Origin of the sequence: uncultured Jannaschia sp., assembly GCF_947494055.1 — a bacterium.
Classification (GTDB): Bacteria; Pseudomonadota; Alphaproteobacteria; order Rhodobacterales; family Rhodobacteraceae; genus Jannaschia.
On record NZ_CANLTR010000004.1, the window covers coordinates 1 to 221,686 of the forward strand.

A 221,686-nucleotide genomic window follows, 5' to 3' on the forward strand; every position below is an offset into this window, starting at 1 on the left:
TCCCTCCTCGCTCTCGGCATCATGCCGATCTTGCGCGGATCATCCACTCATAGCCCCTGTTCAGATTTCCCCAGCCACCTCTCCTCCTTGCGGCCCCATTCGTCGGCTCCGATCGACACCAGGACGCATTGCTTTTCCTCAGCCATGCGCGGCCGGAAGTAGACGCCGTCCGCCCAGATGTAGACGATGCGCCGAGGTCGCGACGCTGCCAACCTTCATACTCCTTCAACCACGCAGCCTTCAGCTGCGAGATCGTGGTCGAGCACAGCCCCGCCGCGTTCGGGCCGAGCAAGGCCGCAAGCGCCTCCTGGAAGTCGGCAGTGGAAATGCCCTTGAGGTAAAGCCAGGCCAGCAGCTCCTCGACGACTTCGCCTTGCGCAGGTAGGGCGGCAGGATGGCCGAGGTGAACCGGACCTTCTCCACCCCGTCGCCGTGGTCTCGCACCCGAGGCACCTTCACCGGCACCGGGCCGATCCCGGTCATGACCTCGCGCTCAGGCAGATGACCATGCCGGACAAGCCGCGCGCCCGTCCTCGGTCGTCGCATCGGCATGGGCCGACATCAGCGCGGCCAGCTCCGCCTCCAGCGCCTGCTCGATCAGCCGGCGCACGCCGGATCGCAGGAGGTCCGTCAGCGGATCGGGCGAAAATCCAGATGGGTCGGGAAGCTCGGTGATGGTAGCTTTCGTCCTGTGGCATATCCCTTTCCCGGCAGAGAATTGAGGCGCGTGAACAACGCCGTGATATGCCGCCCTCAGGGCCATCACCACTTTCAGCTATAGTTCTACATCCGGTGGCTGGAGGCGCGACTGGACGGAATGCAGCCGATACTGTTGGAAAAGTCCGCCCGTGGACGGGCTTGGAAGCGGGCCTGATCTGGGGGACTGCCTTCTTTTAGGCGGTTTTGGGTGCCACAGGTATCAGCTTCGCCATCTTCCGGAAGTTCTAGGCTGTCGCGGCGAGAAGGAACTCGTCTTTCGCTTCGTTCGGTCCTCTGAGGCGCAGCCGGTCGAGTTCTAGGATGCGCTTAAGGTGCGCGAAGAGCATCTCGACCTTTTTCCGGGCGTAGCTCGAGGCAACATAGGCATCCGTCTTGGCGATCGCGCGGGCCCTGTCCCGCGCGTCCTCATGGAGGTGGCACGCGATCTTGCGGATGGCCTAGACCGGCGTGCACCGCGCCCTGAGGGCGCAGACCGAGTAGTCAGCCTTGCTGGCGAAGTAGCGGTAGGTGTTGTCCTTGCACAAGCCGAAGTGCGGCTTGGTCATCGTGCTCCAGTACTTCTTGAGCTTCTTACCGTTCAGGCATGTGTACTCGTTCGCTTGTGCGTCGAAGACGAAGTCCGTTGCCTGGAAGGCACCGTCCTTGCGCGTGGTCTTGTCGAAGACGGGGATGTGCGGCTCAATTTTCTGCTCCCCGACAAGCCTCAAGCCAATCAATAGGTCCTGAGCCTAAAATCCGCCATGTCGCGCACCCGAATTTTCAGCAGGTAGTTTAAGTCGACGGCGACCGCACCCCCGCCGGTCCGATCATGCGGATGGTCATCGCCATGCGGGCCTTCTGCTGGGCGACGACAGGCTTGGCCCTTTGCGCGCACCGCCGATTTCTCGGCATTGGCGCGGCGGGTGCGCATCGGCGATCTGTCCGCCCCGTGGTAGAGGCCCGCCGCCGTTATCGCCCAGCCCAGACACGCGAACAGGTCGGCAAAAATGCCTGCCGCGAGGAGGGCCTCGCGGAAGTCCCGGAAGTTATTCGCATCCGGCACCTGAATCTCGAGTTTGCGCTGGAAGCACAGCATCTACGACGGTTGTTCGGACCATTGTCTACCCAACAACCTGAGCCATCCGTGACCCACACACGCAAAAACCCCCGCCGGAAAAGCGGGGGCTCCAGCATCTCAAAGCGTCCTAGGTTCAGTCCGCGGTCAGGAGCGGTGGGCGCTTGTTCGAGATTTTCGAGGGGCCCGGCTCGTCGATCCGCAGGTCCAGATCGCCGTCCTTGACGCCGACCTTGACCACGCCGCCCTTGGCGAGCTTGCCGAAAAGCAACTCCTCCGCCAGCGGCTTCTTGATGTGCTCCTGAATCACACGGGCCAGTGGGCGTGCGCCCATCTTGTCGTCGTAGCCCTTCTCGGCAATCCACTCGGCCGCCGCACGGGTGAGCTCGATCGAGACGCTGCGGTCCATCAGTTGCGCCTCCAATTGCAGCACGAACTTCTCGACCACCTGCAGGATCGTGTCCTTCGGCAGCGGCGCGAAGCTGATGACCGCGTCCAGACGATTGCGGAATTCCGGCGTGAAAGTCCGCTCGATCGCCGCCGTGTCCTCGCCCTCGCGGCGGTCGCGGCCGAAGCCCACGGCAGCCCGCGCGGCGTCGGAAGCCCCCGCATTCGAGGTCATGATCAGGATCACGTTGCGGAAGTCCACGGCCCGACCGTTATGGTCAGTCAGCTTGCCGTGATCCATCACCTGCAGGAGGATGTTGAACACGTCCGGATGGGCCTTCTCGATTTCGTCGAGCAGCAGCACGCAATGCGGATGCTGATCTACGCCGTCGGTCAGCATGCCGCCCTGGTCGAAGCCGACATAGCCCGGAGGCGCGCCGATCAAGCGGGAAACCGCGTGCTTCTCCATGTATTCGGACATGTCGAAGCGCAGCATCTCGACGCCGAGCGTGTCGGCGAGCTGCTTGGCCACCTCGGTCTTGCCGACACCCGTGGGGCCGGCGAAGAGATAGTTGCCGATCGGCTTCTCGGGCTCGCGCAGGCCGGCACGGGCCAGCTTGATCGCGGAGCTGAGCGCCTCGATGGCCGGGTCCTGTCCGAAGACAACGCGCTTGAGCGAGCCTTCCAGATCGCGCAGCACCTCGGCATCGTCTTTGGAGACGTTCTTCGGCGGGATGCGGGCGATCTTGGCGACCACCGCCTCGATCTCCTTGGTACCGATGGTCTTGCGACGGCGCGAGTCCGGGACGAGCGCCTGCGCGGCGCCGGCCTCGTCGATCACGTCGATCGCCTTGTCCGGCAGCTTCCGGTCGTTGATGTAACGTGCCGACAGCTCCACCGCGGTCTTGATGGCCTCGGCGGTGTACTTGATCGAGTGGTGATCCTCGAAATAGGACTTCACGCCCTTCAGGATCTTGACCGTGTCCTCGACCGAGGGCTCGTTCACGTCGATCTTCTGGAACCGGCGCGACAGGGCGCGGTCCTTCTCGAAATGCTGGCGGAACTCCTTGTAGGTCGTTGAGCCCATCGTCCGAAGCTTGCCGCCGGCCAGCGCCGGCTTCAGCAGGTTCGACGCGTCCATCGCGCCGCCGGACGTGGCGCCGGCCCCGATGACGGTGTGGATCTCGTCGATGAAGAGGACGGCGTCCGGATGCTCCTCGAGTTCGGTCACGACCGCCTTCAGCCGTTCCTCGAAGTCGCCGCGATAGCGCGTGCCGGCCAGAAGCGCGCCCATGTCGAGCGAGTAGATCGTCGCACCGGACAGCACCTCGGGCACCTCGCCCTGCACGATCTTGCGGGCAAGGCCTTCGGCGATGGCGGTCTTGCCCACGCCCGGATCGCCCACGAGGAGCGGATTGTTCTTGCGCCGCCGGCAGAGCACCTGGATCGCACGCTCGACCTCGTGCGCCCGACCGATCAGGGGGTCGATGTCGCCCTTCTCGGACTTGCGGTTCAGGTCGACGGTATACTTGGCGAGGGCGCTCTCGCGGTTTTCCGACGGGTTCGGCCCGCTCGACTCGGAATTGCCCTGGAAGCTCTCGCTCTCCTCCTCGGAGCCCTGCACCGGGCGCGGCTCCCCGAAATCCGGGTCCTTGGCGACACCATGCGCGATGAAGTTGACCGCATCGTAGCGCGTCATGTCCTGCTCCTGCAGGAAGTAGGCCGCATTCGATTCGCGCTCCGCGAAGATCGCGACGAGCACGTTGGCACCCGTCACCTCGGTCCGCCCGGACGACTGGACATGGATCGCGGCCCGCTGGATCACACGCTGGAACGCCGCTGTCGGAACCGCCTCGGATCCGTCGACATCGGTGACGAGGGTCGACAGGTCGTCCTCGATGAACTCCTCGACCGTCTGCTTGAGTTCTTCGAGATTTACGCCGCAAGCCTGCATGACGCGGGCAGCGTCGGGCTCGTCGATCAGAACCAGCAACAGGTGTTCGAGCGTCGCGAGCTCGTGCCGGCGGGCATTCGCTTGGGCCAGAGCCGCATGGATCGCTTGTTCGAGAGTGTTCGAGAACGAGGGCATGATGTTCTCCTGCCTGTCTGCGGTCGACGGGACTGTAGGCCGCGTTTATTTAAGTTTTGGTTGTTGGCCCGAAGGCTTCAACCCTTTTTCGTCGTACTTCGCCGCCCCTGACCCGATTGTTATCCGATAGCGCCGCGCGGACACGCATCAGAATGCGTCCTTCGCGGCACGGGCCGCGGCAAATGTCTCGATATCGGGTTCGCCGTCCGTGCCAGTCGCCGCTTTGACTTCTGCGACATGAGCCCGGAGAAACGGGTTGGTGTTGCGCTCGTCTCCGAGCGTCGACGGAACGGAAGGGCGACCCTTTCCACGTAGCCCCTCGACCTCGGTGATCCTAGAAATAAGGAAATCGTTATCCGGTTCAAGTGTCTTGGCGAAGGCCAGGTTGGTGATGGTGTATTCATGCCCCGACGCGATCAGTGTCTCGTCGGGTAGATCGCCGAATTGCGCAAGCGATGCATGCATTTGCGCCGCCTGGCCCTCGAACAGTCGGCCGCACCCGGCCGCCATCAGGCTATCGCCGGTGAAGGCCACGCCGTCGAACAGGTAGGCGATATGCCCGATCGTGTGACCCGACACGTCGATGACTCGACCCGTCTCCGTTCCGATCTTGACTGCATCGCCGGGTTTCAGCGCGTGATCGAGGCTCGGCAGACGATGCGCATCGGCCGCAGCGCCCCAGACCTCCGCCCCCGTCGCCGCGCGAAGCTCGGCCACGCCCTGCACGTGATCGTCGTGATGGTGCGTCAGAAGGATGTCGGTCAGGGCCCACCCGCGGCGGTCGAGTTCGGCTCGGATCGGCGCCGCCTCGGGCACGTCCACGACCGCCACGCGGTCGCCGGATCGGAACAGGAAGGCGTAATTATCGCGCAGGCAGGGGATGGTCACGAGGTCGGTCGCGAGGGTCATGCATTTCTCCGTGGCTCGGGCTACCATGCCACGAGGAAAACGAAGGGCAACGCCGATCATGCATCTCGACGTGCTGGACCTCCGACATTTCTACTACCGGACCCGGCTCGGCCGAGCGGCGCAGAAGGCGGTGCGCGACCGCCTCCTCGCGCTCTGGCCGGAGGCGAAGGGTCAGACAGTGGCGGGGTTCGGCTTCGCCGTGCCCCTCCTGCGACCCTATCTCGGTGCCGCCCGCCGGGTCATCGGGCTCATGCCCGCGCCGCAGGGCGTGATGCACTGGCCGGCGGGGATGGCGAATGTCTCTACGCTGGTGGAGGAGACGCTCTGGCCCATCGACACGGGACTGGTCGACAAGCTGGTCCTGCTGCACGGGCTCGAGACGTCCGAGAACCCGCCCGCGCTTCTCGAGGAGTGCTCCCGCGTACTAGGACCGGGCGGACGTGCCGTCTTCATCGTGCCGAACCGCTCCGGTCTCTGGGCCCGGCGGGATAGAACGCCGTTCGGTTACGGCCGCCCCTACTCGCTGAGCCAGCTCGAAGCGCAGGTGAAGGGCGCGGGCCTCGTGCCGGAGCGTCATGCCGCGGCCCTCTTCGCGCCGCCCTCGGGGGGCAATTTCTGGCTGCGCTCGGGCGGAATGATCGAGCGGATGGGGCAGCGCCTCTCCCGTTCGGGCGGAGGCGGCGTGATCCTGCTCGAGGTATCGAAGCAAGTGCCGGCCCGGCCGCGCAGCGGTCTGGCCGAACGCGTGCGCCGCCCGCTCCGCGTACTCGAGGGCGTGCCGGAGCCGACCGCGACGGGGCGTCTCTCCGACCAGCCGGGCAGGGCCTAGGTGTTCAGTCCCGGCATCTGCGCGGATCGCGGCCCTGGGGCGACCGGGGGCGTGGCGCCGGCAGCGGGGTCGCGCCGATCGAGCCCGTTTCGCCGGGCGCGCAGCCGTGTCGCGATGCCGATCATGCTGATACCGACAAAGAACACCTGGATGACCAGCGTCGCGATGTTGAACGCGTGCACGAGGCTGGACAGGACCAGCAGGGAGGCCGCCAGGTTCAGCACGAAGTAGGGTGTCGTCGCGGGGGTCAGTACGCGCGAGGTCAGCAACACGTAATTTGTTACGTAGAGCGTCGCGCCCAGGATGCCGCAGACCTGCGACGGGGCCGTGACGGTCTGGACCATCTGCAACATGACGCAACATCCCTTCGCCGTGCCCGTTTACCATGGAGGGCCGCCCCGCTTCGGTAGCACCCGGCGGGAACGCTTTGGAGTAAGGGTTTCCTCACGTCGCCCAGCATCCGGGAGGGGCCGTTCGACGGCGGACGTACGAAGCACAGGGTCGCAGTTGCAGGGTCCGGACCCCTCTGCTAGAGGGAGCGCGATTTCGTGATCCGGCCCTTTTGGGGCAGGGTCTGACGTGGGCCGATCCCGGGGAATTCGGGGGCCGGAAAGACAGTCGAAAGGGTGGACGTGTCCGAACCAGCTTCGATCTCAACGGGGATAGCTCAGCGTTATGCGCAAGCCGTCTTCGAGCTTAGCCGCGAGGGGGATGACCTCGGTAAACTCGAGGCGGACGTGATCGCGCTCGACGAGGCGATCCGGTCCTCCGCCGACCTGCGCGGCGTGTTGGTCTCGCCGCTTGTCAGCCGCGGGGATCAGGGCGCGGCTATAGGCGCGCTGGCCGACAGGATGGGGCTGGGCGACGTGCTGGCGAACACGCTGCGACTGATGGCGTCCAAACGCCGCCTTTTCGTCGTGCCGAACATGATCGCGGTCCTCAAGGACATGCTCTCCGAGCAGCGCGGCGAGGTCACGGCCGAGGTGCGGACGGCCAAGGCGCTCAGCGACGCGCAGGCTGGCAAGCTGGCTCAGGCGCTGAAGTCTTCGACGGGCAAGGATGTCCGCCTCGACGTTACCGTGGACGACGCCCTGATCGGCGGTCTCGTGGTCAAGATCGGCTCGCAGATGATCGACACGTCGGTCCGCGCGAAGCTCAATGCACTCCAGAATACGATGAAAGAGGTTCGGTAATGGCGATCCAGGCTGCGGAAATCTCCGCGATCCTCAAGGACCAGATCAAGAATTTCGGCCAGGAAGCCGAAGTCGCGGAAGTTGGCCGCGTGCTGTCCGTGGGCGACGGGATCGCGCGGGTCTACGGGCTCGACAACGTCAAGGCCGGCGAGATGGTCGAATTTCCGGGCGGCCTGCAGGGGATGGCGCTGAACCTCGAGAGCGACAACGTCGGCGTCGTGATCTTCGGGCCGGATGGCGGCATCAAGGAAGGCGACACCGTCAAGCGGACCAACTCGATCGTGGACGTTCCGGCGGGCGACGCCCTGCTCGGCCGGGTCGTGGATGGCCTCGGCAACCCGCTCGACGGCAAGGGCCCGATCAACACGACGGAGCGCCGCGTTGCCGACGTGAAGGCACCGGGCATCATCCCGCGCCAATCCGTGCACGAACCGATGGCCACTGGCCTCAAGGCCGTCGACGCGATGATCCCGATCGGCCGCGGCCAGCGCGAGCTCATCATCGGTGACCGTCAGACCGGCAAGTCCGCCGTGGCGATGGACACGATCCTCAACCAGAAGAGCTACAACGACGCCGCCGGCGACGACGAGTCAAAGAAGCTCTACTGCGTCTACGTCGCGATCGGCCAGAAACGCTCCACCGTCGCGCAGCTCGTGAAGCGTCTCGAGGAAACGGGCGCGATCGACTATTCCATCGTCGTCGCCGCTACCGCGTCCGATCCGGCGCCGATGCAGTTCCTGGCGCCCTACGCCGCAACCGCGATGGCCGAGTATTTCCGCGACAACGGCCGCCACGCCCTGATCGTCTATGACGATCTCTCCAAGCAGGCCGTGGCCTACCGCCAGATGTCGCTGCTCCTGCGCCGCCCGCCCGGGCGCGAAGCCTATCCGGGTGACGTCTTCTATCTGCACTCGCGCCTGCTGGAGCGCTCGGCGAAGCTCAACGCCGACAACGGCTCGGGCTCGCTCACCGCGCTGCCGATCATCGAGACGCAGGGCGGCGACGTGTCGGCGTTTATCCCGACCAACGTGATCTCGATCACCGACGGCCAGATCTTCCTCGAGACGGAGCTGTTCTACCAGGGCATCCGTCCCGCCGTGAACACCGGCCTGTCGGTCTCCCGCGTCGGTTCCTCCGCGCAGACGAACGCGATGAAGTCGGTCGCCGGCCCGGTGAAACTGTCGCTTGCGCAGTACCGCGAGATGGCCGCCTTCGCGCAGTTCGGCTCCGACCTCGACCCGGCGACCCAGCGGCTCCTGTCGCGCGGCGCGCGCCTGACCGAGCTCATGAAGCAGCCGCAATACTCGCCGCTGACCAATGCCGAGATCGTCTGCGTCATCTATGCCGGTACGAACGGCTATCTCGACAAGGTCGACGTCAAGGATGTCGGCCGTTGGGAGCAGGGGCTTCTCAAGCATCTGCGCGGGCCGGCAAAGGGCGTCCTCGACTTCATCACGACGGAGGACCCGAAGGTGAAGGGCGACGCCGAGGACAAGATCAAGGCGGCGATCGACGACTACGCCAAGAGCTTCGGCTAAGGGGGCCCTCAATGCCTTCTCTGAAGGATCTCAAGAACCGGATCGCGTCGGTCAAGTCGACCCGCAAGATCACCAAGGCCATGCAGATGGTTGCGGCGGCGAAGTTGCGCCGGGCGCAGGACGCGGCGGAAGCGGCGCGTCCCTATACCGAGCGGTTCAATGCCGTGATGGGTCAGCTCGCCTCCTCGGCGAGCGGCAGCGACACGGCGCCGAAGCTCCTGCGCGGGACCGGCTCGGATCAGACGCACTTGCTCGTCGTGATGACGGCGGAACGCGGCCTTTGCGGCGGGTTCAACGCGAATATCGCCAAGCTCGCCAAGCAGCGGGCCGACAAGCTCGTCGCCGAGGGCAAGACGGTGAAGATCATCACCGTCGGCAAGAAGGGCCGTGAGTCGATGCGGCGGGGCTACAGCCAGTACTTCGTCGATCACGTCGACCTGTCGGACGTGAAACGGCTCGGCTACGGCGACGCCTCGGCGATCGCGGCGGACGTGCTCAAGCGCTTCGATGCGGGCGAGTTCGACGTCTCGACGATCTTCTACGCGAAGTTCAACACGGTCATCTCGCAGGATCCGACGGCGCAGCAGATCATTCCGGCCAAGTTCGACGCGCCCGAAGGCGATGCCGGCGCTTCCACGCTCTACGATTACGAGCCGGGGGAGGAGGCGATCCTCGCCGACCTGCTGCCGCGCGCGGTGGCGACGCAGATCTTTGCCGCACTCCTCGAGAACGGCGCCTCCGAGCAGGGCGCGCGGATGTCCGCGATGGACAGCGCGACGCGCAACGCGGGCGAGATGATCGACAAACTGACGATCGAGTTCAACCGCTCGCGGCAGGCCGTCATCACAAACGAGCTGATCGAAATCATATCGGGCGCCGAGGCGCTTTGAGAACGCGGGCGCCGGGGGCGTCCTCAAACCGAACTTGGAGAGACACGACATGGCCAACGCAGTCGGCAAAGTAACCCAGGTCATCGGCGCCGTCGTCGACGTGCGGTTCGACGGCGACCTTCCCGAGATCCTCAACGCGCTCGAGACCGACAACCAGGGCAACCGCCTCGTCCTCGAGGTGGCGCAGCACCTGGGCGAGAACTCGGTCCGCACCATCGCGATGGACTCGACGGAAGGTCTGGTTCGCGGTCAGGAAGTCACCGATACGGGCAAGCCGATCTCGGTTCCGGTCGGTGACGCGACGCTCGGGCGGATCATGAACGTCATCGGCGAGCCGATCGACGAGAAGGGCCCGATCGGCGCGGAGGAGACCCGCTCGATCCACAACCCCGCGCCGGACTTTGCCTCGCAGGCCACGACGTCGGACATCCTCGTTACCGGTATCAAGGTCATCGACCTGCTGGCGCCCTACGCAAAGGGCGGCAAGATCGGTCTGTTCGGGGGTGCTGGCGTGGGCAAGACGGTTCTCATCCAGGAGCTGATCAATAACATCGCGAAGGTGCACTCGGGCTACTCGGTCTTCGCCGGCGTGGGCGAGCGGACGCGCGAGGGGAACGACCTCTACCACGAATTCATCGACGCGGGCGTCATCAACATCGACGATCTCACGCAATCCAAGGTGGCCCTCGTCTTCGGTCAGATGAACGAGCCGCCGGGCGCGCGGATGCGCGTCGCGCTGTCGGGCCTGACCATGGCGGAGCAGTTCCGCGACCAGTCCGGCACGGACGTGCTGTTCTTCGTCGACAACATCTTCCGCTTCACGCAGGCGGGCTCCGAGGTGTCGGCGCTTCTCGGCCGCATCCCCTCCGCCGTGGGCTACCAGCCGACGCTCGCCACCGACATGGGCGCGATGCAGGAGCGGATCACCTCGACCACGCGCGGCTCGATCACCTCCGTGCAGGCGATCTACGTTCCCGCGGACGACTTGACCGACCCGGCACCGGCCACGTCCTTCGCGCACCTCGACGCGACCACCACGCTGAGCCGCGCGATCTCGGAGCTGGGCATCTACCCCGCCGTGGACCCGCTCGACTCGACCTCGCGCCTGATGGACCCGAAAGTCGTGGGCGAGGAGCATTACAAGGTCGCTTCCGACGTGCAGCAGACCCTGCAACGCTACAAGTCTCTGCAGGACATCATCGCGATCCTCGGAATGGACGAGCTCTCGGAAGAGGACAAGCTGACCGTGGCCCGTGCCCGGAAGATCCAGCGCTTCCTGTCGCAGCCCTTCGACGTGGCGCAGGTCTTCACCGGCTCGCCCGGCGTGCAGGTTCCGCTCGAGGAGACGATCGCTTCCTTCAAGGCCGTGGTCGCCGGCGAGTACGACCACCTGCCCGAGGGGGCCTTCTACATGGTCGGTGGCATCGACGACGTGAAGGCCAAGGCCGAGCGCATGGCCGCGGAGGCCGCGTAAGCCATGCGGTTCGAACTCGTCTCACCCGAGCGGCGGCTGGCATCGGTCGACGATGCCCGTGCCGTGCGCATCCCCGGCGCGGACGGGGACCTGACCGCGATGGCCGACCACGCACCGACCATCACCTCCCTGCGCCCCGGCATCCTGACGGTCGAGGGGCCGAACGGCGAGGAGAGCTATGCCGTCACAGGCGGCTTCGCCGAGATCGGCGCGGGCGTCACCGTGCTGGCCGAACGGGCCCGGCACGTGAACGACGTCACGCAGGAAATGTTCGACGATTGGGTGGCGGAGGCGCATCGCTCGCATGCCGACGCGTCCGACGATGGCGTGGATTCGGCGGCCAAGCTGCTCGCCGACATGGTCGCGATGGGTGGGCATATCGGGCTGAACACGAACCAGCCCAACCTCTAGGCGCAATTGCCGGACGACATGGAGGGCCCCTGACTTCGGTTCGGGGCCTTCACCATTTCGATACCCCTGTCCCGGTATCCGACGGGATGTTGGCCATCTTTTCGGCGACGGGGGGGGCGGACGCGATGCGCAAGCTTCAGAACCATCTCATCGGCATCCGTCAGGGCAGCGAGACCCTATTCTCCCATTTCGAGAATGGCGGGGAGATGTGGGCCGGGCGCGGTTCTCGCGAAGTCCGACGTCGGGTGACGTTCGACGCGCCGTTCAAGACCCCGCCCGCCGTGATGACCGCACTCGCCATGTTCGACATCGACGCCGCGACGAACGCACGGGCCGATCTCACCCATGCGAATGTCGACGCGTCCGGCTTCGACCTCATCGTCCGGACCTGGGGAGATACCCGCATTGCCCGGATCCGTGCCGACTGGACCGCCATCGGCGAGATCCGCGGCGAGGACGAATGGGACGTCGATTGAGCCGCGCCGGGCGGGAGCCTTCTTGTGACCGCCTGAAGAAATAGGGCCCGCGCGCGGACGGCGCCCACAAGCCGAGGTCCGGAGTATCGCCGAGGCCCGGAGCTGCCCGTCAGAGCACGACCCGGTGTTCCGCTTGGCCCCGCGTGGGCATGTCGGTCGCGACCCACGTGAAACCGCCGCCCGGCTGATGTTCGAGCGCGCCGTCCGCCAGCCCCTCGGTGGCCGAGGTCACGTACATCGAGCGCAAGTCGTCACCGCCGAAGGCAGGGCAGGTGACATGCGCCGCGCCGCAATCGAGGGCGACGCGAAACCGTCCGTCCGGCCCATGGCATGCGATGCGCCATCCGCCCCATTGCGCGATCCAGAGGTTGCCCTCCGCGTCGCAGACCGCGCCGTCCGGGTTCAGGCCCACGCCGGAGAAGTCCGCAAAAATCTCGGGCTTCCCCGACGGCCAGCCCGCGCGGTCGATATGCTGCTTCCAGATCGCGCCCTTGGCGGTGTCGGCGAAATAGGCGGTGTCCCCGTCCGGCGAGAAGCAGATCGCGTTCGGGATCGTTGTGTCGCGGTAGAGCTTGCGCACTTCACCCCGGAAGTAGCGGTAGATCGCGCCGGCCCCGGGCTCGGCTTTCTTGCCCATCGTGCCGATCCAGAATCCACCGAGCGGATCGGCACGGCCGTCGTTGGACCGCGTCACCGCGTCGTCGGCCTCGAGCGGCGCGACCCGCTCGCGCGCGCCACTCTCTATGTCGAAGTGCCACAAACCGGTTTCCCCCGCCACGAGCAGAGTCGCCTCGTCGATCCAGCCTGCGGCCGAGACCATCTCGTCCCATTGCCATTCGAGCGGCCCGGACGCGTTTCGGGACAGTATCCGGGCCGCAGTGATGTCGAACCAGAAGAGCTGCTTCCGCGTCGGATGCCAGAGCGGTCCTTCCCCCAGGGTGCAGACACGGTCATCGAAATGCTGTGCATGTGTCATTCGCGGCCCTCCCGCTCTGCCGCGCGGTCGTAGGCCTCGACGATGCGGCGGGCCCGTGCGGCGATCTCGTCGACGGGAAGGCCAGGCACGTAGCAGGCCGTGCCCAGCCCGAAGCCGTCGGCACCCGCGTCGAGCCAGGCCGCAAAATTCTCCGGTCCCGCGCCGCCCACGGCGTAGACCGTCGTGCCCGGCGGCAGGATCGCCCGCATCGCCTTCAGCCCGTCCGGCCCGGCCATCGCGCCCGGAAAGAGCTTCAGCCCGCTCGCCCCCGCCCGGAGGGCGGCGAGAGCCTCGGTCGGGGTGAAGATGCCCGGCCAGCTCGCGAGCCCGAGCTCGCGCGTCTTGGCGATCACGTCGGCGTCGCAGTTCGGCGACACGATCAACTGGCCGCCCGCCTCGGCAACGGAATGCACCTCGTTGGTCGAGAGCACGGTTCCGGCGCCGATCGTCGCAGCCTTCCCGTGCGCCGCGACCATCCCGGCGATGGAGCGCAGCGGCTCGGGCGAGTTCAGTGGCACCTCGATCGTGGTGATACCCGCCGCGATCAATGCACCGCAGGCCGGCACGGCGTCATCGGGCGTGATGCCCCGCAGAATTGCTATGAGCGGTCGGGTCACGACACCTCCCTGGCTGCGGCGAGGCCCGCGCGGGTCATCTCGTCCGCAGGCAGGATGATCGGCTGCAATCCCTGCGCGCGCAAGGCCGCATCGTAGGCCGGCGTCGTCGCGGCCGACCCTGTGACGATCACCTCGCGGCCGAGCCACCACGGCTTCGTCGCGGCGAGCTCCGCACCGAGGAGCAATCCCGACAGGAGGGAGCGCGCGGTCGTGGCGTCCTGTCCCAGCAGGAGGTCGGCCGCGCGCAACTCGAACAGGCGGGCGGTCAGCATCTCGGGACGAGAGATCGCGTCGGACAGCGCGTCGAGGAACGGCGCCTCCGACCAACCGTCGCCGGCAAGCGAGTGGCGGAGCACGCTCTGCCCGGCAAGCGTCGCGAAGACCTCGCCGGACATCACCGTGCGGAAGCTGACGATCTCGCCGGCGCTGACATGGACCCATTTGGTATGCGTGCCCGGAAGGCAGACGATCCCGTCGAAAGCGGGGTGCCGGCGGAGGATGCCGGCGATCTGGGTTTCCTCGCCGCGCATGACGTCGAGATGGGGGGCGGTCTGGCTCAGACCCGGCACGATTCGGACGTCGAGGTCCGCATCTTCCGTCGGGACGCGGATCGTGCGGTCAGTCGGCGGCGTACAGGGCACCGGGGCGTAGGGGGCCTCGATCCAGCCCTGCCGCGCGCCGACCATCCCGCAGGCGAAGATTCCGGCCGGTCCGTCGAGCCAATCGCCTGCAAGTGTTCGCAACGTCGGCTCGAACATGTCTTGCGTCAATTGATTCATCCCGTCGCCGCTTTCACGCGTATCGAGCGGCGCCTCGTCCTCCATCAACGTCAGGCGGAGCGCGGACGTGCCCCAATCGGCTGCGATCCAGCGACTCATCCGGTCGTCACCACGCCGGCATCGACGGCGACGAGCTGTCCGGTCATCATCCGGGACGCGTCCGAACAGAGGAAAAGCGTCGGGTTCACGATGTCCGCGGGCTGCAGATGCGTCTTCAGACATTGCCGGTCCAGGAAGGCGTCTAGGCTTTCCGGACTGGCCCATTTCTCCAGCTGCCGTTCGGTCAGCACCCATCCGGGGGCGAGCGCGTTGACGCGGATGCCGTCCGGGCCGAACTCGCGGGCGAGGGACCGCGTCATCCCGGTGATCGCCGCATTGCTGCTCGTGTAGACGGCATAGCCCGCGTTGCCCATCATGTAGCTGATCGAGGAGAAGTTCAGGATGTGGCCATAGCCCAGTGCCTTCATCGCGCGGATCGCATGCTGACAGGCGAAGAAATAGGCCTTCATGTTGATCGCGGTCGACCAGTCGTAGAACGCCTCGTCCACGTCCAGCGTTGCGTGCCGCTGATCGTTGGCGGCGTTGTTGACCAGGCGCGTGACCGGTCCGTGCGCCTCGGCCGCCCGGTCCATCGCGGCGCGCAGCGTCGTCATGTCGGTGACGTCGCCCTGCGCGAAGAGGGGCGCGCGCCCTGTCTCCGCCTCCATCCGCGCGACGAAGGCGGTGGCGTCGGAACGGCCGATGAAGGCCACCCGCGCGCCCTGCCGCAGGAAACCCTCGGTCAGGCTGGCCCCGATGCCCGAGCCGCCGCCCGTGATGAAGACCGAGGCGCCGTCGAGATCGGGAAAGACAGGGCTGGTCACGTTGTCGGGCTCCGGGTCGGGTCGCAGGTTTCTTCCGATCAATGCCGGTTCCGTGATTTGGTGTCGAGTGCGAGCGGATCGGACGACCGTGGCAGTTCCGGTGCCGGGACGCGTGGAGCGACGCTTCGTCGGCGCGAGATTGTGCTGGCTGTCCTTTGCGAGATCGGATTGCACTACCGAAAGGATCGACGGGGAAGACCAGCCCATGACGTGCAGCATGACGATTCGCGCAATCATGGCGGCGAGGTCCGGCCCCAGGCAGCGTAGCGGAGGCGTCACGTGAAGCTACTCGTCTCGGGCATCGCGGTCATGGATTACGTCCACCGCATGGATGCCCTGCCGGTCGGCGGGGCGAAGCATCGCAGCCATGCCTTCGAGCGGCTCGGCGGCGGGCTTGCCGGGAATGCCGCGGTCGGCGCGGCGCGTCTGGGCGCCGCGGTCACGCTAATGACGCGCCTCGGGACGGATGCGGCGGGCGACGAGCTCGCGGCGATGTTCGAGGCGCAAGGCCTCCGCCTCGCGGCCGCGCGCGGGGGACGCACGCCGATCTCCTCGGTCATGGTGGACGCGGCGGGGGAGCGGATGATCGTGAATTATCCCGGCGCCGATCTGCCCGACTCGCCGCCGCCCCTGCCGGACTTCGACGCCGCGCTCACCGATTGCCGCTGGCCGGAAGCGGCCGAGGCGACACTTCGAGCCGCGCAGGCCTGCGGCGCGCCCTGCGTGATCGACGGCGACCGGTTCACCCCTGAACCGCTCGCCGCGCTGGCCAGCCATGTCGTCTTCAGCGTCGACGGATTGCGCGACTTCACCGGTATGGACGATCTTGTCCGCGCGCTCGACGACGCGGCGAAGCGCCTGCCGGGCTGCATCGGCTATACCGCCGGAGCGGACGGCGTGCATTGGGCCGGCGGGCGGCACGTCCCGGCACCCAGGGTCGAGCCCGTCGATACGCTCGGGGCGGGCGATCTCTGGCACGGCGCCTTCGCGCTCGCGCTCGGCCTCGGAGAGACTCTGGAGGAGGCCAGCCGGTTCGCAAACCGTGCCGCCGCCCTCAAATGTGGCCGCGCCGGCGGCTGGGACGTCTATCCGACGGCTGCGGAGATGACCGCCGGCACCCCGTGACGGGTCGCGCTCGCGCCGCCAATCGCAAACCCGGTCCGCGTGTTCCAAGTCGGGCCCGTGCGTATTACAGGTCGCCCGGAACCGACATGCGACGGCGCGAGGAGCGGCACGATGATCCTGATCACCGAATTCATGGACGAGACCTGGGTCGACTGGCTGCGCGCGCGGACCGACGTGATCTATGACCCCGAACTGGTCGATCGACCGGATGACCTGACCGCGAAGGCGCAGGCCGCCGATGCCTTGATCGTCCGCAACCGGACCCGCGTAACGAACGATCTCCTCGGCGCCGGATTCACCTGCGTCGGACGGCTCGGCGTCGGGCTCGACAATATCGACGTCGAAGCCTGCCGCGCGCGCAATGTCGCGGTCTTTCCGGCGACGGGGGCGAACACACTCTCGGTGGCGGAATACGTGATCACGGCGGCGGCGATGCTCCTGCGCGGCGCCTACGACAGGCGCGCGGCGATGGAGGCGGGCGACTGGCCGCGGGCCGCGGCGGGGCAGGGTCGTGAGATCGCGGGCAAGACGCTGGGCCTCGTCGGCTATGGCGAGATCGCGCGGGCGACGGCGCGGCTCGGCGCGGCGTTCGGCATGAACTGCCTCGCCTGCGACCCCTACGCGGAGGAGTTTCCCGGCGCGATGGAAGGGACCGAGCGCGAGGTTCTGGAGGAGAGCGACGTGGTGACGCTGCATGTCCCGCTGACCGACGAGACGCGCGGCATGATCGACGCGAAGGTCCTCGCCGCGATGAAGCCCGGCGCGGTGCTGATCAATGCGGCGCGGGGCGGCGTGGTGGACGAAATCGCACTCTGCGAGGCGCTTCGGTCGGGGCATCTCGGCGGCGCGGCGCTCGACACCTTCGCACACGAGCCGCTCGGCGCGCACAACCCGTTCGCGGGCGTTCCGAACCTGATCCTGACACCGCATATCGGCGGCGTGACGGTGGAGGCCAATGCCCGCGTCTCGGAGATGACGGCGCGGCGTGTGGCCAGACATCTCGGCATGAAAGATTGAGACGACGCAGCACGCAGGCATCCGGATGTGCCAAGAGGGGGATAGCATGGAACTCAGCCGCTACACGATCGCCGGGCACGGCCTGACGGCGACATTCATGGAATGGGGCGCGACGCTTCTCGACCTGCGCCTCGACGGACACGACGCGCCGTTGGTGCTGGGTCTGGAGAATCCGGAGGACTACGTCGCGGGGCTCGCGAATTACATGGGCGCGACGGTCGGTCGCGTCGCCAACCGGATCGGGGAGGCTCGCTTCCCGCTCGACGGCGAAACTTGCCGGACCGATCCGAACTTCCGCGGCCGGCACACGCTGCACGGCGGGTCGCGCGGCATAGGCAACCGCGCCTGGGAGATGGTCGAGCGCCAAGACGACGCGATCCGGTTTGCCATCGACCTCGCCGACGGCGAGATGGGGTTCCCCGGCGCGATGCGGATCGAGGCGACGTTTGCATGTGCCGCCGACGCGACACTCTCCGTGTGCTATCGTGCGACCACGGAGAGCCTGACGCCCTGCAATATCGCCCATCACACCTACTGGAACCTCGACGGCAAGCCGACGCTCGCGGATCACGTCCTGACCGTCGCCGCCGACCGCTACGTGCCCGTGGACGACGACCTGATCCCCACGGGCGTCGCGTCCGTGGACGACACCGCGTTCGATTTCCGGCAGGGACGTGGCCTGCCCGGCGAGGGCCTGCTCGACCACAACCTCTGCCTCTCCGACGGCAAGGTCGCGCCGCGCGACGTGGCCTGGCTGCGCGCCGGTGACCTCACGATGACCATTGCGACCGACCAGCCGGGCCTGCAGGTCTACGACGGCGCGCTGCTCGACGTGGCCGTGCCCGGGATCGGCGGGCGCAGCTATGGCCCCCATGCGGGTGTCGCGCTCGAGGCGCAGGGCTGGCCCGATGCGGTGAATCACGACGACTTCCCGGACAGCATCCTGCGGCCCGGGGAAACCTACGAGCAGACGACGACATTCAGCTTCGCGAAGGGATAGGACATGGCGTTCGAGCGGTGGATGAAAGAGGCGAACCTCATTGCCGGAGACTGGGTCGGCGCGGATGACGGCGCGACGGTCGACGTGACCAATCCCGCCGATGGCGCGGTGATCGGCACGGTCCCGAAGGCCGGCCGGGCCGAGACCCGCCGCGCGATCGAGGCCGCGACCGAGGCGTTCCCGGCCTTCCGCGACATGGCGCTGATGGAGCGTGTCGGCCTGCTGTGGAAGCTGCACGACGCGCTGATGGACAACCAGGCGGAACTGGCCGAACTGCTGACCGTCGAGATGGGCAAGCCGCTCGCCGAGGCGAAGGGCGAGATCGCGATCGGCGCGCAATACGTGCGCTGGTTCGCCGAGGAGGCGCGGCGCGCCAAGGGCGAGATCGTGCCCGCCGGCGTGAACGGCCGCCGTATCCTCGTCACCAAGCACGCGGTGGGCGTCGTGGGCATGATCACGCCTTGGAACTTCCCGTCCTCGATGTTGGCCCGCAAGGTCGCCCCGGCGCTCGCCGCCGGCTGCACCGTGGTCGCCAAGCCCGCGACGGCCACGCCCTATTCCGGCCTCGCCTGGGGCGCCCTGGCCCAGGAGGTGGGCTACCCGAAGGGCGTGGTGAACATCGTCACCGGCTCCGCGCGGGAGATCGCGGGCGCGATGATGGAGAGCCCGGCGGTCCGCAAGATCACCTTCACCGGCTCCACCGAGGTCGGCAAGGAGCTGATCCGCGGCTCGGCCGACACGGTGAAGAAGGTGTCGATGGAACTCGGCGGCAACGCGCCCTTCCTGGTCTTCGACGACGCCGATCTGGAGAAGGCTGTCGAGGGGGCGATGGTCTCGAAGTTCCGCAATGCCGGCCAGACCTGCGTCTGTGCCAACCGCATCTACGTCCAGTCCGGCATCCACGACGCTTTCGTGAAGCGGCTCGTCGAGCGCACGCGCGAGATGAAGGTCGGCGACGGGCGCGAGGACGGGGTCGAGCAGGGCCCGATGATCGACATGGATGCCGTCGAGAAGGTCGAGGGCTTCGTGGCCGACGCGAGGGAGAAGGGTGGCGAAGTCGTCCTCGGCGGCGGGCGCCACGCGAAGGGCGGCACCTATTTCGAGCCGACCGTCGTGACCGGCGCGACGCAGGCGATGCGCTTCGCGACCGAGGAGATCTTCGGCCCGCTCGCCCCGGTCTTCCGGTTCGAGACGGAGGAAGAGGCGATCGCGATGGCCAACGACACGGTGTTCGGCCTCGCCTGCTATGCCTACACCGCCGATCTCGGCCGCGCCTTCCGCCTGAACGAGGGGCTGGCCTACGGGATGATCGGCATCAACTCCGGCCTCATCACGACCGTGGAGGCGCCGTTCGGCGGCGTGAAGGAATCGGGCCTCGGCAAGGAAGGCGGCTCGCAGGGCCTTGAGGATTACCTGGAGACGAAATACGTCTGCATCGACGGAATCTGACGGCGCGAGGCCCGAACGGTCAGCCGCCGTTTCGGGCCAGCCAGTCGCGCATCGTCGCGATCTCCTCCGCCTGCGTGGCGATCACGGTCTCCGCGAGCGCCCGCATTTCGGGATCCCGGCCGGTCTCGAGGAGGGCCTCCGCCATTGCCACCGCGCCCTCGTGATGCGCGATCATCGCACGGGCGAAATCGATGTCGGCATCGCCGGATGGCGCAAAGGTCATCCCCTCCATCATCCGCGCCATCGTATCGTCCATGGCCGTCGCGTGATCGGTCCCATGCCCGGCCATCGCGCCGTGGTCCTGTGCAAAGGCGCCGTTCGCCAGCGCAACGAGCGCCGTCGCAAGTAGAAACCGCATCATGTCGATTGCCCTTCATGGCTGGCCGGATGACGGCTTCATTGGAACAGGAACCTCGGAGGCCAACTGAGCCCCAAGCCTCCGCTCAGACCGGGTTCGGAGGATCCCGACCTTCGGCGATGGCGATCGCATTGTCGAGCGCCATGCGCCCCATCGCTTCCCGCACCTCCAGCGTCGCGGTCCCCAGATGCGGCAGCAGCACGGCGTTTTCGCAGGCTCGCAATGCCTCGGGGACATGCGGCTCCTTTTCGTAGACATCGAGCCCTGCGCCCCCGATGCGGCCCGCCTGCAGCGCCTCGATCAGCGCAGCCTCGTCCACCACATCGCCGCGCGCGATGTTGACGAGAATCGCATGCGGCCGCATGGCGGCCAGCGCCTCGGCGCCGACGATGTGGAACGTCTCGGCCGATGCGGGAACGGCGGTGACGACGATGTCGGCCGCGGCGCAGACCTCGGCGATCGAGCCCAGTTGACGCGCGCCGTCGACGACCTTCTCCGACCGGTTATGGAACACGACATCCATGCCGAAGCCGTGCCGGCAGCGATGCGCGATGGCCTGCCCGATCCGGCCCATGCCGATCACGCCCAGTGTCTTGCCGGTGACGTGCAGGCCCAGCATCTGCACCGGGTGCCAGCCCTCCCACGCGTCGGACCGGACCAGACGCTCGCCCTCGCCGGCACGCCGCGCCGTCATCAGGATCAGCGTCATCGCGATGTCGGCGGTCGCGTCCGTGACCGCGCCGGGCGTGTTGGTGACGACGAGACCGGCCGACTTGGCCGCCCCGACGTCGATATGGTTGTAGCCAACGCCGAAATTCGCGAGTCCCTTCGCCCGAATTTCGCCATCGAAGGCATCGGCGCCAAAGGCGTCACCCAGCGTCGGCAGGACCACGTCGTAGCCGGCCAGCGCCGCACGGCATTCTGCGAGGTCCATCGGCCGCGTCGTGTCGCGGCAGGTCACGTCGAAGCGGTCGCGGGCGGCCGCCATCACGCTGTCGGGCAGGGCCCGGGAGACGATGAGTGTGTCGGTCAATGCATCCGCCCTCCCTCGGGCACGGTCTGATCGGGGGCGAGCAGGACGACTTCGCCGTCGGCGTCCGGTACGCCGAGCACGAGCACTTCCGACCGGAACGGCCCGATCTGCCGCGGCGGAAAGTTCACCACGGCGACGACCTGCCGCCCGGCGAGCGTCTCGGGGGTGTAATGGCGGGTGACCTGCGCGGACGTCTTGCGCTCCCCGATCTCGTCGCCGAAGTCGATCCACATCTTCAACGCGGGCTTCCGCGCTTCCGGGAAGGGTTCGGTTCGGAGAACGGTGCCGACGCGGATGTCGACCTTGAGGAAGGTGTCGAAGTCCAGATCGCTCATGCCGCAAGCTCCCGCGAGCGATCGGCTGCCGCCTCGACCGTGCGCGCCATGAGGTCGGGCAACTCCGCCATCAGCACGTCCAGCCCCGCCTGAGTCGTCCCGTTCGGGCTCGTCACGTCGATGCGGAGCTGCGACGGCTCCTCGCCCGTCATCGCGAGCGCGCCGGCGCCGGCGACGGTCGCACGCGCCAAGCGCAGCGCCAGCTCGCGGCCGAGCCCCTGCGCCGTGCCGGCTTCCGTCATCGCCTCAATCATGTGGAACACGTAGGCGGGCCCGGAGCCCGAAAGGCCGGTCACCGCGTCCATCTGCTCCTCCGCATCGAGCCGCACGACCTCTCCCACGGCGTCGAGCAATGCCTCCGCCATGTCGAGATCGGCCACGGTCGCATTGGCGTTGCCGATGATGGCGGTGATGCCGCGTCCGATCGCGGCGGGCGTGTTGGGCATCGCGCGGACGATCCTGGCATCCGGGCCGAAGGCCGCCTCGAAGGCGGCGATCGGCGTGCCGGCGGCCACGGAGACGTAGAGCGTATCCGTAAGGCCGCGCAGCGCGGGCAGCGCATCGCCCATCATCTGCGGCTTCACGGCGATGAGGGTGATCGCGGGGCGCGCGGGAAGGTCGGCGTTGAGGCGCACGCCCGTGCCCGCGAGCCAGTCAGACGGCTCGGGGTCGAGCACGGTGACGGCGGCAGGTGGCAGACCGCTTTCGATCCATCCCGACAGCATCGCGCCGCCCATCTTGCCGCAGCCGAGCAGCACCACGCCGCGTTCGCCGATCTCGGTGAAATCCATTCCGCGCCTCCCCTGTCCCACGCGACCCTACGGACGATCTGGGGGATGGCAAGTCACGCCCGGCCGTAGGCCTCCGCCATCGCGATCTGCATCGCATCGACCGGCGCCCGCCCGCCCCAGCACACGAGCTGGAAGGCCGGGTAGTAGCGCTCGCCCGCAAGCACCGCTTCTGCCACCATGCTGTTCACCTGTTCGACCTGCGCGCAGGCGCCGCCGGCGAGGACGAGGCCGTAGCGGTAGGCCATCATCTTCTCGTCGGCCCAGTAGCTGAAGGAGCCGGCCCAGCATTCGTCATTGGCCAGGTTGAGCACTTCGTAGAGCCGCGGCAGGCTCGTCTCCGGCGGCTCCATCTCGAAGCAGCAGACGAGCCTCAGCGTCTCGTCCGCTTCCGACCATGCCAGGGTGACGGAGTAGCTCCGCCACTGGCCCTCGACGACCATGGCGATCTGGTCGTCGCCGACGCGGTCGAAGGCCCAGTCGTAGGTTTCCGCCACCGTCTCGACGAGATCGATCGGATGGAGGTCGCCAGTTTCGGAAAACTGGTGTCGCTGGTGCAGCATGAGGCTCCCCTTCGCGCGTGCCATAGAACTTGGGATCACAACGATCCTTATGACCGTTCGCGGATTGTCCACACAACATATGGTTAGCGGCGTAGATCGTGCTGTAAAGCGTGCGTTTCGGTTCTCCACAACTTTGCTTCGTTCTCGGTGCCTTGTGGATGAAATTGTGTCGGGGCAGATTGCGCCGGGAGGGGTATAGGCGATGACGGAACTTCCGGACTGGACGCCGCTGGACTGGACGGCACCCGACGCGCTGGAAGGTCGTTACGCCCGACTGGAAAGGCTGTCGGTCGATCTGCATGTCGAAGCGCTGCATGCGGCGAACCCGATCGACGCCGCGCACTGGAAATACATGCCCTACGGTCCGTTCCCCGAACCCGGCGTCTATCGCCTCTGGGCCGTAGGGGCAGCGGTGAGTTCGGATCCGCTCTACTATGCCGTATGCGGCGCGGCGGGGTGGTCGGGGTTGGCATCGTACATGCGGGTCGACCGGACGAACGGCGTGATCGAGATCGGCAACATCGCCTTCTCTCCCGGCTTGCAGCGCACCCCGGCCTCGACCGAGGCCGTGCATCTGATGCTCGATCATGCCTTTACGGCGGGCTTCAGGCGGGTGGAGTGGAAGTGCAACGCGGAGAACGCGCCGAGCCGCCGCGCGGCGGAGCGGCTGGGCTTTACCTACGAGGGGACGTTCCGCCAGCACATGATCGTGAGGGGACAGAACCGGGACACGGCCTGGTTCGCCATTATCGACAGCGACTGGCCGGCGATCCGCGCCAGGCATGTCGCGTGGCTCGACCCGTCCAACTTCGACGCGACCGGCAAGCAGCTGACGCCGCTCAGGCGCTAGACGACCCGTCTGGCGCCGAGGCGGCGGGCGATCAGGTTCCGAAGCTGCGGACGCAGGTCATCGACATTGCTCGCGGCCAGCGTCTCGGTCTCGGCCAGGAAGTCAGCGTCGTTCTTGGTTCGGGCCAGCCCGGCCAGGAAGTTCGCGACATAGGCGGGGGCAATGGATTCGTCAGCGAGCATGCGCTCGGCGTAGACGAGGTCTTCGGAGAGGGCGAGCGGATCCGGTTCGACCGTATCGCCGGGCAGGGCGCGGGGGCCCTTCGGATGCTCCTCGACCGGGAGGTGCTTCAGGATCGCATGCTGGAACGCCGCGAGGCTTTCGATCGGCTTGGCGAGGAAGCCGTCCGCACCGGCCGCCATCGCCTCGGACTCGACCTCGGCACGGGCCTGACCGGACGTGGCGAGGAGCGCGGCAGGTCGCTGCTTCGCGTTTGCCAGCGTGCGGATCAGCGTGAGTCCATCGCCGTCCGGCAAGCCCAGATCGACGATCGCGATCCCCGCGCGATAGGTGCCGAGATGCCGTTCCGCCGACGCAATGCAATCCGCGCGGCGGATGCGCGCCCCGGATCGCAGCGCCAGCAACCGGACCGCCTCGGACGCGTAGCGGCTGTCTTCGACGAGAAGCACCGTCTGACCGAGCAACGGCCGTTGCGATGTCGGAACGGGACGGGGCATCATGGGCGGGTTCGACAGATCGGTCACTGGCACAACGGATCCTCCTAAAATCTTCGCGAGAACCATCACGGAAACACCCTAATGAAAGATGAAGATGCGCGGCGACCTTGCCGACATCCGGTGCAGCTTTCATAAGCCACGGATGTTCCGGATCGCGCCGGAGGCGCCTGCGATGATCGGCAAGCTCAACCACGTGGCCATCGCCGTGCCCGATCTCGACGCCGCCGTGCGCCGTTACAGGGACACGCTCGGCGCCGAGGTGGGTCCGCCGCAGGACGAGCCCGATCACGGCGTCACCGTCGTCTTCGTCGATCTGCCCAACACGAGGGTCGAGCTCCTGCATCCGCTGGGGGAGAACAGCCCGATCGCCGCCTTTCTCGAGAAGAACCCGTCGGGCGGCATGCACCACCTCTGCTACGAGGTCGAGGACATCGCGGCTTCGCGCGACAGTCTCGTCGCGGACGGTGCGCGCGTGCTGGGCGACGGCGAGCCCAGGATCGGCGCACACGGGAACCCGGTGATCTTCCTCCATCCGAAGGATTTCGACGGGACGCTGGTGGAACTCGAGCAGGTGCGGGCGTGATCGGCTATTTTTCAGCCTTCGTCCTCTACGCGATGGTCTGGGCGATGGTTTTCCTGATCGGACTGCAGATCGGTCACGACACGCAGGGCGACCGGGGCGAGCGCATTCGAGGCACCCATTGGGACAGCCCGGCGGAGTTCCGTCTCGGCCGCCGGGTGCTCTGGGCCACGCTGATCTCGTTCGTGATCTGGGCGCCGCTGGTCTGGGTGATCGTGTCGGGCATGGTCGGCATCGACGATCTGCGATGGATCACCGGACGGCCGGCCTTCGGCTAGGCTGCCAGAGACGGTGGAACAGGTGGGTGAAGGTCGCCGCGCCGATCACCGGTACCAGCAGGTTCAGGATCGGCACGGAGAGCGGAATGGCCATCAGTACGCCGGTGAGCCAGATCCGCGCCCGGTGACGCGTCCGGAACCCGGCCGCCTCCGCCCGGGTCATCCGGCGCAGCGCAACCATCTGCGCGTATTCCCGCCCGAGCAGGAACCCGTTCACGGCCCAAAAGATGAAGAGCGCGAAGGGCGCGAGGAACAGGTAGGCGATCAAGGCGCCCGCATTCACGAGTATCACGAGGAGGAGGAAACCCAGGCTTTCCCGCATCGTCTCGCCCCAGCCGACGGGCCGCGCGGGGGGCAGGTCCGGGTAGTACCGGTCCTCCACTGCGTCGGCGACGGTTTCCAGCATCAGGCCGGTGAAGGCGGAGGCGACGGGAACCATGAGGAAGACCGACGCGATCAGCGTGAACGGCACGAGCGCCCAGCCCGCTGCATTGTCGAGCCACGTGACCTCGCCCATCCAAGGCAGCGTCACGACAGGCCCGACGAGCCAGGTCGCCCCCCAGATCAACAGCGCCGAGAAACCGATCAAGAGGAACAGCGAAGCGGCGATCCCGGTCAGCAGCACGTTGCGGAAGCGCGGATCGCCGAGCTGTCCGACGGCGCGGAGAATGTCGGCGATCACGCGTCCCGCCATTCCGTCAGCCGGGCCGGATCCGGGCGCGGCCGGTCGGGTGGAGCAACGGTCTCGGTTCCGATCACGATGAAGCCCGCTACCCAGGCCGCGGGCGCGAGCGACAGGCCCGCGTCGAGCCAGTCGCGATCCGTCGCCATCCAGCCGGTCAGCCAGTTCGCGCCCCAGCCCGCCGCCTGCGCGGCGTTCAGCAGGCCGAGGCAGACGGCCCCGGCACTCAGCGTCTGCTCGACCTCGGGCACCTTCTCGGAGGGCTGCGGCGCGGCAACGACGGCGACCATCAGCGGTGCGTCGCGGAACATCGCCTCGGCCTTAACCACCTTGCCCGGGTCGAGGTCGCGGGCAGCGCCCATCCGAGCGGTCAGGTCGGCGAGCCTCCCGAGCGCCGCACCCGACAGCACGACCAGCCGCCACGGTTCCAGCTTGCCGTGATCGGGCACGCGAAGCGCAGCGGTCAGGATCGGTTCCAGGGCCGCGCGGTCGGGCGCGGGACCTGTCAGGGTCTTTGCCGGGCGCGAGCGCCGGGTCAGCAGAAACTCGGAGACGTCGGGGCGGGCGCGTAGGGGCGGAAGGCTTGTCATGCGCTTCATGTCGCAGGCGGCACGGAGCGTTTCAAGCACCGCCATGCCGCCCCCGTGCATATGTCAGGGACTAGCTTTCGCCGGTCTTCTCGGCGGCTTTCGGTGCCGCCTTCTTGCGCGTCGCCGTCTTGACCGGCGACTTCTTCGCTACAGGCTTCTTGGCGGTCGATTTCGCGGCGGTCTTCTTGGGAGCGGCTTTCTTGGCGGGGGCCTTGCGCTTGGGTGACTTCGCGGCCTTGGCGGCGATCAGCTCCACCGCCTGCGCCATCGTCACTTCCTCGGGGGAGACGTCCTTCGGGAGCGTGGCATTGACCTTTTCCCACTTCACGTAAGGTCCGTAGCGGCCCTCCATGACGTTGACCGGCCCGCCGTTCTCGGGATGTTCGCCCAGCTCGCGCAGGGGTGCCGCGGTTTGGCCGCGCCGGCCGCGGGAGGCGAGCTTCTCGGCCAGCACCTCGACGGCACGGTTCATGCCGATCGTGAAGATCTCCTCCTCGTCCGGCAGGTTCGCGTAGACCTTGTTCCAGCGGACGTAGGGCCCGTAGCGGCCCAGATTGGTCTCGATTTCCGCCCCGTCCTCGGGATGCTTCCCCACCAGGCGCGGCAGCGACAGAAGTTGCAGCGCCCGGTCCAGATCGACCGTGTCGGGCGCCCAGGCCTTGGGGAGGCTCGACCGTTTCGGCTTGGGGTTCTCCTCGGTCGCCTCGCCCAGTTGGACGTAGGGTCCGAACCGCCCGGTCCGCAGCCAGACCTCGAGCCCGCTCTCCGGCTCGATGCCCAGCATCGTGTCGCCCACCGGCGCGCTGCCCTCGTCGCCGCCCGGCGGGGCAAAGGGGCGGGTGTAGCGGCATTCGGGGTAGTTCGAGCAGCCGATGAAGGCGCCGCCCGAGCGGGCGGTCCGCATCGACAGGCGCCCCTGTCCGCAATTGGGGCAAAGGCGCGGATCGGTCCCGTCGCCCTTGTCGGGGAACAGATGCGGCTCCAGCACCTCGTTGATCTTCTCGAGCACGTCGGTGATCCGAAGTTCCGACGTCTCCCCGATCGCCGCCGAGAAGTCCCGCCAGAAGCGGTCGAGCACGTCCTTGTAGTCCTTGTCGCCGGCCGACACCTCGTCGAGCTCCTGTTCGAGCGCGGCGGTGAAGTCGTAGCCCACGTATTTGCGGAAGTAATTCGACAGGAACGCCGTCACCAGCCGCCCCTGGTCCTCCGGGAAGAGGCGGTTGCCCTCCTTCCGCACGTAGCCGCGGTCGACGATGGTCGACAGGATCGAGGCATAGGTGGAGGGGCGTCCGATGCCCAGCTCCTCCATGCGCTTCACGAGCGTCGCCTCGGTGTAGCGGGGCGGGGGCTGCGTGAAGTGCTGCTGGCCCAGTACGGCGTTCGACGGCGCGCGGATCAGTTCGTTGTCCGAGGTCTCGTCCGCGTAGGCCGCCACCTTCTTCGCGGCGTCGCCCTCGTGGATCGCGGGCAGACGGCGGTCCTCGCCGGTCTCGGCGTCGTCGTCGCGTCCCTCGGTGTAGACCTTCATGAAGCCGTCGAACACGACGACCTGACCGGTGGCGCGCAGCTCGACCTGTTCCTCCCGGTCGCGGATCGCGACCGTGGTGCGCTCAAGCTTCGCGGCCGCCATCTGGCTCGCCAGCGTGCGCTTCCAGATCAGATCGTAGAGCTGTCGCTGGTCCTTCTCGAGCTTCAGGTCGGCGGCGGCCTTCGTCATGTCGGTCGGCCGCACGCATTCGTGCGCCTCCTGCGCGTTCTTGGCCTTGTTCTTGTAGATGCGCGGCTCGGCGGGGACGTATTCCTTGCCGTAGCGCGCCGCGATGGCGTCGCGTGCCCCGGTCACGGCCTCGGGCGCCATGTCGATGCCGTCGGTCCGCATGTAGGTGATGAGGCCCTGCTCGTAGAGGCGCTGTGCCGTCGACATGCAGGCCTTCGCGCCCATGCCGAACTTGCGGCTCGCTTCCTGCTGCAGGGTCGAGGTCATGAAGGGCGGGCTCGGGTTGCGGGTGCCGGGCTTGGCCTCGACCGAATGAACGGAGAGGTCGCGGCTTTCCACCGCCTGCACGGCGAGTTCCGCCTGCGTCGCGTTGGCGAGGTCGAAGCGGTCGAGCTTCTTGCCGTCGAGCGAGACCAGCCGCGCCTCGAAGGTCTGGCCCCGGGGCGTCTCGAGCGTGGCGCGGACGGACCAGTATTCCCGCGCGTCGAACGCCTCGATTTCCATCTCGCGCTCGACGACGAGGCGCAGGCAGACCGATTGCACGCGCCCGGCGGAGCGCGACCCGGGCAGCTTGCGCCACAGGACGGGCGAAAGGTTGAAGCCCACGAGGTAGTCGAGCGCGCGGCGAGCGAGATAGGCATGCACAAGCGGCGTGTCGATGTCGCGGGGGTTCTCGATCGCCTTCTGCACGGCGGACTTGGTGATCGCGTTGAAGGCCACGCGGCGGACCGGCGTGTCCTTCTTGAGCGCCTTGCGCTTCATCAGCGCTTCCTGAAGGTGCCAGGAGATCGCCTCGCCCTCGCGGTCGGGGTCGGTGGCGAGGATGAGGTTCGGATCGTCGGCCAGCGCGTCCGCGATGGCCTTCAGGTGCTTGCGCGAGTCGGTGGGGATTTCCCACGTCATGTCGAAGCCGTGCTCGGGATCGACGGAGCCGTCCTTGCCCACGAGGTCGCGAACATGGCCGTAGCTCGCCAGCACGGTGTAGTCCTTCCCGAGATAGCCATTGATGGTCTTGGCCTTGGCCGGGGATTCGACGACGACGACGGGCATGCAGGTGAACCTCGGGGCTGCTTCGATCTGGGCCTGTTCGGCCGACGGGAGGTCTTCGGCGCCTGGCCGCCTCCTTGGGCCGGGGACCATGTGGGCGGTCGGCAGGGGATGTCAATGCACCCGCGGCGGCCCGGCTCTCACAGTCTGACGAGCCCGCCCCCGGGTTTGCGCGCGACCTGTCCGCCGAGCTCCATCTCCGACAGGAGCGCGGCGAGCACGCCCGCGGGGACGGGTCCGGGCAGGTCGCGGAGGAGCTGGTCCTCGGGGGTGGGGACCGGCGAAAGGAGGTCGAGGACGCGGCGCGCCAGATCGTCGGTCTCGATGGTCGGAAGTGCCGATACGGATTGAGGCTCGGCCGCCGCCTGCCGAGCGACGGGTGCCTCCGCGAGGGCGTCGAGCGCCTCAAGGATATCGTCGATCCCGCGCACGAGCGTCGCCCCGTCGCGCAGCAGCAGGTTGCAGCCCGAGGCGCGCCCGTCGAACGGGTGGCCCGGCACGGCGAGGACTTCCCGCCCCTGATCGAGCGCGTTCCGCGCCGTGATCATCGAGCCGGATTTCGCCGCCGCCTCGACCACGACGACGGCTTGCGACAGCCCGGACACGATACGGTTTCGGCGCGGGAAGTCGCGGGCCTGTGGAGCGAGACCGAAGGCGCGCTCGCTGAGCGACAGGCCCTGCGCCGCGATCCGGGCGGCGAGGTCGACGTTCTCGGCCGGGTAGACCCGGTCGAGCCCGCCGGCATGAACCGCGATCGTGCCGCCGTGATCGGGTTCGAGCGCCGCCTCGTGCGCTACTGCGTCCACGCCGCGGGCGAGGCCGGAGACGACCACGACGCCTTCCTTCGCCAGATCGCGTCCGAGCGCGCGGGCCATTCGTCGCGCAAGCGAGGAGGCGTTGCGCGTGCCGACGACGGCGACGCAGTGGCGGGCAAGGAGCGTCGTGTCGCCCTCGGCCCAGAGGACGGCAGGCGCGTCGCCGATCTGCGCCAGACGCTCGGGGTAGCCGGGCACGCCGAGCGCGAGCAGACGCGCGCCCTGTTTCTTCGCTGCCTTTATCTCGCGACGGATATCGGCCTCGTCGGCCGGGGCATAACCGGTGTCGCCGGCTCTCGCGGCGATCCCCGGCAAGGCTTCGAGCGCTGCAATCCCCGTTCCGTGCTCGGCGATGAGGCGACGGAACGTGGCGGGGCCGACCCGGCGCGAACGGGCGAGACGCAGGCGGGCGAACATCTCGGCCTGTGTCGGCGGGCCGTCGAGCTCGGACAGATACGGCTCGGCCATACCGTCGGGAAGGTCCGGGAACTCGTCGGGAATCGCGTAGTCCATCCCGGCATGTCGCGCGCCGGGGGTTTCCGAAAAGTTAAAGCAGGGTCAGGTTGCCGAACCGCCCACCGTCAACCCGCCGATCAGAAGCGTCGGCTGGCCCACGCCAACCGGCACCCATTGCCCGTTCTTGCCGCAATTTCCCATCCCGGGGTCGAGCGCCATGTCGTTGCCGATCGCACGGATCTTCTGCAGCGCCGTCGCCCCGTCGCCGATCAGGGTGGCCCCGTGCACCGGCTCGCCCACCACCCCGTTGCGGACGCGGTAGGCCTCGGTGCAGGAGAAGACGAACTTGCCGTTGGTGATGTCGACCTGACCGCCGCCGAAGCCCACGGCATAGATGCCGTCCTTCAGATCGGCCAGGATATCGCCCGGCGACGCGTCCCCGCCCAGCATGTATGTGTTCGTCATCCGCGGCATCGGCGCATGGGCATAGCTCTGTCGCCGTCCGTTGCCCGTGGCCGCCACGCCCATCAGGCGCGCGTTCTGCCGGTCCTGCATGTAGCCCGTCAGGATGCCGTCCTCGATCAGCGTCGTCTTGCCGCTCGGCGTGCCCTCGTCGTCCACGGTGATCGAGCCGCGCCGGTCCGGGATCGTGCCGTCGTCGAGAACGGTGACACCCGGGGCCGCGATCCGCTTGCCCAGAAGCCCGGCGAAGGCGGACTGGTTCTTGCGGTTGAAGTCGCCCTCGAGCCCGTGTCCGATCGCTTCGTGGAGCAGGATGCCCGGCCAGCCGGGCCCGAGCACCACGTCCATCACTCCCGCGGGCGCGGCGACGGAGGACAGGTTCACCACCGCGATCCGCAGCGCCTCCCGCGCCAGATCCTGCCAGCGCTCGGTCGTCAGAAGGCCGCCGGCCTCCATCCGGCCGCCGGCATGCGCGCTGCCGGATTCGCGGCGGCCGTTCGCCTCGACGATGATCGAAACGCCCATGCGCACCATCGGGCGCGTATCGGTTACCGACGGCCCCTCGACGCGCAGGATCTCCACCTCCTGCAGGCCTGCCGCCGCCGTCGCCGAGACCTGCACCACGCGCGGGTCGAGCGCGCGGGCGAAGGCGTCGATCTCGCGCAGCATGTCGATCTTCACCGGGAAGGCGACCGCCTCGATCGGGTCGGCGTCGCCGTAGAGCTTCCGGTTGGTCCGCGCCGGCGCCTCCGCCAACGTGCCGCCGCCGCTGCCGACGGCAAGGCGCGCCGTCTCGGCGGCACGGCGCAGGGCGGCCTCGGAGATCTCGGTGGAATGTGCGTAGCCCGCGGTTTCGCCGCGCACGGCGCGCAGGCCGAAACCTTCGGTGGCGTCGTAGCTCGCATTCGAGACGCGGCCATCGTCGTACACAACCGATTCCGTCCGCCGCCGCTCGAGGAACAGCTCGCCGTCGTCTGCGCCGGACAGCGTCGTGCGCAGGACGTCCTGCGCCGTGTCCCGGTCCAGCATCGTCTCAAAGGGGCGGAACGGGGCGCTTTGATCGTGATCGGGCATCAAATATCCTTCGGGTTGGCGTCCGTTCGGGTGCGACAGATGACCCACAGGCCTTGCGGAGCAGGCTTCAGATATGGTCTTACCCGCGCAGGACGCAACGGGCCGGGGCAGGCGACGCTCCGGGGCCATCCAGGTCAGACAATACGAAGACAGGAAATCCTGCCCATGAAAATGCCATCGCTGGCGGCTCTCGCCCTCATCGCCACAGGTTTCTGCGTCACGGGCGCTCTGGCGCAGGATACGACGGCACCCGAGGCGCCGGAAGCGACCACGACCGCGCCGCAGACCGACGGCACCGCCGGGTCTTCGCAGGACGACGTCGCGATTCCGGGGGATGCCGAAGCGCCCGTCAACGAGACGCAGATCATTCCGCTGAACGAAGGCAGTCCGGTCACCTCGCCCGCCGACGGCGACCTCGCCGCGCCGGACGAAGCGGAGCAGAACGAGGCCATGCCCGGCACCGGCGAGGCGCCGGAGGAGATCGCGACGCCCCCGGTCGAGGATGACGGCGACGCCGCGGCGCCCGCCGACGAAGAGGCCGGCGCGGCCCCGGCGGGGGAGAACGTCCGTCGCTCCGAAGAGGAGCCCGGCCCCGCGCTCGAGGACGGCACCGACCTGAGCACGATGCCGGCGGACAGCCCCGACATCAATGCCGGCAACCCGGATACCGAGCCGACCGACGTGACCCCCGCCGCGGCACGGACCGCCGCGGAGATCTTCGGCGAGCTGCCGATCATCGGGCAGCCGCAATACGGTGGCATCGGCTTCCAGCCGGCCGCGACCTCGCTCGCCGCCGAACTGCACTGGCTCGACGCGTATCTGCTGGTGATCATCACGGTCATCGCGGTCTTCGTGACCGGTCTGCTGGCCTGGGTCGTCATTCGGTACAACCGCCGTGCCAACCTCGTGCCGGCCCGGTTCACCCACAACTCGCCGCTCGAGGTGACGTGGACGATCGTCCCGATCCTGATCCTCGTCTCCATCGGGGCCTTCTCGCTGCCCGTCCTGTTCGATCAGCAGCGCATTCCCGAGGGCGACGTGGTCGTGAAGGTGACCGGTTATCAGTGGTACTGGAACTACGAGTACCCCGAAGAGGAGGGCGTCGAGTTCGCGAGCTACATGATCGGGGCCGACACCAGCAACATGCTGACCGAGGACAGCTTCGCGCAACTTCAGGCGGCCGGCTATACCGAGGATCAGTTCCGGCTGGCCACCGACACGTCGGTCGTGGTGCCCGTCGACACGACCGTCGTGATGCAGGTCACCGGCGGCGACGTGATCCACTCCTGGACGATCCCGGCCTTCGGCGTGAAGCAGGACGGCATTCCCGGCCGCCTGGCGCAGCTCTGGTTCCGGGCCGAGGAGGAGGGGATCTACTTCGGTCAGTGCTCCGAACTCTGCGGAATCGCGCATGCCTACATGCCGATCACCGTCAAGGTCGTCTCGCAGGAGGCCTATGCCGAGTGGCTCGATGCCGTCCGCAATGGCGAGCTGGAGACCTGGTGACGGCGTGACCGACGCAAGTCTCCATATCGCCCCGGCAGGGCCCGCCGAGGAGGCGGGTCTTCGCGACTACTGGCAGCTCTTAAAGCCGCGGCTGATGTCGCTCTCGGTCTTCACGGCGCTGGTGGGCCTGCTCGTCGCGCCGGGCGACATCCACCCGTTCCTCGGTGCGACGTCGATCCTCTGGATCGCGCTGGGCGCCGGTGCGTCGGGCGCGCTCAACATGTGGTTCGACGCCGATATCGACCGGGTGATGAAGCGGACGCGGAGCCGCCCGATCCCCGCGGGCCGCGTGGCGCCTTCGGATGCGCTGGCCATGGGGCTTTTCCTGTCGGTCCTGTCGGTGACGATGCTCGGCTTGACTGCGAACTGGGTGGCGGCATTCTGGCTGGCCTTCACGATCTTCTTCTACGCCGTGATCTACTCGATGTGGCTTAAGCGCACGACCTCGTGGAACACGGTGATCGGTGGCTTGGCCGGTGCGTTCCCCCCGATGATCGGCTGGGCCGCGGCGACGGGCGGCACGCCGCTCGAAGCCTGGCTCCTCGTCGGTCTCATCTTCATGTGGACGCCGCCGCATTTCTGGGCGCTCGCGCTGTTCGTGAAGCTCGACTATCACGCCGCGCGCATCCCGATGCTGACGGTCACGCATGGCCGGGCGGAGACGCGGCGGCAGGCTTGGCTCTACGCGCTGGGACTCGCCCTCGTCTCGGTTGCGACGGCATTTTCCGCGATCGGCGGGCCGATGACGCTGGCAGTGGCCTTGGCCCTGAACGCCGTGTTCCTGCGCGGCGCCTGGTCCATGTACCGTCGCACCGACGCCGAGAGCGAGGCGGACGGCCACGCGGTCGAGAAGGGCCTCTTCAAGTGGTCGCTTGTCTATCTCTTCGCGCATTTCACGATCTTCGTCGTCGAGGCGGCGATGGGCGCCTACGGAGGCTGGTGATGCATCGCGACCACGAGCTTCACGGACGTCGCCGCAGCCGGAACTTCGGATTGCTGGGCGTGCTTCTCGCCTTCATCGTCATCATCTTCGGCGTAACCGTGGTGAAGATCAGGACCGGTGGCTTTTCGGAAGGGTTCGACCATGTCGCCCGGCCCTCCGCGTTGCCCGCCGAGGAGGTATCGCAGTGAAGCTCTGGCGTGATCTTTCTCCGAACGGCCGCGTTGTCGCGGCCACGGTGACGACGATCCTCGCGATGGGTTCGCTCGGCTGGGCCGCGGTGCCGCTCTACAACATCTTCTGTGCGGTGACCGGCTATGGCGGGACGACGGCGACGGCGGGGTCTGGCAGCACCGAGGTGCTGGACCGTACCGTCCTGATACGCTTCGACGCGTCGCGGGAACGCGGGATGCCGTGGTCGTTCGCACCCGTCGAGACCAAGATGCGCGTCCGCATCGGCGAAACGAACCTTGCTTTCTACGAAGCGACGAACCCGACCGACGAACCCGTTGCGGGCACGGCGAGCTACAACGTCGCGCCCTACGCCGCCGGGCCGCATTTCGTGAAGATCGACTGCTTCTGCTTCACCGAGCAGATCCTCGCGCCGGGCGAGACCGCCTCCATGCCGGTGACGTTCTACGTCGACCCGGCGATCCTCGACGACCCGGAGGCACGGGATCTGACCGAGATCACGCTCTCCTACACGTTCCATGTGACCGATCTGCCCGAGGATTACGCCGCGCTCGACGCGACGCTTGACACGACCCCCGCCACCACGGACACGACGACGACCAACTGAGAGGGACGACGATGGCCCACGCGAAGAACCACGACTACCACATCATCCCGCCCTCGATCTGGCCCTTCGTCGGGGCCGTCTGCGGATTCTTCATGCTGATCGGCGCGGTGCTCTGGATGAAGGGCGGGACGCCTTGGCTATTCGCGGCGGGTTTCGTGGGTATCCTCGGCGTGATGTTCGCCTGGTGGTCCGACGTGGTGCGCGAGTCGAATGCGGGCGACCACACGCCGGTCGTCCGGATCGGGCTGCGCTACGGGTTCATCTTCTTCATCATGTCCGAGATCATGTTCTTCGCGGCATGGTTCTGGTCGTTCTTCAAGCATGCGATCTACCCGATGGGACCCGGCAGCCCGGGCATCGACGGCGTCTGGCCGCCCGAAGGGATCGTGACCTTCGATCCCTGGCACCTGCCGCTCATCAACACGCTGATCCTCCTTTGCTCGGGCGCGGCCGCGACTTGGGCGCACCATGCACTGGTCCACGAGAACAACCGCAAGGACATGCAATGGGGCCTCGTGCTCGCGATCATGCTCGGCGTCCTCTTCACCGTGTTCCAGGCCTACGAGTACAGCCACGCGGCCTTCGGGTTTGGCGGCAACATCTACGGCGCGAACTTCTTCATGGCGACGGGCTTCCACGGCGTGCATGTCATCATCGGGACGATCTTCCTCGCCGTTTGCCTGATCCGGCTGCTGGCCGGGCAGTTCACGCCGACCAAGCATATCGGCTTCGAGGCGGCCGCCTGGTACTGGCACTTCGTCGACGTGGTCTGGCTGTTCCTCTTCGCGGCGATCTATATCTGGGGCGGCTGACGGAACGCGCGGCGGAGGGTCGCCGCGTACGGATACCGGGGTGGCGCGGGTGATCCGCGCCACCTTCGCGTTCGGGGGTACGAAATGCGTCTGATCCTGCCGGTGATCTTCGGCCTGGGCGGGGCCACACTGTTGGTCGCGCTCGGCCTCTGGCAGTTGCAGCGGCTCGACTGGAAGGAGGGGATGATCGCGGACATGGCCTCCCGGATCGGCGCGCCGCCGATCGCGCTACCCCGGGATCCCGACCCCTCGGCCGACAACTTCGTCCCGGTCTCCCTGAACGGGCGCGTCGACGGCCGGCCTTTGCGTGTACTCGGCGCCTGGCGCGAGGGCGGGGCGGGGTTCCGCATCATCGCGCCCGTCGAAACCGAGGATGGGCGCCGGGTGATGGTCGATCTGGGTATCGTGCCGCTCGACAATGTCGACCGGGAGGCCGAGGTGGCGCTGACGGAGGGTCCGCTCGAAATCACCGGAAACCTGAACTGGCCCGACGACCTGAACCCCGGCACGCCCGATCCTGACGGTAAGATCTGGTTCGCCCGCGACGTGGACTCGATGGCGGAGACGCTGGGAACGGAGCGCGTGATGATCGTCGCACGCAATGTCGTGCCCGAGGCAGGGCCGGTCCCCGTCCCGGTCGGGCTCGAAGGCATCCCGAACAACCACCTCGGCTACGCGATCCAGTGGTTCGGGCTGGCCCTCGTCTGGCTGGGGATGACAGTCTTCCTACTGTGGCGTATCAGGCGCCGCACCATTTGAGAGAGCTCATGCGCTACATCTCCACCCGCGGGCAGGCCCCGGTTCTGGGATTCGAGGACACGATGCTGACCGGGCTCGCCCGGGACGGCGGCCTTTACGTGCCCGAGACGGTGCCGGTCCTGTCCCCGGCCGACATCGCCGGGTTGGCGGGCCTGCCCTACGGGGAGGTCGCCGTCCGTATCATGGCGCCCTTCGTCGCGGACGCGTTCGACGAGGCGACCTTCGCCGGCATGGTCGAGCGGGCCTATGCAGGCTTCGGCCACGACGCGCGGGCGCCGCTGAAGCAGCTCGGGCCGAACCATCACCTGCTGGAACTGTTCCACGGGCCGACCCTGGCCTTCAAGGATTTCGCGATGCAACTCATCGGGCAGATGTTCGAGCATACGCTGAACAAGCGCGGCGAGCGGGTCGCGATCGTCGGCGCGACCTCGGGCGATACCGGCTCGGCCGCGATCGAGGCGTTCCGCGGTCTCGACACCGTCGACGTGTTCATCCTCTACCCGCACGGTCGCGTGAGCGAGGTGCAGCGCCGGCAGATGACCACGCCCTCGGAGGCGAATGTCCACGCGCTGGCGCTTGCCGGCCATTTCGACGATTGCCAGGCACGCCTGAAGGAGATGTTCAACGACTTCGCCTTCCGCGACAGGGTCGGCCTCGCCGGGGTCAACTCCATCAACTTCGCCCGCGTGCTGGCGCAGGTCGTCTATTACTTCACCGCCGCCACCGCGCTCGGCGCACCGCACCGGGAGGTGTCGTTCACCGTGCCCACGGGCAATTTCGGCGATATCTTCGCCGGCCATATCGCGAAGCGTATGGGCCTGCCGATCCGGCAGCTCGTCGTGGCGACGAACCAGAACGACATCCTGCATCGTTGTCTGACGACCGGTGAATACCGGACGGGCGAGGTACATCCCTCGATCAGCCCTTCCATGGACATCCAGGTCAGTTCGAATTTCGAGCGGGCGTTGCACTTGGCCTATGATGGTGACGGGGCGGCGGTCGCGCAGCTTATGGAGGAGCTGCGCTCGGGCGGCTTCACGGTCAGCCAGGGCGCACTGCAGGCGCTCCGCGAGGTCTACGCCTCGGGACGCGTGTCGGAGGAGGAGACGTCGGCGACGATCGCCCGCATCCACGACCGGACGGGCGAGTTGCTTTGCCCGCACAGCGCAGTGGGCGTGCGGGTGGCGGAGGCGCATCCGGGCAACGTGCCGATGGTCACGCTCGCCACCGCGCATCCCGCCAAGTTCCCCGACGCGGTGGAGGCGGCGACCGGCATCCGACCGCCCTTGCCGCCGCGGATGGCCGACCTTTTCGACCGGACGGAACGGGTCACACGGGTAGAGAACGATCTGGCTGCGCTCGAGGCGGTCATCGACGAAAGGCGGGCAGCATGACGACGAAACTGAACCGACTCCCCAACGGCTTCCGCGTCGTCACCGAGTTCATGCCGGGCCTGCAATCCGCCAGTGTCGGGATCTGGGTCGGCGCGGGCGGCCGGCACGAGGCGACCGAACAGAACGGCGTCGCCCATTTCCTCGAGCACATGGCGTTCAAGGGCACGGCCCGCCGCTCCGCCCTGCAGATCGCCGAGGAGATCGAGGACGTGGGCGGCTACATCAACGCCTACACCTCGCGCGAGGTGACGGCCTATTATGCGCGTGTTTTGAAGGAGGACGTGCCGCTCGCCGTCGATCTGATCGGCGACATCGTCCTGAACCCGGTCTTCGACCCGCGCGAGATCGAGATCGAGCGTGGCGTCATCCTGCAGGAGATCGGCCAGGCGCTCGACACGCCCGACGACATCATCTTCGACTGGCTGCAGGAAGCGGCCTATCCCGAGCAGCCGATCGGCCGCACCATCCTCGGCCCCAGCGAACGCGTTTCGGCATTTACCGAGGCCGATCTGCGCAGGTTTACCGGAGAGCATTACGGCCCCGGCCAGATGATCCTCGCCGCCGCCGGCGCGGTCGATCACGACGCGATTCTGCGGATGGCCGAGGATGCGTTCGGCCATCTGCCCGCGCAACCGCAGGCGGCCGCCGCCCCCGGCCTCTACCAAGGCGGAGAGGTGCGGCAGGTCCGCGACCTCGAGCAGGCGCATCTGGCGCTGGCCTTCGACCAGCCGGGCTACCGCGACGATGCGATCTACACGGCACAGGTCTTCGCCGGCGCGATGGGCGGCGGCATGTCGTCCCGCCTGTTCCAGGAAGCGCGCGAGAAGCGCGGGCTCTGCTACACGATCTTCGCGAGCATCGGCGCCTGCTCGGATAGCGGTCTGATGACGATCTATGCGGGCACGGGCGGCGATGATGTCGGCGCGCTGGCCGAGCTCACCATCGACGAGCTCCGGCGCGCGGCCGAGGACATGACCGAGGTGGAGGTCGCGCGCGCCCGTGCGCAGATGAAGTCTGGCATGCTGATGGGGCTCGAATCGCCCTCCTCGCGCGCCGAGCGGCTGGCCCGTGTCGTCGCGATCTGGGACCGCGTGCCGCCGCTGGCCGAAGCGATCGCCAAGATCGACGCGGTCGATGCGCCGGCGATCCGCGCCCATGCCGGCCGGCTCCTCTCGACGGCCCCGACGCTGGCGCTCTACGGGCCCGTCCGGGGCGCCCCCGATGCGGAGACCCTGCGACGAAGGCTGGCCGCGTGATCTTTCCGACGCTTCGCAAGCCTCGGATCGAAACGGAGCGGATGCTCCTTCGTCTGCCGCAGCACAGCGATTACAGGGCCTGGGTCGCGCTCCGTCAGGGGAGCGCCGGCTTTCTGCAACCTTGGGAGCCGGAATGGGCGCCCGACCACCTGAGTCGTCGAAGCTTCACGAACCGCGTCTACTGGGCCTCGCGCAGCCACGGGCAGGGTACGGCGCTTGCAATGTTCCTGACGCGGAAGGCGGACGGGGCGCTGCTCGGCGCGATCACGATGGACAATATCCGACGCGGCCCGTCGCAATCCGCGACGCTGGGCTACTGGGTCGGGCAGGCCAATGCGCGGCAGGGCTACATGCGCGAGGCGATCGTCGCGGTCACGCATTACGCGTTCCGCCGCCTGGATCTGAGCCGGCTCGAGGCCGCCTGCCTCGAGGAGAACCGCGCCTCCCGCGGCCTGCTGGAGCGTGCGGGATTCAAATACGAAGGCGTCGCGCAATCCTACCTCCAGATCGCCGGGCGCTGGCGCAATCACGTCCTCTACGCGATGCTGCGCTCGGATCGGCGCGGCCGGGTGGACGGCTGACTCAAGTTCGACCGCGGAACGTCCGCTGCAGGGAGCCGGCGTGCCTATGTCGAAGACGATTTGTCAGATCCCGGCCGCGACCGCCCGCGCCCAAGCGTTCGAGATCACCGGCAAGATAGATATGGCATGGGCCTATCCTGACCCCCGTCCGGTCTGACCGTCGCGAGGCGCGGCCCGATGCCCTCTGGTCGTCGTCGACCGGATGCGAGAGGATCGCCGCATCGGAGGGAATGCCAATGAATGTATCGCGATGCCTTAGGTTCGTCCTTTACCTCGCCCTGATTCCCGCCGCCGCGATGGCGCAGGATCGCCGCCCGAGCCATTGCATCGCGATCGCCGATGCGGGGGGCTTCATCCACAAGGCCGCCTTCGCCGATCCGCTCGACGCGTACTCCGTGCGGCTGAACTACGTCGACCACGCCATGTTCCTGATCGAGACGGCCGGAGGTCTCAGGGTCGCCACAGATTACACGGGCTTTCTCGGCAGCGTGCCGCCCCCCGACGCGGTGACGATGAACCGGGCCCATATCTCGCACTGGACGCCGACTCCCGATCCGGAGATCCCGCACGTTCTGCCCGGTTGGTCCGAGCGGGTGGGGGAGCCGGCGGACCATAATCTCGATCTGGGCGAGATGCTGATCCGTTCCGTGTCCACCGACATCCGCTCCGCCGCCGGAGCGGGACGGGAGGAGAACGGCAACTCGATCTTCGTCTTCGAGGTCGCCGGGCTCTGCATCGGACATCTCGGCCATCTCCACCACGAGCCGACGGACGAGCAGTATGCCGCACTCGGTCGGCTCGACGTGGTCATGGCGCCGGTCGATGGCGGGCTGACGGTCGACCTGCCGACGATGATCCGTACGCTGCAGCGCCTGCGCTCCTCGGTGGTGATCCCGATGCACTGGTTCGGCCCCTACAGCCTCGACCGCTTCGTCGCCGGCATGGAGGCCGAGTTCGACGTCGACCGGCGTGCGGAAAGTTTCCTCGAGGTTTCGCTCAACACGCTGCCCAGCCGACCGACGATCGTCGTTCTTCAGCCGGCCTATCTGGCGGAGGCCCGATGAATCCGGCAACCGGCGCGTTTGCCGAGGATCTTCGCGGAGATCTGCCCGCCGAGACGTTCCGCGATCTCGAGCCGCGCTACCTGGAGGAGCCGCGGGGTCGCTGGGCCGGGTTGGACGGCCTGCTGCTCGCGCCGCGGAACGTGGCGGAGGTCGCGACCATCGTTCGCGCGGCCTCGGCGGCGTCGGTGCCGGTCATCCCCTATGGCGGGGGAACCGGTCTCGTGGGCGGTCAGGTCTCGGGCGACCTGCCCGCGCCGGTCATCCTGTCGCTGGAGCGCCTGAATACGGTCCGCAACGTGGACGCGACCGAGAACGCGATGGTCGTGGAAGCGGGCGTGCCGCTCCAGACCGCGCAGGAAGCGGCGGAGGACGCGAACCGGCTGTTTCCCATCTCCATCGCCTCGCAGGGCACGGCACGGATCGGCGGGATCCTCGCGACGAATGCGGGCGGCGTGAACGTCCTGCGCTACGGCAATGCGCGCGACCTCTGCCTCGGGGTGGAGGCGGTCCTGCCGGACGGCTCGATCCTGCACGGGCTGTCGCCGCTGCGGAAGAACAACACCGGCTACGACATCCGACACCTTCTGATCGGGGCGGAGGGGACGCTCGGGATCATCACCGCGGCGACGCTGAAGCTGGTGCCGCGCCCGGTTCGGACCGGCGCGGCAATGCTCGTGGTCCGTGATCCCTCAGCGGCGCTCGACCTGTTGAACCTCGCGCGGGACCGGATCGGGGAGGCGGTCTCGGCCTTCGAGCTGATCGGGCGCATGGGCCTCGACTTCCTTGCCGCGACGATGCCAGAGGTGCGCCGTCCGCTCGGCAATCCGGAGTGGTGCGTGCTGATCGACCTCGGCATGGGCGCGACCGGCGATCCGGCACAAGCGCTGGAGGGCCTGTTCGAGGCCGCGTTCGAGGCCGGGCTCGTCAGCGACGGGGTCGTCGCCCAGTCCGAGCAGCACCGCGCGGCATTCTGGCAGGTGCGGGAATCGATCCCCGAGGCGAACCGCCGTATCGGTGCCGTCAGCAGCCACGACATCAGCGTGCCGATCGCGGCGATCCCGGGTTTCATCGCAGAGGGCGCAGAGGCGATCGCGCGGATCGGGGCGTTCCGCGTCAACTGCTTCGGCCATGTCGGCGACGGCAACCTGCATTACAACGTCTTCCCGGTGGAAGGCCGCAGCGGGGCCGATCATGAGGATCAGCGCGACGCGATCAAGAAAGCCGTGCACGATCTCGTCCATGCGCATGGGGGCTCCGTCAGTGCCGAGCACGGCGTGGGACGGCTCAAGGTCGGCGATCTGGAGACCTATGTCGATCCGACGAAGCTCGCCGCGATGCGGGTGATCAAGACCGCGCTGGACCCGATGGGTATCATGAACCCCGGGGCGGTGCTGCGTACGATCGGCTAGTCCGGAAAAGGGTGCGCCCTGTCGGGGGGGACAGGGCGCTGGGGGGAATGGGTGGCCGTCTGCAAGGCGCCCACAAGAAGCTGTTTCGCAGACATTGGTTACCAAGAGATTAACGTAGCGGCATCTTCAGAAGCGATGATTCATGCCCCATCGAACTGGCAAAGCGCGTGGACATGCATGCCCGTCGCGTCGAGAGCCGCCCGGCCTCCGAGCGCCGGCAGGTCCACCACGAAGGCGCAGCCGACGATCTCCGCACCGAGCCGTTCGAGAAGCGCCAGCCCCGCCTGCGCAGTCCCGCCCGTCGCCAGCAAATCGTCCACCATGAGCACGCGCGCGCCGGGCGCGAGGGCATCGCGATGCACCTCCAGCGTCGCGGTGCCGTATTCGAGGTCGTAGGCCTGCTCCCAGGTCGGTCCGGGCAGCTTCCCTTTCTTGCGGATCGGGACGAAGCCGCAGCCGAGCTGATGCGCGATCGCACCTCCGAGGATGAAGCCCCGCGCCTCGAGGCCCGCCACGGCGTCGATTCTCGCGCCCGCGAAGGGATCGAGAAGTTGATCCACGCAGAGCCGCATTCCCCGTGCGTCCGCGAACAGCGTCGTCACGTCGCGGAACAGGATGCCATCGTGCGGGAAGTCGGGGATCGTGCGGATGTAGTCGCGGACGGTCTTGGCCTGCATGTGTCGGGTTCCCTTGGTCTGGGGTCGGGGATGACCGGTTAGGACGGAGCGTCGCCTGTCAGCAAGCGCCCTGCAATGCCGTGGAGGCGCTCGACCATCGCCGGATCGCGGGCTTCGGGCGCCGTTATGACGGCGTGGTCGAGTGCGGTTTCGCATCCCGCGTCACAACTCGCGCCGAGATGCCCGGGCAATGCGGCGACCAGTCCCGCGGCGCGGGCGACGTTGCCATGCAGCGTCTCGATGATCTCCGTGATCTGCACGCTGCCGTGTTCGGGATGCCAGGAATCGTAGTCCGTCACCATGGCCACGCTTGCATAGTGCAGCTCCGCCTCCCGCGCGAGCTTGGCCTCCGGCATGTTGGTCATCCCGATCACGTCGCAGCCCCAATCGCGGTAGAGGCGCGACTCGGCCAAAGTCGAGAATTGCGGCCCCTCCATGACGAGGTAGGTCGCACCTTCGTGTACCTTCGCGCCAGCCTGCCGCGCAGCTTTGGCGCAGGCCCCGGACAGCGCGGGACAGACCGGATGCGCCACAGAGACATGCGCGACGAGGCCGGGGCCGAAGAAAGACTTCTCCCGCGCGAAGGTCCGGTCGATGAACTGGTCCACGATCACGAAATCGCCCGGTGCCATCTCCTCCCGGAAGGAGCCCACGGCGGAAACGGAGACGAGGTGCGTCACGCCCGCCGCCTTCATCGCCGCGACGTTCGCACGGTAGGGCACGGAACTGGGCGTCTGGACATGGCCACGGCCATGGCGGGGCAGGAACACCGTGCGGGTGCCGTCGATCCGCCCGTGCAGCAGGGCGTCGGACGGGGCCCCGAACGGCGTCGCGACCTCGTGCCATTCCGCATCCGCCAGCTCGGCGATCTGATAGAGACCGGATCCGCCGATGATTCCGATGACTGGTTCCATGCGCGACCCCTTTCGTCTCGTCGCGCAAACCCTGACTCCGTGCGATCCGTGCCGCAATGGGCGGAGGGGTGTCGCCCCCCTTGATTCCCTGCTAGGGGCATCGGCAAATCCGAACCTTGCGAAAGACCTGAGCCTTGAACAGCAGCTTGCTGGCGAGATTTGCCGACCGTTTCGAGGGGCCCGACCTGCGCGTGGCCCCGACCTCCAAGCTCGACGCCTCCGTCCTCCGGGTCGAGGTGCTCGCCGGCCTGACCGTCGCGCTGGCGCTGGTGCCGGAGGCCGTGGCCTTCGCCTTCGTCGCGGGCGTGCCGCCGCTGGTCGGTCTCTACGCGGCCTTCATCGTCGGCCTGATCACCGCGCTGATCGGCGGGCGGCCGGGCATGATTTCGGGCGCGACCGGCGCGCTTGCCGTGGTGATGGTGAGCCTCGTCGCCGCCTTCCCGCCGGGGGTGGGCGTGCAATACCTCTTCGCTACCGTCGTCGTGATGGGAATCATCCAGATCTTCGTCGGTCTCATGCAATGGGGCAAGTTCATCCGCCTCGTGCCGCACCCCGTCATGCTCGGCTTCGTCAACGGCTTGGCCATCGTGATCGGCAAGTCGCAACTCGACTTCTTCCGCACCGAGGGCGGGGCATGGCTGCCGCCGGAACAGCTGCTCCTGGTGCTCGGGCTCGTGGTGCTCACCATGGCGGTGATCTGGGGTCTGCCGAAGCTGACCAGCGCGATCCCCGCGCCCTTGGCCGGGATCGGGGTGACGGCGGCAATCGTGATCGTCCTGGGCCTGCCGGTCCCGAACGTGGGCGATCTGGCAGACATTTCGGGCGGACTGCCGCAATTCGGGCTGCCGGACGTACCCTTCGATATGGAGACGCTCCGGTTCATCCTGCCGTACGCGCTCATCCTCGCGGCGATCGGCCTGATCGAGAGCTTGCTGACGCTCAACCTCGTGGGCGAGATCACGGGTCAGCGCGGCGGCGCCTCCCAGGAATGCATCGCGCAGGGCACGGCGAACACCGTCACGGGCTTCTTCGGCGGCATGGGCGGCTGCGCGATGATCGGGCAGTCGATGATCAACGTGAAGTCCGGCGGCCGCACGCGCATCTCGGGCATCGCCGCGGCGTTGTTCCTGCTCGCCTTCATCCTCGTCGCCTCGCCGCTGATCGAGCTCATCCCGCTCGCGGCGCTCGTCGGCGTGATGTTCATGGTGGTGATCGGGACCTTCGCATGGAACTCGCTCAAGATCCTCGCCCGTGTCCCGCGGGTGGATGCCGTGGTGATCGTCCTCGTGACCATCGTGACCGTGGCCACCGACCTCGCCATCGCGGTCGTCGTCGGCGTCATCATCTCGGCGCTGGCCTATGCCTGGCAGAACGCGACGCGCATTCGCTCCTCGACCTACCGCACGCCGGAGGGCGCGAAGGTCTATCAGATCAAGGGCCCGCTCTTCTTCGGCTCCGCGACCGGCTTCGTGGAGATGTTCGACCCGGAGAACGATCCCTCCGCCGTGATCGTGGACTTCGCCGAGAGCCGTGTCGCCGACCAGTCGGCGCTTCAGGCGATCGAGGCGGTCGCCGCGAAGTACGAGGCGGCGGGCAAGCGCATCCAGCTTCGGCACCTGACGCGCGACTGCCACAAGCTCCTGCGGCGAGCCGGGCATCTCATGGTCGACAGCGCGGACGACCCAGACTATGCCGTCGCGGCGAATTACGGTGTGCGGACGGGCATTCTCGGCGGTCACTGACCGCCGGAATCATCCTGGCCGTTCGAGCGAGAACACGTCCGTTACGCGGGCGTAATCCTTGTAGCCCAGCCGGGCGAGCGGCTGAAACGCGGTCACGTCGAAGCGTCCGTCGCGCAGGCAATCGTCCCGCAGATGCACGCCCGTGACCGCACCGAAGACGGCGTAGTTCGCCTCCCCGGGCAGTCGGACGATGTCCGTCAGGCGGCATTCCAGCGAGGCCGGCGCGTCCGCCACGCGGGGGCAATCGATGGTCGTGCATTCCGCCTTCGTGGCGCCGGCTTCCGCGAATTCGTCGACGCTCGCGGGATAGCTGCCAGAGGAGGCGTTCATCACGTCCCGCGCGGCGTATTCGACGATGTTGACGCAGAAGACCTTCGCCTCCCGGATCTGCGCCACGGAATCTTTCGTTCCGTCGCGATCCGGCTTGGCCGAGGTCGAGGCGAACATGACCTGCGGCGGCAGGTAGGCGACCGCGTTGAAGAACGAGTACGGCGCGAGGTTGTCGCCCGCTGCGCCGCGCGTGGAGATCCACCCGATCGGCCGCGGCGTCACGACGGCGTTGAACGGATTGTGCGGCAGGCCGTGGCCCTCCTCGGGTCGGTAGAACATCGCGGACTCCATTGCTGTCGCGGCGAGGACTAGCCGTCGACCCGGGGAAACGCCACAAGGGCCGCGATTTGGCGCACGACGGGGGGAGCAATGGAGCTCAACCGCGAGACTGAGGACGACCGCTGGGAGGTCGAAGCCCTCTTCGACCATTGTTTCGCGCCCGGGCGGACGGTCCTGTCCTCCTACCGCCTGCGTGACGATGTGCCTCCGGCCCGAGATCTCTGTCTCGTGGCGCGGGGGCGGATGGGGGAAGTGGCCGGTGCGATCCGCTTCTGGCCCGTTCGCATCGCCGGTGCGCGTGTCCACGACGCCATGCTGCTTGGCCCGATCGCAGTACATTCGACACGGCAGGGGGAGGGGCTGGGCGCGTTTCTCATCCAGTCCGGGCTCGACCGGGCCGCCGTCGCCGGGGTGGAGCGAGTCCTCCTCGTCGGCGACGCGCCCTATTACGTGCGGTTCGGCTTTTATGTCCTGCCGAACGTCGTCATGCCGCCGCCGACCAATCCGGACCGTGTGCTCGGCATCTGGGACTGGGACGGCATCGCCGGCACGGTCGAACGCGCCATCTTGCCTTGCGACGCGCCGCGGCCCACATCTGATGCATGAACGACAAGCTCACGCCGCCCCGCCGCGAACAGATTTTCCCGCCCCTCGACCGGGAGGCGGAGCTCCTGCGGCTCGCCGCCAAGATGCAGGCAGCGTCGGGGCTGGGCCTGCAGCTTCTCTCGGTGATCGGGTCGCAGGCCGAGAACATGCTCGACATGCTGCCGAAGCCGGTGCGCTCCGGGCTCGAGAAGGCGACCGCCACTGCCCTCGAGCAGAGCTTCAACGCCGCCGCACTCTCCCGCCGAGGACGGATTGGCGACACGTCGGACTGGCTGACTCGCGCGATCACCTTCGGCACCGGCGCCGCGGGCGGCTTCGGGGGGCTACCTTCGGCGCTGGCCGAGTTGCCGGTCACCACGACGGTCATGCTGCGCTCGATCCAGTCCATCGCCGACGAGCATGGCTTCGACCCCGCTTTGCCGGAGGTCCGCGCGGCCTGCCTGCGCGTCTTCGCCGCCGCGGGACCGCTGGACGACGATGACGGCACGGATCTGAGCTTTCTGACGCTGCGCCTCTCGGTGACCGGTCCCGCAATCCAGGGGCTCATCGCCAAGGTCGCGCCGCGCCTCGCCATTCCGCTGGGTCAGAAGCTCGCCGCGCAGGCCGTGCCGGTGATCGGCGCCGCCGCGGGGGCCGCGACGAACTACGTCTTCACCAGCTACTACCAGGAGGTTGCCCGCGTGCAGTTCGGCTTGATGCGGCTCGCCGCGCAAACCGGCGAGGACATGACCTTCCTCTCGGACGAACTGAAGTCGCGGATGGGCCGCTAGCCCTCGATCCGTGCTCAGGCGCGCCGTTGCTGCCGCATGCAGCGGCGGGCGAATTCGCGGGGATCCTCCAGACGAAGGGAACGGTCCGATGCCGAACCCGTGTTTGCGCCGCGGAGCGCATCGGGGCCGAACTCGTCCTCGTAACCGGTCCATTCGACCCACTCGCCGTTCTTCCAGATCGCTGTCTGCATACCGTTCATGATCATCACCATCCGTGTTCGATTGTTGCGAAGATGTCCGGACATTCGGGCAACACGGGGGCAACGGCATGGAGAGGCGGAGAAGGGTTAAGCGTTCCTTTCCCGGGCCAGCAGCGCGTCGAGGGCGTCGACGTCGACCGGGTCGAACTGCCCGAAGCCCTGCATCCAGATACTGGCGTCGTGCAGCGCATCCGGCTCCAGCTTGCACCAGACGACCCGCCCCCGTCGCTCCTGCCGGATCAGTCCGGCCCGCGCGAGCACGCCGAGATGTCGGCTGACGGCGGCGAGCGAGATGGCGAGCGGTGCGGCTACGTCGGTCACGGCCATGTCGTCCTCCAGCAACATCGACAGGATCGCCCGCCGCGTCGGGTCGGCCAGGGCCCCAAAGGTGCGTGTGAGCGCATCAGTCATGCGTCTTGCAGTGCCTCCCGCGAGCTTCAGGGGTCAAGGACGTTCAACCGGATGGTTGAACATCACTTCGAGGCAAAGCGATCCGTAGCCAAGCTGCCTTGGCTCAAACTATTGAGAATATGAGAAACAAGCTTGCGTTGACTTGCCTGCCTGCGCGACCTAGACACCGCCCCGACATTCATGGGGGACTTCGATGTCCGGCGATCCCGATGCCGACCGTATGCGCGCTCTCGAGGCGCGGATCGCGGCGGCGAAGGGGACGGAAACGAAGCACCACATGGACGAGCATCATTCGCAGGCGCAACTCGCTTGGCGCATGGTGATCGAGTTGGTGGCGGGCCTAGGCATCGGGTTCGGCATCGGCTACGGGCTCGACGCGCTGCTGGGGACGACGCCCTGGCTGATGGTCGTCTTCGTCCTCCTCGGCTTCGCGGCCGGTGTGAAGACGATGATCGGCTCCGCGAAGGAGATACAGGGGCGGATCGGCGCGACCGAGGCCCTGAAGGATCCGGGCGCGGGCGCGTCCGGCTGGGCCGACGAGGACGACGACTAGTCGCCTCTAGGGCAGGGACGAAGACCGGCCTCGCGGGGCGGTTGAACGGAGACGGGGATCGAGATGGCAGAGGAAGTCCATACCGAAGGCGCCCTCGACGCGCATACCGGCGGGCCGGATCATGGCGAAGGGGGCCTGAGCTTCCATCCGATGGACCAGTTCATCGTCCGTCCGATCTTCGGCGAGAACGGCGATCCGGTGCATTGGTACACTGTCACCAACGCGACCGTCTGGATGGCCCTCGCCGTCCTCTGCGTGCTCGGACTCTTCGTTCTCGGAACGCGCGGCCGCGCCATCGTGCCCGGTCGCATCCAGTCGATCGCAGAGCTGGCCTACGGCTTCGTCTACAAGATGGTCGAGGACGTGACGGGGCGGGACGCGGTCAAGTTCTTCCCCTACATCTTCACGCTGTTCCTTTTCATCCTCTTCGCGAACACGCTCGCCTTGCTCCCGATGTCGTTCTCCACGACGAGCCATATCGCGGTGACGGCGGTGCTGGCCCTCGCGGTGTTCCTCACCGTGACGATCGTCGGTTTCGTGAAGAACGGGACGAAGTTCCTCGGGCTCTTCTGGGTGTCTTCCGCGCCACTCGTGCTGCGCCCGATCCTCGCGGTGATCGAGTTGATCTCCTATTTCGTTCGGCCCGTCAGCCACTCCATTCGACTCGCCGGCAACATCATGGCGGGCCACGCGGTGCTGAAGGTCTTCGCGGGGTTCGCGGCGATTGCGGCCATCGCGCCGGTCTCGATCCTCGCGATCACGGCGATCTACGGGCTCGAGGTGCTGGTCGCCTTCATCCAGGCCTACGTCTTCACCATCCTGACCTGCGTGTACCTGAAGGACGCGCTGCATCCGTCGCACTGACGGAAGGTTCAATCCAAGTTTCCATCGTAAGGAGAAAACACATGGAACTCGAAGCCGCTCAAGCTCTCGGCCAGTACGCGGGCGCCGGGCTCGCCGCCATCGGTTCGGGCCTCGCCGCCATCGGCGTGGGCAACGTCGCCGGCAACTTCCTGTCGGGCGCGCTCCGCAACCCCTCGGCTGCCAACGCCCAGACGGCGACGCTCTTCATCGGTATCGCCTTCGCCGAAGCGCTGGGCATCTTCGCCTTCCTCGTCTCGCTCCTGCTGATGTTCGCCATCTGATCGGGACAGGCCCTATCCTTACGCTCGGCGGGCGGCCTCGACGGGGCCGCCGCCGCAGACCAACCGACCGGACGGGACGCGATACATGGAAACGACCCCCATCGATCTCGAGCTAGCGGGCACCTGCGTCAACACGCTCGGCAATGCGATCGGCATGCCGCAGCTCTGCGACGCATGGTTCGCCAATCAGATCTTCTGGCTCCTCGTCGCGCTCGTCGCCATCTACCTGATCCTCACCCGGGTCGCCCTGCCGCGCGTGGGCGCGGTGCTTGCCGAGCGGTCGGGGACGATCTCGAACGACGTCGCCGCGGCCGAGGATCTGAAGCGTCAGGCCGCCGACGCGGAACGCGCCTACGAGCAGGCTCTGGCCGACGCCCGGGCCGAGGGGCAGCGCATCTCGGACGAGGCCCGCGCCGCCATCCGGGCCGATCTCGACGCGGCCATCGCGGAGGCCGACAAGAAGATTGCCGCGAAGTCGGCGGACAGCGAAGCGCAGATCGCCGAGATTCGCGACAATGCTGCCGCGAGCGTGGCCGAAGTGGCGCGCGACGTCGCGGGCGACATCGTGACGGCCTTGGGCGGCAAGCCCGACCAGGCCGCGATCGACTCCGCCGTCGATGCACGCGTGAAGGGGAACTGAACCATGCGATACGCCTTGCCCCTCCTGGTGATCGGATCGCCGGCTTTCGCCGCGACCGGTCCGTTCTTCTCGCTCGGCAATACCGACTTCATCGTCACGCTGGGCTTTCTCGTTTTCATTGGGGTCGTCCTCTACTTCCGGGTGCCCTCTCGCCTGACGAGGATGCTCGACGATCGCTCGACCGGAATCCGGTCCGATCTGGACGAAGCGCGGGCGCTTCGCGAAGAGGCGCAGGCGCTGCTTGCCAATTACGAGCGCAAGACGCGCGAGGCGAAGGCGCAGGCCGATCAGATCGTCGCCAATGCCAAAGCCGAGGCGCAATCCGCAGCCGAGCAGGCCAAGCTCGACCTGAAGACCTCCGTGGATCGCCGTTTGGCCGGGGCCGAGGAGCAGATCGAGAGCGCCCGGAACGCCGCCATTCGGGAGGTCCGCGACCGCGCCATCCAGGTGGCCACGGCGGTGGCTGGCGAAGTCGTCGCCAAGCAGATGTCGCCGGAGGACGCCGACCGGATGATCGACCAGTCGATCGAGACGGTCTCGACCAAGCTGCACTGATCGCTCCTTAGCCGGGCGGACCTCGGTACCGCCCTTCGTGCTCGGTATGTGCGGCGACAGGCCTTCGTTGAAGTTTCAGCTGTTAGTTACAATGGGCAAAGGTCGCGGCGCTCGCGGCCGACCTGATTACGGCGGTGATGACGGACGTTCCGTTCTTTCGATGAGGGATGCGCCCGAAGGGCGAAGGTCGTAGGGGGCCGGCTTGCCTGTCGTGTCGAAGCGCCTCTATCCTCGTTCCATTCGTCGCTTGCTCCTGATTGACTAGCGTCTGCCGCAATGAGGCAGGGACAGCCGAGGGGCGCGACACGCCGCCCGGTCTGCCGGCCCCCATGCGGGGTTCCCGGGCGTCGTCATGCGCTCCCTGGGTCACAATTCTCACTTCCGTTGCTTCGCGCGCGTCGTCGGCTCCGCCTGCGTCGGGTCCTCGGGCCAAGGGTGGCGTGGATAGGCGCCGCGCATGTCGCGTCGGACATCGGCATAGGCCCCCGTCCAGAAGCCTGGCAGATCAGTCGTAATTGCCACAGGCCGCTGCGCCGGCGAAAGAAGTTCCATGCGGAGGGGCGTCGCGCCGACCGTCGGATGCCGCGTCTCGCCGAACACCTCCTGCAGCCGCAGCGAAATCGTCGGCACCTCGGGCGCGTAGTCGATCGAGACCTTCCGTCCGAGCGGCGTGCGGTAATGCGCCGGGGCAATCTCATCGAGCCGCCGCGCGGTGTTCCAGCCGATCCACGCCTGCAGGGCGTCGAATGGGTCGAGCCGCCCGAGCCCGTCCGCGTCCCGCGCGTCGCCGAGGAACGGCGCGAGCCAGTCCGAAAGGTTCGCCATCAGCGTCTCGTCGGAGACGTCGGCCAGACCGGACGCCGCGATGCGCGCGCGCAGTAGCCGGGCGCGGCGGGTCCAGTCGAGGCAGTCGAGCCCGAGTGTGCGCACGCCATCGAGAACGGCCGCCGCGACGCTTGCGTCCGGGGCCCCAAGCCACGGGTGATCATCGAGTGCGATCGCGCCAAGCCGCTCCTGCTGTCGCGCCTCGACGCGCCGGTGCCGCGACGACCAGCGGCAGATTTCGATCCACCCGATGCGGTCGCCGAGCACATCGCGCAGATCCGCTTCCGAAATCGGGAGCGCCCGGCGGATGCGCGCCTCCGTCGGATCGCCGTCGAGATCGCAGGCGACGAGCAACCGAGCGCCGGCGAGCGGCTCGCCCTTCTCCATCCGGGCCCCCTTGCCGCCGGAGAGCAGCCAGCGCGGCGCGTCCCCCGGGCGGCGGAGCCCGACGCGGTCCGGGTAGGCCAGCGCGAGGCGCTGCGCATCCGACAGGTCGGGACCGTTTTCCCATCGCCGGAGGCGCCGTCCTTCCGCTTTCGCTTCCGCGGGCGGATTGCGTAGTGCGTCCGACAGATCGACCGATCCGGGCGGAAGCCGCACGGAGAGCAGACCCGCCAGCCGGGCGGCGCCCCGTCCGCCGCGCAGGAGCAGATGCGCCAGTCGCGGATGCAGCGGCAGCTTTGCCATGGCCCGACCGTGATCGGTGATCCGTCCGCCCTCGAGCGCCTCCAGTTCGGTCAGGAGCGCGCGCGCTTCGAAAAGCGCGCCCTCGGGTGGCGGCGTCAGGAACGGCAGCGCGTCCGAGCCCCATTCGGCCAGTTCGAGCGCCAGTCCGGCAAGGTCCGCCGAAGCGATCTCCGGGTCCGGAAAGGCGCGCATCCCGCCTTCCTCGCCGCGCGTCCAGTTGGCATAGGCGGCCCCCTCGGCAACGCGCCCGGCGCGACCGGCCCGCTGCGCCGCCTCGGCGCGGGTGGCCCGCTCGGTGACGAGCCGGGACATGCCCGAGCCGGGATCGAACCGTGCTCGCCGCGCCCGACCGCCATCCACCACGGCGCGCACGCCTTCGATCGTCAGCGACGTCTCCGCGATCGAGGTGGCGAGCACGACCTTCCGCCGCGCCCCGCCGGGTGCGATGGCCGCCTGTTGCGCCGCGAAGGGCAGGGCACCGTAGAGCGGGCGAATCTCGGCGTCGATCCTGTTCAGCAGCGCGGCACAGCGCCGGATCTCGCCTTCGCCGGGCAGGAAGGCCAGAATGTCGCCCGGGTTCTCCTCCAGCGCCCGCGTGACGAGGCCTGCGACCTGCGCTTCGAAGCGTTGCCCTTCGGGCGGCGGGCGGTCGCGCCAGCGGCGTTCGACCGTATGGCTGCGACCCCCGGAGGTCACCACGGGCGCGTCAAGCAACTCCGCCACCGGCGCGGCGTCGAGCGTCGCCGACATGACGACGACCGCGAGATCCGGGCGAAGCGCGGCCCGAGCTTCCCATGTCAGCGCGAGGCCCAGATCGGCGTTGAGGGAGCGCTCGTGGAACTCGTCGAAGATGACGCAGCCGACGCCCGGCAATTCCGGATCGGCCTGGATCATCCGCGTGAGGATGCCTTCGGTGACGACCTCGATCCGGGTGGCTTTCGACGTCTCGGAGGCGCCGCGCATGCGGAAGCCGACCGTCTCGCCGACCGCCTCTCTCAGCGTCTCCGCCATTCGTGCGGCGGCGGCGCGGGTGGCCAGCCGGCGCGGCTCGAGCATGACGATCCGGCCTTCGACCACTGGCAGGAGTGCCAGCGGAACGCGCGTGGTCTTGCCCGCGCCCGGCGGCGCCTGCAGCACCGCGACTCCGTGGTCGCGGATCGCGGCCAGAAGCTGTGGCAGCGCGTCGTCGATCGGCAGGGGCGTCATCGGCGGCGCAGCACCGCGTCGCCGAAGCGGGTAGGGGAGCGCACCTCGGTGACGGCGACCGCGCCCGATCCCGTCGGGGCGTAGAGGATGTCGAGGCGAACCACCGGACGTTCGGCCAGTCGTTCGGGAGAATAGCCCGCGATCCGGCGGTATTCACCGACGCAGCGGATCGTCCCGTCGCCGCCCGTCTCCGGCTGACCGAGTGTCAGACGCGAGACGTGCCGACCGTCGAACAGTTCATAACGCCGGTTGCACGCCCAGCCCGGCTCCGTGGGACGCATCACGTCAAAGAGCGCGCTGAGCGGGTCGATGACGCCGGTCTGTTCGGTCGGCTCGATATCGTGGTCTTGCGGATCGCGGGGCGGAGTGAAGGTCACCGTTGCGGGGCGGGTGCCGCGGAAGGCGACCTCGGCCTGCGTGCGCTCGCCGTCGTCGTCCTCCAGTTCGGAATAGCTCTGAGAGACGGGGCGGCCGCTCACGTATTGGCCATTTGCCCGACCTTCGTATCCGTATTTCAGAAGCGAGCCGACGAGCCCCGTCGCCTTCGCCTCCGCGGCGACGGAATAGGCGGGGCCCTGCTGCCGGCCGGAGAGCCCGATCTCACCGCCGGTAATGCCGCGCAGGGAAAGGGTGAAATTGGCGTCGTAGTCCTGGGACGCGGCGGGCAGGGCGATCGCGATCAGGATCGCGGCGAAGGCGGAACGAACGGTCATGACGGGATCCTGGTTTGGGGCGACCCTCTATCTAGGGGCAACGCGTGGCGGCGTCACGCAGGCGGCCCTGCTTGCATCGTGGCACGGCCGGGGGCATGGCATCGGCTATGCCTGCCGACGATCCCCTCCATGCGCCCGTCCTCGAGGGCGACCGCCGGGCCCTGGCGCGCGCGATCACTTTGGTGGAAAGCACGCGGTCCGACCATCGCGCCCGGGCGGCGTCTTTGCTCGACGGGCTGCGGGACACGGACCGGCAGGCGTTGCGGATCGGGCTGTCGGGCACGCCGGGCGTCGGCAAGTCCACCTTTATCGAGGCATTCGGGACCATGTTGACGGGGCAGGGGACGCGCGTCGCGGTGCTGGCGGTCGATCCGTCCTCCGCGCGCACGGGCGGCTCGATCCTCGGCGACAAGACCCGGATGGACCGGCTGGCGCGCGATCCGCTGGCCTTCGTCCGGCCCTCGCCCTCGGCCACGCATCTGGGCGGCGTCGCGCGGCGCACGCGGGAGGCGGTGGCGCTTTGCGAGGCGGCAGGCTTCGACGTGGTGCTCATCGAGACGGTGGGCGTGGGCCAGTCCGAGACGATGGTCGCGCAGATCGCGGACCTGTTCGTCCTCCTGCTCGCCCCCGCCGGAGGCGACGAGTTGCAGGGGGTGAAACGCGGGATCATGGAGATCGCCGACCTGATTCTCGTCAACAAGGCGGACGGCGACCTGCTCGCGACCGCGACGCGGACGGTGGCCGATTACGCCGGGGCGCTGCGCCTGTTGCGGAAGCGGCCGCAGGACCCGCCGAACGTTCCGAAGGCGCTACCGGTCTCCGCGACGGAGGGGACGGGGCTTGGCCGGGCCTGGGAGGAGATGCGGGCGCTGGCCGATTGGCGGCGGGCGCATGGCCATTGGGACCGGACGCGCTCCCAGCAGGCGGCCCACTGGTTCGCGGAGGAGGTGCGGGCGGGACTGCTCGCACGCCTGACGGAGGATGCCGAAACCCGCGCGCTGATGGCCGCGCTTGCGGAGGATGTCGCCAGGGGCGCCCGCGACCCGAAGGCAGCGGCGGCAGAGATGCTGCAATCGCTGCGCGGTGCTTGACCTCGCGCGTCGCCGCGACTAGAGAGCCGCGACCCGAGGGGCTGATGGAGGCCCCGGACACCTATTTGAACAGACGAAACCGGAGTTGTGCCATGTCGCGCGTCTGCGAACTCAGCGGAAAAGGCCCGATGACGGGCAACAATGTCAGCCACGCCAACAACAAGACCCGGCGTCGCTTCCTGCCGAACCTGAACGACGTGACGCTGCAATCCGAGGCGCTCGGCCGCGGCTTCAAGCTCCGTATCTCGACCCACGCGTTGCGAACGGTCGATCACCGCGGCGGGCTCGACGCGTATCTCGCGAAGACGAAGGATTCGGACCTCTCGCCGCGCGCGCTGAAGATCAAGCGCGACATCGCCAAGTCGTCGGACACGGCGGCCGCGCTCGAAGCCTGAGCGGCGATCGATCCGGACGAAGGCCCCCGAGCGGGGCCTTTTTCATGTTCCGAGGATTTCGGCGACCCAGACCGGGACCGTCTCGCTCGCCGGTCCCTCGCGCACTTCGTCGAAACGTCCGCCGGAGGCTTCGAGGTTGAGCTCCAGCGTCCGGGCGCCTGCCTCCCGCGCCAGTTCCACGAACCCGGCCGCAGGATAGACGGTGCCGGACGTGCCTATGCTGACGAAGAGGTCGGCTCGGGACAAAGCAGTCTCGATCTCGTCCATCCGGTAGGGCATCTCCCCGAACCAGACCACGTCTGGCCGCGTCGCGGAGACACCGCAGGCCGGGCAGGGGTCGTCGGGCGCCATGACCGGTGGGGCCGGCCATCGCGTTGTGCAGGCGGCGCAGAGGGCGCCGGAGAGTTCGCCATGCATGTGGATCACGTTCCGGGCACCGACCCGTTCGAGCATGTCGTCCACGTTCTGCGTCACCAGTGTCAGGCCGGGCCGGGTCGACAGTCGCGCCAGGGCAGCATGCGCCGCGTTCGGCGTCGCGGCGACCATGTTCGCGCGCCGGGCATTGTAGAAGTCGTGAACCAGGCCGGAGTTGCGCGCGAAGCCCTCGGGCGTCGCCACCTCGTTCAGATCGTAACGGGTCCAGAGCCCGGCCACGTCCCGGAACGTGCCGAGCCCGGACTCCGCGCTCAGCCCCGCTCCCGAGAGCACGACGATGCGATCTGTCCGGCTCAAGTGCAGGTGCGTTCGGCGATCTCGACGAATTGCTTGTAGCGCAGCCAGAAGCGCTCGTCGCCGGCCCTGTCCGATTGGCGCGTGACCTGCGCCAGATGCGGATCGCGGAAGAAGGCCACGGCGCGCGCCTGCTCGCTGCGGTTCAGGACGGTGTTCGCCGAGGCCTGCACGCAGCCGCACAGATCGTTCGACGCGGCGACGCGGTCGGCGCGAAGACAAGCCGTATGGACGGGCCCGGTGGCGAAGCTGCGCACCGGCGCGTTCAGGCGGCCGCCGCCCACGGCATCGCCGGAGCCGCAGGCCGACAGCGCTGACAACGCCGCCAGCGCGATAGGAAGTCTGATCGGGGTCATGTCTGCCCGGCCTCCGATATTCTTGGTTTTATGGGAGGATGCCAGAGGCCGGATGTGCTGACAAGAATTCCGGGCGCGACGATCAGGCGCTGTGGCGGGCGCGGCGGCGGCGTCCCGGTTTGGCGGCCGGCCTGGCACCGGTATTCGTCGCCTTCGGAGCGCCACGCCCCTGACCCGCGCCACGACGGCCACCACCGCCGCGTTGCTGCTTCGGCTTGGCCTCCTCCTGCGCGGGGGTCCAGCGCCGGCCGGAGGCGACGGGGATCTGGCTCTTGATGACCCGCTCGATATCCTTCAGCTCGACCATCTCGTCGGGCGCGCAGAGCGTGATCGCTGCCCCTTCGCGCCCCGCCCGGGCGGTCCGGCCGATCCGGTGGACGTAGGTCTCGGCGACGTTCGGCAGTTCGTAGTTGTAGACGTGCTTGACCACCGGAATGTCGAGCCCGCGTGCCGCCACGTCGGTCGCGACGAGGACCGGCGCAGTGCCGTCGGTGAACGCCTCGAGCGCGCGGGTGCGCTGACCCTGACTCCGGTTGCCGTGGATCGCCACGGCCTCCACGCCTGCACTTGTCAGCTGCTTGGCCAACCGGTCGGAGCCGTGCTTTGTGCGCGCAAAGACAAGCGCCGCCTCGCCCGGATGGGCGCGCAGCAGGTCGATGAGGAGGCCCGGCTTCTCGGCCTTGGCGATGTAGTGGATCGACTGCTCGATCTTGTCCGCGGTCTGGCCGGAGACCGCGACCTGCACGCGGACAGGGCGATCTAGATAGGTTGCCGCCAGTGCCTCCATGTCCTTCGGCATCGTCGCCGAGAACAGCAGCGTCTGCCGTTCCTTCGGCAGCTTGGGCGCGATCTGGCGCAGGGCATGGATAAAGCCCATGTCAAGCATCTGGTCCGCCTCGTCGAGCACGAGGAAATGACTCGCACCGAGATTGACGGCGCCGCGGTCCAGCAGGTCGATCAACCGGCCGGGCGTCGCGACCAGCAGGTCCACGCCGCGCTCCATGCGCTTGATCTGGGGATTGATGCCGACGCCACCGACCACGCGCGCGACTTTCAGGTGGGTGCCCTTGATGTAGCCGTCGAGGCTCTCGGCGATCTGGTTCACGAGCTCCCGCGTCGGCGCGAGAATAAGCGCGCGTGCGGTGCGCGGGGCAGGGCGCGCATTGTCCTCGAACAAGTGCTGCACGAGCGGCAATCCGAAGGCCGCGGTCTTGCCGGTGCCGGTCTGGGCGAGGCCCATGACGTCGCGACCCTCCAGCGCGGGCGGGATCGCCTGCTTCTGGATCGGGGTCGGGTCCTTGATGCCCATCTCGTCGAGGGCGGCGATGAGGCGGGGCTTCAGCCCCAGCATGTCGAAATCCATGAAATGTCCTGTCGCGTCCCGCGGGGACGCTAGCGGCGCGCAACGCGGCGCGCGGTTTCGGGGTCACGGACCGCGATCGCGATCCGCGCCTCCCCGGCGTGATCCTTGGGAAAGCGTCCCGCCCGTCGTTGGGGCGTCCCTCGTGGACGACCGGCTCACGCGGCCCGAGGGGCGGGGTTGGGGGGCATGTGGGACAGGGAGGGACTGGTGTCAAGCGCCGGGGGCGGGCTCGGGTTCGAAAGGAGGATTGCCGATCCGTATCTCCCTTCGCTGGTCGGGTTTTCTGCTAACCAAGTTGTTGAAAAGTTCTGGAACGAGTTTGACGAGCCTCTAGAAAGCTTCCGGCCGATCAGTTGACGGGAAGCATGCCGGACGGGTCGCGATCGAACTGAGGGACGAAAGGATCATCGGCGCATGGCTTACGGAACCATAGAGGACCTGGCCGACGAGCTGGTCTATGGCTATTGGCGGAGCACCTTCAGGCGCCCGGCCAGTTGGACCCTCGATGACGAACGTACTCTTGCGGTAAATCTTACCGGGCTGGATCGTGAAGCCAGTCTGCGGGCCAAATGGGCGCTCGACGTCTGGTCCCATTACATCGGAATCGACTTCGATCGAGTGCGCGCCGGCGGCGACATCCGGTTTGTCGAGGGCGAGGGCAGCGACGCCTATGCCCAGCGTCGGCAGGCGGGGGGCGAGCTCACCAAGGTGCGGATAACGATTGGCGAAGACCGGCTCGATGGCATGGCAAAGTTTGGCGATATAGGCTATATCACGATCCTCCACGAGTTGGGACATGCTCTGGGCCTCGGGCATCCAGGACACTACAACGGTGACGCCCGTTATTTCCGGGACGCGATCTATCGCAGCGACACCGTTTTGCGCTCAGCGATGTCCTACTTCGATGCCGACAAGGACAGATCTTATTCGGATCGTGACCTTCCACCTTGGCTTGATCCGGTCACGCCGATGGCCGCCGACATCCGGGCGATCGAGATGCTCTATGGGTCGCACGACGTCAATCGCGGCGCGACGATCTACAACGAGCACACCTTCGATACCGGAATTGGTGGGTCGAGGCTAAGGTTGTCGTCATCGGATTTGAGCCAGGCCAACCTGATCACCCTGAAGGACGACGGAGGGCACGACCTGCTCGAGATGACGGCGCTCTTCGGCCATCGGCCCGGCAAGCACGTGATCGACCTCACCCCCGGGGCCATCTCGACCGTCTCGAGCGCCGACGCCCCCGTCGTCTTCGCCATCTACGAGACGACGATCATCGAGGACGTGGAAGGGACACGGAACGCCGACAGGATCACCGGGAATGCGGTGGACAACAAGATCCGCGCAAGGAACGGGGAGGATGTGCTGCGCGGCGAAGGGGGAGACGATCACCTGCGTGGCGGCAAGGGTGCGGACCGTCTTGGCGGCGGCACTGGCAACGACATCCTGAACGGAGGGCCGGGCGACGAAGTGCTCTTCGGCGGTGCGGGCGACGACAAGCTTTGGGGCAGCAATGGCGAGGATACGTTCGTGTTCCGGTCCGCGCGAGGCGAGGACGTCGTCATGGACTTCCGCAATGACGTCGATACCCTGGACCTCAGTCGGATGGGGTACGAGAACCGGCGTGAGGTCCGGTCCCAGGCCGAGGAGGTGGAGAGGGGGCTGCGCCTCGGGTTCGAGGACGGGCACGGCATCACGCTCCGCGGCATGACCTGGGAGGATCTCAGGGACGACATCCTCATCTGAGCGGCGCGACGGATCGGGCGAGGGGCCTTCCGCCCTGCACCCGCGCGTTGTATCCCCGGCCAAACCCCAAGAAGGCCGCGCCCAATGACCGACCTCTCCCGCATCCGCAACTTCTCCATCGTCGCGCATATCGACCACGGCAAGTCGACCCTCGCCGACCGGCTGATCCAGGAGACGAACACGGTCGCCACGCGCGACATGAAGGAGCAGATCCTCGACGCGATGGATATCGAGCGGGAGCGGGGCATCACCATCAAGGCCAACACCGTCCGCATCGACTGGACGGCCGCCGATGGCCTTGAATACGTCCTCAACCTTATCGACACGCCGGGCCATGTGGACTTCGCCTACGAGGTCTCGCGCTCCATGCGTGCGGTGGAGGGTTCGCTCCTCGTGGTCGACTCGACGCAAGGGGTGGAGGCGCAGACGCTCGCCAACGTCTATCAGGCCATCGACGCCGACCACGAGATCGTGCCGGTCCTCAACAAGATCGACCTGCCCGCCTCCGAACCCGAGCGGGTGCGCGAGCAGATCGAGGACGTGATCGGCATTGACGCCTCCGATGCGCTCCTCGTCTCCGCCAAGACGGGGCAGGGCATCACCGCCACATTGCAGGCAATCGTCGATCGCCTGCCCGCCCCGAAGGGGGATGCGAACGCGCCGCTGAAGGCGATGCTCGTGGACAGCTGGTACGACGCCTATCTCGGCGTGATCGTCCTCGTCCGCATCATCGACGGCAAGCTCCGCAAGGGCGACCGGGTGAAGTTCATGGCCAACGGCACCACCCATCATGTCGACCGGATCGGCGTGTTCCGTCCGCCCATGACCGAGATCGACGTGCTGGGGCCGGGGGAGATCGGGTTCCTCACCGCCTCCATCAAGCAGGTCCGCGACACCCGCGTGGGCGACACGATCACCCACGACAAGAACGGCGCGACGACCGCGCTGCCGGGCTTCAAGCCGTCCGTCCCGGTCGTGTTCTGCGGCCTGTTCCCGGTGGATGCCGCCGAGTTCGAGGACCTGCGCGACGCCATCGAGAAGCTCTCGCTCAACGACGCCAGCTTCTCGTCCGAGGTGGAGACGTCGGCGGCGCTCGGCTTCGGGTTCCGTTGCGGCTTCCTCGGGCTGCTACATCTCGAGGTGATCCGGGACCGGCTGGAGCGCGAGTACGACATCGACCTCATCACCACCGCGCCCTCGGTCGTCTACCGCATCCATATGCGCGACGGCGAGGTGACGGAGCTGCACAACCCCGCCGACATGCCCGACCTCACGCTGGTCGACCATATCGAGGAACCGCGGATCAAGGCGACGATCCTCGTGCCCGACGACTACCTGGGCGACGTGCTGAAGCTCTGCCAGGACCGGCGGGGCATCCAGCTCGACCTGACCTATGCCGGGCCCCGGGCGATGGTGGTCTACGACCTGCCGCTCAACGAGGTGGTGTTCGACTTCTACGACCGGCTGAAATCGGTGACCAAGGGCTATGCCAGCTTCGACTACCAGATGATCGGCTACCGGGAGGACGCGCTGGTCAAGATGTCGATCCTCGTCAACGAGGAGCCGGTGGACGCGCTGTCGACCATGGTCCACCGCGACCGGGCCGAGGCGCGGGGCCGGGCGATGGTCGAGAAGCTGAAGGAGCTCATTCCCCGCCACATGTTCAAGATCCCGATCCAGGCGGCCATCGGCGGCCGCGTCGTGGCCCGCGAGACGCTCTCGGCCATGCGCAAGGATGTGACGGCGAAGTGCTACGGGGGGGACGCGACGCGGAAGAAGAAGCTGCTTGAGAAGCAGAAGGCGGGCAAGAAGAAGATGCGCCAGTTCGGGAAGGTGGAGATCCCACAGAGCGCGTTCATTTCGGCGTTGAAGATGGATGGGTGATTTGGAGGTCTTTCAAACATCTTTCCCGCGTAACTGCTCCTTATCTGCTTTGGCTGAATTCTCCATCAGCTTGAATAAGCTTCCTAAAGCACAGAAAATCAGAATCCATACCGGCTCGGAAAGATTTCTTTCTCCATCTGCTATGATATTCCTATCTAAGACGTGCCGGGCGCGATCACGAAAGCACAATGATGAAAGGATTACGTACACGGGCCTAAGCAACCATAGATATGCAAATAATCTTGGGTTTTCTGAAGCTCTACGTATTAGTGGAACGCCGTATCCGCAAGGAGCATTTGGGGGAGAGAGCTACATTCCTATAAGTGTTATGAGTCGACGTGTTTTAGAAGACCGAGCTCGCGAATCGGCGTTTGAAATGGGTGACGCAATCCAGGAAAGATGTGACGAAATAGCTTAAATTGTTTCGCAGCGAGAATCGGGTAGGTTACAGGCAACACTTGCGAGATCTTTTAGAGAAATATTCCGAAATGTCTTTGAGCATGGTGAAACTGATGTTGCTGTATTTTGTGCGCAGTATTGGAAAAGTCGTGACACTGTTGAAATCTGCATTGCAGACAGTGGAATCGGTGTGCGCAAATCCCTTGCGTATAGTAAGTATACTAATCCCACCTCCGATCGAGAAGCTGTGTATTACTCGCTAATGCCTGCAGTATCGTCAAAAGCTTGGCGTCATAAAAAGAAGAAATCCCATCAGAAATCCGAATGGGATAACTCCGGGCATGGTCTTTTTTTTTCGCTCATCAACTATTTGGAAAAATCGGTCACTTTTATATCGCCTCAGGAGAGTCTTCAATCCTCATAAGCCTGCGGCAAACGAGAGATATTAAGTATAATATCAATGGAACCTTAGTATCTATGTCATTGAAACTAGATGATGAGGAACAGATAAAGACAGTTCTAAATAGTATTCGAGATTTATCAGCACACGTCAAAGAAAGAATTGGTGTTAGAAGTGCAAGTTTCGCGAGCGTTGAGGCATTCTTGCAAACTGGCAAAATTCGTTAGACAAACCTTTTAAATCTCTCAGGTAAAATCATCAACTAATAAGGGTTGTCTCGCGCTCAGCACTTTGAACCAACCATAGAGTTGTCAGTCGCGCTTCGCGCGACCGGGCTTCGCCCACGGCATCCACATCTGCATCCAGGCTTCCGTCCACGCCCTCATCATCGTGGTCCGCTGACGGCTCATCTCGGCCATCATCTGGCCGCGGGCGGGCGCGGCGGCCTTGTTGGCGGCGGATAGCCAAGCACTCATCCAAGGGTTCTTCAAGGGTTCGACCTTTCCGATGATGTCGGGACGGCCCGCGTCGGGCCGTCTTCCTCGACGTAGGGGAACCTGTCTCAGGCCCGCACGGTTCCGCGAGGGGCCAGCGCATAGACCGCGACCGCCGCGATGGCATAGACCCCGTTGACCAGCAGCACGAAGCTCCACGGCGCCCCGGCCCCCCAGATCAGTTTGGCCGAGAGCGAGGCGAGCGCGTTCAGCACGACGAACCCGGCGATCCAGGCCGTCGCTCCAGACAGCCGCGCGAAGATCGGGATCAGCGCCATCGCGAACAGGATCGAGAAGAATTCCCGCCCCGGGCTGAGGATCAGCGGCAGAAGCGGCGCTCCGGCCAGCGCGGTGATCGCGATGGAATTGGCGATGCAGCCGACGACCCCACCGATGGCGGCGATGACGGCGTTGCGGGCGGTGAACATGGTGGCGCTCCTGTGGGTCCGCGTTCACCCTGTCGGAGGATGCCACGAAAGGCGAGGGCGCATGGCGCGAACGACAACGCGCCTCCGGCCGGTCGGCGGAGGCGCGTTCGGGTCCATACGGACGATCCGGTGCCGGATGGCGCCCGGCGATCAGTTCATCGCGTCTTCGGCGGTGTTCTCGATCGCCCGGCCACCGGCCTGCACGTCCTGACCGAAGCCCTGCGTTGTCTCGCAGGCAGCGAGCGTGGTGACGAGGGCGGCGAGGATCAGAAACGGTTTCATGATGGTGGTTCCCTTCGAGCGTGGTTGCAGACGGTGATCGAACGCGCAGCCGGCCATCGCGTTCCGCTGCGTCCATTTGACGCTCGCCCGCTTGCCTACCATGCCGCCGTCCCGGCGCACGGAACCCCGCCCCCGGCGCGGCGTTCCCCCGGCAAGCAATTCAGGAGTTTCCCATGTCCACCCCCGAAGAGATCGAGACGAAGTTCTGGAAGGCGCTGCGCTCCGACATGACGGTGTTCATCGGCTGCGAGGGCGCGCTGCCGCGCCCGATGGTGGCCATCCCCGACGGTGACGCAGATCACGGGCCGCTTTGGTTCTTCACCTCGCACGAATCCGATCTGGGCAAGGTCGTCGGCACCATGCCCCAACCCGCGACCATGACCTTCGTCGACAAGGGCCACGACATCTGGGCTTCCGCCAGCGGCACGTTGACGATGGACAACGACCGCGCCGTGATCGACCGGCTCTGGAACCCGCATGTCGCCGCCTGGTACGAAGAGGGCAAGGACGACCCGAAGCTGCGGCTCATCCGCTACGACGTGACCGATGCCGAGCTTTGGGAGGACGGGTCCAGTGTCGTGGCCGGGATCAAGGCGCTGATGGGCTCCGATCCGAAGAAGGATTTTCAGGACAAGACCGCCCACGTCCGTCTGGACGATTGATCGCAGCCCCGGGGGCGGAACTGCCGTCCCCGGGGGACGTTTGGCCCCCACAATCAGGAGGCCGCCGCCATGTCCGACACCGCCCGCCCTGCCGTATATTCCTCGACACAGATGTTCGCGCACTGGCTGATCGCGTTCCTGATCCTGTTCCAGTTCGCCAGCGGAGGTGGGATGGAGCAGGCCTTCGATGCCGCCATGGAGGGGGTCGCGCCGATGCTTTCGGGCGCCGTCTTCGTGCATGCCTTCTTCGGCCTGACGATCTTCGTCCTGATGCTCTGGCGTCTCGGCATGCGTCTCAGTCACGGCACTCCGCCGCCGCCGGAGACCGAGCCCGAAAAGCTGCAATATCTCAGCCGCGGCACCCATTACGCCTTCTACGCCGTCCTGATCGGAATGCCGCTGGCGGGACTCGGCGCGGTTCTGCTGCGGAGCGGCCTGCTTGCGACGGCACATGCCTGGACGTCTAAGCTGCTGATCCTGCTCGCGGCCATGCACATCGCCGGCGCTCTCTGGCACCTGACCAAGCGGGACGGGGTCGTCCACCGGATGATCCGCCGCGACCCGGCAACCAACGACACGGTCGACGAGGTCGTCCCGGACCGCACCTGACGCCGGCCCCGGGCGGGGCTGGCAAAGCGGTTGCGCCCGGCATAGCGTCCGCGGCCAAAGGAGAGACCATGAACAACCCGCTTCTGCAGCCTTGGGCGGGCGACTTCGCCCTGCCGCCTTTCGAACTGATCCGCGACGAGCATTTCGGTCCCGCGCTCGAGGAAGGGATGTCGGAAGGTCGGCGCAACGTCGCCGCCATTGCCGCCAGCGAGGCCACACCGACCTTCGAGAACACCATTGCCGCGCTGGAGCGCGCCGATGCGACGCTCGATCGCGTGGCCGGCGTGTTCTTCAACCTTGCCGGCGCGGACAGCACTCCCGCGCGGCAGGCGCTCCAGCGGGAGATGGCCTCGAAGCTGTCGGCCTATTCTTCCGAGATCACCAACAACGCGGCCCTGTTCCATCGTATCGACGACTTGTGGGCGCGTCGCGACGACCTCGACCTGACCGAGGAGCAGGCCCGCGTGCTTATGCTCACCCGCCGCCACTTCGTTCGCGCCGGTGCTGCCCTGAAAGGCGCCGAGGCCGAGCGGTTGACGGAGATCAAGTCGCGGCTCGCCACGCTTGGCACTGAGTTCGCGCAGAACCTGCTGGCCGACGAACGGAACTGGTATATGGCCCTGACCGAGGCCGATCTCGAAGGCCTGCCCACCTTCGTGAAGGATGCCGCGCGCGCAGCGGGGCGCGAGCGGGACCGGGACGGGCCGGTGATCACGCTGAACCGGTCGCTCATCGTGCCGTTCCTGCAATTCTCCCCGCGCCGGGACCTCCGCCAGAAGGCCTACGAGGCTTGGACCGCGCGCGGCGCAAACGGCGGCGAAACCGACAACCGCGCCATCGCCGCCGAAATCCTCAAGCTCCGGGAGGAACGGGCGCATCTGCTGGGCTACGACAACTTCGCGGGATACAAGCTCGAGACCGAGATGGCGGGCACGCCTGACGCCGTGCGCGACCTGCTGATGCAGGTCTGGCACCCGGCCCGGACGGCCGCACTCGCCGATGCCGAGCATCTCGCGCGCATGGCCCATTCCGACGGAATTACCGGTCCGCTCGAGCCTTGGGACTGGCGCTACTACGCGGAGAATCGGCGCGCGGAGTTGCACGACCTCGACGAGGCCGAACTGAAGCCCTTCTTCCAGCTCAACCGGATGATCGAGGCCGCGTTCGCCGTGGCGCACCGTCTGTTCGATCTCGACTTCGCGCCGATGGAGGTCGAGGCCTACCATCCCGACGTTCGCACCTGGGAGGTGACGCGCGGGGGCGAGCATGTCGCGATCTTCATGGGCGACTACTTCGCCCGGCCCTCGAAGCGTTCCGGCGCGTGGTGCAGCGCGATGCGGTCGCAGTCCCGGCTCGACGGAAACGTGCGGCCGATCGTCGTCAACGTCTGCAACTTCGCCCAAGCCGATCCCGCGCTTCTGAGCTACGACGACGCCCGCACGCTGTTCCACGAATTCGGTCACGCGCTGCACCAGATGCTCTCCGACGTGACCTACGAAACGGTGAGCGGGACCAGCGTCGCCCGCGACTTCGTGGAGTTGCCGAGTCAGCTCTACGAACACTGGCTGGAACTGCCGGAAGTCCTGTCGGAATTCGCGATCCACGCCGAGACCGGGGAGCCGATCCCCGATGCGCTGCGCGACCGGCTGCTCCGCGCGGCGACATACGACATGGGGTTCCAGACGGTGGAGTACATTGCCTCCGCCCTCGTCGATCTCGCCTTCCACGACGGTCCGGCCCCGGCCGATCCCATGCAGAAGCAGGCCGAGGTGCTGGAGACGATCGGGATGCCCCGCGCGATCCGCATGCGCCACGCTACGCCGCATTTCGCGCATGTCTTCTCGGGCGACGGCTATTCGGCCGGCTATTACAGCTACATGTGGTCGGAGGTGATGGACGCCGACGCCTTCGCCGCCTTCGAGGAAGCGGGCGATCCGTTCGACCCGGATCTCGCGCAGAAGCTCGAGGACGACATCCTGTCCCGCGGCGGTTCGGTCGACGCGGCGGAACTCTACACACGATTCCGCGGACGCCTGCCCGGCGTTGACGCGCTCTTGAAAGGCCGCGGGCTCGAGGACGCGGCCTGATGCCGCTTTCCGAGGCGCAATCCGACGCCATCGTCGAGGCCGTGCGCGAGGTCGCCGCGGCCGAGATCCTGCCGCGCTTCCGCAACCTGTCGGGCGAGGACGTCGACGCCAAGGGGGCCTTCGACGACCTCGTGACGGTCGCCGATACGGCCGCCGAGACGGCGCTCACCGCGCGCATCCATGAGATCCTGCCCGGCGATTCCGTCGTCGGCGAGGAGGCCGTGGCCGAGGATCGCGGCATCCTCGACCGCGTCGGACAGGGACGCGTCACCATCATCGATCCGATCGACGGCACCTGGAACTTCGCGCACGGGATCGCGAATTACGGCGTCATCGTCGCGGTGATCGAGGACGGCGAGATCGTCTGGGGCCTGCTCTACGACCCGAGCTTCGATGACTGGATCGCGGCGCACAAGGGTCAGGGGGCATGGTTCCACCGCCAGGGCCGCGCCCGCCGGCTCGAGACCGACCCGGGCGACGCGCCCTTCGACCGCCTGCGCGGCAATCTCGGCGCCTATCTCTACCCGCAGCCACTGCAGCCCGCCCTCGCCGCGACCGCACCGCTCTTCCGCCGGGCGAGTTCGCTCGGTGCGAGCCTGCACGAATATCGCCAGATCGCCCTCGGCGGGTCCGATTTTTGCCTGAACGGAATGCTGAACGTCTGGGACCACGCGGCGGGCGTGCTGATCCTTCAGGAAGCGGGCGGGGTATCGCGCCTCCTCGACGGTCGCGCATACGATCCGACCATGCGGGAAGGACGGCTCCTCAACGCCCGCTCCGAGCCGCTCTGGGAACGACTGGCGGACACGTTCAACGCCGCGCTTGCCGAGGCCCGGGCCTAGTCCGGCATCCCGTTCGGCGCGACGCCCCAGAGCGCGGCTGTCTGGGCCCAGCCCTCCGCCCCGTCGACCTCGACTTCGCACCAGCTGCCACTGCACTCGCCCAGCCAGGCGACGACGCCGCCCATCAGCTTTGCGGAAACCGGCGCATCGTCGTCCGGCCGGCGATGCAGGTCGACCTCCTCGGCCTCCACGATCACCGTCCGGTTGCCCGAGAGGAGCGAATAATGCATCCAGCCGCCCGCGCCTTCCCGGTCCTGCACGCGACGCCAATGCCCGTATTCGCCGGTCACCAGAAGCGGCATGTGCCGGCGCTTGAAGACCCAGTCGATCCGATGCGTCGAGGAGGGACCGCGCCGCGCGAAGCCCTCGGGCGCCTTCATCGAGACGAAGCGCGGCATCGGCAGCCCCGTCACCGGTCCCACCGCCTCCGCCATCGCCGGCGAAAGCCAGAGGCAGACGGCGAGAGCCGCCGCGACCATCCGTGTCATCATCCACATATCCTGCCCATGCGGTAAACGGGGTCTGCCGCCCCTTGCACGCGTGCCGCACGATGCCATCATGCCGGTAGCCGATAGAAGGGGTGCGGGCGGCGTATGAGCAGAGAACGGCTGAGTGTTGTCGTGACGCGACGTCTGCCCGAGATCGTCGAATCCAGGATGTCGGAGCTTTTCGACGCGCGCTTCGGCGGTGCAGACGGCCCGCTCGACCGGGAGGGCCTCGCCCATGCCATGCAGGCGGCCGACATCCTCGTGCCCACGCTGACCGACCGGATCGACGCGGCGCTGCTGGCCGGCAGCGGCGCGCGGCTCAAGCTCATCGCCAATTACGGCGCGGGCGTAGATCATATCGACGTCGGTGCGGCGCGGGCGCGGGGGATTCTCGTCTCCAACACGCCGGGCGTCCTGACCGACGATACCGCGGACATGGGCATCGCGCTGATGCTGGCCGTGCTGCGCCGCATGACGGAAGGCATGGCCAAGATGCAGGCCGGCGAGTGGGCGGGCTGGGCCCCGGACGCGCTGCTCGGCACGCGCCTGCGCGGCAAGACGCTCGGCATCCTCGGCATGGGCCGCATCGGTCAGGCCATGGCCCGCCGCGCCCGCGCCTTCGGGATGGAGATCCACTACCACAACCGCCGGCGCCTCCATCCCGGTCTGGAGCATCCGCTCGAATCGACCTTCCACGAGCGGCTCGACGCGATGGTCCAAGTCGCCGACGTGATCTCCGTCAACTGCCCGCACACGCCCTCGACCTTCCACCTGCTGAACGCGCGCCGACTGAAGCTGATGAAACCGACGGCGATCGTCGTGAACACCTCCCGGGGCGAGGTGATCGACGAGAACGCGCTGACCCGGATGCTGCGGACAGGCGAGCTCGCCGGCGCCGGTCTCGACGTCTACGAGCGCGGGCAGGGGGTGAACCCGCGACTTCGCGAACTGCCGAACGTCGTGCTGTTGCCGCATATGGGCTCCGCCACCCACGAGGCGCGGATCGAGATGGGCGAGAAGGTCATCCTGAACATGCAGACTTTCGCCGACGGCCACCGCCCGCCGGATCTGGTTCTGCCGCACATGCTCTGAAGGATGGCCGACGAGGCTCACCGGCCTCTCGATCCCGCGACGAGAACGCGTGCGTTCATCGTCGCCGCAGGTCCGAGGTACGGACCGTTGCTCCCGAACCTCAATCCGCAAGCCGGGCGTGCAGCTCGTCCATGTCCACCTCGCCCTTCGGCATACGGTTCGACGGGTCGTCGATGTCGTAGCCGAACAGCCGGAAATCCCGGTGATACATCTCGCGGACGAGATGCATCGAAAGGTCGTCGAAATAGGCCTCGACCGGATGCGCTCGTTTCGGTCCGTGCCCCTCGGACTCGTTGAAGCGCGGCACGTCGGCCAGGTCGACCCTCACCGGCGTCTCGACCGCCTCGAGCACCCGCCGCATCCCGTCCTCGAACCGTTCGGTAAAGACCACCGCGTCGTAGCGTCCGCCATTGGCGACGAAGGTTCCGACATGGCCCGCGATGGCCGACCAGTGGATGTCGGGGTCCATCGGCCGGCGGAACCGGATCGTGTCCCGGGCGAAAAGAAGGAACCGCCGGAAGCTCGCGATCTGGTCGAAGTCGAAACCGTTGTCCGGGCTCCCCACGTCGACCCCGTATTTCTGCATCAGCATCGGCACCAGCTTGCCACGATACCGCTTTCCATTGCGCTGAATGCCCGCGATCTTGTCGAAGAAGGACGACAGGATGCGCTGATAGGGGTTGCGCACGCAGGTGAAGGCATAGGCCCGGTGTGCCTTCACGCTGGCGGTGATCACCGGCTGACTTTCCTCCTGCGCCCATTTGTGCAGGCCCGACGAGCTGTCGTGGATGTCGCCCTCGTAGAACCGCCCGTGATCCGAATAGTAGAGGATCTGCCCGATCGTCGAGCAGGCGCATTTCGGCACGACGCGGTACACGACGCTCTCGCTCTCGGTCATCCAGGTTCCGGGAAATCCCATCCGCGCGTGCCCCGCTCGTCGTGCCCGTCCGCATCAAACCCGCATCGCACGGTTTCTTCAACGTGTCGGGTCCGCTATTCGGGTCCGAAGCGACGGAAACCGGGGTGTCGGCGACGGACATGGCGAAGATCGCGTTCATCCTCCTCTGCCACCGCGACCCGGAGGCCATCATCCGCCAGGCGGAGGGGCTGACCGCGGCGGGCGATTGCGTCGCGATCCATTTCGACGCCCGTGCCCCGTCGGCGGACTACGCGACGATCGAGGCGGGCTTGCGCGGCAATCCGCACGTGACCTTCGCGCGCCGACGGGTGCGTTGCGGCTGGGGCGAGTGGTCATTGGTCCGCGCGACGCTGAACGCGATCGACGCGGCGCTCGCGGCCTTCCCGGACGCCACGCATCTCTACATGGTGTCCGGCGATTGCCGGCCGATCAAGTCCGCAGCTCATGCGCACGCGTTCCTGGACGCGCGCGACATGGACCATATCGAGAGCTTCGACTTCTTCGCCTCGGACTGGATCAAGACCGGGATGAAGGAGGACCGGCTCCTCTACCGGCATTTCGTGAACGAGCGTCGCCACCCCCGGCTGTTCTACGGCCTGCTTGAGGCGCAGCGGAAGTTCGGGCTCGAGCGGCGCATTCCGTCCGACATCGACGTGATGATCGGCTCGCAATGGTGGTGCCTGCGGCGCCGGACGGTCGAGCGGATTCTGGACTTCCTCCGCGAGCGCAGTGACGTGATGCGCTTCTTCGCGACGACGTGGATCCCCGACGAGACGTTCTTCCAGACCCTCGTGCGGCACCTCGTCCCGCGGATGGAGATCGACGGGCGGACGCTGACTTTCCTGATGTTCACCGATTACGGGATGCCCGCGACGTTCTACGACGACCATTACGACCTGCTGGTCAGCCAGGACTTCCTCTTCGCCCGCAAGATCTCGTCCGAGGCGACGGAGCTGAAGGACAGGCTCGCCGCGCTGTGGGCTTCCGACCGCAAGGAGTTCCCCGTCGCCGGGGACGGACGTCGGCTCTTCGCCTTCCTGACCGCGCGGGGCCGGGAGGGGCGCCGCTTCGCCCCGCGCTTCTGGGAACAATCGGCCTCGCTCGGGCGGGACCGCCGGATCGTCGTGCTGGTCTGCAAGAAGTACCATGTCGCCAAGCGGCTGGCGCAGGCCCTGCGCGACCACGACGTGATGCCGGCGCTGGACTACATCTTCGACGAGGCGGACGCGCCGATCCCCGATCTCGGCGGCATTGGCTCCACCATCGAGAAGCGTCACCGTCACCGCCGCGCCTTTCTGGGACAGCTTCTACGCGCGACCGCATCCGACCGGCTGGCCTTCTGCCTCGACCCCGCACGCTTCGACCTGATCGAGGATCTGCACCGCGACCGGGCGACGATCCGCACCATCCTCATCGACTGCGACTATGACGCGGCCTATCTCGAGGGCCATGCCGGGCGGATCGGTCTGATCGGGGGCGGGACGCCCCGTTCCACCGTCGAACGGCTGATGCCCGCGCTCGCGCAGGACGTCGCGTCCGAGACGACCCGCATCCGCGAGGCGGACCTGCCCGGCATCCACCGCATCTCTCAGAGCGCCGCGCCCGCGGCCAACGCGCACGCTCTGGCGCAGGCGCTCGACATCGACGCGGAGACGGCGCAAGCCCTCGCGCAAACGCCCTACCTGTTCGACGATTGAAGGACCCGGAGAATGGCCGATTACGACGAGAGCAACATCTTCGCCCGTATCCTGCGCGGCGAGATCCCGAACGACACCGTGGCCGAGACGGAGCACACGCTCGCCTTCCGCGACATCACCCCGCAGGCGCCGGTCCATATCCTCGTCATCCCGAAGGGGGCCTACACGACCTACGACGATTTCCACGCGAACGCCTCGGACGCGGAGATCGTGGACTTCCACCGCACTTGCGCGAAGATCTGCTTCGACACCGGCATCGCGGAGACGGGGTTCCGCGCGATCTCCAACGCCCGCCTCCATGGCGTACAGGAAGTGCCGCATTACCATCAGCACCTGATCGGCGGGCGGCCCCTCGGCCGGATGCTGGCGGCCCCCGAAGACTGACCCTTTGTTCCGACGTGGCCTCGTGATCCTGCTGGCGACCTTCGCGCTGTGCTTCCTGTTGCCGCTGGCGCTCGCCGGCGCGTGGTGGGCGGTGCAGGACCGGCCCGGCTCCTGGCGTGACGCGGACTGGTCGGCGTCCGGCCTGCTGCCCGACGCGGCGGACGTGCCGGGGGCGGCGATCCACATCCTCGCGGCGCGGACCGGCGGGGCGAAGGGCGCGGCCTCGGTCCATTCCTGGCTCGTCTGGAAGCCCGTGGGTGCCCGATCCTGGTCACGTGCCGATGTCGTGGGCTGGGGCCTGCCCGTCCGGATCGACGCCTACGCGCCGGACGCGCGGTGGTATTCCAACGAGCCCTATTACGTGGGCTCCGTCACCGGGTTGGAGGCGGCGGCGTTGGTCCCGAAGGTGCAGGAAGCGATCCGGGACTATCCGTGGAACGCGCGCGGCGCCTACCGGATCTGGCCCGGGCCGAACTCCAACAGCTTCGTCGCCCATATCCTGCGCGAGGTGCCGGAGATCGGCGTGACCCTGCCGCCGCATGCGGTCGGCAAGGACTGGATGGGCGATGGCCTGCGCGTGATCCGGGATGCCGGCGGCGACGTCCACCTCTCCGCTTGGGGCTATGCCGGGCTCTCCGTGGGACCGCGCACGGGGATCGAGATCAACCTGCTCGGGCAGGCCTTCGGGCTCGACATCCTGCGACCCGCCGTAAAGCTGCCCGGCATCGGCCGTGTCGGCGTCTGACGCCTCTGCCCGGACATGCGTCGGAAATCGCGTTGCGCCCGGCCGGCCCGGTCGGTAGCCGTGGTTTCGACGACGCCCCCGGCCGGGGGCCGGACAGGTGGTCGCGATCCCCGCCGACCCAGATCGGGGGCGGGAGGGCGGCATCGTCACCGAACCGGCATCGACCGGGGCGTTTCACCAGACGTGAAAGGCCCGACCCATGCGCTTCCTCCCGTTCTTCCTTCTCGCCACGCCCGCCTCGGCCCATGTCGGCCATATCGGGGACATGGCCGGGCATGACCATTGGGTGCTCGGCGCCGGGCTCGGCGCGATCGCGGGGGCGGCGGTACTGGGCTGGCTGAAGGGCGGCCGCGACGGCAAGAAGGAAGCCGAGGCGGAGACGGACGGCCAGGCCGAGGATCAACCGGCGTGAGCCGCACGGGCGTCATGATCTGCGGCCACGGCTCGCGCTCGCAATCGGCGGTCGACGAGTTCGCCGTGCTCGCGCGGAAGCTGCCCGCGCATCTGCCGCCCGATTGGAAGGTCGATTACGGCTATCTCGAATTCGCCAACCCGGTGATCCGCGACGGGCTCGACCGCCTGCGCGACGCCGGCTGCGACCGTATTCTCGCCGTACCCGGCATGCTCTTCGCGGCGATGCACGCGAAGAACGACATCCCGACCGTGCTCAACACCTACGCCGCGAAGCACGGCGTCGACGTGCGCTACGGGCGGGAGCTGGGCGTCGACCCGAAGATGATCGCCGCCGCCGGCGACCGCATCGCGACCGCGCTCGCGGAGGCCGATGCCGCCCACGGCCCGGTCGCGCGCCACGACACCTGCCTCGTCGTGATCGGCCGCGGTGCGTCCGACCCGGACGCCAACGGCAACGTCGCCAAGGTCGCGCGGATGCTGCATGAGGGCCTCGGCACCGGATGGCTCGAGATCGGCTATTCCGGCGTGACCTTCCCGCTGGTCGAACCCTGCCTCGAACACGCGGCGAAGCTCGGCTACGCGCGCATCGTCGTGTTCCCCTACTTCCTCTTCTCCGGCATCCTCATCGACCGCATCTACGGCTTCACCGACGTCGTGGCGGCGTCCCATCCCGGCACGCAGTTCGTCAAGGCGGGCTATCTCGGCGACCATCCGAAGGTGCTCGAGACCTTCGCGGAGCGCGCGATGGAACAGGTGGGCGAGGTGCCGCCGCCGAACTGCGCCATGTGCAAGTACCGCACGCAGGTGCTGGGCTTCGAGGCCGAGGTCGGCGCGGTGCAGGAGAGCCATCACCACCATGTCGAGGGGCAGGGCGCGAGCGCGCCGGGCTCCAACGTGGCCGACTGCACGCTCTGCGGCGATTTCTGCACCGGGCTCTGCCGGCTGGAGGGCGAACCGGCGCATCATCACGACCACCACGGGGACCATCACCACCACCACGACCACGGGCATTCCCACAGCCACAGCGAGAGCCATGCCCATTCGCACGGTGAGAGCCATGCGCACGCGCACAGCCATGCCAAGTCCCATTCCCATTCGCACGATCACCACCACGCCCCCTATCCCCATGCCGACCATCCGCACGGGCCGGAATCGGCGCGGAAGACGAAGGCGTGACGGCCACTCAGCCTGCCGGCGCGCGCTGATGCGTCCCTACGAGCGCGATCCCGCGGCGATCTATGCCGCGTCCTTTGCGACCGTCCGGCGCGAGGCATCGCTCGACCGCTTTCCGCACGACATGGCCGAGCTCGTCGTCCGCGTCATCCATGCCTGCGGCATGGTCGAGGTTGCGGACCGCGTCGCCTTCTCCCCCGACCTCACCGCCTCCGCCATTGCCGCGTTGAAGCGGGGTGCGCCGGTCTATGCCGATTGCGAGATGGTCGCGTCGGGCATCACGCGCCGCCTGCTGCCGGGAACCGAGATCCGTTGCACGTTGAACGATGCCCGCACGCCGGACCTCGCCGCCGAACTGAACACGACCCGCTCCGCCGCCGCCGTGGAACTTTGGGAGACGGACGGCGCCGTCGTCGCCATCGGCAACGCGCCGACCGCGCTGTTCCGCTTGCTCGAACGGCTCGACGTGGGTGCGCCGCGACCGGCGGCGATCCTCGCCTTTCCGGTGGGCTTCGTCGGGGCCGCCGAGTCGAAGGCGGAGCTCGCCGGCCACCCGCGCGACACGCCCTTCGTCACCCTGCGGGGCCGCAGGGGCGGCAGTGCGATGGCCTCGGCTGCGGTCAACGCGCTGGGCCTTCTCGCGTCGGGCGGCCTGCAATGAGCGCCGCGCCGGCCTGGCTCCATATCGTCGGGATCGGAGAGGACGGCCTCGCGGGCCTCACCCCCGCGGCCCGTGCCGTGGTCGAGGCGGCCGAGATCATCGTCGGCGGCGACCGTCACCACACGCTCTCGGATGCGGTCACCGCCGAGCGCATCGCCTGGCCGAGCCCGTTCGACGCGTTGATCGACCGCCTGCGCGCCTATCGCGGCCGCCGCGTCGTCGTGCTCGCCACCGGCGATCCGCTCTGGTTCAGCGTCGGCGCCCGGATCGGTCGCGCCATCCCCCCTGCCGAGATCGCCTACCACCCCCAACTGTCCGCCTTCCAGCTCGCCGCCGCGCGCATGGGCTGGTCGATGGCCGATCTCGAGACGCTGACGGTGCACGGCCGACCGGTTCATCAGATGATCGCCTTCATCCAGCCGGATGCGCGCCTGCTGATCCTGACGACCGGCGCGGAGACGCCGGCGCAGATCGCCCGGTTCCTTTCGGAACGCGGCTTCGGTCAGTCGCGGATGACGGTGCTGGCGAACATGGGCGGACCGGACGAGGCGCGGTTCGACGGCACCGCGCGTGACTGGGACCACGACGTGCCGGCCTTCAATACACTCGCCGTCGATTGCGTGGCCGCGCCCGACGCCGCGCTGCTGCCACGAGTGCCGGGTCTCGCCGATGACCTGTTCGTCAGCGACGGCACGATGACCAAGCGCGAGGTGCGGACCGCGACGCTGGCCAAGCTCATGCCGATGCGCGGCGCGCTTCTGTGGGACATCGGCACCGGCTCCGGCTCGGTCGCCATCGAATGGATGCGTGCCGCCCGCTCCGCCCGCGCCATCGGGATCGAGTCGCGTGCCGATCGCCGGGCGATGGCGGCCGAGAACGCGCTGGCGCTCGGGGCGCCCCGGCTCGACCTGCGCGAGGGTGAGGTGCCCGAGGCGCTCGAGGGCCTGCCGGCGCCGGACGCGGTGTTCATTGGCGGCGGTCTGTCGGAGGCGGTGTTCGACGCCGCCCGGGCCGCGCTGCGCCCGCTCGGCCGGCTTGTGGCGAACGCGGTGACCCTCGAAAGCGAGGCGCTGCTCATCGACCTGCATGCCCGCCACGGTGGTGATCTGGTCAAGCTCTCGGTCGCACGGGCGGAGCCCGTCGGTCCCTATCGCGGGTGGCGCCCGTCGATGCCGGTCACGCAATACGCGCTGGTGAAGCGATGAGCGCGACGCTTTATGGCGTCGGTCTCGGACCCGGCGACCCGGACCTCATCACGCGACGCGCCGCCCGGCTGATCGAGAACGCCACCGTGATCGCCTGGCCGAGCCTCGCCGGCGGCGACAGCCTCGCCCGCGCCATCGCCGCCGAGCTGATCCCCGCGGGCGCGCGCGAGATCCGCATGGACGTGCCGATGACGACCGACCGCGCCCCGGCCCAAGCCGCCTACGACGCGGGCGCGGCGGAGATCGCGACGGCGCTGGCAGGGGGGGACGACGTGGTCTGTCTCTGCGAGGGCGACCCGTTCTTCTACGGCAGCTTCATGTATCTTCACGCCCGGCTGCGGGACCGGTTCCGGGTCGAGATCGTGCCCGGCGTCACCTCGCTCACCGCCTGCGCCGCGCGCGTGCCGATGCCACTCGCCGCGCGCAACGAGGTGCTGACGATCCTGCCAGGGCCGCTTCCCGACTCCGCGCTCCGGGGGCATCTCCGGGCAGCCGACACGCTGGCGCTGATGAAGGTCGGGCGCCATCTACCGCGGCTGCGCGCGCTCGTGGTGGAGGAAGGGCTGCTCGATCGCGCGCACTACGTGGAGCGTGCGACGCTCGGGGCAGAGCGGATCCTGCCGCTGGCCGGGGCCCCCGACGTCGCGCCCTACTTCTCGATGATCCTGATCGCGAAAGGGGCCGATCCATGGCTCTGACCCCCATCGTCGTTGCTCTCAACGCCGCCGGTGAGCCGGTCGCCCGCCGGATTGCGGACGCGCTCGATTGCCCTCTCCACGGTCGGGCGGGACGGACGAAGGCGGAGGTCACGTTTCCCGACGCGCTGGTGCATGTGCGCGACCTCTTCGCCGCCGGGCATCCCGTGATCGGCGTCTGCGCCGCCGGCATCCTGATCCGGGCCGTGGCGCCGATGCTGGCCGACAAGCGGGCGGAGCCACCGGTCCTGTCGGTCTCCGACGACGGGCGCGTGGTCGTGCCGCTCCTCGGTGGCCATCGCGGGGCCAACCGTCTGGCGCGGCGCGTGGCGGAGGTTCTGGGCGGAACGGCAGCGGTGACGACGGCGGGGGACGTGGCCCTCGGCGTGGCGCTGGACGAGCCGCCGCAGGGCTACGCGCTCGCGAACCCGGATGACGCGAAGCCGGTCATGGCGGCGCTGCTTTCGGGTGGCGGTGCGCGGATCACGGGGGAGGCGCTCTTCGACCTGCCTCTGGGCGATGCGGTCGAGATCGCCGTGACCGAGACGCCGGAGACGGGCGGGCCGGAACGGCTGGTCTATCATCCGATGCGGCATGTCCTCGGCGTCGGCTGCGCGCGTGATGCGTCACCGGAAGAGCTTTGGGAGAACGCGCGCGCCGTGCTCGATGCAGCCGGGATCGCGCCCGGAGCCGTCGCCGCGATCGCCACGCTCGACCTGAAGCTCGACGAGCCGGCCATGAACGCGCTGGCCCGTCGGCTCGACCGGCCGCTGCGCGCCTTCAAGGCGGAAGAGCTTGCGGGGATTGCGGTGCCGAATCCGTCGGACGTCGTGTGCGCCGAGGTCGGCACGCCCTCTGTGGCCGAGGCGGCGGCGCTGGCCATGACCGACGGCGATCTCGTCGTGTCGAAGCGCAAGACCGCCAACACGACCGCCGCACTGGCCCGCGCGGCCGACCCGATCGTCGCGCTGAAGGGCCGCGCGCGCGGACGGGTGAGCGTCGTCGGCATCGGACCGGGCCAGTCCGGCTGGCGCACGCCCGAGGCGAGCCGCCTGATCGCGGAGGCCGAGGAACTTGTGGGCTACGGGCTCTATATCGACCTGCTCGGGCCGCTCGCCGCAGGCAAGCCGCGCGCCGACTTCCCGCTGGGCGGCGAGGAGGCGCGTTGCCGCTACGCGCTGGAGCGGGCGGCGGAAGGGCGCAACGTCGCGCTGGTCTGTTCGGGCGACGCCGGGATCTACGCGATGGGCGCGCTGGTCTTCGAGGTGATGGAGCGCGGCGACCTGCCCGATGCCGCGCGCCGAGTGGAGATCGTCTGCACCCCCGGCGTGAGCGCTCTGCAGGCCGCCGCGGCCCGCGCCGGCGCGCCGCTCGGCCACGATTTCTGCGCAATCTCGCTGTCGGACCTGCTCACCCCGCGCGACGACATCCTGAGACGGCTGAGGTCGGCGGCGGAGGGGGATTTCGTGATCGCCTTCTACAACCCGGTCTCGAAGCGCCGTCGCACGCTCCTGGCCGAGGCGCGCGACATCCTGCTGCGGCACCGTCCCGCAGATACGCCGGTCCTGCTCGCCGCCTCGCTCGGGCGGCCGGAGGAGACGATCCGCTACCGCAGGCTCGACGAACTCGACGTGGACGAGGTCGACATGCTGACTGTCGTGCTCGTGGGCTCCAGCCAGACGCGCCTGATGCGGACGGGGGACGGGCCGCGCATGTACACGCCGCGCGGCTATGCCCGGAAGATGGCAGGCGGCGATCTGGCGGGGGCGGCGGAATGATTGTCCACTTCATCGGCGCCGGGCCCGGCGACCCGGAACTCCTGACGCTGAAGGCGCAGCGCCTGATCCGTGCCTGTCCGGTCTGCCTCTATGCCGGCTCGCTCGTGCCGGAAGCGGTGGTGGCGGAGGCGCCCCCGGGCGCGCGGGTGCTGGACACCGCGCCGATGACGCTGGAGGAGACGCATGCGGAGATCGTCGCGGCGCACGATCGGGGCGAGGACGTGGCGCGCGTCCATTCCGGCGATCCCTCCCTCTACGGTGCCATCGCAGAGCAGATCCGGCTCCTGCGCCGGGGCGGCATCCCCTATGACATCGTGCCCGGCGTGCCGGCCTATGCCGCTGCCGCCGCGGCGCTGGGCCGGGAACTGACCGTGCCGGAGGTCGCGCAGTCGATCGTGCTGACGCGCATGTCGATGAAGTCGACCTCCATGCCCGCGGGCGAGACGCTGGAGAACTTCGCGCGCACGGGCGCAACGCTCGCCATCCATCTGGGCGTGCGGGCGCTACGCGAGATCGAGCGGGTGCTGACCCCGCATTACGGTGCCGATTGCCCGGTCGTGGTGGCCTACCGGGTCGGCTGGCCGGACGAGATGCTCTTGCGCGGGACGCTCGCCGATATCCATGCGAAGGTCCGGACCGAGAAGATCACGCGCACCGCGCTCGTCCTCGTCGGACCGGCTCTGGGGGATGTCGTCGGGTTCCGGGACTCCGCGCTCTACGATGCGGCGATGCCGCACGTATTGCGGCCCCGTGCGAAACGATGATGCGAGCGTAGCGACCGACGTCACGAAAGCTTCGGCAAGGCGTCATTGACTCTTCATGCAGGTCGTTCAGTCTCCTTCCCATGCCGGCGGTCGAATGTCCCGCCTCCGGCCTCGCGACATGGGAGGATGCCGTGAACGAGAGCGAACCCTATCTGCCGCAGGAGGTCCGCGACGGACTGGCCCGCGCCCGAGACCGAGACAGGCGCCGCAGCGGTGGCCGCCTCCGGGTCCAGGTCGGGGACACCTGGTACCCGATCCTGCGCTACGACGAGACGGGGTTCGAAGTCGCCTTGCAGACCGCCCCGAAGCTGCGCGGGCTGGTGGAGATCCACGAAGGGCCGCGGTTTCTGAGGTCCGTCCTGATCGTGGCGACGGAGCCCGTTGGCGACGCGATGCGCTACGTGTTCAAGCGGGCCACGGCGGCACGCACGTCGCCGCCGCTGGACTATGAACGGCCGTCGGACGAGCCCCTGGGATACCTCACGTCGCGCTAGGCGCGTCCGCGGGCACCGAGTAATAGGCCGCCGGCCTGCCGGTCAGCCGCGCCCACATCTGGTCACCCAGCGAGAAATGCCACCACTCGGTCGGGTTGTTCGCGAACCCGGCCTCCGCCATCAGCCAGTAGAGCAGTCGGCGATTCGCCCGCGCCTCGTGATGCGAGAAGGCGAGGCCCTCGGGTTCGCCCTCGAAATGCGCGGTGTTGGCGGCGGCGGAAAGGTCGTCGAAGATCGTCCCCATGAAGAGCTCGGCGCCGTGCCGGTGCCGGATCGTCAGGTCCACCGCCGCACCCGTCGCGTGCGGCGGCGGCGAGAGCGGGTCGATCGCGCCATCGGCGCCGCGGGCGAAGTAGCGCTCCGTCTCGGCCATGATTTGCACGGTGTCCCACTCGGGATGCAGTCCGCGCAGGCGGTCGGGCATCCAGTGGTCGTGGAAGTGGTTCTGCACGGCGAGCGGCCGCCACGCGTCGAACACCCAGAGTTCCAGACCGTAAGGCACGAGACGTTCGTTGACCCCGTTGAGCCGATCGATCAGCGGCCGGCGCAGCAGCAGGTCCGCGACCGCGTGAGGGATGCGTGCGTGATAGGGCGGCACGCCCGTGTGATAGGCGTTCGCCCCGGCGAGGTCGTGGTCGCGGATCTCCGCCATCGGATCCGCTCCACGGGGATCGGTGAGATCGACGGGATGGTCGCGGTAGCCGGACCGCAGGGTCGCGGCCCGGGCCACCCTGTCGGCGATGGGTCGGCCGCGCAGCGGCGCGAGGGGGCCTTCGGTCAGGTGCAGCATGGCGCGAGGCTTGACCCCGCCGCACCCGCTCCGCAAGAGAGCACCGGAGCGATCGGAGGCCCATGATGCGGATTGTCTACGTGAACGGCGACTACGTCCCCGAGGACGAGGCCAAGGTCTCGGTCTTCGATCGCGGCTTCCTCTTTGCCGACGGCGTCTACGAAGTGACGAGCGTGCTTGGCGGCAAGCTCATCGACTTTCCCGGCCACGCCGCGCGCCTGCGCCGGTCGCTGGGCGAGCTCGAGATGGAGAGCCCCGTGACCGAGGAGGCGCTTCTGGCCATCCACCGCGAACTCGTGTCGCGCAACGGGATCGAGGACGGTCTCGTCTACCTCCAGGTGACGCGCGGTGCGGCGGACCGGGACTTCGCCTATCCGGCCGAGCCCAAGCCAACCCTCGTTCTCTTCACCCAGTCGAAGCCCGGGATGGCCGACGCGCCGATGGCCCGGGCGGGCCTGTCGGTCATCTCCATCCCCGACCGCCGCTGGGGCCGGCGGGACATCAAGACGGTGCAGCTTCTCTATCCGAGCATGGGCAAGATGATGGCCAAGGCCGAGGGCGCCGACGACGCCTGGATGGTCGAGGACGGCGCGGTGACGGAAGGCACGTCGAACAACGCCTACATCGTCAGGGACGGCGTCATCGTCACCCGTCAGCTAGGGGAGGAGATCCTGCACGGGATCACGCGGAAGGCCGTGCTGGCGCTCGCACGAGAGGCGCAGATGAAGGTGGAGGAACGCCCCTTCACGATCGAGGAAGCGCAGGCCGCGGACGAAGCCTTCGTCACCTCCGCCTCGACCTTCGTGATGCCCGTGGTGCGGATCGACGGCGCGACGGTCGGGACGGGCGAACCCGGCCCCGTGGCGGCACGCCTGCGGGAGATCTACCTCGAGGAGAGCCGCAAGGCCGCGATCTAGTCGTGCAGTTCGTATCCGTCCCAGCCGAGGATGATCTCGACGCGGGACCGGTCGTTCATCCTGTTGAACCCGCCGATGTTCAAGGCCCGGCCCTGAAGTTGCAGATGCAGGGCGGAAAGCTGACGATTCGTCAGGCTCGTGACGTCGACGCGTTCGAAGCCGAGGAGGTCGAGCCGTCGCTCTACCAGGGCCTCGAGCTGCGAACGCTGCTCGGCCGCGGCGGGCGTCGCGATCGCGAGCATTGTACCCAGAAGAAGCACACGGATCACCGGTCCTGCCCGAGAACGCGGTCGACCCCTCGCTGCAACGGGCCGGGCCGGATGATGGAACTGATGCGCCCCCGGATGTCCCCGGGGGACCGCTTGGAATAGAGTGTACGGTAGATCGCCATGACCTGCCCATTGGACAGCTGGCTCACATCCACATCGTCGTAGCCGTAGAGAGGCAGTTCATTCTCGATGTTTGACCGGGGCCCGGTGAGCGGCGCCTGTCCGATCGTCGTGATGCCGGGTCCGGTGAGTGCGCCCCGCGAGCAGGCCGACGTCGCAAGCGCCACGATCAGGATCGTTGCGGGTAAGGTGAAGCATCGCATCGTTGGAACCCTCCTTCTTCGGAGGGATCTGGGCAGCGAATGCGCAAGGTCAAATACAAAGCCGCGTGACCGGTTCAGCCTTCCGCCCCGACGTTTTTCGCGAAGCTCGTCTGGAACGCGTCCCGTTGCTGGGGCGAGGCCTCCTGCTGATGGCGTGCTTTCCATTCGTCGAAGGGCATGCCGTAGAACGCCTCGCGCGCCTCCTCCTTCGTCATCGGGACGCCGCGCGCCTCCGCGGCCTCCCCGTACCATCGGGACAGGCAGTTCCGGCAGAACCCGGCAAGGTTCATCAGGTCGATATTCTGCGCGTCGGGCCGGTCATCGAGCAGATGCTGCCGCAGGCGACGGAACGCGGCGGCCTCGACCTCGGTGCGGGTAGCATCGTCCATTTCGGGCATCGGAGCCTCCTCGGTGGCATGATTGCTTCCGATGCGAGATGCGCGTGCCACAAGGCCGGGTCAAGTCGGACGGCGGCCCGATCACGCCTTGCAGACCATTCGTACCGGACTAGGGTGCAGCCGAACCCCGTTGCACCCGACCGCCGTCGAAGGCAGAGGTGCGAGCGCTAACAGCATACATTCTCAGGAGCGTGCCATGAGACGCCACCGCAATGTCAAGATCGTCGCGACCCTTGGCCCGGCTTCCAGCGAATACGACACGATCCGTGCGTTGTTCGAAGCGGGCGCCGACGTGTTCCGACTGAACATGAGCCACGGCGACCACGACGACATTCGCTCGCGCCACAACATCATCCGCGATATCGAGCGCGATACGGGGCGGCCGATGTGCATCCTCGCCGACCTGCAAGGTCCGAAACTGCGTTGCGGCGTGTTCGACACCGGCTCGGCCGAGATCGAGGCCGGGACGTCTTTCCGCTTCGATCTCGACGACACGCCGGGCGACGCGACGCGGGTGCAACTGCCCCACAAGGAAATCTTCGAGGCGCTCGAGCCCGGGGCCACGCTTCTCGTGAACGACGGCAAGCTGCGGCTGCGGGTCGATGAATGCGGCGGCGACTTCGCGCAATGCACCGTCCAGGCCGGCGGCACGATCTCGAACCACAAGGGCGTCAACGTCCCCGACGTGGTGCTGCCGCTCGCCGCCCTGTCCGAGAAGGATCGCAAGGATCTCGAATTCGTCTGCGAGCTCGGCGTGGACTGGCTGGCGCTGAGCTTCGTGCAACGGGCCGCCGACGTGGAGGAGGCGCGGGAACTCGTGCGAGGCCGCGCGGCCATCATGTCGAAGATCGAGAAGCCCGCCGCGGTGGAGGCGTTCGACGAGATCCTCGAGGCCAGCGACGGGATCATGGTCGCGCGCGGGGATCTCGGCGTGGAGCTCCCGGTGCAGGCGGTGCCGCCGATCCAGAAGCGCATGACGCGCAAGTGCCGCGCGGCGGCCAAGCCGGTGATCGTGGCGACGCAGATGCTCGAATCGATGATCGACAGCCCGATGCCCACCCGCGCGGAGGTCTCGGACGTGGCGACGGCGATCTACGAGGGGACGGACGCGATCATGCTGTCGGCGGAATCGGCGGCCGGCTCCTACCCGGTCCAGGCCGTGAAGATGATGAACGACGTGGCCGAGCAGGTGGAGGACGACCGGACTTACCGCGAGATCATCGAAGCCAGCCGTTCCTCCCACCTCTCGACCACCGCCGACGGCATCGTCGCCGCCGCGCGCGAAATCGCCGAAACGACGAACATCAAGGCGATCTGCTGTTTTTCGCATTCCGGCTCCACCGCGCTCAAGATCAGCCGGGAGCGGCCGCGCGTGCCGATCATCGCGCTGACCCCGATCGTGGAGACGTCGCGGCGCATGGTCCTGTCCTGGGGATGCCATTCGGTGATGACGCAGACGGTGGAGCGCTTCAAGTTCGCCGTCGTCTCGGCTGTCCGCGCGGCCAAGGCTGCGGGCTTCGCGGTGCCGGAGGATCAGGTCGTGGTGATGGCGGGCATTCCGTTCAACCAGCCGGGCTCGACGAACATCCTGCGGGTCGCGCCCTGCGACGAGCGGCTGATCTTCGGCGCCGAGGTCGATTGATGTGACCGGCCCGCCATGGCCTTCGGCCATGTCGGCAAGCCTGCTTCGCGTCGTCCTGCCCGACTTGGACCTGCCGCCGCCGGGCGATCCGGCCCTGTTGACGGTGCTTGCGAGCCTGCTCGCAGTGCTCGGGCTCGTCGGGCTGGTGGCGGCCTGGGCGGAGCGCCGGGTCTCCTGGCTCTCCGTCCTGACGCTCATTGTCGCGGCGGCGCTCTTCGTCTGGCTCTGGGACGCGGAGCGCGCCTTCGACCCGATGTCGGTGCCGGAAGCCTTCATCGAGATGCTGGCCCGCTTCATCCGCTGACCGCCCGCACGGCCCTTGCCAAACCGGGGGGCGCCGGCTACACGGCCCGCTCGAATGTCCGCCCGCCCGGCGATTGGGATGCCGAGGCGCGCGACGGAGAAGGAGTCCGAAATGCCCAAGATGAAGACGAAGTCGAGCGCCAAGAAGCGCTTCAAGGTCACGGCGAGCGGCAAGGTCCTCGCCGGCCAGGCCGGCAAGCGCCATGGCATGATCAAGCGCCACAAGAAGTTCATCCGCGACGCCCGCGGCCTGACCACCCTGTCCGCCCCTGACGCGAAGATCGTCAAGGGCTACATGCCCTACGATCGCTGAGGAGGAGAGACCATGAGCCGCGTAACCTCCGGTGTCGTCACCCATGCCCGCCACAAGAAGGTCCTGAAGGCCGCGAAGGGCTATTACGGCCGTCGTTCCACGACCTTCAAGGTCGCCGCGCAGGCGGTTGACAAGGCCAACCAATACGCCACGCGCGACCGCAAGAACCGCAAGCGCAACTTCCGCGCCCTGTGGATTCAGCGGATCAACGCCGCCGTGCGCGCCCACGATTCCGAGATGACCTATTCGCGCTTTATCAACGCGCTGTCGAAGGCCGGGATCGAGGTGGACCGCAAGGTGCTCGCCGATCTGGCCGTCCACGAGCCCGAGGCCTTCGCCGCGATCGTGGATCAGGCCCGCGCCGCGGCCTGAGCGCAGCCGGACCCTGAACTGCATGCGGGCCGTCCTTCGGGGCGGCCCGATCCGTTTGGAGGCCATCCATGCTGTTCCGCCCCGAGACGCCCGAGGATGCCGGCGCGATCCGCACGCTGACGGCGGCCGCGTTCGCGACTGCGTCGCATAGCGACGGGAGCGAGCCGGCCATCGTCGACCGGCTTCGCGCGGCGGGCGACCTCCTCCTGTCGCTCCTCGCGCTCGACGATATGCCCGTGGCGCATGTGGCCTTCTCCCCCGTTGAGCTCGACGCGCCGGGCCGCTGGATCGCGCTCGGCCCCGTCTCGGTCATGCCGGACCGGCAGGGGGAGGGGATCGGGACCGCGCTGATCGAGAGCGGTCTGGCCCGGATGCGGGAGGCGGGCCTGGCCGGCTGCGTGCTTCTGGGGGAGCCGGGTTACTACGCGCGCTTCGGCTTCCGGAACGATCTCGGGCTGACCTACGGGGACGCCGAGGCGCGTTACGTGCAGGGGCTTCCGTTCGGCACCACGCTGCCGCGGGGCGAGGTCGCCTTCGCACCGGCCTTCGGCTGAACCGGACCGGGTTCGGGATCGTTGCCCCGCATGCGCGCTCTCGTCCCGATCCTCCTCCTCGCCGCCTGCGCGGCACCGTCCTCCGACCGCAGCATCCTCGCCATCGGCGACAGCGTCATGGCTTGGAACGGCGCGTCCGGGATACCGGAGGTCGCCGCCGCCCAACTCGGCCGGCCCGTGACCGACGCCTCGCGATCCGGCGCGCATCTCACCCACCCGAACGCGATCCTCGGCGCGCTCGGCTTCGACGTATCCCGGCAGGTGCGCAGTCGGGGCTGGGACTGGATCGTCCTGACCGGCGGCGGCAACGATCTGCGCGGCGTTTGCGCGACATCATCCGAGGCTGCGATCCTCGACGGGATCGTCGACGCCGATCTGAACGGCGACCTGCCGGACCTGATCGCCCGCCTGCGCGCGAGTGGCGCGAAGGTCGCCTATCTCGGCTATTACGACGGGCCGGCCGGGGCGCGTACCGCGTTCACCCCGTGCCAGCCGGCATTCGACACGATAAACGCGCGGATGGCCCGGCTCGACGCGCGGGATGCGGGTTTTCTGTTCTTCGACGCCGGCACGGTCATCGACTCGGCCGATCGCGATCTCTACGCCGGCGACCTGATCCATCCAAGCCGGCAGGCCGCGGCGCGTATTGGCACGGCGCTGGCGGAGGCGATGCGAACCGTCGAGCGATGACGGTGTCGGGGCGATACGCGCCGGAACCGGGCGGGGGGCCTCGCGTTCCGCACCATGCTCGACCTTCTTGCATCGCCCGAGGCATGGATCGCCTTCGCCGCGCTCCTCACGATGGAGCTGGTACTCGGCATCGACAACCTGATCTTCGTCTCGATCATCGCCTCGAACGTGCCCGAGGCGCAGCGCGACGTCGCGCGGCGGACCGGGATCGTCCTCGCGCTCGTCCTGCGGCTGGTCCTGCTTTCGGGAATCGCATGGATCGTCGGCCTGACCGCGCCGGTCATCGATCTCGGCATCTCGGGCGCTCTGGGCCCGCACGGTGAGCCGACTTTCGAGACGGCGTTCAGCATCCGCGACCTGATCCTGATCGCGGGCGGGCTGTTCCTCACCTGGAAGGCCACGACCGAAATCCGTGAAAAGCTCAATCCCGCGTTCACCCCGCACGCGGACGGGACCGGCGCGGCGCGTTCGACGCTCAGCAGCGCGATCATCCAGATCATCCTCCTCGACCTCGTCTTTTCGGTCGATTCGATCCTGACTGCAGTGGGCATGACCGATCACCTGCCGATCATGGTCGCCGCCGTCGTCGTCGCCGTCGGGCTGATGCTGCTCGCCTCCGGCCCGGTCATGCGCTTCGTGCAGACCAACCCGAGCGTCGTGATGCTGGCGCTCGCGTTCCTCCTGATGATCGGGATGGTCCTGATCGCCGACGGGTTCGGGCGGCACGTGCCCAAGGGCTACATCTATTCCGCGATGGCCTTCGCCGCCGCGGTCGAGGGGCTGAACCTGCTCGCCCGCCGCCGCCAGCGCCGGTTGCAAGCCGGGAGGGTGCGGGATACCTAGCCCTCGTTTCTTCTAGGGGGCCTCGCATGGACGACCTGCGCGACAAGTATCTGGGTCAGGTGACGGCCGCCGGGGACGAGGCGGCGCTCGAGCAGGTTCGCTTGGCCGCCATCGGCAAGAAGGGCGAGGTCGCGCTGAAGATGCGCGAGCTGGGCCGGATGACGCCCGAGGAGCGCCAGCAGGTCGGCCCGCGGCTCAACGCGCTCAAGGACGAGATCGCCTCCGCGATCGCGGCCCGCAAGGCGGCGCTTGAGGATGCTGCGCTTGACGAGCGTCTGCGCACCGAATGGCTCGACGTCACGCTGCCCGTCCGCGCGCGGCGGCACGGCACGATCCATCCGGTCAGCCAGGTGACGGAGGAGGTCACGGCGATCTTCGCCGATATGGGCTTCGCGGTCGCCGAGGGGCCGCAGATCGAGACCGACTGGTACAATTTCGACGCGCTGAACATTCCCGGCCATCACCCCGCGCGGGCGGAGATGGACACGTTCTACCTGGCGCGCGCCGAGGGTGATGCGCGCCCGCCGCACGTCTTGCGGACCCATACCTCGCCCGTGCAGATCCGTTCGATGGAGACGACCGGCGCGCCGACCCGCGTGATCTGCCCCGGTCGCGTCTACCGCGCCGATTACGATCAGACGCATACGCCGATGTTCCATCAGGTCGAGGGCATGGCGATCGACCGCGACATCTCCATGGCGAACCTGAAATGGTGCCTCGAGGAGTTCTGCCGCGCCTTCTTCGAACTGGACGGGATCGAGCTGCGCTTCCGCGCCTCGCATTTTCCGTTCACGGAGCCGTCGGCCGAGGTGGACATCCGCTGTTCCTGGGAGGGCGGGACGTTGAAGCTCGGGGAGGGGGACGATTGGCTCGAGATCCTCGGCTCCGGCATGATCCATCCGCACGTGCTGCGTTCGGGCGGGATCGATCCCGACGAATGGCAGGGCTTCGCCTTCGGCATGGGGATCGACCGGATCGCGATGCTGAAATACGGGATTCCGGACCTGCGCGCCTTCTTCGACAGCGACCTGCGCTGGTTGAAGCATTACGGCTTCGGCGCGCTCGCGGCGCCGACGCGGCACGCCGGCTGATGCTGTTCGACGGTCGCGCGAAGGATGCCTCCGACGAGACGCGGAGGGTCCACGCCGCCTTCGAGATCGCCTATACGGCGGTCGATTTCGGCGCCGCGCTGGCATTCGTCGTGGGTTCCGTGCTGTTCTTCTACGAGGCTTGGCAGACAGTTGCGACATGGTTCTTCGTCATCGGCTCGATCCTCTTCGCGCTGAAGCCGACCCTGCGCCTCGCGCGGGAGCTGAAGCTCGCCGCGATGGGCGACGTAACGGACCTGGCGAAGCGCGAACAAGGTTGAGGCGCGGGGGCCTCGGTCGGGATCGGACTCAGGGCTCGACGAAACGCAGGTCCGTGAAGCGGGCGCGCAGGGCCGCGGTCTCGGCGGCGACTTGCTCTGGCGGCTCGCGGAGGGCCCGGGCAAGGAGCGCCATGATCGCGGGGGCGTCGTCGGGGGTCACGCCACGACGGGCCAGTTCCGGCGTGCCGAGGCGCAGGCCGTTCATGTCACGCGCGACCGGCGCGACGGGCAGGCCGATGCCGCAGGCGAGGAACCCGGCCGCCTCCAGCCGTCGCGCCATCGTCTGACCGCCGCCGAACGGCGCGGCTTCGATTGAGAACTGGTGGCTTTCCGTCGCGCCACGGTCGGCGAGGAAGATGGGCAGCCCTTCGGCGACGGCGGCGTGCGCGAGGGCCTGGGCCAGTGCGACCATCGCGCGGGCGTAGTCCTGTCCGCACGCCACCCAATCCGCCAACGTCACGCCGAGCGCCGCCGTCTTCGCGACGTCGAAATTCGCGGTCAGGCCCGGAAAGGCCACGCGATCCAGCCGCTCGGCCACCGCCGCATCGTCGGTCACGATCAGCCCGCCCGCCGGCCCGCCGAGCGACTTGTAGGTGCTCATCGTCATCAGATGCGCGCCGTCCTTCAACGGATTGGACCAGGCCTTGCCCGCGGCCATCCCGCAGAGATGTGCCGCGTCGAACATCAGATACGCCCCGACCTCGTCGGCGATGGCGCGGACCTCCGCCACGGGATGCGGAAACAGGTTGAGCGACTGGCCGAGCGTGATCAGGCGGGGCCGCACGCGGCGGGCGAGGTCGCGCAGCGCGCCCGGATCGACCGTGTAGCCCGCCGGGTCGACCGGCGCCTCGTGGACCTCCAGCGCGAACAGGCCCGCACAGCCGGGCGCGTGATGCGTCACGTGCCCGCCGATCGCGGCCGGCGGCGCGATGATGGCGTCGCCCGGCCGGGCCAGCGCCATGAAGGCCATCAGGTTCGCCATCGCGCCCGAGGGCACGCGAAGCTCGACATGCGTGGCGTCGAAGACACGGGCCGCCAGCCGTGCGGTTATGACTTCGATCTCCTCTACCGCGGAGAGCCCGGTCTCGTACTTCTCGCCCGGATGGCCAAGCGACGGGCGCGACCCGATCCCGGAGGCCAGCAACGCCTCGGCCCGCGGGTTCATCACGTTGGTCGCGGGGTTCAGGTTGAAGGCGCGCGCGTCGTGGATCGCCCGCGTCTCGGCGGCCAGCGCTTCGATCCGGGCGGCGGGGTCGTCGGGCAAGGGCAGCGCGTCGATCCGGGTCCGCACCGCATCGGAGAGCCAGGGGCGGGGGGCGAGGTCGGTCATGCGAGGCTCCTGTCGGCTCGCGGAACTGTTTCGCGCGCGCGTCCCGGCGTCAACATGCGCGGTGGCGTCGTGACAGGGGCGGCCGGGCACGATAGCGTCGCGACGTGCATAGGGGGCGCGCATGACGACCGTACTCGTCTTCGGTGACAGCAACTCGCACGGCACGATGCCGCTTGCCCGGCTCGGTCAGCTCGACCGCCATCCGCCCGTCGCCCGCTGGCCCGCCGTCATGGCCCGCGCCCTCGACCTCGATGTCGTCACCGAGGGGCATCCGGGACGGACCAGCGTGCACGACGACCCGGTGGACGGCAGCCACAAGAACGGTCGGCGGGCGCTGCAGGCGATCCTCGAGAGCCATCGCCCGCTCGACCTCGTGGCGATCATGCTCGGGACCAACGATTGCAAGGCGCGGTTCGGTCTGCGCGGCTGGGACATCGCCGCGGGCATCGGCAAGCTCGCGCAGATGGTGCTGGCCTCGGATGCGGGTCCCGGCGGCGCGGCCCCGCGCGTGCTGCTGATCGCGCCGATGCCCGTGGAGGAGACCGGCGTGCTGGCCGAGATGTTCCAAGGCGGCCGCGCCCGGTCCCGCGCCATCGCGCCGGCTCTGCGCGACGAGGCGGAGCGTCTGGGCTGCGGTTTCTTCGATGCCGGGCGCGTGGTACATGTCGATCCGCTCGACGGGGTGCATCTCGATGCCGGCGCGCAGCGGTCGCTGGGGCTCGCCCTGGCCGACGGCGTTCGCGACCTTCTCGCGGGAACCGGGGGATGAGCGGGCATGTCGCCATCCTCGGCGTGTTCGTCGCCGACACGACCTACCGCGCCGAGCGCCAGCCCCGGATGGGCGAGACGATCCTCGGCCGTTCCTTCGCGCTCGGCCCGGGCGGCAAGGGCTCGAACCAGTCCGTTGCGGCGGCCCGTGCCGGGGCGGAGACGCATTTCGTCAGCCGGATCGGCCGCGACACGTTCGGCGACATGGCGATGCGGATCTGGGAAGAGGCCGGCGTGACCCCCGCCGTGTCGCGCGTCGACGAGGCGACGGGCGCGGCCTTCATCTTCGTGGAGGCGAGTTCCGGCGACAACGCGATCATCATCGCCCCGGGCGCGGCCGGGGGGCTGTCCCCGGCGGATGTCGAGGCGCAGGCGAAGGTGATCGGCGGCGCGGCGGTCTTCGTCACCCAGCTTGAGCAGCCGATGGACGCGGCGATGCGCGGGCTCGAGCTCGCCCGGGCGGGCGGCGCGGTGACGATCCTGAACCCGGCGCCCGCGGCAGAGCTACCGGACGGGATGCTCGCCCTCTGCGACTACGTCACGCCGAACGAGAGCGAGGCCGAAGCGCTGACCGGCATCGCGATCCGCGACCAGGCCAGCGCGCGCGCCGCGGGCGATGCGCTCCTCGCGGCCGGGCTGCGCCGGGCGGCCATCGTGACGATGGGCGGGCAGGGGGTTCTCTACCACAGCGGCACGCGTTCTGTAGCAATTCCAGCCATCGAAGTCGGCCCGCTGGTCGAGACGACGGGGGCGGGCGACGCCTTCAACGGCGGATTCGCCGCGGCCTTGGCCGAAGGGCGCGATCCGGTCGAGGCGGCGAGGTTCGGCTGCGCAGTGGCCGGGCTCTCGGTGACGCGGCCGGGTGCCGCGGCTTCGATGCCCATCCGCGCCGAGATCGACGCGGTGCTGTCCCGTCTTTGACGGGCGCACCTACGTCACCCGGAACCGGATCCCCCCGTAGTCCGTTTCGGCAACGATCAGGACCCGGAAGCGCCCATCCAGGATCGGCGATTTCGACGAAAAGGTCCAAGCAACAACATGGAACGAGGACGCGATATTGGACATTCGAGCCTACTTCGAGTTTGTCCGGGCTTCGTGGAAACCGGTCTCGTCGGGAGCCGTGACGCGCGCGCCTTCGTTCAGGTAATTACCGTCGGTGACGCCCATGGGTTCCCAGCGGAGGACGATGCGCAGGACACCGGTTCGAGAAACAGAAGCCGATCGTCTGTCGTCCTGCGGCATCGTGTCGTCCGGGCCAGCCGATCCTGCTTTCCGGGTTTGACCTCCGCTCGCGAGGGGGCATGACGAATGGCCGGGAATGAGGAGCGATGGGACGCGATCGAGCGCCAGATCCTCGACGGCGACACGATCCAGGAGCGGATCGCGCGGAGTGGCGGGCACTTCTGGGTGCAACTCACGGAGGACCAGGTCGCCGCTCTTCGCGCCTATCTCGAACGCTGCGTGGCGGAAGTCGAAGCAGAGCGCGCGGCGAAACAGGATCCGAAGGATTGACGTGCGTTACACTGTCATCCCGCGGGGCGGTTCGCGGAGTTTTTCCCGTGATCATCCGACAGGCAAAGCTCGAGCGCGGGTCCGAAACCGGTTCGTCGCTCGGATCGCTGAGGGGATCGACGGACTGGGTTTTGTCCGGTCAGGGCCGGGACGCGTGTCTGTGTCCGCAGGTCGATCCTACCGCTTGATCCGTTGCGCCCATGGGCTCGAACTTTGGGACGTCGCAGGCTTGCATGCGGGGTGCCCTCTCCGTTTCGGGACAAGGTCGGGCGGGCCGTGCCGGAACCTGGCAGACGGTGCCGCGTTTTGACGGGGCAATCAGGGAAATCGAGAATGTTCGACCGTTTCGACTCGTCCGGGATCGGGCCGGTGCTGACGGAGTTGCGCCGTGCCGCGCCCGATGAGGATGCGGGGGCGTCCATCGAGCCGTCGATGGTGGCTCTGCTGCGGAGCGGATGTCTGACGGAGATCGACCCGGTCGCCCTGACCAAGACGCTCGTCGCGGTTGCGGAGGTCAATCTCCCCGCGGCGCGTCTGGCCGAAGGGCACGTGAACGCCTTGCAGCTCTTTGCGCTTCACGGGGCTATGCAGGACGACGCGATGTCCCTGCTCGGCGTCTGGGGTGCGGACGGGGCCGATCCGGTCGCGCTTCGTGACGATACGTTGACCGGTGGAAAGCGCTACGCTTCCGGCTTGGGAATTGTGACCCGCGCCATCGTCACCGTGCCTTGGGAAGACACGTCGCGCCTCGCGGTGCTCGATGTGACGGACACGGCACGCCACGCGCCGGAGACGTGGCGCATGAGCGGCATGCGCGCGACACGGTCCGGCGATGTCGACCTGACGGGGATGCGACCGGACTGGCTCGGCGGTCCGGGGGACTACTACCGGGAGCCTTACTTCGTCGGCGGTGTCTGGCGGATCGCGGCGCTGCAGCTTGGCGGTACGCTCGGCCTTCTGGGCGAGGCGCGCGACTGGCTCGCCGCGCGGGGGCGGCTCGAAGCGGACGCGCAGGTGGCCCGGCTCGGTCCGCTGATCGGGCGGAGCCTTGCGGCGTTCGGCCTCGTAGAGCGGGCGGCCGAGGTCGCGACGGGGCCTGCCGGACGCGGCGATCCGGACCGTGCGGTGATGCTCTCGGTGCAGGCCCGGCTCCTGACCGAGACGCTTGCGCTGGACACGATCGCCGCGGTGGAGCAGTCGATCGGCATGGCGCATTTCGAAGACGCCGCCGCGACGGGGCGCGTGGCACGGGATCTTGCCACCTATTGCCGGCAGGCCGCCCGCGACGCGTTCGAGCAACGCGCGGGGCGTATCGCCCTGTCGCGGCCCGGACCGCTCTCGGAGCTCTGGGATGGATAGGCTCGTGCTCGACCGTGGACCGGTCGTGGTGCTGGCGCCGCATGCCGACGACGAATCCCTCGGATGTGGGCACCTGCTGGCGTCGCTCTGGGCCGAAGGGGGCGCGGCGCATGTGATCTGCCTCACCGACGGCGCGGCTTCGCATCCCGCTTCCCGCACCCATCCGCCCGCGCGCCTGCGTGCCATCCGGCGGACGGAGCTCGGCCGCGCCGTGACCCGGCTCGGCGGAACCCGGGCGGACGTCACCTTCCTCGATTTTCCGGACGCGGCCTCGCATCGTCTGCACGGGCCCGGCGCGGACGTGGCGCGAAGCATCGGCGTCGTTCTGGACCGCGTCGCTCCGGCGACCCTGATCGCACCTTCGCCGCTCGACCCGCATTGCGACCACGAAGCGGGCGCAAGGGCGGCCCGAGCGGCCGTCGCGGCCCGGCCGGGGATGCGTCTGCTGTTCTATCCGGTCTGGTCCCGCTGGAAGGCCTCCGACCGCGCCGCGCCGGTGCCGGAGGGGACGACCGCGTTCGCCTGGGCGGGGGGGTCGCCTGGACAGAAGCGTGCAGCCATCGATTGCCACCGCAGTCAGACGGGGGCGGTGATCCATGACGATCCGGACGGCTTCGCCATGCCCGAGGGCTTCGCCGCGTTCTTCGCCGAGGCTCCCGAGCTCTATTTCCGGGGGCGGGCCGCGTGAGTGCCGTGAAGCGGGCGGCCCTGGACGCACTCTATGCCGGGACCGACGATCCCTGGAACTTCCGGACGTCCAAGTACGAGCGGCAGAAGTACGACGCCACGATCGCCACATTGCCCGCGTCCCGTCTCCGTCACGTGCTGGAGGTCGGCTGCGGCAACGGGGAACTGGCCCGTCGCCTCGCCGCGAGGTGCGACGACTACACCGGGGTCGATGCCGTCGATGTCGCGTTGGAGGCGGCGCGTCGCGCCGTGCCGCACGGGAACTTCGTCCAGAGCTACCTGCCCTGCGACCTGCCGGAGGGCGACTACGACCTGCTGGTCCTGTCCGAGATCCTGTATTTCCTCGATGCGCCGGGGCTCAGTTCGCTGGCCGTGCAGATCGATAGCCGCTGGCCTGCGGCGACCGTCCTATGCGTCACATGGCTCGGCCCGTCCGGCAACCCGCTCGAGGGGGACGAGGCGCTCCATCTGTTCGGCGCGGCCACGTCCCGCCGAACCCGTTGCGTCCGGATGGAGGCGACGTATCGCATCGACCTGTTCGCGTCCCTCACGCAGAAGGAACCGCCATGCAAGTAAGCGTTCCCCGGGGCTGGGGACGGACCGGCTTCGTCGTCGTCATCCCGGCCCGCAACGAGGCGGAACGCCTGCCGCGCGCGTTGGCGGCGCTGGCCGCCGAGGGCGCGCTCGACATCGTCGTCGTGGCGAACGGCTGCGACGACGACACCGCGGCGATCGCCCGGGCGGGTTGCCCGTCCCTCTCCGTCGCGACGCTGGAGACCGGCCCGCTCGCCAATGGCGTCGGCGCGGCCCGTCGCCTTGGTATGGCGCTGGCGCTGAAACATGCAGGGGACCCGGTCCTGGCGACGACCGACGCGGATTGTACGGTCCGGCCGGGCTGGCTCGCGGCCACCCGGGCTGCGCTGGACCATGCGGACGTCGTGTGCGGATACGTCGAGCCCGATGCGGCGGAGTTCGCAATGCTGCCGCCCCTGGTGCGCGAACACGGCGATCTGGAGGATCTTCGCGACGGACTCTTGGCGCATCTCGCGGCGCTTCGCGCGCCCGCCGCCCACGATCCGTGGCCCTGTCATGGTCAGACGCCCGGCGCGAGCCTCGCCTTCACGGCACGGGCCTACCGGCTGGTCGGCGGGTTCGACGCGATCCCCTGTCACGAGGACCGTCGCCTCGTCGCGCGGATGGCGTCGATGGGTCTGCGCGTCGCGCGCCCCGCTGCGGTTCGCGTCGCAGCGTCCTGTCGGCTCGAAGGCCGGGCCCCGGGCGGAATGGCCGACACGATCGCCGCGCGGCGGGACGACGAGCCCCTCTTGGTCCGCGAAATCGCCGAGATGACGCGGGAGATCGCGGCGCTCCGCCAAGCTATCGCGGTGGCCGGTGCACCAGAACGCACGAGGCCGCACCGGGTCCCCGCTGCGCGGACACCACCGTCGATCTTCATGTCCGGCTGGATGCCCGAGAATGATGGCGGAGACGAAGGGATTCGAACCCTCGAGACGGTTTCCCGCCTACTCCCTTAGCAGGGCTTCAAGCGATCAGCGTTTCAGGCCTTTGTTCCAAGGCCGGTAGCGGCCCGGCTTCGCAGCCTGTGTCGTATCTGTGCCAATCGGGCCGGTTTCCTCGTCCTGCTGGCGCGCGATCTCGGCGCCGGCGTCAGCCTCGTGCACGTAGGTCCCGAGGAACAGCCCAGCCGACTTCCAGCCGCCAGCCTCCATCACCTGCTTTACCCGCGCGCCGGGGCGCTGCATGGCGTTCGTCGCGAAGCTGTGGCGGCCCGCGGCATGGGGTGGGTGGTACTCGATCCCGGCCCGCTCGCAGACGCGCTGCATCCCGCCGTTCACGCCGCTGCGCTGCGCGTAGTGGAAGAGGGGCTTATCGGACGCCGGGGCCAGCGCGCCGATCCGCAGCACGAGCTCGGCCGTCAGGTGGCGGACGAAGCCCTCATCGGTCTTCGTCTTCGGGACCAGGACGATGCGGCGCGACAGGTCGCAGTCGTCGCCTGTAAGCGCGATAGCTTCCCCGATCCGGGCGCCGGTCTGGTGCATGTAGAGGACGATCGTCGCTAGGTGCGGCAGGCCGTCCGCATCGGCCTGCGCCATGAAGGCGCGCAGCCATGTCCGATCGGTCGGCTTGTGCTTCCGAGACTTCGGCACCGGGAAGCCCTTCACGCGGATTGCGCCGCACCAGCCGAGGTCGTGCGCGTGATTGATCACCGCGACGGTCGGCGTGATGACCTGGCGGTTGCGCGTGGCGGGCCCGGCGTCGGGATAGAGCGCGAGCGCCGCGCCCTTGATCTCGGCCGGCTTGATCGCCCCGATGGCACGGCCCTTGAAGTGTGCGAGGATCCTCGGAAGGAAGCGGCCTTCGCCGCCCTGCTCGAGGTAACTCAGCGCGGCTTCCTCGAAAGTCCGGACCGCTTCGTCGCCATAGGTGTGACGTTTCCAGAGCCGCGCTTCGTACTGCGCCCGGAGCTCTTCAGCGACCCCGCGGTCGCCAGTGCCAAGGCTCTTTCGTATGCGCTGTCCGCCAACGGTTCCGGTGGCGTAGAAGACGCCCCCTCGTTTGCTGAGCCTGAGCCCTGACACGCATACGCCTCCCGAAGTCGCGCGATATGCTCAGGGTAGAAGACCATCTTGCGGCCGCGCCTCTCGTAATAGGGCCACTTTTTCAGGTCGTCCGTCAACTTTCGGAGGCTCACTCCGAGGGCTGACGCTGCGCCAACGCGATCCAGTGGCGCGACAGCCCAGGTGGGAGAAGGACGCGCGGCAGGCATCATGATCTCCGGTATCCGGCGCGAGCGAGCACAGCGCGAACCCAGCCCCCGCAATATCCCGGGCGCTCATGGCAAAGAAACTGGCGGCGGTCTTTAACAGATGCTTCGAAATCGCGGCGCGTGTGTAGCGTCTTGCTGGCATCGGTTCCTTTGGTAGCGGCGCATCCGCTACAAACGGGGGGCAGCGTGCCGTCAGACATGCGCGCCAGTCGGCGAATCTGCTGCCGAGACAGTTGCGGCGCTCGTCGGTGCGGTTCGTATGACAGGCATGAAACGCCAGCGCCGGGGTCCGTCACGAATCCATTCTCCGGCCAGTTGCCCTCGCCCGCCAGGTGCTCGATCATGGCTTCGCAGATTTCGCAGTCCGGCATGCGGGCGCAGGCTCGACAGGTCGTTTGCCACGCGTCCTGCCAATCCTTATAAGTCTTGGGCTTGTATGGGCGGGCGGCCTGCATGGTCAGTCGCGTTCCGGCGCGGGCTGGGTGGTCAGGATCACCGGCGGATGGACAGTGCCGCAAATCGTCAGGCGAACTGAACCACCGCCCACCAGGTGCGCGACCTCGGCCGGCGTCGGCTCCCAGACGCTCGTCATCATGGGCGTGCCGTCCTCGGCGACCTCGTCGAGGATCGCGAGGGCGAAGTACTCGTCCTGCGTCTCGGCGAGGATGCGGGTGGCGTTGGAGATGCGGAGCGGCAGCACGGTCAGGCCGTCCGCTTCTTCGTCCGCGCCGCGTGCTCGAGCTCGGCGATCGCGAGGATCGTCGGCTTCAGCTCGGCCGGCGCTTGGTCGTAACCGCGGCCGAACCGGCCGTTCAGGCGCGGGGCGACGGCCATGGGGATGGCCTTCCAGTTCGACGGGTCGGTGTTCGTCTTGTCGCCGTCGAGGCACTTCAGGCGGTAGCCTTCCGGGATCGGGCCGTTCGCCTTCTCCCAAAGGTAGCGGTGCTTGTGCACGGGCCGGGTCTTGGCGCCGGTCCACGGGTTCGTCTCCTCGACGATCATGATGACGTAGCCGTCCTTCGAGTCGATCCGCTCGTGCCCGGCACCACGATGGTTGTGCGGCAGGCCGCCCTTCTTGAACCGGGTCCGCGCGCTGTTCGGGTGGTAGGGCATCTTCTTGCCCTTGTTCTTCGGCGTCTGACCGGGAACGAAGCATCCCGTCCGGCCTGTCTTCCACCCCTTGCGTAGGCACAGCTGCTTCAGAGCGTCGACGGTCACGTCCGTGCGCCTGAACGCCTCGACGAACGCCTCGTGCAGCTCGCGGCGCGGCCATTCCTTGAAGCGCTCGATGTAGCGCAGCTCGGCGTCCGAGTATTCGATGCGGGCCCCTTTAGGCATCGGCCTTCCCGATCATCGGCAGGTGGGGCAGGACGGCCGCGCCGTGGTCGGCAAAGAGCTTGGCGGCCTTCAGCTGCAGGTTCGCGTTGCTGGCGATCTGATCGGCCACGCCGACGATGGCCTCGGCGCGCTTGACCTCCTGCTCGACCTGCTCGGCCGACATGTTCTCCTCGGACAGGCGCTCGAGCTGCGCGAAGAGATGGTCGTTCAGGTCGCTGAGTTTGTTCTTCATGGTTTCCTCCAGCGGATCAGGGTTGCGCAGGCGGCGAGCAGGAGCGCGGCCGTGGCGGGCAGCGGGACCGGTGTCGGGGTGGGCGTCTCGCCGGGCAGGTCCGTCTCGCAGCATTCCGGGCACTCGACGAAGATCGGGCGGGGCCGGCGGATGATCGTGCGGTCGCCCTCAATGGTCACGTCGCCTTCGACGATCCTGTCGCCGCTGGTGCGGCCGCCGATGGAGATCGCCGCTCCGGCGAAGGCGAGGGATCGGGCCGGGGTCGCGTTGGTAACCGCCGAGGCGCGGGGTGCCGCGATGGTCGGAGCGGCAAGGATCGGGCCCCAGAACGCGGCGGGCACGGTCGGGCGGGCGATGGGTCGGGGGCTCGATGGGTAGCCCCAGACGCCGCCAGTCTCCGCGACGCAAGTGTCGGCGTAGCGGGCGACATAGTCGTCCCAGACGATGGGTTCCGGCGGGCGGCCGATGAGCACGGCAAGCTCGTTGCGCGTGATCTGGCGACGGCAGGGTTCGGGCAGGCAGGTCGGCGGCAGCGTCACGCCCTTGTCGGTGGCGAGCATGGCGGCGTCGAGGTCGGCCTCCTGAACGCAGCCGTAGCCGAGCGCGTCGGTGGTGACATAGGTGTCGAGGGTGGCGCCGTGGGCCGCGTTGGCGGTCCAGAGGGCGAGAGCCATGCCGGCACTGACGCCGGCGATGATCAGGGCGGACGGGGAGTGGAGAAACGGACGGGTCATGGCTTCGCTCCTGCGGGGGGAGTGAGGCTGCCCGTGCGACGGCGCAGGGGCGCGGTCCTCACGGGTTCCGGGCCGTCGTAAGCCGGAGCGGGGATCACCCAAACGCGCTTCTGGCGCAGCGCGCGGTCCGATGGGGGCGGGCCGTGTCACGACGCACCCTTCTCGATCTCGGCCTCGATCCGATCCCATTCGCCGGACAGTCGAAGATGGGCGAACCGCTCGACGACCTCGTCCTCGGACCGGTTCAGGTGATCGGCGGCAGTGCTGACGTCCACCCGGCCTCCCAGGCGAACCAGGTACAGGTCGTCCTCCGCTGTCCAAGGCGCCGGCCAGAACCGACACGTGAGGCGGGCGATGAGCTTGCGTAGGAGAGACATAGGGCGATCTCCGTTGGGGTTGCCCCGGACGCCGCCGATCTCGACGCCCGGGGATGCCGGCGAAATGCCGGGCATGGGGGTCAGGCTTCGGGGGTGCCCTTGAAAAGCGGGAGGCTCGTCGCCTCTGTGGCGGTGGCGAGGGCCTCGTCGAAGGCGGCCTCGAAGGCGCGATCGGGGTTGTAGACGGACAGGATGAACCGGACCGTCGAGCCCATCTTCCGGTAGCGGAAGCGGACCGGCATGCGGTACGGTGCGCCGCCCAGGAAGACCGGAATGGCGATGATGATCAGGTTCGGGATGTTGAGCGGCTGGCCGTCCGGGCCTTTGTGCTCGTTCAGGAACTGGATTTCCGCCTCGCCGGTGTCGCGGTTCGTCGTCACCTTCAGGTCCGAGGTCTCGTAGACCTGGAAGCGCTTCGACATGGCGAGCAGCTGCGTCAGCTGGCCGTAGCGCCCCTCGATCTTGCGGGCGGTCTGGATCAGGCGGTTCTCCCAAGGCTGGTTCGCCTCGGCCTCCTCCAGCTTTATCAGGGCCGGGGTCGGGTCCATGATGTCCTTCGCCTGCGCCTCGATGAACTCACCGAGCGCGTCCTTTTCCAGCGGCTCGCCGTTCGAGACGGCCATCCATGCCTTCCACTCGTCCGAGAGCGGGAAGTCGTAGATGGCGCGGTGGTGGCAGTGGCGGGCGGTGGCCTCGCCCTCCGGGTTCCCCTGATCCGGTGTGCCGCCCGCGTGATAGTCGGCGATGCAGGTCAGCGCCGGCGCCTTCATGTCGGGCTGGGCGAAGAGGGCGGTTTCCTCACCCTTGAAACGGTTCGCCCAGGCGATGAGGCTGTCGAGGTCCTTCAGGCGCGCGGTGCCGCGGCGGCGGGCGGGGCGCAGGTACTCGGCCGCGCGGCGGTGCGCCTCGGTCAGGTCGTGGACGGTGCGGCCCTCGGGCAGGGCGAGCTGGAAGGCGCGGTTGAAGACCTCGTCGGGATCGGCGGGGAGGATCACCTCGTATTCGCCGAACTTCTTCATCACGTCGCGCATCGTCTCGGCGACGTTCTGCGGGGTGTCGGGATTGGCATTAGGGTGGCTGGTCACGGTGGCGCCTTTCAGAAGTGAGGAATGGGGGGTCAGACGATGTCGCCTGTCGTCGTGCCGTCGAAGACGCCGGCCGCGCAGTCCGATGCCCACTCGGGGGGCGGACAGTTGAACAGGGAGTTGCAGGTCGGACAGAAATCGACGGCGTAGTAGCGGCCGCGCCAGTAGAAAGCGTCCTCACGCTTCTGCATCTCGTGGCCCTCGGGGCAGGTCCCGACGCTCGCCTCAATCGACATCGCGGACCTCGCCGGTCTCGGGGTCGTAGTCCTCGGCGTCGCGGACCGGGGTCTGCATGCGGGCCATGAGGGGGGAGTAGAGGGTGAGCTCGCCGTCCTCGTTGATGAAGGCGGCGGCGCTCGACGGGGGCTTCTTCGGGGCCTTGAATGTCGCGGTCGCGCCCATCGAGACGTCGCCCGACTTGCCGAGCGCGTAGCTGACCTGAATCGTCATCGTGCCCTGGCAGCCCTTGGTGCCGTGCTCGTCGCGGTGCTCGAGGAGGTCGATCTGCAGCTGGCGGTGCTTGTCCAGCAGATCGGCAAGGAACGCGCCGCCGTCGAAGAGCGCGAGGATCTGCTCGATCGAGCGCATCTTGTAGGGGTCGTGCTCGGCGCGCCGGACCTTGGCGGGCGGATTGATCTTCTCGGCCATCACGAGGCGTTCCTTTCGGGCTGATCTGCGGGGGGCGGCGGAGCCGGGCGGGTGTGGTCGCGGGCGGCGGCGATCCAGTTGCGGATCGCGCGGTCCTCGGTCGCGGCGATGGCGGAGACGCCGTGGAGGGACAGCTCGACGACGTGGTCGGGGTGGTCGGCCTCGATGCCGACGCGGAGAGGATAGGTGCCGCCGGCCTCGATCACCTCCTGCACCATCGCGTCGCGCCAGCCGGCGGGGCCGATCCGGTCGAGGCGGTCGAGGAAGGCAGCGCGGGCGTGGCGGGTGGCCTCATTGTCGCCGGGCAGGGCGGTGGCGGGCAGGATCGTGACGCCGTGGGAGAGGCCGGTGCAGGTGAAGCCGTGGGAGAGGGCGGTGCAGGTGTTCGGGTTCCAGCACGCGTCATGCCTATCGACGTCCGTGGACGTAACGATGCCGCACCGAGTGACGAAGATGGTCTCCTCCCCGTCAGAGATGCTGAGGTCGCCGCCGGCGTCGAGATAGGCGGCGGGCGCGCGGTCGGGCTGCGCCTCGGGGCAGGGCATCGGCAGCGGCGCGAAGGTCCAGGCGGGGGCGGTCATGTCGACGGTCCGACCGGTGCCGGATCGGGTGCCGATCCGTCTGCGTTCCAGCGAGCCACGCAGTCGGCGCAGAACCAGCCGGCGTCCTCGCTCAACACTGCGCTTTCTAGTTCGCTTTCGAGGATCGGCTCCTCGCAAGCCTCGCAATGCGTGGTGACGGCATCGTCCAACCACCCGTCGCGTAGCTCCTTCAGGAGTCGCAGGATGTGGCCCGTCTGAATGTACGGACCATTCATCACCTCGATCGACGCCTCGATCTGCTCGATCAGAAGATGCAGCTCGATCTTCTTGTCCCGGCTCAGGGTCACGCCATGCACTCCGCGCGGCGCAGGATGCGGGTGGCGGTCATCTGGTCGTCGGGGTGGGGCGAGAGGGCGCGGAGGGTGCGGGCGGCGGCGCGGAGGTCGGCCTCGGGCGTGAAGGGCGCGCGAAGGGCGGCGCGGGCAGCGGCGATCTCGTCGAGCGGGGCGACGGGCTCGGTCGCGGGCTCGCGGATCGGGCGGCAGGTGCGGAGGTCGATCACTTCGTTGATGCGCGGCGCGCGGTCCGCGGCGCGGCGGCGGAGGAGCTCGAGGCAGATTTCCGGGAGGGCGACGGAGAGGACGGCGCGCGTCTCCTCGTCGAACGCGCCCAGGGCGGCCGGGCCGTCGAGCTCCGAGAACTCGCGCAGCATGGCGTCGCTGATAAGGGGGGTGGGGTCTGGCATCTCGGTAACCTCCTGATCGTCTCCCCATTTCTGGGGAGTGGTAAGGGCCCCACCATCGTGGAACCGCTTAACGGGGAGTTACCAGTGCCAAAAGGCACCGTCAATCAGAAAGGTGCCGATTGGCACTAAATACCGGAGGTGACGAAAGGTTCACGTTGCCAAAAGCGTCGGTGATCCCCCTACATTTCAGGGAGATGACATTGGAAAAGTTAATTCACGAGATTGCCAGAAACGAGGCAGGCTACGCAGCAGCACTAGCCTTTGCGGGCGGGATTATTGCTGGCCGCGTGCTGCAAGAAGACCCCGAATCTGGGCGGCAAGTAGCTTCTCTTCTTGCGGGGTCAGAAGCTGGGCAAGATCCGCTAGAGCGGAGCCCGGCTCAGTCTCGCCAGTCTTCATGAAGGCCTCGAGTGTAAGCCCGAAGTAGGCTGCGATCTTCAGTGCGTTCTCTGGCGTCGTTGAGGAGTTCGGTCGTTCGCCGAGCCGAAGCTTCTTAATGACGTCCAGGGAAACGCCACTTCCCTTCGCGAGCTCAGACGGGCCGACGTTCCCGCGCTCCATGTGCCATAACAGCGCTTGTCGAAAGGTTTCAGCCATGGCTGAACGTAGGCGCGACCCCGATGCTCTGTTCAAGCGGTCGATTGGCACTTGACCTAGCCGGTGCCTTTTGGCACCCAAGGCGTCATGGATCGGATACAAGACCTACTCCGTCGCGTTGATAAATACGCTGCAGACAACGGCGTCACACCCGCGACTGTCTGCCGGTATGCGACAGGCAATTTCCGTCTGTACGAGCGCATTCAATCTCGGCTGAAGAAGCTGGAGGATGATGCGGAACGTATCGAGCAATTTCTCGACAACCGCGAAGCTGTCCCCGCTTCCCCCGAGCCCCAACCCACGCCGGACCCGAAATGCGGGCCGGCGCAGGCGGAGGCCGTCTGATGTTCGGCCTTCAAATGCTTTCGTCATGCCCCGGGTGTGACTCCGCGCCGCGGGGCGCTCAAGGAATCGACGTTTCCGAAGACGCAAGGGAAGGGACCCCGACATGAACCGACGCGCGCTTCTTCTCGGGGCGGTCGCAGCGCCGCTGGCCGCACGGGCAACCGAAGCGACCGCGACTCCAGCTATCGATTACGCAAGGTCGCAGGAGCTTGCTGCCCAGATCGAGAAGATCAGGGCAACGAAGGTCGCTACAGACACGGATTTCATCGAGCTGGCAATCGCCGAGCTTGATAGGCTTCAAGCCGCAAGGGGCCAGGCATTCGTCGATGCCTTGGACGAAGTCATTTGTCGGGAGGCTCGATCTTCCCAAGCTGACCAACCCAAAAATCAAACCCATCCGCATCAGCCTCCTTGCCTTTATCCCGGGCAGACTCGGCATGACCCATCATCAGAAGCTGAAGGGGCTTAGGGTCGATGATCCCCTTTTCTGCCAGAGCTCTGATTAGGTGCAGCAACAGTATCGTGTTCGCCCTACCGGTCAGATTGACCGCTCCGGTAAGGGCTTCGATCAGCTCTTTTCTATCGTCCATCGGTTCGTTCTCCTTCCGGTGTGACGTAGGCGCGGACGGGGCTGCTATCCCCGTCCGTCGCCGTGACCGTGCCGGGGCGACATTCATCGGTCAACCGGCGGGCGCCGCATGACGGGCGTCCTGACCCTCCTCGCCGTGCTGACCGTCGGCTTCGCGATCGGCCTCGGCCTCGGCGCCTTCGTCTTCGGCGTCCTCCTGCGGCGCGACCTCGGCGATCTGCGCGACACGCTCGACGCGCGGGCCCGGGCGCGGGTCTGCCGGTTCGACCGCATTCCGCCGCTCGACCCGGTCGACATGCTCGCGCCGGCCACCGTCATTCCGCTGCGCGGCACCATCGGGGAGGGCGACCGTGCCTGACATCCGCCTCGTCGCCCGCGCGCATGTGAAGTCCATCGTGGACTGGTTCGGCTGCTACGATGCCGTGGCCGAGACGATCAACGCCCGGTGGGGCGCGCCGGCCGGGACGGGCGGCGTGTCGCGGGGCACGATCTCGAAGAAGGTCGCGGGCCAGTTCGACTGGACGATCTCGGACGTGATCGCGCTCGAGGACGCGTCGGGGCGCTACCCGGTGACGAAGCTGCTCGCGCGGCGGCTGGAGGACCGGCCAGTGCCGACGTCCGGCAGCCTGCTGAACGACGGGTCGATCATCGCGCGGGAGTCGGGCGAGGCCATCTGCGCGATCCTGTCGGCGGAACAGTCGAGCTCGGCCGACGACCGGGCTGGCGCGGTCAAGGAGATCGACGACGCGATCGAGGCGCTGAAGGCGGCGCGGGTCCGGCTGGAGGCGCGGCGGTGACCCGGGTGCTCGTCGTCGCAGGCTGCGCTGACCGGACGAGGGCGACGGCGCTTCGCCTGAGCGCCGCCGGTCACAACGTCATCCCGGCCGCGACTGCCACCGAGGCCGTCGAGCTGGCGCGCGTCTTCTCCTACGATCTGATCCTGCTCGACCTGCCGCTCGCGGATGCCGCCGACGCGGCCGCCGTCCTGCGCCGGTTGCGCCAAGCAAAGGTCAAGACGCCGGCGCTGGTCCTCGCCGTCAACGACGAACCGGTCGCCAAGCTGCGCGCCTTCGCGGAGGGGGCCGACCATTACCTTGTCCGGCCCGTCGACCCGGCGGAGCTGCTGGCGCGGGTCAACGCCATCGTGCGGCGGTCGCGCGGGCATGCGCACCGGGTCGTCGAGGCCGGGCCGCTGGCTATCGATCTGGACGCGCACCGCGTCGAGGTAGCGGGCGCGCCTGTCCATCTGACGGGCAAGGAATACGCGCTGCTCGAGGTGCTGGCGCTGCGGATCGGCGCGACCGTCACGCGCGACACGATCCTCGACCATCTCTACGGCGGGCTCGAGGAGCCCGAGCCCAAGATCCTCGACGTGTTCGTGCACAAGCTTCGCAAACGGATCGTCGCAGCCGGCGGGCCAGCGGACATCATCGAGACCGATTGGGGGCGGGGCTTCAAGCTTCGCGTGCCGGCATGACCGTGCGGCGTTCCCCCAGCTTCTTCGCATCCCTCTCCTCCCTTGGGGTGCGGAGGTGCTCCGGCGCGTGGGCCCGTCGCGCCGGGGCGATCCATTCCGACGCGGGGGGTGCGGGACCGCCCTTCGTGTGCGCTTCGGGGGCGGCGTCCGCGTCGGAAGCCCCCACCCATTCCGTATTCGGCGACCGCCCCCTGTCGGTCGCCGGGTCCGCGGGCGGTCCGGTTGCCCCGGCCGTCCGCCCCCATGCCGTGCCTGTCGACCTGCCCGGTCGTGCTCTGGGGCGCGGTGCACTTGCCCCCGCCGGGTTCGCCCCGCGGGGGCCCTTTCCATTCACGCCGGGGGTGTGCGCATGACGGTCCCCCGTGATCTAGACGCGATCTTCCGCGCCGGGCGGACGCGCCGCTGGCATGCGAATGCCGAGATGGTCGACACGTGCGACTTCACCGACGGGCATGGCGGCCGGGTCGCGCGGCTGATCTGCGCGCTGGTGCCCGAACCGTCCGCCGCGCTCCTGAAGGCGGCGCTGGCGCATGACGATGGCGAGCAGCTGGTCGGCGACGTGCCGGGCGACTTCAAGGCGGCGAACCCGGGCTTCGCGCGGCAGCTCGAGGATATCGAGCGGCGCGAGCGGCTCCGGCTCTGGGGCGTCTGCCCGATCCTGCCGCTCAGCGAGCGCGAGCGGCAGCTGCTGAAGCTCTGCGACCGGCTCGACGCGCTGATGTGGGTGGCGTGGCACCGGCCGGCGCTGCTCGCGCGGTGGGACTGGCAGCGGGATCGCGGCGACGTCGTGGCGATGGCCGGCGCGCTCGATCTTGGTCCCGAGGTCATCCAGGCGATCGTGAGGGTTATCGGCGGTGAGGTTTCTCGATGAGCGTCGCGTCATCTCGCAAGCCGGGCCTGCCGGCCGCCGCGCTGCGTCCCGTCACGACCGGGCCGCGTGTCGGTCCGGGCAGCGTCCACGCGATGCGGCGGCTGTGGTGCGCGGTGCTCTACGAGCAGGTGCGGCTGGCGATCTCGACGCCGTCCTCGCAGCAATCCTCGCTCGCGATCTCGCAGGCCGTGCACTGGATCGGCTCGCGCGACTTCCGCTTCGTCTGCGAGCTGGCCGGGCTGGACCCGGACTGGATCGAGCGCGGCATCGCCCGGACGATGGCACAGGGCAAACGCCTGCGCGCACGTCGGCCGGAGCCGAAGGAACTGAACGCGCGGGGGATGGCATGAGCAAGCGCGCCGGCCAGTTCGCCCGCCGCGCGCGGGACTTCTACCCGACGCCGCGGGCCGGCGCGCTGCCGCTCCTGCGGCATCTGCCGCGCGGGGTGCCGTACTGGGAGCCCTGCGCGGGCGACGGCGCGCTGATCGCGCATCTGGCGGGCCGGGCGGATTGCGTGGTGGCGACGGACCTCGCCCCCGGGGCCGAGGGCATCCACCGGCTCGACGCGATGCGCGCGACGGCGGCGGACGTCGACGCCACGGGAGCCGAGATGATCATCACGAACCCGCCTTGGCCGGCGCCGGGGCAGGGGGGCGCGCCGGTGGTCGGGCTGGCGCGGCATCTGTCGGCGCTGCGTCCGACCTGGATGCTCCTGCCGTGGGACCTCGCGGCGAACGGCTACTTCGACGGGCTCGCGCCTATCTGCCCCTGCATCGTGCCGGTCGGCCGGGTGTCGTGGATGGAGAACGGCACGCCGGGGAAGGATAACGCGGCGTGGTTCCTGTTCGACGCGCGGGTGCGCGTCGCCGGGCCGGTCGTGCTGTCGCGCACCGGCGGGCGGACCGCGCGGGCGGTGCATGGCCGCGCACTGCGCGCCTGGCGGGCGGCGCGGGTCGGGCGGACCTACACGATGGAGGTGGCGGCATGAGCCTGCGGACCGCGGCACCGGGCCCGGCCCTCGTCGAGACCGACGAGCTGCCGGACTATCCCTTCGCGCATGGCGACCGGCTGGACAGTCACTTCTTCATGGTCTGGCAGCGCCGCCGCTGGCTCAACAGCGAGATGCACCTGCGCGGGGGCTGGGCCTGCCAGGGCGTGTTCTTCGCGCTGATCAATCACGCCTTCGACCAGTCGCCGATCGGCACGCTGCCCGTCGATATGGGCGTGCTCGCCAAACTCGTCCGATGCGAGCGGGGTGAGTTCGAGGCAATGTGCGCGCAGCCCTACGGGCCGCTCCACGGGTGGGCGCCCTGCAACTGCGACGGCGAGGTCCGGCTGATGCACCGGGTGGTGCTCGACACGCTGACGGACGGGTTCGCGCGGCGCGAGGACAACCGGGCCCGGACGGAGGCGGCGAACAGCGCCAAGCGCCTGCAGCGGCTGCGCATCCAGCTCACGGGCATGGAGAAGTCGCTCGGCGAGAACGATCATGCGGTCCGGTGGATCGACGAATGGCTAGTCGATCAGGGCTGCACCAAGCGCACCGCCTCCTGGGTGGAGCGCGGGGTGCGCGCTTGGGTCCAGCACAGGAAGGGGATGAGCGAGGTCGGCGGGCGCCGCTGACGGCGTCCGAAGTGTCCTGAAAGTGTCCTGCGGACAGTCCCGGACAGTCCGGGGACAGTCGCGGACACATCCCGGACAGTCCGCTTCGATAGGGAAATAGACAGGGAAAAGATACGGATAGACGGACGGCGGGACAGATCGACGGACGGCGTCTGTGGATAAGTGGTCAGGCAGAGAGGATGGACGATGGACAGCAAGGGACAGGCCGAGGGCGAGAAGGCGGTGCGGACGATGCTGATCGAGCCGCTTCTGCAGCGCGGGCTGGCGCGGCCGGCCAGCCTGACGAAGGCGCAGTTCGACGACATGGTGGACAGCCTCTGCGCCAAGCTCGCTTACATGAGCGCAGGCAACCTCGCCGCGCTCGAGGAGGTTGTCGCGGCGAACCCGGGCGGGAAGGACAAGGATCGCCTGCCGATCGCGAACCGCGTCCTGGAATGGGCCGCGCAGATCCAGCCGCCGGGTGACGATGCCTCGCCGCTGATCCGGGCCGTCTTCGCCAACGAGCTTGGCCGGGACGCGCTGTCCGGCGGGTGGGCGCCCGAGCTGCTGGCGGAGCTGAAGCTGACGCGGCGGTGGCCGGGGTCGTTCGTGGTGGTGAAGCTGAAGGAACGGGCGGACGATGCGGTGCGGCAGATGACGCGGCTCGACGAGCGGCTGGCGGCCGGGGATGACCTGACGGTGACCGAGGCGGAGTGGCGCGCGCGGAGGGCGGCAACGCTCGACCGGTGCCGGCGTATCGCGGCGCTGTCGTCGGGGGTGACGGCATGACCGCGGCGTGGCGTCGGCCTGTGCCGGATCGTCCGCTTCGTGTCGGGGATGTGGTGCCGATGGAGCGGCGGTACGAGCCGCTGGGCGAGGACATCCCGCCGGTCTGGCTGGCGCTGCTCGTGCCGCCCCGGAAGGACTTCGCGGCCGTCGACTTCCTGAAGCGCAAGGGGCTGATGGCGTTCGCGCCGTCCGTGACAAAGGTTCGCTACCGGCGGGGCGTCCGGAACGAGCTTCGACTTCCGGCCGTGCCAGGCCTGGTCGTCGCGAAGTTCACCCGGGCGCCGCAATGGGAGGCGCTGCGCTCCCGACGGATCGTGAGCGGGGTGCTGTCGCAGGGCGGGTTGCCGGTGGCGCTGCGCGAGGATCAGGTGCGGCGGATCGACGGGCTGTCGGCCGCGCTGGCGGAACGGATGCGCTGCAAGCCGGGCGACATGGTGCGGCTCGCGCATGGACCGCTTGCTGGATACCTCGTCGAGGTCACAGCCGTGCGCGGCTCGAAGGCCATCTGCACCGCGCTCGGCATCAACGTGGTCCTCCCGGTCGACGAGGTGGAGGATGCGAAAGACGCTTAACGAATCGTCGGAGCGCGTGTTACTGGCGACTCACCGTGCTGGTCCGCAGCGGCACGGGGGAGAGGCTTCGGCCTGCCGTGCGGCACTGCGCAAGAATCGCCGCCCGCTTCCGGCCCGATCACTGGGAGCACATGTGCGACGCATTGGAGCGTTGCGATCTTTCCATTCGACGCGGTCCGCATGGGTCGCCTGAGCGCGGTTCCTGGGCGGCTGGCCCTGGCGACGCCGCGGCTGGCCCGCAGGTCAGGCGAGGCGGAGCGGCTGCGCGAGCGGAACGCGGCCCGGCCGAACTGGTACTCGACGGCGCGGTGGCAGCGGTTGCGGATCGAGGCGCTGACGCGGGACGGTTGGCAGTGCCGGCAGACGGGCGTGATGCTGGTCGGTCGGTATCCCGCGCCGAACAGCCCGGCGGTCGACCATATCGAGCCGCACCGGTGGGACCCGGACCTGTTCTGGGACCTCGGCAACCTGCAGTCGGTCACGAAGGCTTGGCACGACAGCGAGAAGCAGCGGCGTGAGGCGGCGGGGCGACGGTGACCGGCCGGACCCCCGGGGGGGGGGGTCGAAAGTCCGGCGGGGCGATTCAGCCCAGACCCGCATCCCCCCTAGCGAGAGGTTTTTTTCGTGGTGGACGAAAATCTGACGGTGGACCTGTTCGGCGACGTCACCACACTGCCCTCGGGGCGTCGTGGGCGGCCGTCTCACCGGTGGTCGCAATCGAACGCGAACAGGGTGATCATGGGCCTGGCGATGGGCTACACGAACGTGGAGATCGCGGCCGGACTGGGGATCAGCCTGCCCACGTTGCGCCGGTATTATTTTTCCGAGCTGAAGCGCCGCGAGATGCAGCGCACGCGGTTCGAGCTTTGGCGCGCGGAGACGCTGGCGGTGCAGGCCGCGTCCGGCAACGTCGGCGCGATGAAGGAGCTCGGCAACCTGATGAAGCGCCGCGACGAGCACCTCGCGGATGCGGGCTTTCGCGCCGATGTCGATCCGACGCCGCCGCCCAAGCTCGGGAAGAAGGAACAGGACCGGCAGAACGCGGAGCACGCGGTCGAGGATCCTGACCTGATGCCGGGGAACTGGCACTGACATGAGCTTCGTCCCGCGGGACTGGGCGACGGCCTGTCCGGACTGGGAAGAGCGGATCGTCGAGGGACGCTCGCTGATCCCGGACCTGCCGCTTTTCGATCCGGTCGCCGACAAGGCGCTCCGCATCTTCAAGCGGCTCCGCGTCCCGGACCTCGTGGGCACCCCGACCTACGGCGAGGTCTGCGAGAACTGGGTGTTCGACTTCGTCCGGGCAATCTTCGGATCCTACGATCCGGAGACGAAGCGGCGGATGATCAGGGAATTCTTCCTGATGATCCCGAAGAAGAACGGGAAGAGCGCGATCGCGGCGGCCATCATCCTGGTGGCGGCCATCCTGAACGAGCGGCCCGAGGTCGAGCTGATCCTGATCGCCGAGACGCATACGATTGCCGGGATCAGCTTTCGCCAGATGGAGGGCATGATCAAGCTCGACCCCGGCCTGACGGCGATCTTCCACGTCCGAAGCCACCTGAAGGTGATCCTGCACCGCACGACCGGCGCGATGATCCGTATCCTGTCGGCGGACGGCGACGTCGTGACCGGTTCGAAGGCGGCCTACATCCTTGTCGACGAGGCGCATGTGCTCGGCCACAAGACGAAGGCCGCCGATCTCTACGTGGAGCTGACGGGCGGCCTGGCGTCGCGGCCCGAGGGGTTCTTCCTCGAAATCACGACGCAGTCGAAGATCGAGCCGCACGGGGAATTCAAGCGCCGGCTGCAGAGGGCCCGGGCGGTGCGGGACGGCAAGCTCGACCTGCCGATCCTCGCGGTGATCTACGAGATGCCGCGGGAGAAGCAGAAGAGCGAGGCCTGGCGCGACCCCGCGACCTGGGGGATCGTCAACCCGAACCTCGAGCGCTCGGTCAGCCTCGATTACCTCCGCGACGAGATGACGAAGGCGGAGATCGACGGGGCCGACAAGCTCGCGCTCTTCGCGTCGCAGCACCTGAACGTCGAGATCGGCCTCGGCCTGCACAGCGAACGCTGGGTGGCGGCGGATTACTGGGCGGCGCAGACGTCCGACGGGCTGGGTCTCGCGGAGCTGATGGCGCGGTCCGAGGTCTGCGTCGTCGGTGGCGACTTGGGCGGCGCAGACGACCTGTCCTCGCTCTGCGTCATGGGGCGGTGCCGGGAGACCCGCCACCGCCTCGTCTGGGCGAAGGCCTGGGTGCATCCGGGCGTTCTGAAAAAGCGGCAGGAGATCGCGCCGAAGCTGCTCGACCTCGAAGCGGCTGGTGACCTGGTGATCGATGCCGACATCGATGTGCATGTCGAGCAGATGGTCGACATCTGCATGGCGCTCGAGGCGGCCGCGCTCCTGCCCGAGGGGAACGCGGTCGGCCTCGACGCCTACGGGGTGGCGGCGTTGCTCGACGCGCTCGAGCTTCGCGGCATGCCCCTCGAGAAGTTCGGCGCCGTCGGGCAGGGCTTCAAGCTGAACGGCGCGATCAAGGGCCTGGAACGGCGGCTCCTGAACGGAACGCTCGAGCATGGCGGCCAGCCGATCATGACCTGGTGCCTCGGCAACGCGAAAGCGGAGGCGCGGGGCAACAACGTGCTGATCACCAAGGCCCGGGCCGGCGTCGCGAAGATCGATCTGCTGATCGCCATGTTCAACGCGGCGATCCTGATGGACATGAACCCCGAAGCTGCCGGGGGGCCGTCCGTATACGAGGAGCGCGGCCTCCTCACGGTATAAGGGGGCCTCATGGGTCATCAGAGCACGTTCCGGGGCTGGTCGCAGCCGCCGGCCGTCTCCCGCAGCGGAGGAAACGCCCGGAGGGGCACGAGCGTCGCCGCACTCGGCGGTGAGGTCGCGTCCTTCGCCTCGTTCGACGATCCGATGCTGCTCGAATTCCTGCGGACAGGCGGGTCCGGCACGACGGAGTCCGGGGTCACGGTCACGCCGGAACTGGCGATGCGCAACACGACGGTCTTGCGGTGCGTCTCGCTCATCGCGTTCTCGATGGGAATGCTGCCGCTGTTCCTGACCGAGAAGGCGTCGCGAGAGAAGGCGACGACGCACCCGCTCTACAGGATCCTGCACCGGCGTCCGAATGCCTGGCAAACGGCGTTCGAGTTCCGGTCGCTTATGCAGCAGCGGGCCCTGTCGCACGGCGATGCCTATGCGCTGCAGGTGCGAAGCGGATCGAAGCTCCTGCAGCTCGTGCCGCTGCCGAACGACCGCATTCGGGTCCGTCAGCGGCCGGACTGGACGCTGGAGTTCGAGTATCAGCGCCCGGCGGGCGGCACGCGGATTTATCGGCAGGAGGATATCTTCCACGTCCGGTACGGCATGTCGGAGGATGGGATCACCGGCCTGTCGCTGGTAAAGCAAGCGGCCGAGGCGATCGGGCTGGCGCTGCAGACGGAACGCGCGGCGGCCCGGCTGTTCCGGAACGGGATGATCGTCGGGGGCGCGCTGAAGCACCCGAAGAACCTCAGCCCCGAGGCCTACGATCGGTTGAAGGCCAGCATGGCCGAAGGGCAGGGCGCGGAGAACGCGCATAGCTGGAAGATCCTCGAGGAGGGGATGGAGCTCGTCTCGGGCGGCGGGACCGGTCGCGACAGCCAGACGGTCGAGCAGCGGCAGCTTCAGGTCGAGGAGATCAGCCGGCCGTTCGGTGTTCCCCGGCCGCTCCTGAATGTCGACGACACCTCCTGGGGCTCCGGCATCGACGCGCTCGGCCAGTTCTTCGTTCGCTACGGGCTGAACCCGTGGTTCGAGGCCTGGCAGCAGGCGATCGAGCGCGACCTCCTGCGCGAGGACGAGGTCGACCTCTACGAGGCGAAGTTCAACGCCGGCGCGCTCCTGCGCGGGTCGATGAAGGATCAGGCGGACTTCTTCGCCAAGGGGCTCGGCGCCGGCGGCCACGCGCCCTGGCTGCATCCGAGCGAGCCGCGGGAATGGATGGACCTGCCGCCGCGGGACGACCTGCCGCCGGCGATGTCCGCGAGACCAAGAGGAGACGGCGATGAGCCTGCGAGCCCTACCTGAATTGAAGGCGCGGAAGCTGCCGGACGTGTGCGCCTTCCATCTCGACGACGGCGCGATCGACCGGTTCGAGGCGCTCGCGCCGAAAGCCGACGCCAGCGACGCGACGATCTCGATCCTCGACGTGATCGGCCAGGACTTCTGGACCGGCGAGGGCGTGACCTCGAAGCGCATCTCGGCCGCGCTGCGCAACATCGGCGAGCGCGACGTCGTGGTGAACCTGAACTCGCCCGGGGGCGACTTCTTCGAGGGCGTGGCGATCTACAACATGCTGCGCCAGCACAAGGGCAAGGTCACGGTCAACATCCTCGGGCTCGCGGCCTCGGCCGCCTCCGTCATCGCGATGGCGGGCGACGAGGTCCTGATCGGCAAGGCCGGCTTCGTGATGATCCACAATGCCTGGGTGGTGGCGGTCGGAAACCGGCACGACCTGATCGAGGCGGCGGAGACGATGGAGCCCTTCGACGACGCGATGGCCGCGCTCTACGCGGATCGTGCCGGCGTCGAGCGCGGCGAAGCCGCCGCCTGGATGGATGCCGAGACATGGTTCAATGGCGAAGACGCCGTCACGGCAGGCCTGGCCGACGCCTTCTTGCCCGGGGACGCGGCCGTGCCGACGGAGCCGAAGGGGCCGGCCAAGGCCGAGCGCCGGACGGAGAACGCGCTGATGCGCACGGGAATGCCCCGCAATGAGCGCCGTAGCCTCATTGCGGCGCTGAAGGGGGGCACGCCAGGCGCTGCCCCTGACGCCACGCAGGACGCTGGCATCGTGGCTGCCCTCAGGCAGCTTTCGGCAACCCTCAGGTCTTAGGAGATACCGATGGCCAAACACATGATGCCCGCCACGATGCGGGGCATCGTTGCCGTGCGCGCGGATGCGGGCGGCGACGTGAAGACGATCCTCGCGGGGCTTCAGCAGGACTGGGACCAGTTCAAGGCGACGGCGCAGGAGAAGGATCGCGAGGTCAAGGCGAAGTTCGACGACGTCGTCACGACCGAGAAGTTCGATCGGTTGAATGCCTCCGTCGGCGAGATGCAGGCGGCGCTCGACCAGGCGAACGCGCAGCTTGCCGCGGCCTCTCTGGGCGGCACCGGCGGCGGCGTGAGGGACGCGGAGTACACCGACGCGTTCCGCGCGCACTTCAAGAAGGGTGACGTCCAGGCCGCGCTGAACCGCGGTGCGGATGCCGAAGGCGGCTACCTTGCGCCGGTCGAGTGGGATCGGACGATCATCGACCGCCTCGTCGAGGTCTCGCCCATGCGGCAGATCGCGGGGCAGCAGACGATCTCCGGGGCCGGCTTCCGCAAGCTCGTCCACCTCGGCGGCACGGCGTCCGGCTGGGTCGGCGAGACGGCCGCGCGGCCGCAGACCGCGACCGGCCAGCTTGCCCCGCTCGAGTTCACCACGGGCGAGCTCTACGCGAACCCGGCGGCGACGCAGACGATCCTCGACGACGCGGCGATCGACCTCGAAGCGTGGCTCGCCACCGAGGTCGAGACCGAGTTCAGCCTGCAGGAAGGGCTGGCATTCATCGCGGGGAACGGGGTCAACAAGCCGCGCGGCTTCCTGACCTACGCGCAGGGCGAGGCCGCCGCGGCCGTGCATCCGAAGGGCGCGATCCCTGTGAAGGACGCCGCCGCCGTCAACACCGTGACCGAGGACGAGCTGCTCGACCTCATCTACAGCCTTGAGGCGGTTTACACGGCGAACGCGCGCTTCGTGATGAACCGCTCGACGACGGGGACGATCCGCAAGCTCCGGGACTCGACCGGCCGCCAGCTGTGGCAGCCCTCGAGCCAGGCCGGCGAGCCGGCGACCCTGCTGAACTACCCGATCACCGACATGCCCGGCATGCCCGACTTCGCGGCTGGCGCCCTGCCGATCGCATTCGGCGATTTCCGCCGGGGCTACCTGGTGATCGACCGGACCGGCGTCCGCGTGCTGCGCGACCCGTTCACCAACAAGCCCTACGTGATGTTCTACACCACGAAGCGGGTCGGTGGTGGCGTGCTCGACCCGACCGTGATGCGCATCCTCAAGATGGCGGCCGCCTGACGTCGGACGGATACGCGTGAACCCGCGTCCCGCCCGTGAGGGGCGGGACGTCTCCACATCCAGCATCGGAGGACCATCATCATGGCCACGAAGAAGGAAGCCGAAGAGAAGGCCGCCGCTGAAGCAGCCGCGGCCGAGGAAGCGGCGAAGAAGGAAGCCGAAGAGAAGGCTTCTGCTGAGGCAGCCGCGGCCGAGGAAGCGGCGAAGAAGGAAGCCGAAATGAAGGCTTCTGCTGAGGCAGCCGCCGCCGAGGACGCCGCGAGGAAGGCCGCCGCCGAGGCGCCGCAGGCGGTCGCAGACCCGGCCGCCGCCGGCGAGCCGGACAGCGCGTCCGGGGCCGTCGTCGAGCCGGCCATCGTCGAGGGCGTCGAGATGAATCATCCGGCGATCGACGCGAACCCGCGTGCGGGCACGACCGCGCTGATGAACGCGCGGGACATGAACGACCCGCTGAACCGCCGGCCTTCCGATGAGGACTTCATCGGCAAGGGCCTCGACCCGTCGGTCTACGGCAAGGGCTGATCGGCGTGGCGGTGCTGTACCCTTCAGCCCCCGGGCGCAGGATGCTGCGCCCGGTCCGCGTCGGTGAGCCGGTCGCGCCGATCCTGACGCTCGCCGACGCCAAGGCGGCCTGCAACGTCGAGCTCGATCATCAGGACGAGCTGATCGGCAACCTCGTCCGGGCGGCCGCGTCGCATCTGGACGGCTACAGCGGCATCCTTGGCCGGTGCATGGTGACGCAGACTTGGCGGTACGGCTTCTCGAGCCTCGCGGGCCGCATCGCGCTCGTCATGCCGGACGCGCAGAGCATCGTGGCGGCGACGTATCGCGACCCGAACGGCGCGGGGCAGACAATCGTGCCGGAGCTGTTCCGGATCGAGGAAGAGGCCGCGGGCGCAGTGCTGACCTATGTCGGCGCGAGCCTCGGCGTGGAACGGGTGGCGTACCCGTTCTCGATCGACATCAAGTTCGGCTACGGCGTGGCGGCGCAGGTGCCCGAGGTGCTGCGCACGGCTTGCCGCCTTATGGTGGCGCACTGGTTCAACCAGCTGATGCTCGGCAACGCGGAGGCGCTGCAGGCGCCGCCCGCCATGGCCGAAGGCATGATTGCACCATTCCGGTGGCGGTCGATCTGATGGCCGGGTTCGTCGATCTGGTCGCCTTCGACGTCGAGGTCCGGACGAAGGACGAGTACGGCGGGGCGGAGATCGAATGGACGCCCGTCACGCCGTCGCTCTCGGCGGAGTTTCGGTACGAGCGGGGCCGCGAGGCGGAACAGTCCGGCGCCCAGACCGGGACGGCGTCGTTCAAGGTGCGCCTGCGGTCGAACCCCCTGACGCGTGCGCTGACGCCGGCGCACCGCATGCGCGACGTCCTCCGCGGCGTCGCCTACAACGTGCGCGAGGTCGACCCGATCAGCGACCGGGCCTTCGTCTGGATCGTCGCCGAGAGCGGGGTCGCGATCTGATGGCGTCGCCGTCCGAGGATCTGCAATTCGCGGTGCATGCGCTGTTGATGGGCGACGCGAGCGTGCAGGCCGTCGTGGATGGCCGGGTGCACGACGGACGGCCGGTCGACGGCGCCTTCCCGGCCATCAGCTACGGGCCCGGCGGCCATGTTCCGGACGATTACGACTGCATCGACGGGCGCGTCGAGACGCTGCAGATCGACTGCTGGACCCGATCGAAGGGGCAAAGGCGGCCCTGTGCAGCGCTCGTCGACGCCGTGAAGGACGCGCTGCACGAGGCCGCGTCGGACCTCCGGACGCATGCGCTGGTCCGCATGCAGGTGACGTCGACGCGGATCATGGAAGACCCGGACGGATCGACCTGGCACGGCATCGTGTCGCTCGAGGCGGAGATCGAGGAAGCCTGACATGATGGAGGGGCTTGCGCAGGTGCAGCGGCGCTTCGCGGCCATTCCGGTCAAGGTCCGCATCGCGGTCCGCGACGAGATGGGGCGGCAGGCCGACAAGATCGTGGCTGCCATGCGAGCCGCCGCGCCGAAGGACAGCCTCGCGCTGGCGAACTCGATCGGGTGGACGTGGGGCCGGCCGCCGGGCGGCGCGATGACGATCGGTCGGATCAGCAATGACGCGGGCGGGTCACGGATGACGATGACGTTCTACGCCGGCGGCACCGCGGAGACGGCGCGGCGGCAATCCCGATCGTCCGGCACGCGGAGCCGGGATGTCGGGCGCAGCGGTTTCTTCGACACCGACAACGCCCGCTTCCAGGAGTTCGGGACGGCGAAGATGCCGGCGAACCCGTTCTTCTACCCGGTCTGGCGGGCGATGCGGTCGAAGGCGCGCGCCGCGATCACCCGGGCTATGAACAAAGCGATCAAGGCCGTTTGATGGTGCAGAACTCGTCGATCGCAGCGAAGCCGGCTTCGGCGGCTTCGTTGCTGTTCCCTAGAATTGTCCCAAGACCGTCCATCACTGCTGAATAGTCAGTCGGCTTACGCTCCTCGGATTCTGCAAACGCAGGTTCGAGCATCAGAAGGGCAATGGTCATCGACAGGTCAGCGCTCTGACGGACCAGAGCCTCCGTCATCTCTCGGATAGCGTTGCATCGCGCTGTCGGCGTCGCCTCCGCGGCCGTGCCCGCAAGCACGATCGCGATCGTCAGGAACCGAAACATGGAGAACCTCATGAAGATCAGGATGACGAAGGACGATCGGCTGACACCTACCTCGTCCCACAGCATCTTCTACCTCAAGGGCGAGGAATACTCGCCCACGAAGGAGATCGCGACGCAGCTCATCGAGCGCGGCAGTGCCGTCGAGGTCGGCGCCGCCAAGACCTCCACCCCCGCCACCGACAAGGAGTGATCCGATGGCAAGCCCCAAGACGACGAACCGTTTCCTCATCAAGCTCGGGAATGGTGCAAGCCCCGAGGTCTTCGCGTTCCCCTGCGGCGCCAATGCCCGTTCGGTCAGCCTGACCAATAACACGGGCGAGGACACCCTGCTCGATTGCGACGATCCCCTCGATTCGCCGGCCGTCATCCACCGGTTCCTGGAAAGCCAGGACACCACGATGTCGATGGAGGGTCGGGTCGCCAAGAACTCTTTCGCGGTCTGGCGGGAATGGGCCGACAGCGGCGAGGAGAAGAAGGTGCAGATCGAGCTCGACGAGCCCGGCAATGCGGGCGGCGGCTACTGGACCGTGTCGTGCTTCCTGACCGGACTCGAGCTCGGCGCCCAGGGCAAGGCGTCGACCACGTTCTCGGCCAACATCGTCGGCAACGGCCGGCGCGTCTGGACAGACGCCGCCTGATGGCCGACCTCGAGCGCGATTGGGCCGGGCGGGAGCGCGTTTTCCGCCTGACCTTCGGCGACGTCCTCGACCTCGAGGAGGCGTGCGACAGCACGCTCGGCTCGATCTTCGATCGGTTGAGCCAGGGCGGGTTCGGGGCGAAGGACATCGTGCACACGATCCGGCTCGCGCTGATCGGTGGTGGCATGGACCAGCTCGACGCGAAGCGCCTGGTGATCGAGCGGTTCGAGCTCGGTGGCGCGCTCGCCATGGCCTCGCTTGCTGTCGACGTGCTGATCTCGATCATGGACGGCGTCGAGGTGACGGAGACCCCGCCCGAGGGCGTGACGAAGGCCCGGTTCCGGTTCTCCGAGGTCTCGCAAGTATGCCGCGAGTTCAGCATGTCGCCGCAGGATCTGCGCGCGCTGCGCTACGCCGACTTCTGCAACCTCGTGCGCGGGTTCAACGCGGGGGCGAAGGGCGACAAGGTCGAGCCGCCGTCGGAGGAAGAGTTCGAGGCGATGCTGGCGCGCGACGCGGCACGGGGCGTCGGCGATGAGTGATGTCGACCGCGGCCTCGTCCTGCGCCTCTCGGCCGACATCAAGAAGCTCGAGACGGCGATGAAGAAGGCGCAGGCCATCACCGCCAGCGCGTCGAAGGACATGGAGCGGCGCACGGCGGCCACGCATCAGAAGATGGCGCGGACGGCCGAGGAATCCGGGCAGGCGATCGGCCAGGAGATGGACCGGCTGCGCGCGAAATACGATCCGGTCTTCGCGGCCTCGAAGCGCTATGAGGCCGCGCTCGAGGATCTGAACCGGGCGCAGAAGATCGGCGCGATCGACGCGGCGACGCATGCGCAGGCGCTCGACCGGCTGAACGCGGAATACGCGGAGGCGGCGGGCCCGATCCGCGCGACGGGCGCGGCCCTGCAGCAGACCAGCGGGGCCATGGTGCAGGCCAATACCGCGAGCCAGGCGGCCGGCGGCGGCATGCTGCGCTTCTTCAACGTGTCGAGTGCCGGGCGCTTCGTGCTTCAGAACACCGCGTCGCAGCTCGGCGACATCGCCGTTCAGCTGGAGGGCGGGACGGACAAGTCGCGCGTCGCCGCACAGCAGCTTCCGCAGCTCCTCGGAGGCTTCGGTGCCCTCGGTGGCGTCCTGGGCCTTGTGGCGCCGCTCCTCGGCACCGTGGCGGCCGTGGGAATTCCGCTCGGCGCTATGTTCCTGGCCGTGGGTGGCGACAGCGCGGAGGCGGCCGAAGAAGTTCAGACCTTCGCGGAGAAGCTGAACGCGGCGGAGGCGGCGCTCGGCCGGGCGGAGGCCGCTATGGAGTTGGCGAGCGCCGGAGGTCTCGAGGACCTTCAGGCGCGCTACGGCGAGGTGACGCGCTCCGTCGTCGAGCTGGCCGATGCGCTGGCTGACATCGAGAAGCGCGCGGCCACGTTCGAAATCGGCCAGGTCCTGGGCGATGCGACGATCTCGAACTTCGCGAAGACGTTCGCGGATGCCCTGGGCGGGGTCGCCGCCGTCGCCATTGAGGCGGACACGGAACAGCTCGACGCAGCCGTCGAGCAAGTGCGTGAGCTTGCGACCGAGATCACGAACCTGCGCGCGCTCAACCAACCCGTCCCCCCTGCACTGACGGAAAACTTCGAGCGGGCTCGCGAGGAGCTGGCGGTGCTGCGTGGCGAGTTTGAAGCTGCCGGGACCATGGCCGACGAGCTCGCGCCCAACGTCGAGACGATCGAGCGCGTCAGAGACCTTGCCCGGGCCTACGACGAGGCGCTTGCCGAAGGGCGGTTTCGTGATGTCGCGGATGCGCTCGCGAGCATGCGCGACCTAATTGCCCAGACCGGTGTCGAGGTCGAGCAAGGCCTTCTCGACAAGATGGTGCAGGCGGAGGATGCCGCCCGCCAGACCGCCGCCCGCCTGTCCGATGCGGAGACGAACGCGTCCGGTGTTGCCGACGCGGCAAGCGGTGTCCCGGGTCTCGTGAATGACGCCGCCAACGCGGCCGATCGGCTGGCCTCGAACCTCGGCGCCGCGATGGCCGCGCTACGCGGCGTGATGGCGGGTATGCAATCCGCGAACCGCGTGGCGGCGAACCGGATCGCCGCGGAGCGGGCCACGGTTGGCAAGCCGGTCGAGCGCGCCGGCGCACTGGCGCGGGTCGACGCGAACGAAGATAGTGGGGCTGCGGCCTACGCGGCCATCCGTGGGGGCAAGCCGAATGCGGTCCGCGAGGTTGCCGACTTCGTCGACGGTGCGGCTCAGGGCGCGCGGGACATCGCTGCCGCACAAGCGGAACTCGACGCAGCCGAAAAGGCCTTCCGCGATGCGGCCAAGCCCGCCGGGGGAAGTGGTAGCTCAGGCGGTTCTGGCGGGTCCGCAAAGGACGAGCCATCGATCTTCGAGGCGGCGGATCAGGAGATTGCGGCAATCCGCGATCGGATCGCCACGCTCGACATGAGCGCCGCGGCTTCGGCGCGCTACGAGACGCAGCAACGCCTGCTCAATGCCGCACGCGAGGCCGGCATCTCGCTCGACGCCCGCGATGCGCAGACCGGGCAGACCGTCCGGGAGACGATTGAGGCCAAGGCGGATGCCGTCGGCCGGCTGACGGAAGAATTCGAGCGCGGCCAGCTCGGACTCGATTCCTACCGCCGCGGTCTCGACACGATTGCCGAGGGGATCGGCCAGGTTATCGTCGATGGACAGAGCATGGGCGAAGTCTTCGGCAACGTCCTGAAGCAAATGGCAGCGGACCTCGCGAACAGCGGCATACGTCGCGGCTTGGAAGCCCTCGTACCGTCGAGCGGCGGAGGCTTTCTGAGCAGCCTGCTCGGGGCCGTCATGGGCGGAGCGGGCGGCGGCGGTGCGGCAGCGGCCGCCAATGCCGCGTCGGGGTCTGGCGGGCTCTACGCCGACGGCGCTGCGTTCCGGTCCGGCCGGGTCGTGCCCTTCGCCAAGGGCGGCGCCTTCACCAACTCGGTCGTCTCGCGTCCGACGGTCGCGCCGCAAGCGCTTTTCGGCGAGGCCGGTCCGGAAGCGATCATGCCGCTCACGCGCGGGCCGGGCGGCAAGCTCGGGGTGCACGCCTCGGGCGGGGGCAAGGTCGCCGTCGATGTCCGCCTCGGCATCCCGGAGGGCGTCACGGTCGAAACCGTCCGCCGCGAGGTCGGCAACGCGATCGTCACGGTCGGGCCGGGCATGGTGATGAAGACGCTCCGCGGCACCGGCAACCGCGGCGCGAGCCGCAAGGTCGTCTGATGCCCGAGACACTGACGACCGGTATCCGATGGTCCGAGGCCGCGTTCCGCCCGATCTGGCGGCAGGAACACTTCCGCTCGAACGCCATCGTCCAGGCGCGGGACCTCGGCCCCATGCTCTGGCGCGCAAGCTATCGCACCTTTCCCGATCGCCTTCACGTCGCGGAGGACTTCGAGGCGACGATGCAGGCGTTGCGCGGGTCCCTCGGCACGTTCTACGGCCACACCGCGCGCCGTTGCCGGCCCCTGCACTTCAGCGGCGGCGGCCTGCCCGGTCTCGTGGTGCATTCGATCCGCTCGGATCGCCGCGCGCTCCGCATCAACAACCTGCCGGCGGGGCTGGACCTGGCACGGGGGGACTTCCTCTCGATCACGAACGACCAGGGCGGACGCGAGCTGCTGCGCTTGACGACGGCCGGCAGCGTGAGCTCCACCGGTCTGTCCTCGTGGGTCGACGTGGTCCCGAATATCCGCGTCTCGGTCAAAGTGGGACAGGAAGTCCGGATGGTGAACCCGGTCGCCGAGCTGCGCCTCGACCCGGATACGCTCGATCTCGTCGAGAAGGCCCCCGGCGCCTGGTGCGTGGTCTTCTCGGCGACGCAGGTGGTCCGATGAGGGAATTGAGCGCTGCCACGCAACGGCGGCTCGAAGCCGGCGAACTCGTCGCGCGCGACTTCGTCTGGATCGGCGCACGTCGACGCACGACGGGGGCGCGCGCCGAGCGCGGCTGGTGGAACGACGTCGGCACGATCGACGCGCAGATCATTGACGAGACGAACACGGTCCGGACCCGGACCTTCGTCGGGCAGGGCGACCTCGGTCAGATCGGGGCCGTGCCGCTCGTCTCCGGGTTCGTGGCGCAGGAGGTGACGGTTCGCCTGAGCATGGTGTCGGTCGCCGTCGAGGAGGCCGTACGCGAGTGGGATGTGCGCCGGGCGCCGATCCTGATCTGCCGTGGTTTCCTCGATCCGAACAGTCACCTGATGCCCGAGCCCGCGGTGCGGCGGTTCTTCGGCTTCGTCGACAACGCCGAGATCGACACGCCCGCCGAAGGACAGGACGGCGCCGTCAGCCTGCACTGCGCCAGCCTGAGCCAGGAGCTCCTGCGGTCGAGCACAGCCAAGCGGTCCGACGCGGATCAGCGTCGGCGGGCTTCGGGCGATCGTTTCTATCAGCACACCGCCGTCGTCGGCGACTGGGAAGTCGAGTGGGGTTCGGAGGACAATTTCACAGCATGATCCGTGAGGCGACGATAGCAGACTGGCCCGAGGTGGACCGGATGGCGCGTGCGTTCCAGGCAGCGGGCGGAGCGTGGGTGGATTACAGCCCCGACGTGTTCCGCGCGACGTTCCACGGCATCCTGTCGTCGGACCAGGGTCTCGCCATCATGCCGGAGGGCGGCGGGGGCATCCTGCTCGCGATGGTCGCGCCGTCCCCGTTCGGCCGCCAGCTCGCGGCGCAGGAGATCATGTTCTGGGTCGACCCTGACGTGCGCAGCTTCGGCTTGTGGTCGCGCATGATGGCCGCTTACGAAGCCTGGGCGCACGGCAAAGGCGCATGGCCGATCGGCATGACGGTTCTGGACGAGCGCACGGGCACGCTCGCCCGGCGGCGCGGGTATGAGCCCGCCGAGATGGTCTACCGGCTCGTCTGATGGCCTTCTTTAGCGCGATCGCCGCCGCCGCCGGTGCGGTCTTCACGGCTGCGACCACGACGGCCATCGGGAAGATCCTGACGGGGGTCGCGATCAATGCGCTGGCCTCCGCGCTGTTCGCGCCGTCGGCGCCTGGCCGGGTCAGCAATCCGATCCTCGACAAGGGCCAGCTCGGGATTGTCGCCCGGTCCTTTATCGTCGGGACGTATGCGACCAAGGGCTCGATCGTCTACCGCAACAGCTATGGCACCGGCTCCGACGATCCGACCGAGAAGTTCGTCGTCGTCTATGCGCTTTCCGACCTGCCGGTGCGTGGCCTCTCGCGCATGTGGATCAACGGGCAGGAGTGCTCGCTTCAGAATGGCACGCCCGGCCCGCGCGGGTGGGTGATTCCGGAGTTCAACTACGACGACAAGGCCAAGGCTTACTACAACTTCTACGACGGTACGCAGACCGTTGCGAATCCGGAACTGGTCAACAACGTCAGCAGCGACGAGCGGCCTTGGACAAGCGCGCATGTCGGCCGGGGCATCGCCTACGCGATCCTGACCCTCGACCACGATCCCCGTGTCTGGACGACGGGACGTCCGGACGTCCTCTTCGAGGTCCAGGGCTACCGCTTCCGCGATCCGTCCACGGGTGCGATGGGGACCGGGGACCAGACGCCGGCTGCACAGATGCACGGCATCCTGTCGGGCATCGAATATGCCGGGGAATGGTTCTACGGGCCGCAGAAGCCCGCCGTCCTCCCGACGGCGAACTGGGCGAAGGCGGTCGAGGACTGCCGCCGGAAGGTGCCCGGCGCGGATCAGTGGACGACTGCGGAGCGAAACCGGGCCTTCCGCGATGGCACGGTTCCGTCCCGCTACGCGTCCGGAATGGAGATCAGCGTGGACCGGCCGGTCTCGGAGGTCTGCCAGGACCTCGCGACGGCCTGCAACGGGCGCTTCGTCGAGGTCGCGGGGGCGTGGAAGTTCCAGGTTGGTGATCCGCCCCCCGTGTCCGCGGCGAACTTCACCTTCTCGGATGACGACATCTCTACGCTCGACGCGCAGACGTTTTCGCCGTTCCTGCCGCTCGCCGAGACCGTCAATCACTTCACCGGGACCTACCCGGACCCCGAGCAGCAGTACAACATGCAGGAGGCGCCCGCGCTCCGGGTGGCGGCCTACGAGCAGGAGGACGGTGACCGTCGGCTGACCTCCAACGTCCAGTTCAACGCGGTCACGGCCAAGGAACAGGTCCAGCGCCTGATGAAGTCGGCGCTCGCCGAGGCGCGCCGGGCGCGGCGCCACACGATCACGCTCGGGTCGAAGTTCTTCGGAGTCGAGCCGGGCGATTACGGCGCCTGGGACAGCAGCCGCAACGGCTACATCAAGAAACTGTTCCGGGTCGACGGCATCCGCGACGAGCCGAACGGCAGCGTCACGCTGGATCTGACCGAGGTCGATCCGTCGGACTACGATTTCGACGGCCCCGACTTTCAGGTCGTCTCGTCGGGCAGCATCGTGAAGCCTGCGGAGCCGACCTACGTCGTCCCGAACTGGTCGGTGCAGGGCGTCGAGGTGAACGACGGCAGCGGCGCGCGAAGGGTCGCCGCAGAATTCACCTGGAACGCCGGCAAGCGCGGCGAAGCGGTCGAGTACCAGATATATGCGGGCAGCGGGACGAACCTAGTCACCGATGGCCGGTTCGACAGCTACGATCTCGGCCGGGGCCGGACGGGCGACGGGATCGCCCCGAACGGCAGCTACGAGGCTCGGGTCCGTCGGATCAAGAAGCGGGGCCGCACGCCCTGGTCGCAGCGCAAGGCCTTCACCGCGCCGGACGTGCGGCTGAGCGAGAAGGACCTGCAGGAAAAGATTCAGAAGGACCTGGCCGCGGCCGAGAAGGCGGCGGACGAGCTCGACGCGATCGCGGAGGAAAAGGGGACACGCCTCCTCGATTACCTTGCACAGATCGAGGCCGGTACGGTCGATGAGACCGCGGTGTATGAGTACATCGACGAGCAGACGCAGGCGGCGAAGGCGGGCGCGCAGGCTTACACCGACAAGCAGACCGTTTCGCTGGCCGACGATCTCGGCTCGATCGCAGCGACGATCTCCACGCTCGAGGCCGCGTTCATCCCGAACCTGGGCTTCGAGGACGTCAAGGGCCGCGATGCGGGAGAGCCGACGGGATGGCGGCTCGTGACGGCCGTCGGCGGCGAGCTGGTCGTCCGGCATCACACCGACAAGCTCGCGCCAGAAACGAAGGGCAAGTATTCCTTCGGAAGCCAGACATCCGATGCGGGCCCGTGGTGGTATCTGTCGAAGGTCTTCCGCTTCACCCGCGGGCAGAACATCCGCGTGCTGGCGCAGGGGTGGGTGAGCACCGCCGGAACGCCGAACGCGTCGCCGGATGGCGGCTTCGTGGGGGAAGACGATTTCTTCATCCACTTCATCCAGCGAGACGAGAACGGGGATATCCTCGACGAGTCCACCACCATATCGGGCGTCTACACGACGTTTCAGAACGAGGGCGTCCTCCGCGGTGGCTGGCACAAGCGGGACAGCTCGCGGACCGGGGTCAACCGCGTCGCCTACATCGAGGTCCGTCTTGTCGCGGCAGACGGGAATGCGACGAACGTCGGCAACAAGCAGGTCTACGGCTCGTTCTCGGGCAATGCTGCCGTCCTCTTCGACGACATCGAGATGGAGAGCGACAACGGCACGCTGATCGAGGTCGATCCGCATGACCTGACGCGCGCGGTGTCCACCTCGGCCAGATTGCAAAACATCGAGCACCTGGACGTGACTGCGGACGATGCGTTCGGACGCTTCTTCACGCGCCTCGGCGTGCAGGCGGGCGGGAACAATGCCGGCGTGATCGCCGACGGCATGGCCTATGCCAGCAAGCAAGGGGCGAAGTCGAAGTACGTCCTGACCACCACGGCAGGCAGTGCCCAGAGCACGTTTCGTCTCCTCGCAGCCGACAACCTCGACGGCAATCCGATCTCGCAGATCGCCTTCGGCGCCGATTACTACGTCTTCAAGGGCGGCCTTGCGCTGTTCGATGGCGGCGGACTGCAATCGGCCGGGTTCTCCTCGGGCAGAGCGGGCGACGGCTTTCGCATTAACACTAATGGCGCAGAGTTCGGAACGCTTGCACTTCGCGAGAACTCGATCACGTTCGGCAACTCGGCCGACACCGAAAACGGCTTCGACCTCGTGTCCGTCAGCGGCGACGGCAGCGCGACGTCGCATTTCCAGGCCCAGTACCTGAATTGCCTACTGTCCCCACCCAAAGGCAACATTCCGTACGACCTGTATTTCTTCGTGACGGCCGTCGGTGACGGAATGGAGATGAATGTCTCGCTTGATGGCAACGCGAACTGCATCGCGCTTCGTCGCCACCTGACGCCCATCGCGGAAATCTCGGGGTCGGATGCGCAACAGGGCACGATAATCGGGAAGTATGCCGATCTGACGGGCGACCACCGCATCCGGCTCTGGGTTCGGAAGGGGTCGGGATCGAGCCCGTCGATCTCGCGGGCGTCCATGATACTGCTGGGCATTGCACGATGACGGTGGATTATACCGTCTGCGCGGCCGACGGGCATGTGCTGCGGACAGGCAGCGCTTCGACGGGGGAGATGGCTGAGAGGATGCCCGAGGGCGACGAGTTCGTCATCCTTGGACATGCACCGGCCGGGACGCGGTGGTCGGGAGACGCCTGGGTCGACGACGACGCGGTTAACATGGCCTTCGAGCGAAGCCGAGCACGCAGACGCGTCGACATCGCGATCGGGCAGTTCCGGCGCCGCCACATCACCGTCATCGACGGTCAGGAGGGCGGATACCTGTCGAAGGAAGCGGAGGCCAAGGCTTACGTCGCGATGGACCCCGAGCCCGCGGACCTTGCGGACTTCCCGCTCCTGGCCGCCGAGCTCGGCCGCGCGACGCCTACGGCGCCCACGCCGTATCAGCTTGCGCAACTCTGGCTGAACATGGCGGCGATCTGGCGGCCTTTGTTCGGCGCGACCGAGGCGCTCCGCCTGGATGCCAATGACGCCATCCAGGCGGCTGCCACAAAGGCTGAAATCGATATCGGCCTTGCCAACCTGACGGCGCAACTCGACGCTCTCTGACGAGGAAATCATGCCACTGGAGTTCATTTACGACTTCACCAACGCGGTGAAGCCGGGCGGAAGGCCTGTCTCTCTCGTGATCGATCCGCCGCGGGACAGCGATTTCGATATCGTCTGCAACGGTGTCCCGGCCGATGCCACCTTGTGGCTCGCCGTCTCCGTTACTGCCGGCGGGAACCCGATCTATGACAAGCTCGGAACCGCCAATCGTATCCGCGTGCTTGCCGACGATATCGGCGAGGAGATCGACGAGAACGCGCAGTACCGCTGCAACATCACGATCGAGGATCCTGATGGGTTCTCCATCCGCGACGTCAGCAACAAGTTTCTGGGAACGGGGACGCTCCAGCAGACCGAGTCCATCCGGCCCTCGATCGAGAACTTCAATACAGCGCTGCTGTCCGACGCGACGCTGCCGATCCAGCTCCTTACGCGGTCGCAATACGACGCCCTTACCTCGTACGAGCAGGGCCGCCCGTACCTGATCTACGATCTCGACGCCGATCCACCCTTCTTGCGCGACGGCACGCTGCCGATCGTCGCCGTCTACATGGGCACGACCGTCCGCTACGCGAACGGCGTCAGCTACCCTCCCGACCCCGCGCAGCCTGGCGGCGGCGGCCTCGGCGACGGTCCCGCCATCGATCCGGGGAGCGAGTGGTAATGGCGATCTACAAGAAGGTTCTGGCCGCGCCCACCGGGCCGGTGGCGGACGGCGAGGAGGATCTGTTCCTTGTCTCCCTCGACGGCGACGTGGCGACGTTTCATATGCCCCGCGCGGATGGGTCCGGGTATGTGCCCATCGTCAGCCCCGACCGCATCGACGCGCAAGTGGATGCCAAGATCGCGGGCTTGCCCGTGCAGATCGCCCAGACTGCGGAGGCCGCCGCAGCTGATGCCGTCGCAGGCCTGTCGATCCCCACAGAGGCGGACATCGACGCGCGGGTGTCGGCGGCAGTCAATGGCATCGCTATCCCTTCGAGCGACGACATCGATGCGCGTGTCGCCGCAGGAATCGGCGGGCTCACGATCCCGACCACCGCAGACATCCAGACTGTCTCCAAGGCGACCGCAGCCGCCGAGATTGCCCGCGTCGCTCTACCGACCGCAGCTAGCGTCGAGGCCGCCGTCACCAAGGGTCTGACCGATCGCGACCTTCTGACGGCGGCGCAGGTCGAAGAACGCGCCGCGCGCATCGCCGAATCTCGCCGCCCCTGGGCGCTGTGGGGCTCGATCATCACCTCTTACCCCCGGCTTCCGCGCTTCACCGTGACGGGCAGCACCTTCAACATCTTGGAGTAGTAGAATGGCGAAGATCGCATCTTTCAGCCGCCCGGATAACATGACCGGGAACAAGGGCTACGAGCTATACGAACTCGACGCGGATAACCCAAACCTCGCGCTCCATCGCGAGAATGGCCGCTATGAGGGGTGGCTTGCCGTCCAAATGCCGGCAATCATCGAGGTCACGGGCGCTGCGCCGCAGATCACCACGGCGCTGCCACTCGACCTCGCCGGCTATACGCTGACAGCCGGCCAGACGGTCGGGGAAAGTCAGGTCTACCAGGATCTAGGAAAGCCCGAGAACTTCAATCCGGGCGCGGGTCTGATCGTCGGGCAGGTCCGGAGGATCCACGGTGCTGTGGGTAATTCGACCACCGTCCTAACCGAAGGCATGCAGGTTTATGTGGAGGTAACCATTACCACCGATGGCGACCCACAACGGGTCAAAGCGTTCGAGTTCGGCCCAGTGTCGGTGCAGGCCGCCGTGGAGGCAATTCCGCCGAACGGGCTTACGCTGTCGAAGACGACCATTCCCGAGACCGCCCCGACCGGCACGACGATCGTCGCCGCGGCCAACCGGGCGACGACCTACGAGATGACCATCACGCCGTCGGAATATTGGGCTGTCTCTGGCAACACAGCCACCTTGATTTTTCCGGTCAACCGGGAGGCCGTCGTCTACTTCGACGTCACGGTCAAGGCGACCGCGAACGATGGGTCCTCGACCACCTTCCCGCCTCGCCGCGTGGATGTCGGCAACGTCCCGGACGCGACCTGGACGGTGACCAAGCGTCCGACGCTGCCCGAGATCACCGACGGCATGACGGTCGCCGAAGTGCTGGCGCATCCCGACACGTCGCGCGGCACCTACACCTTCCCGCTCGGCCACGCGCTCGACGACGAAACCACGCTCGACATGGTGTCCGGCGGTGTCCCGTTGCCGCCCGCGACTGTCCTCGCGACAGGCGTCAAGGTCCAGCTTCGCGAGAAGGGCGTAACCGAGGACGAGACGCCATTTCAGGAACTTTCGGTCGAAACCACGGTGCAGGCATCCGCCGCGCCGCTGATCGTCACGAAAGACCCCGAGACAGATCAGATCGGCATCTCCGGCGTCACACGCGATACCCCGGACTTCGATATTGAATATACGTCCGAAACCTGGGTGCACCATAACGGCACGTACACACTCAAGCCGACGACGTGGAACGAAAAGCCGCAGATCCTGAAAGAAATGGAATACGTCGTCAGCGGTTCGACACTGACGGTCAAGGAGCCGCTGCTCGCTCACGACTACGACGTAACCGTCATTCCTGACATCTACGTGGATAACGTCAAGACCAACCTTTCGCAGTATCAGCAGGCGAACGGCGACTTCGTATTCGACCTATCCCCCTACGACTCCAAGCCATACACCGTCCAATTCGAGGCATTCGGGCAAAACTGTCAGGGCGCGGCAAAATCACATACCGGAGTACTGACGACGCCGGCTAATGTCGCGCCTGCGCCGGTTACCTTGGTTGACTTCACGACCTACGCCGCTCCCGGAGACTCTAAAGCATCAGGCAACGTCGTCGTAAAGAATGGCGAAGCGATTACGGTTTCCACGACCAGCAGCCAGATCACTCTGAAAAAAGCCGTCGATGCGGCCGCCTTTGCGAACCGAGTTCTTCGGTTTGAGTTTTCTGTCCCCACGCCCAACTCTCAAATTGCTGTTTTCCTAAAAGTGTACCATGCGGGCAATACCTTCGGAGAGACCATTGGCAGCGGGATAAACCGCACCACAGCTAGTGGGGGAATTGTGGAAGCACGCACGGTGGACTGCTCCGCTTTCACGGGGATCACGCATTTTGGTATCCAGTTTAATATTCCAAACTCTACCCAAGGGTCTGAGACCATTAACCACATTCGCGCCACCGACATCACAGGAGCCTAACCGATGGCATTTGCAACACTTGAAATGTTTTCTGCGGGCGTAATTGGCTCGCTGTCTCTCGTCGGCGGAACGGCGTTGACCGGCTATGCCACGGTCCCGCTTCCTGTTGTCGCGCAACCACCGGCAACGGGCGGCGGCGAAACGTCCGGCGGGGGTACACCGACAGGCACGAATGGCAACGTCAGCGCGGATATAACCATCGACCGGCAACCGACGAGTTTTGCGCCCGAAACGATCTACTTCAGCGCGGAGAACCTTCAGGGATGGAATACCGGCGCCGGAGGGACAAGCGGCTATGACGCCCGTTACTTCGACATCGACTATTTCTGGGACTTTGGAGATACCGGCGCGTCCTATAGCTCGCCGCAGAATGTGCTGACGCAGTGGCGCGACGCCAACAAGGGGTATGGTCCGAAGCCGGTTCACACCTACGAGACACCCGGCACCTATACGCCATCGGTGCTGATCGTTGAGCGATCCTCCGGTAAATACACGACGATCACCTTGGACCCAATCACGATTGGAAACGAAGACACGGTATTTTCCGGTGCGGACACGATTTTCGTCTCTTCGTCGCCCAGTCACGGCGATAGGCCCGCCGGGTCGCAGCACACGTTCGGCATTGGCGCAGCTTTGAATCTTGCGAGGGACCGGTCCGGTAGCTCGAAGAAAGCTCGCATCATGCTGGCCTATAACGAGACGCACTCTCTTGGCGGTCATAGTGGCATCAATTACAACCACCAAGAGCAGATTTTCATGTGCTCTTCCCGCAAAGGTCAGCGAGCCGTTCTCCAGCGCGTCGATGACGGTACCGGCTACAGAAACTCTTTCACTGTTATTAACGACTACAGGGGCCGTCAATTTATCATGCGCGACCTCGACGCGAGGGGTGGATGGAACTCAAAGACAGAAACGTGGGAGATTCCCGGGCTTAATTTTTTGGAACTACAGGCAGAAACCTACGCCACGCTCTCCAATGTTAAGATCAGCGGGTTCGAGATGTGCGTGAAGAACCGGGTTTACAGCGGGAACTCCGCAAAAGACGCAGCTTCACGGTTCACTCTTCATAATTGCTTTTTCACAAATCACGCCAGCTACGGGCTTTACAACGAATCCGGTTCGAGAATTGGCGTTCTGGGGTGCCGGATCACACAAGACGTAGACGCGCTGTCAGGTGGTAAGGAGACTGTCCCTCACACTCACAATAGCGACGGACCTATGCGGTTCCAAATGTTTATCGAGCATTCGGTCTACATCGACGGGTGTGATCTTTTCGTGAGGACCGGATGGTTTACGCAATCTGGGGCAACTGTTCCTGACGAACAGAACTGCATCCGAATGAATATGGCGCAAAGGGCCAATTCTTCTTATTTCATCTTCAGAACGTCGATGGAAGGCGGGTTCCAGTCGGCGGTCAACAGCCCGATGAACGGCAATATCGACCCGGTGCTAAGCCCGTACTTAGTTGATATGTGCGTTGTCGTTGGTTCCTATGGAACCCGGTCCTTCTTCGGCACTTCTTCGTCCGGGTGCACGATCAGAAACTCGCTGCTCATCACTCCGAACATCTCTGGCAATCGAAGGCATCACTTCTCGTCTGTTCTGGGTACGTCCATCAAATCGGGGAATAACGCCTTGTATGGGGCTCCGGTTCAATTCTACCAGAACACCGTTGTCACTTTGGATGGCGATTACCGAAACAAGCCGTTCGTCAACGTCGCAGAATCCGGCTTTGGCGATATAGTCGAGCGAGACAACGTAAGGCACGAACCGAACGCCTCGCCCGCTATCACATCGCAGGGTCCGTTCGTGACGTCTGCGCTGTGGACGCCTCGGCACAAAGGGCCGAAATTGGCGGGACAATCGTTCGACACGTCACTTGCCACACCGACGAACACGGTTGGCGCGTATATCCCGCAGGGCGGCGCAGGTAATGCTACCAACCCGCCACAGTACGAAGGCGGCACGGCGGTTCGCACCGATCCGACTCCGAAGGGCTGGCGCAACAACGCGGCCTGATCCCCCGCCGGGCGCTACGGTGCCCGGCATCCCCCATCACTCGCAAGCGCGACCTCGCCTTCACGGGCGGGGTCATTCCGCATGGGAGGACGCCATGTCCTATCTACCCGACGACAGGGTGACGACGATCGTCATCCACTACAGCGCGACGGCCATCGACGGGCGGCCGATCACCGCGGCCGAGATCGACAAATGGCACCGCCAGCGTGGGTTCGCCGAGATCGGCTACCATTACTTTATCCGGCGCGACGGCATGGCGGAGACGGGCCGCGACCTGTCGCAGCCTGGCCGCTTCGAGGTCGGCGCCCACGCCAAGGGCAACAACTCTTCGAGCATCGGCATCTGCTACGAAGGCGGTGTCGTCTCGGCCGACGTGAACAAGGGCTTCGACACCCGGACACCGGCACAGACAGCCGCCATGGTCCGGCTGATCCGCGAGCTGCAGGAACGGTTCGGACCCGTCGCCGTCGTGGGCCATCGGGACATGCCCTACGCCTCGACGCAATGCCCGGGCTTCGACGCCGGCGCTTGGTGGGCGGATGTGAACCGGCCGCCGATCGTCGCGCCGCCAGTGCGGCCCGACGTCGAGCTACCCCATCCGAAGCCCGGCATCGTCGCTGCGATCCTCGCCGCGCTCGCCGGGGCCTTCGCCATCTTCAAATGGAGCAAGTGACATGACCAAAGGACGCAAAGTCCCGCAGCCGACCGCCGCGCCGACGCGCAAGGTCAAATACTTCGCCGGAGTCGGTGGCGCGGTGGCGGTCGCCATGCCGCTGCTCGAGGTCTTCTGGCCGGGGGCAACTGAGTGCATCGAAGGCGCGCGCGTTGCCGTTCAGCCGCTTATCGCCATCGGCTCGGGCCTCTTCGCCGGCTACATGGTCCGCGAGCGCGACGATCCGCAAGCGGCAGGCACGTGAGCGACCTCGCCACGATCCTCGGCGTCGTTGCTGCGATCATCGCTGCCATCGGCGCGGCCTTCTGGGGCGGCAAGCGATCCGAACGGAAGGCTCACAAGCAACAGGAGAAACAGGACTATGACAACACATTCGACCGCGCGTCGGGGCCTGTCGCTGCTGACAATGGCAATACTACTGCCGCTCGTGACCGGCTGCTTCGCCGGGGGCAACGGTAGCGGCGCCGCACGGGGTCTCTGTGACGGGCTGGAACCCCGCGTCCGCGCCCATGCCGTGGCGCTGGCGACCGAAGGGTCAGACGACGTGGTGCTGACCGGCGACGCGCTCATCGAGAGCTTGGATCGGGCGTGCGGGAGGGGATAGCCATGACACAGATACGGACGGAAGACCTCTTTCGAGAGGGCGTGTCGAAGGGGTTCGTCGGATTCGTTGCCGGATCGGTCATGGCGGTCGCGTCCCTCGGGGGTGCAGCTGGTGTCTGGTCGTGGAACCGGTGGATCAACGACCAGACCGAAACCCTGATGCAGAAGATCGACGAGCGGATCGACGCGAAGATCCGGGATGCCAACCGTGAGCTTCGCGACGGCATAGAGGAAGGTCGGGATCGCCTCGAAGGCAAGATCGACCAGATCATTGCCAGCCAGAGCGTCGCGATCGAGCGCATCGACGCAATCGAGCGGCTGGCACAGCTTCCACGCGAGGTGGCACGACTCCGAGTCCCCGCAAGCGGGCCGCTGACCGATTGCACCGAGCGCGGGACGTGCATCATCCGGGCAACGATCGAGCGGACAACAGCCGGCGCGAGCTGCAGCGTCATCCCGGGCGAGACGGAGTTCTACTGGCTCGATCCCGAAAGCGGAAACAGGTTCGCGGCGATCCCGACGAACAAGCGGCCGGCCCGGAATATCGGCGACACCCCTCGTACGTTCGACTGGCAGGTCGAGGTCCCGGACCGGGTCGTTCCGCCAGGGTTCCTCGATTATTGCCTGGCGCCCGTCTACACGGATTGCCCGGGTCAGATCCCTGGAGCGAAGACGCCATACATGCCGCCGGAACCGATCTGCATCGAGAACATCCCGATAGGTCAGGCGACACGCCCTTAAGGTCCGATTGCCGAGAGTACATAGCCCCCGGCCGCGTGATGCGGCCGGGGGCTTTTTCGTTTCGGCCGCTCGATTTTGAACGAAGCGTCATGCAGCCGCCTCATGATTGCCAAGTCTCGGCTCCGTTATCCGGGCATCAGGTTGGCATGTTTCGCCTGCTCGATACCATGCGCGCCAGACGTGCTGCGATCCGCCGGAAGGCGGCCGAACTCGTCGCTGCGCATGGTCCAAGGGCGCTTCCCGAGGCGAAGCTGCGCGTGATCGATGCGTGCTTCAGCGGGAACGTCGAGCGGTTTCGCCAGGCAGAGCGCGTGCTCACGAGAGTCAGCCGTCTTGCCGCCCCGGCACCGGCGGCACCGGGTCTGCGAAGAGCCGTCCGCCCGGGCCCCCGTAGTCCCAGTTGCGATCCGTCCACCTGACCTGGTGCGCCTTGGCGATGCCGTCATGGCCGTCCGACCAGAGTAGCGTGCCATACTGGTTCGCCGGGTCGGCGAGGTACTCGCGCAAGCTGTGCGGGTGATCGCCTGGCCTACCGTCCAGGCGCCAGACGGCGAGAGCGTGACCTGCGACAGGGACACGGGTCAGCAGCTCGGACGGAATGGGACGGGACATTCGGACGCCTTAGGCGAGGCCCGCTCGCGACTCAACATTCACTCGCGGTCAAGTCGCCAGATATGGCGGATAGCAATCACGGGGCGAACCTTGGCAGTTTCGCGTGCGCGAAGATGCTGCTCGATATCGAGGACAGGGCGGCACTACTGAAGGAAGATTTCGATGCGAGAGATTTATGTTTTCGGTACTGACCGGGCCGGGCGGCATGATGACGGAAGCGCTATCCACGCCGCTGAGGCTTTCGGTGCGCAGCTCGGTGTCTCGGACGGTGCGACGGGAAACGCTTACGCGATCACCACGCGTGGACCGAACTCCGAGCAGGTCCCGTTTCGCGAGATCGATGCGGCTCTCTGCAGGCTCCTCGACTACGCCGTGAACATGCCGGACGCGCGATTCCTCCTGGAGCCTGTCGGCACGGGCGTGGCCGGTCACTTGAAGTCTGACGTCTGGGATGTCCTGAAGCGCGAAGGGCTTCCTAGAAACGTGATGCTTACGTCGACCTGGGTGACGGACTGGTAGGGCGTCATCGAGCTCGACCGCCCTCAACATTCACGGATCGTTCACGACTTGTCCGCGCGCACGCCTCAACGGAGGTCGCTGGCGGGACCCATCTTTTCGGCGGCTTGCAAATCCGTGCGCGTAGGGTTCTGACTCATCATACCGATCCTTTACAAAGGCGGCTCGAAGAGCCGACGGTGACACTGAAATGACGCTCTCTAACAACGACCTACGATTTCTGAGAAAGCTCGAAGATTCTGGAGCGGTTGGACCAGCTATTGAGACTATTCCTGGTAATCTTCCAGAAGATCGAGAAGCTTTCGATCGCTTAAAGCCTGCCGGCCTTGTTCGGGGCCAACTATTCTATGACTCGATGTGTGCTATTCTTACCGAGGAAGGGCGCCAAGCTGTCCGTGACGCACGACCTATCTCACGAATTAGGAGATGGACTGCCTCAAAATTAGATCAGTCAGTTACACACCTTCTTACTTTACTCGTCGGTGCTGGAGCAGGGTGGGCTGCCAAAACATTTTTCGGGTGATCCGTCGTTGCAGCGTTCGCTGGTTCAGCCCACAACGCAACAATGGTCGTTCTCACGTACAGTCCGATTACCGAACTGGACAAGCGAGGACCGATGGTGCTGCAGTCATTGGATAAGACGAGTGCATCGAGCCTCGATCACTTCCGCAAAACGTTTGGCGCGATCCGCGAATTCGCCCAGAAGCGTATCCGCGGCCATATCCCCAACGGGCGCGGATACGTCGAAAGCTACCTGAAGGCTGAGCTGGTAGTTGTCGTGCACTTTCGATCGTGGCGAGACCTTACAGAGAAATATCTCGTTCTTCACCATGTTCCAAGACGGTTCAGGGACGACGACCCACGGATCCAGCGACATGATGCTTGGAGGACGTGCTACGGCGGCATGCGTCAAGACCTTGAGCCCGACAGTATGCTTATCATTCGCAAGATGGGCGATCTGGCGAATTGTATCATTACCCCCGGTGTATCCATCACCAGTCGGATATGGCTCTTCCCGCCGTATGATTTCGTGAAATTCGGCAGGGATGATTTGCCGCTTATTGAGGCGCGCGGCGAGGTCGTTAGGAGTAGTACACCAAGGAAATCTGAGGTCTCCTCTCCTCGGAACTTTATGGATGGCGGTACACGCCGCGAAAAGGCTCTGGTCGAAGGAATTCCTTATGTTTTGGAGGGCCTCATTGGCCTTCCTTTCCAAAGCTCTAGGCAAGGCATAACAGAAGCGCAGCTTGTGAATCTGATCGAAGGTCTCCGGCTCCAGATCGATGATTCTCACATAGGGGTAACATGGGTGGAGGACCGGAGGACGGGTTTGCTCTTCGAAGAACTGTCGAAAGCCGGACTGGAACTCGTCGACTGCTTCCCGTGCCCAGCGGATGCTTTCCTTCGGACGATCGAATGCGCGTAGCATAATCAGCTCATCAGCAGCATGGGCATGCTTGGCATCGGATTAACTGTGCCGATATTGTGCCACAGGACGATGGTCGTTCATGCACCGTTCTGCTTGCAAGCTTCGAACAAGCTAACTCTACTATCCGTCCGCAATCCCAGATTTATTCATTAAAATAAGGCCTTGTGGCGGAGACGAAGGGATTCGAACCCTCGAGACGGTTTCCCGCCTACTCCCTTAGCAGGGGAGCGCCTTCGACCACTCGGCCACGTCTCCGTCGGCGGGTCTAGCAGGCGGTCGCGCGGGGGAACAAGGGCAAAAGCCCCTTCGCGCGACGATCGCCTCAGAGCAGTGTCTTCGGATGCAGGATCACGCGCGAGTCCAGCGGCACCCGGTTGTAGAGCTCGATCATCTGGTCGTTCACCAGGCGGGCGCAACCGTTGGAGACCGCGGTGCCGATCGTGCTAGGCGCATTGGTGCCGTGGATGCGCAGGAATGTGTCGCCGCGACCCGGCTCGAACAGGTAGAGCGCGCGGGCGCCGAGCGGGTTGTCGGGGCCGCCGGGCATCCCCTCCTCGAACTGCTTGTAGGAATCGGGATCGCGCTCGATCATCTCGCGGGTCGGCGTCCAGCTCGGCCATTCCTTCTTGGCGCCGACATAGAACTGTCCGGATTCGTAAAGACCCGGACGACCGATCCCGACCATGTAGCGCATCGCGCGGCCGCCCAGCATCGTCCAGTAGAGCATGAACGTGTCGGGCACGACATGCAGTTCGTTCGGGGGAACGTCGTCGCGAATACGCACCTCCACCGGCAGGAAGTCGGGGCGGATCGACTGGGCCACGGCCTGGCGACCGAACAGTGCGAGCGCGGCGCTCCCAGCAAGCAGGTGACGTCTTTGCATGAATGACTCCTTGGCAAACCTCGGCAGGCCCGTTCCCCTCGGGCCCGCGTCATTGAAAATGGGCATAGATGGCATGTCCTAACAAGGACACAATGGCGTGTTTTCGCCGCTGCGGAACGCCGCGGTCCCGCCGAGGCGTGTCAGGTGTTGAAGAGGAAGTGCAGCACGTCGCCGTCCCGGACGACGTAGCCCTTGCCCTCGGCGCGCATCTTGCCGGCCTCCTTGGCGGCCTGCTCGCCGCCGAGCGACACGAAGTCGTCGTAGGCGATGGTCTCGGCGCGGATGAAACCCTTCTCGAAATCGCCGTGGATCACGCCCGCCGCGCGGGGCGCGCTCGTGCCGCGACGGATCGTCCAGGCCCGGGCCTCCTTGGGTCCGACCGTGAAGTAGGTCTCCAGCGCGAGAAGCTCGTAGCCCGCGCGGATCAGACGGTCGAGACCCGGCTCCTCGAGCCCCATCTCGGAGAGGAACTCGGCGGCTTCCGCGTCGGAAAGCTGCGCGATCTCCTCCTCGATCTGGGCGGAGATGACGACATGCGCCGCGCCCTGTCGCGCGGCCATTTCGGCGACGGCGGCCGAATGCGCGTTGCCGTCCGCGGCCGACCCCTCGTCGACGTTGCAGACATAGAGGATCGGCTTCGTCGTCAGGAGCTGCAGCCCGGTCCATGCGCGCGCATCGTCCTCGGTCACGTCGACCGTCCGGGCGGGCTTGCCATCCTCCAGCGCGGCGAGCGCGGCGTTGAGCAGGCGTTCCTGCTGCACCGCCTCCTTATCGCCGCCCCGCACCTTCCGGCTCAGCCCCTGCAGGCGCTTCTCGATCGATTCCATGTCGGCGATCATCAGCTCGGTCTCGATGACCTCGGCATCCTCGACCGGGTTCACCCGTCCCTCGACATGGGTGACGTCGCCATCCTCGAAACAGCGCAGGACGTGGGCGATGGCGTCGGTTTCGCGGATGTTGGCGAGGAACTGGTTGCCGAGGCCCTCGCCCTTCGAGGCGCCCTTCACCAGCCCGGCGATGTCGACGAAGGTCATCCGCGTCGGGATCACCTGCTTCGACTGCGCGATCGCGGCGAGACGTTCGAGGCGCGCGTCGGGCACGGCGACCTCGCCCACGTTCGGCTCGATCGTGCAGAAGGGAAAGTTCGCCGCCTGCGCGGCCGCGGTTCGGGTCAGCGCGTTGAAGAGCGTGGACTTGCCCACGTTCGGCAGCCCGACGATGCCCATCCTGAAGCCCATGATCTCACCCTTCGCTGGAACCGGGGCGTCCCATACGCGCAGGCCGGCGGACCGGCAAGGTCAGGCCCTGCGGTTGCGTCCCTCGAAGATGACGAACCACGCGAGGAGGATGAACATCGGATGGGTCAACCCGCCCGAGAAGAACAGGGCCGGCAGCCAGATGATGAAGGTCACGATGCTGAGGATCGGACGCCCGGCGAGCAGGATCGACAGCGGCGGCAGGAGGATGGCGAGTATGTAGTTCATGCAGGGGAAATGGGGTCGCGCCCGCCGGGCTTCCAGACCTTTCGTGCCGAAAGGCAGTTGCCTCGGCGATCCGCGGCCGGACGATTGACCCGGGCGCGCAAGTGTCGCACTCCCTCTGGCGAACTGCCCGGGGGTCCTCATGACGCGCATCGACGACACCTTCGCCCGCCTGCGTGCGACGAACCGCAAGGCCTTCGTCACCTACATCATGGCCGGCGATCCGGACACGGAGACGACCAAGCGCATCGTCCGCGGTCTGGGCGACGCGGGCGTGGACGTGATCGAGCTGGGCCTGCCCTTCACCGATCCGATGGCCGACGGGCCGACGATCCAGCTTGCCGGGCAGCGCGCACTCGACGGCGGCATGACCTTGCAGGGGACGCTCGACATCGTGCGCGACCTGCGCGCGCATGACGACACGACGCCGGTGGTCCTGATGGGCTATTACAATCCGATCTATTCGCGGGGCGTCGACCGTTTCCTGGAGGAGGCGCGCGAAGCCGGGGTGGACGGGCTGATCGTCGTGGATTTGCCGCCGGAGGAGGACGACGAGCTCTGCATTCCGGCGCAGCGGGCGGGGCTGAACTTCATCCGGCTCGCCACGCCGACGACGGATGATCGCCGCTTGCCCAAGGTGCTCGAGAACACGTCGGGCTTCGTCTACTACGTCTCGATCACCGGGATCACCGGCGCGGGATCGGCCAGCGCCGAGAAGGTCGCGCCGGAGGTCTCGCGGATCAAGGCCGCGACCGACCTGCCGGTGATCGTGGGCTTCGGCATCAAGACGCCGGACGCCGCGCGCGACATCGCCGCCGTCGCCGATGGCTGCGTCGTCGGCTCCGCCATCGTGGACCGGATCGGCAAGGGCGACGACGTCGAGGCGGTGCTGGACTATGTCAGGACGCTCGCCGAGGGCGCGCATTCGGGCTGAGCTATTCCTCGGGCAGCACGACTTCGTAACCCACGCTCCAGCCGTGGACGTTGTCATGCGCGCGAAGGATCACGCGCTCCGTGCCGGCCGGGATCCCGACCCCGGACAGCGAGCGGGTGAACGGCTGTTCGTCGTCGTGCGGGTGGAGTAGTTCACGATGCCCCAGCGGCTCGCCCGCCTCTGTCAGGATGGTCCAGCCGTCGGCATGGTGCTCCCATCCGGCATCGGCATGGCGGACGGTCACGTCGAAGCGCCATCCGGTCGCGAGCCGCATTGCCTCCACATGCTCGATCACCGGCGTATCGGCGAGGGCCGGGGCGGCAATGAGGGCAAGGGGCATCAGGACGCGCATGGCTCAGTCCTCCATCAGGACGCTGCGCGACGTCGAGGCGAATTCGCGCGACAGCACCGTCCAGCCGATCGCCGCCACGGCAAGGAGGAGGGGCAGGGGGCCGAGGATCCAGGCCAGTGCGGCGAAGGCGAAATAGACGGAGCGGAGCCCGCGGTTGAAGTTCATCGCCGCGCGGATGTTGATCTCCGCCGCCTTGGCGGCACGGATGAGTGCCTGCGGGTCGGTCACGTCGTTCGGCACCGACGCCATCACCACGGCACAATAGCCGAACAGGCGGTTCGACCAGATGAACTTGAAGACGGCATGAGTCAGGAACAGCGCGACCAGGGCGAGCTTCGTCTGCCAGAATGCCACCGGATGGCCCTCGACGCCGATGCCCATCACCGCGTCGTCCAGACGCTCGGCATTGCCCGCGAGCGCCAGCACGCCGCCGACGGCGATCATCGCGCCCGAGGCGAGGAAGGTCGTGCCCTGCCGCAGCGACCCCAGGATCGTCGCGTCGAAGATGCGCGGCTGCCGGGTCAGCATCTCCACCATCCAGTCGCGTCGGTAGGCGTTCATCAGGCGGCTGACCGAGATGCGGCGCGCGGGCGGGTTCTCGATCACCCAGCCGGCCAGACCCCAGCTGCCGAGGAGGACGAGGACGGCAACCGCATCGAGCGGCGAGAAGAAGGTCAGAAGGTCCGGCATCGCACGGACGTCCTAGCAGGCGGGGACCGGTTTGCCTCCGGCAAATTTGGCGATATCTTGAGAAAGCCGCCGGAGGAGACGCGTCATGGAAATGCCAAAGGTCGATCCCTTCACGCTCGCCCGCAAGGACGAGCTCGTCCGTGCCCTGGGCGCGGTCCTGCCCGAGGACGCGATCGTGTACGCGGAGACGGAGTTGCGCGCCTACGAATGCGACGGGCTGACCGCCTACAAATGCCCGCCGCTCGCCGTCGTCCTGCCGCGCAGCACCGAGGAAGTCTCGCATGTCCTGCGCATCTGTCACGACATGGACATTCCCGTCGTCCCGCGCGGGGCCGGGACCTCGCTCGCGGGCGGCTCGTTGCCCACGGCCGACTCGGTGATCCTGGGCGTGGCCCGCCTGACCGATGTGCTCGAGGTCAATTACGACGACCGCTTCATCCGCGTGCAGACTGGCCGCACCAACCTGTCGGTCACCGGCGCGGTGGAGGCGGACGGGTTCTTCTACGCGCCCGACCCCTCCTCGCAGCTCGCCTGCGCCATCGCCGGCAACATCGCGATGAACTCCGGCGGGGCGCATTGCCTGAAATACGGGGTGACGACCAACAACCTTCTGGGCGTGACGCTGGTGCAGATGGACGGCACCGTGGTCGAGATCGGCGGGGCGCACATGGATGCGGGCGGGCTCGACCTGCTCGGCGTCGTCTGCGGCTCCGAGGGTCAGCTCGGCGTGGTGACCGAGGCGGTGCTGCGCGTGCTGCCCAAGCCCGAGGGTGCGCGCCCCGTGCTGATCGCCTTCGACGACAACGAGACGGCGGGCGCCTGCGTCGCCGACATCATCAAGGCCGGCGTCCTGCCGGTCGCGATCGAGTTCATGGACCGCCCGGTGATCCGGGCGAGCGAGGCCTTCGCCGGCGCGGGCTATCCGGACGTGGAGGCGCTGCTCATCGTCGAGGTCGAAGGGTCCGAGGCGGAGATCGACGAGCAGCTCGGCCTGATCGAGGAAATCGCCCGGCGCCACGAACCCGTCGAGCTGCGTCGCTCGACCTCCGACGACGAGAGCGCGCGCATCTGGCTCGGCCGGAAGTCGGCCTTCGGCGCGATGGGGCAGATCAACGATTACATGTGCCTCGACGGCACGATCCCGGTGAGCGAACTGCCGCGCGTGCTGCGCGGCATCTCCGATCTGTCGGACCGCTACGGACTGAAGGTCGGCAACGTCTTCCACGCGGGCGACGGCAACATGCATCCGCTGATCCTGTTCGACGCCAACAAGGCGGGCGACCTAGAGCTCTGCGAGGAGATGGGGGCCGAGATCCTCAAGCTCTGCGTCGAGGTAGGCGGTTGCCTGACGGGCGAGCACGGCGTCGGCGTCGAGAAGCGGGACCTGATGGGCCACCAGTTCACGGCGGACGACATGGAGGTTCAGATGCGGGTGAAGGACGTGTTCGACCCGAAGTGGTTGCTGAACCCCGCCAAGGTCTTCCCGCTCGCGACCACCGCTGAGCGCCGCGCCTGATGCGAATGGCGGCGCCTCCGGCGGGGATATTTACGAAGCAAAGACGGATGGGGCGGTGCTGAGACCCGAGACCGAGGCGGAACTGGCCGAGATCGTGCGCGGCGCGAACGGACCCCTGGCCGTGCAGGGCGGCGCGACGCGTCACATGCCGGCCGAGGGCGACGGGCTGACGACGGCGGGGCTGTCTGGAATCACGCTCTACGAGCCGGGCGCGCTGACGCTCGTCGTACGAGCCGGGACGCCGATGGCCGAGATCGAGGCGGCGTTGGAGGCGGAGGGGCAGCGCCTGCCGTTCGAGCCGATGGACCATCGCGGGCTTCTCGGGACCGAGGGGGTGCCGACCATCGGCGGGGCGGTCGCGCTTAACGTGTCGGGGCCGCGCCGGGTGACCGTCGGGGCTTGCCGGGATTCGCTCATCGGAGTGCGCTTCGTGGACGGCGAGGGGCGCGTGGTGAAGAACGGAGGGCGGGTGATGAAGAACGTGACGGGATACGACCTGGTGAAGCTTCTCGCCGGATCGCGCGGCCGGCTCGGCATCCTGAGCGAGGTAAGCTTCAAGGTCCTCCCCGCAGCCGCGACGGAGGCAACGCTGCGGCTCGACGGCCTGTCGGTGGCCGAGGCAGTCCGCGCGATGGCGTCGGGCCTGACCTCGCCTTTCGAGGTGAACGCGGCCGCCCACGATCCCGCCGCGGGAGCGACCTGGCTCCGGATCGAGGGGCTGGCGGGATCGGTCGATTATCGCGCCGGTGAACTTGCGGGTCGGCTCGCCGCCTTCGGGACGACGACCCGGCTCGACCTCGCCGATTCGGCACGCATCTGGCGCGGGGTGCGCGATGCGGAGGCGATGGCGGGGCCGGGCGATGTCTGGCGCATCCACGCGCGGCCGAGCCATGCCCCCGAACTCGTCGCCCGTGCCGGGGCGGAGGCGGTGCTGCTCGACTGGGGCGGGGGGCTAATCTGGGTTCGCGTGGCGGAGGGGACGGAACTGCGCGCCCGGCTCGGATCGTTCGATGGCCACGCCACGCGCGTGCGCGGCGGGGTCGACCTGCCGCCCGAGGTACCGGCGATCGCGGCGCTGACGGCCGGCTTGCGCGCGAAGTTCGATCCGCGGGGCGTCCTCGCCGGGGCAGGAGCCTGAGATGCAGACGACCTTCACGCCCGAGCAACTCGCCGATCCGGACACGAAACGCTCGAACGAGATCCTGCGCGCATGCGTCCATTGCGGGTTCTGCACGGCGACCTGCCCGACCTATCAGGTCCTGGGTGACGAGCTCGATTCTCCGCGCGGTCGCATCTACCTCATCAAGGACATGCTCGAGAGCGGGCGCGACGCCGACGAGAAGACGGTCAAGCATATCGACCGCTGCCTCTCCTGCCTGGCCTGCATGACGACCTGTCCCTCGGGCGTGCACTACATGCATCTGGTCGATCACGCCCGGGCGCATATCGAGCGGACCTACCGACGACCGCTCATGGACCGGATGCTGCGCTGGACGCTGGCCCGGATCCTGCCCTATCCGGGGCGCTTCCGGCTGGCGCTGCTGGGCGCGAAGCTCGGCCGCCCCTTCGCGCGGCTGATGCCGGATGCGCGTCTCAGGGCGATGATCGCGATGGCGCCGAAGACGATCCCGCCGGTGAGCCGAAATGACGATCCGCAGACCTTTCCGGCGGCCGAGCGGAAGATGCGCGTCGCGCTGATGACGGGCTGTGCGCAGAAGGCGCTCAACACCGACATCAACGATGCGACGATCCGGCTGCTGACCCGACTCGGCGCGGAGGTGGTCGTGGCGAAGGGCGCGGGCTGCTGTGGCGCGCTCACGCATCACATGGGTAAGGCCGACGAAAGCCATGCCTTCGCGGCCCGCAACATCGAGGCCTGGAGTGCGGAGATGGCGGGCGGGGGGCTCGACGCGATCGTCGTCAACACCTCCGGCTGCGGCACGACGGTCAAGGATTACGGCCACATGTTCCGCAACGATCCGCTGGCGGAGAAGGCCGCGAAGGTCAGCGCGCTCGCGAAGGACGTGTCCGAAGTGCTGCTGGACCTGCTGCCGGAGGACCATCCGTTCGAGATACCCCTGCGGCCGGCCCGCGACGGGGTCGGCGGCATCCCGACCGAGCACGTTCCCGAGACCGAGGGGCACGGGCCGCTGCGCGTGGCCTATCACGCGGCCTGCTCGTTGCAGCACGGACAACAGGTGAAGGCCGCACCCAAGACGCTTCTTGCGCGGGCGGGCTTCACCGTGGTCGAGCCGATCGACGCGCATCTCTGCTGCGGCAGCGCGGGAACCTACAACCTGATGCAGCCCGAGATCGCGGGTGAGTTGAAGCGGCGCAAGGTCGCGACGCTGGAGGCACGCAAGCCGGACGTGATCGCGGCCGGCAATATCGGCTGCATGATGCAGATCGGCGGCGGCACGCAGGTCCCGGTCGTCCACACGGTGGAGTTGCTGGATTGGGCGACGGGCGGGCCGGTCCCTCCGGTCATTGCGGCGTCGGGGGCGGCGCGTCCTGCGCGGGTGCCTGACCTGACTGCCTGACTACAAGCCATATGAGCGACGCCTCCCGCCATCGCTCGATCTTCGCGCGACCTCGGTCATGTTGCCCGGAAGACGCGCAGATCAGGCTGGGCGCCGACCAATTCCCATCTGAACTCCGGCAGATGGCAAGGGCCGACTGATCGGAGAAGTGGGCCTGGACGTAGACGTTCTGAGGTGTTGCTCGCTGCGTCCCTGCTCGTCGTCGGGCGCTTCCGGGGCATGCCAATGGCATGCCCCGTATCCTGGGCATGGCGATTTGCAGGCGGTCGGCTGGTTGGACCCCGAGCGCGGCTGAGACTGATCCGCCGCGCTGATCACGCCGAAGGTCTTCAGGCCCGCGGCAGATTTCCTCCGGGATTCGTTGCCTTAGCACCGGACCTGCAGAAGGTGGGCGTGCGCCTCGCGGCCTCGGACGCGAGGAAGACTGCCGTGCGTCACTGAGCCACGGTCAGGCTTGACCCCGGGCCGGGACAGGCCACCATCCAACGGCATGTTCGTCTGGTCCCCGATCGCCATACTCCTCTGTGCTGCCGGCCCGGTGCTGGCGGAATGCCCGCCAAACCCGGACATCGCGGCAGATATCGACCGGCTTCTCGACGATGTGCAGGGTGCAGAGAGCGCGAACGCGGCGCGGCAGATCTCGAACGAGATGTGGACCCTTTGGGCCAAGGCCCCCGACGACGACGCACAACGGATGCTCGACGACGGGATGGCGCGGCGGGCGGCTTTCGATCTCGACGGGGCCATCGCGGCCTTCGACCGGCTGGTCGCGTATTGCCCCGATTATGCCGAAGGCTACAACCAGCGCGCCTTTGCCCAGTTCATCCGCGAGGACTACGCCGCCGCGCTGCCCGACCTCGAACGCGCCATCGCGTTGCGCCCCCGGCATGTTGCGGCGATCGCGGGCAAGGGTCTGACCCTGATCCAGCTGGGGCGCATCCGCGAGGGCCAGGACGCAATCCGCGCGGCGCTCGAATTCAACCCTTGGCTGAGCGAGCGGCAATATCTCCTGATCGAGCCCGACGGGACTGATCTCTGAGCTTGCGCTCCGCCTGTCTCGCAGGCGTGCGGACGTGGCGGGACGGTCGCGGCCAGACAAAAAATCGCAACCGCGGCCGATGATGCCGTTCAGATCGGTGGCCTGACCCGATACGCAGGGACATGGGACCAGAACTGGCACCCACGCGCCGTGCGGGCGTGGTGGAATGGTAGACACATGGCACTTAAAATGCCTGGGCCGGAAGGCCGTGCCGGTTCGAGTCCGGCCGCCCGCACCATGTTCCGGCCCGGCCGCAGCTATTCGACGACGACGTTCGCTGACCGGCTGCAATGAAAACGGCCGCCAATGCATGCGCAAGCGTGACCCCCGCGCAGCGATGCGCACAACAGGGACCGGGGAGATCCATGCGAAATGGTGCCTCGATCGAAGGGGTCGGGAACTGCATGACCCACGCGCTGTTTTTCTGCGGGCGGCCGGCGAGGCGCAGGAGGCATTCTTGGTCAACATCCTCTGTTTCAATGCCGGATCGTCCAGCCTGTCCTATGCCGCGTTCCGCGGGCAGGGGGAGGCACTGGCCCTCACCTTCGACGGGGGCGTCGATCTTTCGGCCGAGGATGTCGTCCTGCTACGGCCGGCCGACGGCCCGGCACGCCGTCTCGACGTGTCCGACACGTCCGATTTCCCGGCGATCGCCTGTCGCATCCTCGACGCGGTCGAACGGGATACGGGAGAGCCGTCCGTGATCGCGCACCGTGTCGTCCACGGCGGAGACCGGACCGCCCCGGCCGTCGACCTGACCGAGGACGAGATGGCGGCGCTCGGGACCCTCGCGCCGCTCGCCCCGATCCATCAGCCGGCGGCGCTCGGTCCGGCGCGGGCGATCGCGGCGGCCCGACCGGATCTGCGGCAGGTCGCCGTGTTCGACACGGCCTTCCATGCCACCCTGCCGGACATCGCACGCCGTCTGCCGCTGCCCGAGACCGGGGCCACGGCGGGCCTCCGGCGCTTCGGCTTCCACGGCCTGTCCTACGCATGGGCGGCGCGGCGCCTGCGCGATGTCGCCCCGCAGCGCGGTCGCGTCGTCGCGCTGCACCTGTCCGGCGGGGCGAGCGCCTGCGCGATCCGGGACGGGCGCAGCATCGACACGAGCATGGGCGCCACGCCGCTCGACGGGTTGATGATGGGCACGCGGTCCGGCGCGGTCGACCCGGGGCTCATCCTCGCGCTGATGCAGGATCGCGGGCTCTCCGCGGACGAGGTCGCGGACCTGCTCTGGCATCGGAGCGGCCTCGCCGGTGTCTCCGGGATCAGCAACGACACGCGCGATCTGATCCCGTCCGGGGCGCCGGAGGCGGAGGCGGCGCTCGCGCTGTTCTGCCGAAGCGCGGCCAAAAGCGCCGCCGCGATGGCGGTCAGCCTCGGCGGGTTCGACGCGCTCGTCTTCACCGGCGGGATCGGTGCGGAGCAGCCGGAGATCCGGGCCTGCATCTGCGCCGATCTGGCGTTTCTCGGCGTGCGTCTCGACCCGGATGCGAACGCGCGCAACGACGAGCGTATCTCGCACCCGGACGCGGCCATCGAGATCCGCGCCTTCGCCGAACAGGAGGAATGGATCATGGCGATCGAAACGTCGCGACTGGTGGAGGGCACCGCATGAGCGACATGCTCGACAGCGTCGATGCGTGGTGGCGGGCCGCGAACTACCTGTCGGCCGCGCAGATCTACCTCATGGACAACCCGCTGCTCGACCGGCCGCTTGAGCGCGAGGACATAAAACCGCGGCTTCTGGGGCACTGGGGCACCTCACCGGGGCTGAACTTCGTTCAGGCGCATCTGAACCGGGCGATCCGCGCGCGCGACCTCGACGTCCTGTTCGTCGCCGGACCAGGCCACGGCGCGCCGGCGGTGCTGGCCAATGCCTGGCTCGACGGCAGCTACTCCGAGATCTACCCCGAGGTATCGCGCGACGCGGAGGGGATGCGGCGCCTGTTCCGGCAGTTCTCCTTCCCGGGCGGCGTGCCGAGCCACGCCTCGCCGCCCACGCCCGGCTCGATCCACGAGGGGGGCGAGTTGGGCTACAGCCTCGCCCACGCGACGGGCGCGGCCTTCGACAACCCCGGCCTGACCGTCGCCTGCGTGATCGGCGACGGGGAGGCGGAGACGGGCGCGCTGGCGACCAACTGGCATTCGCACCGGTTCCTCCACCCGCAGCGCGACGGGGTCGTCCTGCCGGTCCTGCACCTGAACGGCTACCGGATCGCGGCGCCGACGATCCTCGGGCGGACGTCGGACGATGACCTCCGTTCGATGTTCTCGGGTCTGGGCTGGGCGCCGCGGGTCGTGTCGGGCGACGAACCGGCGCGGATGCACGCGGCGATGGCGGAGACGCTCGACGACGTGCTCGACGCGCAGGCCGCCCGGCGCGAAACGGGCAGCAGCGCGCATCCCCCGATGATCCTGCTCCGGACGCCGAAGGGCTGGACCGGGCCGGAGGAGGTCGACGGCGCGCCCGTCGCAGGCACGTTCCGCGCCCATCAGGTGCCATTGAAGGGCGTTCGCGACGATGCCGGGCATCGCGCGCAACTCGAGCGCTGGCTGCGCAGCTACGACCCGGCCGCCCTTTTCCCGGATGGCGCACCCTCGAACGCGATCCGTGCGCTCGCGCCCGAAGGGCCTCGGCGGATCGGGGCGAACCCGCATGCCGATGGCGGCCGGCTCCTGCGGCCCTTGGACCTGCCGGATCCGGCGGATCACGCGCTGACGTTCGGGACGCCGGGAAGCGTGACCGCCGGCGCGACCCATCTCCTCGGGGAATGGCTGGCCGAACTGATGCGCCGAAACCCCGAGACGTTCCGCCTCTTCGGACCCGACGAGACCGAGTCCAACAAGCTCGATGCGGTGTTCGACGTCACCGCCCGCATGGCGAGCGGCGAGGTCCGGGAGACCGATGTCGACGTCGCGCCGGACGGTCGGGTGATGGAGGTACTGAGCGAGCATCTCTGCCAAGGCTGGCTGGAGGGCTACCTGCTGACCGGTCGGCACGGGCTCTTCAACAGCTACGAGGCTTTCATCCACATCGTCTCCTCGATGGCGAACCAGCACATCAAGTGGCTGCGCGGCGCGAAGGAGACGGGCTGGCGCGCGCCTCTGGCCTCGCTGAACTACCTGCTGTCGAGCCATGTCTGGCGGCAGGATCACAACGGCTTCAGCCACCAGGATCCGGGCTTTCTCGACCACCTCGTCACCAAGGGGGCGGAACTGGTCGGCATCTACCTTCCGCCCGACTCCAACACGCTCCTGCACGTGGCCGACAGGGTGCTGCGCAGCCGCGACAAGGTGAACGTGATCGTTGCCGGCAAGCAGGCGGAGCCGCAATGGCTTTCCGCCGACGCCGCCCGTAACCACGTCGCGGCGGGGTTCGGCATCTGGGACTGGGCCGCCGGCGATGCGGACCCGGAGGTGGTGATGGCCGCCGCGGGCGACGTGCCGACGATCGAGATGCTGGCCGCGATCGCGCTCTTGCGCACGCATATGCCCGACCTGCGGCTGCGGGCCGTCAACGTGGTCGATTTAATGGCGTTGCAGCCAGCGCCGCGAAACCCGGACGGCGCGTCCGACGAACATTTCGACGCCTGCTTCACCCGGAATCGCCCGGTCGTCTTCGCCTTTCACGGCTATCCCGGCCTGATCCACGAGCTGACCTACCGACGCGCGGGGCATGCCGGGTTCCACGTCCACGGCTATGGCGAGAAGGGCACGACCACGACGCCGTTCGACATGGCCGTGCTGAACGGCATCGACCGCTTCACGCTGGCCCTCGACGCGGCAACGCGAAGCGGACGCGACGGGGACGAGACGGCGGAGCTCGAACGGGTCTGTCGCGACCGCCTCGAGGCGCATCACGACTACATCCGGAAGCACGGCGATGACATGCCCGAAATCCGCGACTGGCGCTGGAACTCCTGACCGCATGCCGCCATTCGACAGCACCCTGCCGTTTCGCGCCGATCCCTACCGGTTCATCCGCCGCATCTGCGACGCGGTTGGCTCCGACGCGTTCGAGACCCGCCTGATGCTCGAACGGACCCTCTGCCTTTCGGGCGTGGAGGCGGCACGGTTCTTCTACGACCGCGACCTCTTTACACGAGAGGGCGCCGCGCCGCGGTTCCTGCGCCGGACCCTGTTCGGAGAGGGCGGGGTGCAGGGGCTCGACGGCGCCGCGCATCGGCACCACAAGGCGCTGTTCCTGTCCCTGCTCGGACCGGGCCGGACCGATACGCTGATCGAACGGGCCGTAACCGGCATCGCGGCGCGCCTCCGACAGCCGGGGGAGGTCGTCCTGCAGGACGCGTTCGAGCGCATCCTGACCCGCGCCGTCTGCGACTGGGCGGGCGTGCCGCTCGACATGAGCGAGGAGGAGAACAGGACGCGCATGCTCTCGCATCTCTTCGAGCATGCCGGCTCGGTGGACCTGCGCCAGGTCGTGGCACGCCTCGCGCGCCGACGCGCCGATCGTTGGGCGGCGAAACTCATCGGGGCGGTGCGGGACGGCATCTGTTCGCCGCCGGAAGGCAGCGCGCTCGCGGTCGTGGCCACATGGCGCGACGAGACCGGCGCCTTGCTACCGCCGCGGGTGGCGGCGGTGGAGCTTCTAAACATCCTAAGGCCCTTCGTCGCCATCTCGGCCTATCTGACCTTCGCGGCCCACGCGCTCGCGACGCAGCCGGACGAGGTGGCGGCGCTTCGGTCGGATCCCGACCGGCTCCACGGCTTCGTGCAGGAGGTGCGGCGGACCTATCCGTTCTTCCCCGCCCTCGTTGCCCGCGCCCGGGTCCGCACCGCCTGGCGCGACCACGTGATTCCCGCGGGTCGGCTGGTCGCGCTCGACATCTGGGGCACGAACCGCGACCCGGCCGCGTGGGACGATCCCGACGCGTTCCGGCCATCGCGCTTCGACGGCTGGCAGGGCGACCCCTTCACGCTCATCCCGCAGGGGGGCGGGGCGCACGAGACGAACCACCGATGCCCCGGCGAATGGGTGACGCAGGACCTGATGCTGGCGACGACCCGGACCCTGCTCGACCACGTGGACTGGTCCGCCCTGCCGCGGCAGGATCTTTCGCTCGACATGCGCAACCTGCCCGGCCTGCCGCGCGACAGGTTGCGCGTCTCGCTCTGACGCGCGGCGTCCGGTTTCTGCATCACCGGCGATCTCGGACGGCGACGTCTCCATCGTCGGACGCGGCACGGACATCACCATCTCCGACCACAATATCCATACGAAGGAGATCGAACTCGTGCTCGACATGCGGCCGGGCATGCTCGGATCCGCCGCCATCGGCGTCCCGCATTTCGGTTTCGGCAAGACGCCGGTAGGCGGGCTCGTGCCGGAGCGCGAGGCGCGGCCGGATCTCGCATAGATCGGCGCGGCCTCGCGGGAGGCGCTCGTTGGCTACAGGCGGCCCCGCGAACTCGTTCTGATCGACGCCTTGCCGCGCAACACGATGGGCAGGGTCCAGAAGAACGCGCTTCGAAACCGCTTTCGCGACCTCTTCGCGGTCGCGCCGGCGTGATCGAGCTGATCGGATTCCGTCAGCTTGCCATGCTCCGGGCGGCGGGTCCCGTTCGCAAAGTGCCGCCGATCCGGGCAGGTCTGCCGAACCTTGCCGCAAAGTGGCGCCTTTCGCATCCTGGGATCTGATTAGGACTTTTCTTCGGGAACGGCCGGCGGCACGGAGAACGTGACGGCAGGCAGCGTAGCCCGTCGTGACACAGCCCCCGAAAGACCGGGCCATCTGAGCAAAGCCGCTCGACCCTTCGCGACCTTCGCGAAGCGTGTCAGCGGCTTTTTGTGTGTTTGGCCGGCCCCGACCCCGGCCTGAAGACAGGGACTGAACATGAAACGACTGATCCTCGGCTTCGTCGCGGCGACGGCGCTCGCCACGCCGGGCACTGCGCAGATGCTCGATCTGGAAAAGGACGAGCTGACCTTCGGCTTCATCAAACTTACCGACATGGCGCCGCTCGCGGTGGCCTACGAGCAGGGCTACTTCCTCGAGGAGGGGCTGTTCGTCACGCTCGAGGCGCAGGCCAACTGGAAGGTGCTGCTCGACGGGGTGATCGACGGACAGCTCGACGGCGCACACATGCTCGCCGGGCAGCCGCTGGCCGCCACGATCGGCTACGGCACCGAGGCGCATATCGTCACGCCCTTCTCGATGGACCTGAACGGCAACGGTATCACCGTGTCGAACGAAGTCTGGGCGGAGATGAAGCCGAACATCCCCGAGAACGCCGACGGCCTGCCGCAGCACCCGATCTCGGCCGAGGCGCTGGCCCCGGTGGTCGAGAGCTACCGCGCCGACGGCAAGGCCTTCAACATGGGCATGGTCTTCCCCGTCTCGACGCATAATTACGAGCTGCGCTACTGGCTCGCCGCGGGCGGGCTGCATCCGGGCTTCTACGGCGACGGCGACGCCACCGGGCAGATCCAGGCCGACGTGCTCCTGTCGGTCACCCCGCCGCCGCAGATGCCCGCCACGCTCGAGGCCGGCACGATCTACGGCTATTGCGTGGGCGAGCCCTGGAACCAGCAGGCGGTGTTCAAGGGCATCGGCGTACCGGTCATCACCGATTACGAGATCTGGAAGAACAACCCCGAGAAGGTGTTCGGCCTGACCGCCGGGTTCGTCGAGGAGAACCCCAACACCACGCTCGCCATCACCAAGGCGCTGATCCGCGCGGCCATGTGGCTCGACGAGAACGACAACGCCAACCGCGAGGAGGCCGTCGAGATCCTGGCCCGGCCCGAATACGTGGGCGCCGACGCGGAGGTCATCGCGAACTCGATGACCGGGACCTTCGAGTACGAGAAGGGCGACGTGCGCGAGGTGCCGGACTTCAACACCTTCTTCCGCCACGACGCGACCTATCCGTTCTACTCCGACGCGATCTGGTACCTCACCCAGATGCGCCGCTGGGGCCAGATCCCCGAGGCCCACGAAGACGGCTGGTACGACGAGATCGCCCGGTCGGTCTACAAGCCCGACATCTATCTCGAGGCGGCACGGATGCTCGTGGACGAGGGGCTGGCCCCCGAGGACGCCTTTCCCTGGGACAGCGACGGCTACCGCGCGCCCACGCCGTCCGAGGATATCATCGACGGCATCGCCTATGACGGCCGCCAGCCCAACGCCTATCTCGACAGCCTCGAGATTGGCCTGAAGGGCGACCAGACGATCGTCGGCTCCGAGATCCAGGGCTGACGCGACGGGCCGGATGCGGCGCCTCCCGCCGCGCCCGAGACGACCTCGAAAGACCTTCCAAGGACATGAACCCGGGACACCTGCCATGACCGCCGTCGACCCGAACGTCATCGAAGCCGAACACCGCGAGGCCCGCCGCGCCCGCTGGTTCACCCACATCAACAAGGCGGATGCGTGGTTCCGCGTCCTGGGGCTCGCATGGATGACGCCGGTCCTGCGGGCCGCGGCAGGCGACAATCCGCGGGCGCAGGTCTCCGAGATCTGGCGCCTGCTCGGCGTCCCGCTTCTCGCCATCGCCGGTTTTCTCGCGCTTTGGGCTGCGCTCGCACCGCAGGTGCAGACCTCGCTCGGGGCCGTGCCGGGGCCGGTCGCGGTCTGGCAGGAAGCGACGGGCCTGCACGCCGACGCGGTCCGCACCGGCGCGCAGCGGGAGAAGTTCGAGACGATGGTCGCCATGCGCAACGAGCGTCTGATCGAGGCCGGCCGGGGCGACGAGGTGAAGGACGTCGCCTATACCGGCGCCCCGTCCTACTACCAGCAGATCGGCACCTCGATATTCACCGTCTTCTTCGGCTTCCTGATCGCCACCGCGGTCGCCGTTCCGCTGGGCATCCTCGCGGGGTTGAGCCCCACGGCGAACGCCGCGCTGAACCCGATGATCCAGATCTTCAAGCCGGTCAGCCCGCTCGCCTGGCTACCCATCGTCACGATGATCGTCTCGGCGGTCTACGTCACCAATGACGGGCTTTTCGCCAAGTCGTTCCTCGTCTCGGCGATCACCGTCACGCTCTGCTCGCTCTGGCCCACGCTGATCAACACGGCGCTCGGCGTGGCCTCGATCGACAAGGACCTCGTGAACGTCTCGAAGGTCCTGAAGATGAACACCTGGACGAAGATCACCAAGCTCGTCCTGCCCTCGGCACTGCCGCTCATCTTCACCGGGCTGCGCCTGTCGCTGGGCGTGGGCTGGATGGTCCTGATCGCGGCCGAGATGCTGGCCCAGAACCCGGGCCTCGGGAAGTTCGTCTGGGACGAGTTCCAGAACGGCTCCTCCTCCTCGCTCGCGCGGATCATGGTCGCGGTCCTCACCATCGGCATCATCGGCTTCCTGCTCGACCGGGTCATGTTCGCGATCCAGGCGGCCTTCACCTTCACGAACCAGCGGTGAGCGGCATGGGCCTTTTGACCTTCGACGGCGTCTCCAAAAGCTTCGGCGACACGCCCGTCCTCAAGGGCATCGACCTCGACGTGGCCGAAGGCGAGTTCCTCGTCATCCTCGGCTTCTCGGGGACGGGCAAGACCACGCTTATCAACCTGATGGCGGGGCTCGAGGCCCCGACCAGAGGGCAGGTCACGTTCCGGGGCGCGCCCGTCACCGGGCCGGGACCCGAGCGTGGCGTGATCTTCCAGAGCTATTCACTGATGCCGTGGCTGACCGTCGCGGGGAACGTGCGGCTGGCGGTGGACACGGTGTTCCCGAACCTCTCCGGAACCGAGAAGGACGCGAAGGTCGCGCATTACGTCGAGATGGTCGGGTTGTCCCACGCCACGGGGCGGCGGCCGGCGGAGCTGTCGGGCGGCATGCGCCAACGGGTGAACGTGGCCCGCGCGCTCGCGATGAACCCGGACGTGCTGCTGCTGGACGAACCGCTCTCGGCGCTCGACGCGCTGACCCGCGCCAATCTCGCCGACGAGATCGAGGCGATCTGGGACGCGGACCGCAAGACCTGCGTGCTCATCACCAACGACGTGGACGAGGCCATCACGCTTGCGGACCGGATCGTCGCGCTGAACCCCGACGGCACGCCCGGGCGGGAGTTCGCGGTCTCGATCCCGCGGCCGCGCGACCGGGCGGAGATGAACCACCACGACGGCTTCAAGCGCCTGCGCGCCGAGATCACCGGCTACCTCATGGATGTCGGGATCGCCACGCGCGAGGAGGGGCGGCGGACCCTGCCCAACGTCACGCCGATCCACGGGCTGCCCAAGGCGCAGAAGGACGCGGCGGAGGGCCTGATCGCGGAGCGGTTCCTCGACTTCTCGCAACTCCACAAGGTCTATCCCACGCCGAAGGGCCCGCTCACCGTGGTCGAGGATTTCGACCTGAAGGTGAACCGCGGCGAGTTCATCTCGCTCATCGGCCATTCCGGTTGCGGCAAGTCCACCGTGCTGACGATGGCCGCGGGGCTCAACGACATCTCGAAAGGCGCGATCAAGCTCGACGGCCGCCACGTGATGGGCGCGGACCCGGAGCGCGCCGTGGTGTTCCAGTCGCCCAACCTCTTCCCCTGGCTCACCGCCAAGCAGAACGTCGCGATCGGCGTCGACAAGGTCTATCCCCGCGCCAGCCGGGCCGAGCGCGAGGAGGTGGTGGAATACTACCTCGAGCGCGTCGGCCTCGCGGACGCGATGGACCGTGGCGCGGCCGACATGTCGAACGGCATGAAGCAGCGCGTCGGCATCGCCCGCGCCTTCGCGCTGAGCCCCAAGCTCCTCCTCCTCGACGAGCCCTTCGGGATGCTCGACAGCCTGACCCGGTGGGAGTTGCAGGAGGTGCTGATGGAGGTCTGGGACCGTACCAAGGTCACCGCCATCTGCGTCACCCACGACGTCGACGAGGCGATCCTGCTGGCAGACCGCGTGGTGATGATGACCAACGGCCCGCAGGCCACGATCGGGCGCATCGTCGACGTGGACCTGCCGCGCCCGCGCACGCGCAAGGCCCTGCTCGAGCACCCCGATTACTACCGCTACCGCGAGCAGGTGCTGAGCTTCCTCGAGGAGTACGAGCACGGCGCGAAACCCAAACCGAAACCCGAGCCGGCCCGGCCGGCCATCGCGGCGGAGTAAGCTGACATGGATACCGTGATCGACACGACCGACCGCACCTTCGTCGAGGTGGCCGAGATCTGGGTGCCCGAGGGCGACCGCCTCGTCTGGGGCGGGGGTGCCTACGGGGGGCTTGGCGGGTTCGAGGTGGCCTCCGCCCGGGAGAGCTTCGGCAAGGGAGAGGGCCTGCCCGGAAATGCCTGGGCCGAGGCGCGGCCCGTCGTGCTCAAGGAATTCGACGGCTCCTACTTCAAGCGGACGGAGGCGGCGCGAGCCGCCGGCCTGACCGCCGCCGTCGCGATCCCCGTCTTCGCGGGGGCGACGTTGAAGGCGGTGCTTGTCGTCCTCTGCGCCGACGACGCCGAACGGGTCGGCGCGATCGAGGTCTGGGCCGAAGGCGACGGCGTGCTCACGCTGGAGGACGGCTATTACGGCGCGGCCAGCCATTTCGAATGGGTGTCGCAACACACTCAGTTCCCGCGCGGGCAAGGGCTCGTCGGCGGGGTCTGGTCGGCCGAGGCACCGATCCTGATGCGCGACCTCGGCTCCGCCTACCGCTTCATGCGCGCCGACAGCGCCGGGAAGGCGGGGCTGACCAACGGGCTCGGCCTGCCGATCCCGGTCCCGGGCGGCCGGACCTACGTGCTGACGCTCCTGTCGGCACGCAGCACGCCGCTCGCCCGGCGCTTCGAGATCTGGGACGCCCGCACCGCTAAGGTCGGCGCGAAAAAGGAGGCGCGTCTCGTCGACGGCATCTGTTCCCGCGAAGGTCCGCTCTGGGACCCGGACAATGCCGGGCGCGAGCGGGCCGTCCGCATCTGGCAGGGCCCCGTCGGCCACGCGCTGGGCTCCGGCCTGCCGGTGGTCGAAAGCGGTTCGGCCGCCGGGGGCTACGCCATGATGGTCGCCCTTCCCATTCACGCGCACGGCGAGCTCAGTCACGTCGTCGCCTGGTATTGCTGAGGAATACGAGCATGCAGAAACTCGTCGTCATCGGGGCCGGCATGGCGACCGGCCGCCTGCTGGAACATTTGTTCGAGGCCGACCCGGCTGCCTACGAGGTCACGGTCTTCAACGCCGAGCCGCGCGGGAACTACAACCGGATCATGCTCTCGCCCGTCCTGTCGGGCGAGAAGAGCTACGCCGAGATCGTCACCCACGACGACGCCTGGTACACGGCCAACAAGGTGACCTGCCGCTTCGGCGAGCGGGTCGTCGCGATCGACCGCGACCGCAAGGTCGTCACTGGCGAGCGCGGCGAGGTACCCTACGACAAGCTGGTCTTCGGCACCGGGTCGGACCCGTTCATCGTGCCCTGCCCGGGCCACGACCTCGACGGCGTGGTGGCCTATCGCGACCTCGACCACACCAACCGGATGGTCGAGAGCGCGGCCATGCCCGGCGCGCGGGCCGTGGTGATCGGCGGCGGGCTTCTGGGCCTCGAAGCCGCCGCGGGCCTGCGCCTGCGCGGCATGGAGGTGACGGTGCTGCACCTGTCGGGCCACCTGATGGACCGGCAGCTCGACCCGGCGGCGAGCTACCTGCTGCAGAAGGATCTGGAACGGCGCGGCATCGCCGTGATGACGCAGGCGTCCACCAAGGCCATCCACGGCGACGGCCATGTCGCCCATGTCGAACTCGAGGACGGGACCGAGCTGCCCGCCGACCTCGTGGTGATGGCGGTCGGCATCCGCCCTTCGGCCCGGCTCGCCAGGGAGGCGGGGCTCGAGGTCGGCCGCGCGATCCTGGTCGACGCGCAGATGCGGACCTCCGACCCCGACGTCTTCGCGGTCGGGGAATGCGTGGAATATGCGGGCCACCTCTTCGGCCTCGTCGCCCCGCTCTACGATCAGGCGAAGGTGCTGGCGAAGACCCTGCTGGACGAGGAGGACGCCTTCGCCGTCCGCGAGGTCTCCACCAAGCTCAAGGTGACCGGCTGCGACCTGTTCAGCGCCGGCGATTTCGCGGAAGGCGAGGGCCGCGAGGACATCGTGTTCCGCGACCCCTCCCGCGGCGTCTACAAGCGCCTCGTGATCGAGGCGGACCGGCTCGTCGGCGCGGTGATGTACGGCGACACGGCGGACGGGAACTGGTTCTTCGGTCTGATCAAGGACGGCACCGACATCTCGGAGATGCGGGAGTCGCTGATCTTCGGACCGGCCTATCAGGGCGGGGCCGCGCAGGACCCTTTGGCCGCCGTTGCAGCCTTGCCGGCTGACGCAGAGATCTGCGGCTGCAACGGCGTCTGCAAGGGCCGGATCGTCGAGGCGGTCGAGGGGGGTGCGACCACCCTCGACGCGGTGCGCGCGGAGACGAAGGCGAGCGGCAGCTGCGGCACCTGCGCCGGACTGGTCGAGCAGATCATGTCCGTCACGCTCGGCGACGATTTCGTCCTTCCCGCCGCGAAGCCGGTCTGCCCCTGCACCGACCTGACGCACGAGGACGTCCGCCGCCTGATCAAGGCCCGGGAGCTGAAGTCGCAGCCCGCCGTCTGGCAGGAGCTCGGCTGGAACACCCCGAACGGCTGCCATGTCTGCCGCCCGGCGGTGAACTACTACCTGCTCGCCGACTGGCCGCTCGACTACCGCGACGACCCGCAGAGCCGGTTCGTCAACGAACGCAACCACGCCAACATCCAGAAGGACGGCACCTATTCCGTCATGCCGCGGATGTGGGGCGGGATCACGACGCCCGACGAGCTGCGCGCCATCGCCGACGCCGCCGACAAGTACGGCGTGCCCACGGTCAAGGTGACGGGGGGCCAGCGGATCGACCTGCTCGGCGTGCCGAAGGAACAGCTGCCGGCGATCTGGGGGGACCTGAACGCGGCCGGTCTGGTCTCCGGTCACGCCTACACGAAGGGGCTTCGCACGGTGAAGACCTGCGTCGGCACCGATTGGTGCCGCTTCGGGACGCAGGACAGCACTGGCCTCGGCGTGAAGCTCGAAAAGATGCTGTGGGGCTCGTGGACGCCGCACAAGGTCAAGCTCGCCGTCTCCGGCTGTCCCCGGAACTGCGCCGAGGCGACCTGCAAGGACATCGGCATCATCTGCGTCGACTCGGGCTACGAGATCGGCGTCGGCGGCGCCGCGGGCATGGACCTGAAGCCGACCGAGCCGCTGGTGAAGGTCGTCACCGAGGCGGAGGTCTTCGAGTGGGTCGTGGCCTTCATGCAGCTCTACCGCGAGCATGCGAAGTATCTCGACCGGCCCTACAAGTGGCTCGCCAAGGTGAGCCTCGACTGGGTGCGCGAGACGCTGGCCGACCCGGCCGAGCGGGCCGCGCTGAACGAGCGCTTCGCGATCAGTCAGTCGGTCTACCAATACGATCCCTGGAAGGAACACACGGCCGCCGAGCAGGAGCGTCGCTACCAGCCGCTGGCCGATCTCACGTTGGAGGCGGCGGAATGAACTGGATCGATATCGGCGCCCTCGACGACGTGCCGCTCCGCGGGGCGCGGCTGGTGAAGACCCATGCCGGCTGCGTGGCGATCTTCCGCACCGGCGAGGCGGAGGTCTACGCCACCTCCAACACCTGCCTGCATCGCGGCGGTCCCCTCTCGGAGGGGATCGTGCACGACCGCAAGGTGACCTGCCCGCTGCACAACTACGTCTATTCGCTCGAGACGGGCGAGGTCGTGGGCCCCGATGCGGGCCGCATCGCCACGTACCCGATCCGCGTCGAGGACGGACGCCTGCTCCTCGACGGGGACGCGGTGGGCAAGCGGTCGGCGGCGTGACGGACGGGGTCCGCTCCACCTGTCCCTATTGCGGCGTCGGATGCGGCGTCGTGCTGGACGCGGACGGGGCGGGCGGGCTGACGGTGCGGGGCGATCCGGACCATCCGGCCAACCGGGGGCGGCTCTGCTCCAAGGGTTCCGCCCTGGCCGAGACGGTGGACCTGCGCGGCCGCCTCCTCGCGCCGCGCATCAAGGGGCGGGAGGCGAGCTGGGACAGCGCGCTCGACCGCGTCGCCACGCGCTTCGCCCGGACCATCGCCAAGCACGGGCCCGACAGCGTGGCCTTCTACGCCTCGGGCCAGATGCTGACCGAGGATTACTACGTCGCCAACAAGCTGATGAAGGGCTTCGTCGGGACCGCGAACATCGACACCAATTCCCGCCTTTGCATGGCGTCCACCGTGGCAGGGCACAAGCGGGCCTTCGGCACCGACACCGTGCCGGGCACCTACGAGGATATCGACAAGGCCGACCTGATCGTACTCGTCGGTTCCAACCTCGCCTGGTGCCACCCGGTGCTGCACCAGCGCGCACTCGCCGCGAAGGCCGCGCGGGGCACGAAGATCGTCGTCGTCGATCCGCGCCGCACCGCGTCCTGCGACGGGGCGGACCTGCATCTGCCGCTGCGGATCGGGTCCGACGTGGCGTTGTTCAACCGGCTCCTGGTGGCGATCTACGAGGGCGGGGCGATCGACACTCGCTACCTGCAGCAGGTCGACGGGTTCGACGACACGCTGCGGCGGGCGTTCTGCGCCGACGCGGGGCCGACCGGTCTCGACCCGGGTCTGGTCTCGTGGTTCTGCCGCCTCTGGATCGCGCACGAGCGCGTCGTCACGATCTTCAGCCAGGGGGTGAACCAGTCCTCCGCCGGAACCGACAAGGTCAACGCCATCCTGAACTGCCACATCGCCACCGGCCGGATCGGACGGCCCGGGATGGGGCCGTTCTCCGTCACCGGGCAGCCCAACGCGATGGGCGGACGGGAGGTGGGCGGGCTCGCCAACATGCTGGCCTGCCATCTCGACCTCGAGGACCCGATGCATCGCTCGGCCGTCCGCGCCTTCTGGGACGCGCCGCGCATGCCGGAACGGCCGGGCCTGAAGGCCGTCGACATGTTCCGCGCCGTCGCGGACGGGCGCATCCGGGCGCTGTGGATCATGCATACGAACCCGGCCGCCACCATGCCCGAGGCAGACGCCGTGCGCGAGGCGATCCGGTCCTGCGCCTTCACCGTCGTCTCCGACGTGACCGCGGAGACCGACACGGCCCGGCTCGCCGACGTGCTGCTCCCCGCGACGGCCTGGGCCGAGAAGGACGGCACGGTCACCAATTCCGACCGCACGATCTCCCGCCAGCGTGCCGTCCTCCCCCCGCCCGGGCAGGCGCGCCCCGACTGGTGGCACGTCGCCGAGGTCGGGCGGCGCATGGGCTGGGCCCGCGCCTTCGACTACGCCAGCCCGGTCGAGATCTTCCGCGAGCACGCGGCGCTCTCGGGCATCGCCGGCGGCTTCGGGCGGGATTTCGACATCTCCGGCCTCTCCGATCTGAGCGAGGCGGACTACGCGGCCCTGCGGCCGACCCGCTGGCCGGTGGCGGCGAAACGGGGCGGGCGCTTCTTCGCGGACGCACGCTCCTTCCATCCCGACGGACGGATGCGGATGGTTCCGGTCGCGTGGCGTCCGCCGCAGGCCGCGCGCGCGCCGCGCTATCCGTTCCGCCTCAACACCGGCCGCATCCGCGACCAGTGGCACACGATGACGCGCAGCGGCCGCTCGCCCCGCCTGTCGTCGCATCTGGCCGAGCCCTTCGTGGAGATCCATCCCGAGGACGCCGCCCGGCTCGGCGTGGCGCCCGATACGCTGGTCGAGGTCGAGAGCCCGACCGGCCGCGCCGTGCTGCGCGCGACGATCACCGACCGGACCCGACCCGGCACGCTCTTCGCGCCGATCCACTGGACCGGCGAGACCGCGCCCACGGGCCGGATCGACGCGCTCGTCGCCGGGGCGACAGACCCCGTCTCGGGACAGCCCGAAAGCAAGGCCTCGGTCTGCGCGGCCCGTGTCTTCGCGGCGGGCTGGTACGGGTTCGCGGTGTCGCGCCGTCCAGTGCGGCCGGAGAGCGACTATTGGGCCGTCGCGCCGACGCAGGCCGGCTGGCGCGTGGAGATGGCGGGCCGGACGACGCCCGCCGACTGGGAGTCCGCCGCCCGCGCGCTGTTCGACATGCCCGTGGCGGAAAGCCAGGTCCTGACCGACCCCGCCCGCGGTCTGGCCCGGCTCGCCTTCCACGAAGGCGGGCGGCTTCAGGCCGCGCTTTTCGTCGGGCCGGCGCCACTCGGGCTGATGCGCGACTACCTCGCCACCCTGCCGGAGAGCGACGTGCTGACCGGTCGCGCACCCGCCGACCGACCCGATCCCGGCCCGACGCTCTGTGCCTGCTTCAACGTCGGGGTGAACACGATCTTGACGGCCATCGAGACGCGGGGTCTGATGAGCGTCGAAGCGGTCGGCGCGGCGCTGTCGGCGGGCACGAATTGCGGCTCCTGCCGCCCGGAGATCGCGGCGCTCCTCGACGCCGCCCTGACGCGGGAGGCCGCCGAGTGAGCCTTGCTCCCTACGTCCAGATCCTCGCGCGTGGCCAGGGCCGGGCCCGGTCGATGACCTACGACGAGGCGCATGCGGCGATGACCGGCATGCTCGCCCCCGACGCGGACCGGGAGGCGGTCGGCGCGATCCTGATGCTGATGCGGATGAAGGGGGAGACGGCGGAGGAGATCGCGGGCTTCGCCACAGCCGTCCGCACCACGCTCGGAGACTGGCCCGGTGCCGTGCCCGCGCTGGATTGGCCGACCTACGCCGCCGGCCGGACGCGGGGGCTGCCTTGGTTCCTGCTGTCGGCACGGCTCGTCGCGGATGCCGGGGTGCCGGTCCTGCTGCACGGCTGGAACTCGCACCAGTCCACCGGCGCCTCCGTGCGCGAGGCGCTGCCCCGGCTTGGCATCGGCATGGCCGGAAGCGTGCAGGGGGCCGCCGACCGCATCGGCGCGGACGGGATCGCCTACCTGCCGCTCGAGCATCTGAGCCCCGGGTTGATGGCGCTCCTGCGGCTGCGCGACGTGCTGGGCCTGCGCTCCTGCGTGAACACCGTCTGCCGGATGCTGAACCCTGCTGGCGCGTCCGCCGCGGTGCAGGGCGTGTTCCATCCGCCCTACCGCGAGCTGCAGGCCGACGCCGCGCAGCTCATGGGCCTGCCGCGCTTGACCGTCCTGAAGGGCGGGGGCGGCGAGTTCGAGCACCACCCCGCGAAGGACATCGCGATCTTCGGCCTGCGCGACGGCCAGCCGTGGAGCGGCCTCACGGGGCGTCCGGTGGAAGCGCACCAGCGTCTGGCCGATGCGCCCGCCGAGCCCGAGGCGCTCGTCGAGATCTGGACCGGCGCGCGCACGGATGCCTTCGCGGAGGCGATCGTCCTCTCGACCGCGTCCCTCGCGCTCGAGACCGCGGGCGTGGCCGATCCCGAGCGCGTGGCCCGCGACGTCTGGACCGCGCGCAACCGCGACCTCGCCGCCTGAAGCCCGACCGATATTGACGGCGCGCCGGAGCGGGCGCTAACTGATCCCCGACGGCAACGCTGTCGTCACCCCCCGAAGATCGGGCCGATGAGCAAGGCTGCTCGACCTCACGCGACATTCGTCGCGCGTGCGTCGGCGGCCCTTTTTGCGTTCGAAAGGTGTGATCCCATGAAGAACTTTCCGATGTTCCTGCGCATGTCCGGGCGGCGCGTCGTCATCTGCGGGGGCGGGGAGGAGGCGGCGCGGAAGACGCGGCTCGTCCTCAAGACGGAGGCCGAGATCGTGATCCTCGCGCGGGAGCTCGACCCCGAGCTCGCCGCGCTGGTTGCGTCGGGCCGGGCGGTGCAGCAGGCCGAGCTTCGCGCCGATACCTTCGCCAACGCCGCGCTGACCTTCATCGCGACCGGCTGCGTCGCGGCCGATGCCGCGCTGGCCGACCTCGCGCGGGCCGCCGGGGTCGTGGTCAACGTGGTGGACCGGCCCGACCTCTGCGACGCCTACACCCCCTCCATCGTCGACCGCGACCCGGTCGTCGTGGCCATCGGGACCGAGGGCGCCGCACCCGTGCTGGGCCGTGCCATCAAGACCGAGGTCGAGACGATGCTCTCGCCCCGCCTCGGGACCTTCGTCGCGCTGGCCGGTCGGCTGCGCGGCGCGGTGGCGGAGGCCATCGCCCCCGGCGCGCGGCGGGGCTTCTGGGAATGGGCCTTCTCGGGCGAGGCCTGGCGCGCGCATCTCGCCGGGCGCGAGCGGGCTGCGGCGGATCTGCTGAAGGCCGCGATCGCGGAGGGCCGGGCGCCGGAGCCGAAGGGCCATATCGCGCTGGTCGGCGCCGGGCCGGGCGCGCGCGACCTGCTCACGCTGCGGGCCGTGCAGCGGCTGCAGCAGGCCGACGTCATTTTCTACGACCGGCTGGTGGAACCGGAGGTGCTGGAGCTCGCCCGCCGGGACGCCGACCGGGTCTACGTGGGCAAGGAGGTGGGCGCCTGTGCATGGCCGCAGGAACGGATCGTGGCGCTGATCGTGGCCGAGGCCGCCAAAGGGCGGCGCGTCGTGCGGCTCAAGTCGGGCGACCCGTCGATCTTCGGCCGCGCCGCCGAGGAGCTCGCCGCCGCCGAGGCCGCGGGGATCGAGACGGAGGTGGTGCCCGGCGTCACCGCCGCGTCGGCCGCGGCGGCGGTGCTGAAGCGTCCGCTGACCGAACGGGGGGAGATCGACAGCTTCGTCATCACCACCGGCACCTGCCGGCCCGGCGATGCGGGACCGGACCGGTCCCGTCTCGCGCAGCCGGGCACGTCCGCGGCGTTCTACATGGCCGTCGAGAAGGCGCAGGAGGTCAGCCGCGACCTGATCGCGGCCGGGGCGCCGCCGGACTGTCCCGTCGACGTCGTCGCCTCGGTCAGCACGGCCCGCGAGCGGCAGGCGACCACCACGCTGCGCGACCTCGCCGAGACGATCCGCGTGGAGGATCTGCGGAGCCCCGCGATCCTGTTCGTCCGCTACCCAAAATCCTTCGCGGCCGCATCGGCACGGTCCGGTACGCGGCCCGCCTTCGCCTGAGTGCCCGGGATGATCACGGTTTGCCTACCCTTTGGGCAGCGTCCTCCAATTCGCCCCGGTTTTCGACAAGTCGAACGTCGATCGATGCCGGCGCGCCGGATTCCGGAACCGCAGACGTTGCACGACCGAACGTGATACAGTTACCGGAAGGTTAAGACCGAGGGCGGCACGCCGTCGGTCGCGGTCGCAACGGCGCGGCAATTTCCGTCAAGGCCCCAAGGGCCGCAGCAAGGACGCTGCATCTTCGCCCCCTGCGCGGGCGTGGGACAGCGGCTCCGCTTTCCCCGACAGAAATCGCCGCGGATCCGACGACGCTCCGGTTCCGCATCCCAAACCGGGTCGGAGGTCGCATGCGACGCATCACCCACAATACCTGCCGCTCTCGCGCGCATCGGCTGCGCGCTCGGCGATCGCCGGTCGCGTCCGAATACGCCTCCGGCCCCCTCATCTCCGGCCGCTGATCCCGGCCGCCATACCCGATAGAAGGACACACCGTATGTCATACATCCAGCCCAAGGAATTCGCGTCGAAGATGGTCGACGCCGGCGAATCCAAGGTGTTCACCTCGACCAAGGACACGCTGATCCGCGCTTACATGGCTGGTGCGATCCTGGCCCTGGCCGCGGCCTTCGCCGTGACCGTCGCCGTCAATACCGGCAACTTCCTGATCGGCGCGCTGCTGTTCCCGGTCGGCTTCTGCACCCTCTACCTGCTGGGCTTCGACCTTCTGACCGGGGTCTTCACGCTCGTACCGCTGGCGCTCTTCGACAAGCGGCCCGGCGTGACGACGAAGGGAATGCTGCGGAACTGGGGGCTGGTCTTCGTCGGCAACTTCGCCGGCGCGATGACCACCGCGATCTTCATGGCGATCACCTTCACGATGGGCTTCACGCTGGAGCCGAACGATGTGGGCCAGCGCCTGATGAACATCGGTCACGCCCGGACCGTGGGCTATGCCGAGGCCGGGGCCGGCGGCATGCTGACGCTCTTCGTGCGGGCGGTGATGTGCAACTGGATGGTCTCGACCGGGGTCGTCGCGGCGATGATGTCGACCTCGGTGTCGGGCAAGGTCATCGCGATGTGGATGCCGATCCTGATCTTCTTCTATCTGGGCTTCGAGCATTCCATCGTGAACATGTTCCTGTTCCCCATCGGCATCCTGCTCGGCGCCGACTTCACCTGGGGCGACTACCTTCTGTTCAACGAGATCCCGACGGTGATCGGCAACCTCGTGGGCGGCCTGACCTTCGTCGGCGCGATGATCTACGCCACGCATTACCGCGAGTCGCCCAAGCGGAACGCGGCCCTCGCGCGCAACGACGACGCGTCGGCGATGCCGGCCGAGTGAGTCCCCCGGGGCCCCGCCAAGGCGGGACCCTGCTTCATTCGCCGGAGCACGATCATGCCAAGGGACACGACGTCACCGGACGCCCTCCACGTCTCGATCGGTCAGGCCGCCGCCGCGGGCCGGAAGCCGGTCATGCAGGATTTCCACGGCGCCCTTGTTCCGGAAGGAGAGGTGTTGACGTTGAAGGGCATCACACTCGCCGTGGCCGATGGCATCAGTTCCAGCGCGGTGAGCGGCGAGGCGGCGGAAACCGCGATCGGCAGCCTGCTCGACGATTACTATGCGACGCCGGACGCCTGGTCGGTCCGCACCGCCGCGACCCGCGTGATCGCTGCGACGAATGCCTGGCTGCACGGCCGGAACGCCGCGCTGTCCGACATCGACACCGGTCGCGTCACGACGCTCGCCGCGCTGATCCTGAAGGGCCGGGCCGCGCATGTCCTCCATGTCGGCGACAGCCGCGTGCAGCGGATCGCGGGCGGCGCGCTCGAACGGCTGACCGCAGATCACCGCGTCACGCTCGCGGGAGGGCGCAGCTATCTCGACCGGGCGCTTGGCGCGGCGGCGGAGGTCGAGGTCGATTACCGGCGGGTGGCGCTGTCCGAGGGCGACACGTTTCTCCTCACCACCGATGGCGTGCACGATCACATGGACCTGGGCATCGTCCGGGACGCGCTGTCCCGGCCCGATCTCGACGCGGCCGCCCGCGCGATCCTCGAAGCGGCACTGGCGGCGGGCAGCGACGACAACCTCACGGTCCAGATCGTCCGCGTCGACGCCCTGCCGGACGGGGCGGCGAGCCTCGCGCCGGAGGCGGCGGATTTGCCGGTGCCGCCCCTGCCGCGGGCGGGCGACGTCGTCGACGGGTTCCGGATCGTCCGGCCCGTCCAGGCCTCCGCCCGAAGCCACGTGTTCCGCGCGACGGCGGCTGACGGCACGGAGGTCGCGCTGAAGATCCCCGCCTCCGACATCACGCAGGATGCCCGCGCCCTGCGCCGGTTCCAGCTCGAGGAATGGATCGCCCGGCGGGTCGCGTCGCCCCACGTCGTCGCGGCCGGCCCCGCGCCTGACCGGCGCAGCGTCCTTTACGTCACGACCGCATGGGTCGAGGGCACGAACCTGCGACAGTGGATGACCGACCACCCGCGCCCCGCCTTCGAGGAGGTGCGCGGCATCGTCGAACAGGTTGCCGCCGGGCTTCGCGCGTTGCACCGGCGCGAGATGATCCATCAGGACCTGCGGCCCGAGAACGTCATGCTCGACCGCGACGGCACGGCGAAGATCATCGACCTCGGCTCCGTGACCGTGGCGGGGGTGGAGGAGGCCGCCCCGGGATTGCTGGGCGAGATGCCCGGGACGTTCCAGTACACCGCGCCCGAATACCTGTCCGGCGACGCCGTGAGCTGGCGGTCGGACCAGTACGCGCTGGGGGTGCTGGCCTACGAGATGCTGACCGGGCGGCTGCCCTACGGCGCGCAGGTCGCGCGCATCCGCTCCCGGCGGGATCAGGGCCGGCTTCGCTACGAGACGGCGCGCGACGACCGGAGCGGGGTGCCGGACTGGATGGACGCGGCGCTGCGCCGGGCGCTCCATCCCGACCCGCTGCGCCGCTACGACGCGGTGAGCGAGTTCCTCGCCGATCTTCGCCGCCCCGGCCCCGGCTGGAAGGCCGGCCGCCACGTCCCGCTCGCGGAGCGGAACCCCGTTCGTTTCTGGCAGGGAGTGTCGGCCGCGCTGGCCGTGCTCTGTGTCGTCCTCGCCGCCCAACTCGGCGGCCGATAACCCAAGGAGCAGACCATGAAAGACACCCTGACGATCGACACCCTCACCCGGGAGGACGTCACCGCCCTGATCATCGCCGCGAAGAAGCGCGCGGGACTGAGCTGGGAGGGCATCGCCGAGACGATCGGCATGTCGCCCGTGTGGACCCATTCCGCCGCGATGGGCATGAACGCGATGCCGAAGGACAAGGCGGAGGCGCTGGTCGCGGCGCTCGACCTGCCCACGGAGGCGGTCGACGCGCTGACCGAGAGTCCGACCAAGGTCTGGGACCAGACGGTGCCGACCGATCCCTGCATCTACCGCCTCTACGAGATCGTCGGCGTCTACGGACCGACGATCAAGGCGCTGATCCACGAGAAGTTCGGCGACGGGATCATGTCGGCGATCGACTTCGACATGGCAATAGAGCGGGTCGAGAACCCGAAGGGGGACCGCGTCCAGGTCACGATGTCGGGCAAGTATCTCGGCTACAACGCCTGGTGAGGCGGCCCGGCCCGGCGCTTCGTTAGGCCATCGGGTCGAAGACCGACCCGTCGAAGAACCGGTCGGCCGCGAGGATCACGCGGCCGGTCTCGGAAGGCACCGCGGTCGGGTGGTCGAGCGTGCCCTCGACCTTTTCCGACGCGCTTGGCAGGTCGGCGCGGATGCCGCGCAGATGGGCGCGGTAGAGGTCGGTGCGGAACACGGCCTTGGCCGCCGCAATCGACTCGCGCCGGTCGAGCCCGAGGCGCTTGGCGATCCGCATCCCCATCCACGCCGCCTGCGACCGCCAGGGAAAGTTCGCGGCGCCGTCGTGGAAGGTGACGAAGCGGTCGGCGTGCCGGATGTCGCCGTGCGGCGAAGTGACGAAGTCGCCGCGCAACGCGCGCTCGACCAGACCGACGGGCAGATCGAGGTAATCCGGCCGCGCCAGGATCTCCGCCGCCGTGCCGCGCTTCTCCGGTTGGTCGAGCCACCGGCCCGCCTTCCACAGCGCCCGCAGGAGGCCGCCCGCGCGTTCCGGATCGGCCTCCGCCCAGCCACGTCGCGCGGCGACGACCTTCTCGATCGCCGTGTTCCAGATGGCCGAGGTCGGCAACAGCAGCGTCCCGTGGCCGTTCTCCACCGCGAGCGACCCCCAGGGCTCGCCCACGCAGAACGCGTCGATCTCGCCCTGCGCCAACGCCTCGGCCATCAGGGGCGGGGGGACGGTGCGCACCGACAGGGCCTGCGGCGCGGCGAGGCCGAGAGCCTCCAGCCAGTAATAGAGCAGCTCGGCATGCATCGAGAACGGGAAGGGCACCCCAATCCGGAGTTGCCGGCCCAGCCCGATCAACGCCCGCCCGGCGGCCATTGCGTCGGCGAAATCGAAGCGGTAGCCCGCCGCGCGCATCTCCCGGGCGACGTCGCAGCTCACCGTGATCGCGTTGCCCGACAGGTTCAGCGCGGCGAGCACGTCGAGATCGCCCTCGACGCTGCCGAGCCCCAGCGAATTGGCCACGGGGATCGGCGCCAGCATGTGCGCGACGTCGATATGGCCCAGCATCAGGTAGTCGCGCATCGCCGACCAGGAGGGCACGCGCAGGAAGTCGAGCGCGATGTTCTCCTCGGCGGCGAAGCCGATCTCCTGCGCGATCACGAGCGGGGCCGCATCGGTCAGCGGGATGAACCCGACCTTCAGGACCCTGGTCACGACAGGAGCCCCGCCGCCGTCACCAGCGATTCCGCGACGTCCGAGACGCGGCGCCCGGAATCCATCGCCGTCTTGCGCAGGAGCCCGTAGGCCTCCTCCTCCGACAGGCCGCGGGCCTTCATCAGGATGCCCTTCGCCCGGTCGATCACCTTGCGCTCCTCCAGCGCGCGCTTCGTCGTCTCGAGCTCGGTGCGCATGCGTTTGAAGACGTTGAACCGGCTTATCGCGGCATCGAGGATCGGACGGATGCGGTGCGCCTGCAGCCCGTCGACCACGTAGGCCGACACGCCGGCCTCCACCGCCGACTTGGTCAGCGTGTCGTCCGAGCGGTCGACGAACATCGCCACCGGCCGGTCGAGCGGCCCCGACGCGATGGCCAAGTCCTCGAGGCTGTCGCGCGACGGGCTCTCGACATCGATCAGCACCACGTCCGGTTGCCGTTCGGCGACGTGCCGCGCAAGGCCGGAGGATTCCGAGACGACGGAGATCGCGAAGGCGTCGCCGCCCGACAAGCCGTCGACGATCTGCCGGGCCCGGTCGGGATCGGATTCGACGACGAGGATCGAGAGCTTTCCCTGCATCGCTCGATTCTGCGCCGCAGAAAGATGCGATGCAAGGATCGCAGCGGGGATCTGTTCGGGTGCCGACGCCGCAGGGGCCCCGCGGGCGTTCGGGCTCGCGGCTTGATGCAGACGCTGCCCATTTCGGACGCAGGACAGGGCCCGGCTGCCCAATTCGGCAGCGCCGCCTGACCTGTGCCCGGCTCCGGCGCGTGAGGCTGGACACGGGTGCGATGATCGGGGCAGGGTGGTCCAAACGGCCGCTGGGGGCGGCCAAGGGCAATCGGGCCCCGCTACACGCCGGACGACCGGGGTGGCGGGGCTTTTTTCGTTTTGCGGGGGGCGATGACGCTCAGGCTCGGATTGATCTTCTCGACGACCGGATCCTATGCCGCGCTGGGGCAGAGCGCGCTGGCCGGGGCGCTGGGTGCCATCGCGGCGCTGCGTGCGGAGGGTGTCGCGATCGAGCCGGTGATCCGCGATCCCGGCGGCGACGTGGCCCGCTACGAGGCGGAGACGACGGCGCTGCTGGAGGACGGGGTGCAGCACATCCTCGGCGCGATCACCTCCTGGAGCCGCAAGGAGATGATCCCGGCGCTGGAGCGGGGCGGGGGACTCCTGTGGTATCCGTGCCCCTACGAGGGTTTCGAGAGCAACGACCACGTCGTCTATCTCGGCGCCGCGCCCAACCATCACGTCCTGCCGGCGACGGACTGGATCGCGCGGCAGGGGATGCGGCGGGCGTATCTTGTCGGCTCGAACTACGTGTGGGGCTGGGAGACGCTGCGGCTGGCGCGGGAGCGTCTGGAGGCGCGGGGCGTGGAGATCGTCGGCGAACGGTTCGTGCCGCTAGGCTCCGACCGACACGGGCATGTGGTCGAGGAGATTTGCGCGCGGGACGCCGATTGCGTGATCGACAGCCTGATCGGGCCGACCAACGCCAGCTTCCTGCGCGACCTCGCCGCCCGCGACCCGGGTCGCGTCGGCCGGCCGGGCCATGTCGTGAGCTTCAACCAGACCGAGGCCGATCTCGACGCGCTCGGCCCGGCCGCCGAGGGGCTTCTCTCCGCCGGTTGCCTCTTCGAGGATGATGCGGACGTGGCGCTGCAGGAAGTAGCGCGGCGCTACGCCCCGAACGGCCGCGTCTCGGCCTTCCTCGCGAGTGCCCATGCGGCGGTCGAGATCCTTGTCGAAGGCGTTCGTCGGGCCGGGACGGACGCGCCGCGCGCCGTGTTCCGCGCCGTTGCCGAGCGGCCCGTGATCACGGCGATGGGGGAGGTCCGGATCGACCCGGTGCTGCGCCACGCCGCGCTCGCCCCTCGGTTGGCATTGGCGACAGGCGGGCGGTTCCGCGTGATCGAGTGGGCCGCGGACCTCGAGTCGGCCGATCCTTACCTCACCGCGCAGCGTGCCCATCTCTCCCAGCCGCGACCCGATCTGAGGATCGTCCGATGAGCCGCGCGCCGCTCCACAACTTCGCAGGCCGTTCGGCGCTCGTCCTGCATCGCTCCGAGGGGCCGGGCCGGGAGATCGCTTCTCGCTGCGACCGGCTCGGCATCCGGGCGCCGATGCTGCGGGGCGACGTGACCGCCGAAGACATGGCGAAGATCGACATGGTGATCCTCGACATCGACACGGGCGACGACGGTCAGCTGCCCTGGGCGCCGGGGCAGGCGCCGGTGCCGGTGATCGGGCTCGTCGGTTCGGAGAGCCCCGGTCGGCTGGCCTGGGCTCTGGCGCAGGAGGTGGACGCCTACCTGCCGCTCTCGGCGCTGGGCAACCTGTTCTCGGCCCTGGTGATCGCGCACGAGACCTTCGCGCAGAAGGCCGAACGTCGCCGGCGCGAGGCACGGGTGGCGGAGCGCAATGCCGGGCGGCTCGACGTGATCCGTGCCGTGCTGGCACTCCGGGAGGCGAACGGCGACGAGGCGGTCGCGCTGAAGCAGCTTCGCGCGATGGCGATGGTCGAGCGGATCAGCCTGGAGGAGGCCGCGCGACGGATCCTGTCCGAGGGGCATGCCGCGCGGACGGCGCGCCGATGAGCGCCACTGCCGAGGCCCCCGTGCGGCGTCCGCAGGGCGTGCTGCGCCAGCTTCTGGGTCGACCGCGCGCCGCGTTCGGCCTTGTCGTCATTGCGGTCATGGTCACGGCCGCGCTCTTCGCCCCGTGGCTCATGCCGCACGATCCCTTCGCGCAGAGCTTCGACGGGCTCGACCTGATGGGTGCGCCGCTGCCGCCCGGGGGCGCCTATCCGCTGGGCACCGACCTGCTTGGACGCGACCTCGCCTCGCGGCTGATCCTCGGCACGCGCACGTCGCTCATCATCGGCGTGGTGGCGAACGGGATCGCCGTGGTGCTCGGCGCGGGCGTGGGCATCACCGCCGGCTATTTCTGCGGCTGGACGGCAGCGATCCTGATGCGGTTCACCGACCTGATGATGGCGTTCCCCGCGCTCCTCCTCGCCATCGTGCTGGCCGCGATCTTCCAGCCGTCGCTGATGATCGTGGCGCTGGTGATCGCGATGGTGAACTGGGTGCAGATGAGCCGGGTAATCTATACCGAGACGCGCAGTCTCGCGGAGCGGGAATTCATCCAGGTCCAGCGCGCGATCGGCTCGGGTCCCCTGCGCATCCTCGGGCGCCATCTGCTGCCGCATCTGCTGTCGTCGATCATCGTGTTCGGGACGCTCGGCATCTCCACCACCGTGCTGCTGGAGGCGACGCTCAGCTATCTCGGCGTGGGCGTGCAGCCGCCGATGCCGTCCTGGGGCAACATCATCTTCGAGAACCAGACCTACTTCTCGACCGCGCCCTGGCTCGTCTTCATTCCCGGGCTGCTGATCGTGCTTCTGGCGCTGGCCTTCAACCTCGTGGGCGACGCGCTGCGCGACGTGCTCGACCCGACGCTGAAGGGGCGGCACTGATGGGCGCCTACATTCTCCGCCGCCTGCTGGAGAGCGCGCTGATCCTGCTCGGGATCACCCTCGTGACCTTCGTGCTCCTCTACCTCGTGCCCGCCGATCCGGCGCGGCAGATCGCCGGCCGGTCGGCCACGGCGGAGACGGTGGCGAACATCCGCGATCAGCTTGGGCTGAACGACCCGCTCTTCGTGCAATACGGCCGCTACCTCTGGAACCTCGCGCAGGGCGACATGGGCCGCTCCTACCTTCAGCGGGCGGAAGTGGCGGACCTGATCGCCGCGCGGCTGCCGGCGAGCCTGCTGCTGATGCTGTCGGCCATCGTCACGGAACTGATCATCGGGCTCACCATCGGCGTCGTCGCCGCGCTGCGCCGCAACCGGCCAATGGATCATTCGCTGATGATCTTCTCCTTCGTGTCGATTTCCGCCCCGCAATTCGTGATCGGCATTCTGCTTCTCTACGTTTTCGCGGTGAAGCTCGCCTGGTTCCCGATCGGCGGCTACGGCACGGCGGCACATTTCGTGCTGCCGTCGCTGACGCTCGGCCTGCTTGGTGCTGGCTGGTATTCCCGGATGATGCGATCCTCGATGATCGACGTGCTGAGCCAGGACTTCGTCCGCACGGCGCGTGCCAAGGGGCTGGCGAAGGTCCGCATCGTCACGCGCCACGTCATCCCGAACGCGATCCTGCCCATCATCGCAATGATCGGGATCGATATCGGCCTGTTCATGTCCGGCATCGTCGTCGTCGAGAGCGTGTTCGGATGGCCGGGGATCGGCCAGCTCGCCTGGCAGGCCATCCAGCGCATCGACATCCCCGTCATCATGGGCGTGACGATGGTGTCGGCGGCGGCGATCGTGATCGGCAACCTGCTGGCCGACCTCGCGGCGCCGCTCATCGACCCCCGCATCAAGACCAAGTGACCAATAGAGGAGAGACAACATGACACGCACCCTACTGACCGGCATCGCGACGCTCGCGCTCACCGCCACCGGGGCGCTGGCCCAAGTGGACGAGAACGCGCCGCAGGGCGGCGAGATGGTCGTCACCTACCAGGACGACGTCGCCACGCTGGACCCGGCCATCGGCTACGACTGGCAGAACTGGTCGATGATCAAGTCGCTCTTCGACGGGCTGATGGGCTACGAGCCGGGCACGACGACGCTGCGCAACGAACTGGCGGAGAGCCACGAGATCTCCGGGGACGGCCTGACCCATACCTTCGCGCTGAAGGACGGGATCACCTTCCACAACGGTCGCGAGATCACCGCCGAGGACGTGAAATATTCGCTCGAGCGGGTGACGAACCCCGAGACGCGCAGCCCCGGCGCGGGCTTCTTCTCGATGATCGAGGGCTTCGACAGCTGGAACGCGGGCGAGGGCGAAGGCCTGTCGGGCGTCACCGTGATCGACGACAAGACGGTCGAGATCACGCTCTCTCGCCCCGACGCCACGTTCGGACACGTCATGGCGCTGAACTTCGCCTCCGTCGTGCCGCAGGAGGCCGTCGAGGCGTCGGGCGAGGATTTCGGTCGTGAGCCCGTCGGCTCGGGCGCCTTCCGTCTCGCCGAATGGACGCCCGGCCAGCAGCTCGTCTTCGAGCGGTTCGAGGACTACCACCGCGAAGGCGTGCCGAAGCTCGATCAGGTCACGTTCAGCATCGGGCTGGAACCCACCGTCGCGCTCCTGCGGCTGCAGAGCGGGGAGGCCGACGTCCCGGGCGACGGTATCCCGCCGGCGCAGTTCCTTCAGGTGATGAACGACCCGGCGCAGGCCGAGCGCGTGGTCGAGGGCGGACAGCTCCAGACCGGTTACATCACGCTGAACACGCAGATGGCGCCGTTCGACAACGTGGATGTCCGCAAGGCCGTCAACATGGCGATCAACAAGGATCGCATCACCCAGATGATCAACAACCGCGCGGTCCCGGCCAACCAGCCGCTGCCGCCGACGATGCCGGGCTACGCCGAGGATTACGAGGGCTACGCCTACGACCCCGAGGCCGCGATACAGATGCTGGCCGATGCCGGCTTTCCCGACGGCTTCACGACCGAGCTCTACGTGATGAACGTCGATCCCAATCCGCGCATCGCGCAGGCCATCCAACAGGACCTAGCCGAGATCGGCGTGACCGCCGAGATCCGCTCGCTCGCGCAGGCCAACGTGATCGCGGCCGGCGGCGAGGCGGACCAGGCGCCGATGATCTGGTCGGGCGGCATGGCCTGGATCGCGGATTTCCCGGACCCGTCGAACTTCTACGGCCCGATCCTCGGCTGCGCCGGCGCGGTGCCGGGCGGCTGGAACTGGGCGTGGTACTGCAACGAGGAGATCGACGCGCGCGCCGCCGAGGCCGACGCGATGACCGGCGAGGGGCAGCAGGGGGGCCGCGAGGACGCCTGGCGGCAGATCTACCTCGACATCATGGAGGACGCGCCCTGGGTGCCCGTCTTCAACGAGCAGCGCTTCACGCTCCATTCCGAGGGCGTGGCCGGCGACGACACCCTGTTCGTCGATCCGGTCCACATTCCGGTGAACTACGACTACATCTACGCGACCGAGGCCGAGTGATCCCATGTGCAAGCATTGCGACTACACGATCCACGGGCGCCATCACCACGGCTGGGACAATGCCATCCCGCCCGCCGAGACGGTGGCTCCGGGAAGCCGCATCCATTTCCGCTGCCTCGACAGCTCCGGCGGTCAGTTCACGCGGGAGAGCACCACGGCGGACGTGCCGAAGCTCGATTTCGACCTCATCAACCCCGTCACCGGTCCCGTCTATGTCGACGGGGCCGAGCCGGGGGACGTGCTCAAGGTCACGCTCGAGGCGTTCCACCCGTCGGGCTTCGGCTGGACGGCGAACATCCCGGGCTTCGGGCTTCTGGCCGACCAGTTCCCCGACCCGCATCTGAAGGTCTGGGACTACGACGCGGGCAGCCTCGCCCCCGCGCTGTTCTCCGACACGGCGCGGGTGCCGCTCAAGCCCTTCGCGGGCACGATCGGGCTCGCGCCAGCGGAGGCGGGGCACCATTCGGTCGTCCCGCCGCGGCGGATGGGCGGCAATCTCGACATCCGCGACCTTGCCGCGGGCACGACGCTCTACCTGCCAGTCGAGGTGGCGGGCGCGCTCTTCTCCATCGGCGACACCCACGCCGCGCAGGGTGACGGCGAGGTCTGCGGCACCGCCATCGAGAGCCCGATGGACGTGGAGGTGACGCTCGACCTCGTGAAGCAGACGCATCTCGCGAACCCGCGCTTCACCACGCCCGGACCGGTCACGCGGCATCTCGACGCGAAGGGCTACGAGGCGACGACGGGCGTGGGGCCGGACCTGATGGCGGGGGCGCGGGACGCGGTCTCCGCGATGATCGACCTGCTGTCTAGGGAGCACGGCTTCTCGGCGGAGGACGCCTACCTGCTCTGCTCGGTGGCGGGCGACCTGCGCATCTCGGAGATCGTCGACATGCCGAACTGGGTCGTGTCCTTCTACTTCCCCCGCATCGTCCTCGAATGAGCGCGAAGGACGATACCGGACGGGGCGGCCGCCGCCCCGTCCTCTCGGTCCGTGACCTCACCGTGCAGGTCGCGACCGAGGCGGGCGCGAAGACCGTGCTCGATGGCCTGTCCTTCGACCTCGTGGCGGGCGAGACGCTTGCGCTCGCCGGCGAGAGCGGGTCGGGCAAGTCGATGACGGCGCTAGCGATCATGGGCCTTCTGCCGAAGCCCATGGCCCGGATCACGAGCGGCGCCATCCGGCTGGGCGAGACGGAACTGACCACGCTCGACGAGGCCAATTATCGCCGCATCCGCTCGGCGCGGATCGCGATGATCTTCCAGGAACCGATGACGTCGCTGAACCCGCTGATGCGCGTCGAGACGCAGCTTTGCGAAGTTCTGCTCGAGCACGGTATCTGTGCCCGCGGGGAGGCGCCCGCCCGCGCCCTGCGCCTCCTGCAGGACGTCCGCCTGACCGAGCCGGAACGGCGGCTGAAGCAATATCCGCACGAGCTTTCGGGCGGGATGCGCCAGCGGGTGATGATCGCGATGGCGCTGGCCTGCGAGCCGGAGGTCCTGATCGCCGACGAACCGACCACCGCGCTCGACGTGACGGTGCAGGCGGAAATCCTCGATCTCGTCCGGACGTTGCAGCGCGAGCACGGGACGGCCGTCCTGATGATCACCCACGACATGGGCGTGGTGGCCGAGATGGCCGACCGTGTCGTCGTCCTGCGCGCCGGACGCGAGGAGGAGCAGGCCCCGGTCCGCGACCTCTTTGCCGCGCCGCGCACCGACTATGCGCGCGCGCTTCTCGCCGCCGTGCCGCGCCTCGGCACCGCGTCCGCGCGCCCCGAGCGGGCGGAGGCTCGCAAGGTCGTCGAGGTGGACGACCTCTCAGTCCGCTTCGACCTCGCCGGCGGACTGCTCAACCGGACCGTCGCACGGGTCCATGCGGTCGAGAACGTGTCGTTCCACATCCACGCGGGCGAGACGCTGGCGCTGGTGGGCGAGTCGGGCTGCGGCAAGTCCACCATCGGCAAGGCGCTCATGGGCCTCGTCCCGTGGCAGGGCTCGATCCGCGTCGACGGAGTGCAGACAGGCGGCCGGTCGCGCGCCGCCATGCGGCCGGTGCTGCGCGATATCCAGATGGTGTTCCAAGACCCCGGCGCCTCGCTCGACGCGCGGATGCCGGTCGGCGCGCAGGTGACGGAGCCGATGCGGGTCCACGGCCTCGTCGCCGGTTCGGAGTTGGGCGACCGGGCCGAATGGCTGTTCCGGCGGGTCGGTCTCTCGCCCGACATGCTGCGGCGCTACCCGCACGAATTCTCCGGTGGCCAGCGGCAGCGGATCTGCATCGCCCGCGCGCTCAGCCTCGGGCCCAAGGTCATCGTCGCCGACGAGAGCGTCTCCGCCCTCGACGTGAGCGTGCAGGCGCAGGTGCTCGACCTCTTGCGCGAACTTCAGGAGGCGGACGGGCTGGCCTATCTCTTCATCAGTCACGACATGGCGGTGGTCGAGGGGGTCGCGGACCGGGTCATGGTCATGCGTCTGGGCCAGGTGATGGAGGAGGGGCCGCGCGACGCCGTGCTCCGCGATCCCCGCCATCCTTATACGCGACGCCTGCTCGCCGCCGTGCCGGTGCCCGACCCGACCCGCGCCCGCCCGCCGATACCCGACACGGCCGGGATCGAGGCGGCAAGCCCGATCTTCCCCGTCGGCCGCGGCCCGGCCCGGGTCGCCCTCGAGGAGGCGCGACCCGGCCACCGCGTTGCCCGCGCGACGTGATCCCCCTTGACGAGACCTTCCCCCGGACACTGGACGACCTGCCACCCGAGGCGACGACGGTGTGGTTGTTCGAGGATCGGGCCGCCCGCGCGGCGGCGGAGCGGAACGCGGCGGAGGGAGGGCGCACGATCCGCATCCGCTCGGCCTACAAGACGCTGCTCCACCACGTCCTGGAGGACGGTCTGCTCGACGACGCGCGGCGGGCGGTGATCCGTTATCCCGTCGTGCCGAACGTGGCGGCCGACCGGTTCCGGCTGGAATGCTACCCGCTGCATGCGCTCGTGCCCGATTGCGAGATCGCCTTCGTGCCCGACCTGCAGGACGGCCCCGACCTGCCCGTCTACACGGTGGAGACCGAGCGGGGTCGCCACCGCGTCCCGGTCCCGGTGCGCTGGCGTGCGGGCGCGGACGGGCGGCCCGTGCTCGGCGCTTGCGGTTGGCTGGCCCGGGGGGACGCGGGCGAGCCGCTCGAAACGGAGTACGAGGCCATCTTCGCGCGGGCTTGCGCGGCGCTTCATGCGCTGCCGCTCGACCCTCTCGACCCTCTCGACCCTCTCGACCCTGCCGAGCCCGACGGCCCGTTCTTCGCGCGCCTGTCGGTCGAGGTCACGCTGCCGGCGGCGGACATGCCCCTTCCGGTCGGGCACGAGCGTGTCTCGCTCGCGGAGGCGATGCACGAGGAGATCTACTTCGCCGGGCTCGAGATCTTTCGTCGCCGGTTGAGCCTCTCGCCCGGCGCGCGGAACGTGCGTTGCGGGCAGATCGTCCCGCGCGTCCTCGCCGGCGGCGTGCCGGGCCTGCGGATGCAGGTCGCGACGCCGGAGGTCGAGACGGCTGACCTCGATGATCCGGACCTGCCCGATCTCGACACCGTGGCGCACTGGCTGACCCCGGCGCAGATCGCCGGCCATCTCGACCGGATCGGCGGCGTGCCCTTCGCCGGACGGTCGCGACAGGGCCGGACGATCCCGGGCCGGTTCGTTGCGGGGACGGGCCGGGCCACGCTGGCGATCTCGGGCGGGCAGCACGCCAACGAGAGCACGGGCATCGTCGGTGCGCTCCGCGCCGCGCGCGACCTTGCCGCCGAGGGCCGCGCGAGCTTCACCGTGACGCCGCTGGAGAACCCCGACGGCTATGCCGTCTTTCGCGACCTCTGCCGCGCCCGGCCGCACGACATGCACCACGCCGCCCGCTACACGGCGAGCGGCGCGGATCTGGGCCACGCGCCGGACTGCCCGGAACGTGACGTCCGGAACCGGGCGCGGGCGCATCTGCCGGCGGAGGTCCATCTCAACCTGCACGGCTACCCAAGCCACGAATGGACGCGCCCGCTCTCGGGCTACATCCCGGACGGCTTCGCGGGCTGGACGATCCCCAAGGGTTTCTTCCTGATCCTGCGCCATGCACAGGACGCGGCGGCGTTGGGGCGGGTCGTCCTCGACGCGGCACTGGGCGCGCTCGCGGCCTGTCCCGAGATCGGGGCGCAGAACCGACGGATGCTGACGCTCTACGATCGATACGTCTCCGAACGCGCCTTCGCCGTCCATGCGGGCTGCATCCCCTACGTGACCGGCATCGAGGCGGAAGCGGACTACCCGGTGACGCTCATCACCGAAGCGCCGGACGAAACCATCCGTGGTGAGGCGTTCCGCATCGCGCAGGCCGCCCATGCCCGCGTCGTCCGCGCGGTGGCCGCGGCGCTCGGCTCCGATCGGGACGACGAGCCGAGCCTCGACGATAGTCGTTGACTGCCGCGTCGGGGGGCGTTCGATCGGCGCCTCGATTGCGTGGCGCGAATGTCAGGCCGCCTTGGTGCTGGCCGTCACGTAGTTCACCGACAGGTCCCGCTCCGAAAGCCGCCATGACCAGGTGAGCGGGTTGAAGACGAAGCCCATCCGGTCCACCGGCGCGAGGCCCGCCCGGCGGATCAGGTCGTAGAGCTCGTCCGGCGTGATGAACTTCGACCAGTCATGCGTGCCCTTCGGCAGCCAGCGCATCACCTGCTCGGCCCCGAAGATCGCCATCACCCAGGATTTCGGGTTCCGGTTGAGCGTCGAGCAGACCATGAGCCCGCCGGGCCGCAGGAGCCGCTGGCAGGCGGTCAGATAGGCGAGCGGGTCGGCGACATGCTCGACCACCTCCATGTTGAGGACGACGTCGAAGGACGCCTCGCCGGTCTCGACCAGCGCCTCGGCGGTGGCGTGGCGGTAATCGATGTCGAGGCCGGACTGCGCCGCATGGGCCTGCGCCACGGGAATGTTGCGCTCGGCCGCGTCCACGCCCACCACCTTCGCTCCGAGCCGCGCCATCGGCTCCGCCAGCAGGCCGCCGCCGCAGCCGATATCGAGGATGCGCAGGCCGTCGAAGGGTCGCTCGGCGCGAAGGTTGCGATCGAACTCACCGGCGATCTGCGTCGTGATGTAATCCAGCCGGCAGGGGTTCAGCATGTGCAGCGGTTTGAACTTGCCCTCCGGATCCCACCATTCGGCGGCTATCGCCTGGAACTTCTCGATTTCGCCCGGATCGATCGTGGTGGTCATCTTCGTCTCCGTCGCAAAGGGGCCTTTCGGTGTCGGCCTGGCAGTCTATATAGCCCGAACATGGATCAGCATGCCCATCAGACCACCGCCAGCACGCTCTTCCCGCCGTGCGATCCGTTCGACCAGCAGATGGTGGAGATGGGCGGCGGCCACACGCTCTATGTCGAGCAATGCGGCAATCCCGACGGTCTGCCGGTCGTCGTGCTGCATGGCGGTCCGGGGGGCGGCTGCTCGCCGATGATGCGACGGTTCTTCGATCCCGCGATCTGGCGCGTGATCCTGTTCGACCAGCGTGGCTGCGGCCGGTCGCGACCCCATGCCGCCGTCGTCCAGAACACGACATGGCATCTGGTGGAGGATATCGAACGCCTGCGCGCCATGTTCGGCATCGATCGCTGGGCCGTGTTCGGCGGCTCCTGGGGCGCGACGCTGGGGCTGATCTACGCGATCACCCATCCCGATCGGGTGGCGCACCTTTTCCTGCGCGGCGTGTTCCTGATGGAGCAGCGCGAGCTCGACTGGTTCTACGGCGGCGGCGTCGGCGCGTTCTGGCCCGAGCAATGGGCGCGCTTCGCGGAGATGATTCCGGAAGGCGAGCGCGACGACCTGATCGCCGCCTACAACCGCCGCCTCTTCGACCGACCGCCGCACGAGCAGGTGCGTTTCGCGCGCGCCTGGGCGGCGTGGGAGAACGCGCTCGCCTCGGTCTCCTCGCAGGGGCGCTCGGGCGAGCCGGGGGGCGAATACGCCCGCGCCTTCGCGCGGCTCGAGAACCATTACTTCACGAATCGCGGCTTTCTCGACCACGACGGGTGGATACGCGCCAACCAGCACCGGATAGCGCATCTTCCGGGCGACATCGTGCAGGGACGCTACGACATGATCTGTCCGCCCGCCTCGGCCTACGCCATTGCGGCGAACTGGCCGGACGTGCGCCTCGACATCGCGCCTTTCGCGGGGCATGCCCTCTCCGAGCCGGGAATCGCCGAGCGGCTGGTCGCGGCCACGCGGCGCGTCGGCGAGGTTCACGCGCAAGCGATGCATTTCTGACCGCCAGCCAGCGCGCGGGCCATCGAACGCGGAGGACGGAGATTGCAGATCGAGGATACCGAACTCGACGCCGTGAAGATCATCACGCCCCGGCGCTTCGGCGACGCACGCGGCTTCTTCGCGGAGACGTGGAACGCCCGGGCCTTCGCGGAGCTCGGCATCGAGGCCGAATTCGTTCAGGACAACCATTCCCTCTCCGAGATGGCCGGCACGATCCGCGGCCTGCACTTTCAGGCGCCGCCGCATGGACAGGCCAAGCTCGTGCGCTGCGGGCGCGGGCGTCTCTTCGACGTGGCCGTGGACATCCGCGCGGGCTCGCCGACCTACGGCCGGTGGACGGGCGCGGAACTCAGCGCCGAGAACGGCCGAATGTTGTGGATTCCCGAGGGCTTCGCGCACGGCTTCGTCACCTGCGAGCCCGCGACGGAGATCGTCTACAAGTGCACGGGCTTCTACGCGCCCGAGGCCGATGGCGGGGTCCGGTGGGATTCCTGCGGCATCGACTGGGGCCTGACGGGCGAGCCGATCCTGTCGGAGAAGGACGCGACCGCGCCGCAACTCGCCGACTTCGAGACGCCGTTTACCGGTGGGACGTCGCAAGCTTGATCGGTGGATCGCGGTCGGGCGTTTACCGGTAAACCTCTTTGCCGTTTGCAAGCCGGTCCGAAGCGAGCATGACGCGGCAGGACGTCCGGTACGCGACCGGGCCAAGGAAGGAGCGATAGGGCGATGAAGCTTCTGGTGACGGGCGGCGCGGGGTTCATCGGTTCCGCCGTGGTGCGGCAGGCGGTGCGCGCGGGGATGGAGGTCGTCAATCTCGATGCGCTGACCTACGCAGCGTGTCTCGAAAACGTGGCCGAGGTCGCAGACGCGCCGAATTACGCCTTCGTTCAGGCCGACATCACCGACCGCGCGGCGCTCGACGCGGCTTTCGCCGAACATGTGCCCGACGCGGTGATGCACCTTGCCGCCGAGAGCCACGTGGACCGCTCTATCGACGGGCCGGGCGCCTTCATCGAGACCAACGTGACGGGCACCTACAGCATGCTGGAGGCGGCACGTGCACACTGGACCCGGGCGGGCAAACCCGAAGGCTTTCGCTTCCACCACATCTCCACCGACGAGGTGTTCGGCTCGCTCGGGCCGACGGGGCAATTCACGGAAGCGACGCCCTACGATCCCCGGAGCCCCTATTCGGCGTCCAAGGCCGCCAGCGACCACCTCGTGCGCGCCTGGCACGAGACCTACGGCCTGCCGATCCTGCTGACGAACTGCTCGAACAATTACGGCCCGTTCCACTTCCCCGAGAAGCTGATCCCCGTGGTGATCCTGAACGCGCTGCACCGCCGGCCGATCCCGGTCTACGGCGCGGGCGAGAACGTGCGCGACTGGCTTTACGTGGAGGACCACGCCGACGCGCTGCTGACGGTGCTGCGGCGGGGCGAGGTCGGGCGGAACTACAATATCGGCGGCGAGAACGAGGCACGCAACATCGACCTCGTCCGCACCATCTGCGGTATCCTCGACGAGCTGCGCCCTGACGGCGCGCCGCATGCCGATCTGATCGAGTTCGTGACCGACCGGCCCGGGCACGACGCGCGCTACGCCATCGACCCGTCGCGGATGCGGGAGGAATTGGACTGGCGCCCCTCGGTGACGCTTGAGGAGGGGCTGGCGCGGACCGTGCGCTGGTATCTCGACAACGAGGCCTGGTGGCGGCCGCTCCTCGACCGCGAAGGGGTCGGCGCGCGGCTCGGGAAGGCGTCGTGACCGTCCTCGTCTTCGGCCGCACCGGACAGGTCGCGCGGGAATTGGCGCGGGCTTCGGAAGACGTGACCTGCCTCGGGCGGGGGGAGGCCGACCTGTCCGTGCCGGGCGCGTGTGCCGCCGCGATCGAGCGCACGGCCCCGCGCGCGGTGATCAACGCCGCCGCATGGACCGACGTGGACGGGGCCGAGACCTCGGAGGCGGAGGCGACGCGTATCAACGGCGATGCGCCGGGCGAGATGGCGCGGGCCTGCGCCACGGCGGGCATCCCGTTCGTCCACATTTCCACGGACTACGTCTTCGACGGCAGTGGCGAGACGCCTTGGGCCCCCGGCGACCCCACCGGCCCGCTCGGCGCCTACGGTCGCTCCAAGCTCGCGGGCGAGGACGCGGTGCGGGAGGCCGGAGGGCAATTCGCGATCTTGCGGACGAGCTGGGTCGTCTCCGCGCACGGCCGCAACTTCGTGACGACCATGCTGCGCCTCGGGGCGGAACGCGACGCGCTGAACATCGTGGCGGACCAGATCGGCGGGCCGACCCCGGCGCGCGACATCGCCGGAACCTGCCTCACGCTCGCCAGGAGCCTGAGCGCCGGTGGCTCGTCCGGCACCTACCATTTCGCGGGCGCACCCGACGTGAGCTGGGCCGGCTTCGCAGACGCGATCTTCGACGCCGCCGGACTCGATTGCGTGGTGACACCGATCCCGTCCTCGGACTACCCAACGCCTGCTCGACGGCCCCTGAACTCGCGGCTCGATTGCGCGTCGCTTCGTAGCGACCACGGTATCGACCGTCCCGACTGGCGGAAAGGCCTCGCCGTGATCCTCTCGGATCTGCGTCGGGGATAGAGACAGCGCGTTCGCGCCGCGTCTAGCCGATCGTCTCAATGTTGAGGTTGGTGTCGATGTAGCTCTGCGAGACGAGCGGATTGCTCGGCCGCATGAAGCAGAGCAGGTGTCCGTCCTCGGGGACGATGAACCGGCCGAGATCGACCTCCAGCCGCGACCAGTGGTCGCCCACCTCCACCCCGTTCAGCCCGTGCACGAGAATGCGCGTCGTCTGCGCGTCGCTTGCCCAGACCTCGCCCGCCGGGCCGTGCTGCAGGTACATGCGGAAGTCGAACTGGCCGATATCGTTGGACGTGCCGCGGTAGGTGCCCGTCAGGCGCGAAAGCTCGCGTCCCTTCTCCACGAAGGGCCCGACATATTTCCAGTCCAGGTCCGGCTCCGCCCCGAAGCCCCCGCTCGCGGTGTAGGTCTCGGTATCGGCGCCGGAGAAGGTCGAGAACCGGACCCAGCGATTGTTCGTGTAGCACGTCCAGCGACCGCGAATCGTGTCGGCGCGCTTCTGGCGGAAGCCGGACGGGAAGGAGACGGCGCCGGAAGCCGGATCCACGCGCAGCGCGGTGTTCCAGGCTGCCCCGTTCGCGCTGACCTTGATCGCGAAGCCGTCCGGCCCGACGCATCCCATCTCGGCGCGTCCCGAGTAGCCGGACTGGAACAGCAGGCTCGCCGTGTCGCGTTCCGCGGACTTGTTGATCTTGAGCTGGTGTCCCCCGCCGTCGTGGTTCAGCAGCGTCGCCGCCGCCGAGACCGTCAGGCGGTTCGTCGCGTCGGCCGTGGCGTTGATGCCGAAGACGTCGGCCGTCTCGATGGGTTGGGCGGGCCCGGGAGCGGGTTCAGTGGTCCCGCCCGAACCGCCGGTCTCGCCCTGAACCGCCGTCCAGGCCGTGCCGTCGAAGACGACGTCCCGGGACAGTGCCTCGACATGGAATCGCCAGCCACGGGCCGGCGCGATGAAGGCCCAAGCATTGTCCTCGCGCACAGCGATGGCGTTCTCGTGGCCCGCCCAGTCCCCTGTCGCGCCAGCCGCCACAATATGACGTGCGCCGTTCTCGGGTGCGGCAGGCGGTGTCGGCCGGTCGATGTCGGCGACGACGGGCTGAACCAGCGCGTCGAGTCGGCGCAGCGCCTCGTTGTGCGTGATGTGCTTCTGGGCCTGATTGCCCTGGATCAGGGGAAGCGACAGGATCGTGGTATCTTCTTGCATGGATGTGGGGCCTCCGGCGATCTGAAGTTCCGGAACCTCGGCGCGAGCGGTTAACGGTTTGTTAACGCATCTTGCAACGCGGTGATGTGCCGTCATTCCACCCTTCGCGGATGCGGGGCGTTGCCCGGGCGGCCATATGCGCCAGATGGGCAACAGCCGCGGCACCATATTCGACGCGCATCGGCCGATCCATGCCTGCCACGTTGCCGCCGGAATGCACTTGGCATAGCAAAGCCGGATTGTGGCCCGCGACGGCGGGCCGTTAAGGAGGCGTTTTGTCCAAGCTTTCTGATGTCCGGACATCGCGCATGGAGACGCTGCTGCGCTCTCTGAGCCGGCGCCACAAATACACGCTCTTCCTCGTCTGCGACCTCGTTCTGGTCGTCTTCTCGCTGGCGGTGACCCTCTGGGCCATGCATCTGCCGGCCGGCTTTCCGCCCCCTGGCGTGGCCTTGATCGTCGCGGCCCCGATCCTGTCGGTGACGGCCGCGGGTCTGGCGGTCGGGCTCGGGCTGCCGTCGCTCTCGCTCGCGGAATACGACAGCAGCGCGACGATCCGCAGCGCGCTGCTCGCGATCTGCCTCGCCGTGGCCGCCTATGTGCTGACGAGCGCGGTCGGCCTGTCGCTTCCCTTCGTCATCTATGCTGGATTCGCAGTCACGCTGTTCCTGTCGATGTTCCTCAGCCGCGTCGTCGCGCTGCAGGTCGTCCTGTCGGTCTACCGGCGCGGCGGACACGTGACACGCGTGCTGATCTATGGGGCCGGTGCGACCGGCACACAGCTCGTGCGCGCCTTCCGCAGTCACAAGGGCATCCATCCGATCGCCTTCGTCGACGACAAGCCGTCGATGCAGGGCCTCACGATCGCCGGGCTGACCGTCTACGGTCCGACCCGCATCGCCGAGATCGCGGAGAAGAAACGCATCCACCGTGTCCTCCTCGCGGTGCCGTCGCTCAGTCCGCCGAAGCAGGCGCGAATCGCCGCGCGGCTGCAGGCGATGGGGCTCGAGGTGCAGACGCTGCCCTCCTTCGCGCAACTTATCGGCACCGAGGCACTGATCGACCGGCTTGAGACGCTGAAGCCGCAGATGCTGCTCGGGCGCGACGAGGTGAAGACCCCGCTGATGGAAGGGGCGGTCTCCTATGCCGGCAAGTCCGTCCTCGTCTCCGGGGCCGGCGGCTCCATCGGCGCGGAGCTCTGTCGGCAGCTGATCGAATGCGCGCCGAAGCGGCTCGTCCTCTACGAGATGAGCGAGATCGCGCTCTTCACCGTGCACCGCGAGCTTCGCCGTCTGGCGGAGGCGATGCAGGTCGAGCTGGTGCCCGTCCTCGGCTCGGTCTGCGACGCGCGACAGGTGCGGCAGGCGCTCTCCGATCACGGGGTAGAGGTCATCCTGCATGCCGCCGCCTACAAGCACGTGGCGATGGTGCAGTGCAATCCGCTGGCCGGGCTCGCCAACAACGTCCTCGGCACGCAGGTCATCGCCGCCGGCGCGGTAGAGGCGGGGATCGAGCGGTTCATCCTGATCTCCACCGACAAGGCCGTCCGCCCGAGCGGCGTGATGGGGGCGAGCAAGCGTCTGGCCGAGCTCATCGTGCAGGATCTGGCGAGCCGCGTTCCCGAAGGCGGCCCCATCCTGTCGATGGTCCGGTTCGGCAACGTCCTCGGCTCCTCCGGGTCGGTCGTCCCGATCTTCCACGAGCAGATCCGCCGCGGCGGCCCGGTCACCGTCACCCATCCCCACGTCACCCGCTACTTCATGACCATCGAGGAGGCCGCGCGCCTCGTCCTGCGCGCCGGTTCGATGGCCGATGGCGGCGAGGTCTTCCTTCTCGACATGGGAGAGCCGGTGCGAATCGTCGACCTCGCCCAGCATGCGATCGAGGCGTCCGGCTATACCGTCCAGAGCGAGGCCAATCCGAACGGCGACATCAGGATCGACTATATCGGTCTCGCCGAGGGAGAGAAGCTGCACGAGGAACTGTTCTTCGACGGCTCCGAGCGCCCGACGGCGCACCGCAAGATCTTCCGTGTCCGCGAGGCCGGCGTCTCCGAATTCGAGATGGCCGACATCCTGCGTACGCTGCGGCGCGCCGTCGACGAGGGCGACGCCGAGGCGGCGCTGTCGCTGGTCCGCCGGCGCATCTCGGGCTTTGGATCTGATCGCCTGGAAACGGGCAACGCTTCTCCGGCCGACCCGGCCAGCCTGCCCGGGCGGTGATACGGGTTTGACGCGTCCGCCCGCCTCTGACACGACAGGGCCATGAAACGAGCGCTCGTCACCGGCTCGGCCGGATTTATCGGCTACCACCTCTCGAAGCTCCTCCTCGAGCGCGGCTGGCAGGTCACGGGCCTCGACGTCTTTTCGGACTATTACGACGTCGGACTGAAGCGACGCCGCCACGAGATGCTGGCCGGATCGGCCTTCGCAGAGGTCGAGGCCAGCGTCGCGACCCCGGGCCTCGTGCGCGACCTGATGGCCGACGAGCGCCCCGACGCGGTGATCCACCTCGCCGCGCAGGCGGGCGTGCGTCACTCCATCGACGCGCCGCGCGAATATGTCGAGGCCAACCTTCTCGGCAGCTACGAAGTGCTGGAAGCCGCGCGGGCCACCACACCGTCGCACCTCCTGCTGGCCTCGACCTCCTCGGTCTACGGGGCGAGCACGGAGATGCCCTACCGGGAGACGATGAAGGTCGACACGCAGATGTCGTTCTACGCCGCCACCAAGAAGGCGAACGAGGCGATGGCGCACAGCTACGCCCATCTCTACGGCATCCCGACGACGATGTTCCGCTTCTTCACGGTCTACGGGCCCTGGGGCCGGCCGGACATGGCCCCGTTCAAGTTCGTCCGCGCCGTGCTCGCGAACGAGCCGATCGACGTCTACAACCACGGCCGGATGCTCCGCGATTTCACCTACGTCTCCGATCTCGTACAGGGCATCGCGGATCTCATCGACGTGCCGCCGGGGTCCGAGCCCGTTTCCGAGCGTGACAGCCTGAGCCCGGTCGCGCCGCACAGGATCGTCAATATCGGCAATGGCGAGACGATCGAGCTCGGCCGCTTTATCGAGGCGATCGAGGCGGCGACCGGGAAAACCGCCCGGCGCAACCTCATGGACATGCAGCCGGGCGACGTCAGTGCGACCTGGGCGGATACGGGGCTTCTGACCGACCTGCTGGGCCATCCGCTGCCGCGCACTTCGGTGGAGGACGGCATGCGGTCTTTCGTGGACTGGTACAGGGCCGAATACGACGGGGCCGCCGCGATTCCGTAGCGGGCGGGGCGACGGGTACCGATAAGACCCGTCGTCGCCAATCCGCCCGAATGGACGGCGACCGCCGACACGGCGGAAATAGTCTTTACGATTTGGCAACGGATGCCGCCGAGAAGCGGGTCGAACCATCTCGACACCGGCACGGAATATCGGGCATGGCGCCCGGGAAACGAAGACGAAGAGGTCATCCTATGCGCATCGCTATGATCGGAACAGGCTATGTCGGCCTCGTCTCGGGCGTCTGCTTCTCCGATTTCGGGCACGAGGTGGTCTGCGTGGACCGCGACCCGAAGAAGATCGAGATGCTCGGGGCCGGCCGCGTGCCGATCTTCGAGCCGGGCCTCGACGACCTGATGGTGCGCAACGTCGGCGCCGGCCGCCTGTCCTTCACCACGAGCCTGAAGGAGGCCGTCGACGGCGCGGACGCGGTCTTCATCGCCGTCGGCACGCCGACCCGTCGCGGCGACGGCCATGCCGACCTGACCTACGTCATGAATGCCGCGGCCGAGATCGCGAAGGCGCTGACGGGCTACGCCGTGATCGTCACCAAGTCGACCGTCCCCGTCGGCACCAACCGCAAGGTGGCCGAGGCCGTCCGGGCGGCAAACCCCGACGCCGAGTTCGACGTCGCCTCGAACCCCGAATTCCTGCGCGAGGGCGCGGCGATCGACGACTTCATGCGGCCCGACCGCGTCGTCGTCGGCGTCGAGACCGAGCGCGCGGAGCAGGTCATGTCGGAGATCTACCGCCCGCTCTACCTGCGTGACTTCGCGATCATGGTGACCGATCTCGAATCCGCCGAGATGATCAAGTACGCCGCCAACGCGTTCCTCGCGACCAAGATCACCTTCATCAACGAGATCGCCGCGCTTTGCGAGCGAGTCGGGGCCGACGTGAAGAAGGTCTCGAAGGGCATGGGCCTCGACGGGCGGATCGGCAACAAGTTCCTGCATGCCGGGCCGGGCTACGGCGGCTCCTGCTTCCCGAAGGACACCGCCGCGCTCGCCCGGATCGGGCAGGAGCATGCGATGCCCATGCGCATCACCGAGGCGGTGATGCAGGTCAACGACAGCGTGAAGGCCCGCATGGTCGAGAAGCTGCGCGACCTTTGCGACGGCTCGTTCAACCGCAAGACGATCGCGGTGATGGGCGTGACCTTCAAGCCGAACACCGACGACATGCGCGAGGCGCCGAGCCTGACCATCGTGCCCGCGCTCGTGGGTGGCGGCGCGAAGGTCCGGGTCGTCGACCCCGAGGGGCGGCGCGAGGGCGAAGCGCTGTTGCCCGGCGTGGACTGGGTCGAGGATCCCTACGAGGCGTCGAAGGATGCCGACCTGATCGTGCTCCTGACCGAGTGGAACGAGTTCCGTGCGCTGGATCTCACACGTATCGCCGGCGACATGCGGACGGCGCGGATGGCCGACCTGCGCAACATCTACTCGCGTCAGGTGGCGCAGGATGCCGGGTTCGAGGGGTACGACGCCGTCGGGCGCTGACCGGCGCCCATGCGCATCCTCTTCGTCCACCAGAACATGCCCGGCCAGTACCGGGAGCTTCTGGCCTGGCTGGTCGGGCAGGGCGGGCACGAGGTCGTCTTCCTGACCCAGCGGCGGGACCATCCGGACATGCCCGGTGTCCGGCAGGTGATCTATCGCCCGCACCACGCCGCGGCCGAAAATGCCTACGGCTTGTCGAAGGTCTGGGAGGAAGCGGCGGGAACCGCCTACGGCGCGGCGCAGGCGATGGCCGGACTGCGCGACGAGGGTTTCGTGCCCGACATCGTGCTCGGCCATACCGGCTGGGGCGAACTTCTGTTCGTGAAGCAGGTTCTGCCCGACACGCCGGTCCTGGGGTTCTTCGAATACTATTACCGCGCCCGGGGCGGCCCGGTCGGCTTCGACCCGGAGGAGCCCCCCGCCGCAACCGCGCCGTTCCTGCTCGCCGCGCGCAACGCCGTGCCGAACAGCGCGATCCTGGCCGTCGATCGCGGGATCTGCCCAACGCTCTGGCAGCGCGATACCTTTCCGGCGTCGTTCCACGACCGGCTATCGGTCTGCCACGACGGCATCCGCACCGACCGGCTCGGTCCCGATCCGCAGGTCGAGTTGAACCTCGGTCGGGCCGGGCGGCTGACGCGCGACGACGAGATCGTCACCTACGTCGCGCGCAACATGGAGCGGACGCGCGGCTTCCACGTGCTGATGCGCGCGCTGCCGGCGATCCAGGCGGCGCGGCCGAAGGCGCGCATCCTGATCGTCGGCGGCTCCGGCGCGTCCTACGGGCGGGCGAGCGCGGCGGAGGGCGGCTTCCGCGCCGAACTCGAAGCCGAGGTCGGCCACCTCGTCGACTGGGACCGTGTGCATTTCCTGGGCCGCGTGCCCTACGAGGCCTTCCGTAAGATCGTGCAGGTCAGCCGCTGCCACATCTACCTGACGATGCCCTTCGTGCTATCCTGGTCGCTCCTGGAGGCGATGGCGATGGAGGCCACGATCGTCGCCTCCGACGTGGCGCCGGTGCGCGAGGTGATGACCGACGGCGAGACCGGCCGCCTCGTCGATTTCCACGACCCGGCGGCGCTGGCGGAGACGGTGACGGACGTGCTCGCCCGGCCGGAGGCGCATGCCGGTCTCGGCCGTGCCGCCCGCGCGCATGTCGTGGCGGAGTACGATTTCCTCACCGCATGCCTTCCGCGCCAGATCGCCGAGATCAACGCGCTGGTGCCGCCGGAGCGTCGCCTGCATCTCTGAGATGCGACGACAGGCGTGATGCGGCAAGGGCAGCCCTTGCCCGAGTTGCGCCGCCCGGACGGCCCGCGTATCTGCCGCCCATGAACGATGACCTCGAGACCGGACGGGAGGTGCTGCGGACCGAGGCCGCAGCGCTCGACGCGCTCGCCGACGACATGCCGCAGGGTTTCGCGGGCGTCGTCGACCTGATCGCCGCGGTGCCGGGTCGCGTGATCGTCACCGGCATCGGCAAATCCGGCCACATCGCCCGCAAGGTGGCCGCGACGATGGCCTCGACCGGCACGCCCGCGCTCTTCGTCCATCCCGCCGAGGCGAGCCACGGGGACATGGGCATGATCGGCCCGGACGACGTGGTGCTGATGCTGTCGAACTCGGGCGAGGCGGTGGAGTTGCGCGACATCATCGCCCATACCCGCCGCTTCGGCGTGCCGCTGATCGGGCTGTCCTCGCGCCCCGACTCGACCCTGATGCGCGCGGCCGACCATCACCTGACGATCCCGGCGCTGCCCGAGGCCTGCGGGCTAGGCGTCGTGCCGACGACCTCGACCACGCTGACGCTGGGCCTGGGCGATGCGCTTGCCGTGGCGCTGCTCCGGCGGCGGAACTTCCGGGCGGAGGATTTCGGCGTGTTCCATCCCGGCGGCAAGCTCGGCGCGCAAATGGCGCGGGTTGCAAGCCTGATGCACACGGACGTGCCGACGGTCCGGCCGGACACGCCGATGTCGGAGGTGCTGCTCGCGATGACGTCGGGGGGCTTCGGCATCGCCGCAGTGGTCGAGCGCGGAAAGCTCCTCGGCGTCATCACCGACGGCGACCTGCGCCGCAACATGGCGAACCTGATGTCGCGATGCGCCGGGGACGTGGCGACGCGAACGCCGCTCACCCTGCCGCCGGAGGAGCTCGCCGCCCGAGCCCTCGCCGTGCTGAACGCGCGCAAGCTCAACGTCCTCATCGTCGTGGAGGACGGCGCCCCGGTGGGCGTGCTGCATATCCACGACCTTCTCCGAGCGGGGGTCGCATGAAGACCGTCATCCTTATTCCGGCGCGCTACGCCTCCACCCGCTATCCCGGCAAGCCGCTGGCCGAGCTGCGCCAGCGGGACGGCAGCACCAGGACGCTGATCCAGATGACCTGGGAGGCGGCGCAGGCGGTCGCGGGCGTGGACGCGATCCACGTGGCGACCGACGACGACCGCATCCGCGCCGCCTGCGAGGGGTTCGGCGCTTCCGTCCTGATGACCTCGCCCGAGGCCGCGAACGGGACCGAGCGCTGCGCCGACGCGCTGGACCGGATCGAGGCCGACCTGATCGTGAACCTGCAGGGCGACGCGCCGCTGACGCCGCCGTGGTTCGTCGAGGCGCTGATCGAGCGGATGCGGACCGATCGCGAGGCCGCCGTCGCCACGCCGGTCCTGCGCTGCGACCGGCAGACCTACGAGATGTTCGTGGAGGATCGCCGCGCGGGTCGCGTGGGCGGCACCACCGCCGTCTTCGACCGAACCGGCCACGGCCTCTACTTCTCAAAGGAAGTGATTCCCTGGATCGCGCCCGGCCGGGTGCCCGACCCGGTGCCCGTCTTCCACCATGTCGGCGTCTACGCCTACCGCCCCGACGCGCTGCGCGCCTATACCGGCTGGCCGGAGGGGGTGCTGGAGGCGCGCGAGGGGCTGGAGCAGCTTCGATTCCTCGAGAACGGCGCGACCGTCGCCTGCGTCGAGGTCGAGGCCCGTGGCCGCGTCTTCTGGGAGCTCAACAACCCCGAGGACATCCCCCGCATCGAAGCCGTCCTGCAAGGAGCCTGAGCCCATGGACCCCATCGCCTCGAACGTCGTGGACGTGGCCGGCATCCCGGTCGGCGGCCATCATCCCTTCGCCCTCATCACCGGACCCTGCCAGCTGGAATCGCTCGACCACGCGCGGATGATGGCCGAGCGGATCACGGCGGCCTGCGACGCGACCGGCACGCGGTTCGTCTTCAAGGCCAGCTACGACAAGGCCAACCGCTCCTCCATCGGCACGGCGCGGGGCCTCGGGATGGAGGAGGGGCTGCGCATCCTCGCCGGGATCAAGGACGAGTTCGGCTGCCCGGTCCTGACCGACGTGCACCTGCCCGACCATTGCGCCACCGCGGCGGAGGTCTGCGACGTCCTGCAAATCCCGGCCTTCCTGTCGCGGCAGACGGATCTCCTGCTTGCCGCAGGCGAGACGGGGCGCGTCATCAACGTCAAGAAGGGTCAGTTCCTCGCGCCCTGGGACATGGCCAACGTCGCCGCCAAGATCGAGAGCACCGGGAACCGGAACATCCTCCTCTGCGAGCGGGGCACGAGCTTCGGCTACAACACCCTCGTCAGCGATTTTCGCGGCCTGCCGGTGATGGAGCGGACGGGCTATCCGGTGGTCTTCGACGCCACCCATTCGGTGCAGCAGCCGGGCGGGCAGGGCACGTCCTCGGGCGGGCAGCGCGAATTCGCCCCCGTCCTTGCCCGCGCCGCCTGCGCCGTCGGCGTCTCCGCGCTGTTCATCGAGACGCATCAGGACCCCGACACCGCGCCGTCCGACGGGCCGAACATGATCCCGGTCGACCGGATGGAGGCGCTGATCGGAGAGTTGCGGGCCTTCGACGACCTGCGCAAGGCCCAGTGAGGCAACCGATCCGGCCCGCTCGCGTTCGGTTCCAACAGACGGGGGACGTGCATGTTCGAGTGGATCACCGGCGTGATGGCGGCTGGCGGGTATCTGGCCGTCGCCGGCCTGATGCTGCTCGAGAACATCTTTCCCCCGATCCCGTCCGAGGTCGTGATGCCGCTGGCGGGCTTCCTCGCGGCGACGGGGGAGCTTTCGTTCCTCGGTGTTCTCGTCGCGGGCACCGTCGGCTCGGTCGCGGGCGCGACCTTCTGGTACTGGATTGGCCTGAAGCTCGGCGAGGATCGCCTGCGCCGCTTCACCGAGCGTCATGGACGCTGGCTGACGATCTCGCCCGAGGAGGTCGACCGCGCCTCGGACTGGTTCCGCCGTCACGGGGCCTGGGCGATCCTGATCGGACGCATCCTGCCGGGGCTGCGGACGCTGATCTCGGTTCCCGCCGGCGTCGCGCGGATGCCGCTCCTGCCGTTCCTGTTCTACACGACGCTGGGCAGTGTGGTCTGGATCGCGGGTCTCACCGTGCTGGGCTACCTGCTCGAGGCGCAATACGAGCGCGTGGCCGGCTGGCTCGACCCGGTCAGTTGGGTCGTGGTGGGCACGCTGGTCGCGGTCTATGTGTGGCGGCTCGTGCGGCAGGCGCGGGAATAGCTCTCTATCGCCCGGCACTTTGAACGCTTGAAGTAACCGTCCAATCCGTCACGTCAGGATAGTGCCGCCGCCGCCAGGCGCGCACCCGCGGGTTCATCGTCCGGCGCCAGAGCGGGGGCACCATCGCCAGCGCGGTCATCGCCGGATAGCCGGCGGGGAGTTGCGGGGCGGCGGTCTCGCCGTAGGTCTGCAGGAGCGGAAACGGGCGGTCGGGCCGGACGTGGTGATCGGAATGGCGCTGTAGGTTGATCAGCATCCAGTTCGACGCCCGCTTCGCCGAGTTCCACGAATGGTGCGGCCGCACCGGCTCGTAGCGCCCGTTTGCCAGCTTGCGCCGGGACAGGCCGTAATGCTCGACGTAGTTCACGAGCTCCAGCTGCCAGATCGCCGTCGTCGCCTGCACCGCGAAGAGCGCTAGCCCGAGCCAGCCGCCGGCGAGAACGGCCAGCGCCAGCATCGCGCCCTGCAACGCGGCGTAACGCCAGAACGGGTTCGCCCGGTGCGAAGCCGGCAGCCCCTTGCGCGCAAGCATCGCGGCCTCCGCCCGCCAGGCCGAGAGCGCGCTCTGCAGCACGACACGGGGCAGGAACCGGTGGAACCCCTCGTTGTAGCGCGCCGTCGCCGGATCGCGCGGCGTGCCGACATGGCGGTGATGGACCAGCAGGTGCTCGGAGCGGAAATGCGAGTACAGCACCATCGCCAGCAGCACGTCCCCGAGCCAGCGGTCGAGCCTCGGCCGCCGATGCACCAGTTCGTGCGCGTAATTGATGCCGATCGTGCCAGACACGACCCCCATCCCGAAGAACAGGCCCCACATCTCCAATGCGGAGAGATGCGCCGTCCGGCTGACGTAGAGGATGAGCCCGTAGAGCGTAGCGACCTGCACCGGCCCCCAGAGGAGCGTGATCGCGCGGTACCACCCCAGCGTGGCGTCGTCGGTCGCGGGGTCGGCATTGCGCGCATCCTCCCCCGCGATCGCATCAAGGAGCGAGAACAGGCCCCAAGCATAGACCGGCACCGCCGCGATCCACCAGCCGCCGAGCATCGCGCCGGCCCAGATCACCGGCACCATGGTGAGCGAACTCCAGAACGGGAGCGCCGCGACGGGGGAGCGCAGATGGGCGTCGGGTATCGTCGTCATCGCGCCTGTCTGTCGGGGGATCGGTTAACGAAAGGTTACCGCCCCCCGCATCGCTTATGTTTCGCGTTTCGTTTCGGCCCAGAGCGCGTGGGCCTTGGCGAAAAGCGTTGGCAGCGCGCCCGGATCTAGCACCTCCCACCGACCCCGGTCCGGATTTCCGGCCACGTTGGTGGCGTGGACGTCGAGCGTCAGGTCGAAATGCGTGAAGCCGTGACGGACGCTGCCGATCCGCTGCCACGGCGCTGCGAAGGGCGGGGCATCGTCCGGCGCGTCGCTCCAGTCCGACGTCGGGAAGGCCAGCATGCCGCCGAGCAGGCCGGAGCCGGGTCGCGTCTCCACCAGCCATTCCGCCCCGCGCCGGGCGAGGTAGACATGGCCGCGCCGGGCGGGCTTCGCGGCCTTCGGCGCCTTGCGCGGCAATGTCGTGGCGATCCCTGCGGCCCGTGCCGCGCAATCCGGCGACAAGGGGCAGAGCATGCAGGCGGGCCTGCGGGGCGTGCAGATCGTCGCGCCCAGATCCATGACCGCCTGCGCGTGATCGCCGGGCCGGTCCGACGGCGTCATCTCCGCCGCGACCGCCCGGATCTCCGTACGCGCCGCCGGCAGCGGCGTCTCGATGGCCGCGAGCCGGGACATGACCCGCTCCACGTTGCCGTCCACCACCACGGCCGGCTCCCCGAAGGCGATCGCCGCGATGGCCGCCGCCGTGTAGGGGCCGATGCCGGGCAGGGCGCGCAGGCCCGCCTCTGTCCCGGGGAAGCGCCCGCCATGCTCGGCCACGACGACCCGTGCGCATTTCAGCAGGTTGCGCGCCCGCGCGTAGTATCCGAGCCCGGCCCAGGCCGCCATCACCGCCCCGTCCTCGGCGGCGGCGAGGTCGGCGACGGTTGGCCAGGTCGCCGTGAAGGTCGCGAAGTAGCCCTTCACCGCCGCCACCGTCGTCTGCTGCAGCATCACCTCGCTCAGCCAGACGCGATAGGGATCGGCGCGACGCGTCGCGCCCGGCGGCATCCGCCACGGCAGGTCGCGCGCATGCAGGTCGTACCAGGCCAGCAGCGCCTCGCTCCGCGGATCACGCATAAATGTAGTCGTCCCCTGTTTCCCGCACCCCACCGTCATGTAGGCTCCGCGCGAGCTTCGAGGAACCCCGGCCCCCCATGACCCGATTCCGCAAATCCGCGCGCCGCGTCTCCGCCCTCGTCGAGGGCGACGTCCGACGTCTGGGCGAGCGGCGCGGGTTCTCGGAGACGCGGCTGCTCACGCACTGGGCCGAGATCGTCGGCGCCGAGGCCGCGGCGATGAGTCGCCCGGTGAAGGTGTCCTTCCCGCGCGGCGGCTTCGGCGCCACGCTCACGCTGCTGACCACCGGGGCGCAGGCGCCGATGCTGCAGATGATCCTGCCGCGCCTGAAGGAACGGGTGAACGCCTGCTACGGCTATTCCGCGATCAGCCGGATCGACGTGACCCAGACCGCGCCCACCGGGTTCGAGGAGGGGCAGGTGGCCTTCGCGGCACGTCCGAAGGCGCCGAAGGAACCGCCGCCCGAAGCGATCGAACGCGCCCGGCCGCTGGCGGAGGGCGTGGGCGACGAGGGCCTGCGCCGCTCGCTTGAACGGCTCGGGGCCAACATCATATCGAAACGAGGCGCCTGATGCGGCGCGACCAGACGGAGACCACGATGATCACGCGACGCAAAGCCCTGACCCACACCGCGACCGGACTGGTGCTTGCCGGCCTCTGCAATTTCCTGCCCGCGGGCCTGATCGGTGCCGCCAACGCGCAGGAGGCCGGTGCGATCGAGGATGTCACCCTGGGCGATGCGGACGCGCCGGTGAAGATCGTCGAATACGCGAGCTACACCTGCCCGCATTGTGCGAGCTTCCACAACGACACGTTCGAGGCGTTCAAGCGCGACTACATCGACACCGGCAAGGTGCACTTTACCTACCGGGAGGTGTATTTCGACCGCTACGGCCTCTGGGCGTCGATGATCGCCCGCTGCGCCGGCCCGGACCGCTATTTTGGGGTGTCCGATCTGCTCTACTCGACACAATCCGACTGGGCGCGACAGGGCGATCCGGCCGATGTCGCGGCGAGCCTGAAGCGCATCGGCGCGCAGGCGGGCCTGTCCTCGGAGGAAGCGGATGCCTGCCTGCAGGATGCCGAAAAGGCGCAGGCGCTGGTGAACTGGTACGAGGAGAACGTGGCGGCCGACAACATCCGCTCGACGCCGTCCTTCCTCGTCAACGGGGCGCTGCATGCCGGCAACATGAGTCTCGAGCAGATCGCATCGCTGGTCGAAGAGGCGAGCTGAGGCGAGCGCGGCGTCATGCCGACGGCCCCTACGCGCAGCCGGGGGCCGACCTCTCCGGATGACGTCCCTGGGTCGATCGCGCCGTAAGGACCTTCAAAGCCCGATCCGGGCGAGCGCCGTCTCGAGCGGCGCGTCGTCCTCGATCTTCAGCCGCACCGGCAGCGTCAGCACGCGGCCGCGCAGCGCGGGCGGCAGGCGCACCGCGTCCTTCTCCGTCGTGACCGGCTGCGCCGAGAGCTTCGCCGCCCGCTCGCCCAGACGGCGTAGCAGCGCCAGCGTCAGCGGCTGATGGTCCGACAGCGCCTCGGTCCCGCGCAGCTCCACACCCAAAGTGCGCAGCGTGTCGAAGAACTTCTCCGGCCGACCGATCCCGGCGAAGGCGAAGACCGGCAGCCCGGCCCAGTCCATCCCCGTCCGGAGCGGCGCCAGATGCCCCCGGAGCCGCGGCGGTTCGTCGGGCAGCGCGACGGCACCGTCCCCGATCGTCAGCGTCAGGTCCGCGCGCGCCAGCCCCGCCGCCACGGGTTCGCGCAAGGGGCCGGCCGGGATCACGCGTCCGTTCCCGAACCCCGCCCCGGCATCGACCACCACGATCGAGAGGTCCTTCACGAGCGCGGGGTTCTGGAACCCGTCGTCGAGCAGCACCGCCTGCGCCCCGGCCGCGACCGCCGCCCGCGCACCGGCGGCCCGGTCCTTCGCCACCCAGGTCGGCGCGAAGGCTGCGAGCAGGAGCGGCTCGTCGCCCACCTCCGCTGCGTCGTGCCGGGCGGCGTCCACCTGCACCGGCCCTTCGAGCCGCCCGCCATGCCCGCGCGAGACGACATGCGCGGCGACGCCCCGGGCCGCCAGACGCTCGGCCAGCGCGATCACCGTCGGCGTCTTGCCTGCCCCGCCGGCGGTCAGGTTGCCGACGCAGATCACCGGCACGCCCACCCGCGCCCCCGCCCGCGCGACACGGCGCGCCGTGCCGCGGGCATAGAGCGCGCCCAGCGGCGACAGGAGGTGGGAAAGCGGGCCCGGCGGGCGCGACCAGAAGCCGGGCGCCTTCATCAATCGACCCCGTCGAGCATCGCGAAGAGCAGGTCCATCGCCTTCTCGGTCACCTCCGCCCCCTCGGAGCAGACCTCCCAGGCGGCATGCGCCATGCGTGCGGTCACGTCCGGCTCCAGCACCTCCGCGAGCGCCGGGCCCAGCGTCTCCGCCGTGATCTCGCGGCTGGCCCCGGCCGCCCGCAGCCGGTCGTAGATGTCGGCGAAGTTCGCGATCCCGGCGCCGTGCAGGATGGCGCTTCCGAGGGCCGCGGGCTCGAACGGGTTGTGGCCGCCCACCTCCACGAGGGACCCGCCGACGAAGCTAACGGTGCAGATGCGGTACCAGAGCCCCATCTCCCCCATCGTGTCGGCCACGTAGATCTGCGTCTCCGGCGTGATCTCCTCGCCCGCCGAGCGCTGCGCCACCCGCCAGCCGCCGCCGCGCAGGTCGGCGATGATCGCGTCGGCGCGGTCGGGGTGCCGCGGCGCGATCACGAGGAGGAGCTTGTGCCAGGACCGCAATGCGGTGCGGTGCGCCGTGGCGGCCAGCGCCTCCTCGCCCGCATGGGTCGATGCCGCGAGCCAGCAGGGCCGGCCGCCGAGCGCGGCGGCGATACGCACCCGCTCCGGCTCGTCGTGGGGCAGGGCGGCAGAGCCCTCCTTGAGCGTGCCCGTCACCTCGAGCCGCTCTGCGGGCAGGCCGAGCGACAGCAACCGATCCGCCGTCGCCTGCTCCTGCGCGTGGACATGCGCGACTTTCCGGAGCAGGGTCCGCGACGCCCCCTTGGCGAAGCGCCAGCGGCGGTAGGCGCGCTCGGTCATCCGCGCGTTGATCATCGACAGCGGAATGCCCCGCGAAACGGTCTCGTGGATCAGCGCCGGCCAGATCTCCCCCTCGGCCAGCACGGCGATGTCGGGCCGCCAATGGTCGAGGAATCGGCGCATCCAGGCACGTATGTCGAGCGGCACGTATTGGTGGATCGTGCGCGCGGGCAGGCGTCCGGCGAGCACCTGCGCGGAGGTCACGGTCCCCGTCGTCAGCAGGAACGACAGCTCCGTGCGCTCCTCCCCCATCCGCCGGATCATCTCGAGGAGCGACACGCTCTCGCCCACGCTCGCCGCGTGAAGCCACATCAGCGGACCGTCGGGACGGTCGACCGAAGCGAGGCCCCGGCGCTCGTCGAGGCGCGCGCCATCCTCCTTGCCCTCGGTCAGACGGCGGGCGAGCAGCCGCTCGCCGTGCCGCTGCGCGCGATCGGACCAGAACAGATACGCCCCGAGAACGGGAGATGGGAGCATGGCGTTCAGCCGAGCTCCTCGGTCGGCGAGGCCGCGGCCTCCTCGTCGCGCAGGCGGTGGATATGGGCGATGAAGTAGCGCATGTGGGCATCGTCCACGGTACGCTGCGCGGCGGCCTTCCAGGCGTCGTAGGCGGAGGCGTAGTCGGGGAACATGCCCACGATGTCGATCTGGTCGACATCGGTGAACTGGGTCGAGCTCGGGTTCACGAGTTCGCCGCCGAAGACGAGATGCAGGCGTTGGACCATGTCGGATCTCCCATGTCTGTCGCCCGCCTGTAACGCGTCCGTCGCGTGGGTTGAAGCTCAGACCAGCCTGTCGAGAAGCGCGTCGGCGACGAGCGGCGTTCCGGCCACCACCCCGTCGAGCCGCGGCTCCGGGTTGTTGAAGCGAAGCGGCCCGCCGTGCCGGTCCGCCACCCGGCCCCCGGCCTCCGCGACGATCAGGGCGCCGGCCGCGATGTCCCATTCCCAGGCCGGCCGCAGCGTCACCATCGCGTCGAAGGACCCTTCGGCCACCAGCGCGAGGCGGTAAGCCAGCGAGGAGCGGAACTTGCGCACGATCGGGGGGAGCCCGCCCTTCCAGTGCGCGTCGGCGAAGTTCGCCCGCGTGCCGAGCACCTCGGCCCCGTCGAGCCGGCTCCGCATGCTGACCCCGATCGCCGTGCCGTTCCTGGTGGTGCCGAGGCCGCGCGCGGCGAGGTAGAGGTCGTCCTTCATCGGCAGATGGATCGCCGCGGCGAGCGGCACCCCGTCCTCGACCACGGCGAGGGAATGGCTGAAATTCTCCGATCCCTCCATGAACGCCCGCGTCCCGTCGATCGGATCGACGACAAAGACCCGCGCGCAATCCCGCCGCGCCGGTCCGTCCGGCGTCTCTTCCGAAAGCCAGCCATAGTCGGGTCGAGCCTTGCAGAGCCGGTCGCGCAGCATGGCGTCGACGGCGAGGTCGGCCTCCGTCACCGGGCCCTGGCCGCCGCCCTTGTCCCAGCTTTCGGGGTCGCGCCTGAAATGCCGTCGCGCGATCTCGCCCGCCGCCCGCGCCGCGTCCGCCAGCAGCGCGCGGTCGACGGCGGCGTCAGGCGCCGGCAATCGTGAGGCCTTCCACCAGAAGCGACGGGACCTGGCGGCTGACATAGGTGCGGGCGTCGTTTGCGGGCACGATCGAGCGCAGCATCGGGCGGAGGTTGCCCGCCACGGTGCATTCGTTGACCGGCCGCACGATCTCTCCGTTCTCGACCCAGAAGCCGGAGGCGCCGCGGGAATAATCGCCGGTCGTGGCCGAGATCGAGGCTCCGATCATCGAGGTGATGAGCAGCCCGGTCCCCATCTCCGCCAGCAGATCCCCCCGGGTCCGCGTGCCCGGCGTGAGGATCACGTTCGTCGGCGCCGGCCCGGGCGCGGATGAGGTGCCGCGCGCGGCGTTGCCGGTGCTGGTCATCCCGAGCTTCCGGGCGGTGCGCAGGTCGAGGATCCAGCCCTGCAGCACGCCGTTCGCCACGATGTCCCACGGCGCGACCGGCAGGCCCTCGTCGTCGAAGGGCTGGCTCCGCATCAGACGGCGCAAGGTGGGATCGTCGGTCAGCGTGAGCCCGGCGGGCAGCACCGCCTCGCCGAGCGCGTCGTGCAGGAAGGTCGCGCCCCTTGCCACGGCCCGGCCGTTCACCGCGCCGAGCAGGTGGCCGATCAGCGTTCCCGCGACGCGCTCGTCGTAGACCACGGGCCAGGCCCCGGTCGGCGGCTTGGTCGCGCCGAGATTGGCGACGGTGCGTTCGCCCGCGATCCGGCCCACCTTCTCCGGTGCGTCCAGGTCCGACCGATGCACCCGGCCGTCGCCGTAATAGTCCCGCTCCATGCCGGTGCCCGCGCCGGCGATGGCGACGCAGCCGATCGAGGTCTGCGTCCGGCCGTAGCCGCCGGAAAACCCGTTCGTCGCCGCCATGTGGAACCGCGTCTCCTCGTAGTTCGCACCCGCCTCGGACACCTGCGTGACGCCGCGCACGTCGAGCGCGGCGGCCTCCGCCCTGAGCGCGATCTCCTGCAACTCGGCCGGCAGGGGAACCGGCGCCGGATCCATAAGGTCGAGCGCTTCTACGTCCCAGTCGCGCGCGAGCCGGTCCGGGTCGGCCAGCCCGATGAAGGGGTCTTCCGGCGCTTCCCGCGCCATCGCCACGGCGCGCTCCGCCATCCGTTCGAGCGTCGCCGGCGCGGCATCGGAGGCGGAGACGATGGCCTGACGGTTGCCGAGGAACACGCGCAGGCCGATCTCGATTTCCTCGGCGCGCTCCGCCTTCTCCAGCCGGCCGCCCTGCACCTCGATATCGATGGCCTTCGTCTCGGCCGCGACCGCGTCGGCGGCACCGGCACCGGCCCGCCGCGCGACATGGAGAAGCTGTTCCGTCAGTCGGGGCAGGTCGGTCATGTCTCGCTCGCGTTCGGGGGCTGCGTCTCGCAGGTAGCCCCGGGGTGCGGCGGGAACAAGGGCGCGGCCGGCGTGCTCAGCGCAGCGGCAGGCCGTTCGCGCTGATGCCGCCATCCGCCTCGAACTCGATCGTGGATTCGAGCTGATCCTCGCCCACCTGCTCCGCGACGGCGCCGGACATGCCCTTGACGAAGGCCGCCTGCTCCGCCGGTATCAGACCGAGCGCGACCAGCCGGTCGATCAGCGCGAAGCCCCCGTCGAGCGCGAGGTCGATCGTGCCCACCGGCACGGTCGGATCGGGGGTGGGGAAATCGAGATCGCCCGAGCCGCGCAACACCGCGCCAAGGGCGTCGATGAGCACCTCGTTCAGAACGAGCGACGTCAGCTCACCCGGCGGTCCGGCGAGGTTCGCGAACGCGTCCGGTCCGCCGAACAGGTCCACGCTCATCTCCGCCGTCCCGTCGACATCCACGACCAGCGACGCCGGATCGCGCGGCAATTGCCCCGTCGGATCGACCAGACCCCAGACGGCTTCGTCGATCGACAGATCCTGCAATCTCAGGTCGAGGCCGAAGGGCGCCTCCGTGCCCACTTCCGCCAACGGCAGGGTCACGCCGGAGCTCGCCTCCGCCATCGTGACCTCGACCGGGACCGGGAAGTTCGGCAAGCCGAGCGTCATCGCGTTGTTCGTCGTGCCGAGCAGGTAGGTCAGCGTGTCGCCCGTCATCTCGAACGTGGCGCGCCCGGACTCGGACCGGCCTTCGATCTCGCTCGGGCCCTGGCCGTTTTCGACCTCCGGCTCGAGCCGGAGCGTCGCGCCGGCATGGCGAAGCTCGCCCGCATAGGTGATGTTGCTGTCCGCAAGGCTCTCGACCGGCTCTTCGGGCATCTCGCCGTAATTGCCCGTGATCTCGCCCTCGATCCCCGTGGCGCCGTAGCTCAGGCTGTCGGGCGCCTCGACCGGTCCTGCGCTGACCGTCAACGCCTCCGCCTGGATCTCCTGTGCGAAGGCGTTGGGGTCGCCGTCGAGGCCGGATCGGTACTCGGAGGCGACGCCCGACAGGCCGAGGGTAAAGCTTTGAGGGGCGGGGAGGTCCGGGTCGGAGGTCTCGCCGTCGCTCGCCTCGATCCGAAGCGTCTCGCCGTCGATGTCGTAGAGCCGCACGCCGTCGTCCTCGCTGACCACGACCGTGAGCCCCTCCTGCGACAGCCGCATCGTCTGCGTCTGCGTGACGTCGCCGAAGGTCGAGGTCGTCTCCGCCTCGATCGCGTCGTCGAAGCCGATCTCGACCTCTCCGTTCGACGTCTCCGTCAGGGTGAAGTCGCCGTAGCTCGACACGCTCTCCGTGCCCGCAACCGTGCTGGTGGCCGTGACATCGGTCAGCGTCAGCACGCCGCCCGCGTAATCCTCGGACCCGGCCGCGAGCGTCCCGCCCATCCGGGCGTAGACGTCCTGCCAGTCGGACCAGATCGTCTGCGCGTCGATATCGGCCACGGCCCCGCCGGCAGTGGACAGCATCAGGACGGCGGCCCCGGCAAAGGCATGTTTCGGCATGTTCGCGTTTCCTCTAGACAGGTCGCGAATACATGATCCGACCCTGCGGGCAGGGTCAACGGGGGCATCCATGACCGACCTGACAGGCAAGACCATCCTCATCACCGGCGCATCCCGCGGCATCGGCGCCGCGGCCGCACGCGCCTTCGCCGAAGCCGGCGGCAACGTCGCGCTCCTGTCGCGCGGAACCGAGGCGATCGCGGACCTCGCCGGGGAAATCGGGCCGAAGGCGCTCGCCATTCCCTGCGACATCGCCCGCTGGACCGAGGTCGCCCGCGCGGTCGAGGCGACGGTCAACGCCTTCGGCGGGCTTGACGTGATCGTGAACAATGCCGGCGTCATCGACCCCATCGCGGGGATCGCACAGGGCGAGCCGGACGCTTGGTCGACGGCGATCGACGTGAACCTGAAGGGCGTCTATCACGGCATGCGCGCCGCGCTCCCCGTCATGCTGGGTCAGAAATCCGGCACCGTCATCACCATCAGCTCCGGCGCGGCCAGCAACCCGCTCGAGGGCTGGTCGGCCTATTGCGCGTCCAAGGCGGGCGCGAAGATGCTGACGGAATGCCTGCACAAGGAGCATGGCCGCACGCTGCGCGTCATGGGCCTCTCGCCCGGCACGGTCGCCACGCAGATGCAGCGCGACATCAAGGAAAGCGGGATCGGCCCCGTGGCGCAGCTCGACTGGTCGGCGCACATTCCGCCCGAATGGGTGGCGCGGGCGCTGGTTTGGATGTGCGGGCCGGAGGCCGACGATCTGCGCGGCACCGAGCTGTCGCTCAGGGACGAGGGGCTGCGCGGCCGGATCGGTCTCGCGTGATCCGGGCTGCGCGCGACGGCGACGTCCTGACGCTGACGCTCGACCGGCCGGAGAAGGCGAACGCGCTGACCGCCGGGATGCTCACGGCGCTGCTCGGGCATGTCCGGGAGGCCGACGATCTGCGGCTGATGATCCTGACCGGGGCGGGCGACGCGGTGTTCAGCGCCGGCGCCGATCTCGGGGAGATGCGCGCCGGACTCGCCACTTCGCCGCTGTGGGAGGAGGTCTCGGGCGCCATCGCGACCATGCCCTGTCTCACGGTGGCGGCGCTGAATGGCACGCTGGCCGGCGGGTCCTTCGGGATGGCGCTGGCCTGCGACATCCGGCTGGCCGTGCCCCACGCCGCGTTCTTCTATCCGGTGGCGAAACTGGGCTTCCTGCCGCAGCCTTCGGACCCGGCACGGCTTGCCCGCCTCGTGGGTCCGGCGCGTGCGAAGCTCATTCTCGCAGGCGGCGCGCGACTCGACGCGTCCGAGGCATTGGCCTTCGGTCTGGTGGACCGGATTGAGCCGGACCCCGTCGCTGGGGCGCGCGATCTCGCCCCCGGTTCTGCCGAGCATGTCCGGGCGATCAAGGCGATGGTGCCGTAGCAGGTATTCTCCACCCGTGGCACGCAGGGCAGCCCCGCTCGCGGCCGGGCGTTTCCTTCTCCGTCAAACACTCACGGGCCGAGGATTTGACGTCTCGGCAGAATGAAAGCGGCAACCTAAAAGGCCGCCGCTTTCGTCAACTTACTTGATTAATCCAACCCGGCCGAACTGCGAGATCAATCCAGCCCGGCCATGACCTTGTCCAGCGTCGCCGGCAGGTTGCGCACGCGGACGCCTGTGGCTTGGTAGATGCCGTTGACCACCGCCGCCGCCGCGCCGCAGATGCCGAGCTCGCCGATGCCCTTGACCTGCATCGGGTTGGCCCAAGGGTCGCGCTCCTCGAGCAGGTTCACCGTGATCTGCGGCACGTCGAGGTTCACCGGCAGGTGGTACTCGGCGAGGTCGCGATTGACGATGTGGCCGTCGCGCGGGTCGTGCATCAGCTCCTCGGTCAGCGCCATGCCGATGCCGAAGGTCATGCCGCCGAGGCATTGCGACCGCGCCGTCTTGGGGTTCAGGATGCGGCCCGCGGCGAAGCTGCCATGCATCCGCCGGACTCGCGTCTCGCCGGTGACTGCGTTCACCGCCACCTCGCAGAAATACGACCCCCAGGTCGCCTGGCGAACGGCGTCGCCGGTATCGCCCGGCTCGATATGGCCCTCGCTCTCCACCGGACCGTCGAGCACCTGCGCCAGCGGGACCGAGCGGTTGCCGGCGATGGCCATGCCGTCCTTCAGCGTCAGGTCTTCCTCGGTCGTGTCGAGCGCCTCGGCGATCCTCTGGCGAACGCCCTGACAAGCGAGGAAGACGGAGGCCCCGGAGGAGCCCGCACCCCACGAGCCTCCGGAGCCGGAGGCCGGCGGCAGGTCGGTATCGCCCAGCACCGTCTTCACGTCGGCGGCATGGAGGCCCAGCATCTCGGCGGCGAGCTGCGTCAGGATGGCGTAGGTGCCGGTGCCGATATCGGTCATGTCCGTCTCGACCAGCGCGGTGCCGTCGGGCTGGAGCGTCACGCGCGCCTTCGACTCCATCAGCGAGTTCACGCGGACGGCGCTCGCCATGCCCTGACCGATAAGCCACTCGCCCTCGCGGCGGCCGCCCGGCTCGGGCAGGGTGTCGTCCCATCCGAAGGTCCGGGCGCCGTCGTCGAGCGCCTCCGCCAGCTTGTGCGAGGAGAACGGGATCTCGCTCGTCGGGTCCTGGTCCGGTATATTACGCCGGCGCAGCTCCACGGGGTCGATCCCGGCAGCGCGGGCCAGTTCGTCCATCGCGATCTCGAAGATCGTGATCCCGACCGCCTCGCCCGGCGCGCGGACGGAGCCGGCGCAGGTGCGGCTGACGCGGGCGATGTGGTGGCCGATCTGGCGGTGCACGCCACCGTAGAGGAACGGCGTCGCCTGCGTCACCGGTTCCGAGAAGCTCTCGTCGGGCAGGTTCGACACCCAAGCATCGTGACCGATCCCCGAGAGGACACCGTCGGCATCGGCCGCGAGCCGGACACGCTGCTTCGTCTCCGACCGGCGCATCGTCGCCTCGAAGACCTGCTGACGCGAGAGGACGACGCCCACCGGGCGACCGGTCTCCTTCGCGGCGAGCGCGGCACCCACGGCATCGGGCGCGATGCCGAGCTTCGAGCCGAAGCCGCCGCCGACATAGGGCGACAGCAGGCGCACGTTCGACGGGTCGATGCCGAGCGAATCCGCGATCTCGTTGCGGTTGTACTTGAGCATCTGCAGCGAGCCGCGCAGCAGCAGCTTGTCGCCGTCCCATTCCGCGATGGCCGCATGCGGCTCCATCGCGGCGGAGTTGTGGGCGGGCGTCGTGTATTCCCGGTCCACACTGAAGGCCGCCTCGGCCATCGCCGTGTCGAGGTCGCCCTGCGCGGATTGCTGGTCCTCGGGCGTGTCGTAGTCGGTCGGATTGACCGGCTGCCGGTCGGCCTCGGCGATGTCGAAGGTCACGGTCATGGCCGCCGCGCGGGCGGTCTCGAACGTGTCGGCCACGACGAGCGCGATGGGCTGGCCGATATAGTAGATGTCGCCATCGGGCTGCACCGGCGCGGCGTTCGCGGTGCCCTGGCACGGGTTGCGGATCAGCTTCGCGCCGGAGATCACCGTCTCCACCCCCGCGATGCCGCGGGCGATCGCGTCGTCCATCCTCGCAAGCCGACCGATCTTCGGCGCGCGCACGAAGTAGCCGTGCAGCATTCCGGCGGGCTGGACCTCGTGGGCGTAAGGCGCGCGGCCGGACACCTTAAGGGGACCTTCGGGGCGGTCGAGCGGCGTGGACAGGACGCCCTGCGCCATGTCGTCGAGGCGGTTGCGCCGGTCGGGCGCGTCCATCTTCTGGTGGATCGTCATGGCTCAGGCCCCTTGCGTGAGTTCGCCCAGCACGGCCCGGAAGGTCCGGCGCAGGAGCGGGATCTTGAAGTCGTTGCCGCCTTGCCCCTCGGCCTCGGCCAGAAGGATGTCGGCGGCCTCGTCGAAGGTCTCGCGGGTCGGCTCGCGACCGGCGAGCGCGGTCTCGACCTCGAGGTTGCGCCACGGCCGCGGTGCGACGCCGCCGAAGGCCAGCGCGGCCTGCTCGATCACGCCGTCCTTCACCGAGACGATGCCGGCGACGGAGACGAGCGCGAAGGCGTAGGACGCGCGGTCGCGCACCTTGCGGTAGGTCTGCCGGCCCGGCGGCGGCGCGGGCAGGACCACGGCGGTGATGAGCTCGCCGGGCTTCAGGACGGTCTCGATGTCCGGCCGGTCGCCGGGCAGGACGTAGAACTCCGCCAGCGGAACCGTGCGGGTGCCGCCCGCGCCCTCGATCTCGACGGAGGCGTCGAGCGCCTGCATCGCGACGGCCATGTCGCTCGGATGGGTGGCGATGCAATGCTCGGAGGCGCCGAGGATCGCGTGCAGCCGGGTGGCGCCGCCGATGGCCCGGCAGCCGGAGCCGGGCTCGCGCTTGTTGCAGGGCGAGGCGACGTCCTGGAAGTAGTAGCACCGCGTCCGCTGGAGCAGGTTGCCGCCTGTGGTCGCCATGTTGCGAAGCTGGCCACTCGCGCCGGAGAGGAGCGCGCGGGAGAGGACGGGATAGTCGCGGCGGATGCGGTCGTCCACGGCGAGGTCGGAGTTCGAGACCAGCGCGCCAATCCTGAGGCCCCCCTCGAAATCCTCGATCCGCTTCAGGTCGAGCCGGGTGATGTCGACGACCCGTTCGGGCGTCTCCACGCCGAGCTTCATCAGGTCGAGGAGGTTGGTGCCGCCGGCGATGATCTTCCCGGCATCGAGGGCACCGGAGACATCCTGGGCGCGTGCGTAGTCGAAGGGCCTCATTCCGCGGCCTCCTTCCAGCCGTTGGCGCCGCCGACTTCGGAGATCGCGTCGACGATGTTCGGGTAGGCGGCGCAGCGGCAGAGATTGCCGGACATGCGCTCGGAGATTTCTTCCTCGGTCAATTCTGCGCCCGCATTCAGGTCGTCGGTCACGACACTGGGCCAGCCGGCGCGCACCTCGTCGAGCATGGCGGTGGCCGAGCAGATCTGACCCGGGGTGCAATAGCCGCACTGGTAGCCGTCGTGGCGCACGAAGGCGTCCTGCAGCGGCGACAGCGCGCCGGGCTCACCCAGCCCCTCGATCGTGGTGATCTCGACACCGTCCATCATGCAGGCGAGCGTCAGGCAGGAATTGATCCGCCGCCCGTCGGCGATGACGGTGCAGGCGCCGCACTGGCCGTGATCGCAACCCTTCTTGGAGCCTGTCAGGCCGAGGTGGTTGCGAAGCGCGTCGAGTAGCGTGGTCCGGTTGTCGGCCTCGAGCTCGTAGGACGCGCCGTTGATCGAAAGGGTCGTTTTCATGGTCACTCCGGCGTGTTTCGCAAGCCGAACGACCGGGGTCGAACAAGTGTTCCTTAATCTTTCTTGGCGCGGCGGCGGGTCGCGGGAGGCGTTCCGGAACGCCTCCCGACCGGCCGTCAGAGGAAGATGAAGCCGTCCTCCTCGGGCGTCCCGAGATCGAGGCCGATGAGCAGCGGATCGTGGTCGGAGGCGGCGAAGGGATCGTCGCCGCTGTAGAAGCCCGCATCGGTGAACTCACTGGAATAGGACATCAGGTCCGGCTCCAGCGAGTTGATGTGCCATTCGGCCACCCCGGTGACCTGAGAGGCCAGCGAACGGGACGCGAGCCCCTGGTCGAGCGCGCCGCGCTGGCCGTCGAAGACGAAGCTGAACGCGTCCTCGGCCCCGACGAAGGTCTCGAGCAGGTCGACGTAGCCCGCCGCCTCGATGGCCTGCACCGGGTCCTCCTCGTTGTAGGCGTTGAGGTCGCCGATGATGAGGGCGTCCGGGTCGCCGGTGCCGAACGGGTCGGAGGCGAGCCAGGCCGTGAGCTGTTCGGCGGCGTCGGTGCGCGTCGCGTTCCAGTACCCTTGGCCGTCGCCCTGGTCGACGTCGGGATTGCCCGGATCGCCGCCCGCGAGACCGCTATCGCCCTTCGACTTGAAGTGGTTGACCGCGATGGTCACGACCTCGCCGTTCCCGTCCCCGAAGGCCGCAGCGACGGCGGGGCGGTTTCGCTGCTCGCCGCCGTCGTCGAAGACGTAGACGCCGCTGTCGAGGACCGAGACGGAACCGGGCTTGTAGATCAGCCCCGTGGTGATCGCGTCGGTGCCGACCAGACCGCCGTCCTCCGTGGGATCCACGAAGTCGTAGATTTCGGCGCCCAGACGCGTGTTCACCGCATCCACCAGCGTGGCGACGGCGGAGGCATCGTCGAAGCCGTTGTTCTCGATCTCCTGCAGGCCCACCACGTCGGCGTCGAGTTCCACGAGCGCGTTCACCAGCTTCTCGGTCTGGCGTTCGAGGTCGAACGCGGAGGTCGCGCCGCGCACGTCGAGCGTGGTGAAGAAGTTGAGCGCGTTGAAGCTCGCCACCTTCAGGTCGCCGCCCACCTCGGGGGCCTCCGGATCGCGGGTGCCAACACCGGTCGCTTCGTCGATGGGCAGGGGCTCTGTCGGGATGACGCGGTACTCGCCGAACCCGTAGGTCAGGACGCCCTCGACCGGCGTGTCCATCTCCGCCCCGATCCGCGGCGCCGGGTTGTCGAGCCCGAACGTGTCGCCCGCCGAGAGGATGCCGTCGCCGTCGTCGCCGGCCGTGTCGTTGGCGATGTAGGGGAAAGCGTCGGGGTTCTGCGACCCGTTGCCGTCGTCGATGATCAGCCGGTTGGCGGCGTTGTCGGCCTGCAGCGCCTCGATCTCGGCGCGCTCGGTCTGGGCGTCGTAGATCTGCGTCGGCTGGACCTGATCGCCCGCGCTAACCACGACCTCGCCGTAGCGGTCGAAGTTGAAGGTCTCGATGATCGTGACCGGATCGGCCGTCGACGAGGTGACGGCGACGCGCATGCCTTCCAGCGGCTCGAGGTCGGTCTCGATGGGCAGGGTGAGGGACGCGGCGGTCGGGAGGTCCGCCATGCCCAGCACGTCGATCATGACAGCGGAGATCTGCGTGGCGCCGAAAGATTCCTCGACCACGCCCTCGGCGAAGACCATGTCGCCCACAGTCACGGTCGGCGCGTCGTCGGTGAAGACGAAGATGCCCTCGGAGGTGGCGGCGTCGCCGTCGGCATCCGCGTCCTCCTCCTGCAGGAAGAAGCCGTCGCCCAGCGTCGCGGTCACCACGGCGGTCACGTTCACGAAGCGGTCGATCAAGGGCGAGGTCGCGCCGGACCCCTGGACCTGGTTGATGAGGACGCTCTCGCTCGGCCCGTCGGGTATACCGTCATCCGCGACGTTCGCGGCGTCGCGGGTCGAGTCGAGCGGGCCCGCCCACTTGCCGTCGACCTTCTGCAGGGACTGGCCGATCGCGGTACTGCCGCCCTCGGAGACGCCCACGTCCTCGGAGGTCATGCCCTCCGCCGGCCCGTCCGTCGCCGTGAACGAGCCCTCGTAGGAAAGAAACTCAACGACGGCGCCGTCCGGGTCGACCAGCGCGAACCCATCGGGCGATCCGTTCTGCAGGCCCCGCACGTCGACCGACGCGAAGCCAGCCGCGTTGAGCGTGCCGTCAAGCCGGATCGTGCGGTAGGACTCGTTGTCGCTGCCGTCGTAGAGCACGATGGACCAGCCGGCGAGGTCGAGGTCCGGCGCGCCAGCGACCTCGATGAACTCACCCGTATCGGTCCCGGCGTTGTCGTAGTGGAACTCGTTGATCGACAGGGCGGGGGCCGGGCCGGTATCCGTGCCGGTCACGGTGAGGGTGACGGTCGCCGTATCCGTGGCCCCGCGACCGTCCGAGACGGTGTATCCGAAGGAAACCTCGACCGTCTCGCCCTCGGCCAGATCGGCGAAGGCGCCGGTCGAGTCGTAGGTGACGGTGCCATCGTCGTTCAGCGTCGCCGTGCCGACGAGGTCCGCCATGTCGAGCGCCGTGATCGTCAGGTCGTCGCCGTCGAAGTCGAAATCGTTGGCGGTCAGTTCCGTCAGCGTGAGCGACGCCCCGGCGGCAAGGCCCGCGCTGTCGTCGCGGGCGAGCACGCCGTTGTTCCCCCCGGTCAGGTCGACGTAATAATCGTCGGCCTCGTAATAGAGCTGTTCGACCGACTGGAGCAGGTCGTAGTTTCCCGGATTCTCGAAGCTGGAGACGAGCGTGCGCGGCATGCGTCCGATCATCACGTTATAGTCTTCCACGCCGCCGGCATATTCGGCCGTATCGAAGCCGCGCTGGCCGTTGATCCGGTTCGCCCCCGCACCGCCGCGGATGACATCGTCGCCCCGACCGGCGAAAACCGTGTCGTCGCCCGCGCCGGCATCGATCGTGTCGTCGCCGAAGCGTCCGCGGATGCGGTCGTCGCCATCGGTGCCGGAAAGGAGGTCGTCGCCGAACGTCCCCCGGACGGGATTGAAGGGCCGATTCATGGGAAACCTCGATGTCGATTGCTCTGGGACTGGTTAACCCGGCTTATCGACAGTTCCGTGACGGAAGGCCAGCGACGACCGGAGAAACCGGTGGCCCGTAGGCCGTTCCGCCCCGGGGGCAGGCGCCCCGCGGGCGGCGCTCAGAGGAGCGCCGTCCCGTCGAGGGTCAGTCGGACCGGCCCGGACGCCTCGGGCAGATGCGTGCCGTCGACCGAGACCTCCACCAGCAGGTCGCCGCGGGTGAAGGCGAGGATGCCGGCCTCGGCGTCGCGCGGTGCGTAGGGCGCTTCGAGGAGATCGGGCCGGTCCCGGCGCAGATGCAGGAGGGTGCGTGTCAGCGCCAGCTTGGCGGCGTCGAAGGGCGTCTCGGTCTCGCCGCGGGCGAGAGCGTCGAAATCAACGACGGCGCGGTTGTCGGGATCGGTCAGGCGGAAGCTGCCGATCTCGGTGCCCTGATAGATGTCGGGAATGCCGGGGATGGTCAGCTTCAGCGCGCATTGCGCCAGCGACAGGTTCGCGGCCCGGTCGGCCAACGGCGCGACCGCTTCGGGCAGCGGGTCGATCGCCCCCGCGATGTCGCGGGCGGCCCCGGTGACGCGGGCCTCGTAGTCCTTGTCCGGCGAGGTCCAGAACGTGTCGCGCTTGGCCTCGCGCATTGCCTTCGTCATGTGATCGGCCAGCCTGTCGGCCAGCTCCCCCTCGGGCTGCGCGGCGAAGGCGGATTGCGCGAGATACCAGCCCCAGGGCGCCGGCAGGTCGGTCAGCTCGCGCAGGGTGTCGCGCATCGCGACGTCGTGACTGATCGCGGCGATGCGCATCCGCGCGTCCTCGGAGCGCTTGGTGTCATGGCTCGAGGTGAGGGTGAGCGCGCCGGGCATCGTCGCCTGCCGCACCTGCATCGCCTCGTGGAAGCCCGCGATGTCGAGCGCCGGCTCGTCGGGCTCGCCGCCGACTTCGTTGGCCGACAGCAGCGGCGTGTAGCGATAGAACGCCGTGTCCTCCTGCGCCTTGGCGATGGCCGCGCCGGTGAGCTGCTGGAGCCGGACGCGCAGCTCGCCGCAATCCGGGTCGAGCAGCAGCGCGAGCAGGTCGTCGATCGCGCCCGTATCGATCATGTCGGCCTTGGCGCGCTCCACGTTGTCGCGCATCGCCTCGGCGTCGGCTTCGCTGACCGCCTCCATCGTGGCGTAGGTGCGGTAACGCGGGAAGGCGCCGACATAGCGGATGATCGCTTCCCGCCAGGCGCCGCGGCCCCATTCGCCACCGCGCGACAGGGCGAGCTCCACCAGCCGGTCGAGCTCGGCGGGAAGTTCGGTCGTCACGATCTGGCGCTTCGACGCCGCCAGCACGCGGCGGAAATCGCTGCTGGTGCGCGCGTCGAGCTCCTCGGCGCCGGCCGCGTCGGTCAGGACCTGCGCGATTGCGCGGGCGGCGACGTAGCCGGTCGTGCCCTGCACCGACCATTCCTCGGGCAGGCGCTCGTCGCCGGTCAGGATCTTCTCCACCCAGACCGGCCGGTCGCCGACGCGGTCGCGCAGCTTGGCAAGATAACCCGCGGGATCGGCGAGGCCGTCCACGTGGTCCACGCGCAGCCCGTCGGCGATGCCTTCGTTGATAAGCTCGAAGGTCAGGCGGTGCATGTCGTCGAAGACCGCGTCGTCCTCGACCCGCACGCCGATCAGGCCGGTCACGGTGAAGAAGCGCCGGTGGGAGATCGCCGCCGACTCGGTCCGCCAATGCGTCAGCCGCCAGGGCTGCGCGTCGTGGAGGTCGCGGATGTCCTCCGGGCCGGTCACGGCGAGCGGCACGCGCAGGTCGCCCGCGATCATGTCGGTCCCGTCGGTGGTGACATCGCCCTTTTCCGCCATCGCCTCGAAGGGCTCGGGCAGCCAGGGCAGGCGCAGGCGGTCGGACCAGTCGATATCGAAGTGGCCGGCATAGGCGCTGTCGAGACCGTTGGCGAGGACGTCGTGCAGCCAGGGATTCGCGGCGTTGAAGGCCATGTGGTTGGGCACGATGTCGAGGATCAGGCCGAGCCCGTGTTCGCGCAGCTTCGCCGACAGTTTCTCGAGACCCGCCCGGCCGCCGAGCGACGGCTCGATCTCGTTCGGGTCGGTGACGTCGTAGCCGTGGGTTGAGCCGGGCGTCGCGGTGAAGAGGGGACTCGCGTAGAGATGCGAGACGCCCAGATCGACGAGATAGGGCACGAGCGTCTCGGCCCGTGCGAAGTCCATGTGCTCGCGGAATTGCAGGCGGTAGGTGGCGGTCGGGAGGTGCATCAGGCTCTCGGTCTGGCGGCGCGCATCAGGTCGGTGATGCGGGTGAAGACGGGATGGTCGGCGATGTCGTCCACCGTGACGGGCGACCGCGGGCGCCAGTTCGGATGGCCGTCGGTGACGCCGGGCAGGTTCGTGGGCGTCTCGGGACCGACGAGGTCGGCCAGACGAACCCCGGCGAGGAGGGACGGCGTCGCGGCCATGAAGGCATGCGCCCCGTCGAGCACGGCGTCGGGCAGCGTCTCCGCCTCCGGGTCGGCTTCGACCCCGAGCGCGCGAACGAGGTCACGCCGCTCCTTTTCGCGGTGGGCGCGGTGCTGCTCGCTGGCCTCGGGCGAGACAAGTCCGTTCGCCTCGCGCAGCTCGATGTCGTTGCCCTTCCACCAGGCCGACAGGATCGGCAGGTCGTGGGTCGAGAGGCAGGCCAGCGCGACGTCCGGATAGGCGTCGGCCGCGTCGAAGCCGGCCGCGCTCTGTTCGAAGTAGACGATCCGGTAGCTCAGGATGTTCGCCGCCGTCATCACCTGGCGGAAGCCGGGCGGGACGAAGCCCAGATCCTCGCCGATGAGGATGGCGTCGTTGCGGTGCGCCTCTTCGCAGAGGACCCGAAGAAGGTCGGCCATCGGGTAGCGCAGGTGGGTGCCGCTCGAAGCCGGTTCGCCGGAGGGAATGAGGAACAGCTGCCAGACCGCCATCGCATGGTCGATCCGGAGCGCGCCCGCGTCGCGAAGCTGCGCGCCGATCATCGCGCGGTAGGTGGCGTAGTCGTCGCGTGCCATCTTCTCGGGCGATGGCGCGGCGAGGTGCCAGTTCTGACCGTGCTCGGAGAAGACGTCGGGCGGCGCGCCGACGCCGAGACCGGGCATCGCGGCGGCGGTGCCGGACCAGGTGGCCGACCCGTCCTGCGCTTCGCCCACCGCGAGGTCGAGATAGAGGCCGATCCGCATGCCGGCCTCCTTGGCGGCCCGCTGCGCGGCGCGAAGCTGGCTCCGGGCGACGTATTGCAGCCATTGCTGGAAGCGGACGTCTTCGGCTTGGGTCTCGGCGATCTCGGCCGCCGCCGCGCCGTGCGGGTCGCGCAACGCTTCGGGCCAGCCGGTCCAGCCGGCATGGCTCTGTCCGGCGGAGATCACCTCGAAGAGCGCGTGCAGGCGCAGTGCCTCGCCGCCCTCCTCGACGAAGATTTGGAAATCCAGATCGTCGCCCGTCGCGTCGAAGACGGCACGCAGGGCCGCAAGTTTCGCCTCGGTGACGGCGGCGTAGTCCACGAGGTCGCTGTCGGGCAGGTCGGGCCGTTGGCAGCCGAGCGCATCGGGCGCGATGTAGAGCGGGTTCAGGAAGCGCCGGTTCGAGGGCGAGAATGGCGAGCAATGTCCCGGCGCAGCGAGGAACAGCGCGTGGAGCGGGTTCACGCCGAGGAAGTCGGCGCCGGCATCGCCGCAGATCCGGGCAAGCTGCGCCAGATCGGTGAAGTCGCCGATCCCCCAGTTCCGGTCGGAGCGCAATTCGTAGAGCTGGCAGAACACGCCCCAGCCGCAGGCCGGGCGTGGCGCGCTCGCGTCGGGCGACGGCATCGTCCCGGCCGCGGGCGGACCGGACGGCGCGCCTTCGGGGTCGATGCCGAGCCGTTCGAGGATCAGCGCGAGCGTCGCGTCAGGGACGTCGCGCTCCTCGTAGGTGGTGGTCAGGCCGTGATGCCGGGCGAGACTGCGCAGGCTCATGTGTCGAGCCAGAACGCGGCGGAGACGGGGGCGCCCGGAGCCTTTCCGGTGAGCTGGATAAGCTCCCCGGCCGCGGGGGGCAGGTCGACGGCGCTGTCGCCGAAATTGGCGCGCAGACGCAGCGTGCCGCCGTTGAGCCGCCAGTCGACGGCCACGCAACGATCCGGCGCCTGCAGCACCGTGCCGCTGTGCGGGCCGGTGCCGGGCAGGAACGGAACGACCTTTTCCTGCCGCAGATGCAGGAGGTGGCGAACGAAGGCGAAGGTGGCGCTGTGCGGCTCGGCGGACAGCTTGTCCCAGTCGAGCTTGCTGTCCGAGAAGGAGGAGATCGCGATCGGGTCGGGGACCTCCTCGGCCTGGTGCCCGCCGAAGCCCGCGAACTCCTTGCGACGGCCTTCGGTCACGGCGCGGCCGAGCTCGTCGTGGAAATCCGCGAAGAACAGGAACGGCCGCGTCTCGCCGTATTCCTCTCCCATGAAGAGGAGCGGGATATGCGGGGACAGCAGCAGAGTCGTGTGCAACGCCCGGATCATCTCGGGCGTGGCGAGCGCGGCGATGCGCTCGCCGATGGCCCGGTTGCCGACCTGATCGTGGTTCTGCAGGAAGTCGATGAAGGCTGCGGGCGGCAGGTGGTCCGACGGCGCGCCGCGCGCCTCGCCCTCGTATGTCTCTCCCTGGAAGGAGAAGCCGGTGGCCGCGGCCTTGGCCATCAACCCGGCCGGGTCGTTCTCGAAGGAGACGTAGTAGCCCTCGGTCTCCCCGGTGGCGAGGACATGGGCGCAATGGTGCCAGTCGTCGTTCCACTCCGCCGTCATCAGGGGGGCGTGATTGCCGCGCCGCTCGTGCAGATAGGTGATGTTGCGGTTGTCCTCGGTGGTCAGATGCACCTCCCGGTCCAGCCGGGCGCGGATGTCGCGGGGAAGCTGGATGAGGAATTCCGGGTCGGACGTGTCGCGGATGTGATCCACCGCGTCGAAGCGCAAACCGTCGAAGCGGAACTGCTGCAACCAGTAGACGGCGTTGTCGATGAAGAAGCGCCGCACGGGCCCCTCCGAATAGTCGATCGCCGATCCCCAAGGGGTATGTCGCTCCGGATCGAAGAACTCGGGCGTGTGGGCGGGGATGTAGCTGCCCTCGGGGCCGAAATGGTTGTAGACTACGTCGAGGATCACCATGAGCCCCTTGCCATGCGCCGCGTCGACGAGCGCGCGCAACTCGTCGGGCGTGCCGTAGGCGCGGTGCGGCGCGTAGAGGAGCGTCCCGTCGTAGCCCCAGCCGCGCTCGCCGCCGAAGGTCGCGACCGGCAGGAGTTCCAGCGCGGTGATGCCGAGATCGACGAGATAGTCGAGCTTGTCGTGGATCGCCGCGAACGTGCCCTCGGGGGTGAAAGTGCCCACGTGGCATTCGTAGATCACCGCCTCCTCCCACTTGCGGGCGGAGGGCGGGTGTTTCCACTCGTATTTCGAGATGGCGACGCGGCTCAGCGAATGGACGTCGCCGGACTGGGCATGCGCGGCGGGGTCGTGAAACATGCGGCCGTCGGGGATGCAGAAGCCGTATTCGGACCCGTCATGCGCCTCGGCGACGGTGGCAAACCAGCCCTCCCCCTGCTTGTCCATCGGGAAGTTCTGACCGTCGAGATGCAGGGTCAACGCATCGAGCCCCGGGGCCCAGAGCCGGAAGTGCACGCCGTCCGGGCCGATGCGCGGTCCCCAGTGTCGGTCGCTGTCGTGGGTGTCCATCAAATCGTGTCCTCGTCGTCGGACCGTGGCACGG

Annotated in this window: 238 protein-coding genes, 2 tRNA genes and 1 pseudogene (1 of these 241 cut by a window edge); 155 read left to right on the top strand and 86 right to left on the bottom strand. The window is 68.3% G+C overall.

Annotated features, from left to right (window positions below; all coding sequences use genetic code 11):
- Positions 1–83: 83 nt before the first annotated feature.
- The 6 genes and pseudogenes from Q1A87_RS04930 to gloB form a co-directional block, all read right to left on the bottom strand.
- Positions 84–700, bottom strand: a pseudogene (locus tag Q1A87_RS04930) (transposase); the annotation flags it as partial.
- 244 nt (positions 701–944) lie between these two features.
- Complete coding sequence (locus tag Q1A87_RS24150; protein ID WP_363322952.1) at positions 945–1,154, bottom strand: transposase; 210 nt, start codon at positions 1,152–1,154, stop codon at positions 945–947.
- Between the two features lie 3 nt (positions 1,155–1,157).
- Positions 1,158–1,427 (bottom strand): hypothetical protein, encoded by a 270-nt coding sequence (locus tag Q1A87_RS04935; protein ID WP_299647677.1) that lies wholly within the window; start codon positions 1,425–1,427, stop codon positions 1,158–1,160.
- 5 nt (positions 1,428–1,432) lie between these two features.
- On the bottom strand, positions 1,433–1,795 hold the full coding sequence (locus tag Q1A87_RS04940; protein WP_299647679.1) for a hypothetical protein: 363 nt from the start codon (positions 1,793–1,795) through the stop codon (positions 1,433–1,435).
- 115 nt (positions 1,796–1,910) lie between these two features.
- Complete coding sequence (clpA, locus tag Q1A87_RS04945; protein ID WP_299647681.1) at positions 1,911–4,250, bottom strand: ATP-dependent Clp protease ATP-binding subunit ClpA; 2,340 nt, start codon at positions 4,248–4,250, stop codon at positions 1,911–1,913.
- Positions 4,251–4,397: 147 nt separating this feature from the next.
- On the bottom strand, positions 4,398–5,159 hold the full coding sequence (gloB, locus tag Q1A87_RS04950; protein ID WP_299647683.1) for a hydroxyacylglutathione hydrolase: 762 nt from the start codon (positions 5,157–5,159) through the stop codon (positions 4,398–4,400).
- A 58-nt stretch (positions 5,160–5,217) separates the two neighbouring features.
- Here gloB and Q1A87_RS04955 point away from each other — a divergent pair, with 58 nt between their 5' ends.
- Positions 5,218–5,988, top strand: coding sequence for a methyltransferase domain-containing protein (locus Q1A87_RS04955; protein ID WP_299647685.1), 771 nt, complete (start codon positions 5,218–5,220; stop codon positions 5,986–5,988).
- Here the strand turns inward: Q1A87_RS04955 and Q1A87_RS04960 are convergent.
- Positions 5,985–6,341, bottom strand: coding sequence for a hypothetical protein (locus tag Q1A87_RS04960; protein WP_299647687.1), 357 nt, complete (start codon positions 6,339–6,341; stop codon positions 5,985–5,987). The genes Q1A87_RS04955 and Q1A87_RS04960 overlap by 4 nt on opposite strands.
- 273 nt (positions 6,342–6,614) lie before the next feature.
- On the opposite strand from Q1A87_RS04960, the gene Q1A87_RS04965 reads away from it, so the two are divergent.
- The 6 genes from Q1A87_RS04965 to Q1A87_RS04990 all read left to right on the top strand — a co-directional run bounded on the left by Q1A87_RS04965 (position 6,615) and on the right by Q1A87_RS04990 (position 11,970).
- Complete coding sequence (locus Q1A87_RS04965) at positions 6,615–7,181, top strand: F0F1 ATP synthase subunit delta (protein WP_299647689.1); 567 nt, start codon at positions 6,615–6,617, stop codon at positions 7,179–7,181.
- On the top strand, positions 7,181–8,719 hold the full coding sequence (gene atpA / locus Q1A87_RS04970; RefSeq protein ID WP_299647691.1) for a F0F1 ATP synthase subunit alpha: 1,539 nt from the start codon (positions 7,181–7,183) through the stop codon (positions 8,717–8,719). Before Q1A87_RS04965 ends, atpA begins: the two co-directional genes overlap by 1 nt.
- 11 nt (positions 8,720–8,730) lie before the next feature.
- Positions 8,731–9,609 carry a F0F1 ATP synthase subunit gamma gene (locus tag Q1A87_RS04975; RefSeq protein ID WP_299647693.1) on the top strand — a complete coding sequence of 293 codons (879 nt, stop codon included), beginning with the start codon at positions 8,731–8,733 and terminating at the stop codon, positions 9,607–9,609.
- Positions 9,610–9,658: 49 nt separating this feature from the next.
- Positions 9,659–11,083 (top strand): F0F1 ATP synthase subunit beta, encoded by a 1,425-nt coding sequence (gene atpD / locus Q1A87_RS04980; protein ID WP_299647695.1) that lies wholly within the window; start codon positions 9,659–9,661, stop codon positions 11,081–11,083.
- 3 nt (positions 11,084–11,086) lie between these two features.
- A complete protein-coding gene (locus Q1A87_RS04985; protein ID WP_299647697.1) occupies positions 11,087–11,494 on the top strand; it encodes a F0F1 ATP synthase subunit epsilon in 408 nt (135 codons plus the stop codon).
- A 125-nt stretch (positions 11,495–11,619) separates the two neighbouring features.
- Complete coding sequence (locus Q1A87_RS04990; protein ID WP_299647699.1) at positions 11,620–11,970, top strand: H-type lectin domain-containing protein; 351 nt, start codon at positions 11,620–11,622, stop codon at positions 11,968–11,970.
- A 109-nt stretch (positions 11,971–12,079) separates the two neighbouring features.
- Here the strand turns inward: Q1A87_RS04990 and Q1A87_RS04995 are convergent, their stop codons facing one another.
- The 4 genes from Q1A87_RS04995 to Q1A87_RS05010 are packed head-to-tail and all read right to left on the bottom strand — an operon-like array spanning position 12,080 to position 15,205.
- Entirely contained in the window at positions 12,080–12,946 is an 867-nt protein-coding gene (locus Q1A87_RS04995) for an SMP-30/gluconolactonase/LRE family protein (RefSeq protein ID WP_299647701.1), read from the bottom strand.
- Positions 12,943–13,563 carry a 2-dehydro-3-deoxy-6-phosphogalactonate aldolase gene (locus Q1A87_RS05000; protein WP_299647703.1) on the bottom strand — a complete coding sequence of 207 codons (621 nt, stop codon included), beginning with the start codon at positions 13,561–13,563 and terminating at the stop codon, positions 12,943–12,945. The genes Q1A87_RS04995 and Q1A87_RS05000 overlap by 4 nt, the downstream gene beginning before the upstream one ends.
- Complete coding sequence (locus tag Q1A87_RS05005) at positions 13,560–14,441, bottom strand: 2-dehydro-3-deoxygalactonokinase (RefSeq protein ID WP_299647705.1); 882 nt, start codon at positions 14,439–14,441, stop codon at positions 13,560–13,562. The genes Q1A87_RS05000 and Q1A87_RS05005 overlap by 4 nt, the downstream gene beginning before the upstream one ends.
- On the bottom strand, positions 14,438–15,205 hold the full coding sequence (locus Q1A87_RS05010) for an SDR family oxidoreductase (protein ID WP_299647707.1): 768 nt from the start codon (positions 15,203–15,205) through the stop codon (positions 14,438–14,440). The genes Q1A87_RS05005 and Q1A87_RS05010 overlap by 4 nt, the downstream gene beginning before the upstream one ends.
- 279 nt (positions 15,206–15,484) lie before the next feature.
- Here Q1A87_RS05010 and Q1A87_RS05015 point away from each other — a divergent pair, with 279 nt between their 5' ends.
- The 4 genes from Q1A87_RS05015 to Q1A87_RS05030 all read left to right on the top strand — a co-directional run bounded on the left by Q1A87_RS05015 (position 15,485) and on the right by Q1A87_RS05030 (position 19,796).
- Positions 15,485–16,330, top strand: a complete 846-nt coding sequence (locus Q1A87_RS05015) for a PfkB family carbohydrate kinase (RefSeq protein ID WP_299647709.1) — start codon at positions 15,485–15,487, stop codon at positions 16,328–16,330.
- 111 nt (positions 16,331–16,441) lie between these two features.
- A complete protein-coding gene (locus Q1A87_RS05020; protein WP_299647711.1) occupies positions 16,442–17,347 on the top strand; it encodes a hydroxyacid dehydrogenase in 906 nt (301 codons plus the stop codon).
- Between the two features lie 46 nt (positions 17,348–17,393).
- Entirely contained in the window at positions 17,394–18,347 is a 954-nt protein-coding gene (locus Q1A87_RS05025) for an aldose epimerase family protein (RefSeq protein WP_299647713.1), read from the top strand.
- 3 nt (positions 18,348–18,350) lie between these two features.
- Positions 18,351–19,796 carry an NAD-dependent succinate-semialdehyde dehydrogenase gene (locus tag Q1A87_RS05030; RefSeq protein ID WP_299647715.1) on the top strand — a complete coding sequence of 482 codons (1,446 nt, stop codon included), beginning with the start codon at positions 18,351–18,353 and terminating at the stop codon, positions 19,794–19,796.
- A 19-nt stretch (positions 19,797–19,815) separates the two neighbouring features.
- Here the strand turns inward: Q1A87_RS05030 and Q1A87_RS05035 are convergent, their stop codons facing one another.
- The 5 genes from Q1A87_RS05035 to Q1A87_RS05055 form a co-directional block, all read right to left on the bottom strand.
- Positions 19,816–20,157, bottom strand: coding sequence for a DUF305 domain-containing protein (locus tag Q1A87_RS05035; RefSeq protein WP_299647717.1), 342 nt, complete (start codon positions 20,155–20,157; stop codon positions 19,816–19,818).
- Positions 20,158–20,239: 82 nt separating this feature from the next.
- Positions 20,240–21,187 (bottom strand): D-glycerate dehydrogenase, encoded by a 948-nt coding sequence (locus Q1A87_RS05040; RefSeq protein WP_299647719.1) that lies wholly within the window; start codon positions 21,185–21,187, stop codon positions 20,240–20,242.
- Positions 21,184–21,522, bottom strand: a complete 339-nt coding sequence (locus tag Q1A87_RS05045) for a tRNA-binding protein (protein ID WP_299647721.1) — start codon at positions 21,520–21,522, stop codon at positions 21,184–21,186. The genes Q1A87_RS05040 and Q1A87_RS05045 overlap by 4 nt, the downstream gene beginning before the upstream one ends.
- A complete protein-coding gene (gene proC / locus Q1A87_RS05050) occupies positions 21,519–22,313 on the bottom strand; it encodes a pyrroline-5-carboxylate reductase (protein WP_299647723.1) in 795 nt (264 codons plus the stop codon). Before proC ends, Q1A87_RS05045 begins: the two co-directional genes overlap by 4 nt.
- Positions 22,314–22,366: 53 nt before the next feature.
- Positions 22,367–22,873, bottom strand: coding sequence for a YbjN domain-containing protein (locus Q1A87_RS05055; protein WP_299647725.1), 507 nt, complete (start codon positions 22,871–22,873; stop codon positions 22,367–22,369).
- 202 nt (positions 22,874–23,075) lie between these two features.
- Between Q1A87_RS05055 and Q1A87_RS05060 the strand changes: the two genes are divergently transcribed.
- Positions 23,076–23,723 carry a GNAT family protein gene (locus Q1A87_RS05060; protein WP_299647727.1) on the top strand — a complete coding sequence of 216 codons (648 nt, stop codon included), beginning with the start codon at positions 23,076–23,078 and terminating at the stop codon, positions 23,721–23,723.
- On the opposite strand, the gene Q1A87_RS05065 is transcribed toward Q1A87_RS05060, so the two are convergent.
- The gene (locus Q1A87_RS05065) at positions 23,720–24,433 is read right to left on the bottom strand and encodes a response regulator (protein WP_299647729.1); all 714 of its coding nucleotides are present in this window, start codon (positions 24,431–24,433) and stop codon (positions 23,720–23,722) included. The genes Q1A87_RS05060 and Q1A87_RS05065 overlap by 4 nt on opposite strands.
- A 139-nt stretch (positions 24,434–24,572) precedes the next feature.
- Between Q1A87_RS05065 and mce the strand changes: the two genes are divergently transcribed.
- Entirely contained in the window at positions 24,573–24,983 is a 411-nt protein-coding gene (gene mce, locus Q1A87_RS05070; protein ID WP_299648440.1) for a methylmalonyl-CoA epimerase, read from the top strand.
- Complete coding sequence (locus Q1A87_RS05075; RefSeq protein WP_299647731.1) at positions 24,980–25,258, top strand: DUF1467 family protein; 279 nt, start codon at positions 24,980–24,982, stop codon at positions 25,256–25,258. The genes mce and Q1A87_RS05075 overlap by 4 nt, the downstream gene beginning before the upstream one ends.
- On the opposite strand, the gene Q1A87_RS05080 is transcribed toward Q1A87_RS05075, so the two are convergent.
- The 5 genes from Q1A87_RS05080 to tldD all read right to left on the bottom strand — a co-directional run bounded on the left by Q1A87_RS05080 (position 25,233) and on the right by tldD (position 32,101).
- Positions 25,233–25,952 (bottom strand): EI24 domain-containing protein, encoded by a 720-nt coding sequence (locus Q1A87_RS05080; RefSeq protein ID WP_299647733.1) that lies wholly within the window; start codon positions 25,950–25,952, stop codon positions 25,233–25,235. The genes Q1A87_RS05075 and Q1A87_RS05080 overlap by 26 nt on opposite strands.
- The gene (locus Q1A87_RS05085; protein ID WP_299648443.1) at positions 25,937–26,530 is read right to left on the bottom strand and encodes a nitroreductase; all 594 of its coding nucleotides are present in this window, start codon (positions 26,528–26,530) and stop codon (positions 25,937–25,939) included. Before Q1A87_RS05085 ends, Q1A87_RS05080 begins: the two co-directional genes overlap by 16 nt.
- A 70-nt stretch (positions 26,531–26,600) precedes the next feature.
- A complete protein-coding gene (gene topA / locus Q1A87_RS05090; RefSeq protein WP_299647735.1) occupies positions 26,601–29,297 on the bottom strand; it encodes a type I DNA topoisomerase in 2,697 nt (898 codons plus the stop codon).
- A 137-nt stretch (positions 29,298–29,434) separates the two neighbouring features.
- The gene (dprA, locus tag Q1A87_RS05095; protein WP_299648446.1) at positions 29,435–30,577 is read right to left on the bottom strand and encodes a DNA-processing protein DprA; all 1,143 of its coding nucleotides are present in this window, start codon (positions 30,575–30,577) and stop codon (positions 29,435–29,437) included.
- A 90-nt stretch (positions 30,578–30,667) separates the two neighbouring features.
- Positions 30,668–32,101, bottom strand: coding sequence for a metalloprotease TldD (gene tldD, locus Q1A87_RS05100; protein ID WP_299647737.1), 1,434 nt, complete (start codon positions 32,099–32,101; stop codon positions 30,668–30,670).
- 624 nt (positions 32,102–32,725) lie between these two features.
- On the opposite strand from tldD, the gene coxB reads away from it, so the two are divergent.
- From coxB to Q1A87_RS05155, 11 genes are all read left to right on the top strand, one after another.
- The gene (coxB, locus tag Q1A87_RS05105) at positions 32,726–33,607 is read left to right on the top strand and encodes a cytochrome c oxidase subunit II (protein ID WP_299648449.1); all 882 of its coding nucleotides are present in this window, start codon (positions 32,726–32,728) and stop codon (positions 33,605–33,607) included.
- 4 nt (positions 33,608–33,611) lie between these two features.
- Positions 33,612–34,550 carry a heme o synthase gene (gene cyoE, locus Q1A87_RS05110; protein WP_299647739.1) on the top strand — a complete coding sequence of 313 codons (939 nt, stop codon included), beginning with the start codon at positions 33,612–33,614 and terminating at the stop codon, positions 34,548–34,550.
- Positions 34,550–34,738, top strand: a complete 189-nt coding sequence (locus tag Q1A87_RS05115; RefSeq protein WP_363322948.1) for a hypothetical protein — start codon at positions 34,550–34,552, stop codon at positions 34,736–34,738. The genes cyoE and Q1A87_RS05115 overlap by 1 nt, the downstream gene beginning before the upstream one ends.
- On the top strand, positions 34,735–35,346 hold the full coding sequence (locus tag Q1A87_RS05120; protein WP_299647741.1) for a cytochrome c oxidase assembly protein: 612 nt from the start codon (positions 34,735–34,737) through the stop codon (positions 35,344–35,346). Before Q1A87_RS05115 ends, Q1A87_RS05120 begins: the two co-directional genes overlap by 4 nt.
- Before the next feature lie 11 nt (positions 35,347–35,357).
- Entirely contained in the window at positions 35,358–36,158 is an 801-nt protein-coding gene (locus Q1A87_RS05125; RefSeq protein WP_299647743.1) for a cytochrome c oxidase subunit 3, read from the top strand.
- Between the two features lie 84 nt (positions 36,159–36,242).
- Complete coding sequence (locus Q1A87_RS05130; protein ID WP_299647745.1) at positions 36,243–36,917, top strand: SURF1 family protein; 675 nt, start codon at positions 36,243–36,245, stop codon at positions 36,915–36,917.
- A gap of 8 nt (positions 36,918–36,925) precedes the next feature.
- Entirely contained in the window at positions 36,926–38,311 is a 1,386-nt protein-coding gene (gene thrC, locus Q1A87_RS05135; RefSeq protein WP_299647747.1) for a threonine synthase, read from the top strand.
- Positions 38,308–39,567 (top strand): pitrilysin family protein, encoded by a 1,260-nt coding sequence (locus Q1A87_RS05140; RefSeq protein WP_299647749.1) that lies wholly within the window; start codon positions 38,308–38,310, stop codon positions 39,565–39,567. Before thrC ends, Q1A87_RS05140 begins: the two co-directional genes overlap by 4 nt.
- A gap of 41 nt (positions 39,568–39,608) precedes the next feature.
- Positions 39,609–40,148, top strand: coding sequence for a GNAT family protein (locus Q1A87_RS05145; RefSeq protein ID WP_299648455.1), 540 nt, complete (start codon positions 39,609–39,611; stop codon positions 40,146–40,148).
- A gap of 236 nt (positions 40,149–40,384) precedes the next feature.
- A complete protein-coding gene (locus Q1A87_RS05150) occupies positions 40,385–41,212 on the top strand; it encodes an MBL fold metallo-hydrolase (protein ID WP_299647751.1) in 828 nt (275 codons plus the stop codon).
- Positions 41,209–42,621, top strand: coding sequence for an FAD-binding oxidoreductase (locus tag Q1A87_RS05155; RefSeq protein ID WP_299647753.1), 1,413 nt, complete (start codon positions 41,209–41,211; stop codon positions 42,619–42,621). The genes Q1A87_RS05150 and Q1A87_RS05155 overlap by 4 nt, the downstream gene beginning before the upstream one ends.
- 140 nt (positions 42,622–42,761) lie before the next feature.
- Here the strand turns inward: Q1A87_RS05155 and Q1A87_RS05160 are convergent, their stop codons facing one another.
- Positions 42,762–43,298, bottom strand: a complete 537-nt coding sequence (locus tag Q1A87_RS05160; protein WP_299647755.1) for an adenine phosphoribosyltransferase — start codon at positions 43,296–43,298, stop codon at positions 42,762–42,764.
- A 38-nt stretch (positions 43,299–43,336) separates the two neighbouring features.
- Positions 43,337–44,212 (bottom strand): S-methyl-5'-thioadenosine phosphorylase, encoded by an 876-nt coding sequence (locus tag Q1A87_RS05165; RefSeq protein WP_299647757.1) that lies wholly within the window; start codon positions 44,210–44,212, stop codon positions 43,337–43,339.
- A gap of 191 nt (positions 44,213–44,403) precedes the next feature.
- On the opposite strand from Q1A87_RS05165, the gene Q1A87_RS05170 reads away from it, so the two are divergent.
- Positions 44,404–45,954: a SulP family inorganic anion transporter gene (locus Q1A87_RS05170; RefSeq protein ID WP_299648458.1), complete on the top strand. Its 1,551-nt coding sequence runs from the start codon at positions 44,404–44,406 to the stop codon at positions 45,952–45,954.
- Between the two features lie 9 nt (positions 45,955–45,963).
- On the opposite strand, the gene Q1A87_RS05175 is transcribed toward Q1A87_RS05170, so the two are convergent.
- Positions 45,964–46,563, bottom strand: coding sequence for a flavin reductase family protein (locus Q1A87_RS05175; RefSeq protein WP_299647759.1), 600 nt, complete (start codon positions 46,561–46,563; stop codon positions 45,964–45,966).
- Positions 46,564–46,653: 90 nt separating this feature from the next.
- Between Q1A87_RS05175 and Q1A87_RS05180 the strand changes: the two genes are divergently transcribed.
- Both Q1A87_RS05180 and Q1A87_RS05185 read left to right on the top strand, forming a co-directional pair.
- Positions 46,654–47,169, top strand: a complete 516-nt coding sequence (locus tag Q1A87_RS05180; RefSeq protein WP_299647761.1) for an N-acetyltransferase — start codon at positions 46,654–46,656, stop codon at positions 47,167–47,169.
- Positions 47,166–47,939 (top strand): EcsC family protein, encoded by a 774-nt coding sequence (locus tag Q1A87_RS05185; protein WP_299647763.1) that lies wholly within the window; start codon positions 47,166–47,168, stop codon positions 47,937–47,939. The genes Q1A87_RS05180 and Q1A87_RS05185 overlap by 4 nt, the downstream gene beginning before the upstream one ends.
- A gap of 14 nt (positions 47,940–47,953) precedes the next feature.
- Here Q1A87_RS05185 and Q1A87_RS05190 read toward each other — a convergent pair whose 3' ends face one another.
- Together Q1A87_RS05190 and Q1A87_RS05195 are read right to left on the bottom strand one after the other, a co-directional pair.
- Positions 47,954–48,151 carry a hypothetical protein gene (locus Q1A87_RS05190; RefSeq protein ID WP_299647765.1) on the bottom strand — a complete coding sequence of 66 codons (198 nt, stop codon included), beginning with the start codon at positions 48,149–48,151 and terminating at the stop codon, positions 47,954–47,956.
- Between the two features lie 75 nt (positions 48,152–48,226).
- On the bottom strand, positions 48,227–48,550 hold the full coding sequence (locus Q1A87_RS05195) for a metalloregulator ArsR/SmtB family transcription factor (protein ID WP_299647766.1): 324 nt from the start codon (positions 48,548–48,550) through the stop codon (positions 48,227–48,229).
- A gap of 193 nt (positions 48,551–48,743) precedes the next feature.
- Here Q1A87_RS05195 and Q1A87_RS05200 point away from each other — a divergent pair, with 193 nt between their 5' ends.
- From Q1A87_RS05200 to Q1A87_RS05220, 5 genes are all read left to right on the top strand, one after another.
- Positions 48,744–49,103: an AtpZ/AtpI family protein gene (locus Q1A87_RS05200; RefSeq protein WP_299647767.1), complete on the top strand. Its 360-nt coding sequence runs from the start codon at positions 48,744–48,746 to the stop codon at positions 49,101–49,103.
- Between the two features lie 150 nt (positions 49,104–49,253).
- Positions 49,254–49,967: a F0F1 ATP synthase subunit A gene (locus Q1A87_RS05205; RefSeq protein ID WP_299648461.1), complete on the top strand. Its 714-nt coding sequence runs from the start codon at positions 49,254–49,256 to the stop codon at positions 49,965–49,967.
- 41 nt (positions 49,968–50,008) lie between these two features.
- Positions 50,009–50,248 carry a F0F1 ATP synthase subunit C gene (locus Q1A87_RS05210; protein ID WP_299647768.1) on the top strand — a complete coding sequence of 80 codons (240 nt, stop codon included), beginning with the start codon at positions 50,009–50,011 and terminating at the stop codon, positions 50,246–50,248.
- 85 nt (positions 50,249–50,333) lie between these two features.
- Positions 50,334–50,888, top strand: coding sequence for a F0F1 ATP synthase subunit B' (locus Q1A87_RS05215; RefSeq protein ID WP_299647769.1), 555 nt, complete (start codon positions 50,334–50,336; stop codon positions 50,886–50,888).
- A 3-nt stretch (positions 50,889–50,891) separates the two neighbouring features.
- A complete protein-coding gene (locus Q1A87_RS05220) occupies positions 50,892–51,443 on the top strand; it encodes a F0F1 ATP synthase subunit B (RefSeq protein WP_299647770.1) in 552 nt (183 codons plus the stop codon).
- A 375-nt stretch (positions 51,444–51,818) separates the two neighbouring features.
- On the opposite strand, the gene hrpB is transcribed toward Q1A87_RS05220, so the two are convergent.
- Complete coding sequence (gene hrpB, locus Q1A87_RS05225; RefSeq protein WP_299647771.1) at positions 51,819–54,161, bottom strand: ATP-dependent helicase HrpB; 2,343 nt, start codon at positions 54,159–54,161, stop codon at positions 51,819–51,821.
- Complete coding sequence (locus Q1A87_RS05230) at positions 54,158–54,874, bottom strand: DUF3108 domain-containing protein (RefSeq protein WP_299647773.1); 717 nt, start codon at positions 54,872–54,874, stop codon at positions 54,158–54,160. The genes hrpB and Q1A87_RS05230 overlap by 4 nt, the downstream gene beginning before the upstream one ends.
- Before the next feature lie 95 nt (positions 54,875–54,969).
- Here Q1A87_RS05230 and meaB point away from each other — a divergent pair, with 95 nt between their 5' ends.
- Both meaB and rpmB read left to right on the top strand, forming a co-directional pair.
- Positions 54,970–55,965 (top strand): methylmalonyl Co-A mutase-associated GTPase MeaB, encoded by a 996-nt coding sequence (gene meaB / locus Q1A87_RS05235; protein ID WP_299647775.1) that lies wholly within the window; start codon positions 54,970–54,972, stop codon positions 55,963–55,965.
- A gap of 92 nt (positions 55,966–56,057) precedes the next feature.
- A complete protein-coding gene (rpmB, locus tag Q1A87_RS05240; RefSeq protein ID WP_299647777.1) occupies positions 56,058–56,360 on the top strand; it encodes a 50S ribosomal protein L28 in 303 nt (100 codons plus the stop codon).
- Positions 56,361–56,402: 42 nt separating this feature from the next.
- Here the strand turns inward: rpmB and Q1A87_RS05245 are convergent, their stop codons facing one another.
- The 3 genes from Q1A87_RS05245 to Q1A87_RS05255 form a co-directional block, all read right to left on the bottom strand.
- Positions 56,403–57,092, bottom strand: coding sequence for an NAD-dependent deacylase (locus tag Q1A87_RS05245; protein ID WP_299647779.1), 690 nt, complete (start codon positions 57,090–57,092; stop codon positions 56,403–56,405).
- Positions 57,089–57,445: a hypothetical protein gene (locus tag Q1A87_RS05250; protein ID WP_299647781.1), complete on the bottom strand. Its 357-nt coding sequence runs from the start codon at positions 57,443–57,445 to the stop codon at positions 57,089–57,091. The genes Q1A87_RS05245 and Q1A87_RS05250 overlap by 4 nt, the downstream gene beginning before the upstream one ends.
- Before the next feature lie 82 nt (positions 57,446–57,527).
- Positions 57,528–58,808: a DEAD/DEAH box helicase gene (locus tag Q1A87_RS05255; protein ID WP_299647783.1), complete on the bottom strand. Its 1,281-nt coding sequence runs from the start codon at positions 58,806–58,808 to the stop codon at positions 57,528–57,530.
- Between the two features lie 414 nt (positions 58,809–59,222).
- Here Q1A87_RS05255 and Q1A87_RS05260 point away from each other — a divergent pair, with 414 nt between their 5' ends.
- Positions 59,223–60,557 (top strand): M10 family metallopeptidase C-terminal domain-containing protein, encoded by a 1,335-nt coding sequence (locus tag Q1A87_RS05260; RefSeq protein ID WP_299647785.1) that lies wholly within the window; start codon positions 59,223–59,225, stop codon positions 60,555–60,557.
- A gap of 84 nt (positions 60,558–60,641) precedes the next feature.
- On the top strand, positions 60,642–62,441 hold the full coding sequence (gene lepA / locus Q1A87_RS05265; RefSeq protein ID WP_299647787.1) for a translation elongation factor 4: 1,800 nt from the start codon (positions 60,642–60,644) through the stop codon (positions 62,439–62,441).
- 1,110 nt (positions 62,442–63,551) lie between these two features.
- Here lepA and Q1A87_RS05270 read toward each other — a convergent pair.
- The 3 genes from Q1A87_RS05270 to Q1A87_RS05280 form a co-directional block, all read right to left on the bottom strand.
- Complete coding sequence (locus Q1A87_RS05270) at positions 63,552–63,716, bottom strand: hypothetical protein (protein WP_299647789.1); 165 nt, start codon at positions 63,714–63,716, stop codon at positions 63,552–63,554.
- A gap of 86 nt (positions 63,717–63,802) precedes the next feature.
- The gene (locus Q1A87_RS05275; RefSeq protein WP_299647791.1) at positions 63,803–64,162 is read right to left on the bottom strand and encodes a hypothetical protein; all 360 of its coding nucleotides are present in this window, start codon (positions 64,160–64,162) and stop codon (positions 63,803–63,805) included.
- A 150-nt stretch (positions 64,163–64,312) separates the two neighbouring features.
- Entirely contained in the window at positions 64,313–64,444 is a 132-nt protein-coding gene (locus Q1A87_RS05280; RefSeq protein ID WP_299647793.1) for an entericidin A/B family lipoprotein, read from the bottom strand.
- 173 nt (positions 64,445–64,617) lie between these two features.
- Here Q1A87_RS05280 and Q1A87_RS05285 point away from each other — a divergent pair, with 173 nt between their 5' ends.
- The 4 genes from Q1A87_RS05285 to Q1A87_RS05300 all read left to right on the top strand — a co-directional run bounded on the left by Q1A87_RS05285 (position 64,618) and on the right by Q1A87_RS05300 (position 68,644).
- Positions 64,618–65,106, top strand: coding sequence for a pyridoxamine 5'-phosphate oxidase family protein (locus Q1A87_RS05285; RefSeq protein WP_299647795.1), 489 nt, complete (start codon positions 64,618–64,620; stop codon positions 65,104–65,106).
- A 69-nt stretch (positions 65,107–65,175) separates the two neighbouring features.
- Positions 65,176–65,715, top strand: coding sequence for a cytochrome b/b6 domain-containing protein (locus Q1A87_RS05290; RefSeq protein WP_299647797.1), 540 nt, complete (start codon positions 65,176–65,178; stop codon positions 65,713–65,715).
- 68 nt (positions 65,716–65,783) lie between these two features.
- Entirely contained in the window at positions 65,784–67,802 is a 2,019-nt protein-coding gene (locus Q1A87_RS05295; RefSeq protein ID WP_299647799.1) for a M3 family metallopeptidase, read from the top strand.
- Complete coding sequence (locus Q1A87_RS05300; RefSeq protein WP_299647801.1) at positions 67,802–68,644, top strand: inositol monophosphatase family protein; 843 nt, start codon at positions 67,802–67,804, stop codon at positions 68,642–68,644. Before Q1A87_RS05295 ends, Q1A87_RS05300 begins: the two co-directional genes overlap by 1 nt.
- On the opposite strand, the gene Q1A87_RS05305 is transcribed toward Q1A87_RS05300, so the two are convergent.
- Positions 68,641–69,135, bottom strand: coding sequence for an SH3 domain-containing protein (locus Q1A87_RS05305; RefSeq protein ID WP_299647803.1), 495 nt, complete (start codon positions 69,133–69,135; stop codon positions 68,641–68,643). The genes Q1A87_RS05300 and Q1A87_RS05305 overlap by 4 nt on opposite strands.
- Before the next feature lie 102 nt (positions 69,136–69,237).
- Between Q1A87_RS05305 and Q1A87_RS05310 the strand changes: the two genes are divergently transcribed.
- Positions 69,238–70,224 (top strand): D-glycerate dehydrogenase, encoded by a 987-nt coding sequence (locus tag Q1A87_RS05310; RefSeq protein WP_299647805.1) that lies wholly within the window; start codon positions 69,238–69,240, stop codon positions 70,222–70,224.
- Between the two features lie 100 nt (positions 70,225–70,324).
- Here the strand turns inward: Q1A87_RS05310 and Q1A87_RS05315 are convergent, their stop codons facing one another.
- Positions 70,325–71,143 carry a sulfotransferase family protein gene (locus tag Q1A87_RS05315; RefSeq protein ID WP_299647807.1) on the bottom strand — a complete coding sequence of 273 codons (819 nt, stop codon included), beginning with the start codon at positions 71,141–71,143 and terminating at the stop codon, positions 70,325–70,327.
- 119 nt (positions 71,144–71,262) lie between these two features.
- On the opposite strand from Q1A87_RS05315, the gene Q1A87_RS05320 reads away from it, so the two are divergent.
- From Q1A87_RS05320 to Q1A87_RS05370, 11 genes are all read left to right on the top strand, one after another.
- Positions 71,263–72,840 carry a DUF5928 domain-containing protein gene (locus Q1A87_RS05320; protein ID WP_299647809.1) on the top strand — a complete coding sequence of 526 codons (1,578 nt, stop codon included), beginning with the start codon at positions 71,263–71,265 and terminating at the stop codon, positions 72,838–72,840.
- Positions 72,841–72,852: 12 nt separating this feature from the next.
- Positions 72,853–73,224, top strand: coding sequence for an HIT domain-containing protein (locus Q1A87_RS05325; RefSeq protein WP_299647811.1), 372 nt, complete (start codon positions 72,853–72,855; stop codon positions 73,222–73,224).
- 4 nt (positions 73,225–73,228) lie between these two features.
- Complete coding sequence (locus tag Q1A87_RS05330) at positions 73,229–73,969, top strand: DUF3750 domain-containing protein (RefSeq protein ID WP_299647813.1); 741 nt, start codon at positions 73,229–73,231, stop codon at positions 73,967–73,969.
- A 199-nt stretch (positions 73,970–74,168) separates the two neighbouring features.
- Positions 74,169–74,381, top strand: a complete 213-nt coding sequence (locus tag Q1A87_RS05335) for a DUF6732 family protein (RefSeq protein WP_299647815.1) — start codon at positions 74,169–74,171, stop codon at positions 74,379–74,381.
- Positions 74,382–74,395: 14 nt separating this feature from the next.
- Positions 74,396–75,559, top strand: coding sequence for a sirohydrochlorin chelatase (locus Q1A87_RS05340; protein WP_299648464.1), 1,164 nt, complete (start codon positions 74,396–74,398; stop codon positions 75,557–75,559).
- Between the two features lie 28 nt (positions 75,560–75,587).
- Positions 75,588–76,217: a precorrin-8X methylmutase gene (locus Q1A87_RS05345; RefSeq protein ID WP_299647817.1), complete on the top strand. Its 630-nt coding sequence runs from the start codon at positions 75,588–75,590 to the stop codon at positions 76,215–76,217.
- Positions 76,214–77,422 (top strand): precorrin-6y C5,15-methyltransferase (decarboxylating) subunit CbiE, encoded by a 1,209-nt coding sequence (gene cbiE / locus Q1A87_RS05350; protein WP_299647819.1) that lies wholly within the window; start codon positions 76,214–76,216, stop codon positions 77,420–77,422. Before Q1A87_RS05345 ends, cbiE begins: the two co-directional genes overlap by 4 nt.
- A complete protein-coding gene (gene cobI, locus Q1A87_RS05355) occupies positions 77,419–78,120 on the top strand; it encodes a precorrin-2 C(20)-methyltransferase (protein ID WP_299647821.1) in 702 nt (233 codons plus the stop codon). Before cbiE ends, cobI begins: the two co-directional genes overlap by 4 nt.
- Positions 78,111–79,895, top strand: a complete 1,785-nt coding sequence (gene cobJ / locus Q1A87_RS05360) for a precorrin-3B C(17)-methyltransferase (protein ID WP_299647823.1) — start codon at positions 78,111–78,113, stop codon at positions 79,893–79,895. Before cobI ends, cobJ begins: the two co-directional genes overlap by 10 nt.
- Positions 79,892–80,659, top strand: coding sequence for a precorrin-4 C(11)-methyltransferase (gene cobM / locus Q1A87_RS05365; protein ID WP_299647825.1), 768 nt, complete (start codon positions 79,892–79,894; stop codon positions 80,657–80,659). The genes cobJ and cobM overlap by 4 nt, the downstream gene beginning before the upstream one ends.
- 131 nt (positions 80,660–80,790) lie before the next feature.
- A complete protein-coding gene (locus Q1A87_RS05370; protein WP_299647828.1) occupies positions 80,791–81,153 on the top strand; it encodes a hypothetical protein in 363 nt (120 codons plus the stop codon).
- On the opposite strand, the gene Q1A87_RS05375 is transcribed toward Q1A87_RS05370, so the two are convergent.
- Positions 81,140–81,943 (bottom strand): M15 family metallopeptidase, encoded by an 804-nt coding sequence (locus Q1A87_RS05375; RefSeq protein WP_299647831.1) that lies wholly within the window; start codon positions 81,941–81,943, stop codon positions 81,140–81,142. The genes Q1A87_RS05370 and Q1A87_RS05375 overlap by 14 nt on opposite strands.
- A gap of 62 nt (positions 81,944–82,005) precedes the next feature.
- Here Q1A87_RS05375 and Q1A87_RS05380 point away from each other — a divergent pair, with 62 nt between their 5' ends.
- Positions 82,006–82,860, top strand: coding sequence for a D-amino-acid transaminase (locus Q1A87_RS05380; protein WP_299647834.1), 855 nt, complete (start codon positions 82,006–82,008; stop codon positions 82,858–82,860).
- On the opposite strand, the gene Q1A87_RS05385 is transcribed toward Q1A87_RS05380, so the two are convergent.
- From Q1A87_RS05385 to Q1A87_RS05395, 3 genes are all read right to left on the bottom strand, one after another.
- Positions 82,857–83,129 (bottom strand): hypothetical protein, encoded by a 273-nt coding sequence (locus Q1A87_RS05385; protein WP_299647838.1) that lies wholly within the window; start codon positions 83,127–83,129, stop codon positions 82,857–82,859. The genes Q1A87_RS05380 and Q1A87_RS05385 overlap by 4 nt on opposite strands.
- Entirely contained in the window at positions 83,126–83,452 is a 327-nt protein-coding gene (locus Q1A87_RS05390; RefSeq protein WP_299647841.1) for a hypothetical protein, read from the bottom strand. The genes Q1A87_RS05385 and Q1A87_RS05390 overlap by 4 nt, the downstream gene beginning before the upstream one ends.
- A gap of 74 nt (positions 83,453–83,526) precedes the next feature.
- Positions 83,527–83,841: a DUF1244 domain-containing protein gene (locus Q1A87_RS05395; protein WP_299648467.1), complete on the bottom strand. Its 315-nt coding sequence runs from the start codon at positions 83,839–83,841 to the stop codon at positions 83,527–83,529.
- Between the two features lie 205 nt (positions 83,842–84,046).
- Here Q1A87_RS05395 and pyk point away from each other — a divergent pair, with 205 nt between their 5' ends.
- From pyk to Q1A87_RS05440, 9 genes are all read left to right on the top strand, one after another.
- Positions 84,047–85,492 carry a pyruvate kinase gene (pyk, locus tag Q1A87_RS05400; protein ID WP_299647846.1) on the top strand — a complete coding sequence of 482 codons (1,446 nt, stop codon included), beginning with the start codon at positions 84,047–84,049 and terminating at the stop codon, positions 85,490–85,492.
- A 28-nt stretch (positions 85,493–85,520) separates the two neighbouring features.
- Complete coding sequence (locus Q1A87_RS05405; protein ID WP_299647849.1) at positions 85,521–85,796, top strand: hypothetical protein; 276 nt, start codon at positions 85,521–85,523, stop codon at positions 85,794–85,796.
- Between the two features lie 111 nt (positions 85,797–85,907).
- Positions 85,908–86,108, top strand: a complete 201-nt coding sequence (gene rpmI, locus Q1A87_RS05410) for a 50S ribosomal protein L35 (RefSeq protein ID WP_299647852.1) — start codon at positions 85,908–85,910, stop codon at positions 86,106–86,108.
- Positions 86,109–86,120: 12 nt separating this feature from the next.
- Positions 86,121–86,480, top strand: a complete 360-nt coding sequence (gene rplT / locus Q1A87_RS05415; protein WP_299647855.1) for a 50S ribosomal protein L20 — start codon at positions 86,121–86,123, stop codon at positions 86,478–86,480.
- Between the two features lie 68 nt (positions 86,481–86,548).
- Positions 86,549–87,034, top strand: coding sequence for an N-acetyltransferase (locus tag Q1A87_RS05420; protein WP_299647858.1), 486 nt, complete (start codon positions 86,549–86,551; stop codon positions 87,032–87,034).
- Between the two features lie 30 nt (positions 87,035–87,064).
- Entirely contained in the window at positions 87,065–87,724 is a 660-nt protein-coding gene (locus tag Q1A87_RS05425) for an SGNH/GDSL hydrolase family protein (protein WP_299647861.1), read from the top strand.
- Between the two features lie 54 nt (positions 87,725–87,778).
- A complete protein-coding gene (locus tag Q1A87_RS05430) occupies positions 87,779–88,567 on the top strand; it encodes a TerC family protein (protein WP_299647864.1) in 789 nt (262 codons plus the stop codon).
- Positions 88,568–88,593: 26 nt separating this feature from the next.
- Positions 88,594–89,658, top strand: a complete 1,065-nt coding sequence (gene pheS, locus Q1A87_RS05435) for a phenylalanine--tRNA ligase subunit alpha (RefSeq protein WP_299647867.1) — start codon at positions 88,594–88,596, stop codon at positions 89,656–89,658.
- Positions 89,658–89,936 (top strand): YrhK family protein, encoded by a 279-nt coding sequence (locus Q1A87_RS05440; protein ID WP_299647870.1) that lies wholly within the window; start codon positions 89,658–89,660, stop codon positions 89,934–89,936. Before pheS ends, Q1A87_RS05440 begins: the two co-directional genes overlap by 1 nt.
- Positions 89,937–89,964: 28 nt before the next feature.
- Here the strand turns inward: Q1A87_RS05440 and Q1A87_RS05445 are convergent, their stop codons facing one another.
- Complete coding sequence (locus Q1A87_RS05445; RefSeq protein ID WP_299647873.1) at positions 89,965–91,266, bottom strand: beta-eliminating lyase-related protein; 1,302 nt, start codon at positions 91,264–91,266, stop codon at positions 89,965–89,967.
- A gap of 121 nt (positions 91,267–91,387) precedes the next feature.
- Here Q1A87_RS05445 and Q1A87_RS05450 point away from each other — a divergent pair, with 121 nt between their 5' ends.
- Together Q1A87_RS05450 and Q1A87_RS05455 are read left to right on the top strand one after the other, a co-directional pair.
- Positions 91,388–92,035, top strand: a complete 648-nt coding sequence (locus tag Q1A87_RS05450) for an SGNH/GDSL hydrolase family protein (RefSeq protein WP_299647876.1) — start codon at positions 91,388–91,390, stop codon at positions 92,033–92,035.
- Positions 92,032–92,955 (top strand): ribokinase, encoded by a 924-nt coding sequence (locus tag Q1A87_RS05455; protein ID WP_299647879.1) that lies wholly within the window; start codon positions 92,032–92,034, stop codon positions 92,953–92,955. Before Q1A87_RS05450 ends, Q1A87_RS05455 begins: the two co-directional genes overlap by 4 nt.
- Before the next feature lie 150 nt (positions 92,956–93,105).
- Here the strand turns inward: Q1A87_RS05455 and Q1A87_RS05460 are convergent, their stop codons facing one another.
- Positions 93,106–93,276 carry a hypothetical protein gene (locus tag Q1A87_RS05460; RefSeq protein WP_299647882.1) on the bottom strand — a complete coding sequence of 57 codons (171 nt, stop codon included), beginning with the start codon at positions 93,274–93,276 and terminating at the stop codon, positions 93,106–93,108.
- A gap of 66 nt (positions 93,277–93,342) precedes the next feature.
- Here Q1A87_RS05460 and Q1A87_RS05465 point away from each other — a divergent pair, with 66 nt between their 5' ends.
- The 5 genes from Q1A87_RS05465 (at position 93,343) to Q1A87_RS05485 (ending at position 97,127) form a co-directional block, all read left to right on the top strand.
- Positions 93,343–93,546: a hypothetical protein gene (locus tag Q1A87_RS05465; RefSeq protein WP_299647885.1), complete on the top strand. Its 204-nt coding sequence runs from the start codon at positions 93,343–93,345 to the stop codon at positions 93,544–93,546.
- A 333-nt stretch (positions 93,547–93,879) separates the two neighbouring features.
- Positions 93,880–94,905: an acyl-CoA dehydrogenase gene (locus Q1A87_RS05470; protein ID WP_299647888.1), complete on the top strand. Its 1,026-nt coding sequence runs from the start codon at positions 93,880–93,882 to the stop codon at positions 94,903–94,905.
- The gene (locus Q1A87_RS05475) at positions 94,898–95,593 is read left to right on the top strand and encodes a PIG-L deacetylase family protein (protein ID WP_299647891.1); all 696 of its coding nucleotides are present in this window, start codon (positions 94,898–94,900) and stop codon (positions 95,591–95,593) included. The genes Q1A87_RS05470 and Q1A87_RS05475 overlap by 8 nt, the downstream gene beginning before the upstream one ends.
- Positions 95,590–96,168, top strand: coding sequence for an SAM-dependent methyltransferase (locus Q1A87_RS05480; RefSeq protein WP_299647894.1), 579 nt, complete (start codon positions 95,590–95,592; stop codon positions 96,166–96,168). The genes Q1A87_RS05475 and Q1A87_RS05480 overlap by 4 nt, the downstream gene beginning before the upstream one ends.
- Positions 96,159–97,127 carry a glycosyltransferase gene (locus Q1A87_RS05485; RefSeq protein ID WP_299647897.1) on the top strand — a complete coding sequence of 323 codons (969 nt, stop codon included), beginning with the start codon at positions 96,159–96,161 and terminating at the stop codon, positions 97,125–97,127. Before Q1A87_RS05480 ends, Q1A87_RS05485 begins: the two co-directional genes overlap by 10 nt.
- Positions 97,128–97,142: 15 nt before the next feature.
- On the opposite strand, the gene Q1A87_RS05490 is transcribed toward Q1A87_RS05485, so the two are convergent.
- From Q1A87_RS05490 to Q1A87_RS05550, 13 genes are all read right to left on the bottom strand, one after another.
- Complete coding sequence (locus Q1A87_RS05490) at positions 97,143–98,192, bottom strand: tyrosine-type recombinase/integrase (RefSeq protein ID WP_299647900.1); 1,050 nt, start codon at positions 98,190–98,192, stop codon at positions 97,143–97,145.
- A 645-nt stretch (positions 98,193–98,837) separates the two neighbouring features.
- Complete coding sequence (locus Q1A87_RS05495) at positions 98,838–99,080, bottom strand: hypothetical protein (RefSeq protein ID WP_299647903.1); 243 nt, start codon at positions 99,078–99,080, stop codon at positions 98,838–98,840.
- 2 nt (positions 99,081–99,082) lie between these two features.
- Positions 99,083–99,718 (bottom strand): HNH endonuclease, encoded by a 636-nt coding sequence (locus Q1A87_RS05500; protein WP_299647906.1) that lies wholly within the window; start codon positions 99,716–99,718, stop codon positions 99,083–99,085.
- Complete coding sequence (locus Q1A87_RS05505; RefSeq protein ID WP_299647909.1) at positions 99,711–99,950, bottom strand: hypothetical protein; 240 nt, start codon at positions 99,948–99,950, stop codon at positions 99,711–99,713. The genes Q1A87_RS05500 and Q1A87_RS05505 overlap by 8 nt, the downstream gene beginning before the upstream one ends.
- Positions 99,947–100,684: a hypothetical protein gene (locus tag Q1A87_RS05510; protein WP_299647913.1), complete on the bottom strand. Its 738-nt coding sequence runs from the start codon at positions 100,682–100,684 to the stop codon at positions 99,947–99,949. Before Q1A87_RS05510 ends, Q1A87_RS05505 begins: the two co-directional genes overlap by 4 nt.
- Before the next feature lie 146 nt (positions 100,685–100,830).
- Positions 100,831–100,959 (bottom strand): hypothetical protein, encoded by a 129-nt coding sequence (locus Q1A87_RS05515; protein ID WP_299647916.1) that lies wholly within the window; start codon positions 100,957–100,959, stop codon positions 100,831–100,833.
- A 182-nt stretch (positions 100,960–101,141) separates the two neighbouring features.
- Positions 101,142–102,146, bottom strand: a complete 1,005-nt coding sequence (locus Q1A87_RS05520) for a DUF2303 family protein (RefSeq protein ID WP_299647919.1) — start codon at positions 102,144–102,146, stop codon at positions 101,142–101,144.
- A gap of 32 nt (positions 102,147–102,178) precedes the next feature.
- Positions 102,179–102,382 (bottom strand): hypothetical protein, encoded by a 204-nt coding sequence (locus tag Q1A87_RS05525; protein WP_299647922.1) that lies wholly within the window; start codon positions 102,380–102,382, stop codon positions 102,179–102,181.
- Positions 102,372–102,794 (bottom strand): hypothetical protein, encoded by a 423-nt coding sequence (locus Q1A87_RS05530; RefSeq protein ID WP_299647924.1) that lies wholly within the window; start codon positions 102,792–102,794, stop codon positions 102,372–102,374. Before Q1A87_RS05530 ends, Q1A87_RS05525 begins: the two co-directional genes overlap by 11 nt.
- On the bottom strand, positions 102,794–103,375 hold the full coding sequence (locus Q1A87_RS05535) for a hypothetical protein (protein ID WP_299647927.1): 582 nt from the start codon (positions 103,373–103,375) through the stop codon (positions 102,794–102,796). The genes Q1A87_RS05530 and Q1A87_RS05535 overlap by 1 nt, the downstream gene beginning before the upstream one ends.
- Positions 103,372–103,683: a hypothetical protein gene (locus tag Q1A87_RS05540; RefSeq protein WP_299647930.1), complete on the bottom strand. Its 312-nt coding sequence runs from the start codon at positions 103,681–103,683 to the stop codon at positions 103,372–103,374. Before Q1A87_RS05540 ends, Q1A87_RS05535 begins: the two co-directional genes overlap by 4 nt.
- Complete coding sequence (locus Q1A87_RS05545) at positions 103,680–104,081, bottom strand: hypothetical protein (protein WP_299647933.1); 402 nt, start codon at positions 104,079–104,081, stop codon at positions 103,680–103,682. The genes Q1A87_RS05540 and Q1A87_RS05545 overlap by 4 nt, the downstream gene beginning before the upstream one ends.
- A gap of 273 nt (positions 104,082–104,354) precedes the next feature.
- A complete protein-coding gene (locus Q1A87_RS05550) occupies positions 104,355–104,678 on the bottom strand; it encodes a hypothetical protein (protein ID WP_299647936.1) in 324 nt (107 codons plus the stop codon).
- Positions 104,679–104,765: 87 nt separating this feature from the next.
- Between Q1A87_RS05550 and Q1A87_RS05555 the strand changes: the two genes are divergently transcribed.
- Complete coding sequence (locus Q1A87_RS05555; protein ID WP_299647939.1) at positions 104,766–105,023, top strand: hypothetical protein; 258 nt, start codon at positions 104,766–104,768, stop codon at positions 105,021–105,023.
- Between the two features lie 341 nt (positions 105,024–105,364).
- Here the strand turns inward: Q1A87_RS05555 and Q1A87_RS05560 are convergent, their stop codons facing one another.
- Positions 105,365–105,613 carry a hypothetical protein gene (locus Q1A87_RS05560; RefSeq protein ID WP_299647942.1) on the bottom strand — a complete coding sequence of 83 codons (249 nt, stop codon included), beginning with the start codon at positions 105,611–105,613 and terminating at the stop codon, positions 105,365–105,367.
- 108 nt (positions 105,614–105,721) lie between these two features.
- Between Q1A87_RS05560 and Q1A87_RS05565 the strand changes: the two genes are divergently transcribed.
- The 20 genes from Q1A87_RS05565 to Q1A87_RS05660 all read left to right on the top strand — a co-directional run bounded on the left by Q1A87_RS05565 (position 105,722) and on the right by Q1A87_RS05660 (position 119,422).
- A complete protein-coding gene (locus Q1A87_RS05565; RefSeq protein WP_299647944.1) occupies positions 105,722–105,970 on the top strand; it encodes a hypothetical protein in 249 nt (82 codons plus the stop codon).
- Positions 105,963–106,409 carry a hypothetical protein gene (locus Q1A87_RS05570; RefSeq protein ID WP_299647947.1) on the top strand — a complete coding sequence of 149 codons (447 nt, stop codon included), beginning with the start codon at positions 105,963–105,965 and terminating at the stop codon, positions 106,407–106,409. Before Q1A87_RS05565 ends, Q1A87_RS05570 begins: the two co-directional genes overlap by 8 nt.
- On the top strand, positions 106,406–107,089 hold the full coding sequence (locus tag Q1A87_RS05575; RefSeq protein ID WP_299647949.1) for a response regulator transcription factor: 684 nt from the start codon (positions 106,406–106,408) through the stop codon (positions 107,087–107,089). The genes Q1A87_RS05570 and Q1A87_RS05575 overlap by 4 nt, the downstream gene beginning before the upstream one ends.
- Before the next feature lie 349 nt (positions 107,090–107,438).
- Entirely contained in the window at positions 107,439–107,960 is a 522-nt protein-coding gene (locus Q1A87_RS05580) for a hypothetical protein (protein ID WP_299647952.1), read from the top strand.
- Complete coding sequence (locus Q1A87_RS05585; RefSeq protein ID WP_299647955.1) at positions 107,957–108,310, top strand: hypothetical protein; 354 nt, start codon at positions 107,957–107,959, stop codon at positions 108,308–108,310. The genes Q1A87_RS05580 and Q1A87_RS05585 overlap by 4 nt, the downstream gene beginning before the upstream one ends.
- Complete coding sequence (locus Q1A87_RS05590; RefSeq protein WP_299647958.1) at positions 108,307–108,948, top strand: hypothetical protein; 642 nt, start codon at positions 108,307–108,309, stop codon at positions 108,946–108,948. Before Q1A87_RS05585 ends, Q1A87_RS05590 begins: the two co-directional genes overlap by 4 nt.
- Positions 108,945–109,583 carry a hypothetical protein gene (locus Q1A87_RS05595; protein ID WP_299647961.1) on the top strand — a complete coding sequence of 213 codons (639 nt, stop codon included), beginning with the start codon at positions 108,945–108,947 and terminating at the stop codon, positions 109,581–109,583. The genes Q1A87_RS05590 and Q1A87_RS05595 overlap by 4 nt, the downstream gene beginning before the upstream one ends.
- A gap of 186 nt (positions 109,584–109,769) precedes the next feature.
- On the top strand, positions 109,770–110,351 hold the full coding sequence (locus Q1A87_RS05600) for a hypothetical protein (RefSeq protein ID WP_299647964.1): 582 nt from the start codon (positions 109,770–109,772) through the stop codon (positions 110,349–110,351).
- Positions 110,348–110,923: a transcription termination/antitermination NusG family protein gene (locus Q1A87_RS05605; protein ID WP_299647967.1), complete on the top strand. Its 576-nt coding sequence runs from the start codon at positions 110,348–110,350 to the stop codon at positions 110,921–110,923. Before Q1A87_RS05600 ends, Q1A87_RS05605 begins: the two co-directional genes overlap by 4 nt.
- Positions 110,924–111,103: 180 nt before the next feature.
- Entirely contained in the window at positions 111,104–111,460 is a 357-nt protein-coding gene (locus Q1A87_RS05610; protein WP_299647970.1) for an HNH endonuclease, read from the top strand.
- Positions 111,461–111,547: 87 nt separating this feature from the next.
- Positions 111,548–112,015, top strand: a complete 468-nt coding sequence (locus tag Q1A87_RS05615; protein WP_299647973.1) for a hypothetical protein — start codon at positions 111,548–111,550, stop codon at positions 112,013–112,015.
- Position 112,016: 1 nt separating this feature from the next.
- Entirely contained in the window at positions 112,017–113,714 is a 1,698-nt protein-coding gene (locus Q1A87_RS05620; protein ID WP_299647977.1) for a terminase TerL endonuclease subunit, read from the top strand.
- A 9-nt stretch (positions 113,715–113,723) separates the two neighbouring features.
- Positions 113,724–115,013 carry a phage portal protein gene (locus tag Q1A87_RS05625; RefSeq protein WP_299647979.1) on the top strand — a complete coding sequence of 430 codons (1,290 nt, stop codon included), beginning with the start codon at positions 113,724–113,726 and terminating at the stop codon, positions 115,011–115,013.
- Positions 114,991–115,821 carry a head maturation protease, ClpP-related gene (locus tag Q1A87_RS05630; RefSeq protein ID WP_299647982.1) on the top strand — a complete coding sequence of 277 codons (831 nt, stop codon included), beginning with the start codon at positions 114,991–114,993 and terminating at the stop codon, positions 115,819–115,821. Before Q1A87_RS05625 ends, Q1A87_RS05630 begins: the two co-directional genes overlap by 23 nt.
- A 9-nt stretch (positions 115,822–115,830) precedes the next feature.
- Entirely contained in the window at positions 115,831–117,066 is a 1,236-nt protein-coding gene (locus tag Q1A87_RS05635) for a phage major capsid protein (protein WP_299647985.1), read from the top strand.
- Between the two features lie 81 nt (positions 117,067–117,147).
- The gene (locus Q1A87_RS05640) at positions 117,148–117,588 is read left to right on the top strand and encodes a hypothetical protein (protein WP_299647988.1); all 441 of its coding nucleotides are present in this window, start codon (positions 117,148–117,150) and stop codon (positions 117,586–117,588) included.
- 41 nt (positions 117,589–117,629) lie between these two features.
- Positions 117,630–118,202: a hypothetical protein gene (locus Q1A87_RS05645; protein WP_299647992.1), complete on the top strand. Its 573-nt coding sequence runs from the start codon at positions 117,630–117,632 to the stop codon at positions 118,200–118,202.
- Positions 118,202–118,534: a head-tail adaptor protein gene (locus tag Q1A87_RS05650; protein ID WP_299647995.1), complete on the top strand. Its 333-nt coding sequence runs from the start codon at positions 118,202–118,204 to the stop codon at positions 118,532–118,534. The genes Q1A87_RS05645 and Q1A87_RS05650 overlap by 1 nt, the downstream gene beginning before the upstream one ends.
- A complete protein-coding gene (locus Q1A87_RS05655; protein ID WP_299647999.1) occupies positions 118,534–118,941 on the top strand; it encodes a DUF3168 domain-containing protein in 408 nt (135 codons plus the stop codon). The genes Q1A87_RS05650 and Q1A87_RS05655 overlap by 1 nt, the downstream gene beginning before the upstream one ends.
- Position 118,942: 1 nt before the next feature.
- Positions 118,943–119,422, top strand: a complete 480-nt coding sequence (locus Q1A87_RS05660) for an HK97-gp10 family putative phage morphogenesis protein (RefSeq protein WP_299648002.1) — start codon at positions 118,943–118,945, stop codon at positions 119,420–119,422.
- Here the strand turns inward: Q1A87_RS05660 and Q1A87_RS05665 are convergent.
- On the bottom strand, positions 119,409–119,708 hold the full coding sequence (locus Q1A87_RS05665) for a hypothetical protein (protein WP_299648005.1): 300 nt from the start codon (positions 119,706–119,708) through the stop codon (positions 119,409–119,411). The two genes, Q1A87_RS05660 and Q1A87_RS05665, sit on opposite strands and share 14 nt — an antisense overlap.
- Before the next feature lie 10 nt (positions 119,709–119,718).
- On the opposite strand from Q1A87_RS05665, the gene Q1A87_RS05670 reads away from it, so the two are divergent.
- From Q1A87_RS05670 to Q1A87_RS05750, 17 genes are all read left to right on the top strand, one after another.
- Positions 119,719–119,898 (top strand): hypothetical protein, encoded by a 180-nt coding sequence (locus Q1A87_RS05670; protein ID WP_299648008.1) that lies wholly within the window; start codon positions 119,719–119,721, stop codon positions 119,896–119,898.
- Between the two features lie 4 nt (positions 119,899–119,902).
- Positions 119,903–120,346 carry a phage tail tube protein gene (locus Q1A87_RS05675; protein WP_299648011.1) on the top strand — a complete coding sequence of 148 codons (444 nt, stop codon included), beginning with the start codon at positions 119,903–119,905 and terminating at the stop codon, positions 120,344–120,346.
- Complete coding sequence (locus Q1A87_RS05680; protein WP_299648014.1) at positions 120,346–120,888, top strand: gene transfer agent family protein; 543 nt, start codon at positions 120,346–120,348, stop codon at positions 120,886–120,888. The genes Q1A87_RS05675 and Q1A87_RS05680 overlap by 1 nt, the downstream gene beginning before the upstream one ends.
- Positions 120,881–123,598 (top strand): hypothetical protein, encoded by a 2,718-nt coding sequence (locus Q1A87_RS05685; protein WP_299648017.1) that lies wholly within the window; start codon positions 120,881–120,883, stop codon positions 123,596–123,598. The genes Q1A87_RS05680 and Q1A87_RS05685 overlap by 8 nt, the downstream gene beginning before the upstream one ends.
- A complete protein-coding gene (locus Q1A87_RS05690; protein ID WP_299648020.1) occupies positions 123,598–124,212 on the top strand; it encodes a hypothetical protein in 615 nt (204 codons plus the stop codon). Before Q1A87_RS05685 ends, Q1A87_RS05690 begins: the two co-directional genes overlap by 1 nt.
- On the top strand, positions 124,209–124,835 hold the full coding sequence (locus tag Q1A87_RS05695) for a hypothetical protein (protein ID WP_299648024.1): 627 nt from the start codon (positions 124,209–124,211) through the stop codon (positions 124,833–124,835). Before Q1A87_RS05690 ends, Q1A87_RS05695 begins: the two co-directional genes overlap by 4 nt.
- Positions 124,832–125,251, top strand: a complete 420-nt coding sequence (locus Q1A87_RS05700; protein WP_299648027.1) for a GNAT family N-acetyltransferase — start codon at positions 124,832–124,834, stop codon at positions 125,249–125,251. The genes Q1A87_RS05695 and Q1A87_RS05700 overlap by 4 nt, the downstream gene beginning before the upstream one ends.
- Positions 125,251–128,817, top strand: a complete 3,567-nt coding sequence (locus Q1A87_RS05705) for a phage tail protein (RefSeq protein WP_299648030.1) — start codon at positions 125,251–125,253, stop codon at positions 128,815–128,817. Before Q1A87_RS05700 ends, Q1A87_RS05705 begins: the two co-directional genes overlap by 1 nt.
- A 68-nt stretch (positions 128,818–128,885) precedes the next feature.
- Positions 128,886–129,380: a hypothetical protein gene (locus Q1A87_RS05710; protein ID WP_299648033.1), complete on the top strand. Its 495-nt coding sequence runs from the start codon at positions 128,886–128,888 to the stop codon at positions 129,378–129,380.
- A gap of 10 nt (positions 129,381–129,390) precedes the next feature.
- Entirely contained in the window at positions 129,391–130,044 is a 654-nt protein-coding gene (locus Q1A87_RS05715) for a hypothetical protein (protein WP_299648036.1), read from the top strand.
- A complete protein-coding gene (locus Q1A87_RS05720; RefSeq protein WP_299648039.1) occupies positions 130,044–130,682 on the top strand; it encodes a hypothetical protein in 639 nt (212 codons plus the stop codon). Before Q1A87_RS05715 ends, Q1A87_RS05720 begins: the two co-directional genes overlap by 1 nt.
- Positions 130,683–130,686: 4 nt before the next feature.
- A complete protein-coding gene (locus Q1A87_RS05725; protein ID WP_299648042.1) occupies positions 130,687–132,597 on the top strand; it encodes a hypothetical protein in 1,911 nt (636 codons plus the stop codon).
- A 3-nt stretch (positions 132,598–132,600) separates the two neighbouring features.
- The gene (locus tag Q1A87_RS05730; RefSeq protein WP_299648045.1) at positions 132,601–134,616 is read left to right on the top strand and encodes a hypothetical protein; all 2,016 of its coding nucleotides are present in this window, start codon (positions 132,601–132,603) and stop codon (positions 134,614–134,616) included.
- 94 nt (positions 134,617–134,710) lie between these two features.
- Entirely contained in the window at positions 134,711–135,289 is a 579-nt protein-coding gene (locus Q1A87_RS05735) for an N-acetylmuramoyl-L-alanine amidase (RefSeq protein ID WP_299648048.1), read from the top strand.
- A gap of 1 nt (position 135,290) precedes the next feature.
- Complete coding sequence (locus Q1A87_RS05740) at positions 135,291–135,533, top strand: hypothetical protein (RefSeq protein WP_299648051.1); 243 nt, start codon at positions 135,291–135,293, stop codon at positions 135,531–135,533.
- 117 nt (positions 135,534–135,650) lie between these two features.
- Entirely contained in the window at positions 135,651–135,893 is a 243-nt protein-coding gene (locus tag Q1A87_RS05745; RefSeq protein ID WP_299648054.1) for a hypothetical protein, read from the top strand.
- Between the two features lie 2 nt (positions 135,894–135,895).
- Entirely contained in the window at positions 135,896–136,633 is a 738-nt protein-coding gene (locus tag Q1A87_RS05750) for a hypothetical protein (protein WP_299648057.1), read from the top strand.
- Positions 136,634–136,957: 324 nt separating this feature from the next.
- Here the strand turns inward: Q1A87_RS05750 and Q1A87_RS05755 are convergent, their stop codons facing one another.
- Positions 136,958–137,245 (bottom strand): hypothetical protein, encoded by a 288-nt coding sequence (locus Q1A87_RS05755; protein WP_299648060.1) that lies wholly within the window; start codon positions 137,243–137,245, stop codon positions 136,958–136,960.
- A gap of 162 nt (positions 137,246–137,407) precedes the next feature.
- Between Q1A87_RS05755 and Q1A87_RS05760 the strand changes: the two genes are divergently transcribed.
- Entirely contained in the window at positions 137,408–137,764 is a 357-nt protein-coding gene (locus Q1A87_RS05760; RefSeq protein WP_299648063.1) for a hypothetical protein, read from the top strand.
- Positions 137,765–138,389: 625 nt separating this feature from the next.
- Here the strand turns inward: Q1A87_RS05760 and Q1A87_RS05765 are convergent.
- The 5 genes from Q1A87_RS05765 to Q1A87_RS05785 form a co-directional block, all read right to left on the bottom strand.
- Positions 138,390–139,190, bottom strand: coding sequence for a hypothetical protein (locus tag Q1A87_RS05765; RefSeq protein ID WP_299648066.1), 801 nt, complete (start codon positions 139,188–139,190; stop codon positions 138,390–138,392).
- Positions 139,191–139,355: 165 nt separating this feature from the next.
- Positions 139,356–139,445 (bottom strand) — tRNA-Ser (locus Q1A87_RS05770).
- Between the two features lie 67 nt (positions 139,446–139,512).
- Positions 139,513–140,073: a L,D-transpeptidase gene (locus Q1A87_RS05775; RefSeq protein WP_299648069.1), complete on the bottom strand. Its 561-nt coding sequence runs from the start codon at positions 140,071–140,073 to the stop codon at positions 139,513–139,515.
- 140 nt (positions 140,074–140,213) lie between these two features.
- A complete protein-coding gene (gene ychF, locus Q1A87_RS05780) occupies positions 140,214–141,311 on the bottom strand; it encodes a redox-regulated ATPase YchF (protein WP_299648072.1) in 1,098 nt (365 codons plus the stop codon).
- Positions 141,312–141,371: 60 nt separating this feature from the next.
- Positions 141,372–141,557 (bottom strand): hypothetical protein, encoded by a 186-nt coding sequence (locus Q1A87_RS05785; protein WP_299648075.1) that lies wholly within the window; start codon positions 141,555–141,557, stop codon positions 141,372–141,374.
- Positions 141,558–141,696: 139 nt separating this feature from the next.
- Between Q1A87_RS05785 and trpA the strand changes: the two genes are divergently transcribed.
- Positions 141,697–142,488, top strand: a complete 792-nt coding sequence (gene trpA, locus Q1A87_RS05790) for a tryptophan synthase subunit alpha (RefSeq protein WP_299648078.1) — start codon at positions 141,697–141,699, stop codon at positions 142,486–142,488.
- A gap of 1 nt (position 142,489) precedes the next feature.
- Here trpA and Q1A87_RS05795 read toward each other — a convergent pair whose 3' ends face one another.
- Both Q1A87_RS05795 and Q1A87_RS05800 read right to left on the bottom strand, forming a co-directional pair.
- Entirely contained in the window at positions 142,490–142,840 is a 351-nt protein-coding gene (locus tag Q1A87_RS05795; protein ID WP_299648080.1) for a hypothetical protein, read from the bottom strand.
- Positions 142,841–142,843: 3 nt separating this feature from the next.
- Positions 142,844–143,530 (bottom strand): DUF599 domain-containing protein, encoded by a 687-nt coding sequence (locus tag Q1A87_RS05800; RefSeq protein WP_299648083.1) that lies wholly within the window; start codon positions 143,528–143,530, stop codon positions 142,844–142,846.
- An 85-nt stretch (positions 143,531–143,615) separates the two neighbouring features.
- Here Q1A87_RS05800 and Q1A87_RS05805 point away from each other — a divergent pair, with 85 nt between their 5' ends.
- The 21 genes from Q1A87_RS05805 (at position 143,616) to cynS (ending at position 171,163) form a co-directional block, all read left to right on the top strand.
- Positions 143,616–145,046: an FAD-linked oxidase C-terminal domain-containing protein gene (locus Q1A87_RS05805; RefSeq protein ID WP_299648086.1), complete on the top strand. Its 1,431-nt coding sequence runs from the start codon at positions 143,616–143,618 to the stop codon at positions 145,044–145,046.
- A 58-nt stretch (positions 145,047–145,104) separates the two neighbouring features.
- Complete coding sequence (locus Q1A87_RS05810) at positions 145,105–146,184, top strand: FAD-binding protein (RefSeq protein ID WP_299648470.1); 1,080 nt, start codon at positions 145,105–145,107, stop codon at positions 146,182–146,184.
- Position 146,185: 1 nt separating this feature from the next.
- Positions 146,186–147,586, top strand: coding sequence for a glycolate oxidase subunit GlcF (glcF, locus tag Q1A87_RS05815; RefSeq protein WP_299648089.1), 1,401 nt, complete (start codon positions 146,186–146,188; stop codon positions 147,584–147,586).
- A gap of 490 nt (positions 147,587–148,076) precedes the next feature.
- Positions 148,077–148,625, top strand: a complete 549-nt coding sequence (locus tag Q1A87_RS05820) for a hypothetical protein (protein ID WP_299648092.1) — start codon at positions 148,077–148,079, stop codon at positions 148,623–148,625.
- Between the two features lie 152 nt (positions 148,626–148,777).
- Positions 148,778–148,863: transfer RNA gene (locus Q1A87_RS05825), tRNA-Leu, on the top strand.
- A 219-nt stretch (positions 148,864–149,082) separates the two neighbouring features.
- Complete coding sequence (locus Q1A87_RS05830; protein WP_299648095.1) at positions 149,083–150,243, top strand: hypothetical protein; 1,161 nt, start codon at positions 149,083–149,085, stop codon at positions 150,241–150,243.
- Entirely contained in the window at positions 150,240–152,552 is a 2,313-nt protein-coding gene (locus Q1A87_RS05835; RefSeq protein ID WP_299648098.1) for a phosphoketolase family protein, read from the top strand. The genes Q1A87_RS05830 and Q1A87_RS05835 overlap by 4 nt, the downstream gene beginning before the upstream one ends.
- 4 nt (positions 152,553–152,556) lie before the next feature.
- Entirely contained in the window at positions 152,557–153,765 is a 1,209-nt protein-coding gene (locus Q1A87_RS05840) for a cytochrome P450 (RefSeq protein ID WP_299648101.1), read from the top strand.
- Positions 153,766–153,883: 118 nt separating this feature from the next.
- The gene (locus Q1A87_RS05845) at positions 153,884–154,006 is read left to right on the top strand and encodes a hypothetical protein (RefSeq protein WP_299648105.1); all 123 of its coding nucleotides are present in this window, start codon (positions 153,884–153,886) and stop codon (positions 154,004–154,006) included.
- Positions 154,007–154,483: 477 nt separating this feature from the next.
- Positions 154,484–155,851 carry a CmpA/NrtA family ABC transporter substrate-binding protein gene (locus Q1A87_RS05850; protein ID WP_299648108.1) on the top strand — a complete coding sequence of 456 codons (1,368 nt, stop codon included), beginning with the start codon at positions 154,484–154,486 and terminating at the stop codon, positions 155,849–155,851.
- 85 nt (positions 155,852–155,936) lie between these two features.
- The gene (locus Q1A87_RS05855) at positions 155,937–157,019 is read left to right on the top strand and encodes an ABC transporter permease (protein WP_299648112.1); all 1,083 of its coding nucleotides are present in this window, start codon (positions 155,937–155,939) and stop codon (positions 157,017–157,019) included.
- Positions 157,020–157,024: 5 nt separating this feature from the next.
- On the top strand, positions 157,025–158,701 hold the full coding sequence (locus Q1A87_RS05860) for an ABC transporter ATP-binding protein (RefSeq protein WP_299648115.1): 1,677 nt from the start codon (positions 157,025–157,027) through the stop codon (positions 158,699–158,701).
- A 6-nt stretch (positions 158,702–158,707) separates the two neighbouring features.
- Complete coding sequence (locus tag Q1A87_RS05865; protein ID WP_299648117.1) at positions 158,708–159,643, top strand: GAF domain-containing protein; 936 nt, start codon at positions 158,708–158,710, stop codon at positions 159,641–159,643.
- An 11-nt stretch (positions 159,644–159,654) separates the two neighbouring features.
- The gene (nirB, locus tag Q1A87_RS05870) at positions 159,655–162,090 is read left to right on the top strand and encodes a nitrite reductase large subunit NirB (RefSeq protein WP_299648120.1); all 2,436 of its coding nucleotides are present in this window, start codon (positions 159,655–159,657) and stop codon (positions 162,088–162,090) included.
- Entirely contained in the window at positions 162,087–162,419 is a 333-nt protein-coding gene (nirD, locus tag Q1A87_RS05875) for a nitrite reductase small subunit NirD (RefSeq protein ID WP_299648123.1), read from the top strand. Before nirB ends, nirD begins: the two co-directional genes overlap by 4 nt.
- Positions 162,416–165,022 (top strand): nitrate reductase, encoded by a 2,607-nt coding sequence (locus Q1A87_RS05880; RefSeq protein WP_299648126.1) that lies wholly within the window; start codon positions 162,416–162,418, stop codon positions 165,020–165,022. The genes nirD and Q1A87_RS05880 overlap by 4 nt, the downstream gene beginning before the upstream one ends.
- Positions 165,019–165,990, top strand: a complete 972-nt coding sequence (locus Q1A87_RS05885) for a glycosyl transferase family protein (RefSeq protein ID WP_299648129.1) — start codon at positions 165,019–165,021, stop codon at positions 165,988–165,990. Before Q1A87_RS05880 ends, Q1A87_RS05885 begins: the two co-directional genes overlap by 4 nt.
- Positions 165,991–166,158: 168 nt before the next feature.
- The gene (gene cysG / locus Q1A87_RS05890) at positions 166,159–167,550 is read left to right on the top strand and encodes a siroheme synthase CysG (RefSeq protein ID WP_299648132.1); all 1,392 of its coding nucleotides are present in this window, start codon (positions 166,159–166,161) and stop codon (positions 167,548–167,550) included.
- A gap of 496 nt (positions 167,551–168,046) precedes the next feature.
- Positions 168,047–168,898, top strand: a complete 852-nt coding sequence (locus Q1A87_RS05895) for a formate/nitrite transporter family protein (protein ID WP_299648134.1) — start codon at positions 168,047–168,049, stop codon at positions 168,896–168,898.
- Positions 168,899–168,952: 54 nt separating this feature from the next.
- Positions 168,953–170,680: a bifunctional protein-serine/threonine kinase/phosphatase gene (locus Q1A87_RS05900; RefSeq protein WP_299648137.1), complete on the top strand. Its 1,728-nt coding sequence runs from the start codon at positions 168,953–168,955 to the stop codon at positions 170,678–170,680.
- 15 nt (positions 170,681–170,695) lie between these two features.
- Positions 170,696–171,163, top strand: coding sequence for a cyanase (gene cynS / locus Q1A87_RS05905; RefSeq protein ID WP_299648141.1), 468 nt, complete (start codon positions 170,696–170,698; stop codon positions 171,161–171,163).
- Between the two features lie 22 nt (positions 171,164–171,185).
- Here the strand turns inward: cynS and Q1A87_RS05910 are convergent, their stop codons facing one another.
- Both Q1A87_RS05910 and Q1A87_RS05915 read right to left on the bottom strand, forming a co-directional pair.
- On the bottom strand, positions 171,186–172,352 hold the full coding sequence (locus tag Q1A87_RS05910) for an ABC transporter substrate-binding protein (protein WP_299648144.1): 1,167 nt from the start codon (positions 172,350–172,352) through the stop codon (positions 171,186–171,188).
- Positions 172,349–172,933, bottom strand: a complete 585-nt coding sequence (locus tag Q1A87_RS05915; protein ID WP_299648147.1) for an ANTAR domain-containing protein — start codon at positions 172,931–172,933, stop codon at positions 172,349–172,351. The genes Q1A87_RS05910 and Q1A87_RS05915 overlap by 4 nt, the downstream gene beginning before the upstream one ends.
- A gap of 324 nt (positions 172,934–173,257) precedes the next feature.
- Between Q1A87_RS05915 and Q1A87_RS05920 the strand changes: the two genes are divergently transcribed.
- From Q1A87_RS05920 to Q1A87_RS05955, 8 genes are read left to right on the top strand one after another with little or no spacing between them, the layout of a single operon-like run.
- Complete coding sequence (locus Q1A87_RS05920) at positions 173,258–174,367, top strand: transporter substrate-binding protein (RefSeq protein WP_299648150.1); 1,110 nt, start codon at positions 173,258–173,260, stop codon at positions 174,365–174,367.
- Entirely contained in the window at positions 174,364–174,954 is a 591-nt protein-coding gene (locus tag Q1A87_RS05925; protein ID WP_299648153.1) for a hypothetical protein, read from the top strand. Before Q1A87_RS05920 ends, Q1A87_RS05925 begins: the two co-directional genes overlap by 4 nt.
- A complete protein-coding gene (locus Q1A87_RS05930) occupies positions 174,951–175,835 on the top strand; it encodes an ABC transporter permease (RefSeq protein ID WP_299648156.1) in 885 nt (294 codons plus the stop codon). Before Q1A87_RS05925 ends, Q1A87_RS05930 begins: the two co-directional genes overlap by 4 nt.
- Complete coding sequence (locus Q1A87_RS05935; RefSeq protein WP_299648159.1) at positions 175,835–176,755, top strand: ABC transporter permease; 921 nt, start codon at positions 175,835–175,837, stop codon at positions 176,753–176,755. Before Q1A87_RS05930 ends, Q1A87_RS05935 begins: the two co-directional genes overlap by 1 nt.
- A gap of 19 nt (positions 176,756–176,774) precedes the next feature.
- Entirely contained in the window at positions 176,775–178,400 is a 1,626-nt protein-coding gene (locus Q1A87_RS05940; protein WP_299648162.1) for an ABC transporter substrate-binding protein, read from the top strand.
- 4 nt (positions 178,401–178,404) lie between these two features.
- A complete protein-coding gene (locus tag Q1A87_RS05945) occupies positions 178,405–179,346 on the top strand; it encodes an acetamidase/formamidase family protein (RefSeq protein WP_299648165.1) in 942 nt (313 codons plus the stop codon).
- Entirely contained in the window at positions 179,343–181,115 is a 1,773-nt protein-coding gene (locus Q1A87_RS05950; RefSeq protein WP_299648168.1) for an ABC transporter ATP-binding protein, read from the top strand. The genes Q1A87_RS05945 and Q1A87_RS05950 overlap by 4 nt, the downstream gene beginning before the upstream one ends.
- The gene (locus Q1A87_RS05955) at positions 181,112–182,863 is read left to right on the top strand and encodes a peptidase M14 (RefSeq protein WP_299648171.1); all 1,752 of its coding nucleotides are present in this window, start codon (positions 181,112–181,114) and stop codon (positions 182,861–182,863) included. Before Q1A87_RS05950 ends, Q1A87_RS05955 begins: the two co-directional genes overlap by 4 nt.
- A gap of 51 nt (positions 182,864–182,914) precedes the next feature.
- On the opposite strand, the gene ubiG is transcribed toward Q1A87_RS05955, so the two are convergent.
- Positions 182,915–183,655: a bifunctional 2-polyprenyl-6-hydroxyphenol methylase/3-demethylubiquinol 3-O-methyltransferase UbiG gene (ubiG, locus tag Q1A87_RS05960; protein ID WP_299648174.1), complete on the bottom strand. Its 741-nt coding sequence runs from the start codon at positions 183,653–183,655 to the stop codon at positions 182,915–182,917.
- A 60-nt stretch (positions 183,656–183,715) separates the two neighbouring features.
- Here ubiG and pip point away from each other — a divergent pair, with 60 nt between their 5' ends.
- The 4 genes from pip (at position 183,716) to rfbD (ending at position 187,320) form a co-directional block, all read left to right on the top strand.
- Complete coding sequence (gene pip, locus Q1A87_RS05965) at positions 183,716–184,705, top strand: prolyl aminopeptidase (protein ID WP_299648177.1); 990 nt, start codon at positions 183,716–183,718, stop codon at positions 184,703–184,705.
- Positions 184,706–184,747: 42 nt separating this feature from the next.
- Positions 184,748–185,311 (top strand): dTDP-4-dehydrorhamnose 3,5-epimerase, encoded by a 564-nt coding sequence (rfbC, locus tag Q1A87_RS05970; RefSeq protein WP_299648180.1) that lies wholly within the window; start codon positions 184,748–184,750, stop codon positions 185,309–185,311.
- A 123-nt stretch (positions 185,312–185,434) separates the two neighbouring features.
- Complete coding sequence (rfbB, locus tag Q1A87_RS05975; protein ID WP_299648183.1) at positions 185,435–186,475, top strand: dTDP-glucose 4,6-dehydratase; 1,041 nt, start codon at positions 185,435–185,437, stop codon at positions 186,473–186,475.
- Complete coding sequence (rfbD, locus tag Q1A87_RS05980; protein WP_299648187.1) at positions 186,472–187,320, top strand: dTDP-4-dehydrorhamnose reductase; 849 nt, start codon at positions 186,472–186,474, stop codon at positions 187,318–187,320. Before rfbB ends, rfbD begins: the two co-directional genes overlap by 4 nt.
- Positions 187,321–187,342: 22 nt before the next feature.
- Here rfbD and Q1A87_RS05985 read toward each other — a convergent pair whose 3' ends face one another.
- A complete protein-coding gene (locus Q1A87_RS05985) occupies positions 187,343–188,521 on the bottom strand; it encodes a DUF2793 domain-containing protein (RefSeq protein WP_299648190.1) in 1,179 nt (392 codons plus the stop codon).
- Between the two features lie 308 nt (positions 188,522–188,829).
- Here Q1A87_RS05985 and Q1A87_RS05990 point away from each other — a divergent pair, with 308 nt between their 5' ends.
- The 8 genes from Q1A87_RS05990 to Q1A87_RS06025 all read left to right on the top strand — a co-directional run bounded on the left by Q1A87_RS05990 (position 188,830) and on the right by Q1A87_RS06025 (position 197,839).
- On the top strand, positions 188,830–190,743 hold the full coding sequence (locus tag Q1A87_RS05990; protein ID WP_299648193.1) for a nucleoside-diphosphate sugar epimerase/dehydratase: 1,914 nt from the start codon (positions 188,830–188,832) through the stop codon (positions 190,741–190,743).
- Positions 190,744–190,785: 42 nt separating this feature from the next.
- On the top strand, positions 190,786–191,802 hold the full coding sequence (locus Q1A87_RS05995) for an NAD-dependent epimerase/dehydratase family protein (RefSeq protein WP_299648196.1): 1,017 nt from the start codon (positions 190,786–190,788) through the stop codon (positions 191,800–191,802).
- 191 nt (positions 191,803–191,993) lie between these two features.
- Positions 191,994–193,298: a UDP-glucose/GDP-mannose dehydrogenase family protein gene (locus Q1A87_RS06000; RefSeq protein WP_299648199.1), complete on the top strand. Its 1,305-nt coding sequence runs from the start codon at positions 191,994–191,996 to the stop codon at positions 193,296–193,298.
- A 9-nt stretch (positions 193,299–193,307) separates the two neighbouring features.
- On the top strand, positions 193,308–194,549 hold the full coding sequence (locus Q1A87_RS06005) for a glycosyltransferase family 4 protein (RefSeq protein ID WP_299648203.1): 1,242 nt from the start codon (positions 193,308–193,310) through the stop codon (positions 194,547–194,549).
- An 80-nt stretch (positions 194,550–194,629) separates the two neighbouring features.
- Positions 194,630–195,571 carry a KpsF/GutQ family sugar-phosphate isomerase gene (locus Q1A87_RS06010; RefSeq protein ID WP_299648206.1) on the top strand — a complete coding sequence of 314 codons (942 nt, stop codon included), beginning with the start codon at positions 194,630–194,632 and terminating at the stop codon, positions 195,569–195,571.
- On the top strand, positions 195,568–196,350 hold the full coding sequence (locus Q1A87_RS06015; protein WP_299648209.1) for a manno-octulosonate cytidylyltransferase: 783 nt from the start codon (positions 195,568–195,570) through the stop codon (positions 196,348–196,350). Before Q1A87_RS06010 ends, Q1A87_RS06015 begins: the two co-directional genes overlap by 4 nt.
- A 4-nt stretch (positions 196,351–196,354) precedes the next feature.
- Positions 196,355–197,191, top strand: coding sequence for a 3-deoxy-8-phosphooctulonate synthase (gene kdsA, locus Q1A87_RS06020; protein WP_299648212.1), 837 nt, complete (start codon positions 196,355–196,357; stop codon positions 197,189–197,191).
- 51 nt (positions 197,192–197,242) lie between these two features.
- The gene (locus tag Q1A87_RS06025) at positions 197,243–197,839 is read left to right on the top strand and encodes a DedA family protein (RefSeq protein ID WP_299648215.1); all 597 of its coding nucleotides are present in this window, start codon (positions 197,243–197,245) and stop codon (positions 197,837–197,839) included.
- Between the two features lie 4 nt (positions 197,840–197,843).
- Here Q1A87_RS06025 and Q1A87_RS06030 read toward each other — a convergent pair whose 3' ends face one another.
- Both Q1A87_RS06030 and mutY read right to left on the bottom strand, forming a co-directional pair.
- Positions 197,844–198,980, bottom strand: coding sequence for an alkane 1-monooxygenase (locus Q1A87_RS06030; protein ID WP_299648218.1), 1,137 nt, complete (start codon positions 198,978–198,980; stop codon positions 197,844–197,846).
- Between the two features lie 54 nt (positions 198,981–199,034).
- On the bottom strand, positions 199,035–200,060 hold the full coding sequence (gene mutY, locus Q1A87_RS06035; protein ID WP_299648221.1) for an A/G-specific adenine glycosylase: 1,026 nt from the start codon (positions 200,058–200,060) through the stop codon (positions 199,035–199,037).
- A gap of 77 nt (positions 200,061–200,137) precedes the next feature.
- On the opposite strand from mutY, the gene Q1A87_RS06040 reads away from it, so the two are divergent.
- Both Q1A87_RS06040 and Q1A87_RS06045 read left to right on the top strand, forming a co-directional pair.
- Positions 200,138–200,632, top strand: a complete 495-nt coding sequence (locus tag Q1A87_RS06040; protein WP_299648224.1) for a DciA family protein — start codon at positions 200,138–200,140, stop codon at positions 200,630–200,632.
- A gap of 26 nt (positions 200,633–200,658) precedes the next feature.
- On the top strand, positions 200,659–201,294 hold the full coding sequence (locus Q1A87_RS06045) for a DsbA family protein (protein WP_299648227.1): 636 nt from the start codon (positions 200,659–200,661) through the stop codon (positions 201,292–201,294).
- Positions 201,295–201,387: 93 nt separating this feature from the next.
- On the opposite strand, the gene lpxK is transcribed toward Q1A87_RS06045, so the two are convergent.
- The 6 genes from lpxK to Q1A87_RS06075 form a co-directional block, all read right to left on the bottom strand.
- Entirely contained in the window at positions 201,388–202,344 is a 957-nt protein-coding gene (lpxK, locus tag Q1A87_RS06050) for a tetraacyldisaccharide 4'-kinase (RefSeq protein ID WP_299648230.1), read from the bottom strand.
- The gene (locus Q1A87_RS06055; RefSeq protein WP_299648233.1) at positions 202,344–203,624 is read right to left on the bottom strand and encodes a 3-deoxy-D-manno-octulosonic acid transferase; all 1,281 of its coding nucleotides are present in this window, start codon (positions 203,622–203,624) and stop codon (positions 202,344–202,346) included. The genes lpxK and Q1A87_RS06055 overlap by 1 nt, the downstream gene beginning before the upstream one ends.
- A 5-nt stretch (positions 203,625–203,629) precedes the next feature.
- Positions 203,630–203,872 (bottom strand): DUF4170 domain-containing protein, encoded by a 243-nt coding sequence (locus Q1A87_RS06060; RefSeq protein WP_299648236.1) that lies wholly within the window; start codon positions 203,870–203,872, stop codon positions 203,630–203,632.
- Between the two features lie 57 nt (positions 203,873–203,929).
- Entirely contained in the window at positions 203,930–204,715 is a 786-nt protein-coding gene (locus tag Q1A87_RS06065) for a 3'(2'),5'-bisphosphate nucleotidase CysQ (RefSeq protein WP_299648239.1), read from the bottom strand.
- Positions 204,702–206,045 (bottom strand): TldD/PmbA family protein, encoded by a 1,344-nt coding sequence (locus Q1A87_RS06070; RefSeq protein ID WP_299648242.1) that lies wholly within the window; start codon positions 206,043–206,045, stop codon positions 204,702–204,704. The genes Q1A87_RS06065 and Q1A87_RS06070 overlap by 14 nt, the downstream gene beginning before the upstream one ends.
- 76 nt (positions 206,046–206,121) lie before the next feature.
- The gene (locus tag Q1A87_RS06075; protein ID WP_299648245.1) at positions 206,122–207,600 is read right to left on the bottom strand and encodes a hypothetical protein; all 1,479 of its coding nucleotides are present in this window, start codon (positions 207,598–207,600) and stop codon (positions 206,122–206,124) included.
- A 70-nt stretch (positions 207,601–207,670) separates the two neighbouring features.
- Here Q1A87_RS06075 and Q1A87_RS06080 point away from each other — a divergent pair, with 70 nt between their 5' ends.
- Positions 207,671–208,420 carry an SDR family NAD(P)-dependent oxidoreductase gene (locus Q1A87_RS06080; RefSeq protein ID WP_299648248.1) on the top strand — a complete coding sequence of 250 codons (750 nt, stop codon included), beginning with the start codon at positions 207,671–207,673 and terminating at the stop codon, positions 208,418–208,420.
- Positions 208,417–209,010 (top strand): enoyl-CoA hydratase/isomerase family protein, encoded by a 594-nt coding sequence (locus Q1A87_RS06085; protein WP_299648251.1) that lies wholly within the window; start codon positions 208,417–208,419, stop codon positions 209,008–209,010. Before Q1A87_RS06080 ends, Q1A87_RS06085 begins: the two co-directional genes overlap by 4 nt.
- A 176-nt stretch (positions 209,011–209,186) precedes the next feature.
- Here the strand turns inward: Q1A87_RS06085 and Q1A87_RS06090 are convergent, their stop codons facing one another.
- The 8 genes from Q1A87_RS06090 to glgX form a co-directional block, all read right to left on the bottom strand.
- Positions 209,187–211,370: a xanthine dehydrogenase family protein molybdopterin-binding subunit gene (locus Q1A87_RS06090; RefSeq protein ID WP_299648254.1), complete on the bottom strand. Its 2,184-nt coding sequence runs from the start codon at positions 211,368–211,370 to the stop codon at positions 209,187–209,189.
- Positions 211,371–211,373: 3 nt separating this feature from the next.
- Complete coding sequence (locus Q1A87_RS06095) at positions 211,374–212,336, bottom strand: xanthine dehydrogenase family protein subunit M (RefSeq protein WP_299648256.1); 963 nt, start codon at positions 212,334–212,336, stop codon at positions 211,374–211,376.
- Positions 212,333–212,857, bottom strand: a complete 525-nt coding sequence (locus Q1A87_RS06100) for a 2Fe-2S iron-sulfur cluster-binding protein (RefSeq protein ID WP_299648259.1) — start codon at positions 212,855–212,857, stop codon at positions 212,333–212,335. Before Q1A87_RS06100 ends, Q1A87_RS06095 begins: the two co-directional genes overlap by 4 nt.
- 116 nt (positions 212,858–212,973) lie before the next feature.
- Positions 212,974–215,913: an ExeM/NucH family extracellular endonuclease gene (locus tag Q1A87_RS06105; protein WP_299648262.1), complete on the bottom strand. Its 2,940-nt coding sequence runs from the start codon at positions 215,911–215,913 to the stop codon at positions 212,974–212,976.
- A gap of 140 nt (positions 215,914–216,053) precedes the next feature.
- Positions 216,054–218,192 carry a malto-oligosyltrehalose synthase gene (gene treY / locus Q1A87_RS06110; RefSeq protein ID WP_299648265.1) on the bottom strand — a complete coding sequence of 713 codons (2,139 nt, stop codon included), beginning with the start codon at positions 218,190–218,192 and terminating at the stop codon, positions 216,054–216,056.
- A complete protein-coding gene (malQ, locus tag Q1A87_RS06115) occupies positions 218,192–219,910 on the bottom strand; it encodes a 4-alpha-glucanotransferase (protein ID WP_299648269.1) in 1,719 nt (572 codons plus the stop codon). The genes treY and malQ overlap by 1 nt, the downstream gene beginning before the upstream one ends.
- Complete coding sequence (gene treZ / locus Q1A87_RS06120) at positions 219,907–221,652, bottom strand: malto-oligosyltrehalose trehalohydrolase (RefSeq protein WP_299648272.1); 1,746 nt, start codon at positions 221,650–221,652, stop codon at positions 219,907–219,909. The genes malQ and treZ overlap by 4 nt, the downstream gene beginning before the upstream one ends.
- Positions 221,652–221,686: the 3' portion of a glycogen debranching protein GlgX gene (glgX, locus tag Q1A87_RS06125; RefSeq protein ID WP_299648275.1), read on the bottom strand. Its footprint extends 2,191 nt past the window's final position; 35 of the gene's 2,226 nt are visible here — the last part of the coding sequence; its start codon lies beyond the right edge, outside the window — the gene reads right to left on this strand; it ends in the stop codon at positions 221,652–221,654. The genes treZ and glgX overlap by 1 nt, the downstream gene beginning before the upstream one ends.

Coding starts and splice junctions, on each gene's coding strand:
- Q1A87_RS05460 (WP_299647882.1), bottom strand. CDS start 93,276: ATGCCGCAGGACGACAGACGATCGGCTTCTGTTTCTCGAACCGGTGTC.
- Q1A87_RS05605 (WP_299647967.1), top strand. CDS start 110,348: ATGACCGCGGCGTGGCGTCGGCCTGTGCCGGATCGTCCGCTTCGTGTC.
- Q1A87_RS05025 (WP_299647713.1), top strand. CDS start 17,394: ATGGAACTCAGCCGCTACACGATCGCCGGGCACGGCCTGACGGCGACA.
- Q1A87_RS05420 (WP_299647858.1), top strand. CDS start 86,549: ATGCTGTTCCGCCCCGAGACGCCCGAGGATGCCGGCGCGATCCGCACG.
- Q1A87_RS05310 (WP_299647805.1), top strand. CDS start 69,238: ATGAGCAGAGAACGGCTGAGTGTTGTCGTGACGCGACGTCTGCCCGAG.
- trpA (WP_299648078.1), top strand. CDS start 141,697: ATGACGCGCATCGACGACACCTTCGCCCGCCTGCGTGCGACGAACCGC.
- cobI (WP_299647821.1), top strand. CDS start 77,419: ATGAGCGCGACGCTTTATGGCGTCGGTCTCGGACCCGGCGACCCGGAC.
- Q1A87_RS05900 (WP_299648137.1), top strand. CDS start 168,953: ATGCCAAGGGACACGACGTCACCGGACGCCCTCCACGTCTCGATCGGT.
- rplT (WP_299647855.1), top strand. CDS start 86,121: ATGAGCCGCGTAACCTCCGGTGTCGTCACCCATGCCCGCCACAAGAAG.
- Q1A87_RS05510 (WP_299647913.1), bottom strand. CDS start 100,684: ATGACCCGTCCGTTTCTCCACTCCCCGTCCGCCCTGATCATCGCCGGC.
- thrC (WP_299647747.1), top strand. CDS start 36,926: ATGCGCTACATCTCCACCCGCGGGCAGGCCCCGGTTCTGGGATTCGAG.
- Q1A87_RS05675 (WP_299648011.1), top strand. CDS start 119,903: ATGGCAAGCCCCAAGACGACGAACCGTTTCCTCATCAAGCTCGGGAAT.
- Q1A87_RS05390 (WP_299647841.1), bottom strand. CDS start 83,452: ATGCGATGCTTCACCTTACCCGCAACGATCCTGATCGTGGCGCTTGCG.
- meaB (WP_299647775.1), top strand. CDS start 54,970: ATGGCATCGGCTATGCCTGCCGACGATCCCCTCCATGCGCCCGTCCTC.
- Q1A87_RS05375 (WP_299647831.1), bottom strand. CDS start 81,943: ATGCTGCACCTGACCGAAGGCCCCCTCGCGCCGCTGCGCGGCCGACCC.
- Q1A87_RS05125 (WP_299647743.1), top strand. CDS start 35,358: ATGGCCCACGCGAAGAACCACGACTACCACATCATCCCGCCCTCGATC.
- Q1A87_RS05315 (WP_299647807.1), bottom strand. CDS start 71,143: ATGGGATTTCCCGGAACCTGGATGACCGAGAGCGAGAGCGTCGTGTAC.
- Q1A87_RS05990 (WP_299648193.1), top strand. CDS start 188,830: ATGGAGACGCTGCTGCGCTCTCTGAGCCGGCGCCACAAATACACGCTC.
- Q1A87_RS06060 (WP_299648236.1), bottom strand. CDS start 203,872: ATGGTCCAACGCCTGCATCTCGTCTTCGGCGGCGAACTCGTGAACCCG.
- cysG (WP_299648132.1), top strand. CDS start 166,159: ATGAAGAACTTTCCGATGTTCCTGCGCATGTCCGGGCGGCGCGTCGTC.
- Q1A87_RS05765 (WP_299648066.1), bottom strand. CDS start 139,190: ATGCTACGCGCATTCGATCGTCCGAAGGAAAGCATCCGCTGGGCACGG.
- Q1A87_RS05735 (WP_299648048.1), top strand. CDS start 134,711: ATGTCCTATCTACCCGACGACAGGGTGACGACGATCGTCATCCACTAC.
- atpD (WP_299647695.1), top strand. CDS start 9,659: ATGGCCAACGCAGTCGGCAAAGTAACCCAGGTCATCGGCGCCGTCGTC.
- Q1A87_RS06075 (WP_299648245.1), bottom strand. CDS start 207,600: ATGCCGAAACATGCCTTTGCCGGGGCCGCCGTCCTGATGCTGTCCACT.
- Q1A87_RS06095 (WP_299648256.1), bottom strand. CDS start 212,336: ATGAGGCCCTTCGACTACGCACGCGCCCAGGATGTCTCCGGTGCCCTC.
- pyk (WP_299647846.1), top strand. CDS start 84,047: ATGAGACGCCACCGCAATGTCAAGATCGTCGCGACCCTTGGCCCGGCT.
- Q1A87_RS05915 (WP_299648147.1), bottom strand. CDS start 172,933: ATGCAGGGAAAGCTCTCGATCCTCGTCGTCGAATCCGATCCCGACCGG.
- Q1A87_RS05530 (WP_299647924.1), bottom strand. CDS start 102,794: ATGGCCGAGAAGATCAATCCGCCCGCCAAGGTCCGGCGCGCCGAGCAC.
- Q1A87_RS05865 (WP_299648117.1), top strand. CDS start 158,708: ATGGATACCGTGATCGACACGACCGACCGCACCTTCGTCGAGGTGGCC.
- Q1A87_RS05795 (WP_299648080.1), bottom strand. CDS start 142,840: ATGCGCGTCCTGATGCCCCTTGCCCTCATTGCCGCCCCGGCCCTCGCC.
- Q1A87_RS06025 (WP_299648215.1), top strand. CDS start 197,243: ATGTTCGAGTGGATCACCGGCGTGATGGCGGCTGGCGGGTATCTGGCC.
- Q1A87_RS06105 (WP_299648262.1), bottom strand. CDS start 215,913: ATGAATCGGCCCTTCAATCCCGTCCGGGGGACGTTCGGCGACGACCTC.
- nirD (WP_299648123.1), top strand. CDS start 162,087: ATGAACTGGATCGATATCGGCGCCCTCGACGACGTGCCGCTCCGCGGG.
- lpxK (WP_299648230.1), bottom strand. CDS start 202,344: ATGAAGGCGCCCGGCTTCTGGTCGCGCCCGCCGGGCCCGCTTTCCCAC.
- Q1A87_RS05395 (WP_299648467.1), bottom strand. CDS start 83,841: ATGGACGATGCTACCCGCACCGAGGTCGAGGCCGCCGCGTTCCGTCGC.
- treZ (WP_299648272.1), bottom strand. CDS start 221,652: ATGGACACCCACGACAGCGACCGACACTGGGGACCGCGCATCGGCCCG.
- Q1A87_RS05280 (WP_299647793.1), bottom strand. CDS start 64,444: ATGAAACCGTTTCTGATCCTCGCCGCCCTCGTCACCACGCTCGCTGCC.
- Q1A87_RS05785 (WP_299648075.1), bottom strand. CDS start 141,557: ATGAACTACATACTCGCCATCCTCCTGCCGCCGCTGTCGATCCTGCTC.
- Q1A87_RS06015 (WP_299648209.1), top strand. CDS start 195,568: ATGAAGACCGTCATCCTTATTCCGGCGCGCTACGCCTCCACCCGCTAT.
- tldD (WP_299647737.1), bottom strand. CDS start 32,101: ATGCCCGATCACGATCAAAGCGCCCCGTTCCGCCCCTTTGAGACGATG.
- Q1A87_RS05320 (WP_299647809.1), top strand. CDS start 71,263: ATGGCGAAGATCGCGTTCATCCTCCTCTGCCACCGCGACCCGGAGGCC.
- Q1A87_RS05820 (WP_299648092.1), top strand. CDS start 148,077: ATGTTCGTCTGGTCCCCGATCGCCATACTCCTCTGTGCTGCCGGCCCG.
- rfbB (WP_299648183.1), top strand. CDS start 185,435: ATGAAGCTTCTGGTGACGGGCGGCGCGGGGTTCATCGGTTCCGCCGTG.
- Q1A87_RS05690 (WP_299648020.1), top strand. CDS start 123,598: ATGCCCGAGACACTGACGACCGGTATCCGATGGTCCGAGGCCGCGTTC.
- Q1A87_RS05180 (WP_299647761.1), top strand. CDS start 46,654: ATGGAGCTCAACCGCGAGACTGAGGACGACCGCTGGGAGGTCGAAGCC.
- Q1A87_RS05185 (WP_299647763.1), top strand. CDS start 47,166: ATGAACGACAAGCTCACGCCGCCCCGCCGCGAACAGATTTTCCCGCCC.
- Q1A87_RS05045 (WP_299647721.1), bottom strand. CDS start 21,522: ATGAGCGATCTGGACTTCGACACCTTCCTCAAGGTCGACATCCGCGTC.
- Q1A87_RS06040 (WP_299648224.1), top strand. CDS start 200,138: ATGACCCGATTCCGCAAATCCGCGCGCCGCGTCTCCGCCCTCGTCGAG.
- Q1A87_RS05440 (WP_299647870.1), top strand. CDS start 89,658: ATGCTGTTCGACGGTCGCGCGAAGGATGCCTCCGACGAGACGCGGAGG.
- Q1A87_RS05775 (WP_299648069.1), bottom strand. CDS start 140,073: ATGCAAAGACGTCACCTGCTTGCTGGGAGCGCCGCGCTCGCACTGTTC.
- Q1A87_RS06080 (WP_299648248.1), top strand. CDS start 207,671: ATGACCGACCTGACAGGCAAGACCATCCTCATCACCGGCGCATCCCGC.
- Q1A87_RS05920 (WP_299648150.1), top strand. CDS start 173,258: ATGACGCTCAGGCTCGGATTGATCTTCTCGACGACCGGATCCTATGCC.
- Q1A87_RS06055 (WP_299648233.1), bottom strand. CDS start 203,624: ATGCTCCCATCTCCCGTTCTCGGGGCGTATCTGTTCTGGTCCGATCGC.
- Q1A87_RS05545 (WP_299647933.1), bottom strand. CDS start 104,081: ATGCCAGACCCCACCCCCCTTATCAGCGACGCCATGCTGCGCGAGTTC.
- Q1A87_RS05600 (WP_299647964.1), top strand. CDS start 109,770: ATGGACAGCAAGGGACAGGCCGAGGGCGAGAAGGCGGTGCGGACGATG.
- mutY (WP_299648221.1), bottom strand. CDS start 200,060: ATGCGTGATCCGCGGAGCGAGGCGCTGCTGGCCTGGTACGACCTGCAT.
- Q1A87_RS04985 (WP_299647697.1), top strand. CDS start 11,087: ATGCGGTTCGAACTCGTCTCACCCGAGCGGCGGCTGGCATCGGTCGAC.
- Q1A87_RS05200 (WP_299647767.1), top strand. CDS start 48,744: ATGTCCGGCGATCCCGATGCCGACCGTATGCGCGCTCTCGAGGCGCGG.
- Q1A87_RS05855 (WP_299648112.1), top strand. CDS start 155,937: ATGACCGCCGTCGACCCGAACGTCATCGAAGCCGAACACCGCGAGGCC.
- Q1A87_RS05750 (WP_299648057.1), top strand. CDS start 135,896: ATGACACAGATACGGACGGAAGACCTCTTTCGAGAGGGCGTGTCGAAG.
- Q1A87_RS05115 (WP_363322948.1), top strand. CDS start 34,550: ATGCATCGCGACCACGAGCTTCACGGACGTCGCCGCAGCCGGAACTTC.
- ubiG (WP_299648174.1), bottom strand. CDS start 183,655: ATGACCACCACGATCGATCCGGGCGAAATCGAGAAGTTCCAGGCGATA.
- Q1A87_RS05650 (WP_299647995.1), top strand. CDS start 118,202: ATGGCCGGGTTCGTCGATCTGGTCGCCTTCGACGTCGAGGTCCGGACG.
- Q1A87_RS05635 (WP_299647985.1), top strand. CDS start 115,831: ATGGCCAAACACATGATGCCCGCCACGATGCGGGGCATCGTTGCCGTG.
- Q1A87_RS05270 (WP_299647789.1), bottom strand. CDS start 63,716: ATGAGTGCTTGGCTATCCGCCGCCAACAAGGCCGCCGCGCCCGCCCGC.
- Q1A87_RS05405 (WP_299647849.1), top strand. CDS start 85,521: ATGTCGGCAAGCCTGCTTCGCGTCGTCCTGCCCGACTTGGACCTGCCG.
- Q1A87_RS05925 (WP_299648153.1), top strand. CDS start 174,364: ATGAGCCGCGCGCCGCTCCACAACTTCGCAGGCCGTTCGGCGCTCGTC.
- dprA (WP_299648446.1), bottom strand. CDS start 30,577: ATGGCCGAGCCGTATCTGTCCGAGCTCGACGGCCCGCCGACACAGGCC.
- Q1A87_RS05860 (WP_299648115.1), top strand. CDS start 157,025: ATGGGCCTTTTGACCTTCGACGGCGTCTCCAAAAGCTTCGGCGACACG.
- Q1A87_RS05430 (WP_299647864.1), top strand. CDS start 87,779: ATGCTCGACCTTCTTGCATCGCCCGAGGCATGGATCGCCTTCGCCGCG.
- Q1A87_RS05325 (WP_299647811.1), top strand. CDS start 72,853: ATGGCCGATTACGACGAGAGCAACATCTTCGCCCGTATCCTGCGCGGC.
- Q1A87_RS05610 (WP_299647970.1), top strand. CDS start 111,104: ATGGGTCGCCTGAGCGCGGTTCCTGGGCGGCTGGCCCTGGCGACGCCG.
- nirB (WP_299648120.1), top strand. CDS start 159,655: ATGCAGAAACTCGTCGTCATCGGGGCCGGCATGGCGACCGGCCGCCTG.
- Q1A87_RS05255 (WP_299647783.1), bottom strand. CDS start 58,808: ATGGATTTCGACATGCTGGGGCTGAAGCCCCGCCTCATCGCCGCCCTC.
- Q1A87_RS05850 (WP_299648108.1), top strand. CDS start 154,484: ATGAAACGACTGATCCTCGGCTTCGTCGCGGCGACGGCGCTCGCCACG.
- Q1A87_RS05655 (WP_299647999.1), top strand. CDS start 118,534: ATGGCGTCGCCGTCCGAGGATCTGCAATTCGCGGTGCATGCGCTGTTG.
- rpmB (WP_299647777.1), top strand. CDS start 56,058: ATGTCGCGCGTCTGCGAACTCAGCGGAAAAGGCCCGATGACGGGCAAC.
- Q1A87_RS05805 (WP_299648086.1), top strand. CDS start 143,616: ATGGAAATGCCAAAGGTCGATCCCTTCACGCTCGCCCGCAAGGACGAG.
- Q1A87_RS05930 (WP_299648156.1), top strand. CDS start 174,951: ATGAGCGCCACTGCCGAGGCCCCCGTGCGGCGTCCGCAGGGCGTGCTG.
- Q1A87_RS05130 (WP_299647745.1), top strand. CDS start 36,243: ATGCGTCTGATCCTGCCGGTGATCTTCGGCCTGGGCGGGGCCACACTG.
- Q1A87_RS05740 (WP_299648051.1), top strand. CDS start 135,291: ATGACCAAAGGACGCAAAGTCCCGCAGCCGACCGCCGCGCCGACGCGC.
- cynS (WP_299648141.1), top strand. CDS start 170,696: ATGAAAGACACCCTGACGATCGACACCCTCACCCGGGAGGACGTCACC.
- Q1A87_RS05220 (WP_299647770.1), top strand. CDS start 50,892: ATGCGATACGCCTTGCCCCTCCTGGTGATCGGATCGCCGGCTTTCGCC.
- Q1A87_RS06000 (WP_299648199.1), top strand. CDS start 191,994: ATGCGCATCGCTATGATCGGAACAGGCTATGTCGGCCTCGTCTCGGGC.
- clpA (WP_299647681.1), bottom strand. CDS start 4,250: ATGCCCTCGTTCTCGAACACTCTCGAACAAGCGATCCATGCGGCTCTG.
- Q1A87_RS05555 (WP_299647939.1), top strand. CDS start 104,766: ATGGATCGGATACAAGACCTACTCCGTCGCGTTGATAAATACGCTGCA.
- Q1A87_RS05160 (WP_299647755.1), bottom strand. CDS start 43,298: ATGCAGGCCAAGACCGTCCGCGACTACATCCGCACGATCCCCGACTTC.
- Q1A87_RS05725 (WP_299648042.1), top strand. CDS start 130,687: ATGGCGAAGATCGCATCTTTCAGCCGCCCGGATAACATGACCGGGAAC.
- Q1A87_RS05835 (WP_299648098.1), top strand. CDS start 150,240: ATGAGCGACATGCTCGACAGCGTCGATGCGTGGTGGCGGGCCGCGAAC.
- Q1A87_RS05680 (WP_299648014.1), top strand. CDS start 120,346: ATGGCCGACCTCGAGCGCGATTGGGCCGGGCGGGAGCGCGTTTTCCGC.
- Q1A87_RS05935 (WP_299648159.1), top strand. CDS start 175,835: ATGGGCGCCTACATTCTCCGCCGCCTGCTGGAGAGCGCGCTGATCCTG.
- lepA (WP_299647787.1), top strand. CDS start 60,642: ATGACCGACCTCTCCCGCATCCGCAACTTCTCCATCGTCGCGCATATC.
- Q1A87_RS05550 (WP_299647936.1), bottom strand. CDS start 104,678: ATGGCTGAAACCTTTCGACAAGCGCTGTTATGGCACATGGAGCGCGGG.
- Q1A87_RS05585 (WP_299647955.1), top strand. CDS start 107,957: ATGAGCGTCGCGTCATCTCGCAAGCCGGGCCTGCCGGCCGCCGCGCTG.
- Q1A87_RS05535 (WP_299647927.1), bottom strand. CDS start 103,375: ATGACCGCCCCCGCCTGGACCTTCGCGCCGCTGCCGATGCCCTGCCCC.
- Q1A87_RS04990 (WP_299647699.1), top strand. CDS start 11,620: ATGCGCAAGCTTCAGAACCATCTCATCGGCATCCGTCAGGGCAGCGAG.
- hrpB (WP_299647771.1), bottom strand. CDS start 54,161: ATGACGCCCCTGCCGATCGACGACGCGCTGCCACAGCTTCTGGCCGCG.
- Q1A87_RS04960 (WP_299647687.1), bottom strand. CDS start 6,341: ATGTTGCAGATGGTCCAGACCGTCACGGCCCCGTCGCAGGTCTGCGGC.
- Q1A87_RS05275 (WP_299647791.1), bottom strand. CDS start 64,162: ATGTTCACCGCCCGCAACGCCGTCATCGCCGCCATCGGTGGGGTCGTC.
- Q1A87_RS05940 (WP_299648162.1), top strand. CDS start 176,775: ATGACACGCACCCTACTGACCGGCATCGCGACGCTCGCGCTCACCGCC.
- Q1A87_RS05055 (WP_299647725.1), bottom strand. CDS start 22,873: ATGCTGCACCAGCGACACCAGTTTTCCGAAACTGGCGACCTCCATCCG.
- cbiE (WP_299647819.1), top strand. CDS start 76,214: ATGAGCGCCGCGCCGGCCTGGCTCCATATCGTCGGGATCGGAGAGGAC.
- Q1A87_RS05210 (WP_299647768.1), top strand. CDS start 50,009: ATGGAACTCGAAGCCGCTCAAGCTCTCGGCCAGTACGCGGGCGCCGGG.
- Q1A87_RS05590 (WP_299647958.1), top strand. CDS start 108,307: ATGAGCAAGCGCGCCGGCCAGTTCGCCCGCCGCGCGCGGGACTTCTAC.
- Q1A87_RS05165 (WP_299647757.1), bottom strand. CDS start 44,212: ATGGAACCAGTCATCGGAATCATCGGCGGATCCGGTCTCTATCAGATC.
- Q1A87_RS05080 (WP_299647733.1), bottom strand. CDS start 25,952: ATGGCGGGACGCGTGATCGCCGACATTCTCCGCGCCGTCGGACAGCTC.
- Q1A87_RS05085 (WP_299648443.1), bottom strand. CDS start 26,530: ATGACAAGCCTTCCGCCCCTACGCGCCCGCCCCGACGTCTCCGAGTTT.
- ychF (WP_299648072.1), bottom strand. CDS start 141,311: ATGGGCTTCAGGATGGGCATCGTCGGGCTGCCGAACGTGGGCAAGTCC.
- Q1A87_RS05985 (WP_299648190.1), bottom strand. CDS start 188,521: ATGCAAGAAGATACCACGATCCTGTCGCTTCCCCTGATCCAGGGCAAT.
- Q1A87_RS05035 (WP_299647717.1), bottom strand. CDS start 20,157: ATGATGCGGTTTCTACTTGCGACGGCGCTCGTTGCGCTGGCGAACGGC.
- Q1A87_RS05150 (WP_299647751.1), top strand. CDS start 40,385: ATGAATGTATCGCGATGCCTTAGGTTCGTCCTTTACCTCGCCCTGATT.
- Q1A87_RS06100 (WP_299648259.1), bottom strand. CDS start 212,857: ATGAAAACGACCCTTTCGATCAACGGCGCGTCCTACGAGCTCGAGGCC.
- rpmI (WP_299647852.1), top strand. CDS start 85,908: ATGCCCAAGATGAAGACGAAGTCGAGCGCCAAGAAGCGCTTCAAGGTC.
- Q1A87_RS05620 (WP_299647977.1), top strand. CDS start 112,017: ATGAGCTTCGTCCCGCGGGACTGGGCGACGGCCTGTCCGGACTGGGAA.
- Q1A87_RS05720 (WP_299648039.1), top strand. CDS start 130,044: ATGGCGATCTACAAGAAGGTTCTGGCCGCGCCCACCGGGCCGGTGGCG.
- Q1A87_RS05715 (WP_299648036.1), top strand. CDS start 129,391: ATGCCACTGGAGTTCATTTACGACTTCACCAACGCGGTGAAGCCGGGC.
- Q1A87_RS05950 (WP_299648168.1), top strand. CDS start 179,343: ATGAGCGCGAAGGACGATACCGGACGGGGCGGCCGCCGCCCCGTCCTC.
- Q1A87_RS05695 (WP_299648024.1), top strand. CDS start 124,209: ATGAGGGAATTGAGCGCTGCCACGCAACGGCGGCTCGAAGCCGGCGAA.
- Q1A87_RS05560 (WP_299647942.1), bottom strand. CDS start 105,613: ATGGACGATAGAAAAGAGCTGATCGAAGCCCTTACCGGAGCGGTCAAT.
- Q1A87_RS05425 (WP_299647861.1), top strand. CDS start 87,065: ATGCGCGCTCTCGTCCCGATCCTCCTCCTCGCCGCCTGCGCGGCACCG.
- Q1A87_RS05500 (WP_299647906.1), bottom strand. CDS start 99,718: ATGCCTAAAGGGGCCCGCATCGAATACTCGGACGCCGAGCTGCGCTAC.
- Q1A87_RS05145 (WP_299648455.1), top strand. CDS start 39,609: ATGCTCCTTCGTCTGCCGCAGCACAGCGATTACAGGGCCTGGGTCGCG.
- coxB (WP_299648449.1), top strand. CDS start 32,726: ATGCCGGCGGACAGCCCCGACATCAATGCCGGCAACCCGGATACCGAG.
- Q1A87_RS04955 (WP_299647685.1), top strand. CDS start 5,218: ATGCATCTCGACGTGCTGGACCTCCGACATTTCTACTACCGGACCCGG.
- Q1A87_RS05295 (WP_299647799.1), top strand. CDS start 65,784: ATGAACAACCCGCTTCTGCAGCCTTGGGCGGGCGACTTCGCCCTGCCG.
- Q1A87_RS05380 (WP_299647834.1), top strand. CDS start 82,006: ATGATGCGGATTGTCTACGTGAACGGCGACTACGTCCCCGAGGACGAG.
- Q1A87_RS05625 (WP_299647979.1), top strand. CDS start 113,724: ATGGGTCATCAGAGCACGTTCCGGGGCTGGTCGCAGCCGCCGGCCGTC.
- pip (WP_299648177.1), top strand. CDS start 183,716: ATGGATCAGCATGCCCATCAGACCACCGCCAGCACGCTCTTCCCGCCG.
- Q1A87_RS05580 (WP_299647952.1), top strand. CDS start 107,439: ATGACGGTCCCCCGTGATCTAGACGCGATCTTCCGCGCCGGGCGGACG.
- mce (WP_299648440.1), top strand. CDS start 24,573: ATGATCGGCAAGCTCAACCACGTGGCCATCGCCGTGCCCGATCTCGAC.
- Q1A87_RS05665 (WP_299648005.1), bottom strand. CDS start 119,708: ATGTTTCGGTTCCTGACGATCGCGATCGTGCTTGCGGGCACGGCCGCG.
- Q1A87_RS06030 (WP_299648218.1), bottom strand. CDS start 198,980: ATGACGACGATACCCGACGCCCATCTGCGCTCCCCCGTCGCGGCGCTC.
- Q1A87_RS05300 (WP_299647801.1), top strand. CDS start 67,802: ATGCCGCTTTCCGAGGCGCAATCCGACGCCATCGTCGAGGCCGTGCGC.
- Q1A87_RS05525 (WP_299647922.1), bottom strand. CDS start 102,382: ATGTCGATTGAGGCGAGCGTCGGGACCTGCCCCGAGGGCCACGAGATG.
- Q1A87_RS05230 (WP_299647773.1), bottom strand. CDS start 54,874: ATGACCGTTCGTTCCGCCTTCGCCGCGATCCTGATCGCGATCGCCCTG.
- Q1A87_RS06045 (WP_299648227.1), top strand. CDS start 200,659: ATGATCACGCGACGCAAAGCCCTGACCCACACCGCGACCGGACTGGTG.
- Q1A87_RS05595 (WP_299647961.1), top strand. CDS start 108,945: ATGAGCCTGCGGACCGCGGCACCGGGCCCGGCCCTCGTCGAGACCGAC.
- Q1A87_RS05475 (WP_299647891.1), top strand. CDS start 94,898: ATGGATAGGCTCGTGCTCGACCGTGGACCGGTCGTGGTGCTGGCGCCG.
- Q1A87_RS04995 (WP_299647701.1), bottom strand. CDS start 12,946: ATGACACATGCACAGCATTTCGATGACCGTGTCTGCACCCTGGGGGAA.
- Q1A87_RS06010 (WP_299648206.1), top strand. CDS start 194,630: ATGAACGATGACCTCGAGACCGGACGGGAGGTGCTGCGGACCGAGGCC.
- Q1A87_RS05155 (WP_299647753.1), top strand. CDS start 41,209: ATGAATCCGGCAACCGGCGCGTTTGCCGAGGATCTTCGCGGAGATCTG.
- Q1A87_RS05345 (WP_299647817.1), top strand. CDS start 75,588: ATGCGTCCCTACGAGCGCGATCCCGCGGCGATCTATGCCGCGTCCTTT.
- Q1A87_RS05760 (WP_299648063.1), top strand. CDS start 137,408: ATGCGAGAGATTTATGTTTTCGGTACTGACCGGGCCGGGCGGCATGAT.
- Q1A87_RS05730 (WP_299648045.1), top strand. CDS start 132,601: ATGGCATTTGCAACACTTGAAATGTTTTCTGCGGGCGTAATTGGCTCG.
- Q1A87_RS05260 (WP_299647785.1), top strand. CDS start 59,223: ATGGCTTACGGAACCATAGAGGACCTGGCCGACGAGCTGGTCTATGGC.
- Q1A87_RS05450 (WP_299647876.1), top strand. CDS start 91,388: ATGACGACCGTACTCGTCTTCGGTGACAGCAACTCGCACGGCACGATG.
- Q1A87_RS05005 (WP_299647705.1), bottom strand. CDS start 14,441: ATGAGTCGCTGGATCGCAGCCGATTGGGGCACGTCCGCGCTCCGCCTG.
- Q1A87_RS05290 (WP_299647797.1), top strand. CDS start 65,176: ATGTCCGACACCGCCCGCCCTGCCGTATATTCCTCGACACAGATGTTC.
- Q1A87_RS05645 (WP_299647992.1), top strand. CDS start 117,630: ATGCTGCGCCCGGTCCGCGTCGGTGAGCCGGTCGCGCCGATCCTGACG.
- kdsA (WP_299648212.1), top strand. CDS start 196,355: ATGGACCCCATCGCCTCGAACGTCGTGGACGTGGCCGGCATCCCGGTC.
- Q1A87_RS05710 (WP_299648033.1), top strand. CDS start 128,886: ATGGCTGAGAGGATGCCCGAGGGCGACGAGTTCGTCATCCTTGGACAT.
- Q1A87_RS05060 (WP_299647727.1), top strand. CDS start 23,076: ATGACGGAACTTCCGGACTGGACGCCGCTGGACTGGACGGCACCCGAC.
- Q1A87_RS04975 (WP_299647693.1), top strand. CDS start 8,731: ATGCCTTCTCTGAAGGATCTCAAGAACCGGATCGCGTCGGTCAAGTCG.
- proC (WP_299647723.1), bottom strand. CDS start 22,313: ATGGATTTCACCGAGATCGGCGAACGCGGCGTGGTGCTGCTCGGCTGC.
- Q1A87_RS05030 (WP_299647715.1), top strand. CDS start 18,351: ATGGCGTTCGAGCGGTGGATGAAAGAGGCGAACCTCATTGCCGGAGAC.
- Q1A87_RS05745 (WP_299648054.1), top strand. CDS start 135,651: ATGACAACACATTCGACCGCGCGTCGGGGCCTGTCGCTGCTGACAATG.
- topA (WP_299647735.1), bottom strand. CDS start 29,297: ATGCCCGTCGTCGTCGTCGAATCCCCGGCCAAGGCCAAGACCATCAAT.
- Q1A87_RS05800 (WP_299648083.1), bottom strand. CDS start 143,530: ATGCCGGACCTTCTGACCTTCTTCTCGCCGCTCGATGCGGTTGCCGTC.
- Q1A87_RS05305 (WP_299647803.1), bottom strand. CDS start 69,135: ATGATGACACGGATGGTCGCGGCGGCTCTCGCCGTCTGCCTCTGGCTT.
- Q1A87_RS05485 (WP_299647897.1), top strand. CDS start 96,159: ATGCAAGTAAGCGTTCCCCGGGGCTGGGGACGGACCGGCTTCGTCGTC.
- Q1A87_RS05285 (WP_299647795.1), top strand. CDS start 64,618: ATGTCCACCCCCGAAGAGATCGAGACGAAGTTCTGGAAGGCGCTGCGC.
- malQ (WP_299648269.1), bottom strand. CDS start 219,910: ATGAGCCTGCGCAGTCTCGCCCGGCATCACGGCCTGACCACCACCTAC.
- Q1A87_RS05335 (WP_299647815.1), top strand. CDS start 74,169: ATGCGCTTCCTCCCGTTCTTCCTTCTCGCCACGCCCGCCTCGGCCCAT.
- Q1A87_RS05020 (WP_299647711.1), top strand. CDS start 16,442: ATGATCCTGATCACCGAATTCATGGACGAGACCTGGGTCGACTGGCTG.
- cobJ (WP_299647823.1), top strand. CDS start 78,111: ATGGCTCTGACCCCCATCGTCGTTGCTCTCAACGCCGCCGGTGAGCCG.
- Q1A87_RS05140 (WP_299647749.1), top strand. CDS start 38,308: ATGACGACGAAACTGAACCGACTCCCCAACGGCTTCCGCGTCGTCACC.
- Q1A87_RS05505 (WP_299647909.1), bottom strand. CDS start 99,950: ATGAAGAACAAACTCAGCGACCTGAACGACCATCTCTTCGCGCAGCTC.
- Q1A87_RS05175 (WP_299647759.1), bottom strand. CDS start 46,563: ATGTTCTACCGACCCGAGGAGGGCCACGGCCTGCCGCACAATCCGTTC.
- Q1A87_RS06070 (WP_299648242.1), bottom strand. CDS start 206,045: ATGACCGACCTGCCCCGACTGACGGAACAGCTTCTCCATGTCGCGCGG.
- pheS (WP_299647867.1), top strand. CDS start 88,594: ATGGACGACCTGCGCGACAAGTATCTGGGTCAGGTGACGGCCGCCGGG.
- Q1A87_RS05250 (WP_299647781.1), bottom strand. CDS start 57,445: ATGACCCCGATCAGACTTCCTATCGCGCTGGCGGCGTTGTCAGCGCTG.
- Q1A87_RS05195 (WP_299647766.1), bottom strand. CDS start 48,550: ATGACTGATGCGCTCACACGCACCTTTGGGGCCCTGGCCGACCCGACG.
- Q1A87_RS05995 (WP_299648196.1), top strand. CDS start 190,786: ATGAAACGAGCGCTCGTCACCGGCTCGGCCGGATTTATCGGCTACCAC.
- Q1A87_RS05205 (WP_299648461.1), top strand. CDS start 49,254: ATGGACCAGTTCATCGTCCGTCCGATCTTCGGCGAGAACGGCGATCCG.
- Q1A87_RS05705 (WP_299648030.1), top strand. CDS start 125,251: ATGGCCTTCTTTAGCGCGATCGCCGCCGCCGCCGGTGCGGTCTTCACG.
- Q1A87_RS05455 (WP_299647879.1), top strand. CDS start 92,032: ATGAGCGGGCATGTCGCCATCCTCGGCGTGTTCGTCGCCGACACGACC.
- atpA (WP_299647691.1), top strand. CDS start 7,181: ATGGCGATCCAGGCTGCGGAAATCTCCGCGATCCTCAAGGACCAGATC.
- Q1A87_RS05215 (WP_299647769.1), top strand. CDS start 50,334: ATGGAAACGACCCCCATCGATCTCGAGCTAGCGGGCACCTGCGTCAAC.
- Q1A87_RS05945 (WP_299648165.1), top strand. CDS start 178,405: ATGTGCAAGCATTGCGACTACACGATCCACGGGCGCCATCACCACGGC.
- Q1A87_RS05700 (WP_299648027.1), top strand. CDS start 124,832: ATGATCCGTGAGGCGACGATAGCAGACTGGCCCGAGGTGGACCGGATG.
- Q1A87_RS06005 (WP_299648203.1), top strand. CDS start 193,308: ATGCGCATCCTCTTCGTCCACCAGAACATGCCCGGCCAGTACCGGGAG.
- Q1A87_RS05895 (WP_299648134.1), top strand. CDS start 168,047: ATGTCATACATCCAGCCCAAGGAATTCGCGTCGAAGATGGTCGACGCC.
- glcF (WP_299648089.1), top strand. CDS start 146,186: ATGCAGACGACCTTCACGCCCGAGCAACTCGCCGATCCGGACACGAAA.
- Q1A87_RS05190 (WP_299647765.1), bottom strand. CDS start 48,151: ATGGTGATGATCATGAACGGTATGCAGACAGCGATCTGGAAGAACGGC.
- Q1A87_RS05470 (WP_299647888.1), top strand. CDS start 93,880: ATGTTCGACCGTTTCGACTCGTCCGGGATCGGGCCGGTGCTGACGGAG.
- Q1A87_RS05340 (WP_299648464.1), top strand. CDS start 74,396: ATGATCTGCGGCCACGGCTCGCGCTCGCAATCGGCGGTCGACGAGTTC.
- Q1A87_RS04940 (WP_299647679.1), bottom strand. CDS start 1,795: ATGCTGTGCTTCCAGCGCAAACTCGAGATTCAGGTGCCGGATGCGAAT.
- Q1A87_RS05840 (WP_299648101.1), top strand. CDS start 152,557: ATGCCGCCATTCGACAGCACCCTGCCGTTTCGCGCCGATCCCTACCGG.
- Q1A87_RS05640 (WP_299647988.1), top strand. CDS start 117,148: ATGGCCACGAAGAAGGAAGCCGAAGAGAAGGCCGCCGCTGAAGCAGCC.
- Q1A87_RS05755 (WP_299648060.1), bottom strand. CDS start 137,245: ATGTCCCGTCCCATTCCGTCCGAGCTGCTGACCCGTGTCCCTGTCGCA.
- Q1A87_RS05685 (WP_299648017.1), top strand. CDS start 120,881: ATGAGTGATGTCGACCGCGGCCTCGTCCTGCGCCTCTCGGCCGACATC.
- Q1A87_RS05565 (WP_299647944.1), top strand. CDS start 105,722: ATGACGGGCGTCCTGACCCTCCTCGCCGTGCTGACCGTCGGCTTCGCG.
- Q1A87_RS06090 (WP_299648254.1), bottom strand. CDS start 211,370: ATGACGATCCACCAGAAGATGGACGCGCCCGACCGGCGCAACCGCCTC.
- Q1A87_RS05630 (WP_299647982.1), top strand. CDS start 114,991: ATGAGCCTGCGAGCCCTACCTGAATTGAAGGCGCGGAAGCTGCCGGAC.
- gloB (WP_299647683.1), bottom strand. CDS start 5,159: ATGACCCTCGCGACCGACCTCGTGACCATCCCCTGCCTGCGCGATAAT.
- treY (WP_299648265.1), bottom strand. CDS start 218,192: ATGCACCTCCCGACCGCCACCTACCGCCTGCAATTCCGCGAGCACATG.
- Q1A87_RS05660 (WP_299648002.1), top strand. CDS start 118,943: ATGATGGAGGGGCTTGCGCAGGTGCAGCGGCGCTTCGCGGCCATTCCG.
- Q1A87_RS05670 (WP_299648008.1), top strand. CDS start 119,719: ATGAAGATCAGGATGACGAAGGACGATCGGCTGACACCTACCTCGTCC.
- cobM (WP_299647825.1), top strand. CDS start 79,892: ATGATTGTCCACTTCATCGGCGCCGGGCCCGGCGACCCGGAACTCCTG.
- Q1A87_RS05465 (WP_299647885.1), top strand. CDS start 93,343: ATGGCCGGGAATGAGGAGCGATGGGACGCGATCGAGCGCCAGATCCTC.
- Q1A87_RS05445 (WP_299647873.1), bottom strand. CDS start 91,266: ATGACCGACCTCGCCCCCCGCCCCTGGCTCTCCGATGCGGTGCGGACC.